Source organism: Prosthecobacter sp., from assembly GCF_034366625.1.
Lineage (GTDB): Bacteria > Verrucomicrobiota > Verrucomicrobiia > Verrucomicrobiales > Verrucomicrobiaceae > Prosthecobacter.
Genome location: NZ_JAXMIH010000006.1, coordinates 805,938 through 1,036,623 on the forward strand (window position 1 = coordinate 805,938; position 230,686 = coordinate 1,036,623).

At 60.1% G+C, this 230,686-nt stretch carries 205 protein-coding genes and 2 tRNA genes (2 of these 207 only partly in view); 109 read left to right on the forward strand and 98 right to left on the reverse strand.

Features of this window, described 5'->3' with window-relative positions; translation table 11 throughout:
- On the forward strand, positions 1-674 hold the 3' portion of the coding sequence (locus U1A53_RS05995) for a UDP-N-acetylglucosamine diphosphorylase (RefSeq protein ID WP_322279627.1). 4 nt of this gene lie to the left of the window's left edge; only the last 674 of its 678 coding nucleotides appear in the window; its start codon lies off the left edge, out of view; its stop codon occupies positions 672-674.
- Positions 675-730: 56 nt separating this feature from the next.
- Positions 731-3,286: a DUF6600 domain-containing protein gene (locus tag U1A53_RS06000; RefSeq protein WP_322279628.1), complete on the forward strand. Its 2,556-nt coding sequence runs from the start codon at positions 731-733 to the stop codon at positions 3,284-3,286.
- A gap of 22 nt (positions 3,287-3,308) precedes the next feature.
- On the opposite strand, the gene U1A53_RS06005 is transcribed toward U1A53_RS06000, so the two are convergent.
- Both U1A53_RS06005 and U1A53_RS06010 read right to left on the reverse strand, forming a co-directional pair.
- A complete protein-coding gene (locus U1A53_RS06005; protein ID WP_322279629.1) occupies positions 3,309-4,133 on the reverse strand; it encodes a hypothetical protein in 825 nt (274 codons plus the stop codon).
- Positions 4,134-4,311: 178 nt separating this feature from the next.
- Positions 4,312-5,844, reverse strand: a complete 1,533-nt coding sequence (locus tag U1A53_RS06010) for a porin (RefSeq protein ID WP_322279630.1) — start codon at positions 5,842-5,844, stop codon at positions 4,312-4,314.
- Between the two features lie 244 nt (positions 5,845-6,088).
- Here U1A53_RS06010 and U1A53_RS06015 point away from each other — a divergent pair, with 244 nt between their 5' ends.
- The 8 genes from U1A53_RS06015 to U1A53_RS06050 all read left to right on the forward strand — a co-directional run bounded on the left by U1A53_RS06015 (position 6,089) and on the right by U1A53_RS06050 (position 14,188).
- Positions 6,089-6,895 carry a PstS family phosphate ABC transporter substrate-binding protein gene (locus U1A53_RS06015; RefSeq protein WP_322279631.1) on the forward strand — a complete coding sequence of 269 codons (807 nt, stop codon included), beginning with the start codon at positions 6,089-6,091 and terminating at the stop codon, positions 6,893-6,895.
- Positions 6,896-6,991: 96 nt separating this feature from the next.
- Positions 6,992-8,929 (forward strand): phosphate ABC transporter permease subunit PstC, encoded by a 1,938-nt coding sequence (gene pstC / locus U1A53_RS06020; RefSeq protein ID WP_322279632.1) that lies wholly within the window; start codon positions 6,992-6,994, stop codon positions 8,927-8,929.
- Positions 8,926-10,107, forward strand: coding sequence for a phosphate ABC transporter permease PstA (pstA, locus tag U1A53_RS06025; protein ID WP_322279633.1), 1,182 nt, complete (start codon positions 8,926-8,928; stop codon positions 10,105-10,107). The genes pstC and pstA overlap by 4 nt, the downstream gene beginning before the upstream one ends.
- Before the next feature lie 14 nt (positions 10,108-10,121).
- Entirely contained in the window at positions 10,122-10,910 is a 789-nt protein-coding gene (pstB, locus tag U1A53_RS06030) for a phosphate ABC transporter ATP-binding protein PstB (RefSeq protein ID WP_322279635.1), read from the forward strand.
- Between the two features lies 1 nt (position 10,911).
- Positions 10,912-11,700: a phosphate ABC transporter ATP-binding protein PstB gene (gene pstB / locus U1A53_RS06035; RefSeq protein ID WP_322279636.1), complete on the forward strand. Its 789-nt coding sequence runs from the start codon at positions 10,912-10,914 to the stop codon at positions 11,698-11,700.
- Positions 11,701-11,769: 69 nt separating this feature from the next.
- Positions 11,770-12,504 carry a hypothetical protein gene (locus U1A53_RS06040; protein WP_322279637.1) on the forward strand — a complete coding sequence of 245 codons (735 nt, stop codon included), beginning with the start codon at positions 11,770-11,772 and terminating at the stop codon, positions 12,502-12,504.
- On the forward strand, positions 12,501-13,238 hold the full coding sequence (locus tag U1A53_RS06045; protein ID WP_322279639.1) for a type III pantothenate kinase: 738 nt from the start codon (positions 12,501-12,503) through the stop codon (positions 13,236-13,238). The genes U1A53_RS06040 and U1A53_RS06045 overlap by 4 nt, the downstream gene beginning before the upstream one ends.
- Before the next feature lie 11 nt (positions 13,239-13,249).
- Positions 13,250-14,188, forward strand: a complete 939-nt coding sequence (locus U1A53_RS06050; protein ID WP_322279640.1) for an ROK family protein — start codon at positions 13,250-13,252, stop codon at positions 14,186-14,188.
- Between the two features lie 66 nt (positions 14,189-14,254).
- Here the strand turns inward: U1A53_RS06050 and U1A53_RS06055 are convergent, their stop codons facing one another.
- Entirely contained in the window at positions 14,255-15,424 is a 1,170-nt protein-coding gene (locus U1A53_RS06055) for a DUF1080 domain-containing protein (RefSeq protein WP_322279641.1), read from the reverse strand.
- 53 nt (positions 15,425-15,477) lie between these two features.
- Entirely contained in the window at positions 15,478-16,827 is a 1,350-nt protein-coding gene (locus tag U1A53_RS06060; protein WP_322279642.1) for a sulfatase, read from the reverse strand.
- 142 nt (positions 16,828-16,969) lie between these two features.
- Between U1A53_RS06060 and U1A53_RS06065 the strand changes: the two genes are divergently transcribed.
- Positions 16,970-17,275: a hypothetical protein gene (locus tag U1A53_RS06065; protein WP_322279643.1), complete on the forward strand. Its 306-nt coding sequence runs from the start codon at positions 16,970-16,972 to the stop codon at positions 17,273-17,275.
- 8 nt (positions 17,276-17,283) lie between these two features.
- Here the strand turns inward: U1A53_RS06065 and U1A53_RS06070 are convergent.
- Positions 17,284-17,365, reverse strand: a tRNA-Leu gene (locus U1A53_RS06070).
- 103 nt (positions 17,366-17,468) lie between these two features.
- On the opposite strand from U1A53_RS06070, the gene U1A53_RS06075 reads away from it, so the two are divergent.
- Positions 17,469-17,933: a hypothetical protein gene (locus U1A53_RS06075; RefSeq protein WP_322279644.1), complete on the forward strand. Its 465-nt coding sequence runs from the start codon at positions 17,469-17,471 to the stop codon at positions 17,931-17,933.
- On the opposite strand, the gene U1A53_RS06080 is transcribed toward U1A53_RS06075, so the two are convergent.
- Positions 17,930-18,880 (reverse strand): CPBP family glutamic-type intramembrane protease, encoded by a 951-nt coding sequence (locus U1A53_RS06080; protein WP_322279645.1) that lies wholly within the window; start codon positions 18,878-18,880, stop codon positions 17,930-17,932. The genes U1A53_RS06075 and U1A53_RS06080 overlap by 4 nt on opposite strands.
- A gap of 33 nt (positions 18,881-18,913) precedes the next feature.
- Here U1A53_RS06080 and U1A53_RS06085 point away from each other — a divergent pair, with 33 nt between their 5' ends.
- Positions 18,914-19,204 (forward strand): hypothetical protein, encoded by a 291-nt coding sequence (locus U1A53_RS06085; protein WP_322279646.1) that lies wholly within the window; start codon positions 18,914-18,916, stop codon positions 19,202-19,204.
- 14 nt (positions 19,205-19,218) lie between these two features.
- On the opposite strand, the gene U1A53_RS06090 is transcribed toward U1A53_RS06085, so the two are convergent.
- Complete coding sequence (locus tag U1A53_RS06090; protein WP_322279648.1) at positions 19,219-19,956, reverse strand: hypothetical protein; 738 nt, start codon at positions 19,954-19,956, stop codon at positions 19,219-19,221.
- A 179-nt stretch (positions 19,957-20,135) separates the two neighbouring features.
- Between U1A53_RS06090 and nuoD the strand changes: the two genes are divergently transcribed.
- Both nuoD and U1A53_RS06100 read left to right on the forward strand, forming a co-directional pair.
- The gene (nuoD, locus tag U1A53_RS06095) at positions 20,136-21,395 is read left to right on the forward strand and encodes an NADH dehydrogenase (quinone) subunit D (RefSeq protein ID WP_322279649.1); all 1,260 of its coding nucleotides are present in this window, start codon (positions 20,136-20,138) and stop codon (positions 21,393-21,395) included.
- 34 nt (positions 21,396-21,429) lie between these two features.
- Complete coding sequence (locus U1A53_RS06100; protein ID WP_322279650.1) at positions 21,430-21,930, forward strand: NAD(P)H-dependent oxidoreductase subunit E; 501 nt, start codon at positions 21,430-21,432, stop codon at positions 21,928-21,930.
- 64 nt (positions 21,931-21,994) lie between these two features.
- Here the strand turns inward: U1A53_RS06100 and U1A53_RS06105 are convergent, their stop codons facing one another.
- The gene (locus U1A53_RS06105) at positions 21,995-22,714 is read right to left on the reverse strand and encodes a type II secretion system protein (protein ID WP_322279651.1); all 720 of its coding nucleotides are present in this window, start codon (positions 22,712-22,714) and stop codon (positions 21,995-21,997) included.
- Positions 22,715-22,972: 258 nt separating this feature from the next.
- Between U1A53_RS06105 and ppdK the strand changes: the two genes are divergently transcribed.
- The gene (gene ppdK / locus U1A53_RS06110; protein ID WP_322279652.1) at positions 22,973-25,897 is read left to right on the forward strand and encodes a pyruvate, phosphate dikinase; all 2,925 of its coding nucleotides are present in this window, start codon (positions 22,973-22,975) and stop codon (positions 25,895-25,897) included.
- 167 nt (positions 25,898-26,064) lie between these two features.
- Here ppdK and U1A53_RS06115 read toward each other — a convergent pair whose 3' ends face one another.
- Positions 26,065-26,616, reverse strand: coding sequence for an SHOCT domain-containing protein (locus U1A53_RS06115; protein WP_322279653.1), 552 nt, complete (start codon positions 26,614-26,616; stop codon positions 26,065-26,067).
- A gap of 105 nt (positions 26,617-26,721) precedes the next feature.
- On the opposite strand from U1A53_RS06115, the gene U1A53_RS06120 reads away from it, so the two are divergent.
- The 5 genes from U1A53_RS06120 to U1A53_RS06140 are packed head-to-tail and all read left to right on the forward strand — an operon-like array spanning position 26,722 to position 31,628.
- A complete protein-coding gene (locus tag U1A53_RS06120; RefSeq protein WP_322279654.1) occupies positions 26,722-26,898 on the forward strand; it encodes a DUF2452 domain-containing protein in 177 nt (58 codons plus the stop codon).
- The gene (locus U1A53_RS06125; protein ID WP_322279655.1) at positions 26,898-28,148 is read left to right on the forward strand and encodes a valine--pyruvate transaminase; all 1,251 of its coding nucleotides are present in this window, start codon (positions 26,898-26,900) and stop codon (positions 28,146-28,148) included. Before U1A53_RS06120 ends, U1A53_RS06125 begins: the two co-directional genes overlap by 1 nt.
- 16 nt (positions 28,149-28,164) lie before the next feature.
- Positions 28,165-29,091, forward strand: a complete 927-nt coding sequence (locus U1A53_RS06130) for an SAM-dependent methyltransferase (RefSeq protein WP_322279656.1) — start codon at positions 28,165-28,167, stop codon at positions 29,089-29,091.
- 9 nt (positions 29,092-29,100) lie between these two features.
- The gene (locus tag U1A53_RS06135; RefSeq protein WP_322279658.1) at positions 29,101-30,519 is read left to right on the forward strand and encodes a TonB-dependent receptor; all 1,419 of its coding nucleotides are present in this window, start codon (positions 29,101-29,103) and stop codon (positions 30,517-30,519) included.
- A 47-nt stretch (positions 30,520-30,566) separates the two neighbouring features.
- Positions 30,567-31,628: an HD domain-containing protein gene (locus U1A53_RS06140; RefSeq protein ID WP_322279660.1), complete on the forward strand. Its 1,062-nt coding sequence runs from the start codon at positions 30,567-30,569 to the stop codon at positions 31,626-31,628.
- A gap of 48 nt (positions 31,629-31,676) precedes the next feature.
- Here U1A53_RS06140 and U1A53_RS06145 read toward each other — a convergent pair whose 3' ends face one another.
- Positions 31,677-32,060 carry an MmcQ/YjbR family DNA-binding protein gene (locus tag U1A53_RS06145; protein WP_322279661.1) on the reverse strand — a complete coding sequence of 128 codons (384 nt, stop codon included), beginning with the start codon at positions 32,058-32,060 and terminating at the stop codon, positions 31,677-31,679.
- A gap of 78 nt (positions 32,061-32,138) precedes the next feature.
- Between U1A53_RS06145 and U1A53_RS06150 the strand changes: the two genes are divergently transcribed.
- Positions 32,139-33,146: a DUF3500 domain-containing protein gene (locus U1A53_RS06150; protein WP_322279662.1), complete on the forward strand. Its 1,008-nt coding sequence runs from the start codon at positions 32,139-32,141 to the stop codon at positions 33,144-33,146.
- Positions 33,147-33,158: 12 nt separating this feature from the next.
- Here the strand turns inward: U1A53_RS06150 and U1A53_RS06155 are convergent, their stop codons facing one another.
- Genes U1A53_RS06155 through U1A53_RS06165 form a run of 3 tightly spaced genes read right to left on the reverse strand, consistent with a single transcriptional unit; the run spans position 33,159 to position 36,928 of the window.
- Complete coding sequence (locus U1A53_RS06155; protein WP_322279663.1) at positions 33,159-34,556, reverse strand: arylsulfatase; 1,398 nt, start codon at positions 34,554-34,556, stop codon at positions 33,159-33,161.
- Between the two features lie 44 nt (positions 34,557-34,600).
- Entirely contained in the window at positions 34,601-35,890 is a 1,290-nt protein-coding gene (locus U1A53_RS06160; RefSeq protein WP_322279664.1) for a pyruvate dehydrogenase complex dihydrolipoamide acetyltransferase, read from the reverse strand.
- A 42-nt stretch (positions 35,891-35,932) separates the two neighbouring features.
- Positions 35,933-36,928 carry an alpha-ketoacid dehydrogenase subunit beta gene (locus tag U1A53_RS06165; protein ID WP_322279666.1) on the reverse strand — a complete coding sequence of 332 codons (996 nt, stop codon included), beginning with the start codon at positions 36,926-36,928 and terminating at the stop codon, positions 35,933-35,935.
- Positions 36,929-37,287: 359 nt separating this feature from the next.
- Here U1A53_RS06165 and U1A53_RS06170 point away from each other — a divergent pair, with 359 nt between their 5' ends.
- The gene (locus U1A53_RS06170) at positions 37,288-38,178 is read left to right on the forward strand and encodes an RNA polymerase sigma factor RpoD/SigA (RefSeq protein WP_322279668.1); all 891 of its coding nucleotides are present in this window, start codon (positions 37,288-37,290) and stop codon (positions 38,176-38,178) included.
- A gap of 127 nt (positions 38,179-38,305) precedes the next feature.
- On the opposite strand, the gene U1A53_RS06175 is transcribed toward U1A53_RS06170, so the two are convergent.
- The 11 genes from U1A53_RS06175 to pdxH form a co-directional block, all read right to left on the reverse strand.
- Positions 38,306-39,517 (reverse strand): hypothetical protein, encoded by a 1,212-nt coding sequence (locus tag U1A53_RS06175; protein ID WP_322279669.1) that lies wholly within the window; start codon positions 39,515-39,517, stop codon positions 38,306-38,308.
- Positions 39,518-39,549: 32 nt separating this feature from the next.
- On the reverse strand, positions 39,550-42,384 hold the full coding sequence (locus U1A53_RS06180) for a PVC-type heme-binding CxxCH protein (RefSeq protein ID WP_322279670.1): 2,835 nt from the start codon (positions 42,382-42,384) through the stop codon (positions 39,550-39,552).
- Between the two features lie 32 nt (positions 42,385-42,416).
- Positions 42,417-42,860, reverse strand: coding sequence for a DUF393 domain-containing protein (locus U1A53_RS06185; protein WP_322279671.1), 444 nt, complete (start codon positions 42,858-42,860; stop codon positions 42,417-42,419).
- A complete protein-coding gene (locus U1A53_RS06190) occupies positions 42,857-43,312 on the reverse strand; it encodes a hypothetical protein (RefSeq protein WP_322279673.1) in 456 nt (151 codons plus the stop codon). The genes U1A53_RS06185 and U1A53_RS06190 overlap by 4 nt, the downstream gene beginning before the upstream one ends.
- Entirely contained in the window at positions 43,309-43,725 is a 417-nt protein-coding gene (locus tag U1A53_RS06195) for a hypothetical protein (RefSeq protein ID WP_322279674.1), read from the reverse strand. Before U1A53_RS06195 ends, U1A53_RS06190 begins: the two co-directional genes overlap by 4 nt.
- 39 nt (positions 43,726-43,764) lie before the next feature.
- Positions 43,765-44,181: a hypothetical protein gene (locus U1A53_RS06200; RefSeq protein WP_322279676.1), complete on the reverse strand. Its 417-nt coding sequence runs from the start codon at positions 44,179-44,181 to the stop codon at positions 43,765-43,767.
- Positions 44,182-44,328: 147 nt separating this feature from the next.
- Positions 44,329-44,628, reverse strand: a complete 300-nt coding sequence (locus U1A53_RS06205) for a hypothetical protein (protein WP_322279677.1) — start codon at positions 44,626-44,628, stop codon at positions 44,329-44,331.
- Entirely contained in the window at positions 44,625-45,422 is a 798-nt protein-coding gene (locus tag U1A53_RS06210; RefSeq protein ID WP_322279678.1) for an MBOAT family protein, read from the reverse strand. Before U1A53_RS06210 ends, U1A53_RS06205 begins: the two co-directional genes overlap by 4 nt.
- The gene (locus tag U1A53_RS06215) at positions 45,419-46,339 is read right to left on the reverse strand and encodes an acyl-CoA desaturase (RefSeq protein WP_322279679.1); all 921 of its coding nucleotides are present in this window, start codon (positions 46,337-46,339) and stop codon (positions 45,419-45,421) included. Before U1A53_RS06215 ends, U1A53_RS06210 begins: the two co-directional genes overlap by 4 nt.
- Before the next feature lie 61 nt (positions 46,340-46,400).
- Entirely contained in the window at positions 46,401-46,922 is a 522-nt protein-coding gene (locus U1A53_RS06220; protein WP_322279681.1) for a transcriptional regulator, read from the reverse strand.
- Positions 46,923-46,980: 58 nt separating this feature from the next.
- Positions 46,981-47,634, reverse strand: coding sequence for a pyridoxamine 5'-phosphate oxidase (gene pdxH, locus U1A53_RS06225; RefSeq protein WP_322279683.1), 654 nt, complete (start codon positions 47,632-47,634; stop codon positions 46,981-46,983).
- A 73-nt stretch (positions 47,635-47,707) separates the two neighbouring features.
- Here pdxH and hpt point away from each other — a divergent pair, with 73 nt between their 5' ends.
- Together hpt and U1A53_RS06235 are read left to right on the forward strand one after the other, a co-directional pair.
- Positions 47,708-48,265 carry a hypoxanthine phosphoribosyltransferase gene (hpt, locus tag U1A53_RS06230; RefSeq protein ID WP_322279684.1) on the forward strand — a complete coding sequence of 186 codons (558 nt, stop codon included), beginning with the start codon at positions 47,708-47,710 and terminating at the stop codon, positions 48,263-48,265.
- Positions 48,262-48,507, forward strand: coding sequence for a MoaD/ThiS family protein (locus tag U1A53_RS06235; RefSeq protein WP_322279685.1), 246 nt, complete (start codon positions 48,262-48,264; stop codon positions 48,505-48,507). Before hpt ends, U1A53_RS06235 begins: the two co-directional genes overlap by 4 nt.
- A 55-nt stretch (positions 48,508-48,562) precedes the next feature.
- On the opposite strand, the gene U1A53_RS06240 is transcribed toward U1A53_RS06235, so the two are convergent.
- Complete coding sequence (locus U1A53_RS06240) at positions 48,563-50,992, reverse strand: CehA/McbA family metallohydrolase (protein WP_322279686.1); 2,430 nt, start codon at positions 50,990-50,992, stop codon at positions 48,563-48,565.
- An 86-nt stretch (positions 50,993-51,078) separates the two neighbouring features.
- On the opposite strand from U1A53_RS06240, the gene U1A53_RS06245 reads away from it, so the two are divergent.
- Together U1A53_RS06245 and U1A53_RS06250 are read left to right on the forward strand one after the other, a co-directional pair.
- Positions 51,079-52,023, forward strand: a complete 945-nt coding sequence (locus tag U1A53_RS06245; protein ID WP_322279688.1) for a prenyltransferase/squalene oxidase repeat-containing protein — start codon at positions 51,079-51,081, stop codon at positions 52,021-52,023.
- 45 nt (positions 52,024-52,068) lie between these two features.
- Entirely contained in the window at positions 52,069-52,800 is a 732-nt protein-coding gene (locus tag U1A53_RS06250) for an AAA family ATPase (RefSeq protein WP_322279689.1), read from the forward strand.
- A gap of 9 nt (positions 52,801-52,809) precedes the next feature.
- On the opposite strand, the gene U1A53_RS06255 is transcribed toward U1A53_RS06250, so the two are convergent.
- The 4 genes from U1A53_RS06255 to U1A53_RS06270 form a co-directional block, all read right to left on the reverse strand.
- Complete coding sequence (locus tag U1A53_RS06255; RefSeq protein ID WP_322279691.1) at positions 52,810-54,246, reverse strand: DUF1501 domain-containing protein; 1,437 nt, start codon at positions 54,244-54,246, stop codon at positions 52,810-52,812.
- Positions 54,247-54,299: 53 nt separating this feature from the next.
- Positions 54,300-54,812: an ORF6N domain-containing protein gene (locus tag U1A53_RS06260; RefSeq protein WP_322279692.1), complete on the reverse strand. Its 513-nt coding sequence runs from the start codon at positions 54,810-54,812 to the stop codon at positions 54,300-54,302.
- 14 nt (positions 54,813-54,826) lie between these two features.
- Entirely contained in the window at positions 54,827-58,219 is a 3,393-nt protein-coding gene (locus U1A53_RS06265; protein WP_322279693.1) for a DUF1553 domain-containing protein, read from the reverse strand.
- A gap of 76 nt (positions 58,220-58,295) precedes the next feature.
- A complete protein-coding gene (locus U1A53_RS06270) occupies positions 58,296-58,769 on the reverse strand; it encodes a type II secretion system protein (RefSeq protein ID WP_322279694.1) in 474 nt (157 codons plus the stop codon).
- 187 nt (positions 58,770-58,956) lie between these two features.
- Here U1A53_RS06270 and U1A53_RS06275 point away from each other — a divergent pair, with 187 nt between their 5' ends.
- The 4 genes from U1A53_RS06275 (at position 58,957) to U1A53_RS06290 (ending at position 65,884) form a co-directional block, all read left to right on the forward strand.
- Positions 58,957-61,980 (forward strand): alanine--tRNA ligase, encoded by a 3,024-nt coding sequence (locus U1A53_RS06275; protein ID WP_322279695.1) that lies wholly within the window; start codon positions 58,957-58,959, stop codon positions 61,978-61,980.
- Between the two features lie 121 nt (positions 61,981-62,101).
- Complete coding sequence (locus U1A53_RS06280) at positions 62,102-62,701, forward strand: hypothetical protein (protein WP_322279697.1); 600 nt, start codon at positions 62,102-62,104, stop codon at positions 62,699-62,701.
- A 200-nt stretch (positions 62,702-62,901) separates the two neighbouring features.
- Positions 62,902-63,597, forward strand: a complete 696-nt coding sequence (locus U1A53_RS06285) for a pseudouridine synthase (RefSeq protein ID WP_322279698.1) — start codon at positions 62,902-62,904, stop codon at positions 63,595-63,597.
- 826 nt (positions 63,598-64,423) lie between these two features.
- Positions 64,424-65,884, forward strand: coding sequence for a sulfatase (locus tag U1A53_RS06290; protein WP_322279699.1), 1,461 nt, complete (start codon positions 64,424-64,426; stop codon positions 65,882-65,884).
- Positions 65,885-65,890: 6 nt separating this feature from the next.
- Here U1A53_RS06290 and U1A53_RS06295 read toward each other — a convergent pair whose 3' ends face one another.
- Positions 65,891-66,172, reverse strand: a complete 282-nt coding sequence (locus tag U1A53_RS06295; RefSeq protein WP_322279701.1) for a hypothetical protein — start codon at positions 66,170-66,172, stop codon at positions 65,891-65,893.
- 56 nt (positions 66,173-66,228) lie between these two features.
- Here U1A53_RS06295 and U1A53_RS06300 point away from each other — a divergent pair, with 56 nt between their 5' ends.
- Positions 66,229-66,945, forward strand: coding sequence for a YceH family protein (locus U1A53_RS06300; RefSeq protein ID WP_322279702.1), 717 nt, complete (start codon positions 66,229-66,231; stop codon positions 66,943-66,945).
- 9 nt (positions 66,946-66,954) lie between these two features.
- Here the strand turns inward: U1A53_RS06300 and U1A53_RS06305 are convergent, their stop codons facing one another.
- The 5 genes from U1A53_RS06305 to U1A53_RS06325 form a co-directional block, all read right to left on the reverse strand.
- Positions 66,955-68,505 (reverse strand): PDZ domain-containing protein, encoded by a 1,551-nt coding sequence (locus tag U1A53_RS06305; RefSeq protein ID WP_322279703.1) that lies wholly within the window; start codon positions 68,503-68,505, stop codon positions 66,955-66,957.
- A 41-nt stretch (positions 68,506-68,546) separates the two neighbouring features.
- Positions 68,547-70,049, reverse strand: coding sequence for a trypsin-like peptidase domain-containing protein (locus U1A53_RS06310; protein WP_322279704.1), 1,503 nt, complete (start codon positions 70,047-70,049; stop codon positions 68,547-68,549).
- Positions 70,050-70,125: 76 nt separating this feature from the next.
- The gene (locus U1A53_RS06315) at positions 70,126-71,787 is read right to left on the reverse strand and encodes a sialate O-acetylesterase (RefSeq protein WP_322279705.1); all 1,662 of its coding nucleotides are present in this window, start codon (positions 71,785-71,787) and stop codon (positions 70,126-70,128) included.
- Positions 71,788-71,874: 87 nt separating this feature from the next.
- Complete coding sequence (locus tag U1A53_RS06320) at positions 71,875-72,543, reverse strand: hypothetical protein (RefSeq protein WP_322279706.1); 669 nt, start codon at positions 72,541-72,543, stop codon at positions 71,875-71,877.
- 74 nt (positions 72,544-72,617) lie between these two features.
- On the reverse strand, positions 72,618-72,809 hold the full coding sequence (locus tag U1A53_RS06325; RefSeq protein ID WP_322279708.1) for a hypothetical protein: 192 nt from the start codon (positions 72,807-72,809) through the stop codon (positions 72,618-72,620).
- A 6-nt stretch (positions 72,810-72,815) separates the two neighbouring features.
- Here U1A53_RS06325 and U1A53_RS06330 point away from each other — a divergent pair, with 6 nt between their 5' ends.
- Positions 72,816-74,480 (forward strand): peptide ABC transporter substrate-binding protein, encoded by a 1,665-nt coding sequence (locus U1A53_RS06330; RefSeq protein ID WP_322279709.1) that lies wholly within the window; start codon positions 72,816-72,818, stop codon positions 74,478-74,480.
- Between the two features lie 47 nt (positions 74,481-74,527).
- Here U1A53_RS06330 and U1A53_RS06335 read toward each other — a convergent pair whose 3' ends face one another.
- Positions 74,528-76,105 (reverse strand): hypothetical protein, encoded by a 1,578-nt coding sequence (locus U1A53_RS06335; RefSeq protein WP_322279710.1) that lies wholly within the window; start codon positions 76,103-76,105, stop codon positions 74,528-74,530.
- Between the two features lie 42 nt (positions 76,106-76,147).
- A complete protein-coding gene (locus U1A53_RS06340; RefSeq protein WP_322279711.1) occupies positions 76,148-76,795 on the reverse strand; it encodes a hypothetical protein in 648 nt (215 codons plus the stop codon).
- 263 nt (positions 76,796-77,058) lie between these two features.
- Here U1A53_RS06340 and U1A53_RS06345 point away from each other — a divergent pair, with 263 nt between their 5' ends.
- Positions 77,059-79,596, forward strand: a complete 2,538-nt coding sequence (locus U1A53_RS06345) for an efflux RND transporter permease subunit (RefSeq protein WP_322279713.1) — start codon at positions 77,059-77,061, stop codon at positions 79,594-79,596.
- Between the two features lie 190 nt (positions 79,597-79,786).
- On the opposite strand, the gene U1A53_RS06350 is transcribed toward U1A53_RS06345, so the two are convergent.
- The 16 genes from U1A53_RS06350 to U1A53_RS06425 all read right to left on the reverse strand — a co-directional run bounded on the left by U1A53_RS06350 (position 79,787) and on the right by U1A53_RS06425 (position 99,200).
- Positions 79,787-80,344 carry a hypothetical protein gene (locus U1A53_RS06350; protein ID WP_322279714.1) on the reverse strand — a complete coding sequence of 186 codons (558 nt, stop codon included), beginning with the start codon at positions 80,342-80,344 and terminating at the stop codon, positions 79,787-79,789.
- A gap of 219 nt (positions 80,345-80,563) precedes the next feature.
- Positions 80,564-81,820 (reverse strand): beta-ketoacyl-[acyl-carrier-protein] synthase family protein, encoded by a 1,257-nt coding sequence (locus tag U1A53_RS06355; RefSeq protein WP_322279715.1) that lies wholly within the window; start codon positions 81,818-81,820, stop codon positions 80,564-80,566.
- A complete protein-coding gene (locus U1A53_RS06360) occupies positions 81,817-82,170 on the reverse strand; it encodes an acyl carrier protein (protein ID WP_322279717.1) in 354 nt (117 codons plus the stop codon). The genes U1A53_RS06355 and U1A53_RS06360 overlap by 4 nt, the downstream gene beginning before the upstream one ends.
- Positions 82,171-82,199: 29 nt before the next feature.
- The gene (locus U1A53_RS06365) at positions 82,200-83,048 is read right to left on the reverse strand and encodes a methyltransferase domain-containing protein (RefSeq protein ID WP_322279718.1); all 849 of its coding nucleotides are present in this window, start codon (positions 83,046-83,048) and stop codon (positions 82,200-82,202) included.
- Positions 83,049-83,051: 3 nt separating this feature from the next.
- Positions 83,052-84,221 (reverse strand): NAD(P)/FAD-dependent oxidoreductase, encoded by a 1,170-nt coding sequence (locus U1A53_RS06370; RefSeq protein ID WP_322279720.1) that lies wholly within the window; start codon positions 84,219-84,221, stop codon positions 83,052-83,054.
- Positions 84,218-85,363: a type III polyketide synthase gene (locus U1A53_RS06375; RefSeq protein ID WP_322279722.1), complete on the reverse strand. Its 1,146-nt coding sequence runs from the start codon at positions 85,361-85,363 to the stop codon at positions 84,218-84,220. Before U1A53_RS06375 ends, U1A53_RS06370 begins: the two co-directional genes overlap by 4 nt.
- 5 nt (positions 85,364-85,368) lie before the next feature.
- Entirely contained in the window at positions 85,369-85,920 is a 552-nt protein-coding gene (locus U1A53_RS06380; RefSeq protein WP_322279724.1) for a YceI family protein, read from the reverse strand.
- Complete coding sequence (locus tag U1A53_RS06385) at positions 85,917-86,252, reverse strand: hypothetical protein (protein WP_322279725.1); 336 nt, start codon at positions 86,250-86,252, stop codon at positions 85,917-85,919. Before U1A53_RS06385 ends, U1A53_RS06380 begins: the two co-directional genes overlap by 4 nt.
- A 23-nt stretch (positions 86,253-86,275) precedes the next feature.
- A complete protein-coding gene (locus tag U1A53_RS06390; RefSeq protein ID WP_322279727.1) occupies positions 86,276-89,464 on the reverse strand; it encodes a CusA/CzcA family heavy metal efflux RND transporter in 3,189 nt (1,062 codons plus the stop codon).
- 12 nt (positions 89,465-89,476) lie between these two features.
- Positions 89,477-91,939 carry a hypothetical protein gene (locus U1A53_RS06395; RefSeq protein ID WP_322279728.1) on the reverse strand — a complete coding sequence of 821 codons (2,463 nt, stop codon included), beginning with the start codon at positions 91,937-91,939 and terminating at the stop codon, positions 89,477-89,479.
- Entirely contained in the window at positions 91,939-93,216 is a 1,278-nt protein-coding gene (locus U1A53_RS06400) for a TolC family protein (RefSeq protein WP_322279730.1), read from the reverse strand. The genes U1A53_RS06395 and U1A53_RS06400 overlap by 1 nt, the downstream gene beginning before the upstream one ends.
- A gap of 169 nt (positions 93,217-93,385) precedes the next feature.
- Entirely contained in the window at positions 93,386-93,877 is a 492-nt protein-coding gene (locus tag U1A53_RS06405; RefSeq protein ID WP_322279731.1) for a hypothetical protein, read from the reverse strand.
- 46 nt (positions 93,878-93,923) lie between these two features.
- The gene (locus U1A53_RS06410) at positions 93,924-94,526 is read right to left on the reverse strand and encodes a sigma-70 family RNA polymerase sigma factor (protein ID WP_322279732.1); all 603 of its coding nucleotides are present in this window, start codon (positions 94,524-94,526) and stop codon (positions 93,924-93,926) included.
- A gap of 9 nt (positions 94,527-94,535) precedes the next feature.
- On the reverse strand, positions 94,536-97,427 hold the full coding sequence (locus U1A53_RS06415; RefSeq protein WP_322279733.1) for a putative Ig domain-containing protein: 2,892 nt from the start codon (positions 97,425-97,427) through the stop codon (positions 94,536-94,538).
- A gap of 123 nt (positions 97,428-97,550) precedes the next feature.
- Positions 97,551-98,783: an FAD/NAD(P)-binding oxidoreductase gene (locus U1A53_RS06420; RefSeq protein WP_322279735.1), complete on the reverse strand. Its 1,233-nt coding sequence runs from the start codon at positions 98,781-98,783 to the stop codon at positions 97,551-97,553.
- A 75-nt stretch (positions 98,784-98,858) separates the two neighbouring features.
- Complete coding sequence (locus tag U1A53_RS06425) at positions 98,859-99,200, reverse strand: hypothetical protein (RefSeq protein ID WP_322279737.1); 342 nt, start codon at positions 99,198-99,200, stop codon at positions 98,859-98,861.
- Between the two features lie 180 nt (positions 99,201-99,380).
- Here U1A53_RS06425 and U1A53_RS06430 point away from each other — a divergent pair, with 180 nt between their 5' ends.
- Positions 99,381-100,061 carry a response regulator transcription factor gene (locus U1A53_RS06430; RefSeq protein ID WP_322279738.1) on the forward strand — a complete coding sequence of 227 codons (681 nt, stop codon included), beginning with the start codon at positions 99,381-99,383 and terminating at the stop codon, positions 100,059-100,061.
- The gene (locus U1A53_RS06435; RefSeq protein ID WP_322279739.1) at positions 100,039-101,454 is read left to right on the forward strand and encodes a HAMP domain-containing sensor histidine kinase; all 1,416 of its coding nucleotides are present in this window, start codon (positions 100,039-100,041) and stop codon (positions 101,452-101,454) included. The genes U1A53_RS06430 and U1A53_RS06435 overlap by 23 nt, the downstream gene beginning before the upstream one ends.
- Positions 101,455-101,457: 3 nt before the next feature.
- On the opposite strand, the gene U1A53_RS06440 is transcribed toward U1A53_RS06435, so the two are convergent.
- Positions 101,458-103,140 carry an amidohydrolase family protein gene (locus tag U1A53_RS06440; RefSeq protein ID WP_322279740.1) on the reverse strand — a complete coding sequence of 561 codons (1,683 nt, stop codon included), beginning with the start codon at positions 103,138-103,140 and terminating at the stop codon, positions 101,458-101,460.
- A gap of 60 nt (positions 103,141-103,200) precedes the next feature.
- Here U1A53_RS06440 and U1A53_RS06445 point away from each other — a divergent pair, with 60 nt between their 5' ends.
- Genes U1A53_RS06445 through xerA form a run of 3 tightly spaced genes read left to right on the forward strand, consistent with a single transcriptional unit; the run spans position 103,201 to position 106,570 of the window.
- Positions 103,201-104,865: an FMN-binding protein gene (locus U1A53_RS06445; RefSeq protein ID WP_322279741.1), complete on the forward strand. Its 1,665-nt coding sequence runs from the start codon at positions 103,201-103,203 to the stop codon at positions 104,863-104,865.
- A 23-nt stretch (positions 104,866-104,888) separates the two neighbouring features.
- Positions 104,889-105,677: a hypothetical protein gene (locus tag U1A53_RS06450; protein ID WP_322279742.1), complete on the forward strand. Its 789-nt coding sequence runs from the start codon at positions 104,889-104,891 to the stop codon at positions 105,675-105,677.
- 5 nt (positions 105,678-105,682) lie between these two features.
- A complete protein-coding gene (gene xerA / locus U1A53_RS06455) occupies positions 105,683-106,570 on the forward strand; it encodes a site-specific tyrosine recombinase/integron integrase (RefSeq protein WP_322279743.1) in 888 nt (295 codons plus the stop codon).
- A gap of 113 nt (positions 106,571-106,683) precedes the next feature.
- On the opposite strand, the gene U1A53_RS06460 is transcribed toward xerA, so the two are convergent.
- From U1A53_RS06460 to U1A53_RS06470, 3 genes are all read right to left on the reverse strand, one after another.
- The gene (locus tag U1A53_RS06460; protein ID WP_322279744.1) at positions 106,684-109,008 is read right to left on the reverse strand and encodes a heparinase II/III family protein; all 2,325 of its coding nucleotides are present in this window, start codon (positions 109,006-109,008) and stop codon (positions 106,684-106,686) included.
- Between the two features lie 112 nt (positions 109,009-109,120).
- Positions 109,121-109,744: a SprT family zinc-dependent metalloprotease gene (locus U1A53_RS06465; protein WP_322279745.1), complete on the reverse strand. Its 624-nt coding sequence runs from the start codon at positions 109,742-109,744 to the stop codon at positions 109,121-109,123.
- Positions 109,745-109,747: 3 nt separating this feature from the next.
- Positions 109,748-110,623 carry a serine acetyltransferase gene (locus U1A53_RS06470; RefSeq protein WP_322279746.1) on the reverse strand — a complete coding sequence of 292 codons (876 nt, stop codon included), beginning with the start codon at positions 110,621-110,623 and terminating at the stop codon, positions 109,748-109,750.
- A gap of 109 nt (positions 110,624-110,732) precedes the next feature.
- Between U1A53_RS06470 and U1A53_RS06475 the strand changes: the two genes are divergently transcribed.
- From U1A53_RS06475 to U1A53_RS06490, 4 genes are all read left to right on the forward strand, one after another.
- On the forward strand, positions 110,733-113,198 hold the full coding sequence (locus tag U1A53_RS06475; protein WP_322279747.1) for a DEAD/DEAH box helicase: 2,466 nt from the start codon (positions 110,733-110,735) through the stop codon (positions 113,196-113,198).
- 313 nt (positions 113,199-113,511) lie between these two features.
- The gene (locus U1A53_RS06480; protein ID WP_322279749.1) at positions 113,512-114,459 is read left to right on the forward strand and encodes a 2-dehydropantoate 2-reductase; all 948 of its coding nucleotides are present in this window, start codon (positions 113,512-113,514) and stop codon (positions 114,457-114,459) included.
- Entirely contained in the window at positions 114,456-115,214 is a 759-nt protein-coding gene (locus U1A53_RS06485) for a purine-nucleoside phosphorylase (RefSeq protein ID WP_322279750.1), read from the forward strand. Before U1A53_RS06480 ends, U1A53_RS06485 begins: the two co-directional genes overlap by 4 nt.
- 11 nt (positions 115,215-115,225) lie before the next feature.
- Positions 115,226-115,789, forward strand: coding sequence for a hypothetical protein (locus U1A53_RS06490; protein WP_322279751.1), 564 nt, complete (start codon positions 115,226-115,228; stop codon positions 115,787-115,789).
- A 7-nt stretch (positions 115,790-115,796) separates the two neighbouring features.
- Here the strand turns inward: U1A53_RS06490 and bioB are convergent, their stop codons facing one another.
- Positions 115,797-116,828: a biotin synthase BioB gene (gene bioB / locus U1A53_RS06495; RefSeq protein ID WP_322279752.1), complete on the reverse strand. Its 1,032-nt coding sequence runs from the start codon at positions 116,826-116,828 to the stop codon at positions 115,797-115,799.
- A gap of 213 nt (positions 116,829-117,041) precedes the next feature.
- On the opposite strand from bioB, the gene U1A53_RS06500 reads away from it, so the two are divergent.
- Positions 117,042-118,307, forward strand: coding sequence for a Gfo/Idh/MocA family oxidoreductase (locus U1A53_RS06500; protein WP_322279753.1), 1,266 nt, complete (start codon positions 117,042-117,044; stop codon positions 118,305-118,307).
- Positions 118,308-118,429: 122 nt separating this feature from the next.
- On the opposite strand, the gene U1A53_RS06505 is transcribed toward U1A53_RS06500, so the two are convergent.
- From U1A53_RS06505 to msrA, 4 genes are all read right to left on the reverse strand, one after another.
- Positions 118,430-118,981 (reverse strand): GDYXXLXY domain-containing protein, encoded by a 552-nt coding sequence (locus U1A53_RS06505; protein WP_322279755.1) that lies wholly within the window; start codon positions 118,979-118,981, stop codon positions 118,430-118,432.
- Entirely contained in the window at positions 118,978-120,297 is a 1,320-nt protein-coding gene (locus tag U1A53_RS06510) for a DUF2157 domain-containing protein (protein ID WP_322279756.1), read from the reverse strand. Before U1A53_RS06510 ends, U1A53_RS06505 begins: the two co-directional genes overlap by 4 nt.
- 57 nt (positions 120,298-120,354) lie before the next feature.
- Positions 120,355-121,014, reverse strand: a complete 660-nt coding sequence (locus tag U1A53_RS06515; RefSeq protein ID WP_322279757.1) for a hypothetical protein — start codon at positions 121,012-121,014, stop codon at positions 120,355-120,357.
- Positions 121,015-121,146: 132 nt separating this feature from the next.
- Entirely contained in the window at positions 121,147-121,821 is a 675-nt protein-coding gene (gene msrA / locus U1A53_RS06520) for a peptide-methionine (S)-S-oxide reductase MsrA (RefSeq protein ID WP_322279758.1), read from the reverse strand.
- Positions 121,822-121,987: 166 nt separating this feature from the next.
- Between msrA and U1A53_RS06525 the strand changes: the two genes are divergently transcribed.
- Genes U1A53_RS06525 through U1A53_RS06540 form a run of 4 tightly spaced genes read left to right on the forward strand, consistent with a single transcriptional unit; the run spans position 121,988 to position 124,435 of the window.
- Complete coding sequence (locus U1A53_RS06525; protein WP_322279760.1) at positions 121,988-122,365, forward strand: globin; 378 nt, start codon at positions 121,988-121,990, stop codon at positions 122,363-122,365.
- 45 nt (positions 122,366-122,410) lie between these two features.
- Entirely contained in the window at positions 122,411-122,839 is a 429-nt protein-coding gene (locus U1A53_RS06530) for a c-type cytochrome domain-containing protein (protein WP_322279761.1), read from the forward strand.
- Positions 122,840-122,845: 6 nt separating this feature from the next.
- The gene (locus U1A53_RS06535) at positions 122,846-123,784 is read left to right on the forward strand and encodes a 2-hydroxyacid dehydrogenase (protein ID WP_322279762.1); all 939 of its coding nucleotides are present in this window, start codon (positions 122,846-122,848) and stop codon (positions 123,782-123,784) included.
- 60 nt (positions 123,785-123,844) lie between these two features.
- A complete protein-coding gene (locus U1A53_RS06540; protein ID WP_322279764.1) occupies positions 123,845-124,435 on the forward strand; it encodes a hypothetical protein in 591 nt (196 codons plus the stop codon).
- A gap of 9 nt (positions 124,436-124,444) precedes the next feature.
- Here the strand turns inward: U1A53_RS06540 and U1A53_RS06545 are convergent, their stop codons facing one another.
- The gene (locus tag U1A53_RS06545; protein WP_322279765.1) at positions 124,445-126,412 is read right to left on the reverse strand and encodes a glycosyltransferase family 9 protein; all 1,968 of its coding nucleotides are present in this window, start codon (positions 126,410-126,412) and stop codon (positions 124,445-124,447) included.
- Positions 126,413-126,490: 78 nt separating this feature from the next.
- On the opposite strand from U1A53_RS06545, the gene U1A53_RS06550 reads away from it, so the two are divergent.
- Positions 126,491-127,819: a sulfatase-like hydrolase/transferase gene (locus U1A53_RS06550; protein WP_322279767.1), complete on the forward strand. Its 1,329-nt coding sequence runs from the start codon at positions 126,491-126,493 to the stop codon at positions 127,817-127,819.
- Positions 127,820-127,900: 81 nt separating this feature from the next.
- Here the strand turns inward: U1A53_RS06550 and U1A53_RS06555 are convergent, their stop codons facing one another.
- Both U1A53_RS06555 and U1A53_RS06560 read right to left on the reverse strand, forming a co-directional pair.
- Complete coding sequence (locus tag U1A53_RS06555; protein ID WP_322279769.1) at positions 127,901-128,539, reverse strand: response regulator transcription factor; 639 nt, start codon at positions 128,537-128,539, stop codon at positions 127,901-127,903.
- A 47-nt stretch (positions 128,540-128,586) separates the two neighbouring features.
- On the reverse strand, positions 128,587-130,485 hold the full coding sequence (locus U1A53_RS06560) for a PAS domain S-box protein (protein ID WP_322279771.1): 1,899 nt from the start codon (positions 130,483-130,485) through the stop codon (positions 128,587-128,589).
- Between the two features lie 120 nt (positions 130,486-130,605).
- Here U1A53_RS06560 and U1A53_RS06565 point away from each other — a divergent pair, with 120 nt between their 5' ends.
- The 6 genes from U1A53_RS06565 (at position 130,606) to U1A53_RS06590 (ending at position 138,416) form a co-directional block, all read left to right on the forward strand.
- Complete coding sequence (locus tag U1A53_RS06565) at positions 130,606-131,046, forward strand: biopolymer transporter ExbD (RefSeq protein ID WP_322279773.1); 441 nt, start codon at positions 130,606-130,608, stop codon at positions 131,044-131,046.
- A gap of 42 nt (positions 131,047-131,088) precedes the next feature.
- Positions 131,089-133,833: a hypothetical protein gene (locus U1A53_RS06570; protein ID WP_322279774.1), complete on the forward strand. Its 2,745-nt coding sequence runs from the start codon at positions 131,089-131,091 to the stop codon at positions 133,831-133,833.
- Positions 133,834-133,875: 42 nt separating this feature from the next.
- Complete coding sequence (locus U1A53_RS06575; protein ID WP_322279775.1) at positions 133,876-134,286, forward strand: hypothetical protein; 411 nt, start codon at positions 133,876-133,878, stop codon at positions 134,284-134,286.
- Positions 134,287-134,433: 147 nt separating this feature from the next.
- Positions 134,434-136,557, forward strand: a complete 2,124-nt coding sequence (locus tag U1A53_RS06580) for a TonB-dependent receptor (RefSeq protein ID WP_322279776.1) — start codon at positions 134,434-134,436, stop codon at positions 136,555-136,557.
- A gap of 117 nt (positions 136,558-136,674) precedes the next feature.
- Entirely contained in the window at positions 136,675-137,379 is a 705-nt protein-coding gene (locus U1A53_RS06585) for a PepSY domain-containing protein (protein ID WP_322279778.1), read from the forward strand.
- Positions 137,380-137,411: 32 nt separating this feature from the next.
- Positions 137,412-138,416 (forward strand): sialidase family protein, encoded by a 1,005-nt coding sequence (locus tag U1A53_RS06590; RefSeq protein ID WP_322279780.1) that lies wholly within the window; start codon positions 137,412-137,414, stop codon positions 138,414-138,416.
- Positions 138,417-138,972: 556 nt separating this feature from the next.
- On the opposite strand, the gene pyrE is transcribed toward U1A53_RS06590, so the two are convergent.
- On the reverse strand, positions 138,973-139,542 hold the full coding sequence (gene pyrE / locus U1A53_RS06595; RefSeq protein ID WP_322279781.1) for an orotate phosphoribosyltransferase: 570 nt from the start codon (positions 139,540-139,542) through the stop codon (positions 138,973-138,975).
- A gap of 109 nt (positions 139,543-139,651) precedes the next feature.
- Here pyrE and U1A53_RS06600 point away from each other — a divergent pair, with 109 nt between their 5' ends.
- Positions 139,652-141,736, forward strand: coding sequence for a S16 family serine protease (locus U1A53_RS06600; protein ID WP_322279782.1), 2,085 nt, complete (start codon positions 139,652-139,654; stop codon positions 141,734-141,736).
- Here U1A53_RS06600 and U1A53_RS06605 read toward each other — a convergent pair.
- The 5 genes from U1A53_RS06605 to nuoB form a co-directional block, all read right to left on the reverse strand.
- Positions 141,733-142,380, reverse strand: a complete 648-nt coding sequence (locus U1A53_RS06605; protein ID WP_322279783.1) for a hypothetical protein — start codon at positions 142,378-142,380, stop codon at positions 141,733-141,735. The two genes, U1A53_RS06600 and U1A53_RS06605, sit on opposite strands and share 4 nt — an antisense overlap.
- Before the next feature lie 39 nt (positions 142,381-142,419).
- Positions 142,420-144,144, reverse strand: a complete 1,725-nt coding sequence (locus tag U1A53_RS06610; protein ID WP_322279784.1) for an LptF/LptG family permease — start codon at positions 144,142-144,144, stop codon at positions 142,420-142,422.
- 122 nt (positions 144,145-144,266) lie between these two features.
- The gene (locus U1A53_RS06615) at positions 144,267-145,535 is read right to left on the reverse strand and encodes a PQQ-binding-like beta-propeller repeat protein (RefSeq protein ID WP_322279785.1); all 1,269 of its coding nucleotides are present in this window, start codon (positions 145,533-145,535) and stop codon (positions 144,267-144,269) included.
- A gap of 90 nt (positions 145,536-145,625) precedes the next feature.
- Positions 145,626-146,198 (reverse strand): NADH-quinone oxidoreductase subunit C, encoded by a 573-nt coding sequence (locus U1A53_RS06620; protein WP_322279786.1) that lies wholly within the window; start codon positions 146,196-146,198, stop codon positions 145,626-145,628.
- An 11-nt stretch (positions 146,199-146,209) separates the two neighbouring features.
- Positions 146,210-146,746, reverse strand: coding sequence for an NADH-quinone oxidoreductase subunit NuoB (gene nuoB / locus U1A53_RS06625; protein ID WP_322279788.1), 537 nt, complete (start codon positions 146,744-146,746; stop codon positions 146,210-146,212).
- A 375-nt stretch (positions 146,747-147,121) separates the two neighbouring features.
- Here nuoB and dnaK point away from each other — a divergent pair, with 375 nt between their 5' ends.
- From dnaK to U1A53_RS06670, 9 genes are all read left to right on the forward strand, one after another.
- On the forward strand, positions 147,122-149,074 hold the full coding sequence (gene dnaK, locus U1A53_RS06630; RefSeq protein ID WP_322279789.1) for a molecular chaperone DnaK: 1,953 nt from the start codon (positions 147,122-147,124) through the stop codon (positions 149,072-149,074).
- A gap of 117 nt (positions 149,075-149,191) precedes the next feature.
- Positions 149,192-149,773, forward strand: a complete 582-nt coding sequence (locus tag U1A53_RS06635) for a hypothetical protein (protein ID WP_322279790.1) — start codon at positions 149,192-149,194, stop codon at positions 149,771-149,773.
- Positions 149,770-150,384: a hypothetical protein gene (locus U1A53_RS06640; protein WP_322279791.1), complete on the forward strand. Its 615-nt coding sequence runs from the start codon at positions 149,770-149,772 to the stop codon at positions 150,382-150,384. Before U1A53_RS06635 ends, U1A53_RS06640 begins: the two co-directional genes overlap by 4 nt.
- A gap of 115 nt (positions 150,385-150,499) precedes the next feature.
- Positions 150,500-150,796: a co-chaperone GroES gene (locus tag U1A53_RS06645; RefSeq protein ID WP_322279792.1), complete on the forward strand. Its 297-nt coding sequence runs from the start codon at positions 150,500-150,502 to the stop codon at positions 150,794-150,796.
- A gap of 40 nt (positions 150,797-150,836) precedes the next feature.
- Positions 150,837-152,459: a chaperonin GroEL gene (groL, locus tag U1A53_RS06650; protein WP_322279793.1), complete on the forward strand. Its 1,623-nt coding sequence runs from the start codon at positions 150,837-150,839 to the stop codon at positions 152,457-152,459.
- A gap of 158 nt (positions 152,460-152,617) precedes the next feature.
- Complete coding sequence (locus U1A53_RS06655; RefSeq protein WP_322279795.1) at positions 152,618-153,982, forward strand: arylsulfatase; 1,365 nt, start codon at positions 152,618-152,620, stop codon at positions 153,980-153,982.
- Positions 153,983-154,122: 140 nt separating this feature from the next.
- Positions 154,123-154,560 carry a hypothetical protein gene (locus tag U1A53_RS06660; RefSeq protein ID WP_322279797.1) on the forward strand — a complete coding sequence of 146 codons (438 nt, stop codon included), beginning with the start codon at positions 154,123-154,125 and terminating at the stop codon, positions 154,558-154,560.
- Positions 154,561-154,636: 76 nt separating this feature from the next.
- Positions 154,637-156,136, forward strand: coding sequence for a Gfo/Idh/MocA family oxidoreductase (locus U1A53_RS06665; RefSeq protein WP_322279798.1), 1,500 nt, complete (start codon positions 154,637-154,639; stop codon positions 156,134-156,136).
- 277 nt (positions 156,137-156,413) lie between these two features.
- The gene (locus U1A53_RS06670) at positions 156,414-156,998 is read left to right on the forward strand and encodes a hypothetical protein (RefSeq protein ID WP_322279799.1); all 585 of its coding nucleotides are present in this window, start codon (positions 156,414-156,416) and stop codon (positions 156,996-156,998) included.
- On the opposite strand, the gene U1A53_RS06675 is transcribed toward U1A53_RS06670, so the two are convergent.
- Positions 156,995-157,537, reverse strand: a complete 543-nt coding sequence (locus tag U1A53_RS06675) for a hypothetical protein (protein WP_322279800.1) — start codon at positions 157,535-157,537, stop codon at positions 156,995-156,997. The two genes, U1A53_RS06670 and U1A53_RS06675, sit on opposite strands and share 4 nt — an antisense overlap.
- A 123-nt stretch (positions 157,538-157,660) precedes the next feature.
- Between U1A53_RS06675 and U1A53_RS06680 the strand changes: the two genes are divergently transcribed.
- Positions 157,661-158,026, forward strand: coding sequence for an MGMT family protein (locus U1A53_RS06680; protein ID WP_322279801.1), 366 nt, complete (start codon positions 157,661-157,663; stop codon positions 158,024-158,026).
- Positions 158,027-158,048: 22 nt separating this feature from the next.
- Here the strand turns inward: U1A53_RS06680 and U1A53_RS06685 are convergent, their stop codons facing one another.
- On the reverse strand, positions 158,049-158,348 hold the full coding sequence (locus U1A53_RS06685) for a GYD domain-containing protein (protein WP_322279803.1): 300 nt from the start codon (positions 158,346-158,348) through the stop codon (positions 158,049-158,051).
- Positions 158,349-158,624: 276 nt separating this feature from the next.
- On the opposite strand from U1A53_RS06685, the gene U1A53_RS06690 reads away from it, so the two are divergent.
- Positions 158,625-158,912, forward strand: coding sequence for a hypothetical protein (locus U1A53_RS06690; RefSeq protein WP_322279804.1), 288 nt, complete (start codon positions 158,625-158,627; stop codon positions 158,910-158,912).
- A gap of 51 nt (positions 158,913-158,963) precedes the next feature.
- The gene (locus U1A53_RS06695) at positions 158,964-159,527 is read left to right on the forward strand and encodes a flavin reductase family protein (protein WP_322279805.1); all 564 of its coding nucleotides are present in this window, start codon (positions 158,964-158,966) and stop codon (positions 159,525-159,527) included.
- Between the two features lie 42 nt (positions 159,528-159,569).
- On the opposite strand, the gene U1A53_RS06700 is transcribed toward U1A53_RS06695, so the two are convergent.
- Positions 159,570-161,132 (reverse strand): sialate O-acetylesterase, encoded by a 1,563-nt coding sequence (locus U1A53_RS06700; protein ID WP_322279806.1) that lies wholly within the window; start codon positions 161,130-161,132, stop codon positions 159,570-159,572.
- Positions 161,133-161,284: 152 nt separating this feature from the next.
- Positions 161,285-161,587 (reverse strand): hypothetical protein, encoded by a 303-nt coding sequence (locus U1A53_RS06705; protein ID WP_322279807.1) that lies wholly within the window; start codon positions 161,585-161,587, stop codon positions 161,285-161,287.
- Positions 161,588-161,763: 176 nt separating this feature from the next.
- Here U1A53_RS06705 and U1A53_RS06710 point away from each other — a divergent pair, with 176 nt between their 5' ends.
- Positions 161,764-162,048 (forward strand): hypothetical protein, encoded by a 285-nt coding sequence (locus tag U1A53_RS06710; RefSeq protein ID WP_322279808.1) that lies wholly within the window; start codon positions 161,764-161,766, stop codon positions 162,046-162,048.
- 14 nt (positions 162,049-162,062) lie between these two features.
- Here the strand turns inward: U1A53_RS06710 and U1A53_RS06715 are convergent, their stop codons facing one another.
- Entirely contained in the window at positions 162,063-162,914 is an 852-nt protein-coding gene (locus tag U1A53_RS06715; RefSeq protein ID WP_322279809.1) for a nucleotidyltransferase family protein, read from the reverse strand.
- A 115-nt stretch (positions 162,915-163,029) separates the two neighbouring features.
- On the opposite strand from U1A53_RS06715, the gene U1A53_RS06720 reads away from it, so the two are divergent.
- The 3 genes from U1A53_RS06720 (at position 163,030) to U1A53_RS06730 (ending at position 165,682) form a co-directional block, all read left to right on the forward strand.
- Positions 163,030-163,800 carry a metallophosphoesterase gene (locus U1A53_RS06720; protein ID WP_322279810.1) on the forward strand — a complete coding sequence of 257 codons (771 nt, stop codon included), beginning with the start codon at positions 163,030-163,032 and terminating at the stop codon, positions 163,798-163,800.
- A gap of 82 nt (positions 163,801-163,882) precedes the next feature.
- A complete protein-coding gene (locus U1A53_RS06725) occupies positions 163,883-164,272 on the forward strand; it encodes a VOC family protein (protein ID WP_322279811.1) in 390 nt (129 codons plus the stop codon).
- 285 nt (positions 164,273-164,557) lie between these two features.
- Positions 164,558-165,682, forward strand: coding sequence for a hypothetical protein (locus U1A53_RS06730; protein WP_322279813.1), 1,125 nt, complete (start codon positions 164,558-164,560; stop codon positions 165,680-165,682).
- A gap of 162 nt (positions 165,683-165,844) precedes the next feature.
- Here the strand turns inward: U1A53_RS06730 and U1A53_RS06735 are convergent, their stop codons facing one another.
- Positions 165,845-166,369: a hypothetical protein gene (locus U1A53_RS06735; protein ID WP_322279814.1), complete on the reverse strand. Its 525-nt coding sequence runs from the start codon at positions 166,367-166,369 to the stop codon at positions 165,845-165,847.
- Positions 166,370-166,497: 128 nt separating this feature from the next.
- Positions 166,498-167,277, reverse strand: a complete 780-nt coding sequence (locus tag U1A53_RS06740; RefSeq protein ID WP_322279815.1) for a hypothetical protein — start codon at positions 167,275-167,277, stop codon at positions 166,498-166,500.
- Positions 167,278-167,441: 164 nt separating this feature from the next.
- Between U1A53_RS06740 and U1A53_RS06745 the strand changes: the two genes are divergently transcribed.
- The 5 genes from U1A53_RS06745 to U1A53_RS06765 all read left to right on the forward strand — a co-directional run bounded on the left by U1A53_RS06745 (position 167,442) and on the right by U1A53_RS06765 (position 172,537).
- Positions 167,442-169,508: a hypothetical protein gene (locus U1A53_RS06745; RefSeq protein ID WP_322279816.1), complete on the forward strand. Its 2,067-nt coding sequence runs from the start codon at positions 167,442-167,444 to the stop codon at positions 169,506-169,508.
- Positions 169,509-169,666: 158 nt separating this feature from the next.
- The gene (locus tag U1A53_RS06750) at positions 169,667-170,116 is read left to right on the forward strand and encodes an N-6 DNA methylase (protein ID WP_322279817.1); all 450 of its coding nucleotides are present in this window, start codon (positions 169,667-169,669) and stop codon (positions 170,114-170,116) included.
- Complete coding sequence (locus U1A53_RS06755) at positions 170,113-171,606, forward strand: AAA family ATPase (RefSeq protein WP_322279818.1); 1,494 nt, start codon at positions 170,113-170,115, stop codon at positions 171,604-171,606. Before U1A53_RS06750 ends, U1A53_RS06755 begins: the two co-directional genes overlap by 4 nt.
- A complete protein-coding gene (locus U1A53_RS06760) occupies positions 171,603-172,223 on the forward strand; it encodes an HNH endonuclease (protein ID WP_322279819.1) in 621 nt (206 codons plus the stop codon). The genes U1A53_RS06755 and U1A53_RS06760 overlap by 4 nt, the downstream gene beginning before the upstream one ends.
- A gap of 146 nt (positions 172,224-172,369) precedes the next feature.
- On the forward strand, positions 172,370-172,537 hold the full coding sequence (locus U1A53_RS06765) for a hypothetical protein (protein ID WP_322279820.1): 168 nt from the start codon (positions 172,370-172,372) through the stop codon (positions 172,535-172,537).
- Positions 172,538-172,876: 339 nt separating this feature from the next.
- Here the strand turns inward: U1A53_RS06765 and U1A53_RS06770 are convergent, their stop codons facing one another.
- Together U1A53_RS06770 and U1A53_RS06775 are read right to left on the reverse strand one after the other, a co-directional pair.
- Complete coding sequence (locus U1A53_RS06770) at positions 172,877-174,013, reverse strand: Fic family protein (RefSeq protein ID WP_322279822.1); 1,137 nt, start codon at positions 174,011-174,013, stop codon at positions 172,877-172,879.
- A gap of 134 nt (positions 174,014-174,147) precedes the next feature.
- A complete protein-coding gene (locus tag U1A53_RS06775) occupies positions 174,148-176,088 on the reverse strand; it encodes a tRNA uridine-5-carboxymethylaminomethyl(34) synthesis enzyme MnmG (protein WP_322279823.1) in 1,941 nt (646 codons plus the stop codon).
- Positions 176,089-176,213: 125 nt separating this feature from the next.
- Between U1A53_RS06775 and pdhA the strand changes: the two genes are divergently transcribed.
- Entirely contained in the window at positions 176,214-177,290 is a 1,077-nt protein-coding gene (gene pdhA, locus U1A53_RS06780; protein WP_322279824.1) for a pyruvate dehydrogenase (acetyl-transferring) E1 component subunit alpha, read from the forward strand.
- 27 nt (positions 177,291-177,317) lie between these two features.
- On the opposite strand, the gene U1A53_RS06785 is transcribed toward pdhA, so the two are convergent.
- A complete protein-coding gene (locus U1A53_RS06785; protein ID WP_322279825.1) occupies positions 177,318-177,893 on the reverse strand; it encodes a hypothetical protein in 576 nt (191 codons plus the stop codon).
- Positions 177,894-178,000: 107 nt separating this feature from the next.
- On the opposite strand from U1A53_RS06785, the gene holA reads away from it, so the two are divergent.
- On the forward strand, positions 178,001-179,125 hold the full coding sequence (gene holA, locus U1A53_RS06790; RefSeq protein WP_322279826.1) for a DNA polymerase III subunit delta: 1,125 nt from the start codon (positions 178,001-178,003) through the stop codon (positions 179,123-179,125).
- A gap of 6 nt (positions 179,126-179,131) precedes the next feature.
- On the forward strand, positions 179,132-179,503 hold the full coding sequence (locus tag U1A53_RS06795; RefSeq protein WP_322279827.1) for a sulfite exporter TauE/SafE family protein: 372 nt from the start codon (positions 179,132-179,134) through the stop codon (positions 179,501-179,503).
- 3 nt (positions 179,504-179,506) lie between these two features.
- Here U1A53_RS06795 and U1A53_RS06800 read toward each other — a convergent pair whose 3' ends face one another.
- The 6 genes from U1A53_RS06800 to U1A53_RS06825 form a co-directional block, all read right to left on the reverse strand.
- Positions 179,507-180,055, reverse strand: coding sequence for a DUF456 domain-containing protein (locus U1A53_RS06800; RefSeq protein ID WP_322279828.1), 549 nt, complete (start codon positions 180,053-180,055; stop codon positions 179,507-179,509).
- A complete protein-coding gene (locus U1A53_RS06805) occupies positions 180,048-180,650 on the reverse strand; it encodes a nitroreductase (protein ID WP_322279830.1) in 603 nt (200 codons plus the stop codon). The genes U1A53_RS06800 and U1A53_RS06805 overlap by 8 nt, the downstream gene beginning before the upstream one ends.
- A gap of 11 nt (positions 180,651-180,661) precedes the next feature.
- Positions 180,662-181,048 (reverse strand): type II toxin-antitoxin system death-on-curing family toxin, encoded by a 387-nt coding sequence (locus U1A53_RS06810; protein WP_322279832.1) that lies wholly within the window; start codon positions 181,046-181,048, stop codon positions 180,662-180,664.
- Positions 181,048-181,236 carry a hypothetical protein gene (locus tag U1A53_RS06815; RefSeq protein ID WP_322279834.1) on the reverse strand — a complete coding sequence of 63 codons (189 nt, stop codon included), beginning with the start codon at positions 181,234-181,236 and terminating at the stop codon, positions 181,048-181,050. Before U1A53_RS06815 ends, U1A53_RS06810 begins: the two co-directional genes overlap by 1 nt.
- A gap of 68 nt (positions 181,237-181,304) precedes the next feature.
- Entirely contained in the window at positions 181,305-182,798 is a 1,494-nt protein-coding gene (locus U1A53_RS06820; protein WP_322279835.1) for an SLC13 family permease, read from the reverse strand.
- Positions 182,799-182,858: 60 nt separating this feature from the next.
- The gene (locus U1A53_RS06825; RefSeq protein WP_322279837.1) at positions 182,859-184,382 is read right to left on the reverse strand and encodes an FAD-binding oxidoreductase; all 1,524 of its coding nucleotides are present in this window, start codon (positions 184,380-184,382) and stop codon (positions 182,859-182,861) included.
- 111 nt (positions 184,383-184,493) lie between these two features.
- On the opposite strand from U1A53_RS06825, the gene U1A53_RS06830 reads away from it, so the two are divergent.
- From U1A53_RS06830 to rnc, 4 genes are all read left to right on the forward strand, one after another.
- Positions 184,494-186,938, forward strand: coding sequence for an MMPL family transporter (locus U1A53_RS06830; protein ID WP_322279838.1), 2,445 nt, complete (start codon positions 184,494-184,496; stop codon positions 186,936-186,938).
- Between the two features lie 41 nt (positions 186,939-186,979).
- Entirely contained in the window at positions 186,980-187,636 is a 657-nt protein-coding gene (locus tag U1A53_RS06835) for a hypothetical protein (RefSeq protein WP_322279840.1), read from the forward strand.
- Positions 187,637-187,669: 33 nt separating this feature from the next.
- Positions 187,670-187,744 (forward strand) — tRNA-His (locus U1A53_RS06840).
- 48 nt (positions 187,745-187,792) lie between these two features.
- Entirely contained in the window at positions 187,793-188,524 is a 732-nt protein-coding gene (gene rnc, locus U1A53_RS06845) for a ribonuclease III (protein ID WP_322279841.1), read from the forward strand.
- Positions 188,525-188,759: 235 nt separating this feature from the next.
- Here rnc and U1A53_RS06850 read toward each other — a convergent pair whose 3' ends face one another.
- Positions 188,760-190,523, reverse strand: a complete 1,764-nt coding sequence (locus tag U1A53_RS06850) for an SLC13 family permease (RefSeq protein WP_322279842.1) — start codon at positions 190,521-190,523, stop codon at positions 188,760-188,762.
- 117 nt (positions 190,524-190,640) lie between these two features.
- Between U1A53_RS06850 and U1A53_RS06855 the strand changes: the two genes are divergently transcribed.
- The 3 genes from U1A53_RS06855 (at position 190,641) to U1A53_RS06865 (ending at position 193,606) form a co-directional block, all read left to right on the forward strand.
- A complete protein-coding gene (locus tag U1A53_RS06855) occupies positions 190,641-191,555 on the forward strand; it encodes an alkaline phosphatase family protein (protein ID WP_322279843.1) in 915 nt (304 codons plus the stop codon).
- Between the two features lie 85 nt (positions 191,556-191,640).
- The gene (locus tag U1A53_RS06860) at positions 191,641-191,946 is read left to right on the forward strand and encodes a DUF485 domain-containing protein (protein ID WP_322279845.1); all 306 of its coding nucleotides are present in this window, start codon (positions 191,641-191,643) and stop codon (positions 191,944-191,946) included.
- A gap of 49 nt (positions 191,947-191,995) precedes the next feature.
- Positions 191,996-193,606, forward strand: coding sequence for a sodium/solute symporter (locus U1A53_RS06865; protein ID WP_322279847.1), 1,611 nt, complete (start codon positions 191,996-191,998; stop codon positions 193,604-193,606).
- A 12-nt stretch (positions 193,607-193,618) separates the two neighbouring features.
- Here U1A53_RS06865 and U1A53_RS06870 read toward each other — a convergent pair whose 3' ends face one another.
- The 5 genes from U1A53_RS06870 to U1A53_RS06890 are packed head-to-tail and all read right to left on the reverse strand — an operon-like array spanning position 193,619 to position 200,263.
- Positions 193,619-194,587: an oligopeptide/dipeptide ABC transporter ATP-binding protein gene (locus U1A53_RS06870; RefSeq protein ID WP_322279848.1), complete on the reverse strand. Its 969-nt coding sequence runs from the start codon at positions 194,585-194,587 to the stop codon at positions 193,619-193,621.
- Positions 194,584-195,564, reverse strand: a complete 981-nt coding sequence (locus tag U1A53_RS06875) for an ABC transporter ATP-binding protein (protein ID WP_322279849.1) — start codon at positions 195,562-195,564, stop codon at positions 194,584-194,586. The genes U1A53_RS06870 and U1A53_RS06875 overlap by 4 nt, the downstream gene beginning before the upstream one ends.
- The gene (locus tag U1A53_RS06880; RefSeq protein ID WP_322279850.1) at positions 195,561-197,480 is read right to left on the reverse strand and encodes an extracellular solute-binding protein; all 1,920 of its coding nucleotides are present in this window, start codon (positions 197,478-197,480) and stop codon (positions 195,561-195,563) included. The genes U1A53_RS06875 and U1A53_RS06880 overlap by 4 nt, the downstream gene beginning before the upstream one ends.
- 11 nt (positions 197,481-197,491) lie before the next feature.
- Positions 197,492-199,003, reverse strand: a complete 1,512-nt coding sequence (locus U1A53_RS06885) for an ABC transporter permease subunit (RefSeq protein ID WP_322279851.1) — start codon at positions 199,001-199,003, stop codon at positions 197,492-197,494.
- 3 nt (positions 199,004-199,006) lie between these two features.
- On the reverse strand, positions 199,007-200,263 hold the full coding sequence (locus U1A53_RS06890; protein ID WP_322279852.1) for an ABC transporter permease: 1,257 nt from the start codon (positions 200,261-200,263) through the stop codon (positions 199,007-199,009).
- 118 nt (positions 200,264-200,381) lie between these two features.
- On the opposite strand from U1A53_RS06890, the gene U1A53_RS06895 reads away from it, so the two are divergent.
- The 19 genes from U1A53_RS06895 to U1A53_RS06985 all read left to right on the forward strand — a co-directional run bounded on the left by U1A53_RS06895 (position 200,382) and on the right by U1A53_RS06985 (position 220,333).
- Positions 200,382-201,425: a retropepsin-like aspartic protease gene (locus U1A53_RS06895; protein WP_322279853.1), complete on the forward strand. Its 1,044-nt coding sequence runs from the start codon at positions 200,382-200,384 to the stop codon at positions 201,423-201,425.
- Positions 201,426-201,599: 174 nt separating this feature from the next.
- Positions 201,600-202,406 (forward strand): cytochrome c3 family protein, encoded by an 807-nt coding sequence (locus U1A53_RS06900; RefSeq protein ID WP_322279854.1) that lies wholly within the window; start codon positions 201,600-201,602, stop codon positions 202,404-202,406.
- Between the two features lie 24 nt (positions 202,407-202,430).
- Entirely contained in the window at positions 202,431-205,727 is a 3,297-nt protein-coding gene (locus U1A53_RS06905) for a TAT-variant-translocated molybdopterin oxidoreductase (protein ID WP_322279856.1), read from the forward strand.
- A 9-nt stretch (positions 205,728-205,736) separates the two neighbouring features.
- A complete protein-coding gene (gene nrfD / locus U1A53_RS06910; RefSeq protein WP_322279857.1) occupies positions 205,737-207,194 on the forward strand; it encodes an NrfD/PsrC family molybdoenzyme membrane anchor subunit in 1,458 nt (485 codons plus the stop codon).
- A gap of 21 nt (positions 207,195-207,215) precedes the next feature.
- Positions 207,216-207,815: a DUF3341 domain-containing protein gene (locus tag U1A53_RS06915; RefSeq protein WP_322279858.1), complete on the forward strand. Its 600-nt coding sequence runs from the start codon at positions 207,216-207,218 to the stop codon at positions 207,813-207,815.
- Between the two features lie 21 nt (positions 207,816-207,836).
- Positions 207,837-208,520, forward strand: coding sequence for a cytochrome c (locus tag U1A53_RS06920; RefSeq protein WP_322279859.1), 684 nt, complete (start codon positions 207,837-207,839; stop codon positions 208,518-208,520).
- A 24-nt stretch (positions 208,521-208,544) separates the two neighbouring features.
- Positions 208,545-209,891, forward strand: a complete 1,347-nt coding sequence (locus tag U1A53_RS06925; RefSeq protein ID WP_322279860.1) for a hypothetical protein — start codon at positions 208,545-208,547, stop codon at positions 209,889-209,891.
- A 15-nt stretch (positions 209,892-209,906) separates the two neighbouring features.
- A complete protein-coding gene (locus tag U1A53_RS06930) occupies positions 209,907-210,422 on the forward strand; it encodes a hypothetical protein (protein ID WP_322279861.1) in 516 nt (171 codons plus the stop codon).
- Positions 210,423-210,425: 3 nt separating this feature from the next.
- Positions 210,426-211,907, forward strand: coding sequence for a cbb3-type cytochrome c oxidase subunit I (locus tag U1A53_RS06935; RefSeq protein ID WP_322279862.1), 1,482 nt, complete (start codon positions 210,426-210,428; stop codon positions 211,905-211,907).
- On the forward strand, positions 211,904-212,590 hold the full coding sequence (locus U1A53_RS06940; protein ID WP_322279863.1) for a cbb3-type cytochrome c oxidase subunit II: 687 nt from the start codon (positions 211,904-211,906) through the stop codon (positions 212,588-212,590). Before U1A53_RS06935 ends, U1A53_RS06940 begins: the two co-directional genes overlap by 4 nt.
- Before the next feature lie 24 nt (positions 212,591-212,614).
- Complete coding sequence (locus U1A53_RS06945; RefSeq protein ID WP_322279865.1) at positions 212,615-213,349, forward strand: cytochrome c; 735 nt, start codon at positions 212,615-212,617, stop codon at positions 213,347-213,349.
- 11 nt (positions 213,350-213,360) lie between these two features.
- Positions 213,361-214,173, forward strand: coding sequence for a plastocyanin/azurin family copper-binding protein (locus tag U1A53_RS06950; protein WP_322279866.1), 813 nt, complete (start codon positions 213,361-213,363; stop codon positions 214,171-214,173).
- Positions 214,174-214,191: 18 nt separating this feature from the next.
- Positions 214,192-216,153, forward strand: a complete 1,962-nt coding sequence (locus U1A53_RS06955; RefSeq protein WP_322279867.1) for a cbb3-type cytochrome c oxidase subunit I — start codon at positions 214,192-214,194, stop codon at positions 216,151-216,153.
- A gap of 35 nt (positions 216,154-216,188) precedes the next feature.
- The gene (locus U1A53_RS06960; protein ID WP_322279868.1) at positions 216,189-217,556 is read left to right on the forward strand and encodes a cytochrome c oxidase subunit 3; all 1,368 of its coding nucleotides are present in this window, start codon (positions 216,189-216,191) and stop codon (positions 217,554-217,556) included.
- Between the two features lie 20 nt (positions 217,557-217,576).
- The gene (locus U1A53_RS06965) at positions 217,577-217,906 is read left to right on the forward strand and encodes a cytochrome C oxidase subunit IV family protein (protein WP_322279869.1); all 330 of its coding nucleotides are present in this window, start codon (positions 217,577-217,579) and stop codon (positions 217,904-217,906) included.
- 19 nt (positions 217,907-217,925) lie between these two features.
- Positions 217,926-218,132, forward strand: coding sequence for a hypothetical protein (locus U1A53_RS06970; protein WP_322279871.1), 207 nt, complete (start codon positions 217,926-217,928; stop codon positions 218,130-218,132).
- Between the two features lie 2 nt (positions 218,133-218,134).
- Positions 218,135-218,335 (forward strand): hypothetical protein, encoded by a 201-nt coding sequence (locus U1A53_RS06975; protein WP_322279873.1) that lies wholly within the window; start codon positions 218,135-218,137, stop codon positions 218,333-218,335.
- Between the two features lie 25 nt (positions 218,336-218,360).
- On the forward strand, positions 218,361-219,167 hold the full coding sequence (locus U1A53_RS06980) for a cytochrome c oxidase subunit II (protein ID WP_322279875.1): 807 nt from the start codon (positions 218,361-218,363) through the stop codon (positions 219,165-219,167).
- 95 nt (positions 219,168-219,262) lie between these two features.
- Positions 219,263-220,333 carry a COX15/CtaA family protein gene (locus U1A53_RS06985; protein ID WP_322279876.1) on the forward strand — a complete coding sequence of 357 codons (1,071 nt, stop codon included), beginning with the start codon at positions 219,263-219,265 and terminating at the stop codon, positions 220,331-220,333.
- Between the two features lie 12 nt (positions 220,334-220,345).
- Here U1A53_RS06985 and U1A53_RS06990 read toward each other — a convergent pair whose 3' ends face one another.
- Positions 220,346-223,582, reverse strand: coding sequence for a tetratricopeptide repeat protein (locus U1A53_RS06990; protein WP_322279877.1), 3,237 nt, complete (start codon positions 223,580-223,582; stop codon positions 220,346-220,348).
- A gap of 94 nt (positions 223,583-223,676) precedes the next feature.
- On the reverse strand, positions 223,677-224,960 hold the full coding sequence (locus tag U1A53_RS06995) for an SGNH/GDSL hydrolase family protein (RefSeq protein WP_322279878.1): 1,284 nt from the start codon (positions 224,958-224,960) through the stop codon (positions 223,677-223,679).
- A gap of 61 nt (positions 224,961-225,021) precedes the next feature.
- On the opposite strand from U1A53_RS06995, the gene U1A53_RS07000 reads away from it, so the two are divergent.
- Complete coding sequence (locus U1A53_RS07000) at positions 225,022-225,885, forward strand: TIM barrel protein (protein WP_322279879.1); 864 nt, start codon at positions 225,022-225,024, stop codon at positions 225,883-225,885.
- Complete coding sequence (locus U1A53_RS07005; protein WP_322279880.1) at positions 225,882-226,892, forward strand: dihydrodipicolinate synthase family protein; 1,011 nt, start codon at positions 225,882-225,884, stop codon at positions 226,890-226,892. The genes U1A53_RS07000 and U1A53_RS07005 overlap by 4 nt, the downstream gene beginning before the upstream one ends.
- Here U1A53_RS07005 and U1A53_RS07010 read toward each other — a convergent pair whose 3' ends face one another.
- Positions 226,893-228,092 carry an NlpC/P60 family protein gene (locus U1A53_RS07010; protein ID WP_322279881.1) on the reverse strand — a complete coding sequence of 400 codons (1,200 nt, stop codon included), beginning with the start codon at positions 228,090-228,092 and terminating at the stop codon, positions 226,893-226,895. It abuts the gene before it with no gap.
- Between the two features lie 106 nt (positions 228,093-228,198).
- Between U1A53_RS07010 and U1A53_RS07015 the strand changes: the two genes are divergently transcribed.
- Positions 228,199-229,560: a sulfatase-like hydrolase/transferase gene (locus U1A53_RS07015; RefSeq protein ID WP_322279882.1), complete on the forward strand. Its 1,362-nt coding sequence runs from the start codon at positions 228,199-228,201 to the stop codon at positions 229,558-229,560.
- 4 nt (positions 229,561-229,564) lie between these two features.
- Here U1A53_RS07015 and U1A53_RS07020 read toward each other — a convergent pair whose 3' ends face one another.
- On the reverse strand, positions 229,565-230,464 hold the full coding sequence (locus tag U1A53_RS07020; protein WP_322279883.1) for an EamA family transporter: 900 nt from the start codon (positions 230,462-230,464) through the stop codon (positions 229,565-229,567).
- A protein-coding gene (locus tag U1A53_RS07025; protein ID WP_322279884.1) for an AEC family transporter crosses the window boundary here: on the reverse strand, positions 230,461-230,686 show its 3' portion. Its footprint extends 716 nt past the window's final position; the window shows 226 of its 942 coding nt (coding positions 717-942); its start codon lies beyond the right edge, outside the window; the stop codon is at positions 230,461-230,463. The genes U1A53_RS07020 and U1A53_RS07025 overlap by 4 nt, the downstream gene beginning before the upstream one ends.

The following is a 230,686-nucleotide window of genomic DNA, read 5'->3' on the forward strand; positions in this document are numbered from 1 at the left end:
TTTCCGCAAGCGACTACCTCGACCTCACGCACACGAAGCATGGCATCCTGTTCCCGGATGACTCGCCCGTGTGGACGGCATTGACGCGGATCGAGTCCTATCTGGAGTTCCGGTTGCAGCGTGAGATCCGGGTCCAGGTGCCGCCGGGGGCGTTCATCGGCGAGGATGTGTTTATTGATGAAGGCACCACACTCGAACCCGGTGCGGTAATCAAAGGTCCGGCCTGGATTGGGCGGAACTGCCAGATCCGTGCCGGCTGCTACATTCGCGAGAACGTGATCGTCGGCGACGGCTGCGTGCTGGGAAACTCGTGCGAGTTCAAGAACTGCGTGGTCTTCGACGGCTGTGAGATTCCGCACTACAACTATGTGGGCGACTCGATCCTCGGTCACAAGGCGCATCTGGCCGCCGGCGTGATCCTTTCCAACGTGCGGCTGGACCGGATGGAGGTCACCGTGAAGACGGACACCGACACAATCCCCACCGGCTTGCGGAAATTTGGCGCGATCATCGGCGATTACGCGGAAATCGGCTGCAACAGCGTGATCAGCCCCGGCAGCATCATCGGGCGGCGCAGCATCGTGTATCCGTTGACGCATTTCAGCGGCGTGCTTGATGCGGACCTTCTGTTGAAGACGCGGCAGACGCAGCAGGTGGTGAAGCGGAAGAAGTAACGGCCAGGGTTTGAATACATCCCGGGCTGAGGCGTCAGAGCAGCATCTCCACGTTCATGAAAGCCCGGCTCCGCTCCCTTTTTGTCGTCACGGTCTTGGTTTCGTTCGCCAGTTGTGACAAGTCCACACCGCCCGCTGCCAGCATGGCTCCAGCGCCTGTCCCAAACACGGCGGAGACGGAAATCCAGCTCGCCGAAGCACGGGATGCCTTGCAGCGGCAGGCCTTGGAGATCGATACGAAGACAGCGCTGATGGAAAAGCAGCTCGCCGAGATGGAACAGGCGCTCAAGGACCGTGAAAACGCCGAGCTGCGCGTTTCGCTCGACGCTTTGAAGAAGCAGAACGACGACCTGCGAGTGCAGGCGGATGCGGCACGGCGTCAGAGCAATGTGATCACGCAGCGCATCGACACCACCACGCCGCGTGTGAGTGTGCCGCCGCAGATTTCCGCCCCGCGTGATTACTCGCTCTTTTATGAACGTCTCGCGCCTTATGGCCGCTGGATGGATGTGGGCGGCTACGGCTACTGCTGGATGCCCACCATCACCACGGCACGCTGGCGGCCATATGTGGATGGCTGCTGGGTGTGGTCATCGCTGGGCTGGACATGGCAGTCGAACGAGCCTTTCGGCTGGGCGGTGTATCATTATGGCCGCTGGGTGAATCTGTCGCGCCACGGCTGGGTCTGGGTGCCGGGCAGCGAATGGGCGCCGGGCTGGGTCTCCTGGCGTCAGAGCCGCGACTACGTCGGCTGGGCACCGCTGCCGCCGGAAACCGGTGCCTGCCGTGAAGTGTACCGCGATTGCGATTCACAGTACAACCTCGGCCCGTCGAGCTACACCTTCATCACCACGAATCATTTCGTGCAGCCGAGCTACACCACGGTTTGCGCCCCGGTGACGTACAACACGACGATTTTTCAGAGCAGTGTGAACGTAACGCAGATCGTGCGTTGCGACGACCACTCTCGCCGCAACGTCTTCAAGCATCATGGCGGCCCGCCACGGGCGCAGATGGAGCAAGTTTGCGCGCGTCCTGTGCCGCAGGTGCAGGTGAATGCCGTTCAGGCGGGTCAACTGTCACGGCCACGTCCTGGACATCGCCAGCATGAAGCCGTGATTGCACCAGTCATCGTCGAACTCCCGGCCGTGAAAGCTGGCGCATTGCCCGCGAGGCCGAAAATGGCTGATCGCATCGAAAAGCCGAAGGTGGTCAGCGGATTCGATGGCGTGCCGCAAAACGCGGCGGCGGAGATTCGTGAAACGATTGCCGAGGACAAAGCGACCGCCGTGGTGCAGCAGCCCGTGATCGTGACAACACCCGCCGTCATCCCGAGGCCTGCGGCAGAAAGTCACCCCAAACGGCATCGCGACCCTGCGGAGACCGCCCCGGTGCTCGAAACCGTGCGTCCTGCCATCGCCGTGAATAACCAAGCGCCTGCGGAAACCGTTTCAGCTCCCGTGGTCATGCCCCAGGCCACAGAAAAGACGACACCTGCGGTTGTGATCGAAACCAAACCGTCCGCAGCCCCTGAAGCCGCTCCATCTGCGGTGATGCCAGCCGTTTCCAGCAGTCCACCTGAAACCAAGATCGTGGAGAGTGGCGTTTCGGCCCCTGCCCTGCCTCAAACCGCCCCCATGGCTGTTCCTGCGGTCGAGCCGATGAAAACGGAGTCGCCCGTGACTGCCGCGGTTCCCGTTCCAGAGCCGGAAAAAGCACCACAGGTACCTGTGGCAGAAGTTCCGGCCGCCATGCCTCCTACGCAGGGGGTGGCAACACCGCAGCCGGTGGAAGTGGCCGTTACGCAGCAAGCAGCCGCCGAAAAGATGACCGCTGAGCAGGCTGCCATCGCCAATGCGGCCGCTGCGGCCGAGAAAATCCGGGTGCTCGTCGCTGAACAGCAAGCTCAAGCCAGCGCCATGCAGCAACGTCCGCAACAGGAGGCCCAGGAACGCCTGCTTGCCGAAAAAATAGCCGCTGAGCAGGCAACTGCCGCCGCTGAAGCCGAAAAAACCCGCATGCAGGCTGCCACTGCCCAGCAACAGGAGGCGCTCGCCGCCCAACAGCGCATGGCCGCCGAACAGACCGCTGCTGAGAACGAAAAAGTACGTCAACAGGCCCAGGCCGCTGCGATGCAACAGCAGCAGGAACAACTTGCCGCGCAGCAGCGTATGGCTGCGGAACAGGCCGCTGCCGCCGCCATGCAGCGCCAGCAGGAGGAAGCGGCACGCCGTGTCGCCGAGGAGCAACAGATGCGCGCCCAACAAGAAGCCGAACGTCGAGCCCAGGAGATGGCGCAGCGCCAGGCGGAAGAAGCCGCCAGGCGTGCGCAGGAGGCTGAGATGCGCCGTGCCCAGGAAATGGCCCAGCGTCAGGCTGAGGAGCAGGCACGCCGTGCCGCTGAAGAACAGATGCGCGCCCAGCAAGAGGCCGCGCAACGCGCTGCCCAAGAGATGGCTCAACGTCAGGCCGAGGAAGCCGCCCGTCGTGCCCAGGAAGAAGCCCAGCGTGCCGCTGCTGAAGCCGCGCAACGCGCTGCGGAAGAGGCCGCACGCCGCGCAGCCGAAGAAGCCGCGCGCAATCAGCCGCAGCCAGCGCCTCCAGGTCAGTAACCTTGGTGAACTTTCGCGCGGATCACACCCGCAGCATGTCCTTCACCACCTGCCAGTAGAGGAAGACACAGCCGCGCCAGGAGTAGCGGAATTCGCCGTTGCCGGTGGGTTCGATGACGCCGGCGGTGATGTTGTGGTCGATCTGCACGCTCATGTCGCGTTCGATGTAGGCGTGCAGGAATTCGGTGTCCTGGAGTGCGAGGTCTTCGAGGCGGATGCCCTCGTGTTGGAGAAAGGCCTCATGCCGTTCCAGCAGATCCTCGAACGAGGCGGCGTGCGTGAAGCGGTTCAGCCGCTGCTTGGGCGAGTGCTTCATCGTGGCGGCGAAGGGATAGTTCGTCGTCGTGAAGGTGATGCCGCTGCTGGCCCGCGAGGTGAGGCTGACATACGAAAATCCAAAGTCGCCCTGCAGGGCAAGCGCGATGGCGGCCTGGGTGCGTTTTCCCTCATGGTAGAACAGGCGCATGAAGTGATCCGTCTGGCTCCATTGCCAGCCGGTGTCGCCGACTTCGGTGAATCCGGCATCTTCGGCCTCGCTGCTGAGGTCGCCGAGTTCGGGGAACACCTCGCGGGAAGGCGGGAAGCGGTGCTTGATCTCGCTTTTGATGGGGAAGCGCAACCGGCGCACACGGAAGATGATTTCCAGCCACGGCAGCATGAACCAGGCTGCGATAAAGATGCCGCCGCCGGCATGCGTGCCGGTCAGGTAGTAGCCGCTGAGATACGAGGCTCCCAGCAGCGCGAGCCAGCCCAGCTTCTGGATGAACCGGTTGTCGAACGACCGGCACGCGATGGCAAAGACGATGGCCGCCGCGACATACAGAATCTGCTGGAGTGTGGTGTCCATGAAGACCGCAGGGTTGAGTGCGGGGATTGAGGCTAAGGGAAAATTTCCGGCAAATCAACCCGGCATGTGACGGCCCGCCCGCACTTCAAATAAAAAGGCCGGACACACCTCCCGATGCGCCCGGCCCTCTGGACCAACTTAACCACTAAAATGTCTGTATGATGACCTCACGCCGTCGTCAGAAATTGATCTGCGCCTGGATGCCGAGGTAACTGTAATCCACATCGCGGTAGCGCGGGCCTGCCACCGTCGGATTGTCCGTGGTGTTGGTGCGCGAGCCGCGTGCGTACATCAGGGTCAGCTCCAGTTCGGGATAGGGAATGTATTCCAGGCCGATGGCGATCTCATCGACGTTGTTTTTCGGCGCGTTGGCGGCGAATTTGCGGGCGCCGTCAAAATGCTGCCAGCGCACAAACGGAAGCAGCTCCGCTTGATTGGCGAAGACATGGCGATAAACCGCCTGCACAAAGCCGCCGCTCAGAGCCGCACTGCTGATGGTGCGCAGATCGTCGCTGAGCTGCGGGCCCTCGCCCCAAGTCCATTCGGCCTCCAGACCGAAGGGCTGCGGATAAAGAATGGCATTGATCGCCACGCGGCTGTCGCGAACGCCACCGCCACCGATGACGTTCGGCGTAACTGCCACCCCCGCAGGGGTGAAAGTCCCAGCGGTAGTTGGCACATAACGTCCGCTGTAATAGCTGGCACCGACTTCGAGGATCTGACCGTTGTCGAACTCGAACGGATAGGCCAGGCGGGCGATGTAGTGCATGTCGCCATTGCGGTCGGCGTTGTTGATGCCTTGGCCGCTGTACACGCCCACGTTCAACACTCCATAGTCGCCGGAACCGCGCAGACCCGCTTTCACGAGATCCTTGTAGCGGTTGCGGATGTGATAAGGCGCCCAGATGAAGTAAGCGCCGAGGTCGCGCTCACCCTCCACGGCGGAGTTCAGCGCGTCCGGGCGCTCCAGCGCGTAGCGATTCTGCGAGGATTGCAGGTTCGAGAAGCCGTACGGCACCTTCGAGAGACCCAGGCGCACGCGGAACTCACGGGCGGGGTCAAGGGACACGTCTGCGTACACATCACGGGCCTGCAGGGCGTTCACGCCGCCAACACCAGCCATGAAGTCGGTTTGCAGGTAAAGGTAGAGATGGTCGGTCACATCACCACTGAGCACGAGACGCCCGCGACGAATGCCAAGGCTTTGAGTGTCGCTGACGAAGGGATCGTTCGGCTGAACGACGCCCGGATTGTCTCCATCACCGATGAGGCCGATGAAGCGGGTCTGCACATACCCGCGCAGCTTGATGCGCTCATACCACTTGTCGGAGAGCAGGGCGTCGAGGTCCGTCTTGCTCATCGTGGAGGGGGAGGTGTTGTCGCTGACGCGCGAGATTTCCTCCACCTGGCCCTTGGTGCTCAAGAGGGTGGATTCGAGATTTTCGACCTTCGACTCCGCCTGGGTCAGGCGCTTTTCCAGTGCCGGAGCAGGAGTGGAAGCCTTCGGCGCTCCCTTTTCCTCATCCTTCATCGTCTGAATAAGCAGATCGTATTCATCGGCGGTGATCGAGCCCTTCTGCTTCAGGATGTAGAACAATTTCTCCATCGCCGGGCTGGCGGCCAGCGGCAGGGAGGGTGGCAGGGCTATGGTGACCGCCGTGATGAGGGCGAGCAATCGGGCGAAAGCGCTGTGAGGTTTGGTCTTGAACATGGGATGTGTCAGCTTGGTAAGATTGAGCGTTCTTCCGTCACACAGTCGGTGTGACGGCGGGCGCTTCTTAACCGAGCGGCGCCACTGCTGACGAGAGGTGCTGTGTTACATTTCCGTCACCGATTGAGACTTGGCCAGCCTGCCTATTGTGACGATTTCTTCACACGAGGCGTTTTGACCATCGGCAGTGTTCGGACACCCTCGCCGTGCCACATTACGGCATTCATCCAGAGCATACCCATCCATGAAACTCGCCCTCTCCGTCCTTTTCATCACCCTTGCCTCGGCTTTGACCTCCCAAGCCCAGACCACGCTCCGCATCCGTGGTTCCGACACGCTGGGTGCCAAGCTTGTCCCCGCCCTCGCTGAAGGCTTCAAGAAGCAGGGCGGCAAAGTCAGCTTCGACATCGCCGCCGAAGGCTCCTCCACCGCTTTCACCAATCTCGCCGCTGGCACCGCCGAAATCGGCATGTCCTCCCGCAAGATCAAGGCCGACGAGCGCACCCTCTGCCGCAGCAAGGGCATCGACATCAACGAAATCGAGATCGCCTGGGACATGATCACCGTCGTGGTGAACAAGAATAACCCCGTCGCCGACCTCAAAAAGAAGCAGGTCATGCAGATCTTTGCCGGTGACATCAAAGATTGGAGCGAGGTCGGCGGCACCCCCGGCCCGATCTCCGTGTACACCCGCAACACCTCCTCCGGCACCTACAAAGACTTCATGACCATGGCCATGAAGGGCCGCGAATACGGCTCCAACAGCCAGAAAATGGCCGGCAACGAGCAGATCGTCTCCGAAGTGGCCTCCAACACCAACGGCATCGGATACATTGGCTATGCCTACGCAGGCTCCAAGGGCATCAAAGTCGTCTCCATCGACGGCGCTTCGCCCAATCCGGCTGCGGTGAAGAGCTACGTCCTCGCCCGCCCCACCTTCCTTTACACCGGCGGCGAGCCCTCCGGCACCGTCAAGGAGTTCATCGACTTCTGCCGCAGCCCCGCCGGTGCCGCCATTATCACCAAGGCAGGCTTCGTGCTCGTCAATTGAGTGTGCGAATCGTTGGTTGACCCTTCTTAAAATCCGGCGATGGAGAAAATGGCTTCTCTTCGCCGGATTCTTGTTTAGAGGGCTGAAATAACCTGCATGGACAGTTCTGAGTCACCCTCTCGGCCCCCGCTGCGCACCCTGCTCGTCAGGAACCGCAAACGCACCGTGCTGGGGATGGACCCTCAACAGGTCATCAAGTATTTCTTCGGCTTGAACGCCAGCACCGCCGTCATCGTGCTGGTGCTCATCATGCTCTTCCTCTTGCGCGAGGGCATCGACTTCCTGCCTACCTACCGCACCGAACTCGTCACTTACCGACGCGCCGGGCTGGAATTCTGCGACATCATCGACAAACCGCTCAAAGAGCACCAGTCGCTCTCCAGCAGTCTGCGCCAGTCGGTGAGCGGTTCGCTCGACACCCTCGGCAAAACCGCCCGCGACCGCCGTGACACCGCCTTTTTGCTCAGAAACCAGGCCGAGGAAAAAGCCACGCAGCAACGCGAAACACTCGAACAAGCCTTGGAGCAAACACCACCGCCAGCGGCTGACAAACTCGACATCCTTCGCCGCGAGCAGCAAAAAGCCGCCGCAGATGCCGCTGCATCACTGGTTTACCCCGATCTCTTCACCGCAGCGGAGAAACAACAGCTTCAGACCGAGTTCGCCGCGCTGACTCCCGAAGTCACCGATCTCCCGCCCTTCCTGCAAACCCTCGCCGCCGCATTTACCGCCAAAGATCGCGAGGCCCGCACGAAATTCGAAGGGCTCGTCACCGCCCAGGAGGAATTCGAAGAGGCACCCGAAGGTCTTCAAGAAGTGCTCGATGAACTCAAGGAGCACGCCAAGGAGACCAAGAAGGCGGCTGACGCGTTCCACGCTCTCGAAACCAACCGCCAGCGCCTCCTCAAAGCCGCCGCCAAGGCCAAGGATGCGGATAAAAAAGCCAAACTCACCAAAGAGGCCGAAGCGTCCGTCGCCGAACCGGTGAATCTCGAAGAGCGTACCAAAGAACTCACCGCCCGTGCCGGAGAATTGCGCGAGCAGCTCGAAAACTACGTCAAAGACGCCGAAAAAGCCTCTGCTTCGCTGCCGCAGGAAGCCGGAACGCCCGCCGCCACCGCCATGCTCGCCGATGTGCGCGCCAAACTGCCCGTGCATGTGAAGGAAATGCGCGATGCGGCGCTGCAACTTGATCAGTGGCGCTCCGACAAACCCGTTTCGATGATCAGCGTCATCGGCGCGTTCTTCTTCGGCTCGAAATGGATCACCAACAGCTCCTGGCAGGATTTCTTCGGCTTCGTGCCGCTGCTCACCGGCTCTCTCGTCATCGCGCTCATCGCCATCCTCATCGCCACGCCGATCAGCGTCATCGCCGCGATCTACACGAACCAGTTCGCCTCCGAACGCGAAAAAGAGATCATCAAGCCGATCATCGAGTTCATTCAGGCTATTCCATCGGTTGTGCTGGGCTTCATCGGCATCTCCCTCGTGGGGAATTTAATCAAGGACTTCAGCGAGGTGAGCTGGCTGCAATGGGTGCCCGGCTTCCCGATCCAGGAACGCCTGAATATGTTCAACGCGGGCTGCCTGCTCGCCTTCATGGCCGTGCCCACGATGTTCAGCCTCTCCGAAGACGCACTGAATAATGTCCCACGCGCCTACATCGACGCTTCGGATGCTCTCGGAGCCACGAAACTGCAAACCGTCTTCCGCGTGATCGTCCCCGCGGGCATCTCCGGCATTCTCTCCGCCATCCTGCTCGGTCTCGGCCGTGTGATTGGTGAAACGATGGTCGTGTTGCTCGTCGCGGGCAACCGCATCGCCATTCCCGACTTCAGCGCCGGTCCCGGCGTCATCTTCCAGCCCGCGCACACGCTCACCGGCATCATCGCGCAGGAACTGGGCGAGGTTTCACGCGGCAGTTCACATTGGCAGGCGCTATTCATGGTCGGCATCGTGCTGTTTGCCATCTCGCTGCTCGTCAACTGGTGCGCCCGTGCCGTGGCCCGCCGCTTCGAACCCCACAAGGCATGAACCCCGTCCCCACCGCCGAAAATCCCTTCGCTGGCGACAACTCCGGCATCCAGAAGCGCGAGACCGCCGCGCGCTGGGCCTTGCGCGTGGGCAGCTACATCGTGGTGATCATCACGCTGGCGATCATGCTGCACATCTTCATCAAAGGCGCGCCCGTCACGTTCCAGTCGAAGTGGCCCTTCGTGAACACGCAGTTCCTCACCGAGCTGCCGTCCCAGCTTCACGTCATCGAGGACAAGCAGGGCAACCACTACGAGACCGGTGTGAACGGTGCCGACGCCATCAAGAAGCAGCTCGGCGACAACTTCCGCTCCGAAAAAACCATCGCCTACTCCGGCGGCGGCATCCTGGGGCCGATTGTCGGCACCGCGCTGCTCGTCATCGTCAGTGTCAGCGTCGCTTTGTTCCTCGGCGTCGCCTGCGCGATCTATCTGAGTGAGTATGCGAAGCACGGCAAATTCCTCGAACTCGTGCGCCTGGCCATTTTGAACCTCGCAGGCGTTCCCTCGGTCGTGTTCGGCCTCTTCGGCCTCGGTGCCTTCGTTTTGACCGCGCCGGTGTTTGTCGATGTGCCTGCGGATCGTTCCGTCTTCGCCATTCCACTCGGTTTCACCACGCTCAGCTTCGAAGGCTGGGACACCTGCGTGCTGTCCGGCGGTTTCACGCTCGCCTTCGTCATTCTGCCCGTCATCATCACCGCCAGCGAGCAGTGCCTTCAAGCGGTGCCGCAAGGATTTCGCGAAACGTCGATGGCCCTCGGTGCCACGCGCTGGCAGACGATTCGCTACAGCGTGCTGCCCTTCGCCACGCCCGGCATTTTGACCTCCAGCATCCTCGGCATCGCCCGTGCGGCCGGTGAGACCGCGCCGATCATGTTCACCGCCGCGCTGGCCTTCAAAGACAAGCTGCCGTGGCAGAAAGATCTGCCGCCGCTGCCTGCTGACGCGTCCATCTTCGCGCATTGGGAGCAGAGCGTGTCGCGCTTCCTCGGCATCTTCACCGAGTCCGTTCAAGCGCTGCCGTATCACATCTACACCCTCGCCGCCAAGATTCCGCAGAACGAGTACTCCGAGCGCGCGCAATACGGCTCCGTCTTCGTCTTCCTCGTTCTCGTTGCCTCCCTGGCCGCCAGCTCGGTACTGCTGCGCAAACGTCTGCGGGCCAAGTACCGCTGGTAAACGCTTCTCCTCTCATGTCCGCCGATTCCACCGCTCAGACCACGCCACCACCTGTTGTCCAGGTGCGTGACATGGATTTTTGCTACGGCACGAGTCCGGCGCTCTTTGACATCAACCTGAAGGTCAAATACCACCGCGTCACCGCGCTCATCGGCCCGTCCGGCTGTGGCAAAAGCACGCTGCTGCGCTGCATCAACCGCATGAACGACCGCGTGCCCAGCGCTCGCGTCACGAAGGGCGAGGTGCTGGTGAAAGGCAAAAACATCCACGACGCAGATGTCGATCTCACGCAATTGCGCAAGCAGGTCGGCATGGTCTTTCAGAAGTCGAATCCGTTCCCCAAGAGCATCTACGAGAACGTCGCTTACGGCCTGCGCATCCACGGCGAGAAGAACAAAAACGTGCTCGATGAGGCCGTCGAACGCTCGCTGCGTCACGCCGCGCTGTGGGAAGAATTGAAGGATCGCCTCAGCGCCAACGCCCTCGCCCTCTCCGGAGGCCAGCAGCAGCGCCTATGCATCGCCCGCGCCATCGCCACGCTGCCGGATGTCCTGCTGATGGACGAGCCCTGCTCCGCGCTCGATCCCATCTCGACGCTGAAAATCGAGGAGCTGATGCACCAGCTCGCCAGCGAGTTCACCGTCGTCATCGTCACACACAACATGCAGCAGGCCGTGCGTGTGTCCGATTACACCGCCTTCCTCCACCTCGGCAAGCTCGTCGAGTTCGCCCCCACCGAGGAACTCTTCACCAATCCCCGCGAAAAGCTGACGGAGGCCTATCTCCGCGGCACCTTCAGTTGAAATGGCCGCCGCAACTCCAGCCCCAAGCACCGAAGAGCCGCTCATCCAGGTGGAGAAGTTCAACTATGCTTATGGCGACCACCAAGTGCTATTCGACGTCGATTTGAACATGCACAGCAAAGACGTGATGGCGCTCATCGGCCCGTCCGGCTGCGGCAAGAGCACGTTGATCCGTTCGATCAATCGCATCAACGACCTCGTCGAGTCCGCCCGCGTCGTCAGTGGCAGCATCAAGATCGACGGCGTCGATTTGTATGCGCCCAACGTCGATGTCATCAACTTGCGCCGCAACGTGGGCATGGTGTTCCAGAAGTACAATCCCTTCCCGCGCTCCATCTTCGAAAACGCCGTCTATGGCCTGCGTGTCGCCGGCATCAAGGATCGCCACGACCTCGAAGAAGCCGCCGAACGCAGCCTCAAGTCCGCCGCGCTGTGGGATGAGGTCAAAGACCGTCTCCATGAGATGGCCACCGGCCTTTCCGGCGGCCAGCAGCAGCGTTTGTGCATCGCCCGCGCCATCGCCTTGCAGCCGCGCATCCTGCTCATGGACGAGCCCTGCGCCGCGCTCGACCCCATCGCCACCGCGCGCATTGAGGAGCTGATCCTGCAACTGCGCGGCCAGTACACTTTCGTCATCGTCACGCACAACATGGAGCAGGCCAAGCGCATCGCCGACCGCACCGCGTTCTTTTACAAAGGCAAGCTGATCGAGGAGGACGATACGATGACGATCTTCCATCATCCCAACGATCCTCTGACCGAGGCATACATCACCGGGCGGTTGACTTGATCGGATAGTCCCAGCCTTTGGGGGCTGGAGCGGTTGAAAAAGTCGTTTTATGCCCCACCTTGGGCGCCCATGAACCTCCGCCCGCTCATCTTCCTCGCCCTTTCCGCCGTCGCTGCCCACGCTGGCGTGGAAGTGGACATGGATGAATTTGGGAAAAGCCTTGGTGGCTGGAAGAAAGAGGACGGCAAGGCGGCGGAGTACAAGTTTTCCGAAAGCGACTACCGCACCTACAAGCCGGAGATCACCAAGTCACCTGACGGCGGCATTTTCATCTCCATGCGTGTCGATCATGTGCGCGGCATGTTCTCGGCGGACGATCACGCGAGCCTGGAAATGAACTTCGCCCCCGACGGAGCACTGCTCTCCGCGCAGGCCTACATTTCGATCCAGGACCGCCGCATCAGCAGCGACATGTTTCGCAGTGCTGGCAAGTCCGCGGCCAATGCCGCCGGTCAGGTGGTGAACGGCCTCGCTGAAAAGGCCGCCAAGCTCGGCAGCGAGGTGTTTGCCAGTCTTGCGGGCAAACTGCTGCGCGAAAACGTCACCGAGCCGGGCCGCGTCGCCTTCCCCGCCGCGTTGCGTCACAACTACAACATGCTCTATCCCTGCGTGCAGGTGGTGAAGGATCCGCTCAAGGCCTTGCCGGTCGAAGAGGCTGTTGGCGCGGTCGCAACGGCACCGGTCAAAGTTCCGCAAACCGAACCGGCCAAGAAAGCTGCTCCTGAAGGCATGATCGAAGTCCGCACCTTTGGCGAAGCGCCGAAGGAAGAGCCGAAAAAGGAAGCTGAACCGGCCAAACCATGAGCCAGCGGTTGCTCATCGATGTCGGCAACGGTCGCACCAAATTCGGGCTCGCCACGCGTGACGCCATCCTCGACCGCCGCGAACATGCCACACGCGAGCTTTCGCCCGATGCCGTGCGCGAAGTCACCCGTGGCTGGGAATTCGAAAGCGCCGTGATTTGCAGTGTCGTGCCGAAGACCGTGCCAGCGTTTCGTGAGGTGTTTGGCGAAAATCTCCTCGAACTGCGCTACGGCACGCCGCTGGGCATCGGCATTCGCTATCCGAAGCCCGACAGCATCGGTCCTGACCGCCTCGCGAATGCCGTGGCGCTCGCGCAGATGCACGGCGCCCCCGGCATCGTCATCGACTTCGGCACCGCCGTGACTTTCGACATCCTGAGCGCGGACAAGTTCTACATCGGCGGTGTCATCGCCCCCGGCTTGCGTCTGATGACGGATTACCTCCACGAACGCACCGCGTTGCTGCCGCGCGTCGATTTGCACGAGCCTGCCAGCGTCATCGGCCAGTCCACCGAGGCCGCGATCCTCGCTGGAGCTGCCTTTGGCTACCGTGGCATGGTCAAAGGCATCCTGGAGGCCCTGAAAAAGGAACTCGGCGGCAAGAACACCCATGTCGTCGCCACCGGCGGCGATGCGGAGTGGATCATCTCCGGGATGAGCGAACGCATCGTTGTGGACCCTGATTTGACCTTGCACGGACTGCGTTTGGTGGGCAATCTCCGCGCCCCGCTCTGAGGCGGGTTGTTATGGCTGACTCTGCAAAAACCTCCATCGGCATCGACTTCGGCGGCACCTCCGTGAAACTCGGCGTGTGCCGGGGCGATGAACTTCTCGTCACCGACGAACCCATCCCCACCGCCCAGTTCCACGGCCCGGCCGCGCTCATCGGCGAGATGGCCGCCCGCGTCGCGAAGCTGCAACAGAAATACCCGGACATCTGCGCCATCGGCGTCGGCGTGCCGGGCCTCGTTGATTTCGATCACGGCTTCGTGCATGAGCTGACGAACGTCCCCGGCTGGAAGCACGTGCCGCTCAAGGCCATCCTCAGCGAAAAGACCGGTCTTCCGGTGCTCGTCGAAAACGACGCCAACGCGATGGCCTATGCCGAGTTTCGTTACGGTGCCGCACGCGGCCTCAAAAACGTCATTGGCCTCACCATGGGCACCGGCATCGGTGGTGGTGTCGTGCTGGACGGCAAGATGTTCCGCGGCAGCGGCTTCGTGGCGGGCGAGATCGGCCAGATGAGCATTCATTTCGACGGTAAGCCCGGTCATTACGGCAATCTGGGTGCCTTGGAAAAATACACCGGCAACCAGCAGATCGCCGAGCACGCCGTGCAGCGCTACGCCGAGGCGGGCATCGAAAAAGATATCGCTGACTGCACACCGAAGAAGATCGCCGATGCTGCGCAGGCCGGTGATGACATCGCGCGTCAAATCTGGGGCGAAGTGGCCGACTGGCTCGGCACCGCCATCGCCAGCATCGCCTGGCTGCTCAATCCCGATGCCTTCGTCATCGGCGGCGGCGTCGCGCAGGCAGGTGATCTGATCTTTGGGCCGCTCAAACGCAAAGTGCAGAGCATGCTCAGCACCGTGGTCTGGGAGCGCCTGCAAATCTTGCCCGCCCGCTTCAGCAATGAGGCCGGCATCATCGGTAATGCCGCGCTGGCGGCGGACGCGGTTTGATAGATAGGGCGGGCTGTCCTCAGCCCACCGTCAGATGGCTCTTGCGGAGCAAGAGCCCTACCCACCTCACTTCTTCTTCGGCTCCCAGTCCTGGGCCTTGATGATGGCTTCGAGATCAGCCTTCGCTTTCAAATTGTCGGGGATGAACTTGAACTGCGTCAGGTAACGCAGCGCTTTCGTCACCTGCATGATCTCGCCTTTCTTGGATTCGATCTTGTCCGCCGCCGTGTTCTTCATGTCGGTGACAAAAGCACCGAGCATCAGTGTGGCGGTGTGGTTCGCATCTTCGTTCGGCTCGTAGCAGAGCGATTCGAAGAGGCGGAGCATCTTCGCATTGCCTTCGAGCTTCGTGGCGTCCTCACGGATGCCTTTGGCGATCTCGGCACGCTTCGCAGCGGTAGCTTCCTCGCTCATGCGACTGGCTTCGCCGCCTTCGACAGCACGTTTCGGAAGCGGGCGATACCAGATGTTGCGGAAGCGCACGGGATTGCCGTGGTCCTGGATTTTGAGCGGGCCTTGGTCTGGAAATGCCCTGGGTTTGGAGCGCTTCATGTGCCCGCCACCGCCTTCGAGCGGCGTGTGGTCCTGCGTGAGCACGCCATTCACGAACACCGTGATGTAACCGGGATCGATTTCCTTGCCGTCTTTGAAGATCGGGCGGCGGAAGACGATGTCGTAGGTCTGCCACTCGCCGGGAGCACGCAGCGGGTTCGCCAGCGGCGGATTGATGCCGTAGATGGATGACGCCATGCCGTCGGGGTAGCTGGGGTTGTTGTAATTGTCGAGCACCTGCACCTCGACCTGGCCCATGAGAAACACGCCGCTGTTGCCACGGCCCTGGCTGTTGCCTTCGACCTTGTTTGGCGCGCTCCACTCGATGTGAAGCTGGCAGTCGGAGAATTCTTCCTTCGTGCGGATGTAGCCGCTGCCTGGCACGCATTGCAGCACGTTGTCTTTGACGACCCACTTCGTCGGTTCGCCATTCTTGTCCGAGATCCATTTCTCGATCTCCTCCGGCTTCCCGCCGAACAGGATGACCGCGTCCGAAGGCGGCGTACCCGGCACTTCCTGCGAACTGAACGTCCCGGGCTCCACACGCATCGGCTGCGGCCGGTTCATGTCATGAATCGCCCACGGATGCGTGGCGTCCGGTGGATCGCCGTAAAAGCCGCCCTCTGCGAGCACGGCGGTGGTGAAAAGAGAAAAAGCGAGCGTGGGGAGTGCGGAGCGTTTCATGGTGAGCGAGTGATACGCAGAGTGTTGCTGCGGGCAATGTGTCATTCGTGCTTTCACCTCACCCAAACTTCCCGCTCACTCGCATCCATCTCGGCTTCCCACGCTTTCAGCTTGGCTTTGAGGTCTGCGAGGATGTCGGGGTGCTGGTAGCCGAGGTTCACGCGCTCGCTGATGTCGGCTTCGAGGTCGAAGAGGAGGTCCATGGTGTTGCCGTCGTTGATGTACTTCCATTTTCCGTGACGGATCGCCTTCTGTTTGCGATTCGAGCGGTCAATGCGCCAGAAGAAGGTGCGTTCGACGGGTTGGGCATCGCCGGTGAGGAGCGGGATGAGATTGATGCCATCGAGCCGCTTTTCCGAAGGTGTTTTGGCTCCGGCAAGTTCAGTGAAGGTTGCGTGGAGGTCCATGGTGATGGCCATTTGTGCAGTGACCTTGCCTTTGGGCAGTTTCGCGGGCCAGCGCATCACGCAGGGCACGCGGATGCCGCCTTCCCAGACGGTGGCCTTATGATGGAAGAGAGGCAGATTGCGGCTGTAGCGCTCGCCGCCGTTGTCGCTGGAAAAAACGACGAGCGTGTTGTCGGCGAGGCCGTGTTTTTCGAGTTCGGCGAGCATCTGGCCAACGCCGAGGTCGATGCGCTCGACCATGGCCTTGTAAATGGCGCGGCTGCCGTGGTGCATGCTTTCTTTGGTCACCATCGGTGTCTCGGGCGCGTCAGGGGCTTCGAACGGCGCGTGAACGGCTAGATGAGGCACATACATGAAGAAGGGTGCGGCTTTGTGATCTCGGATGAACTTCACGGCGCGTTCGTTGATGAGATCGGTGAAGTAGCCATCGCGCTTCACGGGCTCCAAGCCATCGCGCAGGGCGTAGGTGCCGTCGTAGTAGGTGTGCTTGTAGTAGTCCGCGTGGCCGAGCAGTTCGCCGAAATACTCATCGAAGCCGCGTTTGGTCGGATTGTACTCGTCTTTGAAGCCGAGATGCCATTTGCCGAAGGCCCCGGTGGTATAACCGGCCGCTTTGAACTTCTGCGCAATGGTGATTTCCGTCAAAGGCAGGCCGAGGGCGTGAATGTCGGGCTCGGGCACCCATGCGCCCTTCACGCGGCGGAACTGCTCCACCTGATAACCGAACGCGAACTCGAGCCCACATCGCTGCTGCCAGCGTCCAGTCATGAAGCCGGTGCGCGTGGGCGTGCAGACGGGCGCGTTCGCGTAAAAGTCAGTGAACTTCACGCCTTCCGTCGCGAGACGGTCGATGTTCGGGGTCGAGATGTCCGTGCAGCCCATGCAGCCGAGATCGCCATAGCCGAAGTCATCCGCGAGGATGAAGATGATGTTGGGCGGTGCTGCGGCGAACAGCGACGAACCGAGGGCGAGGAGAACAAGAGTGAAGAAACGCATGGCGTGCATGGGAACGCAAAACGTGACCTGCGCTTGCATCCAATGGTCACGAGACTGGGGTGCCCCCGAGGACGTAGTTGAATTGCATGTCCCGGAACTCATCGTTGACTCAACTGAATCAAGTGACACCTCTTAAACAGATATGAAACTTGAGTTGAGTAAGCGCAGCATCTGCATTCCAGAGGGAAAATTAAGCTGGGTGCAGAAAATGGAATGGACAAATCCTATCAATGACAACTTCAGGCTCGCAGTCTTTGATGTCGCCACGGGAGATGAAGCCCAGACGACACATTCGTTTTCTGCGGTTCGATTTGTGAGTGGACCAGATGTTGGCAAGGTCATTATTTATACAAAGCAAGGCGGGAGGCCTTCCTACATGAGCGCGGACCTTGCTGCGAAGCTCGTGGCCGATGAAGCATGTGAAGGGCGTTGGCGATTCCGCCAGTGAAGCTCCAGTGCCCGGGACAGGACTCGAACCTGCACTTGTTGCCAAACCAGATCCTAAGTCTGGCGCGTCTACCAATTCCGCCACCCGGGCGAGGGGCTGCTGCGTGGGCATGATTCCGTGTCTGGGCAATCGCTGCAAATGATTTCATGTGAAGGGCTTGCAGTTAGGCAATTGAACGAGGTAAGCATGCGGCATGCCTTCGAGACCCAGCTTGCCATCATCATCAGCCTTTTGGATACTCTGTTCTGGTTATCGCGACGCAGGTGACTCGACTTTGGAAAAGATTCACTCTTCTGGTTATGTGGGGTTTGCTGTCATGCCCTGCGTTTTCCTATTCTTTCGCAGCATCGAACTGGCTCTCAAGGTTGTTCTGGTTCATCACAATGTCTCCGAGCATGAAATCACCCGCGTGCTGGGTCACAAAATCTCGGCGCTGCTTTCGCGTGTGGAGTCATTTACTGCTCTTAGTAGCATCGGGATTGGCTCAGAGGACAAGGTGCTTCTGGATCGCTTTTCGGACGATTATGCCTACAAGTCTTTCGAATACTCAGACGACTGGTGGCACAATCCTCATCTCGAAAGCCTTCAGAGTCTTGCCCATCGCGTAGGTGATGCTGTTCGCTTCTATGGGCGCGCTAAGCCGAGCGACATTAGTTAGCCAAATGAATTATCGGTGCGCAGCAGCCTGGAGGCGATCCAGCCGGTGAGGAGGACGGTGAGCAGCGGGGCGAGGCCGATTTTCAAGTTTGCGCCGATCCAGGGCAGCCAGCCGCCTGTGTGGGTGGTGAGGGCGCTGAAGTATTTCAAGCCGAAGACCCAGCCGCCGTGCAGGCCGATGCCGGCCCACAACGCGCCGGTCTGCAGGCGCACCTGCGCGAGTACCCAGCCGACGGCGAAGAGCGTGGCGAATTCGGCGAGGAGGAACTGCACGTTCCCGAAGCCGACGGCGATTTGCTTGAGCACGAGAAAACCGCTGCTCCAGGTGACGGCGGCATCGTCGATCTGCCAGCCCTCGGGGGGCTTGAGGAAGTGGACGAGGGCGAAGACAAACGTGCCGGCGATCAAGGCGGAGCGCGTGGACATGGTGCGGAGCAGCAGGCCGAGCAGCAGACCTCGGAAGAAAAACTCTTCGATGATGCTAGCGCCGAGCGCGGCGGTGATAGGCTCGCCGAATTTGAACCAGCGCGGCTGCGGATGGAGTTGATACGCGCCCATTTTGAAGAAAACGAAGCCAAGCACGAGGAGCAGGCCGCTGGCGAGTGCGAAGCCAAGCGCCCAGTGTTTGATGCCTGTGCTGATCGGCTTCCATGTCGGCAGCAGCGAGCGATCCAGCCGCACCCAGCGCAGGAAGGGCCAGATGAGCACGATGGCGCAAACGAGCACGGCGCGGTTGAAGTAGCGCGTGAAATGGGCGCGCTCGATTTCCTTCAGCAGCCAGGTGGCGAGGCCGGTGTCGCGCAACGAGGACGCGGAAAGCCAGGCGCGGCCTGCTTTGCCAAGATGAAACAGCGGCACGGCCAGCAGCGCACCGCCAATCATGACGGCGAGCAGGTACAACAGGAGTTTCGGCAGGGCAGAGGAACTGCCGGGGCTGGCGGCTTGCATGGGGGCGATACTAGCGCATCCTACACGCTCTCAATGACCAAAAACCAAATCCACGAATGGCACGAACGTCTGGAAGACGGCCGCAAGCAGTACATCCGTGCGTACTGGGATTCCCGCGAATGGCTGTTTCGGGTCGCGCACCCGGACGGTGAGATGTGGATGCCACTGGAGAACCCGGAACCGGAGCGATGGCTGGAGCTGCGTGATCTGCTGTTCCGCAAGTATCAGCGCAAGAAATTGCCGTGGAAGTATGTGGAGCAGCTCGACAAGAAGCTGGAAGGCATGGGGCTCAAGCCGGATGGCACCAAGTTGGGTGACGAATAAGGCCTCGTGGCGGCTTATTGGGCCGAGACGTTCGTTTTGATCTCCGCAGTGACTCCACCGCCGTGAGCCGCGCCGAAACGCATGCCGACATGAACTTCAGGAAAGCGGAAGCGACGGCCTGCGCGCGCCCCCCTTCTGCGTGATGCGAAACCGAGCACGGCAGCGATGATGGCACCGCAGGCGAGCGTGATGAGAATGGCGAGCGCGAAACGCTTTTCACGCCGCTGAATCCAGAGCGATTGCTTGAGCCGCACGCTCTCCATGACACGCAGCCGGTCGATCCATGAGCGGGTGGCGAGCGCGAGGCGCTCGTCGAGCGTGAGCTTGGCATCGGTGAGGATGCGGCGCGTGTCCTGCATGATCTCGACGAGTTCGGCGGATGGATAACGTTGCCAAAAATCGGGGGCGAAGGACATGGCGCTGCTGTTGCTGGCCCGATCATAGGCCATGAGCACGGCGGGGCGCTCCGCGCTCCATTCGCGACGCGTGATCTGAGCCTGACGCCGGACGGTGATGCCCGCCGGGGTGAAACTGGAGGCGGTGATCCAGGCGTCGCATTTCAAATCCTCACGGAACAGCTTCAGTTCATAGGCGAGCTGGCGGTGGGTTTCTTCAGTTAGCGCCCGGGTGTCGTCCTGGATGCCATCAGCGGGGGCGGCGGCATGAGCGATGCCCCCTGCAGCCCAAATCAGCCAGAAACCAGCCCATGCCGGGAGAAGCAGGCGTTGGTTGAGGCGGGAAACGGGTCGCATGGTCGGGACAGTCTGTCTCAGACCGGGCCTGTGGGCAACTTTTCGGGAAACTGCCTTTATATAATGCAAAATGATGAGGGACTGAGGTGGCTTGTGAAATTTTTCACAAAATCGCCTTGCCGCTCTTTGGGCAGCGTAGATAGATAGTCTTCACGCCCGAGACCAGACCCCTGCTTTTCATGCCCACCGTCACCCGAGAATACGAGGCCCCGGATACCGCCGCCAAGGCAGCCCGGCAGCTCGAAACCGTGGAGGAAGCCACGACGGACATCGTGGGGGAGAAATTGGTGCTCAACATGGGGCCCAGCCATCCGGCCACCCACGGGGTGCTGCGGTTGATCCTGGAGCTGGACGGCGAAATCATCACCAAAGCTGATCCAGACGTCGGCTTCCTGCATCGTGGTGACGAAAAGATCGCCGAGAACATGCACTACAACCAGTTCGTGCCTTACACGGACCGGCTGGATTATCTGGCGCCACTGGCGAACAACGTGGCGTACGCGCTCGCGGTTGAGAAACTCATGGGCTGGGAAGTTCCGGCACGTGGCCGGGCGATTCGTGTGATCTGCTGTGAACTGGCCCGCATCTCCGCGCATATGCTCGGTGTCGGAGTGTTTGCGATGGATGTCGGGGCGATGACGGTGTTCCTCTACACCTTCACCGAGCGCGAAAAGGTCTACAATCTTTGCGAGCAGCTCACAGGAGCGCGCTTTACCACCAGCTACACGCGTGTGGGCGGCCAGATCCGCGACCTGCCGAACGGCTTTGTCGGTGCGGTGAGGCAGTTCCTCGGCGAACTGGAACCTGTGATCGACGAGATCGACAAGCTGCTCTCCCGCAATCGCATCTTCATGGAGCGGACGCAGGACATCGGGGTGATTTCCAAAGAAGACGCCATCGGCTATGGCCTCACGGGTCCGAATCTGCGTGGTTCTGGCGTTGATCATGACATCCGCAAGGCGAAGCCTTATCTGGATTACGACAAGTACGAGTTTGATGTCCCGGTGGGAACGAAGGGGGACTGCTATGACCGCTACCTCGTGCGCATGGAGGAGATGAGGCAAAGCGTTCGCATCCTGAAACAGGTGTTCGCCAGTTTGCCTGAAGGTCCGATCAACGTGGCAGACGCCAAAGGGCTGCTGCCCAAGAAAGAAAAAGTGCTGATGAAGATGGAGGAGTTGATCCACCACTTCATTCTCGCCACCCAGGGCATTGATGCGCCCGCTGGAGAAGTTTATTTTGCCGCCGAGAACCCCAAGGGCGAGCTCGGCTTCTACATCAACAGCACTGGTGGCGGCGTGCCGCATCGTCTGAAAATTCGCGCTCCCTCCTTCCTGAACCTCAGCATCATTTCCAAACTGATTCCCGGCCACATGCTCAGCGACATTCCCGCCGTGCTGGGCAGCCTGGACTTCGTCATGGGCGAGTGTGACCGCTGATTTAACCCAACCTTTTCATCCGAGACACGCACGCATGGCCTTTGAAGTTCCAGCCGAGTTGGAAAAACGCATGGACGAGGCGATCTCGCATTATCCTGTCTCAAAACGCAGTGCTGTGCTGCCACTGCTACATCTGGTGCAGGAGCACTTTCGTTTCATCGGCGATGAGGCGGTGACCTGGGTGGCCGCCAAGCTGGGCTTGGAGCCGATTCAAGTGCTCGAAGTAGTGACTTTCTATCCGGGCTTCCGCCAAGCCGCTCCTGGCAAGTTTCACATCCGCGTCTGCCGCACGCTTTCGTGCGCGATGGCTGGCAGCTACGAACTGATGGATGCGCTCTGCAAGGCCGGGAACATGGACCGCTCCCACACTGACCATCACCATCCCATCGCAGTCAGCCCCGATGGCAAGTACAGCATCGAGTTTGCCGAATGTCTTGCGAGCTGCGGTTTTGGTCCCGTGTGCATGGTTGAGGACGACTTTTATGAGAAGGTCGATCCGGCGACAGCGGGGACGTTATTGGCAAAGTACGCCTGATCCCGGAAAACAAAAGCGCAGCGGTCATTCCCGCTGCGCTCAAGATTCGATTCAAAGCCGGCTGTTACTTCGATCTCCAGGACACCACATCGTCCTTCGTCTGGGGCACGAGATCCTTACCATAGCTATAAACGGCAACTTCCGTGGGCAGTTTTTGAGGAGGCGGGCTGGTCGGATTTTGCGCGATGGTGGGGTCGGAGCTGTTTAAATCGGGATTCATCACCTGTTTGTCGCCATTGGTGTCGAGCAGCACATAATAAGGCGACCCCCAAAGATCGACCAGTTTGTAAGGTGGCTGCTGGTTGACGAGACCAAATTTGCCGTTCTTGGCGATCGGGAGATCAATGAACTTGATGTCCTTGGGGTTGAGGCTGGTGGAACCTGAATCATCCGAGGAAGAAGTGCTCATCAACGCGCTGACGAGACCGGTATTCTCATCTGTGGGCAAGGCTTGAATATCCTCGCCGTCGGATGCGCTGCTGAGCATGCTGGAATTGACCGGATAACGGTTGTATTCGACCTGGTAGCTTGAAATGGCAATGCGCAGGTCTTTGATGACAGTCTGCACCTGCAGCTTTCGCGCATCTTCCATCATCTTCGATGCTTGAGACATCACCAGGCCGGCCAGGATGCCGATGATGGTGATCACCACCAGCAGTTCGATGAGTGTGAATCCCTGGCGCGCCGCAGGGTTGAAACGGGGTTTGATTTTCATATTCTTCGGTTGGGTGTGTGTTTGAAAAGGCAGGAGTCGACGCCTCTGAGCGAACGTCTCGGACTTCATGCGCTTCGATTAAATCGCTTTTGAATCTACGCGTCAATACTTGTCATGCGCATGCGAGAACTTCATGCGTTGTGGCACGGCGTGCATGGAATGCAGATGTGCAAAAGACCGCCAAGGCATGTTCATCGGCGCGGGCCTTCTGAACTTTTGATTGTCAACTAATGCTTGCATCATATGTTCAATCGCTATAAATCCGCGCCTCAATCCACACAGACACACACAACAACCACGATTCGCATCAGACGATCCGCAACATCTATGGCAAAGACAGCATCCAAGGGCAGCGCAGATAAAAAGAAGTACGTTTATTTTTTCGGAGCGGGAAAAGCAGACGGTGATGGTTCCATGAAGGCATTGCTGGGTGGCAAGGGTGCCAACCTCGCAGAGATGAGCCGCATTGGTCTTCCGGTGCCTCCCGGGTTCACCATCAGCACCGATGTGTGCACCTACTTTTATCAAAACAAGAAGACCTACCCTGCTGCTCTCCAGACGCAGATGGAAAACGCCGTCAAGGGCATGGAGAAAATCATGGGTTACAAGTTTGGAGATGCCAAAGGTTTCCCGCTGCTTGTTGCTGTTCGCTCCGGTGCGCGTGATTCGATGCCCGGCATGATGGACACGATCCTCAATCTGGGCCTGAACGACCAGACGGTTCTTTCGCTCGTCGCCGCCACCAACAACGAACGCTTTGCCTGGGACTGCTACCGCCGTTTCGTCCAGATGTACGGCGACGTGGTGCTCGGCGTGCAGAAACTCGAAGGCGAAGATCATGAGCCGTTTGAAACGGTCATCGAGAAGTTCAAGCACGAAACATATCACAAGGACATCATCGACAGCGATCTTACCGCCGCCGACCAGCAGGAACTGGTGAAGCGCTTCAAGGCGCTCGTCAAAGAGCGTACCGGCAAAGTGTTCCCCTCCGACCCATGGGAACAGCTCCGTGGTGCCGCCGGTGCCGTCTTTGGAAGCTGGATGAATGACCGCGCGATCGTTTACCGCCGCAAATACAACATCCCGGCTGAATGGGGCACGGCTGTGAACGTGCAGGCGATGGTCTTCGGCAACACAGGCAACACCTCCGGTTCCGGCGTGGCCTTCACGCGCAACCCGGCCAACGGTGTCAACGAATTCTACGGTGAGTTCCTCATCAATGCCCAGGGTGAGGATGTCGTCGCCGGGGTGCGCACACCTGAGCCCGTCATTCAACTCGCGAAGGAGATGCCAAAATCCTACGCGGAGTTGCTCCTGGTTCGTCAGAAGCTCGAGAAGCACTTCAAGGATGTGCAGGACGTTGAGTTCACCATTCAGGAAGGCAAGCTGTTCATGCTGCAGACCCGCAATGGCAAACGCACCGCCGCTGCCGCGCTGAAGTTCTCCATGGACATGGTGAAGGAAAAGCTCATCGACTGGGAAACCGCCATCCTGCGCAATCCTGCCGATCAACTCGACCAGTTGCTGGCCCCGATCTTTGATGTCGCCGACGTCAAGAGGGCGAAAGCCATTGCCTCCGGTCTGCCCGCCGGCCCGGGTGCCGCCTCCGGCAAAATTTACCTCAATGCGGATCGTGCCGTCATCGCCGAGCAAAATGGCGAAAAGGTGCTTCTCGTCCGCAACGAGACCAGCCCTGAGGATCTTCGCGGCATGATTGCTGCTGAAGGCATTCTGACTGCTCGTGGTGGTGTCTCCTCACACGCGGCCCTCGTTGCCCGCCAGATGGGCAAAGTCTGCATCTGTGGTGCTGCCGCCCTCGAAATCGACTACGACAAGAAAACCGTCACAGTTGCCGGACAAACCTTCAAGGAGGGTGATTTCCTCTCCATCGATGGCACCAGTGGCATCGTTTATGGCGGACAGCTCAAGACTGCGCCGTCTGAAATCATCACCGGCATGATCCATGGTGATAAAGCGGCCCAAGCCACCGAGAAGTTCAAGAGCTTCCAGCAGTTGATGGTATGGTGTGGCAAAGCCACGCGCCTTCAGGTGCGCACGAATGCCGACAATCCAGAACAGACTCAGAACGCCATCGCGTTCGGCGCGCAGGGCATTGGCCTTACCCGCACAGAGCACATGTTCTTCGAAGGAGACCGTATCGACGCTGTGCGTGAAATGATTCTGGCCGACAACGTGGCGGACCGCAAAAAAGCGCTCGCGAAGCTGCTTCCATACCAGCGTGAAGATTTCACTGGCATCTTTACCGCGCTCAAAGGACTGCCCGCCACCATTCGTCTGCTTGACCCGCCGCTTCACGAGTTTGTTCCTCATGAAGAAAAGGCGCAGGCCGAGCTGGCGAAGAAAATGGGCGTCTCGGTTGAGAAAGTCGCCGCACGTGTCCAAGCCCTTCACGAGTTCAACCCGATGCTTGGTCATCGTGGCTGCCGCCTGGGCATCGCTTATCCCGAGATCACCGAAATGCAGGCTCGCGCCATCTTTGAAGCCGCCGCAGATGTGGCGAAGAAGAAGATCAAGGTGAAGCCCGAGGTGATGATTCCGCTCGTCGGCTTCAAGAAAGAACTCGACCTTCAGGTCGAAATCGTGCATAAAGTGGCAAAAGAAGTGATGAGCGAGAAAAAAGTGAAGCTCGATTATCTGGTCGGCACCATGATTGAGGTGCCGCGTGGAGCACTCACGGCTGATGAGATCGCCGAGACGGCGGAGTTCTTCAGCTTCGGCACCAACGACCTCACTCAAACAGCGCTCGGCATCAGCCGTGATGACATGGGCAGCTTCCTGATGCCCTACACCGAGAACGAAATCTTCAAGAAGAACCCCTTTGCCACGCTGGATCAGACCGGTGTCGGACAGCTCATCCAGATCGCCATTGAAAAAGGCCGCAAGACCAAGCCTGACATCAAGCTCGGCATCTGCGGCGAGCACGGTGGTGATCCTGACAGCGTCAAATTCTGCCACCGTGTGGGTCTCACATATGTGAGTTGCAGTCCTTTCCGAGTTCCCGTCGCACGCCTTGCCGCCGCGCAGGCTGCGATTGAAGAAAAACGCGCCGCCGCCAAGGCCGCCGCAGGAAAAAATGTCCGTGGAGGCAAGCCTGCCTCTGCGGCAAAACAAAACAACGCAACCAACAACAAACAGAGGATAAACACCATGGCTAAGAAAGCTGCAAAGAAAGCCGCCAAGAAGGCTCCCGCCAAGAAAGCCGCCAAAAAGGCCGCCAAGAAGAAGAAGTAACGCGTTGACCTCCTTGTGAGGTCAATGTGGCGGAGCAATTCGCCATCAAAAGCCCTGTGGGGATCACTCCTCACAGGGCTTTCTGGTTTAAAGCGCCTCCCCTCGCAGGGACACCGCATTTCAGTCGCTGCACATGGGCGGGAAATCCTGAGCCGCCCGAACGGACCCTACCGCCGTACATTCTCATCATAGATGGAACCCGGAGGTGGTTGTGAGAGGTAGGTGCCACCTGCGGAGATCGCATCATTTCGAGTGGCTTGGGCATTGCCGAACTGCTCGTTGACGGCACGGATGCTGCCCATCCCGGCGGACCCGCTCTGTCCAGTGACCTGCCCAAAATTTTGATTTGAGGGACGATAGAATGATTCCCCCTGCGTGGATCCCGGATTGAGTGCCACCGGCGCGTCTGGTGTGGGCACCCCGTCCGCCTTGCGTTCGGACTCGGCGAGGAAATGTTTATTCCATGCGGCGTCGTTCACTTGCTCGGCGACCTTGGCGTCGAGTTTGCCTTTTCGTTCTTCATACTCCGCCTTGCTGATAGCACCGCTGGCACGCTGTCGTTCGATGGCATCATACTCGCCTTGGTATCTGGCATGGACCACCTTTTCATAGGCGGTCAGTTCCGCGAGAGTCGGCGTACTGTCCATCGTGGACGAGGCACAGGAGGCGAGCAGTCCGGAGAGCATGGCTGCTGCTAGAATGGTTGAAACGATCTTCATGGCTGTAGATTATGACAACAGTCGCCCCTTTTCAATTCAAAGACCGTTGCATCCTGCGCCCTCCCTCCCACCCTATGACAGACATCGCCGCCGTTTTGGACCCCTATGCATCATCTTTACGAAGCCGAAGGCGAACGCCAGCTTAGCATGATTGCACCCGAGGAATGGCACCAACGCTGGATCGGCAGTTCTCGTCTCAATACTGACAGACGCTGGCAGATTAAAAAAACCGTCTCCAGCTTCAACATCCGTAATCAGGGGCACCCCATCGTCACAAGCTGATGCAAACCACTTTCTCAGACATCGGCATGCGTCTCGCGGGCCCCAGTGGCATCCAGGAGCTCATGGATGACTGCGGGGCCGCGCTCACCACACATCCAGACATGCGCATGCTCGGCGGGGGCCAGCCTGCGGCGATTCCCCAGGTGCAGCAGCTCTGGCGCGAACGCATGCAAGCGATGCTCGACGACGGCAGCATCGACCGCACGCTGCTCAACTACGACCCGCCCGGCGGCAATCCCATCTTCCGCGAAGCCTTCGCCGCCTTCCTTCAGCGTGAATGCGGTTGGAATGTCACGCAGGAGAACATCGCCGTGATGCCCAGCAGTCAGAGCGCGTTCTTTCTGCTGTTCAATCTCCTCGCAGGCCAGACCGGCTCTTCCAAACGCCGCATTCTCTTTCCGCTGCTGCCCGAATACATCGGTTACGCCAATCAGTCACTCACCGAAGGCCAGTTCACCGCCTGCCTGCCGCGCATCGTTGAAACCGCGCCGCACGAAATCAAATACCACGTCGATTTCGATCGCCTGCGCATCACGCCAGACGTCGCCGCCATGTGCGTGAGCTGTCCCACGAATCCCACCGGCAATGTCCTCACCCAAAACGAGTTCGACAGCCTCCATGCTCTCAGCGAAGCGCACGGGATCCCGCTCATCCTCGACAACGCCTACGGCCACCCGTTCCCCGGCGTCATCCACAACGGCTTCCAGCCGAAGTGGCAGCCCGGAATGATCTTCAGTATCAGCATGAGCAAGGTTGGCCTCCCCGGTGTGCGCACCGCCATGATCGTTGCCGATCCGCACATCGTGAAGGCTTTGTCGAACATGAACGCCATCGTCTCCCTCGCGAATGGCAATCTCGGTCAGGCGCTCCTCATGCCGCTGCTCAAAGACGACACGCTCATCAAGCTCGGCCCCGAAATCATCCGCCCCTTCTACCGCGATCGCTCCGACTTCGCCAAATCTGTTCTCGCCAACGCACTCGGTGACCGCGTCCCTTGGGCTTTGCATGCGCAGGAAGGCGCCTTCTTCCTCTGGCTTTGGATCAACGGTCTGCCCATCACCGCCGCCGAGCTGTATCGGCGGCTCAAAGAGCGCAAAGTGCTCGTCATCCCCGGCCACTACTTCGCCTACGGTATCGACCAAGAGTGGCGTCATCCGCACGAATGTCTGCGCCTTACCTACTCGCAGCCGCAGCACATCGTCCGCGAAGGCCTTGAAATCATCGCCGATGAAATCATCCGCAGCTTCTGAGCCGTTCTCGGCTTTCATGGCCCGGGCACTGTTCGATCCCGAACGCGGCTACTACACGCGCCATATTCGCACCGTCGGCAGAAGCGGCGATTTTGCCACATCCTCCACGCTCTCGCCTAGCCTCGGCAGCGCTATCGCGGCCTGGTTCAAATCCGAATCGCGAATTCAGCCGCACATCCGCCACATCATCGAAATCGGAGCAGGTGATGGATCACTCATGGCCTCCTTTCGCCAATCCCTCGGTTGGTGGAAACGTCGCCCCTACACCTTCCACATCGTCGAAACCTCGACCGTGCTCCGCGAACAGCAGCAGAAGCGTCTTGGAGGCAAAATCCACTGGCACAACGATCTCGAATCCGCTCTCGACCAAGCTCAGGGTCACGCCTTCATCTACCACAACGAGTTGCTCGACGCCTTTCCCGCCACGCTCGTGCAGTGGAACGCTGCGGAACAGCGCTGGCTCGAAGTCTGGGTGCCCGAAGCCCTTCATCAGCACCATCTCGACGCAGCGTTCTTCAGCGTCCTTCGTCATGCCACATTCAAAGACGGGCAGCGTTGTGAATTCCACCCCAGCATCAGAAACTGGCTTCGCCGCTGGACGCCGCATTGGAAAAGCGGAGCCATGCTCACCATCGACTACGGTGATGATTTCCCCCGTCTCTACCATCGTCGGCCACACGGCACGCTGCGTGCTTATCTCCTCCATCAAAGACTCACCGGAACCGATATCTATGCCAATCCCGGCCGCCAGGACATCACCGCCGACATCAACTTCACCGACTACGCCGCCTGGCTGCGCGAACTCGGCCTCGAACAAGCCTCCCGGCAAACCCTCGCCGAATTTCTCCGCCCACACGCGCCCCCAGCACAGCTCCTCGACCCTGACGGTGCCGGAAGCGCTTTCAAATGCCTCGTGCATCGCCGCCTGGCATGCGCATCATGATTCAACCGCATGAATTCCGCCACCGACCGCCCCGGCACGCTTGAGAAAGCGCTCAAGATCAATCTCGCACACACCATCTACGGCACCTTCGCCGAGATCGGTGCCGGACAGGAGATCGCCAACTGGTTCTTCCGTGCCGGTGGAGCCTCAGGCACCGTCGCCAAGACCATGTCCGCCTACGACATGATCATCAGCGACGAGATCTACGGCAAATGCAGCCGTTACGTCTCGCGCAAGCGCATGTGCGACATGTTGGAGCACGAATACCCGATGCTCATCCAGCGGTTGAACGCGAAGCGTTGCACCACCACCACCTTCTTCACGCTCGCCGACACCGTGCGCGCAAAGTCCTATCGTGACACCAAAGAAGAGTGCCATGGCTGGATCGGCCTCCGCTTTCAAACCGTACCCGGCGGTCCCAGCAACGACATTCAGATGCATGTGCGGCTCCTGGATGACTCGAACGCGCGTCAGTCCGATGCGCTCGGCAAACTTGGCGTCAATCTCCTCTACGCCGCCTTCCATCTGCGCGATGACCTGCCCGCCTTCCTCCAAAGCCTGCTCGATGACCTCACCCGCAAACGCGTCGAGATCGACATGATCGACTTCAGTGGCCCCGCCTTTACCGCGCATGAGTATCAGGACCGCCTCGTCGCGTTGAAACTCGTGCGCCTCGGCCTGGCTGATGCCGCCTTGTTCGGTGCCAACGGCGAAATCTGGCAGGCCTCCGATGTCCTGTGGAAAAAACCCGTCTTCCTCAAACGCGGCAGCTTCGATCCTATCACCAAGCTCAATCTCGACATGATCGAGCGCGGCCAAGCCGCCTTTCAGGCCGACTTCGGCGATGAAGCCCGCGACAACATCGAGATCCTCGAGATCACCATGCACAACCTCCTCGCCAGTGGAGCGGAAGTGCCGGACAGCGATTTCCTCGCTCGTGCCGACATCCTTCAGGCGCTCGGCAAAAACGTGCTCATCTCCAAATACCCCGAATTTCACCGCGTCAGCAGCTACCTCGCCCGCCACACGCAGTGCCCCATCGGCATCGTGCTCGGCCTGCCCTTGTTCCAAGAATTGTTCAACGAACGCTGGTGTACCGACCTCGAAGGCGGCCTGCTCGAAGCCTTTGGCCGCCTCTTCAAAAACCAGGTTCGCGTTTATGTCTATCCCATGGGCAATCCCATGACCGGCCAGATCCTTGGTGTGAACGACGCCCGCGTCACCCCCGAGCAGAAGCATCTCCTGCGCTATCTCATCCAAACCCAATGCGTGCGCCCGTTGGAAGAGCCCAATCACGACTTCCTGTTCCATACCAGCGCCGAAGTCCGCAACATGATCCACTCACGCGATTCCCAGTGGCAATCCCTCGTCCCCGACATCGTCCTCAAGCAAGGTCCGTGGAAGGAAATTGCAGAGCCCGCGATGTAACGGCTTCGTTCTTGACGATTTGCATGCTCTGCGGCCAAGCTGCCCGCATGGAAGACACCCTCGCCAGCGATCTCGACCTGATCACGATCACGCAACTTAGGCAGGTCGCGAATCAAACGCCGCAGCCTTACCGGCTGCACTTGCAGATCGAATCGCGCCTGGAGAAGACCACGAGTTCCGGCAGCCCGTTTTTCGAGGTCAAACTCGTCGATGGCGGCGATTCATTCGTCTGGCGCGTTTTTGACAATAACCCGCTGTTTCACGAAGCGGCCAAACTCACGCGCAACACCTTCATCCAGCTCGCCGGGCAGTGGGTGGACGGCAAGTACGGCCTCGAACCACGTCAGGTGCAATTGCGGCCGCTTTCGGGGGACGAAACAAGCACCTTGCTGCTCGGCGATCCTGATCTCGCCACACGCCAACAGGCGGATTACGCCGACATCGTGGCCTTCATCGAGTCCATTCGCGATCCACGGTTGCTGAAGCTCTGCTCGGCGTTTCTGGAGCGTCACGGAGAGCGTTTCCGCCGCACCGGTGCTGCGCGCCGGAACCACCACGCACGCCGTGGTGGCTTGGTGGAGCATGTGGCGCAAATGATGCGCTGTGCGATGGCGATTGCGGGGGTTTATCCGAACTTGAATCGCGATTTGATGATCGCTGGCGTGTTGTTTCACGATTGCGGCAAGCTTTGGGAGAATGCGTATGCCGAATCCGGCTTCACCATGCCCTACAACCTCACCGCCGAGATGCTCGGCCACATTCCGCTCGGTCTGGAGCTGGTGAACAAGATGTGGCGGGACATGCTGGACACACCAGCGGCGGCGGAATGGACCACGCTCGAACCCGCGTCCGAAACTGTGCGTCTGCACCTGTTGCACCTCATCGCCGCGCATCACGGAACCCATGAGTTCGGCTCCCCTGTGCTTCCCAAGACGCCCGAGGCGATTGCGCTGCATCACGTCGATAACATCGACGCCAAGCTCGAAATGTTCCGCCGTGCCTATGAAGGCGGCAAAGAACTGGCCCCCGGCATCATCGAGAAATTTGTGCCGTGGCCCGTGAACATCATCGCGCCGCTGCCACCGGTGCATCTGCCGATGCCGGAGTGAAATCGCCGGCTCGGATGAGTGAATGAAGTGATCCAGGAGGGGCCATATCTATTTTCTTCCACCCCTTCGGGAAGGTTTCTTCGCTTTTAATTGCTCCCTCGCCTTCTTCGGCAAAGCATCGAGTACGAGCTGATACGAATGCTCGACCAACTCGCGCACGAGCTTCGGTGGCAGGCTGCCATCGAGCACGACGGTGTTCCAGTGGCGCTTGTTCATGTGCCAGCCGGGTTTGATGGCCTTGTGTTCGTCGCGCAGTTCGATGGCGCGTTCGGGATCGCACTTGAGATTGATGCGTGCGGGATAATCCTCCGGCACGGTGACGGCAAACATCTTGCCGCCGACTTTGTACACCAGCGCCTCGGGTCCAAAGGGCGTCGTTTCCTCCGCGCCGGGCAGACTGAGGCAATGGGCGATGACATCGGGCAGGTCCATGATGCGATGACCTAACATCCGCCCTGCCTTCCGATCAACAGTCTTGCCCCAACTTCGCCGTTCCGATAGTCTCGCGCCATGAATGCCAAATTGAGCCGCCGGTCGTTTCTTCGTTCCACCGCATCATTGGCGGCTCTCACCGCAGCGCCGCGACCGTTGTTTGCCGCACCTGCAGCACCGGAGTCGGTCGTGAAGCTGCTCTATGAATCCCTGAAGCCGGAGCAGAGGAAGGAAGTCTGCTTTGCGTGGGATTATGTGGACCCAAAGCGCGGCCTGCTGCGCACGCGCCTGGAAAACAACTGGCGCATCACCAAGCCGGCGATCAAGAGCGAGTTCTTCACCGCTGATCAGCAGGCGATGATCCGTACCATCTTCGAGGGCATCACGGCACCCGAATGGCACGAACGTTTCGACAAGCAGCTCGATGACGACATCGGCGGCTTCGGCAACAAGCAGGGCATCGCGATCTTCGGCGAACCGGGCAGCGGCAAGTTTGAGTTCGTGCTAAGCAGCCGGCACATGACGCTGCGTTGTGATGGCGACAGCTCCGAGCATGTGGCCTTTGGCGGCCCGATTCTCTATGCGCACGAAGGCGATGCGCTCTACGAGAAACCGAATCACCCGCACAACGTCTTCTGGCATCAGGCACTGGAGGCCAACAAGCTCTACCATGTGCTCGACGCGAAGCATCAGGCGCTCGCGCTCGTCACGCAGGGTATGCCGACCGAGGAACTCGTGGGATTCAAAGGCAAGGACGGCGGATTCCCCGGCTGTCCCGTGTCCGAGTTCGCTGCTGATCAGAAAGCGGAACTCCAGCGCATCCTCAACCACCTGCTGGAGCCGTTTCGCAAATCAGACCAAGACGAGGCGATGAAATGCCTCACCGCGCAGGGTGGACTCGATCATTGCAGTCTCGCGTTTTACAAAGAGGGCGATCTCGGCGACGACGGTGTTTATGACAACTGGCGCATCGAAGGCCCGTCATTCGTCTGGTACTTCCGCGGTCGCCCACACGTGCATGTGTGGGTGAATGTGGCCGATGATGCGTCGGTGAAGCTAAACTCGTATCAGAACTCCATCATGTGAGAACTGCGAGCCTCATTCGGCCTGTCCCCAGACTCGCGGTGTTTTGAAATCCGCGGCCTTTGGCGCGCTTTTCGGCGGAACTGCCTGCGCGGCCAGTTCGTTTAGCTTCGCGCGTAGTTCAGCGGCTTTTTCGGTATTTGAAGATGCAAGGTTCGTCTTCTCGTGCGGATCGGTGGCAAGATTGAAGAGTTCCACGTTCGCAGCTTTGACTGCGGTTTTCTTTTTACCCTTCTTCGCCTTCGCTTCGCCGCCTTCTTCGCTGTCGGTGATGTTGCCGCCCATCACGAGTTTCCAGTCGCCCATGCGGATGGCACCGTTGTTCGGTGTGGTGTTCAGCAGGATGAACTCGTGCGGTGAAGCCGCCCCTTGCGTGATCGCCGGCCAGGCATCACGACCATCGAGCGGGAGTTTTTGTTCCAGCGATGCGCCGGCGAGTTTCAGCAGCGTGGGATACCAGTCCACCATGTGCAGCGCGGCGGTGACCTTGCTTTCGGGTTTGATCACACCGTCCCAGGTCGCGAAGGCCACGACGCGTGTGCCACCTTCGTAAAGCGTGCCTTTGCCGACACGCAGCGGGCCGTTGTCGGTGATCTGGCCGGGGCTGGGGCCGCCGTTGTCGCTGGAAAAGATGAAGAGCGTGTTCTTGCGCAGGCCTGCCTCATCAATCGCCGCCACGATCTGCCCCACGGCCTCGTCCATCGCGGCGAGCATGCCCGCGTATTTCTGGCGGTTGCCTTTGAGCTGAGCATACGGCTTCAAATACTCGTCCGGCACCTGATAAGGGCCATGCACAGCATTGAAGGGCACATAGAGAAACAGCGGCTTCTTCGCATCGCGTTCACGAATCAACCGCACCGATTCCTTCGCGATGAGATGGGTCGAGTAGCCCTCGTCGCGATTCTCCTTGTCATCGCGATGCCAGTCGAAGCCGTCGTCGCGGATGTGCGTGAAGTAATCGAGCGCACCGTTGTAGTGGCCGTATTGATGATCAAAGCCGCGCTGCGTTGGCAGATAATCCGGCTTGAAGGTGCCGAGATGCCATTTGCCAACGATGGCGGTTTGATAACCAGCCTCCTTCAGCGCTTGTGGCAGCGTACGCTCTTCCAATGGCAACCCGTACTCTGCCCAGGGCCGCACCACGCCGACTTGCAAGCCGTGGCGCATCGGGTAACGCCCGGTCATCAACGCCGCACGCGTCGGTGAGCACACGGGCTGCACGTAGAATTGATCGAGAATCGCACCCGCCTTCGCGAGTTTGTCGAGATGCGGCGTTTGAATGTCCTTCCCGCCCATGAAACCGCAGTCCGCACGTCCGAGATCGTCCGCGAGCAGGAAGACGATGTTGGGTCGCCCCGCATCAGAGGCAAAGGCGGAGGCGGCGAATAAAAGCGAGAGCAGCACGGTTTTCATGGCCGCGCTGAAACGATCAGGACATCACCCGACTTGCGATTAACTCACACCAGCATCAGCGCCGGATTTTCCAGCAGCTTGCGCATTTCGGCGAGGAAGGTGGCCGCGACGGCACCATCGACGACACGGTGATCGCCGCTGAGGCCGACCCACATGCGCTGACCGGCGACGACCTGGCCTTTGTCATTCACGACGGCGGCCTTGCGGATGCTGCCGATGGCCACAATCGCGGCCTGAGGCGGATTGATGATGGCGGCGAACTGGTCGATGCCATACGCGCCGAGATTGGAGACAGTGATGGTGCCGCCAGCGAAGTCGTCGGGGCTGAGTTTTTTGTTCTTGGCCTTGCCGGCGAGGTCTTTGACGCTCTGGCTGATTTCGAGCAGCGTTTTCTTCTCCGCCTGCTTGATGACGGGCGTGACGAGACCATCGTCGATGGCGATGGCGACGCTGAGTCCGACGGATTTGAATTTCACGATGGCATCGCCATCCCAAGCGGCATTGATGGCGGGCTGGGCTTGCGCGGCACGCACGACGGCCTTGAGGATGAAATCGTTGACGGTGTACTTCACGCCGCCGGTTTTTTCATTGGCGGCGTTGAGGTGTGCACGGAACTCCATGAGCGGCGCGGCATCGACTTCCATCTGGAGGTAGAAATGCGGGATCTGCGTCTTCGACGCGAGCAGGCGCTCGGCGATGATGTTGCGCATGCTGCTGGTGGGCACGCGTTCGTCATCGGGGCCGATGACGGGGCGAATCGCCGGTGTGGCAGCAACACGAGCGCTGGAACCGCCGGCTGGTGCGTTCTCCACGTCTTCGCGGACGATGCGTCCGCCAGGGCCGGTGCCGATGAGGGCGTTGAGATCGATACCGCGTTCAGCGGCGATTTTTTTGGCAAGCGGGGAGGCTTTGACGCGAAGGTTGGCGTTTCCAGACGCAGCGCGGCTCTTGTGCTGCGGCGCAAGAGGCAGGCGCGGACCTACGCTGGCGGCCTTGGTGGCGGAAGCGGCGGGTTTTTTCTCCGCAGCGGGTGCTGGAGCCGCGGCGGCCTGGGCTTTGGCGATGAGTTCGTCGAGGTTGGCTGGTGCAGATTCGTCTTCTTCGAGAATGACGGCGAGCGGCGCACCAAGCGGAACTTTGCCGCCGGGCAGCGCGATGAACTTGTGCAGCACGCCTTCAAACGGGCTGGCGTATTCCATGGTGGCCTTGTCGGTCTCGATGTCGGCGATGGCTTTGCCGACGGTGACTTTGTCCCCTTCCTTGACGGTCCATTTGGCGAGGGTGCCCTCGGTCATGGTGTCACTGAGCTTGGGCATTTCGATGAATTTGGGCATGGCGAAATCAGGATTGAAAGTTGGAAGTGCGAAGGAGGCGGATCAGAGAATGCTCAAGGCTTTGGCGACGACGACATCGGCCGTCGGAATCTGCAGTGCTTCGAGCGGCGGACTGTAGATGGCGGGCGAATCGAGACTGCACACGCGCTGCACGGGGGCGTCGAGTTCGTCGAAGATGCGCTCCTGAATCATGTAGGCGATCTGGGCACCGATGCCGCAGTAGGGCTTGTTTTCTTCGACGTAGATGGCGCGGTGCGTTTTCGCGACGGATTCGAGGATGGTGTCTTCATCCAGCGGGCGGATGCTGCGGAGATCAACGACTTCGGCGCTGATGCCGTGTTCTTCTTCGAGGATGCGTGCGGCTTCGAGGCAAGTGATGACGGCGCGACCGTGGGCGATGAGGGAGATGTCGGTGCCTTCGCGTTTCACGTCGGCGAGGCCGAGTGGCACAAAGAGTTCGCCACCGGGGAGTTCGTCATTGGAAGGCACATCCCACTCGGCACCATAGAGGATGGTGCTCTCCATGAACATGACGGGGTCATTGTCGCGGATGGAGGCTTTCATGAGGCCCTTGGCATCGTAAGCGTTGCTGGGGCAGACGCATTTCATGCCGGGGAAGCTGGCCATGATGTTTTCCGGCGTGTGGCTGTGCGTGGCACCGACGCTGGTGCCGCCGTTGGCCGGGCCGCGGATGACGATGGGGACGTTGATCTTGCCGCCGCTCATGTAGCGGACCATCGCGCCGTTGTTCACGATTTGGTCCCAAGCAACGGTGTAGAAGCTCCAGAACATCAGTTCCATCACCGGGCGCACGCCGAGCATGGAGGCACCGATGCCCATGCCGATGAAGCCGGCCTCGCTGATGGGGGTGTCCACGAGGCGTTTGTCACCCCACTTGTCCCAGAGGCCCTGGGTGACTTTGTAAGCGCCGTTGTACTGGGCGACTTCCTCCCCCATGACCACGACCATGGGGTCGCGGGCGATTTCTTCATCGAGGGCTTCACGGATGGCGTCGCGGTAGGTGATTCGGCGGGGCATGGCAGATTTTGAGGGGGCAGTAAGTCGGGGAAGGTGGGGGCGGTGTCAAGCGGGGGGCTCGGGACGGGGAAACAGGAGCAGAAAGCGGGAAAAATGCCGTGTTCAGGCCTATTTTGTTAGGAAATATTGATATTTTTTGGAAATGATGTTGACGCGGCCCTCAAACTTTAGTTGAACGGAGGCTGCAAATTCAATGCCTGTGCCACTTTCGCCCAGTTCATCCCCCCTTTCTGGCCGTAAACTTGCTCAAAAAAGACGAGCGAAGTCCGGATCGTCTGATATTATGACGACCCCCTGCGTCATGGCCGGGGGCAAAGACTTTGCGCTTTGCATCGTATTACCCACCTAGAACGCTCAATATGGAACTCGACGGAGGCATTAAGATTTACCTGCGTGAGATCGGCAAGACTGACTTGCTGACTCCCGACCAGGAGGTCGAGCTTGCCGAACGCATCAAACGTGGCGACCCCGAAGCCCGTTCGCACATGATTCGTGCGAACCTCCGCCTCGTGGTGAAGATCGCCCAAGATTACGCCAACTACGGCCTACCACTTCTCGACCTCATTTCCGAAGGTAACATCGGCCTGATGAAGGCCGTGGAACGCTTCGACCCGAACAAGGGTGGCAAGCTTTCAACCTACGCCGCCTGGTGGATCAAACAATCCATCAAGCGCGCCCTCGCCAACCAGTCCAAGACCATCCGCCTTCCTGTCCACATGGTGGACAAGATCAGCAAGATGCGTCGTGTGGCCATGGCGATGTCCGAAGAACTCGGCCGCGAACCCACTGACGACGAACTCTCCGAAGAAATCGGCATTGATCGTGCCAAACTGAGCCAGCTCAAGGTCGCCTCCATGCGCCCTGCCTCGCTCGACGCCCCGATCAGCGACGACGACAGCACCGAGTTCGGCGAAATCGTCGGCGATGAAAACGCACAGACGCCGTTCGACCTGCTCTCGCATAAGAACATGCACAGCCAGCTCGATGGCCTGCTGACTGTTCTCGACGAACGCGAACGCAAGATCATCGACGCCCGTTTCGGCCTCGCCGGCCAGAAGCCGCGCACGCTCGAAGAAGTCGGCCAGGAATTCGGCGTGACGCGCGAACGTATTCGTCAGCTTCAAAACATCGCGCTGCGCAAGCTGCGCCGTGCCCTTCAGAAAAAGGAAGACCCGATTCCGAAGGCGTTGCGCAATGCCGGTGGCAAGAAGAAGCGCAAAAAAGCCGCCGCCGAAGCTGTCGAGGATTAAAAATCCCATCAATTACGAAGCCGGAGTCTTGCGACTCCGGCTTTTTTATTGAGCTGCGGCAGGCGCTGGCAACGCAAAGTAGCCCTGTTCCTGCGGAACAGGGAGTCCTTGTTGCACCGCAACAAGGCTACTTTGCCACCGGCAGAAACTGCACCGCATCTGCAATGACCACCTTGTCCGGCTCTGTGCCTTCGTTCGACACCCGCACCCAACCGGCACGGCCTGCTTCAAATCGAAACGTGCCAAGTGTGCGGAACAGCCGCCCATGCTCCGGCTCCTGCTGCTGATTAATCACCACCTTCGTATCGCCATCAGCATGATGGATGGTCACCGGAGTCTTCGTGGAGCGTCTCACGTTGTAACAATGTGCGAGGCGAACCTCATACCAGCCTGCTTTTGGCAACTCCGGTGTGAAGGTCACGTACTTCGCCCCTTTGCCCGCTTTCATGTCATGCAGGTAACCCAGCCCGACATACGGCGGCGTGTGCGTGGAATACTGCCACTCGCCCACCAGCTGCGCCGCCGTTTCATCCACCACAATGCCCGGCAGCGAAGCCGGATCAGTCACAATGAACTTCACCATCTCCGGCCGGTCCACTTCGCCCGGTCGATGGATGTTTGGAACGGCTTTGGGATGCGGCTTGAGCACCTCGGAGGCCATATGTTGAGTGGTGGAGCGAACTGAGCCGTCTTCGTTGTAGTGAGTCCAAGTCCCTACTTGCTCGCCATTGAGATAACGGCCTTGATACATGATGCGGCCTGATGGGAAATAACCGGCGTTTTCTCCAAATACACCAGAAGGTCCGTAGTGCTGGACGTACGCCGTCTTTCCGTTGGAGTGAAAGGCGGTGAAATCTCCCTCATACTTGCCACTGACGTAGTGGATTTCGTGGCTTCTTTGACCGTTAACGAAATAGGTGGTCCAGACACCGGTAAATCCCGACTTTGGTGCAACCCAGATGTGACGCAAGCGCTCCACAAGGCTCGCCTTGAAGACAGTCTCGATAGCACCCGAGCGTAGGAACGTGCAGGACATCTGCCACAAATCGTCAAGGCGGTAAGATTCGTTCGATGATTGACCGCTTCCGTTGCCTTCCTCAGCTGTTGCGTTGAATGGGGCAAGAAGCTCAAGAACTTTTTCTTTTGTGATGCCGGGCCGCATTTTAGCGAGCAGTGGCTCCCAGCGGGTGCGCGCAGGCGGTTTATAGCTCTCTCTCAGAATTTTCGCTGCATCGTCCCTGACTTGCTGGGAAGACGAGCCAAGGTCGTCTCGTGGTGAGGCAGCTACAACTTGTGTCACGATACAGAGCAGAAAGGACAACAGAATTTGAGGGTTCATGAGGGTATTTGGATCAAAGGCGTAAACACATCTCACTTCGCCGCCTTCTCGTTCAGCAGATACCCCAGCAGATCGATGAACGTCGCTTCATCGAGTGTCTGACCAAACGTCGGCGGCATGAGGGAGATGGGGGTGACCGAGGTCTTGGCGATGTCCTTCTTGGCGATGCGGTGCTCTTTGCCGGTGGCGTCGGCGAGGAGGTGGATTTGACCGAGCTCGGCTTTGAGGAATCCGCCAAAGATGCTGCCGTCGTTCATCGTGAGCGTATGGAGGTGGAAGTGGGCATCGACGTTGCGATTGGGGTCGAGGATGTCCTCGCATAGCCGTGCCGCTCCTCTCGCGCCGATGCCATCGAGCTGCGGGCCGATCAAACCACCCTGACCACCGATTTGATGACAGACGGCACAGGTCATCGTGAAAACATTCTTCCCGACCGTCATGTCCGGTTTTGCTTTCGCAAAAGCCGCCACGCGTTGAGCGATGAGTGCATCGAGTTGCTTGCGCTGCTCTGGCGAGACAGGCAACGGCGGTGTTGCGGGACGTGGCGGCATATACACGGCGAGTTTCTCGCGAAGGGCGGCCGGGGCGCTGTGTTGGAGCATGACGGCGAGGGTTTTGAGGTTCTCGCGGGTGGTGTCGGCGCTTTGGAAATCGTTCACGCTGACCACGGCGGGCTCGATGCGGGTGATGCCGAGCCAAGCGTAGGCTTTGCCATCGTCGCCGTCGATGATTTCGAGGCGGACGGACTTTCCGGCGTGCGCGGCGAGGTCGAATTCGGTGAATTTGGCGGTGTCGTTGCGCGGCGGGAAGGCGCGGGCGAGTTCGCGGCCAGTCTCGGCATCGATGACGCGTACGAGGTTTTTTTCGTGTGCCTCAGCCTTCGGGAAGCCGCGATGGCCGTTGATCCAGAGCGTGAGTTTGGCGGGCGCGGGGAAAGTTTGAGATTTCAGCGTGCCCGTGCGGCTTTCCTCATCGCCACCGCCTTTGATGATGCTTTGCAGGACAGTGGTTTCGGTGTCGTCAGCGAGCTTGCGCGGCTGGAGGGACCATTTCGCGCCGCCAAGTGTGGTCCAGGCGGGTGTGGGTTGTTTGGCGGTGGAATCGAGAAGCTGCGTGGCGAGTTCTTGCGCCCAGGCGAGGAGCCCGGGCGGTGGGGACATACTGCGCTCGCTGAGGCCGTCGTGGAGAGCTTGAACGAGGGGCAGTGGAGTGTTGGAGTGTTGGAGGGATGATTGCTTGGCGGTAGCAATGGCTTGAGTGAGCAGCGAGGAATCACCATTGCGGGCGATGTGAGCGAGGATGGTGGGCGTGATGGGAGCGCCGCTTTGCAAACGCTGGAACAGAAAAGCGGATGCCTCCGCAGTGGGCACAGCAATGGCGATGTCGGCGATTTGATCGTGAGCGGCGGTGTCGATTTGGCCGAAGGCGCCGGGGAGCTGGAGATGATCGCGAACGGCGATTCGATAGGCGAGCGTGAGACTGGTGTCATCTGCTGGCGTCTTCTGCGCAGCTTCGATCAGCGAGGGCAGGGCGTCCAGATTGGCTTGGTCCTGAAGCTTGGCGAGGAGGACACGTTGAACAAAGGGCGATGGGTTTTGCACAGCGGAACGCCAATCGGTGATGTCGACCTGCGGCGGTGGCTGGCGTTTGGAGATGCCAGAGGTTTTGACGATGCGCCAGATCCTCCCGCGCTCTTTGTCACGTCCTGGATGCTCCAGTGGCACTTCGTAGTGGCCGATGATCTTGTTGTAGAAGTCGGCGATGTAGAGGGCGTTGTCGGGACCGAGTTGGAGATCGACGGGGCGGAACCAAGGGTCGTCGCTGGTGAGGAAGTCGGGCTGTTCGTTGGCCTTCGGCGTGGAGCCGATGAAGGTGACGTGGTCGTGGTTCACCTTCGAGGTGACGACGTTGCCGACGAAGGTGTGGTCGTCCCATTCCGGCCCCCACACGCCGCCGTCGATGTAAACGATGCCGCAGATGCCGGTGCTACCGTGCGTGTGCTGGCACATCACCGGTGCGAATCCGAGACCATCGTGCGGTTTGCCGAAACTCGGATAATGCGCACCGCGAATGAGCTGGTAGATGGGCGAGCTGTGGCAGTCGGCGCTATAAAGATTGCCGTAGCGGTCCCAGGCGAGGCCGAAGGGATTGACCTGGCCGTGCGTCCAGGCTTCGACGCGTGAGCCGTCGGGTTTAAAACGGAAGACGTTGCCGCTGTGCAGTTCGAGGGTGCTGCCGTCTTTGGCTTTGAACTGCGAGGTGTTGTTAAACCCATGCGTCGCATACACCCAGCCATCGAGGCCGAGGCGGAAGCTGCTGCACATGCCGTGCGTGTCTTTTTCGTAGCCGAGCGGGCCGAAGAGGATCTCGCGGTGGTCGGCGATGTCATCGCCGTTGGTGTCGGCGAAGTACCAGATGTTCGGAATGCTCCAGGCGATGCAACCGGCTTTGTGCTCGGGCTTGTGCCAAGGGAGGACGCCGGTCGGGATGTTCAGTTCGTTGGCGAAGTCGGTGACTTTGTCGGCGTGGCCGTCGCCGTCGGTGTCTTCGAGGATCTTGATCGCATCGCGGCTGCCTTTGACGTGCGTGCCTTGCGGATCGGACCAGCGGCCTTTGTCGGCAGCGTAAGGATACTCGACGGTGGAGGAGACCCACAAGCGTCCACGAGCATCGAAGGCCATGTTGATCGGCTTGTTGATCTGCGGCTCGCTGGCGAAGAGCTGGACCTCAAAGCCGGGTGGGACGTGGAGCTTGGTTTGTTCTTCCGCAGGGGTTAGCGCTTCCGTTTCACGCACGAGCCGCGTGTCAGCGGCATGCAAGGCGGCGTTGAGACCTAAAACGAGGAGAGCGGCGCGTGAAAACGACATGAGCGCATTACAGCTCAAACGACCGCCTTCGTTCAAGCCGCGTTTCGCGTTGGAACCGCACAAGCTCCATTTTCACAGGCCAACTCGGTCACTTGGACCCGCAGCGCATCATCGCTGCGCAAACGCAGCAGGTGCGAGAGGCTGATGCGGTTGGTGGAGATCCAATGCACCACGCGGCGGGCGATCTGCTGCATGCCGGGGCTGGCAAGCCGCAGCGACCACTCGCGATACTCGCGCAAGGCCCACAGGCACGTCACCCAGGCTCCCGCGCCCTGCCAGAGTGAGCCGTCATCACCCATGACGACGATTTCCTGGTCGACACGAAGGTTCGTGAGATCGGGGCAGCGATTCCGCGCCTGCTCGGAGTCGTAGGGCATGAAATCGAGGCGAACGTAAGCAGGCTGGTCGAGCATCCAGCGCCGAAAGCGCGAGCAGAGGCCGCAACGAGCGTCGTAGAAGATGGTGAGCGTGTTCATGACACAGTTCTAGACTTGGGTTGGTCCATCCGAGCGCGGACATAAGCGGCGACGGTGCCGGTAATAGCTGCTCCGAAAGCAAACGCGCTGTAAACGGACCAAGCCGCCTCATCCAAGGGAACCTGCGAGTTCGCTATCAACATCAAGCCGCCGACATACAAGAAGGCTGATGCCAAGCCTGTCAAAGCAGCGGTTTTTGGGCGTCTTAGTTTTGAAGTGTCTCGAACGATCAAATCCACGGGCAAAAAAATGATGATCCATGCTCCCGTGATACTCAGCCCCGTGAGTGCGAGAAAAATCAATGTCACGTCCAACCTGTAAGCCTCAAAAAGAGGCTCCCCTCGAAAGAGCATAACCACTCCGTAAGCAATCCACATCGCGATGTTGCACGCGATCCAGCCGCACAACATCGCGAGGAATGACAGCTTCAGTTTGCGCAGGAAGGTTTTCACAGTGTGTCGAGGATGTCGTGAGCTTTGCTGACGCGATGCATCGGCGGAATCGGCGGCGGCAGGTTGGCGAGCGTGGCGCGACGGCGCATCTTGGTGAAGACGTAGAGGTTGAAGAAGTGCATCCCGCCGAGCACCAGCAGCACGACGCCCATTTTGCCGCTGAGCGCCTCGAAGACGCCGCGCGCGCCGGCGATTTCATCCGCCGTTTTGAGATACAGCGACACGAAGCCGATGTTCATGAGGTAGAAGCCGACGAGCAGCAGGTGATTGACGCTGTCGGCGAGGTCCGTGTTCCCGTGGAAGCAATCGACGAGGAAGATCCGGCCGTTTTTGTGGAGTGTTCGTGCCACCCAGATGGTCAGGGTGACGGCGAGCACGAGGTAGAGAGTGTAGGTGATGACGGTTTCGTTCATGGTGGTGTATGGGTTGAGTTGAGGATTGGAATGGTTTTATCACCCCAGCACGGCTTTCAAATAAATCACGGCGAACGCGGAGTAGCTGAGGAAGACGATCCAATGAATCGCTGTGCGATCCGCGATGCCGCGCCAGTGAACCGAGCTATAGTGCGTCCATTGCATCACACAGCGCAGGCCCCAGAAGATGCCGACACCTGTGGAGAACCAGCGGAGAAACTCGTGTGTGCCGCCTGCGATGTCGGGAGCGAACCGCCAAGTCAGCGTGCCGAGAATGAGAAGCGTGATGGAGATGAACCAGCCGTGGATTTGAAACACCTCGCGCACGAGCAGCGGCATGTTCGAGATGGCCTCTTTCCAGTCGAGCATTCGCGCGAGAAAGAAACCGAGCACGGCAATAATGATCTGTCCGGCGGCGGCGAATTGGAGGGCGAGGATGAGTGTGTCGGTGTTCATGGTGTGGCGAAATTTTGCAAGGCGGTTTGCATTGTTGGGAATCGAAACTCGAATCCGCCTTCGACAGTTTTTGCTTTCAGGCATGGTCCAAGAGAGGTTTGATCGCCGCGAAGATGTAAACCACGGCCTGGGCGATGAAGGCGATGGTCAGCGTGTGGTAGCCAATCTTGCGAGCAGTGCTGACCAGAAGACGGCGATGAACGCTGCCAGCGACCGGGCAACCGGCTCGCCCGCAGCCATCGCCTTCGCATGCAGCAGGGTGAGCATGCCGAGGCCAGCAATGGTCAGCACAATGAACGCGCCATAGACCCAGAACAACGTGCGCAGGAACGGCGGCAGAGAAGCGAGGTTGGCTTTCCAGTTGAGCGCCTTTGGCACCATGAAACTGGCGATCAGGATACCGAAGTGTCCGAGTCCAGCGAGAGTGAGCAGGGTTTCGAGGTTCATGGCGTGGCTCCAATAGTTTTCAAAAAGGGCAGGATCACCTGATGGATGAAGGGCGGGTGAAACAGCAGACCCACGGGCGCGATGAGGAAAGCGAAGGCCCACAACCGGCAGATGATGCCCTGCCGCAGACGAAGGCGACGGCTCAGTTCGATGCCGAGCGCTTGCAGGAGAAAGTAAGCAGTCGGTCCGCCCCAGCCTGCACCTACGGGCAGCGAGATTACAGCCTCATGCAGCAGGCCGGAGATCAGAAAGACCAGCCAGTGTGCTCCTTTCGCGTTCCATCGTGCAGCAACAGGCCGGAAGACGAGCAGGTTCATCGCATCACGGAAGGCGGTGTTCCATCTTCGTCCCCAGAAGTCGGCTAGTGACCCAGCGACGATGGGACTCTTCATGAGCGGCTCAGTGGCGCGGCCCATTTTCATCCAAAACGCTGTGACGATGTGAAAGCAGCCGAAATGCAGCATGAACACGAGGCCCGCCATGCCGACCCAGGCCGCCACCATGGGCGTCTTTGCCAGCCATGGAACTGCGATCCACAGAAGCGTCGCACCGAAGATGAGATTGACCAAGCCGGCGAAGGCGAGACGACGTGCATCACTTGGAGATGCCGCACACCTGCGCAGAAAGCCGGTGAGGTTGAGCGTTGGGCAAAACAGCAGCCAGGCAGTGATCTCTGAAGCGGGTGCGGAAGCCTTGGTCTTCACCAGCGTCAGCGCTTTGAGAGCGAAATAAAGGCATGCGGCCAGCAACCACATGACCAGCCATGAGGGGCAAGAGAGTGCGGCTTCTTTCATGGCGTGTTGGGTTTGAGGGGAAGGAGTTCTGGCCGTGCTGGTAGATCGGCGGGCAGTTTGAGATGGGTGATCAAGCCGCAGAAGTTCAGCACACGCAGCGCCCACCAGCCGGGATCGTGCTGCGCTTGCTTGATGCCGAGTCTCGCGGAGTCGGGAAAGGCGTGATGGTTGTTGTGCCAGCACTCTCCCATCGTGATCAAACCGAGGTGCGGCAGGTTGTAGCCCTGCACCGCGTGGCCTTCGAGGTGCCAGTCACGCTCGCCGTGGTTATGCGCGAAGTAGCCGATCAACCAGTGACCGATGAGCGAGACGACGATGCGCACCGAGATGCCCCACACCACCCAGCCGATGCCACCGAGCAGGTAAAACACGACCGCATACGGAAGCTGCTGCAGCATCCAGGTGCGTTGCAGGAAGCGGTAAAAGCGATCCTCGCGCACCTCGCGCTCGATCTCAAAGACCGGCGGGTGTTTGAGCTGCATCTCGCAGTGCAATTGCCACAGCGCATCGCGCCAGACGGGACGCTGGTCGATGAAGAACGGATGGCAGGCGCGATGCCGCTGCGCCCAGTCGCGGATGTCGTGCATGTGGAGCATGCGAAACGAGCCGCCCATGCCGACGACGATGCCGAGATGCACGAGCAGGTATTCCAGCCAGCGCGGACAGGCGAAGCTGCGGTGAATCAGCAGACGGTGTAGGCCGATGGTGTGGCCCAGGCAAAGCGTGAGCACCGTGAAGGCGAGCGACAGGCCGACTGCTCCCGGGCTGATTGTCCACCAGCCGCCGATGATCGCGATGAGCATGTGCGAGGTGAACCACAGCGACTTCACCGGACTCCACACGACCACACCCTCAAGCGGATTCGTCAGCGCCGAAGCCGGGCGCATGCGGCGGACTTCGAGTGGCGTGTCATTCATAGTAGCGCGTTGGTTTATTCTGAATTTTCAGTATTTAATGAAACATATGAGTATGAAAAGATCAGCCTAGGAGGCGCATGGCCCACTGAAGGGCGGAGGCGTGTTTCATGGAGATCACGGTGTCGCCGACTTTGACCCCGAAGCTGAGGAACTCGTCGAGATCCTTCATCTGCTGGTGGAAGTCGCGGCCAGGGCCAGCGGCCTCGTCCTTCGTCTGGGCGGCGCAATCGCGCAGCAGGCGGATGGCGGGCTCGATCTCGCGGCGTTTGCGCTCCTTCGAGATGGTGATGAAAATCTTCCACACATCCTTCTCCGCCTCGAAGTACTCCTTGCGGTCGCCCTTGTGGGTGATGATGCGCACGAGATTCCAGCCGACGAGATCCTTGAGGTTGGTGTGGGCGTTGCCGCGGCTGATTTGCAGCTTCTCCATGACCTCGTCCGTGCACATTGGCTCCGGGGCGGTCATGAGCAGGGCGTGGATCTGCGCCATCGTTCGATTGATGCCCCACTGCGTGCCGAGCGAACCCCACTGGGCCACGAATTCCTCGCGTGCCTTTTCCCAGGGTGGTAGTTCCTTGCTCACAGTTTCACTAAAAACTGAAAACAACGAAAGACAAGCTGGGATTCCTGTTTTCTCGCGTTCACGGACTCAAGCGCACCTTCACCCACACGCCGCCCTCTTTGCGGTAGCGGATGCGGTCATGCAGACGGCTCACGCGGCCCTGCCAGAACTCGACTTCGTCCGGCAGCAGCGTATAACCACCCCAATGTGGCGGGCAGGGCACCTGGCCTTCGGGATACTTCGCCTTCAACTCGGCATCGCGCTGCTCCAGCCACTCGCGGCCGGGGATCACGACGCTTTGATCCGACACCCAGGCACCGATTTGATGCCCGTAGGGCCGACTGGCGAAATATTGCTGGGCATCGGCGTGATCGAGCTTCGAAATCACGCCTTTGATGCAGACCTGATGATGGCGATCCGTCCACAGGAAGCAGGCGGCGGCGCGCGCATCGGCGGCGATCTCCTTGCCTTTCCGGCTCTCGTAGTTCGTGTAGAAATGAAAGCCGCGCTCGTCGATGCCCTTCAAAAGCACCGTTCGCACCGTGGGCGTGCCATCGAGACCGTTCGTGGCCAGGCTCATCGCGTTCGGCTCTGGCAGGTTGTGCGCGAGGGCGTCATTGATCCAATGCGTGAACAGCTCCACCGGATCGGCCGGGGCGCTGTGCTCGTCGAGTTCGCCCTGGTCGTAACTCACGCGCAGGTCGGGCAGGTTCGGTTTGTCAGTGGGATTCATTCGGGTTACAAGAAACGTGTGCCGCGCGGCCTCCGCTACGCCAGCTTTGGCCTTTTACGCCCTCTTTTGTCCCATGTCATCCCCGGTCACCGGAGTCATCCACGATCTCGAACGCATCCTGCTCACACCGGATCAAATCCATGCCCGTGTGCGCGAGATGGCGGTGCGTTTGAATGCGGAGCTGGCAGGCAAGGTCGTCACCGTCGTGGCGCTGATGGACGGCGCGTTGTTCTTCGTGGCGGATCTGCTGCGCCAACTCGAACTGCCCGTGCGCATGTTCACGCTCAGCGCCAGCAGTTATCACGGCGGCACTGCCACCACCGGCGAAGTGAAGGTGAACTGGCCGCTCGACCTCGATTTCCACGACCAGGACGTGCTCCTGCTCGATGACATCCTCGACACCGGCCTCACGCTCAGCGTGATTTCCGAACGCATCCTCGCCCAACAGCCCGCCTCGCTGCGCACCTGCGTCCTGCTCAGCAAACGCCGCCAGCGCCTGCGAGAGGTGGCGCTCGACGACGCCGGTTTCGAGATCGACGACGAGTTCGTCGTCGGCTACGGCATGGACTACCAGGGCCGCTTCCGCAATCTGCCCTGCATCGGCATTCTTAATCCCAACAAGCCGTCATGAAGCTGCGCGTGCTTTTCTTCTCCGTCCTGCGCGACATCACCGGCAGCGATGAGATCGTGCTCGAACTGCCCGCAGGCAGCACGATGGGCGATCTGATGCTTCAAATCGAATCCCGCTGGCCCAAGCTGCGCGACTGGCAAAACAGCCTGCTCCTCGCCCTCGATCAGACCTATGTGAAGCGCGATGCGCTGCTGCACGATGGCGGCGAAGTCGCCATCATGCCGCCGGTGCAGGGCGGGTAAGATCCCCCTGCGCGACACATTCCGACCGGCTACCCTTTCTTCATGCCGGTGCGGTTCAGCGTTTCAGCAGTGCTCGATATGCGTTGCGGGCGAGCATGAGATGGGTCTTCACATGCTCCAAGTCGCCGGGCGGGATTTGATCGCGGCGTTTGAGGTCGGCTTCGAGGCGGTCGATCCATTTGAGGAAGTATTCGGCCTCGGCGCGGGCATCGGCCGGGTGGTCTTTGATTGCGAGATAAACGGGATTGGTGTGTGCGCGAATGCCGTAGTGGCTGGGCCAGCGATTCACCACAGGACCGGCGGTGCGCAGGGCAATCCAGCCGCTGCGCTCGATGGGAAGTTCGGCGTCGATGGCGGCGGTGAGTTTGTCCTCGGCCAGCGTGCCGTTCGCGATGACATTGCCATCCAGTACGATTTCGAGCTTTTCGAGCGGGAATTGCGAGCGCACACGGCCCTTAACGCGAATTTTGCCGGGTGAGTCGAGCGTGAGTGTGTCTCCGATGGCCTTGTCGTTGACGGTGAGTTCGATCATCGGGCCGTTGCTGATGAAGGAGCGCCCGGCACGCAGACCAGCGACCCACTTTTCATAGGTCAGGCCATCGGGCACATGCACATAGACGCGGCCCCAGCCGGGTGGCGAAGAGGGAACGCGATTGAGGAACACGTCAGTGCCAGCAGCCGCAGGAAGATGGAAGCCGCAGTTCAGCAGGCGATACCACAACGGCAGCGACGGGTCATAAACCCAGCCCATGACATCGAGCATGTCGATGGTGCCGCTCACCACATCGACGGGCAGGCCTTTGGCGGCATAAGCGGCGGCGTAGGAGTCGAGCATGTTGCTGGCGGGATGCGTGTAGCTGGCGGTGCCGCCCTGCGAATGCGCACGCTGGGCGATCTGCGCATTTGTCGGCACATCCCAGGGATTCGTGGTGCTTTTGAAGCCGGTGAAGACCGGTTCCACCAGCGAATGCAGATGAAACAGCGTCATGTGCCCCCACATCGTGCTCCGAAACTCCTCGTTCCACCACAGCAGCGTGCGCGGCGTGGAGAGTGCATCGAGACGACCGCGAAAATACTCGCGATCAAACACAGCATCGCTGTCCGAGTTCGCGGCGACGAGATTGGCGACGTTCAGATCCTCTCCCTCACATTGATCCAAGATGGTGCGCGGCGAGTTGTACCATGAACCGTAGCCGTAGTTGGCGTGGATGTGGTTTTCGCCGCTGAACCAGCCTTCTGCGGCCGCGTGCGTCCAGCGCTCGAGTTCGAGCCGCGCCGTGCCTTCAACTCCCTCCTTCACCTCGATGGCGAGCTGCTTCATGCGATACTCCGGGCCGCGAAAGGCGAGCAGTTCATACTTGCCCACGGGCAGATAGAGCGTCGCTGAATCGCGGCAGTAAAAATGACCGACACCTGCGGTGTGGCGGTGCATCGCGCCCACGGGAAAGTGAAACTTCCCGCCCTCCTGCCGCACGGACACACGCGCGACGGCCGGGTTGTCACTCGATTTGTCCACGATGCGGAGTTGCAGCGGACTCATGGGTTCGCCGAAGTTGATGCTCTCGATGGAAAGCGTGCGACGATCGCCGGTTTTCAGATCGTAGCGCACGAGCGCGGTCGCGCCTTCCGCGTTGTCGCTGTAGATCATCACATCGCCGCTGCCGCTCACCGATGGCGCGTCCTCATCTGCCTGCCCGAAGGTGAGTTTGCGCGCGTCGCGCAGCGAATCGCTCAGCGGCACCTGCCACACGTCGTTGTGCGACACGCCGAGATCGGTGGCGAGGAAGACGCTCCCTGCATCCGCTGCCACGCACAGCCCATAAATACGCGCGGGCCATTCGCAGATCGTCTCCGGCGTGCCGCCTTCGGTCGGAAGGCGGCGCAGCAATGCCTGCGGGCCTTGATTGCCCGACTGCTCGCCTTCCGCATCGCGATGTTCGGCAAAGTAGATCCATTTGCCATCCGGCGAGAGCGCATGCACGCCGCGCAGCCGCATCGCCCACGATTCCGGCACGCCTGCGAGCGGTGTGAGCGTGCCGGTGGCCAGATCGCACCACGCGATGCCGGTTTTGGCCTCGGGGAGGTTGAATTTCCCCAGCACACGCTTCCCGTCCGGCGCGAACCACAGCGGCCCGCTGCCGCGCACGGTCTGCGGCAGCGCGATGTTCGTGCCCGTGCTCGCATCAATCACGCGCAACGTGCCGCCGCCGAAACTTGGCGCGTTGATGAAGGCGATGCGACCGCTGTCGGGCGACCACGCGGGCTCGATGTCGTAGCCCTCGCCACGGCTCAGCCGCCGCAACTGGCCGCCTCCTGCCGGCATGGTGCAGATCGTGCCATGATACGACAGCACGATGCGTTGACCATCCGGCGAGACGCGCGGATGCAGGCCGCCAAAGGCACGCCGCGCGAAGGGATCGGGATCAGGCACCGCGAAGGCCGTGTGAAGGGCCGCGAACGAGAGGAGAATCCATGCCGCTTTCATGGCGGAGGTATCGGCACGGCGTGGGTGGGGCTTTCAGGTCCGGCCCGGATACATTGGCGCGAAGGACGACGTTTGAAGCCAATGCCATGAAGACGCGCCTTCTTCTCTGCCTGCTGACCGTCGTGACGACCGCCAGCGCGGAGGAGGCCTTGGAAATCGTGAAACGCAGCCTGCCGTTCGTGAAGGAGAAGGGCGCGGCGTGGATTGCGGATCGTGGATGCGCGAGCTGCCATCAAGTTCCTTCGATGCTGTGGAGCCTGAACAGCGCCGCTCGAGCAGGGATCGACCCCGAGCGCAAGGAAACAACCGAATGGACGCCGTGGGCGGCAGACTGGCGGCATTGGAATCAGTCGAAGGACAAGGACGGCGTGGACAAGGTTTCCGCCGGCAACATCGACACGATGGTGTTCTTGCTGCTGGGCCGCGATGCCGTCGCTGATGCGAGTCAGACTTGGATCACGGGCTTTCGCGAACAGTTGCTCAAAAACCAGCAGCCCGACGGCTCCTGGAAGCCCGGCGGCCAACTGCCGCTGGCGAAGCGCCCGACTCGCGAGATGAGCGAAGTCACGACGATGTGGACGTTGCTCGCGCTGAAATCGTATGGAGCCGAGGCGATGCCGCCCGAGGTACAAAAACGTGCCGAGGACTTTCTCGCCACCGCGCAGCCGGGCAAGAGCACCGAATGGCATGCCGCGCGGCTGTTGCTGCAACCGGACGATGCAACTCGTCGCAATGACTTGCTCAAACTCCAGCATCCCGACGGCAGTTGGGGCTGGCTGGCGAGTGATCCGGGCGATGCGCTCGGCACCGGCTTCGCGATGTATGCGCTGACGCGCAGCGGACTGCCGAACACGCATGAAGCGATGCAGCGAGCCGTGGCTTTCTTGAAGTCCTCGCAGAAGCCCGACGGCTCCTGGGCCGTGCCGAGCACTCGCGCCAAAGATAAGAACAAAGTCATCGCCACTTCCACCTACTGGGGCACATCGTGGGCCACGATCGGTCTGCTGGAGACTCTGGCGGTAACGAAATGAAGAAGCGTTTGCGGCACCAAGTGTCTGCTCCATGCTCGCGGCGTCATGCCATCCACGATCTGCATCATCGGCGGCTGTAACGGCGCCGGAAAGAGCACGCTGGCGCGTGAACTGTTGCCGCGCATGGGCATCGAGCGCTTCCTGAACGCGGATTTGATCGCGAAAGGCCTCTCGCCGGTGAATCCGTCGCTGGTGGCGTTTTCAGCAGGACGGCGATTGATTGAGGAAGCGCGCAGTTTGATCGCAGCTGGCACGAGCTTTGCCATCGAATCGACTTTGAGCGGCAAAACGTATGTGAAGATGCTTCAGGAAGCGAAGGGGCGTGGTTATCACTTTGTACTGCACTATGTAATGATCGACTCGGCCGCGCAGGCGGTAGAGCGCGTGAAGCTTCGCGTGCTGACGGGCGGCCATCATGTGCCGGAGGAAGATGTGCGGCGTAGATATGAGCGCAGCGTGCGGCACTTTTTGCACGACTACCTGCCGCTTGCGGATGAATGGGGTCTGTGGGAGAATGCGGTGCCGCCAGCAGTCAAGATCGCGGACGAAACGACGCACACGATTCAACAAATCCACGACATGATCACGTCCACCAAGCTCCAGGAAGCACCGCAGACGCCGAACACCGCGATGTCAGAGATGGTGCTCGAAGCCAGCCGCGTGGCGACGGAGAAGATGCTCGATCTTTATGCGCGCATGGGCATCAAGGTGACGCCGCAGATGACGCTGGCACCAGATTCGCCAGAACCGGCGTTCAAGCCGTTCGGGCTGTGGTGATCGGCAGTGTTACGCCAGCAAATCCTTCACCACATGCCCGTGAATGTCGGTCAGGCGATAGTCGCGGCCTTGGAAGCGGTAAGTGAGGCGTTCGTGATCGAAGCCGAGCAGGTGCATGACGGTGGCCTGGAAGTCATGCACATGGACTTTGTTCTCGGCGACGCTGAAACCGAGTTCGTCGGTGCTACCGTAGTCGAAGCCAGCCTTCACGCCACCGCCTGCCATGAACAGCGTGTAGCAATCGGGATAATGGTCACGGCCGAGGATCTTGCTCGCGGCGGTGCGACCTTCGCGGAAGGGCGTGCGGCCAAATTCACCACCCCAGATGACGAGCGTGTCGTCGAGCAGGCCGCGTTGTTTGAGGTCTTTGATCAAAGCGGCCACGGGCTTGTCCGTGGCGGCCATTTTCTTTGTGAGGCCGTCGGTGATGCCGGTGTCGGCGCCGGTGCCGTGAAAATCCCAGCCCCAGTCGAACAGGTTCACAAAACGCACGCCTTTTTCGATGAGACGACGCGCCAGCAGGCAGTTGTTGGCAAAGCTCGACTCGCCCGGCTTCGCGCCATAGGCCTCGATGACGTTTTGCGGCTCCTTGGAGATGTCCATCACCTCCGGCACGCTCGTTTGCATGCGGAAGGCCAGTTCATACTGCGCGATGCGTGTGACGGTCTCGGGATGACCAAACTCCGCGACCTGCTGCTGATTGAGCGCCTGGAGAGTATCGAGCGTCTTGCGGCGCATCTCGCGGTTCATGCCCGCCGGATCGCTCACGAACAAAACCGGATCGCCCTTGCTGCGACATTGCACGCCTTGATACACGCTTGGGATGAAGCCGCTGCCCCAGCAACCCTGCCCGCCGCTGGGCTGCGTGCCGCTGGAGATGAGGCTCACAAAGCCCGGCAGGTCCTGATTCTCCGTGCCGAGGCCATATGTCGCCCACGAGCCCATCGAGGGCCGCCCCTGCCGCGCATGACCGGTGAACAGCAGCAGTTCGGCCGGCGCGTGGTTGAACTGGTCCGTCGTCATCGAGCGGATCATGCACATCTCATCGGCAATCGTGTGGAAGTTCGGGCACGCATCACTCATCCACAGGCCACCTTTGCCGTATTGTGCAAAGGTGCGCGGCGTGCCCATCAGCTTCGGCACGCCAGTGGTGAAGGCAAAACGCCGCCCTTTGAGGATCGAATCCGGGCAGTCTTGCCCGCTGCGCTTCACCAGTTCCGGCTTGTAATCAAACAGATCGAGATGCGGCGGCGCCCCCGACATGTGCAGGTAGATCACACGCTTTGCCTTCGCCGCGTGGTGCCCGTGCTTCGGGATCATCGGATTCGCCGTCGCCTCCTGCTGCATCGCATGCATGGCGATGGCACCGAGGCTGAACTGGCCCGTCGCGCCGAGGAATTGGCGACGTGTGGTGAGCTGGAGTTGGTCGTGAAGGATGGGGTTCATGGGGAAGTGCGGGTTTTGGTATTACAGATTGTGATACCAAGTTTGACGGGTGTTCAGGGATGGAATCCGATCTGTTTGCGGGGCGCTGACGGCGGCGGAGCCAGAAGGGGCATCAGCTTCTTGTAGATGTCACGCAGCGAGGCGTCGTGAATCAGCAGTGTGTTATCGATCTCGGCCAGACGTTTGAGGATCATGGCATTCGCGGCAATCTGCTCGCGGATTTCGATGAAGGCACGGATGACATAGACGCTCATGGAGTTGGCTCGGTCGCTGTTCAGCACCGAGGCGGCCATGAGGGCACCGTGTTCGGTGAAGACGCGGGGTGGTTTTCGGCGGCCACCGCGCCCCTCCGGCTTTGATATCACAGATTGTGATATCAAAAGTAGAAACTCCTCGCGACTGACAACGAAGGAGAAGTCTTCCGGAAACCGCTTCAGGTTGCGTTTGACGGCCTGGTTAAAGGCCATCGTGCTTACGCCGTAAAGCGCAGCCAAATCAGAATCCAGCACGACCCGCTGGCCGCGTACGGTGTGGATGGGGATGTCGATGGATTTTTTGGCGGCCATGGCTTCGGATTGAATCACCTCCGCATCAAAAACTCATCCAGGTTCATGACCACATTCGCCACGGCGGTCCAGGCGGCGAGTTCGGCGATGTCAGAGCCAGCTTCGGCAGGTCCAAGCGGCTCGGTGGCCATCTTCGCCGCGGCGGCGGGGTCTTTTTGATACGCGGCAAGGCTCTCGGCGTGCAGTTGCGTCAGCGCGGTGACTTCATGTGCGATGGGTTCGCGGCTGAGGCAGAGTTTGAAGAGGTGGATGAGGCGTTCCGACGTGGATTTGGCCTCACGCACAATCCGCCGCGCCATGGCCTGATGTGTTTCGATGAAGACGGGGTCGTTCAGCGTCACGAAGGCCTGCAGCGGCGTGTTCGTGCGGCTGCGGCGGATCATGCAGACCTCGCGGTTGCCGGCGTCGAAGGTGGTGAAGCTAGCGTAGGGCGAATTGCGCCGCACTTCGGTGTAGAGGCTGCGGCGGTGGGCGTCCTCGCCTTTGCTGACTTCCCAATCGTTGCTGCGGCCAAAGGCGGTGCTGAGGCCCATATTGGGTGTGACGGGACGCACGGGCACTCCGAACATTTTTTCGCTGAGCAGGCCGCTCACAGCGAGCGCTTGATCGCGCAGCAGTTCGCCGGTGGGACGGAAGCGCGGGCCGCGGGCGAGCAGGCGGTTGTCGGGATCGCGGTCGTTGAGTTCGGGCGTGGATTTGGAGCTTTGGCGATACGCCTCACTCGTGAGCATCAGCTTGAGCATGTGCTTGATGTCCCAGCCGCTGTCCATCAACTCGGCGGCGAGCCAGTCGAGCAATTCGGGATGGAAGGGCAGATCGCCCTGGCTGCCGAACTCCTCGCTGCTGCGCACGATGCCGGTGCCGAAGATGCTTTCCCACAGGCGGTTCACCGTGACGCGGGCGGTGAGCGGGTTGTCGCGGCTCACGAGCCACTGTGCCATCGTGAGTCGATTGCGCGGCGCGTTGGCGGGCAGCGGATTGAAAACGGCGGGCGTGGCCTCGCTGACCTCGGCGTCGAGAGCCTGCCAGTTGCCGCGAAGTTGGATTTTGGTGACGCGGCGCTGCTTCGGATCGAGATCGCGCATGATCGGCACGGTCAGCGGCTTGATCGCGGCGAGCTCCTTGTTTGCAGCGGCGACGCGTGTGCGCTCAGTAGCAGATTCTTTGGCGACGTTGCGCACATAGTAATCCGTGACGGCTTTTTGCTGCTCGGGTGTGCGTTTGGCCTGCGCGACGAGTGCAGCGATGATGTTCTGCGGCACCTTGGTGACCTGTTGCACGCGGGCATCGCCAGTGAAACCGAGGCGGAAGCTGCCGAGGGTGTGCTGTTTGAACTCGCTGTTGTGCGCGATGGTCACACGCAGCGTCGATCCAGGCGGCACCACAACGGGCGAAGGCGCGAGCAAGGTGAGCGCGTGCGGCTTGTCGGTGGCTCCGCCGATGCCCCAGCCTTGGTTGGTCTTGTCCTTCGACTTCAACACCGACGCTGCGGTGAATCCAGTCTGCTCATAGTCCGCAATCGCCGTGGTGAAGCTCACGGGCACGGGACCAGCGACGGCGAAAGTCTTGTCTTTGTCCGGACCGGGGGTGCTTGCACTTTTCCACACGATCTGGCGTTTGTCATCGAGCAGCACGACGTGAAAGCCATCGAGACGCTTGCCGACGCTGCCATCGGTGCGATTCCACACGACGATGCGATCAATCGCCTGCGCGGCCTTCAGATCGACTTCCCACCACGGATCGTTGTCGCTGCCGGAGGTATGCGCGACGCTGCCTTTGGCGTAGTTGCCCTCGGTGTTGCCATCATTGGCGCGTTTCGCGGCGGCATCGGTGTACAGGCTGCTCTGCGTCGCCACGCCTTTGAGCGCGATATTGTCTTTGCCGCTGAACGCCTGCACTTCAGCGAGTTGCAGCGTCTTCTTGTCGCCTGGCAGCTCGATGCGCACATAGCGCGCACTCGGCGCGGCCTTGGTGGCCGGCGGAACGACTTCGGCTTTGAGATCGGTGATGACGAAGTTGCCGAAACCGGTGGCGGGAATAGTTTCGAGCCGCAGCGCGCTGAGTTTATCGCCGGTGGCAGGGACTTCGACGGTGTAGATGTTCGTGTCGCTGTTCTTCGCGATCAAAACTGAGCCGTCGTCGCGAATGGTGGCGGCTTCATTCATCTTCGCGGTCGCTTTGACGGGCTTTGGCGTTTGCCAGCCGAGATCGCGGGCGAAGCCGGTGTCCCAAGCCGCGAGTCCGGCGAGCCATGCGGCCTCGGGTGTCGTGAATTTTTTCTCCAGCGTGTCGATCTCGTTTTTGAGGCGCTCGCGTTGTTGTTTCAGCTCCGGCGTGTCGAAGCTGTGCAGCGGCACCTCGTCTTTTTTGTCGCTGTCGGCGCTTTGGTTGAGGAAGGCGTAGAACTGGAAGTACTCGTTGATGGTGATGGGGTCGTATTTGTGCGTATGGCACTGCGCGCAGGCCATCGTGGTGCCCATCCAGACGGCGAAGGTCGTGTTCACGCGGTCGATGACCGCCGCGTTGCGGAATTCCTCGTCGTCGGTGCCGCCTTCGTTCTGCGTCATCGTGTTGCGATGAAACGCGGTGGCAATGAGCTGGTCATCCGTCGGTTTCGGCAGCAAATCGCCGGCGTTTTGCTCGATGGTGAACTGGTCGAAGGGCATGTTCGTGTTAAGCGCGCGGATCACCCAATCGCGGTAGGCCCAGATCTCACGCGGCTGATCGCTCGGGTAGCCGGAGCTGTCGGCGTAACGCGCGAGATCGAGCCACTGGCGGGCCCAGTGCTCGCCGTAGGCGGGTTTGTTGAGGTAGTGAGCGACGATCTTGTCGTGCGACTGTTTGGCTAGTGTGTTGAGTTCTTCGAGAGTCGGCGGCAGGCCGGTCAAATCGAGCGCCACGCGGCGGATCAGCGTTGCCACATCGGCTTCCGGCGAAAACTTCAGTCCTTCTTGGGTCAGTCGCTGCACGAGGAAAGCATCCACCGGATTCTTCGCACCTGCTGGCACTTGGGGGCGCACGACCTTTTCATAGCTCCAATGCTTCCCCCACTTCGCGCCTTGTTTGATCCATTCTTTGAGCAAGGCGACCTGCACGGGCGAGATCGTCTTGTGCTGCTTCGGCGGCGGCATGACCTCGTCGGGGTCTTTCGACACGATGCGCTCGATGAGGGCGCTTTTGTCGGGGTTTCCCGGCACCACGGCGATGACGCCGTCGTTGCTCTTCTTGGAGCTCGTTTCGTCATCAAGGCGCAGGCCAGCCTCGCGCTTCTTTTCATCCGGGCCGTGGCAGAAGTAACAATTCTCCGACAAAATCGGGCGGATTTCCTTGGAGAAGCTGATGGGACGCGAAGCAGGCTCCGCGAGGGCGGACGAAACGATGGCGAGAGTGATGAGTGGGCGAATCACGGAGTGTGATACGTCTGGCAAGGTTCAATCTTGAGTCGTGGCGGCATTCTCCATCAACCAAGTTGCCGCATTCGATTCACGGGCTGCCGCTGCCATCCAGGCGATACTGCAATCCGGAGTCGTTCAGGGCCAGGAACCGCATCGCTCCTTTAACTTCTGGATCGTGCATAAAGGGGGCTTTGAAGATGCGGCCCTTGAAGATGCCATGGGTCGGCGTGTAGCCTTCGCGGAGGTTTTCAATGGTGGCCTTCTCATCACCTTCGACAATGAAGTCAGCCCCAGCGGCGAGGGCGGCGGCGGCCACACCGGCGATTTCTTGGGCGTTTCGCTTGTCCCGCACATCTACAGCACCTTGACGGACACCGCCAAAAGCCATCATCGCAAGGCTGAACATGATGCCGATGATCATGATGGCCATCAGCAGCTCCACCAGGCTGAATCCAGAGGCGGACCTGCCAGACTTGGAGCCCTGATGGGGTGCGGTTTGCATGCCAAGAACCTTTGTAATGGAATTCTTGGCCGCCACAATAGTTCGACCATTCAGTTTCATGTAAACAAGTATTGGCTGTGCGTAGGAGAGTGATAGCCAAGAGATCAAGCAGCCGAAAAGGTCAAGCAGCCGTCGAGACGGTCAAAACAGCCCCGCTTAGACCCCCCTGCCCTCCTGGCAGCGCAGCCTTGACCCGCCCTTGCCACCTTGCGCCTCCGCTCCATACTCCGCGCCCTCTTTCCAGCCCATGTCCGCCGTCCCCACCGCCGCCCAGATCCGCCAGAGCTTCCTCGATTTCTTCAAATCGAAGGACCACACCATCGTCCCCAGTGACAACGTCGGCTACACCAGCCGCGACGGCGCGCGCATCTTCACGAACGCGGGCATGAACCAGTTCGTGCCCATCTTCCTCGGCGAGCGCAGCGCGGATGTGGATACCTGGCCGGGCGTGCTGCACAAAGGCCTGCCCACACGCGCGGCGGACACGCAGAAGTGCATCCGCGCCGGCGGCAAGCACAACGACCTCGAAGACGTCGGCCTCGACACCTACCACCACACGCTCTTCGAGATGCTCGGCAACTGGTCCTTCGGCGACTACTTCAAGAAGGAAGCCATCTCCTGGGCTTGGGAACTCATCATCGAGAAGTGGAAGTTCCCGCCGACACGCGTGTTCGCCACCATCTACCAGCCCGGCGCTGGCGACCCCGCCGACCGCGATCAGGAAGCCTGGGACATCTGGGCCGAGAAGTTCCGCGGCATCGGCCTCGATCCCGACATCCACATCGTCAACGGCAACAAGAAGGACAACTTCTGGATGATGGGCGACACCGGCCCCTGCGGCCCCTGCACCGAGATCCACATCGACCTCACGCCCGGCGCCCCGAACCTCGACGAAGACCGCCAGCGCGCCGGAGCCAAGCTCGTCAACGGCAGCGACGCGAGCTGCATCGAGATCTGGAACAACGTCTTCATTCAATACAACGCGAACCCCGATGGCTCGTTCGTCCCGCTGCCCGCGAAGCATGTGGACACCGGCATGGGCTTCGAGCGCGTGTGCTCCATCATCCAAGGCACGAAGAACTTCACCGACTTCGAGAACGCCAAGATCAGCAACTACGACACCGACGTCTTCAAACCCATCTTCGACGAGCTGACGAAGATGTGCGGCAAGACCTACCAAAGCACGCTGCCGAAAGCCAACGCCCAGGGCCACGTCGTGCCCGTGACCGAGCAGGAGAAAATCGACGTCGCCTTCCGCGTCATCGCCGACCACCTGCGCACGCTCAGCTTTGCCATCGCCGACGGCATCCAGCCCGGCAACTCCGACCGCAACTACACGCTGCGTCGTATCCTCCGCCGCGCCGTGAAGTATGGCCGCACGCTCGAGTTCAAAGAGCCGTTCTTCTACAAGCTCGTCGATGTCCTCGCCCAGCACATGGGCGATGTGTTCCCCGAACTGCGCACCAAGAAGGAGCAGGTCAAAGCCGTGCTCAAGCTGGAGGAGGAAGCGTTCAATCGGACGTTGGATAAGGGCATTGAAATCTTTGAAACGATCGTTGGCTGGCGTGAGTTGTTGGAGAGCGTGGCATCTGTCTGTTTGTCGCCATCCAAGGACGATGAAGAGTTTTCAAAATGGTGCGTTGGAGTGAGTCACGGCATCGAAGGCGGAGATGATGCATCCGTGCGTCATGAAGAAGGAGAGTTCTTGATTAAAGTAAGGAACATAGGTCGGTCTGTTGAATTGGCAGATGATGTTCCGGGATCGTTGGCCGCAGCTAGATCGAAGCTATCAGAGCTCGCCGTGACTGCGAAAAATCTGCAGCACATTACGTCCATTCCAGGTGCCTCAGTGTTCCAGCTTTACGACACCTTTGGCTTCCCTCTCGACCTCACTGAGCTTCTCGCCCGCGAACGCGGCCTCACCGTGGACACCAAAGGCTTCGATGAGCTGATGGAAAAACAAAAGGCGATGGCTCGCGAGGCTGGCAAGAAGAACAAGCAAGTCGTCTCCGTCAGCGAGATCGAAACCAAGGCCCCGACCAAGTTCATCGGTTACGACACGCTCGAAGCCGACGTGCGCGTGTTGGAAGTCGTCTCGATGAAGGACAAAAACGCCGTCGTGCTCGATGTCTCCACCTGCTACGCCGAGATGGGCGGACAGGTTGGCGATGCGGGTCAGTTGATCCTCGGCGCGAACACCTTCCCGATCAGCGCCACCACCAAGGTCGGCAACACCTGGCTGCACTTCCTCGAAGGCGATGAGACACCCGCCGTGGACTCCACCGTGAAGCTCGTCGTCGATGCGCCGCGTCGTCACGCTATTGAGCGTCATCACACCGTCACGCACATCCTGCATTGGGCGCTGCATGAAGTTGTGAGCAAGGACGCCACGCAGAAAGGCTCCAGCGTCACGCCTGACAAGCTCACCTTCGACTTCAACAGCGCCGCGCTCACCGCGCAGCAGCTTGCCGACATCGAGCGCCTCGTGAATGAACGCATCGTCGCCAACGACCCCGTTTCCTGGAGCGAAGTGCCCTACGTCGAAGCCAAGGCCAACAACGGCATCATGGCCCTCTTCGGCGAGAAGTATGGCGACCTCGTCCGCGTCGTGCAGATCGGCGGTCAGCCCCACAAGCTCGATGGTTGGAGCATGGAACTCTGCGGCGGCACCCACACGCGCGGCACCGGCGAGATCGGCCTCTTCCGCCTCGTCGGCGAAAGCGCCGTCGCCGCTGGCGTGCGCCGCATCGAAGCCATCGCCGGCCTCGAAGCCTACAACGCCGCCCGCGCCGATGCTGACCTCATCAAGCAACTCTGCGGCAAAGTCAGCGCCCAAGGAGCACACGACATCGAGAAGAAGCTCGAAGCCTTGCTCGAACAGCAGAAGACGCTGGAGAAGAACCTCAAAGCCGCGCAGCAACGCGAAGCCTCCGGCCGCGCCAAAGACCTCCTCAGCAAAGCCGAGAACAACGCCATCATCGTGAACCTCGGCGATGTCGATGCCGACTACGCCGTGGCCGTGAGCGATGCCTTGAAAGGCAGCTTCAACGGCATCGTCGTCCTCGCCACCACCGGCGGTGGCAACGTCGCGCTGATTGCTTCGGTCGCCAAAGACCATCAAGCCAAGGTCCAGGCCGGCAAGATCATCCAAACCATCGCCCCCATTGTCGGTGGCAAAGGCGGCGGCAAGCCCGACTTTGCACGTGGCGGTGGCAAGGATGTCTCCAAGGTCGATGCGGCTCTAGCAGAGGCCCGGAGGCTGATCGGGTAATGTAGTCCCGCCTTTAGGCGGTTCTGGGCGCGTGGTAAACGTGCGTCTCTTCCAGAACCGGCTGAAGCCGGGACTACAGAACAGCCTTGCGTCATTCGCACGTCTGAGCTGAAATCCTGGCATGTATGCGTGGCGAAAATGGACGCCTGAGATGCGCGAGGAGGTGCTGGTACGCCGGAAGTTGTTGAACCGTCCGTGGCACGGCCCGCCGCATTATACCGGACAGCAGACGAGCCAGTATCTCATCACCGGCACCTCTTACGAACACACTCCGATCCTCGGGGCCGCTCACGAGCGCATGGATGCATTCGTTCCGCTTTTACATCAGGCATTCGAAGAAGCTCATGCCGTCATCCACGCTTGGTGCATCCTTCCGAACCACTACCATGTGCTGACGACAACCTCCGATCTTCCAGCGCTTCTTGCACGACTGGAAAAACTGCATGGCAGCACCTCCTTCACCTGGAACGGCGAGGACAATGCACGAGGCCGCCAATGCTGGCATCGCGCCACTGACCGCGCGATGCGCAGTGAAGCTCATTTCTGGGCGACCGTGAACTACATCCACCACAACGCGGTGAAGCATGGTTACGTCGCCAAATGGACGGACTGGCCGTGGTCGAGTTCGCATGATTACTTGCGCGAGACGGGGCGAGATGAAGCGGCGCGTATTTGGAAGGCTTACCCGCTGGGCGACTATGGTGCCGGGTGGGATGATTGACGTTTGAGCATTGTAGTCCCGGCTTTAGCCGGCTCTGGAAAAGGGTGCGCCTTCACCACACGCCCAGAACCGCCTGAAGGCGGAACTACAGTGCCCGGAACCGGCTGAAGCCGGGACTACAGTGCGAAGAAGACGCAGCGGACACATTTCCTGCATGACAGGACACCTTGAGCATGGAGCATCCACACTTTCCCATCCCCATGCGCCGTCTCGACCAACTGCTCGCCTCCCTCGGTTACTGTTCACGTCGCGAGGCCATGGCGTTCGTCAAAGAAGGCCGGGTGAAGCTGGGTGGCGTGGTTGTGAAGCGCTCGGATCAACGCGTCGATTCAGCGCTCATCACAGTCGATGACCAGCCGCTCGAAGCGCCGGAGGGATTGCTGGCCATGCTGCACAAGCCGGTGGGTTATGCCTGCACGCACAGTCAGGATGAAGGGCCAAATATTTATGAGCTGCTTCCCGCTCACTGGCCGGATCGCAACCCTGCGGTGACGAGCGTGGGGCGACTGGACAAGGACACGAGCGGCCTGCTGCTCGTCACCGACATCGGCAGCCTCGTGCATCGTTTCACCTCGCCAAAAGCGGAGGTGGAGAAGGTCTATCTCGCCGAACTCGACCGCGAGCTCGATCCACACCTTGTGGACATCTTTGCCAAGGGCGATCTCATGCTGCGTGGCGAGGACAAGCCGTGCCTGCCCGCCAAACTCGAGATTGTTTCATCGAAAACCGCCCGTCTCACGATCACGGAAGGCCGTTATCATCAGGTGCGGCGCATGTTCGCCAGCCAGGGCTGGCATGTGGAGGAGCTGCATCGCGAACGCTTTGGTCCGTATGAACTGGGCGATCTCACCGAAGGCGAGTGGCGGATGATTCCGGTGGAACAAGCGTCACGCTGACGACGCTACTGAGCCGGCAGCGCCTGAAGAGCACCCAAGCAGCGCCCAAGTAGAAACCTTGGGCGCTGCGTCTGAGTCCATTTTCAGACGGAACCTGCATCAGTCTCGATCACGGTCATGACCGCGATGCCGCTGGCTTTTTCCCACGGAGGCACGAGTGGACGAGCCAATGTTGACGCTCGGTGAACGGAACGACGAGGAAGTGCGGTTGTTCAGAATGAACGGAGAGGAGCGGCTGCGATTTTGCCACGAACTCGAGGAGCCCGAGGAGCGTGACCAGGATCTACCATCGTTCCAGCGATTCCAATTGCTCACACCCACCGAGGAGTGGCGATGTTGATGGTGAGGGGAACTCCGAACGATGGGACGAGAGTAATAATTCGTGGCCACTCCATAAGTTCTATACGGGTAGAAGGGCCTCGAATAGTTGCTCCCGTAATAAACGGGGCGGTTGTAGGCCGGGCGGCCATAGGCGTAGCCCGGAGAGTAAACGTCGCATGACGATAACGCACACGCGGCGGCGACAGCACCGAGAGTGGTGAGAATTTTTGTTTTCATGGTGTCAGTTTTGACGAGGGGATTGGGGTTCCATTCAGAATCAACTCTCCCCCGACCACGGCTGCAGACGGAGTTGAACGTCACTCGCAGCCGTCGATGAAGGATACGCTGTCCACGTCCTCTCCGTATGTCCACCTGATCCCCTACTTCCGCCATCAGGGTTACCCTTAGAGCCCGGAAGAAGCACGGGTTCCGGGCTGTCTCGTTGAGGGCGAATGGCGCCTGATTCCCATGGAACAAACTCCGCGCTGAAGACGTTCATGAGGCCATGAAACCGTTGCTCTTTCTCCTCACACTGGTCTTTGCCACAATCTCGCTCGCGGACCGGCCCAACATCGTGCTCGTGCTGGCGGATGACCTCGGTTATGGCGATCTGGCGTGTTTTGGCGCGAAGGATGTGCAGACGCCAAACCTCGACCGTTTTGCCAGTGAAGGGCTGCGCTTCACGAGCTGCTACGCGGGTCATGCGAACTGCTCGCCCTCACGCACGGCACTCATGACGGGCCGCACGCCGACGCGCGTGGGCGTGCGCAACTGGATTCCCGAAGACTCGCCTGTGCATGTGAGGCGCAGCGAGATCACCATTGCCAAACTGCTGCAACAGTCCGGCTACACGACCTGCCACAGCGGCAAGTGGCACATGAACGGTGAATTCAACAAGCCCACGCAGCCGCAGCCGGGCGATCACGGTTTCGATCATTGGTTCTCCACGCAGAACAACGCGTATCCGAGCCATCGCAATCCCGACAACTTCGTGCGCAACGGCAAGGAGGTGGGCAAACTCGAAGGCTATGCCGCGCATCATGTGGCGGATGAGGCGCTGCGCTGGCTGGATGCACGTGACAAGGCGAAACCGTTCTTCCTCTACGTCTGCTTTCATGAGCCGCACGAACCCATCGCCTCCGATGCGAAGTACACCGCGCTTTATCCACACGACGATCCCGCCTACAGCGCGCACCACGGCAACATCACGCAGATGGACGATGCCTTTGGCCGCGTGATGAAGAAGCTCGATGAATCCGGGCTGCGTGATAACACGCTGGTGCTCTTCACCAGTGACAACGGTCCCGCGATCACCGCGCAGCACCCTTACGGCTCCTCCGGGCCATTGCGTGACAAAAAGGGGTCCATGTGGGAGGGGGGCATCCGCGTGCCGGGCATTCTGCGCTGGCCGGGCAAAACCAAACCGGGCACGACAAGCGACGAACCAATCTGCCACGTCGATTTTCTGCCGACCGCCTGCGCCATCACCGGCATCACACCACCAGGTGATCGCGTGCTCGACGGCGCCAACTGGCTGCCGGTGCTGGAAGGCGGCCAGGTGGAACGCAAAACGCCGCTCTACTGGCATTTCAACCGCGCCTCGGGTGAGCCAAAAGTTGCCATGCGCGTCGGTGATTGGAAAATCCTCGCCATGCTCGACAAAACGCCGCCGCCACGCAGCAACGACATCACCGAGCAGGAGGAACGCGATTTCAAAGAGGCGGCGCTCAAAAATTTCATGCTCTTCAACCTGCGCGCCGACATCGGCGAGAAGAACGATCTCGCCGCGAGCGAGTCCGCGAAACTCACCGAGATGAAAGCCCTGCTGGAAACCAAATACGCCGAAGTTCGAGCCGAGTCACCGATGTGGCCCGTGTGGACGTTTACCGGCAGCGAGGGGAAGAAGATCGAATGGCCGGACTATGTGAAAAAGAAGAAGGCTGCCCCGGCAAAGAAGCAGCCTTGATCTGGATCAATGCCAGCCGTGACGACTGTGACCGTGGCCGCCGCCGTAACCACCGCTGTAGCCGCTGCGGCACACCGGCGGGGTGGGAGCGCAGTGGGAGTGCGAGCGGTAGCTGCTGTAGCCGTAACTGCGGGAAGGGTAGCTGTAGGAACGCGGATAATAGCTCGGACGATACACAGGCGAGCCGTAGGGGTTGCCCCAAGTGAGCGGATCGTCATAGACGTAGCAGGAGGACAGACCGGTGGCGAGAAGAAGCGCACCGACGGCGGTGAGGAGTTTCCGTTTCATAGGTGCGGGATTCGACGCAGCGTTTTGAAGTCTATTCAGAGAAAGTTGCACCTCCCATGAAGCGCGGCATCGTCGTGCCACGCATGTCCGCCGAATCCGTCACCCCCGCCATCCTGTTCACCCTGAGCGCCGAGGAGGCACGGATCATGGGCTGCCTGCTCGAAAAGGAGATCACGCTGCCGGATTACTACCCGATGACGCTCAATGCGCTGGTGACGGCCTGCAATCAGACGACGAACCGCGACCCCATCGTGCGCTACGACGAGCGCACGGTGCTTCGAGCGCTGGAATCGATGAAATCTCACGCCTACGTGTTTGAGGTCAATATTGTCGGCGGGCGGGCGCTGAAATACCGCCATAACCTGAAGGGCAAGCTTCCCGGTCTGGAACGTCCGCACATGGCGCTGCTGTGCATGCTGCTGCTGCGCGGCCCGCAAACCGCCGGTGAGCTGCGGCAGCGCACCGAACGGCTGCACGCCTTCTCGGACATGCCGGGCGTGGAGAACACGCTGGCCGAATTGATCGGCTACAGTGAAGGGCCGCTCGTTCAATGCATTCCCGCAGGACCCGGACAACGCGTGGCGCAGTTCATGCATCTGTTCTGCGGCGAGGTGGCCGGCACAGCCGCGACGACGATCCTGGCCCCGACTCCTGCGGCTCTGCCCGCAGAGGAATCATCCGACGTTGACTGGCGGGCGAAGATGGAAGCCGAGATCACGCTGCTAAAGGCGCAGGTGTCACGGCTGCAGACGCTGATCGGCGCGGTGAAGTGAATCGCCGGGTTATTCCAGCCGCTTCAGGCTGCCAATGCGGTACGCACCTCCGAGCAGGCGCATGTTGTCACGCTCGGCATTGAAAGTGTCGAGGTAAAGGATGTGCGGGAAGTCGTCGAGCTCGATGACGTGCCAGGTGTCCTTCGCACTCTTGAATGCTTCGGCCAGATCGTTGAGGTCGTTGATGGCCTTGCCGTTCACTTTGTTGATCACCTGGCCACCGAGCTTGTCATAACCCTGCGCACTGGGTGTGGGCAGCACCATGCTGAGGAAGACGAGCTTTTTGCGGCCTTCTTCCTCATACTTGTCAGGATGCGTGGCAATGCGGGTGAGACGCAGGATGGCTCCGCCGCGCTGTTCTTCGCCAAAGGCATCGAGATACGGACGTGACAGCTCCTGGAATAGCAAACCGCCCATGAGGACGTAGCGTGGACCTTTGTCGAACTGATACGGCAGTACAAGGTAGTCGTCCGGACTGCGACGAGCGAGCTGGCCGTTGAGCGTGACATCCTTGCCGTCACGGATGACTTTGATCTCGACTTTGTCCCCCACATACGCGCGTCCGCGCACCAGGTGGCTCGAGCTGAGGGCGCCGAACTGCGGATCTTTGTAGTCGCCGCGTGAGTCGATGGTGAAGCCGTTGATGGAAAGAAGAATGTCGCCCTTCTTCATGCCGGCTTTTTCAGCGGAGCCGCCTTTCATGACGGTGGTGATGAGAACGCCGGGGGCGTCGGGCTTGAGGCCAAGGAATTCGCGGAACTGCTCGTCCTGCGTGGCCTGCAGTTCCATGCCGAGGCCGGGAAAACCTTCATAGCTGCCGTCCGCCACGTCCTTGAGAAAGTGCTCGATGATCGGCGCGGGCAGAATGGTGGTGACCTGGTTTTTCGAGTCGTAGCTCAGCAGCAGGCCAGCGAGCTTGCCGCCTTTGACCACCGGCAGCGTAAAGCTGTTGGCTTCACTGCGGATGATGCCGTTCGCCTCATAGATGAGAAACCCGGAGCCTTCGACATTGTAGCGGCGTGTGAGCACTTTGCCGATGAGGAGCGGGCTCTCGATGAGTTCTCCCACACGCCCGGTTTGTAGAATGGAAACGGCGTCGCCGATGCGCGCGCCTACATCGACGGCCATCGGCTTGAGTCCGGCAAAGAATGTCTTCTGCTTGTCTGACACAGGCGACTCCAGCAGGGCGAGATTTGCCTCGTAATCGACCGCCACCACCTTCGCGGGCATTTTCTGGCCGCTCTCCGGCAGCTCCAGCTCGATGTAAGTCGCATCCGCCGCCATCTGGGCGGTGACGAGCACGCGATTGCCCGCCAGCACCACTCCCAGCCCACGACGGCCCGAGGGCGATTCTTTTTGCCATGGCAGATGCAGGTTATACGGCTGCGAGGTGGCGTTAACCTTCACCAAGGAGCTGTTTTGAATGACGGGCCGGGATGCCTGGCCGTCGGTGGCGGTCAACACACGTTTCTTTTTGGCAACGGTGGGCTCGGCAGGCGTCTGAGCGGGCAAAACAGCAGCGCTGAGCGCGAGAAGAAGGAAATATGAAAAGAGCTTCATGGAATCGTCGGGGCGAAAGGTTTCAGAGTCAGATCACGCGGCTATTCGTCTCCGAGATAAGAGTCTTCCAGGATGTTGTAGGTCTGCATGATGCGTGGATGCGCCGTCTGGGCGAGTTCGCGCTTGAGGACAAGCGGGCGGTTTTTCTCCAACAGGCGGATTTCGATGAACGCCGTGTCCTTTTTCTCCAGCGCGATTTTCACATCCTTGAGCGACTTGATCTTCACACCGTTGATCTCATCCACGATGCTGTGCGCATACGGACTGAGCCAGGTGTTCACCTCGTCCGGCAGCACGTTGGTTAGCACGACGGGTTCAGGGCGTTCAACGTAGAGCTTGTCGGTGAGGAAGTTGTCGAAGACGTAGTTCACCGTGCTGTCACGCATCTGGTGCGCGTCCATCAGGTTGCGGTCCAGCGGCTGGAACACGAGGCCCGCATGCACGATGTAACGCGGCCGTTGGTTATACTGCGCGCCGAGGCGGACGTAGGGATCAAAGCGTTTCAGCGTCACCGTGGCCTCCAGCTTCTTGCCGTCGCGCATGTACTTCAGCTTGATCGTGTCGCCCGCAAATTTGCGTTCGACGATTTCATTCATGTCCATCAGTTCACCTTCAAAGCGGACGAGTCCGTTGTTCATCACGGGGTTGTCGTCAATGCTCAAAATGACATCGCCAATCTTGAGCAGCTCACCCACGCTGCCAGCAGGCTCGACATCGGCAACCATCACGCCCACGCCGTCACCGTTGATGCCTAGCGCCTTGGCCTGTGCCGGGTTTTCGATGGGGAAATCACTGGCCGCGAGATCAACGTAGTGATCGTAGCGACCGTCTTCGACATCCTTGAGGAAGCGCTTGATCACGGGCACCGGAATCATGTAGCCGACATTCTGCGCCACACGACCGCTGAAGCCCTGAAAGGCCACACCGACAACTTTGCCCTCCTGCAGCACCGGCCCGCCCGAGTTGCCGGGATTGATCGCCGCATCGACCTGGATCGCGAGATGCGAATCGACGCTGGTGTGGCTGTAAGGCCGGAAGTCGATGCGCGACACGACGCCGCGTGTCACCGAGATGCGATCTCCGCCGATGGGATAGCCGATGGCGATCACTTCGGTGTTGAGCTGCGGGATGCCGCCGAAGTCCAACTGCTTGAGTTTTTCAAAATGCTTGCCGTCTTCTGCTTCAATGATCGCCAGGTCACAATCATGCGCGATGTGGATGATCTTCGCCGGATGCGGCTCAGGATCGTTCGTGGTGCGGATCAGAATGCGTGTGGCATTGCTGACGACGTGCGCATTGGTCAGAAAACGATTTTTGCCGATGAGGAAGCCCGTCCCGCTGCCACCGCTGGGCTGTCCGGCATTCCACGGTTCGCGATAATCCGGAAAAAGCACTGACACATCAATGTTCACGATGCCTTCCCAGGCCCCTGAGGCCACATCAATGACCTGATTCGCGGGAGGAGGGGCTGGCGCGGGTTGTGCGCTGGCTGCTGAGGGGAGCAGTGCGAGGGCGAGGAGAGGCAGAAGCGGTCGGATGTTCATGCAGGTGACGTGAAGCCACAAACATACGTGCGCCGCCGCTTCTAACACAAGTTTGCTGATGAAATAATCGCTACGATCACTTCTTCCCGGCCTTTTTCTTCACGTCCGCACGCTTTTTCAAGTCTGCGTCACGTTTCGCAGTCAACGCCGCCAAGCTGTTCGGATTGGCCGGATCAGTCACCATGAGGAAGTCATCCGTGCGGAACGGCGTCAGAGGCAGGCCGCCGTCGAAGGAATAGACATTGCAGACCGGGTTGTCGGCCCAAGCGTAACGCACGGCCACCGGCTTTACGACACCCTCTGCGCTCACTTCGATCTGGTTCGTGCCCTTCTTTGATCCCCCGATGATGCTGGCCTTCGCCCACACCCATTTCTGGTCTTCGCCGCAAATGGCAAAGCCTTGGACCTCGTCCTTATCGACGGTGCGCAGGCCAGAAGGAGCGTAATCGAAGGTCAGCAACGCCTTGCCGCCCTCAAACCTCGCGTCCTTCAGCTCTGGGCTGCGATACGGCAGCTTCTGGCCGTAATCGTTCACCAAGGCCCAGCGGGCGAGGCGTTCGGCCACGTCGCGCTTGTTCTTCGGATGGATGTCGTTGGCCTCACCGAGGTCGGTGATGACACACTGGCCGGTTTTCGGCAGCTTGCTCATCGTGCGCGTCTGCGCCTCGCGCAATTCGGCCCATTCGCTGTCAATCGGCGCTGCCTGCACGTCTTTGAAGTCGGCCAGTTGCACCCAGTAGAAGGGAAAATCGCCCTGCTGCCATTCCTTGCGCCAATGCTCGATCATGAAGGGGAACAGCTCGCCATACTCCTTCGCACGACTGGCGTTCGATTCGCCCTGATACCAGACCACACCCTTGATGCCGTAACCAATCGTCGGATGCAGCACGCCGGCATACAGATTGCCCGGACGATGCTGGCCGGTCATTTGATTCTGCGGTGCACGCGGTGCCTTCTCAGCAAAGGGCTTGCCTGCTTTCCACGCCTCACGCCGTGCCTGCGTCCAGGCGTCGTTTTTGGCTTTGTGATCTGCCACCTGCTTGCCGAAGGCCTCCTGAGTGAATGTTCCTTCGGTCTGCTTCCACTTCGCGATGATCGAGGCAAAGCGCGGATCCTTTTCCAGCACGTCGCGCTTCACCCACGCCTCGCAGGCGCTGCCGCCCCAGGCGTTGTCGATGAGACCGACCGGCACGCCGAGCATTTCATGCAGCACACGGCCAAAATGATAACCCACGGCGGTGAACGGCCCCACATTCGCCGGGCTGCATTCCTCCCACTGGCCTTTGAAGTCATCCTGAATCTCCTGCGTGCCGACCTGCGGCACCGAGATCAGGCGAATCTGCGGAAACTTTGCCTGTGCGATGTCCAAATCGGCATCCCAGGTACCTCCCACCGTGAAACCCATGTTCGACTGGCCGGAGCATATCCACACCTCGCCCACGAGCACGTTCTTCAATTCACGCGTGCTGCTGCCCTTGATCGTGATCGTCGCCGGTTTCGCGTTCGCTGGCACTGGATCGAGTTTCACGGTCCATTTGCCCTTCGCATCGGCCTTGGCGGTCTTCGTCTGGTCCGCAAATGTCACCGTCACCTCCATGCCAGGCGCGTCCCAGCCCCAGAGCGGATTCGCCTGCTTCTGCTGCAGCACCATGTTGTCGCCAATGATGGCCGGGAGTTTCAATTCGGCGCGGGCAGTGAGCGCAAGGCTGGCGAGGAGGAGTGTGAGTCGGGAGATCATGATCGGGCAGCCAAAACGACTGCCGAAGCCGCTTCATTGCGCGAAAATGTCCAACGAGCTACTCGCTCGAGAGGAGGCTTTCTGTGATCACTTCACCATCACCTCCGCCACCTTGCCGTTTTCAAAACGAGCATGGAAAGTGCGAAACTCGGCCCAGCCAGTGGTTTTGTCTCTGGAAGTGGTGGGACCGTGGGTGCCTTCCACCTCTACGAGGGTTTTGCCTTCGAGTGCCACCAGAGCTGCGGCATTCTTTTCCTGTTGTTTCTCCATCGCCTCCACGAGCACTTTGGCGATGTATGCCTCAGGTATCGGGCCGTCGTATTCGCCGACGGCGTAGCGCTTGGATCCATACCAACTCTCGCAGCGGACATACTTCAATCCGGCGCGGGCGCCCCAGAGTTTCGCGATGTTTTCACACATTACGCGAACATGATCCTCGCCAATGTGGACTAGAGGAGCAAAGCGCACTTCGAGTGTGTCATTCCCTGTGAATCTGGCCTGATCAAGTCCAGGCAGCTTCACCAGTTCTTCCAGAAAAGGTTGTTGCAGCTCCTCCACCTCGGCATTCTTGCGGCGTTGGCTCTCGGTCTTGGCGGCGGCGAGATTGGCCTCTTGCACCGCTTTCACACGCTGCTGCTCATCTCGTGCTGCGCGTTGTTCCGGCGTCATGCGCCATTCAATGACCTTGGATGAAACGAGGCCGATGAGAGCCAGAAGCCCAACGAGTAGAAGAACAAACTTGAAGCAGCCTTTCATGGGTACAGAGGATGAAGGGAGATAAAATTATTGCGAGCTTCCGCCTCCGCGAAAGCTGGAGTCGGCATACGAGGTCATCGGCGACTTTCCAAAATGAGACGACTGACCGAAACACCAGTTTTTGGCTCCCGCAGCATGCGATCCAGCTCGGCGTCCAGCCATTCATCCCGCGCAACCTTGTCATCGGAATCCGAATCCTGAGCCGCCTTGAGCAGCCAGCACGCTTTGCCTTGGTCGGTGATCGTGACGAGAGGCAGCATTTTCATGGCCAAATGTTACTGGCAGCGCCAAACAGCGTCAAGATGCAGTCCTTCCATGATCTTTGTGCTGCGGACCGCACCAAGCGTGTGCTAGCTTTTCGTGTGATTCGTTTCGTCCTCGCCACCGCACTTCTTCTCGTCCTCGCCGCCTGCGGGAAGTCACGACCGCGTGCGGATCTCGTGTTCATCAATGGGGCCGAGCCGGAAAGCATTGATCCGGCGATTGTGACCGACCAAGTCGGCATGCGCATCGCCTCGGCGCTCTTTGAAGGCCTGTGCCGCATCGACGAAGCGGGCAAACCGCAGCCAGGCATGGCGGAGCGCTGGGAAATGACGCCTGATCGCAAGACTTACACCTTTCATCTGCGTCCGAACGCGACTTGGAGCGATGGCCAGCCGTTCACGACCCACGACTTTATTTATTCATGGAAACGCGTGCTCAGCCCAGAGTTCGGCGCGGATTACGCCAGCCAGCTCTATGTCATCAAAAACGCCCGTGCTTTTCATGAGGGCACGCTCAAGGACTTCGCGCAGGTCGGTGTCACCGCGCTGGATGACCGCACGCTGCGCGTCGAACTCGAAAATCCCACGCCCTACTTCATCGACCTCTGCGCCTTCACCACGTTCTCGCCCGTGCCGCAGCGCATCGTCGAACAACACGGCACGGCGTGGATCAAGCCGGGCGTTTTGATCGGCAACGGCTCCTACACGCTCGAAGACTGGCTGCTGGACGACCGCATCGTGCTACGCCGCAACGAACGCTACTGGGACGCCGCGAACGTGCCCATGAAGAGCATCGATATCCTGCCGATCTCCGAGCCGAACACGGCGATCAATTACTTCCTCACCGGTCAGGCCGATCTCATCATGGACAAGGGCATGGTGCCCACCTCGCTCACCGCGAAGCTCAAGGAGCAGCCGTATTTTCACACGGGACCGTTCCTCGGCAGCTACTTCACGCGCTTCAACGTCAACCGTGCGCCGTTCACTGACCCGAAGATCCGTCTCGCCTTCTCGCTCGCGATTGATCGCAAGCGCGTCACCGAAAAAATCACCCAACTCGGCGAGCGCAACGCCTTCAGCCTCACCCCGCCCGGTGCCGGACAAAACTACCAGCCGCCGCCCGGCCCTGAGTTCAATCCCGAACGTGCGCGTGAACTCCTCGCCGCTGCCGGCTATCCCGGCGGCAAAGGCTTCCCCCGCGTCGAATACCTCTACTTTCCGAAACCAGTCGAGCGCAACATCGCCGTCGAACTGCAAGCGATGTGGCAGGAGCATCTCGGCGTCAGCGTCGATCTCGTGAAGCAGGAGTGGAAGATCTACCTTTCGTCGATGAAGGAGAAAAACTACCACCTCTGCCGCAGCAGTTGGGTGGGCGACTACAACGACCCCGGCACGTTCCTGGAGATGTTCCTCTCCACCAGCGGCAACAACCGCACCGGCTGGGCCAGCCCCAAATACGATGAGTTCATCGCCGCCGCCGCCCGCGAACCTGATCTCAATCAGCGTAACACGCTGTTCCAGCAGGCGGAGAAACTTCTCGTCACCGACGAGGCCGTCATCCTCCCCATCTACCACTACGTCGGCGTCCAGTTCTACCACGCCGACCGTCTCACTGGCGTACAACCAAACATGATCGACGATCATCCCTTCCGCTGCATGCGGTGGAAAAAGTAGCCTTGTTGCGCCGCAACAAGTTCTGAACCAGTTACAGCGCAACGAGGCTACTTCGCCACTCCCGCCACGGCGATGCCGATCTCCACCGTCGGCTCCGTCGCGTCGTTCATCGGCGGCTCGGTGGGCATGCCACTGACGGATTTGAGATCGTTGCCAACGGACCAGATCAGGCCATGGGCGAGGTTGTATTGCAGCGGAGCGCCGGTGTAGGGATCGACCGGCACATCGAGCAGGTAATTGAAGGCGCGGAGCTGTTCCAGCGTGGCGGGCAGCGTCTTCTTTTCGGCAATGCAGCGGCGCACGGCAAACAAGGTGATGATCAGATTTCCACGCGCACGCACCAACCCCAGAAACGCCGGCAGGCGCGTGTAGGGCTTCGAGCGTTGATGGAAATACACCCGGCCGGAGGAGTTCGGCTGGTAGGCACCTTCACTGGTCGGCGCGTCTTTGAGGCGCACCTCGGACGTGTGTGCGAGCGGAGCCTTCACCTCGTCCTTCAACTGCCGAAACGCGGCAGCAAAGTGCTGGAGGGTTTCATTCGGCTTGAAGAACAATCTCCCGGGCCGCTTCAACTGCACGCCGCCGGGCATGGTGTCGAGCAGCTCACCGCTCTTGGGGCCGAGAATCAGCTTCTTCTCATGCACATAGAAGGCGTTCATGGCGCCCGCCAGCATCTCGACGCCAGGCTGGCACACGTTGAACTGACGCTGAAACTGCCGCAGCGTCGATTCGGGCAGCTTCGTCTGCCGCAGCAGGTCGGCGAGCGTCTGCGCGGCAAAGGTCTGGGCTTCCAGCGAGCGTTCATAGCACGAAGGCCACGCCCAGATCTGCTCCAGCCGCCAGCCGAGCTCGGCCAGATCAATCGCCGCCGTGAACGCCCCCTCCTCCTGCATGCGGCGCGAGAGGTACGCCGCCTCTGCCTGCTTCAAACGCAGCGCCTGATGCCAGCGCGGGTCGCCGCACGGGTCCGTGATGTGCCACGCGGCATGCGCCGGATGCCAGTCGGCGTCTTCAAGCAGATCGCGCAGATTGTCGAGCGCCGCACCGTTCGACTGCACGATGCGCGCGAGCGTGGGCGTGTCCCACAGCCATGGCGGCTTGCCATACAAGGCCGTGCTCTCAAAGGGCACGATGGACTCCAGGAACTTTCGCAGCTTTTCCGGCGTCTGAATGGTCTGCGCCTGGTCCACAGGGCGCCGCAGCAGCAGATCTTCATCCGCGCCCTGAACCGGATCATCCAGATACAGCCAGACGATGAACACAAACGCGAGCAGGCCCATGCTCAGGATGACCAGGGTGGACCACGAAGCCTCGCGCTCGGCAGACGCTCGCGGCAATCGCGGTGCGTTCGCCAGCCGCAAAGGAGGAGCCACATTCGGAACAGCCGCCTCCTGGGCCGGCCTGGATGTCTGCATTGGCTGGACCACTGCTTTCGCCTTCGTTTCAGCCGCACGAGGTGGCGGAGCCTCCGCCTCATCCTCCTTCATGAGACGTCGCTTCTTCGGCGGTGGCGCATCTTCCCAGTCGTGATCCAGTTCCCATGGCGATGCCCACACGCCACCGCTCTGCCCGCTGTGCGCGGGCTTGTCAGCAGGTGTTTCTGACGGCGTGTGGGGCCGGATCATGCGGTGCAGTATGCACGCGTGAACGCGTACGGGCAATGCGCGTCATCGCCACGCCAGGAAACGATAAGCACCCAGTGGATGCGATTGAACGCTCACCCGCCATTCCTCACCGAGGCCGAGCGCCTGACGCAGTTCATCCCGGCGAAAGCCTGCACGGATGCTCACCGGCATGTCATGACGATGCACATGATTCAACTCGGCCATCTCACAAAACAACCGGCCCAGAATCGTGAAAATCCACCGTCGGGCCGGTTCTGCCGCCACTAGGAGCCGCGTGGCAGGTGAGAGGCGCGATCCCAGCACACCCAACTGCTCAGCCGTGAAATGATGCAGAAACAGGTTCGCGATCACGATTTCAGCCTCCGGCAGCGGATGGGCCAGCACATCACCGCAGGTCCAGCCTGCTGCTGCCGGCCAGTTGGCCGGCCTGGAGGCCAGATCGGCGCCATGCAGCGCTTCTTCACGGCACAAACCCAATTTCAGCACCTGCCGCGACAGAGTTCCATCACCCGCCCCCAGCTCCGTGATGCGCCAGCCTGTTTCGCCATGACGACGGAGCATGCGCGTGATCCAGCGATGATTTCCCATGATGCCATTCACCAGCACCATCTCCTCACGAGTGCGCAGCGCGTCAGGATCGTTCTGCGGCAGCAGATCCAGCAGTTCCGGCTGAAGGCAGCGGTGTTTCATGGGTGTGGCCGGTTGAGGGCGTTGTCGCACAAGTTTGGGCACAGGGCGTCCTTCCGGGTGGCGCTGTCAGGTGCGAGGATGAGCAAGGATTGAATGAGAGGCTTTACGATTCAGGCGTGTCCAAGGCCGGGTCAAACATCACGACTCAAGCAGGATCAAGGTCGGACAATCTTGCCAATCTTCGTTCACGGAGTGGCTTTTCTGAAGCTTTGTTTGCACCGTGAGTGCCTGGCAACGAACACTGGCCGCTCACAATCGCACGCATGGATGCATCCCTTGAACAACCCGTCCGAAAAGGCGGTGTCACGCGCTTTTTCGTCGAGCATCGCGGGCTCGGCTGGTTCACGATGGCCGCCGTGCTGGTATGGGGCTGGTTTGCCTTTCAAAGCCTGCCGCAGCAGGAAGATCCCACCTTTCCGACGCATGACGCGGTGCTGATCACGCTCTGGCCGGAAGCCAGTGCCGGGGACATTGAGAAAGAGGTCACCCAAAAACTCGAAGCCGCTCTCGCCAAACTGCCGACCCTCGAAAAACTTCAGTCACAATCGAAGGACAACATCTCCGTGGTGGTGATCACCTTGAAGACCGATCGCAAAGAAGTCATCGACGAGCAGTGGAAAAAGGCGCGGGAGATCCTCGCCACCGTCAAACTGCCTGAAGACTGCGAAGATCCTCGACTCGAAACCGATTACCAACTCCCCGCCACACTGCTCTTCGCCGTGCTCGGCGATGCAGCGCCCGCCGCTGCCGATTTGATCGAAAAGGAGCTCAAAACCGTGCCCAGCACTGGTCGCATCCGCCAGTTCGGCCATGCGCCGGAGGAGATTCTTTCCTTCGAAGACATGGCCGCGGTCAGTTACAGCGTTCGCACACTGCATCGCGAGCCAAACGGGCCTTTGAAGCCCTCCACCAGCGTTCTCGTCGCCGTCGAGATGAAGGCTGGAAGCATCATCCGCGACTTCAAAACCGCCGTGCTGACCAAGATCGACTCGATGAAGCTCCCCGACGGCATCCGCGTCATCACCGTCTCCGATCAACCCGCCGCCACCGCGCATCGCATCGGCGAGTTTTTACGCTGCTTCATCGAGGCCGTCATCGTCGTCGTGCTTGTGGCCTTGCTGCTCATGGACTGGCGCACCGCGCTTGTCGTCGCCGTGGCGATTCCGCTCACCATCGCGATGACGCTCGGCGGCATGGCGGCGCTGGGAGTGCCCTTGCAACAAATCTCCATCGCCGCGCTCATCATCTCGCTCGGCATGCTCGTCGATGACCCCGTTGTGGCCTCCGATGGTATCAATCGCGAACTCGCCGACGGCCAGCCACGCGGCATCGCCGCCTGGCTCGGGCCGTTCAAGCTGCGTCGTGCCATCTTCTTCGGCACGATCATCAACATCGTGGCCTTCCTGCCGCTCGCGCTGCTGCCGGGGGACATGGGCGCGTTTATCATCTCGCTGCCGATCGTCATCACGCTCGCACTCGTTTCGTCACGCATTGTGTCGATGACCTTCATTCCGCTGCTCGGCTACTACATCCTGCACGGCCAAAAAGGCTTCGACGCCGTCAGCGGCACGCATCCGCTGCATCGCCTCGTGCCCTTCTACAAATCCGCGCTGCAACTCGCCCTGCGCCGACCACTTCTCACCGTCATCGTCGCCTACGGTCTGCTTGCGGCCAGCACGGCGCTCATCCCGTATTTCGGCAAACAGTTCTTCCCTGCTGCGGAGCGCAATCAACTGCTCGTGGACATCCAGTTGCCCGAAGGCAGCGCCATCGAGCAAACGATGGCCGTCACCACTCGTGTGAGCGACTTCCTGCAAAAAGAAGACGCCATCCAGAGCGCCATCGTCGTCAGCGGCGGCGGCACTCCGATGTTCTATTACAACGTCCTGCCTCGTCAGCCTGCCGCGAACGTCGCCCAGGTGCTGGTGAACACCCGCCATGCCGAAGACGTGCCCGCGCTCATCGTCCATCTGCGCGAAGTGCTCGACCGCGAAATCAAAGACGCGCTTTGCCTCGTCAAACAGATCGAACAAGGCCCCGCGCTCGAAACCCCGATCCAAATCGAGATCAGCGGCGATGATTGGAAGACGAAGACCGCTCAAGTCGCCGCCGCGCTGCGCGAAGCCGGTGCCTACAAGGTCCACGACGACTCCAGCGTCATCACCCGCATCAACCAGCAGCGCACCGTCACCGTCAAAGCCCTCGCGCCCTTCGGCGAACTCGCCTCCCGCATCCTTCACAAGGCCCGCGAGCATTTTCCGAAGGAAGGCATCGCCTTTGGCGGCGAGGAGCGTGAATTGATCAACAGCCAGCGCGAGATGGAACATGTGCTGAAAATCTCACTCGCCCTCATCGCCCTCGCGATGGTCATCCAGTTTCGTTCCATCATGAAATCGCTCGTGGTGATGCTCACCGTGCCGCTCGGCCTCATCGGTGCCTTCACCGGTCTCGGGACGACGCACGCCTCCTTCGGTTTCATGGCCTTGATCGGCATTGTCAGTCTCGCTGGCGTGATTGTGAGCCACATCATCGTGCTTTCCGACTTCATCGAGGAAGAACGCGCCGCAGGCGTCGAACTGGAAAAGGCGCTCATGCATGCCGCGCTCGTGCGTTTGAGAGCGGTCTTGGCCACTGTGTTCGCCACCGTGTGCGGTTTGATTCCGCTGGCACTTACAGGCGGCGAACTGTGGCGTCCGCTGACCGCTGTACACATCTTCGGCCTCCTGTTTGGCACTGTGCTGACGCTGTTAGTGCTCCCCGTGCTCTACTTCCTCTTCGCGAAGTGGCGGTGGATCAAGTGAGTCGCGCCAGCGTCCTGGAGTGCGGCGGCCCTCCGCCGCTTTGGGGCGCATGCAAGCTTACGAGCTTCGGAAGAAGAATCTTCGGCAGTCAGGGGCTTCGAGGGCAGCACATTGGACTTCGTTGGCGATGTGGCCTCTCAAAAGCGCTGGAGGGCCAGCGCACTCCAAAACGCTGTCGCGCTATTCGTTGTCACCAGTCAGGATCGACTTCGAAGTCGTCGGCGACGTTGATCTTGTCGGTTTTGAAGCGCTGGATCGATTTCACCATCGCGGGGCTGGTCGATTGCTCGAACCAGGAGGCAGAGCACCACGGGTAGTCCTTGGCGACTCGCACGAGGCCATGACGCACGGCGTTTCCATGCGTGTAGTTAAGACGAGCGAAATACGAGTTCGTGTGCGTGAGCTGGGTCTCGCGAAAGTTGTGCCACACCTTGCGACCCGGCGTGCCGTCGAGCTTGTTCACCCAGCCGCTGAGTTTGACGTGCAGCATGCCGAGCATGGGTTCGAGTGTGGCAGGATCTTCCGGGGACTTGGCGACGAAGTGATAGTGGTTGGAGAAGACTGCCCAGGCTTCGAGATCCCAACCATATTTGGCGGTGACAGTCAGCAGGCCACGCTGGAGCACGTCGAGCCGCTTCGCGCCATGAAAGTGATGCGCCTTGAGGTAGGTTGCTGCCGTGACGAAGTAGGTGCCACGCTCCGTAAGCCGATGAGGCGGTGCATGCGGCCAATCGATGGTCTTGGGCATGGCCGGGAGTGTGGAGAAACACGAGTGTTGCGCAAGTCGCGAAGCGTTTTGGAGTGCGGCGGCCCTCCGCCGCTTTGGAGAGGTCTGGGAGGTGCGAATATCGGACCGATGGACTTGGGCAGTCTGGGGCTCCGATAGGGATGCTTTGAGTTTGTTTGCTTTGCGGACTCATGAAAGCGCTGGAGGGCCAGCGCACTCCAAAACGCTGTCGCGACTTCATCACACCTTCCCCAAGATCAGCGCCACATTCGCGCCGCCGAAGCCGCTGCTGTTGCTCATGACCACGCTTGGCGCTTCATCGCATCGTTCCGTGAGAATCGAGATGCCTTCACACGCGGGATCGAGCTGCTGAATCTTGGCGGAGGCGGGCATGAAGCCTTCACGCAATGCCAGGCAGCAGATGCCAGCTTCCAAAGCGCCTGCGAGGCTCAAGCCATGGCCGGTGAGGGCTTTCGTGCTGCTGACTTTAGGCTTTGCATCGCCAGTAAACACGGATTTGAGAGCGCTCAGCTCGGCGAGATCACCCGCAGTCGTCGCGGTGGCGTGGGCGTTGATGTAATTGACTGCGGAAGGTTCCAAGCTCGCGTCTTGGAGAGCGTTAGTCATGGCGCGGGCCAGACCGCTGCCAGTGGGATCAGGGGCGACAACGTCGTAGCCGTCAGAGGCCTGGCCCCAGCCTTTGACCTCGGCATAAACCGTCGCGCCGCGTGCGGCGGCGTGTTCGGCGTCTTCGAGCACGAGGACAGCACCGCCGCCGGTGATGACAAAGCCGTCGCGACTCACATCAAAGGGCCTCGGAGCTAAGGCAGGATCGCTTTGTGAGCTGAGTGCACGCAGTGAAGCGAAGGGCAGAATGTTGTATGGATGACAATCTTCTGCACCGACGACGAACATGATCTTCTGCCTACCCAGGCGGATCAAATCACAGGCGCTGCCCAAGGCGTGGGAAGACGACGCACACGCACTGCTGAAGCCGACGGAAGCACCTTTGATGGCGAAACGGGCGGTGAGGTTGAGGTGCAGTGAGTTCGGCATGCCGGTGACAACCGTCGGTGCCGAAGTGCGTGCGGGTCCGCGAGTGAGGACGGATTCAATCGCCACATGCGTCAGCCAGGCTGAACCCGCGGAAGCGCAGTAGAGGCCGGTTTGCGGAGCTGAAACGAGCGCTGGATCGAGTTTGGCATCACTGATGGCTTCTTCCATCGCGGCAACGGCATAGACCGCATTGGGAACCATCGTTCGCAGTTCGGCGCGGCTGAATTGGACTTTCGCGGGAAAGGTCCAGTCGAGTGGATCGGCGCTAGAAAAGGAGAAGCCTTTGACTGTGCCCGCCAGTTTCACGCGATCATTCGCGGCGACGAGTTCAGGCATGACCTCGATGCCGCAGCGGCTTTCGCGCAGGCTTTCGAGCACGGCGGCGCGGTTGTTGCCGATGCTGGAGATGAAGCCGAGGCCGGTGACGACGACGCGGTTCATGCGGCGAGCTTGGTGCGCAAAAAGGCCTTCAACTGACCCAGCGTGCGGATGTCATTCATCTCCTGGTTGGCCACGGTGATGCCCAGCACTTCCTCAGCGGTCATGACGACTTCGATCATGCCAAAGGAATCCATGCCGATGTCTTCAATCAATCGCGCTTCATCGGTAGCAGCCGCCACGCCTTCCGGTTTGGGATTCGCCGCGTCACGCTCCAGCACACCGAGGATGATGGCGGGCAGTTCATCCTGATTCCGCGATTCTTCAAATCGCAACGCGGCTGCCACCGTCGCGTCGCTGCAACGTTTGAGCGACTTCTCGATCTCCTGCTTTCGTTCTTCGGTGATGGGCATGGCGTTGTTTAATCGGTGCTGCCGCTGGTTCAAACCTTGTCCGCGCTGAAGACGCCGTAGCGTTGCACGCCGAGCTCATAGGCCAGCCAGATGCGGAAGAGGGTGAGGGCGAAGATGCGGTTGGGGTTTTTCGAGCTGAACAAGAAGCGGCGGTAGTGCGGCTTGGTAAACAGGCCCTTCACCGTGCGCCAGGCACACAGCGGCCAGGTGCGTTTCACTTGTTTGGCGTAGTCTTTGAACTGGTAGTTCACAAAGCCTGCGGCCTCAGTGGCGGCGCGGAATTCGCTTTCCGGCCTGACACCGGCGATTTGGGTCTCGCGCGTGATGGCGTCGATGAGATGACGTTTGGCCCAAGGACCGGGATGTTCGCAGGACATCCAAGCAGCGGCAACGAGACGGCCACCGGGTTTCATCACGCGATAGCACTCGCGGAAAAAGGTGGGCAGGTCCGGCATGTGTTCGAGACTTTCGACGGTTTGCACGACATCGAAGCGATTGTCGGGAAGCTGGTTTTCATACCAATCACGCACCATGAAGGTCGTTTTGCCAGGCACGTTGTTGTTGGCCTGCGCGTAGGCGAGCTGCACGGACGAAATGGTCATGCCGGTGACGTTTGCGCCGTAGCGCTGCGCGAGAATTTTTGCCGTGGCGCCGTAGCCGCAGCCGATGTCACAGACATCGGTGTTTTGACCCGTGTGGCCGAGTTCGGCGACCATTTTGACCAGATTCTCCGCCGCCTCGGTGTCGGTTTCCTTGCCGGTGAACCAAACGCCGTGGTGGACGTGCTCGCCCCAGATCTCGCGGTAAAATTGGTCGAGGTCGTCGTAGTGCGAAGCAGCGCCGTCGATGGTGGGGGTGTATTCGAGAGTCGTGGTCATGAATCAAACGGTGCGCGGTTTCAAACTGGCCTGCGGGACGCGGGCGAGCGTGTTGAATGGGATGGTGAGCATGGCGTAGAACGGTCCCATGCGGCGTGCGATGGGGCCCTGGCAAAGCAGGAACTTCAAAATGGCATCGCGCAGGATCGAGAGTTTTCTTCCGCGCCAGGTGCCAAGCCACATGCCCCATTCAGCGCGGAAGATGGCGGTCTTCGCGGCCTTGCGGCGGAAGCGGCTGTAAGCGGGCAGCAGCGAGCATGGATCGCCATGACTGAGCACCTCGGCGAGGAACTCCGCATCGGCAAAGCCGGTGTTCATGCCCTGGCCGCCGATGGGGCTCATGCCGTGCGCGGCATCGCCGCAGAGGATGACGCGGCCATCGTAGTAGCGGTCGCAATTGAAGCGGCGCGGTGTGAAGACGCTTTCATTGACTTGATCCGCCACCGGCACGTCGAGGCCGGTGCGCAGGCGGGTGAGTTCGCTGACGAGACCTTTCGGCGGCTGATCGAGGCGCGTGTCGGTTTGCACGATCCAGCGTCTTTGACCGCCGGGCAGCGGAAACGATTCCACAGAACCCGTGGAGGTGAAAAAGAGGTGCGCTTCTTCACCGAATCCAGTGCGGTCAATGAAGTCGCCCATGAGAAAGTGGAGGTCATAGGCATGTGCGGGCGCCTTCATGCCGATCCACTCACGCACACGGCTGCGGCTGCCGTCGCACGCGATGACGTAACGAGCGGTGAGCTCACGATCACCGTCACGCACGACGCAGTGATCGTCGGACTGCCTCACCTCGCTGACTTCGCAGCCGGTTTCGATGAATTCAGCGCCGAGATGCTTTTGCAGAATGGCAATCGTCGTCACCTGTGGGAGCGCGAGGATGAAGCGATGCTCGTCCGGGATGTCGCGGAACGTCATGCAGCCGAGCAGGCCGCTCTGGCCATGCACGAAGCAGTCCCGCACCTTCAACCCGGCATCAATGAACTCGGAAGTCAGCCCAAGCTTGTTCAAGATATGCAACGAAGGCGGCGTGATGCCGATGGCGGCGGAGTGCGGGATGGGTTGCGTGCGTTTTTCCAGCACGCGGATGCGCAGGCCCTGTTTTTTGAGCAAGCAGGCCAGCAGCAGGCCCACTGGGCCGCCACCGACGATGATCACATCAAAATCCGTCTTCATGCTCGGATCGTGGTTTTCGATTTCTTCGGCGCGGTGATCGCCGCGCCGCAGCGCTCCAGCACCGCCGTTTCCACCGTCAATCCGGGACCGAAGGCGATGGCGCAGGTCGTGGCACGGTCGGTTTCGGCCTCTTCGAGCATGCCTTTGAGCACAAACATGACCGTGGGGCTGCTCATGTTGCCGTAATCACGCAGCACGTCGCGGGACATCTCCAGCGCCTCGGCAGGCAGTTCGAGATGCTGCTCCACCTGATCGAGAATCGCCCGCCCGCCGGGATGCACGGCCCATTCGTCGATGTCGCCGATCTGCATCTCACGTTTGGCGAGGATGCCGCCGAGCATCTCACGGATGTTGCTGCCGATGAGATCAGGCACATAAGCGGAGAGCACCATGTTGAAACCGTTGTCGCCGATGTCCCAGGCCATGTGCGCCTCGCTGGACGGCACAAGCGCCGAGTGGAAGCCCTGCACGCGATAGTAAGGCCGGTCGCCTGCCGGTTTGCGCGCGCTCATGATCGCCGCCGCCGCACCATCGGCGAAGAGCGCGTTCGCCACGATGCTTTCGGGCTTGTCACTGACTTGCAGATGCAGCGAGCAAAGTTCCAGGCACATCACGAGCACCACCGCGTTTGGATTCGCCTCACAAAACTGCGCCGCCATGCGCATGGCGGGAAAAGCCGCGTAGCAGCCCATGAAGCCGATGGTGTAGCGCTCCACGCTCTCGTTCAGCCCGAGGTCGCGGATGATGTGATAATCCGGTCCTGGATTCGCAAAGCCCGTGCAGGAGGCGAAGACAATGTGCGTGATGTCTTCTTTATTGAACTGTGGGCACTCGGCGAGGGTCTTGCGGGCGAGCTTCACCGCGAGTTCGCGTGAGGCTTTGGCATAAAGCGTGTTCCGCTGGCCGGTGGTGGGCGAATTGATAGTTCCGTCAGGCAGCGTGCGGAAGAGTTCGCCGTCGTCCTTCAGGAAATCATCGCTCGCGCTGTAGCGTGTGTCGATGCCGGTGCGCTCGTAGATCATCTCGACCATGCGTTTGGCGCGCGGTTCGCTGACCCAGCCTTTCATCCGGGAACAGGCGAATTCATTGCTGTAAATGTACGGCGGTGTGTCCGTCGCGATGTGATGAATGTAAGCGGGCATGAAGATCAGTTCTGAGTGAGTGTAACGGAGGCATGAACCTTGATGCCATCCCCCACTTTGATGAATAACAGCACCGTGGGGACGCTAATGCCGCTGGCTTTCAGCGAGACGGGGAAGTCGAGATCAAAGGTGGCCTTTTTGCCGGCGAGTTTCCAGTTCGAGATCGTTCCGGTGACGTTTTGCGGCTTGCCGAGCAGATTCAGCTCAATGGGTAGTTTGGTAGGAGTGCTTGCGGCGGCAATCTCACTGAACTTTGCGTCAATCTTGCCAACGATGAGCGGATGCGCGTCCACTTGCATCGCCTTGCGCATGTTGGCATCGCGTTTCGGTTCGGCGGTGTCCATGTTTGCAGCTTTGACGGTCACTTCGGCCTTTACGCGTTGGGGTCTGTCACCATCCATGGTGACATCGGCCTTGAATGGCTCCACCGCGACCTTGCCGCCCCAGTCATGCAGCGTGGAGGTGCCGTCAAAGGAGATGCGGGCGGTGCCGCTCCATGTTTCGGCATGGAGGAAGGAGCCGAAGACAACGAGGAGAAGTAATAGCGGTGTTTTCAAAGTCGAGGGGTGGCTGAGGATGGCAACGTACACTTCTTGTTAGCATGGATAAGGCTGATTTGGGTGACAAAATCAGGACCGAAGAGCGGTCGATGGAGCTTCACCTGGATTCTCATTCCAGATGATAACGCCATTGGGCTGCTGTCGGACGAATCATTCCAGAGTTTGGCCCAGGCCGTATAAACGAAGCGTCTGACTGCGCCGCCATCTTGTGCCAAGACGATCTCCCGACTGGCGTGATCGACTTTTTGAACGACGCCGGTCATGGTGGTGCCCATCGGCCGTCGTGCGTGGGCCGCATGCGGCATCAGGGCGATGACGAGGGCCAGCATGAGAAGCTGTAGTGTGGGCGCTTTCATATCGCGGGTTGGGCGTCGGGAATCATCTGGGCATCGTCGCAGTGCGCAGGATCGCGTTGTCTTTGGGGTCGTCCGAGCAGCCAGCGATACAGCACTGGCAGCAGGAACAGTGTGAGGAAGGTGCTGCTGACGATTCCGCCGATGACGACGGTGGCGAGCGGGCGCTGGACTTCGGCGCCAGCGCCTTCGCTGATGGCCATGGGGATGAAGCCGAGGCTGGCGACCATGGCGGTCATCAAAACGGGGCGCAGACGTTGCAGGCTGCCTTCTGTGACGGCTTGCTCGGCATCGCGGCCTTCGTTGCGGAGCTGGTTGAAGCAACTGATGAGCACCACGCCATTGAGCACGGCCACGCCGCACAGCGCGATGAAGCCGATGGCGGCGCTGATGCTGAAGGGCAGGTCGCGCATCCACAGGGCAAGCACGCCGCCGGTGATGGCGAGCGGAATGCCGGTGTAGATGATAAGCGTCTGCGTGACGCTTTTGAAAGTGGCGTGGATGAGCACAAAGATGAGCACCAGCGCGAGCGGCACGACGATCATGAGCCGTGCGCGGGCTTCTTGCAGATGCTCAAACTGGCCGCCGAAATCGACGCGGTAGCCTTCGGGCATCTGGATGCTCGCGGCGATCATTTCGCGGGCCGCGTTGACGTAGGCTTCGGAATCGGTGCCACCGGCGAGATCGACATTGAGTCCGACACGACGATGACCGTCTTCACGGCCAATCGCATCGACCTGCGGCACTTCCACGAAGTCGGCGAGGCGACCGAGAGTGATGAGACCGCCGTCCTGAGTGCGCACGGGCAGCGCTTTCATGACCTCGGGGTTGTTGCGCAGGGACTCTGGCAGGCGCACGACGATGGCGCGGCGGCGATTGTTTTCGATCAACATGCCTGCGGTGTGTCCAGCCATCGCGGTGGTGATGGCGGCGTTCACTTCGGCGGCTTCGACGTTGTATTTGAGCATGGAGGCGCGGTCCACGCGGATCTCGAGCACCGGCACGCGGCCCTGGCTTTCAAACTCGGCGTTGTCCGTGCCTGCGATGCCTTCGAGGATCGTTTTGACCTCTCCGGCGATCTTTTCCATCGTGTCGTAGTCATCGCCAAAGATGCGTACGGCCAGATCGGCGCGGGAGCCTTCGAGCATCTCATTGAAACGCATCTGGATCGGCTGCGCGAAGTCGTAATCCTGCTCCGGCACCTCCTTGGCGAGTTCTTCGCGCACCAGCTCGGCCAGGCGGTCACGATTCACCGGTTTGCCGTTTTCTTGGCGCCATTCGGACTGCGGTTTGTAGAAGACGTAGAGGTCGTACTCGCCGGGAGACATCGGATCAGTCGCCACCTCGCTGGTGCCGACACGGGCGAAGGTGCGTGTGACTTCCGGCACTTTAGTTATGAGATACTGCTGTGTTTTGATGCAGCGATTCAGCGAGGTCTTGAGGCTGGTGTTGGCGGGTTGATAGACCATGGCCGTCCAGGAGCCTTCATTGAGCGTGGGCACGAATTCCTGCTTCAAACTCATGAACAGCATCACCGTGCCGATGAGCAGCACCGCGACGCCACCGACCACGCCCCAGCGCGACTTCCAGGCGATGCTCAAAGACGGCGCGTAGGCCGCCTTGACCCAGCGCATGAGAAAATTGTCCTTCTCACTGATGTTGCCTCGAAGCAGCAAGGAGCAGAGCGCGGGCATGAGCGTGAGCGCGAGAATCAAAGCGCCGCCGAGTGCCAGCATGACCGTGATGGCCATCGGGTGGAACATTTTCCCTTCGATGCCGGTGAGCGCGAGGATGGGCAGATAAACGAGCGTGATGATCAGCACGCCGAAGAACATGGGGCTGCCGACTTGCTCGCCCGCCTCACGCACGGCGTTCATGCGCTCCTTGGCGGTCAGTTTGCGTCCCAGCTCGTGCTGCTTCTCGCCGAGCACGCGGACGATGTTTTCGACCATCACGACGGCACCGTCGATGATGAGGCCGAAGTCCACGGCTCCGAGTGACATCAGATTTCCAGACACTCCGCCGAAGGTCATGCCGATGAGGGCAAACAAGAACGAAAGCGGGATGGCGAGCGCCACGATGAGCGCCGCGCGCCAGTTTCCGAGCAGGACGAGCAGCACGACGATGACGAGGATGGCTCCTTCAAAGAGATTGTGCTTCACGGTGTCGATGGTGCGGTCCACGACCTCGCTGCGGGCATACTGGATGCGGATTTCGAGGCTGGCGGGCAGCTTCTTTTGCAGCTCGCCGAGCTTTTCTTCGACGCGCTTGCTGATGATGCGGCTGTTTTCGCCGACGAGCATCATCACGGTACCGAGCACGGCTTCCTCGCCGTTTTCGACGGCGCAACCGGTGCGCACGTTGCTGCCGATGCCGACTTCCGCGAGATCCTTCACGCGCAGCGGCTCGATGCCTGCGGCGAATTTGACGGGCAGATTCGCGATGTCCTCCGCGCTTGTGACTTTGCTCACGCCACGAATCAGCACGCGGTCATTGCCACGCTCAATGACTCCGCCGCCGGCATTATCGACGTTTTGGCCGATGATCTCGGCCAGTTCGCCGAAAGTCATGCCTGCGTTCACAAGCGACTCGGGTTTGGGCAGGATGACGAGCTGGCGTTCGTAGCCGCCGCTGCTGTTCACCTCCGCGACGCCGGGCACCGTGCGCAAAAAAGGCTTCACGATGTAGTCGTGCGCCTCGCGCAGGTCCATGAGCTGACGCTCACGCGTTTGTTGGCGCTGCGGCGCGTCCTTTTTGTAGTCGAGCGTGTAATAGACGATCTCGCCCAGGCCCGTGCTGATGGGAGACATCTGCGGGCTGAGTCCGGCGGGCAGATCGACCTGCACAAGACGTTCACTCACGAGCTGGCGCGCACGAAACAGGTCAAAGCCATCGCGAAACACGAGCGTGACCTGCGAGAGGCCGGACTTGGTGAGCGAGCGAAATTCCTCCACGCCCTGAATGCCCGCGAGCGCGAGTTCCAGCGGATAGGTGACGAGTTTTTCCGTCTCCTCCGGCGCGAGGCCGGGCACGGCGGTGTTGATCTGCACCTGCGTGTTGGTGATGTCCGGCACCGCATCCACCGGGAGGTGCATGGCGGAGAAAACACCGGCTGCGAGCAGCAGCAGCGAGCCCATGATGACCAGGAAGCGGTTCCTGAGCGAGAAGTCGAGGATGGCGTTGATCATGGGTTGCTGAAATTAGGGATGCACAAGGCGGAAGAACCGGCTGCCAGTTGGACTGATGACGGAGACTTGGTTTTGCCCGCCCGTGGCGACTACAGGCAGTGTCGAGTCCACCCAGCTTCCGGGACTGAGATCAGGGCTCTCTTGCAAGACCCAGCCGGTGGCGGATGCAGGCCATGCGAAATCGAGAGTGCCAGGCGTGGTGGTCGTGATGCCGACGATGGGCACAAAGTTCGCGATGAGGGTGCGATTGGCCGACGAGGTAAAGGAGAAACTGCTGCCGCTGCTCACGATGACGCCGTTCTCAGTCCAGTTTGTGAATTGATAGCCTGTCGAAGGCGCGGCGAGCAGTGTGACCACGCCGCCTGTCGCATAACCACCGCCGCCGCTGACGCTGCCGCCAGGTGTGAAGGACGAGTCCGTCGTCACGGTGAACCCGACGGCGAAGTTCGCCAGCAGGGTGCGCTGGTTCAGAAGTGTGAAGCTATAGGCCGGTGTGGTGCTGACGATGTTGCCGGCTTCGGTCCAGTTGAGGAACACATAGCCCGGTTTCGCACTCGCAGTGGCGGTGACGCTGGTGCCGATGAGATAAGTGCTGCCACCCGCGACGGTACCCATTGTGATGGATGAACTCGTCAGCGCGAGCTGATACGTCGGCTGGAAGTTGGCGACGAGTGTGTGGTTCGTGCTCGCAGAGAAGGAATACAATGCGGACGAACTCGCGATCATGCCGCCTTCGGTCCAGTTCACGAAGGCGTAACCGGCATTCGCCGTGGCGGAGAGATTGACGACGGCATCGAGCGCAAAGGTGCCTGCGCCGCTGATGCTGCCGCCATTCGCCGAAGATGAAGTCGCAGCGATGGAGTAGCTGGTGGGGACATCCGCCGAGAGCGTGATCGCGAGATCGCCCGTGCCGCTGTAGTAGCTGTTTCCCATGCGGCGATAGTGCGCATTGTTGCCGCCAGCGCCGGTCGCATTGCCCCAGGTGAGCGGGTAGCCATACTGCGAGGCTTCGATTTGAACCCAATAACCAACGCCTCCCGTGGCGAGGAACGAAGTCGGCAGTGTCACGGAGTAATCATACATCTGCACGCCGCCGACCAGGCCGGCGGCAGTCTCGCTCGCGTTGCTGCTGATGGTGTATTTTTTGAGGACGGGATTCGCGAGATCGGGATAGAAGCCGTTGGCCGTAGAGGCGTAGATTTTGATGATGAACTCCACCACCGGATTGGCCGCCTGATTGTTGCCGATGTAACCACCACTCCAGTGCAGATGCGAAATGTCCGCAGTGGTGGCGAGCGTGAACTTTTCAAAGCGATACTCCATGCCATCGACGTTCCCGTCCGGCAGCATGTAGGACGAGAGCAGCAGCGTGCCGGAGGTCGTCGGCGGCTGCGAAAAGACGACGCCAAGGTTCGATGCCGAGGACGTGAAGTTGGCGACCAGATCCCGATCTCCCGCTGCGGTGAAGGTGTAGGCCGCGCTCACGCTCACGGGGACGCCGTTTTCGGTCCAGTTGACGAACGTGTAGTTCGCCGAAGCCACCGCTTCGACGGTGACATTGCTGCCATTCACAAAACTGCCGCCGCCATCCGTGGTGCCGCCGTTGAGCGGCGATGAGGCGGTCGTGATCAACGATCCGGTCGAAAAATTCGCCACCAAGGTGCGATCTCCTGTGACAGTGAAGGTGTAGCCCGGATTCGTGCTGACCACGGTGCCGTTTTCCGTCCAGTTCACGAAGGCATGGCCCGCATTCGGCGTGGCGATGAGCGGTGCCGCCGAGTTTTGCGGATACAGGCCCGCATTCGTGATCGTGCCGCTGCCGATGGGGGATTCGGTCGCTGCGATGGTGTAAGTCGGCCCATCGCTGGTGACGATGCTGAACGCCGCATCGCCTGAGATGAATTGGAAATAGAAGTCCGCCTGGCCTGCGATGCGCCGGAAATACGATCCGTTGCCCGTGCCCGCCGCGAAGCCCCAATAGGGCAGGCCATTGGCAAACTCGGCCTCGATCTGCACCCAGTAGAGCTTTCCCGCCTGCGCCTGAAACACCGTGGGCAGCACGAAGTGGTAATCATACATCGGCGTACCTCCAAACACCCCGACGCTGGTCTCACCGGCCTTGTTTCCCGTGTCATAGGCCACTAGCGTCGCTGGCGTGCCTGGATAACCGGGACCGAGATGCGGCTGTGAGAGCCCGGGCGTGGATTCATAGATCGACACGCGGAAGTTCACGATGTCACCACCCCAGTAAGCCATTTGCGGATCGTAGCCGCCGCGCCAGCGAATCTCCGTCACCGCCTGCGCTGTGGGAACGCTGAAGGAATCCCACACGAACTGATCGTAGTCGGTGCCGTTCGGCTGATAGCGCGATGACATGCGCAGCGCTCCGCTGCCGTCATGCGGCTGCTCAAACACCACGCCTGCCCGTGCGCCAAGCGCGGACAGAAGCAGGGTGATGTAGAGGAACGGCTTCATTAGCGTTGTCCGATTTCCATGCGACTCAACTCTGTGCCCATGGGCTGCCCGGTGAGGCGCTCGATCTCCATGCGGTGCCTCCAGGCGTTGCGGCGGGACTCGATGAGTGAGTCCATGGCATCGAGATAACCGCGCTGCATTTCGACATAGGTCGCGGCAGGCACGGCACCGAGGCGGTAGTGACGATCGGCCTCGGCGGCGGCATCGCTGAACTGTTTTTCACTCTCAGGACGCCAGCGTGACAATGCGTCGAGTTCGGCGAGATAGGCGGAGCGTTCGACCGCGAGATCGCGCTCCAGATCGCGCAAGGTGGCCAGGAGCAGTGCCTCGGCCTGCTGCGTGCGTGCCTCCTCGGCGGCGATGTTGCCTTTGTTCTTGTTCCAAAGCGGCAGCGGGATGGAAACGACGAAACCGCCTTCGATTTGCGTGCCACCGGCGTGCTGTCCGGCCATGTAAGGGCCGAAGGTGATGTTTCCCCAACGGTCGGATTTGGTGAGGTCGATCTTGAGGCCCTGCTTGGCGACTTGGAGACGCTTTTGCTGGAGATCAAAATTTGAGCGTGCGGCCTGCTGCTTGAGCGACTCGAGAGGCGGCACGGTGGGGAAGGAGGTGAAGACGCCGCTGAGCCGAATCGGCTGATCGGGGCCACGTCCGCAGAGCACGACGAGTGTGGTGGTGGCCTCGCGGACTTGCTTCGAGGCATCGGTCAAAGTGCGGTCGCTGGTGAGAAGAGTGGCCTCCAGGATGCGACGTTCGAGCAAGGCGCTGACAGAGCCGGTGTCACGCTGCACGAGCACTTCGATGAGCGATTCCAAGCGCTCGCGCACGGAGCGTGCGGCATCTTCTTTGCGCTTGAGCAGCAGCACATCGCCTGCACGTGCACGAACTTCGTTGGCGAGCTGGGATTTGAACTGCTTAAGGCCCAGCTCGGCGAGCGTGATGTCACGATCTGCGATGGCTTTCCGCAGCGACATGCGGCCGGGAAAGTCGAAGACCTGCAAAATGCTCGCACGCCACACGAGGCCCTCTTTGGCCTGGGCGAGGCTCATGCCGCCGAGTTCGGTGCTGAGTTCTGGATTGGCGAGCTGACCGGCGGTTTGACGACCACCGCGCGCGGCGGCGATCTCCGCCTCGTAGAAGCGGACTTCGGGGTTCTTTTGGAGAGCTTCAACGACGAGGTCGCTGCTGGTGACAGCGGTGGAATCACGTGCTGTCAGCGAGTTTGCGCCACCTGCGAGCAGGACGGCAGAGAAGAGGAGAGAAGAGGAAAGTTTCATGAGGCAAAGAGGGTGGTGAGTGGTGAATGTCGCGCTTGGCACGAGGCACGGAGATTTCCGGCGCAAGCCGGGCAACGCCCGCTCAATGAAGCCACAGCGGCAGGTGAGATGTGGAGGCCGGTCATCGGCACAGGCCTGTGTGCCTGGCGATGGCGCTCCACTCTTTGATTCAGATCAAAAGCCGCACCGAGGACAGCGTGGCCCCCAGGCCGGGCGTGATGGGAACATCTCTCCAAGCACGCGTTTCGCGAGACGTGTCGCGAACGGGATGCCTCGAAGAAAAAACCAGCGCCTGAGTGGCCTGGCAGTTGACTTGCGCGGCGTTTTTCACTTCCCGCTCATCTGCATCACGCTCCGCGCGGGAGCCGGTACTGATGCAGGACGAACTCAACTCATGGGAACCGGCTTCGGAAGCCTTGCACATGCTCACAATGAACCTGGCGAGCGAGTTGCTGTGATCGTGCACCCGTGGCGTGTAGTCCGCCCGGTGATGGAGCAATGTCAGCGTGGTGCCTTGTTCAGACTGCTGCACCTGGACGGTGTGACTGCCGTCCAGCGTGGCTGCCAGAGACACCAAAGCAGGCAGCAACGAAGTTCCCGTGATGGCGTAAGCCATCAGGAGAACCAGGGCGGTGATGCGTTGATGAATGGTGTTCTGCATGTGTCAGCGCCAAATGAAACGTGTCTTCCATGAGCAAATCCAAGGATTAATCATTCATTACCAAATGATCATCTTTGACCGGGTGCCCGGCTCCGCTGAGATCCTGCCGCAGCCGCTGGCAAATGCGGTGAATACTGACGGCGATGGCGCTGCGCGTGCGGCCCTGCTCTGCCGCGATGTCACTGCTGCTGCGGCCTTCGGTGTAACGAAGATGCAGAAGCTGGCGTTGCTGCTCGGGCAGGCTGGCAAGACAGGCGTTCAAGGCGGCCAGACGTTTCGGCGACAGGTCGGGCGTGGTGCCGGTCACACGAAGCTCGTGCTCCACATACTCGCGCTCGCGTCTTTTTCTCCGTGAGTCCCCCCGCATTCGTTTCTGCGCCAGATGCCAGGCGATGGTCCTGAGCCAGGGCATGAGGCGGGCACCTTGGTGGAAACGTGATCCACGTCGCAGCGCGGTCAGCAGCGCCTCATGGGCTAGATCTTCGGCATCGCAGCCGGGCAGACGTGCCTGGAGCCAGTATTGCAAGGCAGGCATGCAGCGGGCATAGAGTTTGGCAGCGGCTTCGGAGTCCGAAGTGAGGGCACGCCTGAACAACCCGGCGTTTTCGTCCGGCGGTCCAAAGGAGGAATCATCCAGCGTGGCTCTCATGAGGGTGGATCAGGGTTTGACCAGCCGGAAGAACAGCTTGGGGTTGACGATTTTGTTGACGCGGGACTTCTTCTTGCCGCCGCCGATGTTCACGGGCCGGGTGCTGTTGACCCAGTTCACCATGTCGGAGCTCTCCTGCAGGATCCAGCCATCGCTGGCCTCGGGCCACTCGAGCTCTACTTCGTCGGGATCCTCGGTCTCCTTCATCCCTGTCGCAGGCACTTCAACGAAGTTGGCCACCAGGGTGCGGTTCACGGCGGCGTCGAACTGATAGTCCTTGTCGGTGTTCACGCGGACGCCGCCTTCACTCCAATGGCTGAACTTGTACCCGTCGGCCTGCCCGGCGAGAGCGGTCACAGGAGCGCCGATGGCGATGCTGCCACCGCCGCTGACGACGCCTCCCGCAGCCGGAGAGGCGCTGAGATCAATGGTGACACTGCCTGAGGAATAGAAATTCGCGACCAGAGTGCGGCTCGTGTTGATGGTGAAGATGTATTTCGCATCGGTGCTGACCACGCTGCCGTTTTCTGTCCAGTTGAGGAAAGTGTAGCCTGGGTTGGCATCCGCCTGCACATCCGCGCCGTCGCCCACAGTATAACTTGGCGCGTCCGCCTCGACGAAGCCGCCTTGCGGTGGCGAGGCCAAGACGCCGATGCTCAACGCGGGAACAAAGACGGCGGTGAGGGTGCGGCTTGAGTTCACCGTGAAGGTGTAGTCCTTCAGCGTGCTGACTTCGATGCCACTTTCGGTCCATTTGGTGAACTGGTAACCGGCATTGTTGAAAGCGTGCAGCGTGACGCTGGCTCCGGGTGCGTGATTGCCCGTGCCCGTAATGCTGCCGCCGGCGAGCGGCGAGGCGGCGGCGCTGATCACGAATGATCCTTCCGGACCGCCGCCGACGGGCTGGAAATGCGCCACCAGCGTGCGGTTCGCCGTCGCGCTGAACGTGTGGGATGGAACCGCGCAGACAGGAACGCCGCCTTCGGTCCAGTTCACAAAGGTGTAACCGGCGTCCGGCGTCACCGTCACCGTGACGCTGCTGCCGTCCGCCACGGTGCCGCCGCCTGCCGCCGTGCCGCCCGGCCCCGCGCTCACACTGATGGTGCGCGTGACGCCTATGACGGCGAAGTGGGCCACCAAATCGCGATCCGAGGCCGCGTTGAAGGTGAAGCTCGCTGTGTTGCTCACCACCAGGCCACCCTCGGTCCATTGCGTGAAGGTATAACCCGCATTGGCGGTCGCCGTCACCGTGACACTCGCGCCCTCATTGACGATGCCGTCGCCGCTTGTTGTGCCGCCGATGGCAGGCACTGCACTGGTGCCGATCAAGTAGGTCGGCACGAAGTTGGCGATCAGCGAATGATTCACATCCATTGCCAGCGTGTGGCTGGTGTTGGTGCTGACGATTTTGCCGTTGTCCGTCCAGTTGAGGAAGGCGAAGCCGGGAACGGCTGCGGCTGTCACCGTCGCGTTCGCACCGACGTCGTAGGAGCCGTCGCCGGTCGTCGTGCCTGCGCCGACGGGAGAGACAACGGTGTCCAGCAGACTCGCAGGAGGCAGCGCGGCACCGGCGGCGGCGATGACGAGCGTGTAGTTCTTCGACACATCGGGATTGACGCCGTCACTGGCGGTGATCTTGAACTGAAACTCGCCGCTGGCCGTCGGTGTGCCGGAAAGCACGCCCGTGACTTCGTTGAAAGTCATGCCTGGAGGCAGATTGCCTTCCTGAAGGGCGGTGAACGGATTCACGCCTTCAATGACGACCGTGCGGGCCACGAAGACTGTGTTGATCCTGCCTTCACCAACGTGGTCAATGAGGCCCACAGGCGCATCCACATCCACTGCGGCCATTTGCGAGCCGGTGAAGTCACCCACGACCTCAATCGTGGCCATGTCCTCGGTGACCGTCACCCACTCGCCCCCGACCATGTGGTGATTGTATGTCCTCATGCCGGTGCCATGAAGACCATCCGCATCGACGGCATCTGCCATCGCCTCGTCACTCTCCGCATCGAGCGGACCCGTGTATTTGTAGAACTCGTAGCGGCGGGTCACCACCTCGTCGCCATTGGGCAGATCTTCGGGCGCGGCAGCAAGCTCGTCATTTGCGCCGCCGCCAGGAATATTGCGCTTCTGCAAGATGCGCCACTCCACCTCGACCTCATCCGGCTCGCCATTGGCCCAGTTTTTATCGTTGGGGTCAACGGGGTCGTCAGAGACGAGATCGCGCAGCTTGACCTCCTTGTTGTTGTGCGTGGTGGTCTTGATCTCCTTCACCCACACGGCTTTGCCGAATTGCTTCACCGGCGGCACGGGCGGCACCGGCGGGGCGATGACGGCCTGCACCCGCGCAGGAGCCGGATTGCCAACGACAGGCGGATAATACGTGAAGGTCGGGGTCGAGACCTGCACCGCGCCGCCATGCACCAAAACGCCAGCGCCATTGTCGATGAGCCAGTTGTACTTCACCACAGACGCCGACACGCGATAACCGACGCCAAAATGCTCGCCGCCGAAGTTCACGCTCGGATTGGTGAACATGTGGCCGTTGGTCGGATTGATCGGGCCGCTGGGGATCGCGGTGTAGGCCGCCCAGGAGCCGTCCGCGTTCTTTTTGCTCTCCCAGCGGATGCGGCACTTCGGATGGCCGACGATGCTGTCATCCTGCTCGATCCTCGGCGCACCGTAATGGTTGTAATTGTAGGTGTAGGTGATGTCCGTGCTGCGGCAGTCCTCGATCTCGATCTCAAAGCCGTGGCACTCGTGCCCGGTGTCGTTGACGGTGTCGAAGTTGTTGATGCTGCCGTAGGCGATGCTGGCCTGGGCGCCTTGCGGCAGAGCCACGAAGGCCAGGACGAAAAGGGCGAGGGCGATGTGCTTGAGAAGGCGGGTTGCGTTCATGAGGCGCATATCGCCACATTCCCCGGCAAGGGTCACGTTATCGTTTGGTAATGAATCGCTGAGCCTCAAAAAAAACGGGACCGGCGGATTGTCCGCCGGTCCCGCCAAACCACCGCATGGGATTCAGCCGAACGAGTCGGCGAAGATATTGTCCGCCCAATGAAACATCTGCTGCATGCCGTCGGAAGTCGGCTGCGCAGCCTCGGCGAAGGATGCTTCGACACGCTTCATGGCTTTGGTGGCGGGATCGTATTGGAACGAGGCCGTGAGCCATGCGGCCGTAGTGGCGGTGATCGGGCTGAAGCAGGCAGAACTGGTGACCGGGCTCGGATCGGGTGCCTCGCCGTTGAAGGCGCGGATGATTGCGTTGGCACAGACTTTGGCCTGCGAGTTGGCCATGTGCCCGGATTTGGGCTGGCCGGTGCCCTGGGAGTCGCCGAGAATGTGGATGTCCGGATAGATGGTGGAGGCGTAGCTGAGCGGATTGACCAGCGCCCATTTGCCGGTGGGATCATTGACGAGGCCGGCGTTCGTCACGATCTGGCCCGCACGTTGATTCGGGATGACGTTGAGAACCGCGCTCTTGAACGTGCCCTGCGAGGTCACGATGGATTTCGCCGAAGAATCGACGCTCACGACGGCGGCGTTCGGGATGTAGGTGAGGACGCCTTTGTAGGTCTTGCTGAAGGCGTTGCCAAAGTTCACCGGCTCAGCCTGGATGGATGCATTCGCATCGAGCACGATGATTTTTGCGCCGCTCTTTTTGCGCTTCAGGTAGTCGGCCACCGAACAAGCGCGCTCATACGGCCCAGGCGGGCAGCGATAGGGCGACTTCGGGATGGTCATCACAAAAGTCTGGCCCTTCGTCATCGCGGAAAGCTGATTCTTCAGCAGCAGCGTCTGTGATCCGGCCTTCCACGCGTGCGGCGTGAGGGTGGCGTTGTAGTTGCCCGCCGGATTGATGAACTCGATGCCCGGAGCAAGCACCAGCTTGTCATACGAGTAGGCAAAGTAGTCATTGCCAATCTTGACCGTGACTTCTCTCGCCACGGGATCGACTGAGAGGGCCTCACCTTGGGCGAAGTTCACGCCGCGTTTTGTTTGCAGGTTCGTGTAGCCGAGCTGGATGCGGCTCATCGGCAGTGCGCCGGTGACGACCAAGTTCGAGAGGATGCAGGCGTAATGGCTGGCATCTCGATCAATCAAGGTGACGTCAATGTTGCCGCCCCAGAGCTTGAGATACTTCGCCACGGTGGCACCACCAAAGCCTCCACCGATGACGAGCACATGTGGAGCGGTCGTGGCCGCGCTGACGGCCTTGGGCAGTGCCCAGGATGCCGAGGCGAGCCCGGCCATTTTGATAAAGTCTCTGCGATTTGGGTTCATACGAATGTCATGAGTAAAAGGGTGGTAACGACGGTGGAGGAAGAATCACTTGTCGAGCACCTCGGAGCCTGCAGGGGGCAGCGTGGCGAGATAATTCGCGATGAGGCGGAGTTGCTCCGGCGTGAAGGCCCGGGCCTGGAGATCCATGATGTTTTCAGGGCGGCGCCGGCTCATTTCGAGCAGCGTCTTGTACATGTCGGTGGCGCTCTTGCCGCTGATGGATTCGAAGCCAGACACGGCCTGCCCATTTGTGCCGTGGCATTGGGAGCACATGGAGGAGAGCAGTTGTCCGGGGGGTGGTGCCGCCATGAGGCCGGTGGCGGCGAGTGCCGCACCAACAGCGAGTGCCGGGCGCAGCGTGGTGCTGATTGGATGACGCGATTTCATGGTGGTCATGGTTGAGTCTGTGTGGCGTAGGATCTGAGGATCAGTCGCCACATTTGTTGTGGCGCTTTACAAGCCGGATTTCGCCACATTCTCTGTCCCGGATCACGTTATCGTTTGGTAATGAAGTGGTAATCGAGTGCCTGCGGGCATAAACGATGCAGAATCCGCCTGCAAAGCGCCATGCACCTCCTGCTCGTCGAAGATGACACCGAACTCGCCCGCCAGACCAGCCTCTGGCTGCGTGAGGCCGGTCACACCTGCACTTGGCGGGAGAAAGGCGGCGCGGCGCTTATTGCGCTGGGCACAGAGTCTTTTGACGCGGTGATCCTCGATGTGGGCCTGCCGGACATGGACGGCTTCACGGTCGTCGAGCAGATGCGTGCGCGTGGATTCGGCCTGCCGGTGCTGTTTCTCACCGCACGCGACAACGTGACCGACCGCGTGCGCGGCCTGAAGGCCGGTGGCGATGATTATGTGACAAAACCCTTCGCTGTAGAGGAGTTGCTGGCGCGCTTGGAGGCACTTCAGCGTCGTGCCATGGGCAGTGCCGCCGCTCCGGCCACACGCCATCTCGGCCAATGGACGCTTGATCCGATCAAACGCCGCCTGCGCCACGGGAACGAGACCGTGGAACTGCAGCCACGCGAGTGGACGCTGCTGGAAGTGCTGCTGGCCAACGAGGGCCGCGTCCTGACAAAAAAATTCCTGCTCGAAAAAGTCTGGGACATCCAGTTTGATCCTGGCACGAATGTCGTGGATGCCATGATCTGCCGTCTGCGCCGGAAGATCGACACACCTGGGCAGCCGTCCCAACTGCAAACCGTCCGAGGCAAAGGCTATGTTCTCCAAGCTGTTCCCTGAGCACCTCCCGTCCACCTGGCGGCTGGGATTGCTGCTGACCGTGCTCATGGCATGCAGCACCGCGCTGTGCATCACCGTGGCGGGCTGGGCGATGAAACAAAACCTCAGCAGCATCGCCCGCGCGGTGGTGCTCGACGATTTGGGCGAGTACGCCGTGCTCTACAATCGCAGCGGCCTCAAGGAGATCACAGACGTGTTCGCCGCCGGCGGGCATGAGGAAAGCCAGGCCGTGCGCATCACCAGCCCGCAGGGTCTGGCGATTTTCGAGCAGATTCCCACTGCGGTGGCCGGTTACCAATGGCCGGATCACGCACCGGCCCGGATGAAGCCGTCAGAGACGCTGCTCGTCACGATCCAGCACCCGGCGAGGGATCAGCAGCTCCTCGCTGGCTGCCAGGTGCTCAATGATGGCAACATCCTCTGGTTCGGCCGCACGGATGCCGAAGATCTCGCCTATGTGGAGCACATCCGCGGCCATCTATGGCTCGCGGGCCTCGCATCGACGGCGTTCATGCTCGTGCCCTTGTGGTGGTTCGTGCGTCATGTGCTGCGTCCTGTCCAGGACATGATGAAAAGCACATGCAAGCTGGCCGAAGGCCGCACGGATGCGCGGCTCGTCGCTCCGGACGCCGTGCCGGAGCTGCAAGCCTTTGCCTCCGCCTTCAATGCCGGCCTCGACCGCATCGACGGCCTCACCGCCGAACTGCAAAGTGCCAACGACAACCTCGCGCACGAGCTGCGCACACCGCTCGCGCGCATTCGTGGCAATCTCGAGATCTACCATGACCACACCGAAAACGCCACCGCACGCGATGCCGCCGCGCGCGGCCTGGAGGAGATCGACCGCGCCGCCGATCTTGTACAAACGATCCTCACCACCCGCGCGGGCGAGCACAAAGCTCTCAAGCTCCACCTTGAAATCATCGACCTGCGCGAGCTGCTCGCGCATTTGCATGAGCTCTACAAAGCCGCTGCCGAGGAGCGCGGCCTGACGCTCACCCTTGATGCGCCCGCTTCTCACTGGGTGCTGCTGGACCGCCAGCGCATCAATCAAGCCGTCGCCAACCTGCTCGACAACGCCTTCGCCTACACGCCGCGTGGCGGCACCGTCACGCTCGCACTCGCCGCGAATGGCGACCAGGCGCGCATCCTCGTGCGCGACACCGGCCCCGGTCTCAGCGCTGCCGATTTGACCTCCATCTGGCAGCGTTTCACACGCGGCAGCGCCGCCAGTGCCAACACACCCGGCATGGGCCTCGGTCTCAGTCTCGTGCATGCCATCATACATACCCACGGCGGCCAGACCGGCTGCCGCAACCGCGAGGAAGGCGGCGCCGAGTTCTGGATCGATCTCCCCGCAGGCGATCCGCTGCACGCCGCGAACGCGGTGTGATCCTCAGCGCAAAAACACCGTCTTCCCACCCATCACAGTCCGCAGCGGCTTGATGGCTTTGATTTCGTTCTCGGCGCAGGTCAGATAATCGCGATCAATCACAACGAAATCGGCCAGCTTGCCTTTTTCGAGCGAGCCGAGGCGTTTCTCATCAAAACTCAGCCACGCGGCCCAGGTGGTGATGGTGCGCAGCGCATCGAGACGTGAGAGCTTCTGATGTTCTCCGTGAATCTGACCCAGATCATCTTTGCGGCTCACGGCGATGTAGAGCATGAGGAAGGGATTGAAGCTGTTCATGCAGTGATCGGGATCAAAACCGATCATGTGGTCGCTGTTGATCGCCACGGGCACGCCGGCCTTCACCCAGGAACCGAGGCCGAGGAAGCGCTCTGCCCACGATGGGCCGTAAATCTTCGCGATGAAGTCGGCGTCGCGAAAATACAGGTAGCTCTGCGTATCGACGCCGACATTGAGCTTTTTGGCCAACACGGTCATTTCGTCGGAGGGGAAGTAGCAGTGAATGAGATTGAAGCGGCGGTCGATCATGCTGGGCTGCTGCTGGCTCACGGCCTCCACGGCACGCAGCACTTCCATCGCGCCACCGTCGCCGGTGACGTGGGCGCTGATCGGCCAGCCGAGCTTGTTGGCCGCACCGAAGATCTCGCGCATCTGCTCCGACGTGTAGCTGTGCGTGCCTTCGTAGTAAGGGTCGGTGTTGCGATAGAAGGCCGTGCGTTTTTCGCCGTGGGGTTCGCTCAACCACGTCGTGCCCCAATGAATGCCGCCATCGACGGTGATCTTGAGGCAGGAGGCGCGGACCATGTCATCGCCTTCGCCGAACTGGAGACCGAGTTTCTTCACATAACTCTCCACACCGGCGGCATCCTTGGCCGAGAAGCGAAACGTACCGCGCACGCGGGTGGTCAGCTCGTGTTTGGCGCTCAAATCACGAAACAGATCGAAACCCGCGCGATCCGTCGCCCGCTCGAAGATGCTGGTGATGCCGACGGAGTTATAGATGCCGTGCAGTTCCTTGAGTTTGGCCCGCAATTGATCCTCGGACGGTGTCGGCGGCTGCGGCATGAGCGCGCGCAGGGGTGCCTGGCCGCCACGTATCAAAACAGGCCGGCCATTTTCAAATATCACGTCGCCACCGGCCACTTTGCTCTTCTCATCGACGACTCCGAGCAGCTTCCAACCGGCGGAGTTCAGCACCGATTTCGTTACGGAGACAAACAGCACCGGATGTTGTGTCGTGGCGGCATCGAGCTCCTCCGGCGTGGGGAAACGCCGCTCTTTGAGTCGTGTGATCTCGTTGCGTGGCACTTCGATCCACGTTCCGGGCGCTTGTTTCGCGGCCTTGGCTTTGATCCAAGCCTGGATGCCGGGGATGTCGTAAAGTTCTTGATACTCGCCGGCAAAGCTCGCGCGCGCGGCGCCGATGCTGTGGCAGTGCGTTTCGATCAAACCGGGCAACACCATCTCGCCGCCGAGATCGACCGCTGAACCGCCAAGCTGTTTGATTTCGTCGTTGGTGCCGACCGCGACGATTTTGCCATCTTCGACCGCCATGGCCTCGGCGATGCGCTCTTGCGCGTCGAGCGTGACGATCTTGCCGTTCAGGTAGAGCGTGGGAGCCGCTGCGGCGAATGCTTGGAACGCCAGCAGGGCGTAGATCGGTTTCATGAGCAGAGAAACCGGCAAAGCGTGCTTCTCTTTCAGCGGGTGGCTGCTAACGATTTGCGCATGTCTTCCTCCCGCCGCTGGAAATCCACCGCCCTGCGCCTCTGGCGCGTGGCGTTGCTGGTGGCGGTGGTGTTTGCGATCCGGCGCTCGCATCAGCCGGTGGCGGTGGAGCTTACCGTGGAGCGGATTCGCGACTTCTTTCCCACTGCGGCCGATTTGACACCGCAAAACGGCATGCAGGTGGTGAAGGACGAATCCGGCATCACGCTCGGACATGTGATGCAAACTTCGCCGGAGGCGGATGACATCATCGGTTACTCCGGGCCAACGAACACACTGATCGCGCTCGACTCACGCGGCAAGGTGCTCGGCCTGCGCATCCTGCACAGCAACGACACGACGGATCATGTGGCCGAGGTGGTGGGCGAACGAGCGTTCTTCAAGCAGTTCACCAACAAAAAGGCTGCCGAGATGGCAAACATGCACGTGGACGCCGTTTCAGGCGCGACTTTGACGAGCAGCGCAATTGCGGAAGGTGTTCTGCGGCGTCTGGGCAAAAGCGCGACGACTTCACTGCGTTTTCCAGACGCGATCACGCTCGATGAAGTGAAGAAACTGGAGCCACGGGCCGCGAAGCTGCGTGAGTCAAAGACGCATCCGGGTTCGCAGGAGATTCTTGATGCTAAAGATCAAGTGATCGCGCTGGCGGTGCGCACAGCCCCGAGTTCGGATGGCGTGGTCGGCTACAAGGGGCCGAGCGACACCTTCATGCTGATGAATGCGACAGGTTCGACGCTGCGAGGCATCGCGTTGCGGCGCAGCTACGACAACGAAGTTTATGTCGGTTACGTCACGGGTGATGCGGCATTTTTGAAGACTTTCGACGGCATGACGGTGGAACAGATCGCGAACATCGACTTTGCCAATGCGGGTGTGGAAGGTGTTTCAGGTGCGACGCAGACGAGTTTTGGCGTGGCGGAGGGCGTGCGCGTGCGGGCACAGTCGCTCCTCAAAGAGAAGGAGGCGAAGCGCAGTTGGTGGAGCCTGATTCGCTGGCGCTGGCAGGACTCGGGGCATGTGGTCATTCTCCTGGCAGCGTTCGTGATGGCGTTCACTCCGTTGCGCGGTCGTGCGTGGTGCCGGCATCTGCATCACGCATTGCTCGTGATCTACGGCGGCTTCATGGCGGGTGAAATGCTCTCGCAAGGGCTGCTCGCCGGCTGGGCGGCACATGGCACACCATGGCGTAATGTGCACGGACTGGTGCTGCTCGCGGCGGTGGCGCTGCTGGGGCCGGTTTTCACCAGCAAGCAGCTCTACTGCCATCACATCTGCCCGCATGGCGCGTTGCAGCAGCTTTTGGCAAAGCGGCTGCCATTTCAATGGTCGCCACCGCATGGGGTGGAGGTTGTTTTGTCGAAGCTGCCGTTCGTGCTGCTGGCGTTCGTGTTGTTGAGCGTGGCTTTTGCCCTGCCGGTGGATTTGAACGCGCTGGAGCCGTTTGATGCGTATCTGTTCCGCGTCGCGGGCTGGGCCAGCATTGTGATCGCCATCGTGGGATTGCTGTGGTCCTTGGTCACGCCGCTGGCGTATTGCCGCTACGGTTGTCCGACAGGCGCGTTGTTCAAGCTGCTGCGCTTCACTGGTGACGCGGATCGCTTTGGCGCACGCGACTGGCTGGGCGCGATGTGTGTGGTATTCGTTCTTCTCTTTGCCCACGGCTGAAAACAGGCTACCAACAAGCATTCATGCCCATCATCTCCACTTTAGAGTCCAAGTTCGGTCGTTTCGCGATTCCAGGCCTCGTGCAGGTCATCGCGATGTTTCAATTGCTGGTGCTGTTCATGGTCATGGTCATGTCGCCGGAGGGAGCGACGGCGTATTTGATGTTTCTCGACCTCAATCCAACGCGGGTGATGCAGGGCGAGGTGTGGCGGCTGGTCACGCATGTGTTCATCCCGGGGAATTTCTCGCTCATCTGGGCGCTGATCGGCACGCTGTTCATGATGTGGATCGGACGCGGGCTGGAAGCGGCCTGGGGCGCGTTCCGGGTGAATCTCTACATTTTCGGCTGGATGTTCGTCGTCACGCTCGGTGCGCTGGTGTTTGGCTGGCCTGCGCCGGGATTGTTTCTCTACCAGACGCTGCTGTTCGCCTTTGCGACGCTGTTCCCGAACGAGGAGATCATGATTTACTTCATCCTGCCGATCAAAATGAAGTGGCTGGCGTTTTTGAGCGCGGGGATGACCGCGTTTCTCGTGGTGCGCGATCCTTCGCTGTTCCTGCCAGTGCTGGCGTGTCACTTGAATTACCTTGTGGTGTTCGGACCCGGCTTTGTGAGCGAAAGCGCGCGTCAGGCGCGTGTTTCGGCGCGTCGTGGCCGCTATGAGTCCGCGAAACTTCCGCAGGGCACGTTTTTCCATCAATGCTCGGTATGCAAAAAGACGGAACTGGATGACTCGCATCTGGATTTCCGGGTGCTGGACTCCGGCGATGAGATTTGCAGCGAATGCCGGGCGAAACAGGCGGGAGGATGAGCGCCATGGCCGACAAGCTCGCCGACGAATTCCTGGAGTTCATGGAGGTGGAGCGCCGTTCGTCGGAGCGCACGCTGACGAACTACAAGCTGGCGCTGCGACAGTTCCGCGAGTGGCGGGAGCCTTTCAAAGGCTGGAGCGAACTCACGGCGGATGACTTCCGTGCCTATTTGTTCGAGCTGATGAAGAAGGAACGCGGCCGGGCGACGATCCGGCTGCAATTCGCGGCGATGCGCAGTTTTTTCAAATGGCTGACGCGTCGCCGTGGCTGGAAGACGAATCCGCTACTGGAGGTGCAACTGCCGAAGCGCGAGAAAAATCTGCCGGTGGTGCTCACGGTGGCGCAGATCGAACAAATGCTGACGCTGCCGCTGACGCAGGAAAAATCAAAACGCGACGCGGTGTGGGCACCGGAACGTGACGCGGCGATTTTGGAGATGTTTTACAGCACGGGCATGCGCTTGAGCGAGCTGACGGCGCTGAACGTGGAGGACATCGACACCTACACCGAAACGGTGCGTGTCTTCGGCAAAGGGAAGAAGGAGCGGCTCTGTCCCGTGGGCAGCAAGGCACTGGAGGCGGTGCAGCGCTATCGTGCGAAGGCCGGCGTGCATGATGGGGCGTTGTTTCGCAGCAAGCTGGGCACGCGCATCACCACGCAGGCGGTGGACGATGTGGTGAGCAAATACTGGCGTGCCTCAGGCCTGCCAGTGCATCTCACGCCACACAAGTTCCGCCACAGCTTCGCCACGCATCTGCTGAACAACGGCGCTGATCTGCGCAGCGTGCAGGAGCTGCTGGGCCATGCGAGCCTTTCGACGACGCAGATCTACACACACGTCTCGACGCAGCGGATGAAGGAGGTGTATGAGGCCTCGCATCCGAGGGCGTGAGTCTGAGTTGATGGTGAATGGTTGATAGTTGATGGCCAGAATTTCACCCTGCGGGACGCATGCTCTCAGCATCAGGCTATCAACCATCAACTCTCAACCATCAACGCTGCGGCTCACTTCACCTTCACCCATTCAGCGATGGGCTGATGCGTGTGCGCCGGGGCCGTGTCGGCGACTGTGAAGGTGATGCAGAGGCTCTGCGGGCCTTTGGCCTCGGGAATGCTGGCTTTGAGGACGTTGATCTTGGTGAGGTCACGCGCCTGCGCGTCGATCTTCTCCGGTACCGGCGGCTTGGCGCTGGTAAAGGTGGCTCCGGCGGGCGAGACGATGGTGGCGAGGAGTGTCTTGCCACCCTTGGTGAGTTTGGCCGAGGTTCCCTCTGCGGCGATCTCCGCATCGGTCTGCATGCTCCAGGTCAGCGTCTTGCTGTTCTTCACCTGAAGATCGTCCTGAATGACGAGATACGGCGTCGCTCCGCGCACGACCATCACGCCGCGATGCACGTCCTTCGCGTCTTTTGAATAAGCCTTCGTCATGTCGATCACCGCCACGCCACGCTCAGGAGTGGAGGCGCTGAGAAGCACTCCGGCCCGGGCTTCCAGGTCCTGGTTGTCATCGAACATCAGTGTGTTCTGGCCTGCGGTGCCGGCGAGATAGTAGCCAAACCGTTTCGTGCGATCCGCACCTGGTTTGACTTCATACCCCGAAACGCGGTCACCCTCCATGCCGAGTTCGATCCCCCAGCGCTGGCCGCCCGCTTCGAGCACGAAGCTGCCAATGTCGAGCTGGGCCGTGTGGTCCTCGTTTTCACCGCCTTTGACGGCGATGAAGTAATCCGTCTTCTCCCAGCCGGAGCGGGAGGTGGCCACGAAGCCGCCGGGCAGAGCGTAGTCGAGCGTGTCCGCCGTGCCATCACCTGCGGCGTGCGGGTTGTAGTAAAGGAAATTGCCGGCCAACGGGCCGAAATAGTTGGATGAAACGGGCTGCTTGGCAACGGCTGCAACGGCGCGAATGCCGGGATTGCCATGGTTGCCACAGAGCCAGGTGGCGATCCAGGGACGTGTGGAGGCGGCACTCTTGCTGTCGCCAAAATTGAAAGTCTGGCCGCTGGGACCGATCAGATGCATGCGTGCGATGCCGAACTGCGGGATGCCTTCCAGCAGGCTGAGACCGAGATCACGACCTGCGGCGGATTTGAGGGTATGCGAGAGCATGGCGATGTAATCCATGACATCTTCACCAGCCTGCAGGCCCTCTGGCCATACCCCGGCGGGGGCGAAACGGGTGATGCCCTTGCCAAAGATCTTCGCGCCCGCATCTGCGGCCTTTTTGGCAACGGCAGGCTCCTCATCCACCAGAGCGATAGCGGCGATGAGCAGGGCGGTGGCGGCGGCCATCTGTTTGCCGTCGGGCGGCAGTTTGCTGTTGTCCACTTTGGGCGCGGCTTTCTTGGGGGCAGCCTTGCCTTTAGATTCCGTCTGGCCACCAGACAGGCCTTTGGCGGTGTCGGGGATTTCCTCGCCTTCGAGGTGCGCCACGAGCGCGTCGATGCCTTTCTCGGCGAGGTAGGTGCGCACGGTGGTGGCCTGCTCCGCGTTGAGCGCACTGCGGAACCAGTCATAGCCCAGGGCGGTGGCCACGACCATGTCGGTCACATTGTCGATGAGATCGGGGTGCCAGTCGCGGAAGGAGGTCTTGTCCGTGAGGGCAAGAACTTCCTGTTTGCCCTTGTCCTGCCATTTCAAATCCCCATCGCAATACGCCAGCGCCCCGACCAGACCGATGCGGTAGATGGCCTTCGGACCCTCGCCACCGGTGTCGCCGTTGATGCGGGTGAGACCGGGATCCTGCAGCAGGTCTTCGCCAGAGGCCTTGAGCGCCTCCATCATCTTTGCCAGCACCGGATCGGCGGCGATCTGTGCCTTCAGCGCGGCCCAGCCCGCGGCGTTGTGAATCAACCGCGGGCGCACCTTGGCGATGCCGCTGAGGTAATCATTCGCGGCGGGTGCCTTGAAAGTGGACGCGGGGATGACTTTGATCGGCGGGCGTGGCGGCGCGGGTTTGCTGGCCACCACCTTGGCACCACCCTTCGGTGTGGCAGCGGGAGGCGTGGCCGCAGGCGGTGTTCCAGCCGGCGTGGCAGGCATCGCAACCGCCGGAGCGGCGGCGGGCGCGGCCTGCATGGCGGCGTAGCGTGCCTTGGCGTATTCAAAATCCGCCGGGCTCAGCGTCGCGATGGGCACGTCGAATTCACGGCCGTCCTTCATCTTGAGCTTCAGTGTCTTTGCCACCGCATCGACGGAGACGAGCGTAGCCTCAATCTGCTTGCCGGCGGTGTTGGTCCACGGGCGATATTCTTCGGCGAGCTGGGCCTGGGCACAGGTGAGGGCAAGCAGGCCGGTGGCGACGAGGGAGCGGAAACGCAGAACAGTTTTCATGGTGGGGTCGGTTTGCTGCTAAAGCAGCCTTTGGTGGCCTGATGGTCAAGCCTAAACGCAGACCGAAGGGCCGTGCTTGGCAGAAACTTCCATGCTCAAAAAATGAGCCCGCCTAGGTCCCGCTCATCAGCACAAGCCTGAAACGCCCGTCATAACGGCCTCCCGCGTGGCGGTTGCAGCAGTGCAGGCAGGCGGTGGGACGGCGGAACTTGCGCACGCGCTGAACCGTGGTCTGGCACGCCGGGCATGTGTAAGCCAGCTTGCGTTCGATCTCGTTGCGCGGCAGCGGCAGACGGTGATGCGCCTTCTCGCCCGAAATACCGAGATCTGCACACGCCAGACGCCATTCGTGACCATGCGGCTCGATGCGGCGGCGACCGCTGCGGTGATAGGCGATCAAATGCGCCAGCTCGTGCTTCAACGTGCGGTCCACCTGGCCTTCAAACTCACGCAGACGCGGATTCAGCTCAATGGCCCAGCTCGGGTAGCGCGCGTAGCCCGCCGTGCTGCGCAGCCGCGCATTCCACGTCACGGTGACGAGCTTCGCACCGCCGGGAAGCTCCAGCGCCAGCAGCATCGCCCGCGTCTGTTCTTCCAACACGGCATCACGACCATCCAGCACGGCCTCCTCCGTAGGCGCAGGTGCTTCCTCAGGCTCCAGCTCACGTACCGTGCGGAACGGCATCCAGCGTGGAAGCGCTGAGAAATCGAAGCTGAGTTGGGAGAGATCGAGCATGGGTTACTTCTGCTTTTTCACCTGCACCTTGTGCTCCTGCTGTCCTAACGCGTAAAGCATGTCAGGAGCCACGGATTCGAGAATGAAAACATTCGCGCCAATCGTGCTGCGCGCGCCGATGACCGTGTCGCCGCCGACAATCGTCGCATTCGCATACACCGTGACGTGATCTTCGAGCGTGGGATGGCGCTTCTTGCCACGCAAGGCCTGCCCGGCGGCCAGCGAGCGTGCCACGAGGCCCACGCCTTGATAAAGTTTGACGTGATTGCCCAGCGTCGCCGTCTCGCCGATCACCACACCGGTGCCGTGGTCGATGAAGAAATGCGTGCCGATCTCCGCGCCGGGATGGATGTCGATGCCCGTGCGGCCATGCGCCCACTCCGTCATCATGCGCGGGATGAGCGGCACGTTTTCTTTGAAAAGCACATGTGCCGTGCGCTGGATGGCGATCGCCTCCAGCCCCGGATACGCGAGAATGATCTCCTCAAAGCCGCGTGCCGCCGGATCACCCTCGAACGCGGCCTCCACGTCGGTTTGCAGCAGCGCCCGCACCTGCGGCAGCGCCAGCATGAAACGGCACACGAGGCCCTCGCTCTCCGTGGGAGCAATGTCGCCGTTCAACCGCACGGTGCGGCGCACTTCGACGTTCAACCGCTGGCGGATGCCCGCGACGAGCTCGTGCGTCATGAGCTGAAGCTCGTCCGATGACACGGCTTCTTCGGAAAAGAAGCCAGGAAACAAGAGGTGCAGCAGATCCTCGCACAACGACGCAATCGCCTGCTTCGACGGCAGGTTCCCGCAATCGACGTGGTTGATCCCTCCGACCTCGTGATACGAGGCCATGAGGCTTTTGACGATCTCATCCTGGCGGCAGTCCATCTTCCGTGAGCGATACAGTGCTACGCGGTGGATTCAAGCGAGGCATCACACAAACCTTGGTTGCGTTCGTGTGCAGTTGTTCGTAACCAAGCCGCGCCTTGTGAATAACATGCTTCCGTCCCTCAACCAGCTCAAACTTCCCGACCCCTGGCAGCACCAGGCGGTGAATTTGTTGCGGGCGGGCACGGATGTGGTCGTCAGCGCTCCGACTGGGGCAGGGAAGACGTACATCTTTGAGCTGCTACACCAAGGGCGGCATTTGCCAGGCCCTGCGATCTACACCGTGCCGACGCGGGCGCTGGCGAATGACAAATACGCCGAGTGGAAAGAAGCGAAGTGGAATGTGGGCATCGCCACGGGTGACATCGCGGAGAATGTCGATGCGCCAGTCGTGGTGGCGACGCTGGAAACGCAGCTCGAACGCCTCGTGCGCGGCATCGGACCGGCGCTGCTCGTGATCGACGAGTATCAGATGATCTCGGATCACTCTCGCGGTGCGAACTACGAAGCGGCCATCGCACTGGCACCGGCGGACACTCGTTTGCTGCTGCTCAGCGGCTCCGTGGCGAATCCCCAGGACGTGGTGGCTTGGCTGCGTGGGCTGAATCGCCAAGCCGAGGTCGTCTTGACGAAGGAACGGCCCGTGCCGCTCGAAGAAGTGCCGATGGAGACACTGCCGCAGCGTCAGCGCCAGTTTGAAAACTACTGGCCTCGCTTTGCCGCCGCCGTGATGATCGCCGATCTCGCGCCGCTGCTCATTTTCGCACCACGCCGCAAGGAAGCCGAGTCCATCGCACGTCGCCTCGCCGCAGATCTGCCGATGGGTGATCCGCTCGTGCTCACGCCGGAGCAGCGGGCCGTATGCGGCAAGGATCTGGCAACGTTGATCGAAAAACGCATCGCGTTTCATCACAGCGGCCTTTCGTATGGTGCGCGTGCGGGAGTAATCGAGCCGCTGGCAAAGGCGGGGCAGCTCCGCGTGATCGTGGCGACGATGGGACTGGCCGCTGGCATCAATTTCTCCGTGCGCAGCGTCCATGTGGCCGGCACGACCTACCATGACGGCCGCAGCGAGCACAAACTGGCTCCCGACGAGCTGCTGCAAATGTACGGCCGTGCCGGACGCCGTGGACTCGATGACAAAGGCCACGTCGTCACCAGTCGCGACAGCCCCTCGATCTTCGATGCGCGGCCCGCGCGTCTGCATCGCGGTGCCTTGCTCGCATGGCCGATTTTCCTGCGCGTGATGAAGCACGCGGCCTTGAAGCAGGAAAACCCGTTTGAGGCCGCGAAACACTTCTCCGAGCGGCTTTTCGCCAAAGTCCCGCCGCTGCTCGGTTTGGAGGACTTGGAGCCGAATGTCGCGCATCCGCAGTTGGAGAATGCCAAGGCTCTGTTCGGCCTCGAAGCGACGGAGAAGCAGATTTTGAACTCGTTTGGCGACTGGGAGCGCAAACACAAGCATGCGCTGCAACGCGTGCCTTTGAGCCGTGTGCATGCCATTCTTGGTGTTCCAGCCTTCGCGGCTAAGTTTGCGCATGGCATCGGCCGCGTCGGCAAGATCAGGCGCGAGAAAGATGTCATTTACGGCGTCGAGATCAGCCTCGGCACGCCGGAGGGAAATGACATCAAGCCCACCAAGTCGATCCGCCGCCTGCTGAAGCTGCCGCGCAAAGTAGAGACGGTGCCGCTGGAGGAAATCACAGTGCTGCATGCCGGTGATCTTGCGAACGCGATCCTCGCCAATGTTGAGGACGTGATTCAAGACGTCGCGCCCGAGTTCATCGGCACGGTGACCAAGGAGAATCTCGTGTTTGCCTGCTTCGACCTCTCGCCGGTCGAGGTGATGGCGTATGAGGACAGTCATGGACGCCTTCTCTTCTCGCCGCAGGAGCGCAGCATTGTCGTGAAGAACGAAACCGGCGTCAATACACCCGAAACGGCCACCACAGATCGCGAACCGCGTCCCGGCTCGCCGATTCATGCCTGGCGCACACTCGGCCTCATCGACGCGGACGGCGTGCCGACACGGCGCGGTGAAATCTTCAGCTTCTTCCAGCACGGCGAGGGTTTGGCCGTCGTCGCGGCGCTGGAGGACGAAAGTTATCCTGCGGACGATCTCGTGCATCACCTGGCGAACCTGCGCAGCGGTTCGAAGTTCGATCTGCCACTCGATTGCGGCTCCGAACGCCTTGCTGCCGTATGTCGCGGCACCTTTGGCTTCGTGAATCATCACGGTTACCTCGAAAGCGGCCTGCCCATCGAATACGGCGAAGGCGCGGCGGAACTGCTCGATGCCATGTTGCATCCTGAACAGCCCGGTGCTCAAGATTTGAAGGCCGACATCGCCGAGGGCGACATCTCCCGCGCCTACGTCGAATGGCTCAGCCTCCTGCGCCACATCAGCCACGCGCCGGATCATCCGTGGAAGCGCTGGGTCGCACTCAAAGAAGCCGCAAAAGCCGTTTTGAAGCACCACACCAAGACCCTGCGCCACTTTTTCCACCTCGAACTCCCACCGCTGACGAACAAGCAGAAGCATGGCAAGACACGGCATTATTTGATGGTGAAATAGATGTCTCGATCCCGGAGGGATCAAAGAAGGTAGCCAGGGGTAAGCTCGCACAGCGAGCGCCACCCCTGGAACTTGAGAAACCCTCCATTTCATCAAGGGCGCATGCCGGTGGTATGCGAGAAGCGTTCGTGTGCCGGGCGTTGTCGCTGGGTCGGCAAAAACCTCTCGCATACCTCCGGCATGCGCCCTTTGGCAGATTGGGGTGCCAACCTGATCCAGGGGTCTTCGACCCCTGGCTAATTTCTCTGATCCCTTCGGGATCGAATCACGTTGGGTGAGTTGAATCGGGACCGCTTCTTCGCAGACTGAATGCGTGTCGTCTAATATCCAACCCTCACCACGCATCGCCATCATCGGCTCCGGCGCCGTCGGTTGCTACTATGGCGGCCGGTTGGCGCAGCATGGGAACGATGTGCATTTCCTGATGCGCTCGGATTACGAGCATGTGAAGCGGCATGGGCTGAAGATTCAGAGCCATCTAGGAGACTTCGTCCTGTCGCAGGTGAACTGTCATCGCACCACGGCGGAGATCGGGCCGTGTGATCTGGTGATCATCGCGATGAAGGCGACGGCGAATGAGACATTGCTCGAACTGCTGCCGCCGCTGCTGAAACCAGACACGTTTTTGCTCACGCTGCAAAACGGCCTCGGCAGCGATGATTTCCTCGCACGACACTTTGGTTCGGAGCGTGTGTTGGGCGGCTTGTGCTTCGTGTGCATCAACCGCATCGCGCCTGGCGTGATTCATCACATCGCGCAGGGGCAGATTACGCTCGGAGAGTACAGCGGGGCTCCGCAAACGCGCACGGAAGCGCTGGCGGAGGAGTTTCGCCGTTGTGGAGTCGATTGTGTCGTCGAAGCAAGCCTCGTCATGGCGTGTTGGAAGAAACTCGTTTGGAACATTCCCTTCAACGGCCTCTCGATTGCTGCGGGTGGTAAAGACACGGCCGCTATCCTCGCGGATCCGGTCTTGGAGCAACGTGTGCGCGATTTGATGCGCGAGATTATCGTCACCGCAGGCCGGCTCGGTCACGAGATCCCGCTGGGTTTGATCGACACGATGATCGAACGCACGCGCACCATGTCTACCTACAAGCCGAGCAGCCTCATTGATTTCCTCGCAGGCAGTGAGGTCGAACTCGAAGCGATCTGGGGTGAACCAGTGCGCCGGGCGAAAGCCGCCGGGATCGAGATGCCGAGGGTGGCGGAGCTGTATCAGCAGTTGAAGCAACGCATTGCCGCTCGAACATTGGCCGCATGAGCCTCGCCCAAATTCAGAATGCCCACCCCGAAACGGCCATCGTGCTTGGTTCTGGTCTCGGCGGTGTGGCGGAGGCGTTTGGGATCGAATGCGAGGTGCCGTATGCCGAGGTGCCTGGTTTGAGTGCCTCCACGGTGCCGGGGCATGCGGGGCGCTTTGTTTTGGCGCGTCATCACGACCGGCCCATCCTCATCGCGCAAGGGCGGCGGCATTTGTATGAAGGGCTGAGCGCCGCGGAAGTCACGGCGGGCATTCGTTTCATGCACAGCCTCGGCGTGAAGCGTGTGGTGCTCACGAATGCGGCGGGAGCGATCGACGAGCACTTCCACGTCGGTGGTTTGATGCTCATCACGGATCACATCAATCTTCAGGGCACCACGCCTCTGCTCGGCGGGCCGAACTTCCATGACATGAGCGAGGTCTATTCGCGGGCATGGGCGGCAAAATTCCACGCGGCGGCGGTGGAGATCGGTTTGAAGCTGCACGCAGGTGTGTATGCCGCGCTGCTCGGCCCGCAGTATGAAACGCCCGCCGAAATCCGCATGCTGCGCACGCTCGGTGCCGACGCCGTCGGCATGTCCACCGTGCCCGAGGCGATTCAAGCCCGTGCGCTCGGCATGGAAGTGGCCGGCATCTCCATGCTCACCAACTGGGCCGCCGGATTGAAGCCTCAAACGCTGCATCACGCAGAAGTCGTCGAAGTCGGCAAGACCGCGAGCCTGTATCTGGCGAGGTTGTTGAAGGCGGTGGTGTGATTTTCTGTGTCATGAACCTTGCTGACTGCAAAGAGCGCCTCGCGATGGCTGGAGTCTTGTTTGAAGATGGTTTGAGCGAGCGCGAATTCGCCAAAATTGAGCAGGAGTACGGTTTCTGCTTCCCGGAAGACTTGAGACAGTTTCTGGCTTACGCCCTGCCCGTTTCGCAGAGCTGGGTTGATTGGCGAAACGGCGCCAAAACAGAAATTCTAGAGAGGATGCAGTGGCCCTTCGAGGGAATCTGCTTCGATATTGAGCACAACAGCTTTTGGTTAGCTGATTGGGGCGAGAAACCTGCGGTCTTGCAGGAGGCATTCGAGATTGCCCGACAAAATGTTGCCAAGGCACCCAAGTTAATTCCGATCTTCTCGCATCGCTTCATGCCAGACTTTCCTGCGGAAGCGGGGAATCCCGTGTTCTCCGTCTATCAAACAGACATCATCTACTATGGCCAGAATCTCGAAGATTACCTTCACAACGAGTTTCGTGATGCTTTTGACTTAGCATCAGGAACAACCGACGAGAATCATGACAACCTTCGATTGATCCGATTTTGGTCGGACATAGCAGGCTAAGGTCTTGCTAGCAGCAGGCGCTCGCTTTTTCCTTTTCGCACGAATGGTCGCAGCAGGGGCTGAGCGGCACGCCGTCCATGGATTCGGGAGCTTCCATGCTCGGATTCGGCTCCAAAGGTGCGAGGCCGAGTTCGCGGAGGAGTTTCATGTCCTCGTTGGCGCGGGGGTTGGCGGTGGTGAGCAGTTTGTCACCGTAGAAGATGGAGTTGGCACCAGCGAAGTAGGCGAGGGCCTGGGCTTCGCGACTGAGGTTCGTGCGGCCGGCGCTGAGGCGAACCTTGGCCTTCGGCACGGCGATGCGGGTGACGGCGATCATGCGGACGAAGGCGAAGGCATCGATGACCTCGTTGTCGCCCATCGGCGTGCCTTTGATGGGCATGAGGGCGTTGATCGGGATGCTTTCGGGCTGCGGATTGAAGTTGGAGATGACCTCCAGCATCTTCAGGCGGTCGTCGATGGTCTCGCCGAGGCCGAGGATGCCGCCGCAGCAGACGGACATGCCGGCGTCCTGCGCGTGGCGGATGGTGCGCAGGCGGTCCTCAAAGGTGTGCGTGCTGACGATGTTCGGGTAATGCTCGGGCGAGGTGTCCACGTTGTGGTTGTAGGCGGTGACGCCGGCTTCTTTGAGTTCGACGGCTTCGTCCGCACCGAGTTCGCCGAGGGTGACGCAGACTTCCATGCCGAGCTTGGAAACGTCATGCACGATGTCGAGCACCTGGTCGAATTTTTGGGTGCCTTTGCGCACGCCTTTCCATGCGGCGCCCATGCAGAAGCGCGTGGAGCCACTGGCACGGGCGGCGAGGGCGCGCTCCATGACCTGCTCCTTCGGCATGAGCTTCTCCGCCTGCACGCTGGTGGTGTAGCGGGCGCTTTGCGCGCAGTAGCCGCAGTCTTCGCTGCAACCGCCGGTCTTGATGCTGAGCAGGGTGCAGAGCTGGACCGAATTGTCCGTCCAATGCTCGTCATGCACGGCGCGGGCCTGCTTGAGGAGGTTGAAGAAGGGCTGGTGATAAATGCGGTGAAGCTCGGCGAAGGTCATAGGGCGTGGGATTGTTGGCGCAAATGGGCGAGATGCACGGGAAAAGTGCGGGTTGGAGTCGTCCTCGTCCTCCTACTCGTCCTTCGTCCTCGATTCTTCGGTGCCGCAATCAGCAGCGTGAGCGATTTGATCGAGGACGAGTTCGAGTAGGAGGACGAGGACGATTGATGAAGTGCAAGACAGACCATTTCGTTCCCGATTTGTCTCACCACCATGAACCGCCGCACATTCTTCCACCAAACGTCCGCGCTCGCCGCTGTCTCCGCTTTGCCAAAACTCCGCGCTGCCGATGCCGCGCAGAAAAAGCTCAAGGTGGCCGTTGTGGCGCTCGGTCGCGGCATGGGACATGTGCAGGCGCTGTTGAAGCTGCCGAATGTGGAGATCGCGTATGTGGCCGAGGTGGACCCGAAGCGGCTTGAAGCCGGCCTCAAGGTCATCAACGACACGCAGCAGGTGTCCTGCGTGGGAGTGAAGGACTTCCGCACCATCCTTGATGACAAGACGCTGGACGCGGTCTTCATCGCCACGCCGAATTTCTGGCACACACCCGCCGCGCTGCTCTGCATGCAGGCCGGGAAGCATGTGTATGTGGAAAAACCCGGCAGCCAGAACGCGCATGAGGCGGAGATGATCGTCGAAGCCTCGAAAAAATACGACCGCGTGGTGCAGATGGGCAATCAGCGCCGCACCTGGATGAAGGAGGCGATTGAAGCGCTGCACGGCGGTGCCATCGGCCCGGTGCGCTTTGGCCGTGGGTTTTACTACAACACGCGCAAATCCGTCGCCACGAACGAGAAGCCTGCGCCGCCGGACATCGACTACAACCTGTGGCAGGGTCCGGTGCCGGATGATGCGAAGCATGAGTTCAAGGCGCTGGCGCACTACGACTGGCACTGGTTCTGGCACTGGGGCAACGGCGAACTCGGTAACAACGGCATCCACACGCTGGACATTCTGCGCTGGGGCCTGAAGGGTGACTATCCGCTGCGCACGACCTACAACGGCGGCCGCTACTTTTACGACGACAAGCAGGAAACACCCGACACGGGCACGGCGGTCTATGATTTCGGCCACGCGGGCTGCGAGTGGGTGCAGAGCAGTTGTCATCCGCGTGCGGCGGAGAAGCCGCTCTCCGAAGTCATGTTCTACGGCGACAACGGCACCATGGCCGCAGGTCGCGACACCTGGACGATCTACGACCCCAAAGGCGTCGAGATCAGCAAGGGCAAAGGTGCGGGCGGCGGTGATCCCGCGCACATCGGCAACTTCCTCGACGCGATTCGTGGCGAGGCAAAGCTCAACAGTCCCATCGCCGAAGGTCAAAAAAGCACGATGATGTGCCACCTCGGCAACATGGCCTACCGCACGAACACGGTGGTGAAGTGTGATCCCAAGACCGGCAAGGTGCTCGACAACGCCGAAGCAATGAAGCTCTGGGGCCGCGAGGGTTACCGCAAAGGGTGGGATGTGAAGATTTGAATTGGTAGGGCGCTTGCTCCTGGCAAGCGCCGCCGCAGGCCGGTACGCTCCGTTCAAACGAAGAGACATTCGTGAACGAGTTGGCGTAACGCGGCGGGCTGAGGACAGCCCGCCCTACCTTGTCACTTCACACGCTCTTTGAGGATTTCGCGAAACGAGCGGCCATCAAGACTGAGATCAGCCAGCACGGCACGGCCGTTGAGCACGCGCACTTCGGCGATGATGCCTTGGGTGCTGCGGATGTTCTCAGCGAACCATTTGTCGGCCTCAGGGGCGAGTTTTTCGTTGATGTAGAAGCGCTCGAACGGCCACTCGATGCTGGTCTTCTCGCTATACACATAGCCTGACTTCAGGCGGATGTAATCGCCGCTGGTGGGAGGTGTGAGCGAGAGGTTGGTGATGGTGGCGAGGCCATCGGCACCCGTGGTGAGGGTGGCATAGACATGCGTGCCGCTTTCCAATTTCAGACCCGCAGGCACGCTGGCTTCACGTTGCTCCGGCCGCACCGCGAGATACCGGCCACGCAACGGATCGTAAGGGTCCGGGGCGCTGCATTTGAGCTTGATGAGCGTGCCTTGCGTGAGCGTCTGCTCATGCGTCCAGATTTGGGACAAGGGAGCGGCCCACTGGGCGAACGCGGCAATGGCGAAGATGATGAGGGGAAGGGCTTTCATGGCTGGAGGAGTTGTTTTGGGCGGGCAAGACGGCTCATGCAGATGTTAAAAGCCAGGAAGGCCACGCCGATGACAATGAAGGCCAGTCCTTTGGTGAGGAGTGACAGCTCGCTTTCAAACATGCGGGCGATGATGAGCACGCAGAGCAAGGCGGCTCCCAATCGAGGTGCGCCGCGCCTCCCGGTGAACTCCAGCACGATGAGCGTGATGCCGATGAGGGAAAGATGCAGCGTCATGAGCCAGGGCAGGACGGCCTGGGCCGCTTCGCCCATGACCAGGGTGAGCACAGGTGTGAGGGCGATGGAGGCGACGGACAAGACCGCCCAGCGGCGACGCAGGACCGCATGAACGGCAAAGGCGGCGATCATCGCGATGAGAACCCAGGTCCAGGGCACTTGCCAGGCCTCGCGAACCGCCTTGGCGAGCTCCTGGCCCATGTCCAGAAACGTGGCGACGACTCCAAACTGAAGAAGATGCAGGAAGCCGAGGACGATCTGCGGTTTGTGACGCGGTGCAGCATCGAGAGCAGATGAGGGCAGCGGAAACAGCGCCAGCATCGCGGAGGTGAGCACCCACAGCCAGAGCGTCACGTCAAAGTGGCCCCAGGAGTCCGCGAAATGCATCCTCGTGGCATAATGCGCCGCCGCACACAGGCCGCAGATGGCGCTGATCGTCATCACCCAGCGCAGCGTGGTGGACAGCGGACGCTCCAACTTCCACCCCGGCCAGAACGGGAAGAGACCGAGCAGCAGCAGCGGGTAGATCATCGGACTGGCATGCCAGGGCTGATGTCCCCACACCTGATGAATGCTCCATTCCGCAATGCCGATGAGGTAGAAGATGGCCACGGAGCTCGAATTCATCACCCACACGAGCGGGAGGCTGAGCAGGCACCACCAGAAGAGAAAATCCGGCCACTCGCCACCCAAGTTGTAGATCTGCGAGACGAGAGCGATGCAGGCTCCCGTGCAAAGCGCCTGAAGCAGCGCCGCTGTCTCGCGCACCCAGGCTGCGGCAGCGTCTCCACGCAGCATCACCCGCAGGCTGAACAACTGACTGAGCAGCAGCGGCAGAAAGGCGAACACCAGCCGCATTGGCCGCGAGAAGTCGTCCCAGTTGAAGCCGATGATGGTGATCAAACCGGTGCCAATCAGTAGCGCACCGAGTGAACCCATGATGATTTGTGCGGCCCCAGGCTGTGAGGCATCCACCGCATGCCGCTCGCGCAAGGTGCGTGATGCGTCCTTGGTAAGAAGGCCTTCACTTTCCCACTTCGGGAGTTGTTCGAGGAGCCAGCGGTGGTGGGAGGTGTTCATGGCGGGAGGGAAGGAGCGCGGCGAGTGTGTGCGAATCGGAAACGCGTGACGAATTGATTAACTGGATGGTGGGATTGAGGAAAGCGATGCAGATTGATCGTCCGAATGGGGCTTGCCCGACAAAAGGGAAATGGTGGCTAAGTGCCAAACCGCAGCAGCGGCAATGGCTCCCATGACAGCTCCAAAGCCAAGACTTATTGTCCAGTCTTCAACAATTCTTGTGGATGGCGAAGCACGGCTTTGGATTGCGACCAACTGAGGTTTGTTGGGATCACCACCCTCCATGCGTCCGGCCATTTCCTTCTGCCAAGCCATGACCTCATCGAGCAATGCATCGAGATAAACGCGAGTGAACTTCGGCTCTCGGCCTGTAGCGAGGATATTGAAGACGGCACTGCCTTTGGCCTGCGCTACACGAAATTCTAATTTGGTTTCTTTTGGCTCGGGATTCAGAGCCCTCACGCGTTCCAATGCGCGACGCCTCATCTCGGAAGACTCCAAAACTTCGATGATGACACGAGCATGATCTTCCGCAGCAGCGACATAGCTGTCTTCTGCTTGGGGCCAATTCGTTGCCACAACAACTGCCAACGAGTGGTACTCCTGCGATCTGATTGCTAACCGCAAGGTTTGAACTGCTATGCCAACTGCTGCCCCAATAGCAGCACAGGCCAACACGGTGATTCGTGCGGCACTGTGTTTGATACTCATGTTCATATTCCGCCAGAATGGTCACCGCATAGCAAGAAGAAAGGCGGAGGGGTTGCCTCCGCCTTGGAAAGAATCAGAGATACCGCACAGAGGATTGCCTTCGGCGCGCTTCGCGAGGTGCGGACCACTTTGGCCGGCTCACTTCGCCTCGGGCTTGATCTTGCCTTTGTCTTCGAGCGTGTGCTTGAACTTCTCGGTCTTGGGATCGACGACGGCGCGGACGTAGCCTTGGTTGGGATTGAGGGCTTTGAAGTTTTGATGGTAGTCCTCGGCTGGGTAGAATTTCTTCAGCGGGGCGATCTCGGTGGCGATGGGGTCTTTCCAGTTCTTCTGGGCAACGGTCTTGGAGGCTTCGGCGATCTGTTTCTGCGCATCGCTGGTGTAGAAGATGGCGGAGCGGTACTGCGTGCCGTAGTCGTTGCCTTGGAAGGCGGTGCCTTTGGGCAGGAGCTTGCCGTGCTTGACCATGTCTTCTTTTGTCACGCTGGTGGGATCATGGGTGTCCCAAAAGAGATCGATGATTTCTTTGTAGGTGATGACGGCGGGGTCGAACTCGATCTGAATGACCTCGGCGTGGCCGGTGTCGCCAGTGCAGATGTCCTCATAAGTCGGGTTCTCGGTTTTGCCGCCGGCGTAGCCGCTGACGACTTTCTTGACGCCTTTGACGAGAAGGTACTGCGCCTCGACACACCAGAAGCAGCCGCCGCCGATGATGGCGGTTTCGGTTTTGGCGGCGGGGGCGTCAGCAGCGGAAGAGGTTGGGGCAAGAGAAGCCATGAGGAAGGTGGTGAGGAGGGTGAGCGCGGTTTTCATGACGTGGATACGAACGAATGGGACGGTTGAGTCAATCATCCGTCGAGTGAGAAGTGAAACTTTCGGCGGAATTCCCGGCAAGATGGTTTTTCCATGAGAAACGCGGTGTTGGGAAGGAAGTCAGACTCGTGCTTTCCTGTCCCCCTGCGGTGTTTATGCTGACCCAATGGACGAAATCTCAACTCTCTGCGCCCGTGTGGGCGAAACAAAGCTGCGCAGCATGGTGACGGCGTTTTACCGGCGTGTACAGGTGGATGACGTGATCGGAAAGATGTATCCGCCGGACGACTGGGCGGGAGCGGAGAAGCGGCTGGCTGATTTCATCGTGTATCGCTTCGGCGGGCCGCAGACCTACATCGAGGAGCGGGGACATCCGCGTTTGAGAGGGAGGCACATGCCGTTTGCCATTGGCGAGGCGGAGCGGGATCGTTGGATGAAGCTGATGAGCGAGGCGATGGAGGAGGTGTCGATTTCGCCGGAGGAAGGCGCGGTCATTGGGACATTTTTCGCGCAGGTGGCGGACATGATGCAAAACCGGGCCTAATGAAACGCTGCTTGTCAGGCAGTGATGCCACAGGATGGTGAAGGCATGAAACGAAAGCTCTCTCTCACCTTGAGCGCGGTGGCGCTGCTGCCCGCATGCATGATTTTGGATGTGACACAGCTGAGCAACGAGCCGGTGGATTTTGTGAGCGACGTGAAGCCGATTTTGGAGTCGCGCTGTCTGGAGTGTCATCACAGCCGGTATGTGTTCGCAGGATTGAACCTGGAGACGAAGAAGCTGGCGATGAAGGGCGGGCGCAGCGGGCCAGTGATCGTGCCGGGAGCGCCGCACAAGAGCCTGCTGCATAAAGTGCTGCTGCTGGGACATGAAAATCCCATCGCCATGCCGCCGACCCCGGAAAAACTGGAGCGCGAGCACGAGCAGATCATTCACGACTGGATTCTTCAGGGTGCGGACTGGCCGGACGGCGTGCGCCTGGTGCCGCCGCAGGATTGGAAACGCGAACGTTCATAACAACTCATGGAAAAGACCCCGGTCCTGGTGCTGGCCCCGCTGCCAGATTTTTTGATGGAGCCGCTGCGTGCGGCGCATGTGTGTCATGATTATTTCCATGCGTCAGACAAAGACGCGCTCCTGGCCGAGGTGGGCACACAGATTCGCGGAATCGTGATGGCGGGCGGCAGTGTCTCGCCGGTCGCGCTGCTGGAAAAACTGCCGAAACTGGAAATCATCAGTATGTTCGGCGTCGGTTATGATAACGTGCCCGTCGATTGGTGCCGCGCACATAACGTTCGCGTGACGAACACACCTGACGTGCTCACGGAGGATGTAGCGGACACGGCGAGCGCACTGGTGCTGATGACCAGCCGCCGTTTGATCGCGGCAAACCGTTATCTGCATGCGGGTTCGTGGACGCAGGGGCCGTTTCCACTGGCGCATGCGTTGCGGGGGAAGCTGGCGGGCATTGTGGGGCTTGGGCGTATCGGCAAGGCGATCGCGCAACGGCTGGAAGCGCACGGGATGAAGATCGCGTATCACGGTCGCACGCGGCAGGAGGTGAGCTGGGAGTTTTTAGACTCGCTGATCGAACTGGCGCGCGTGGCAGATTTTTTAATCGTCGCGTGTCCGGGCGGGGCAAAGACGAAGCATCTGATCAACGCACAGGTTTTGGAAGCGTTGGGAGCGAAAGGCACGCTGATCAACATCGCGCGCGGCTCGGTGGTCGATGAGGCGGCGCTGATCGTGGCGTTGCAACGCGGCACGATTCGTGGTGCGGGCCTGGATGTGTTTGAACATGAGCCGCAGGTGCCATCGGCGCTGATGCAGTGCGAGAACGCCGTGCTGCTGCCGCATCTGGGCAGCGGGACGCATGAAACGCGGCGTCAGATGGCCCGGCTGGTGGTGGAGAATCTCGCAGCGCATGTCAGCGGGAAGGCGCTGCTGACGCCGGTGTGCTGATCCTTGGATTCTTGGCTGAAAGGCTGCTTGCCCTTCATGCGTGAGCCACTAATTAGATTCATGGGCAAAATCATCCTTGGAGCCTTCCTCGCCGCCATCGCTGTCTTCGCATGGGAGGCGTTGTCATGGACAACGCTCGGATGGCATGAAAACGGTTTTCGGTCATTTCGCAATGAAGAGACCATGTCGGAAGTGATCAAGGCGAACGTGACGTCAGGACACGGCATTTACATGCTGCCGTCGATGGGAGATGCGCCGAAACTGGCCACCGCCGAGGAAAAGAAAGCATTCGAGGAAAAGCAGATCCAAGCGATGGAAGACGGGCCGTATGTGTATGCGATCATCCGTCCGGGTAAAGCCGAGATCAGCATGGGGAAAAACATGATCCTGAGCTTCGTGCGTAATTTGATCTGTGCATTTTTGATCGCGGCGCTGCTATCACAGACCGCGTTGTTTTATCCGGCGCGGATCGCCTTCGTGGCGGCGGCGGGATTGTTTGCGGGATTGACCTGCGATCTGCCGATGTGGATCTGGATGGAAAGTCCAGGGCGGGACACGATTGTGAACATCGCGGATCATCTGATCATGTGGATCATCGGCGGCGCGGTGCTGGGGATTTTTGTGGGCAAAGATCCGGTGGCGGAGCGCTGAGCGCAGGCTTCAGACGCCCAGCCCGGCCGTCTTCAAAACGGCTGCGACCACCTCAGCAGGCGGGATCTTCGTCATGCAGTCGTAATGGCCGAAGGGACACTCACGCTCGAAGCATGGACTGCACGGAACCTTGTGCTGGATCACGATGTGGCGGTTGCCCAGCGGACCGGTTTCAATGGGGCAGGTGGAGCCGAAGATGCTGACGGTGGGAATGCCGAGCGCGGCGGCCAGATGCATGGTGCCTGTGTCGTTGGTGAGCAGGAGCTGGCATTCACGCAGCTTTGCGATGAGCTCGGAGAGCCGTGTTTTGCCGACAAAGTTCTCATGCGGCGCTTGGAGCATCACCGAGAGCTTTTCGCCCATGTCCTTCTCACCCGGAGCGCCGAACAACTGCCAGCGGAACTGCGCATGCTGTGCGGAGATTTGATTCACCACCTCGGCGAAACGCTCCAACGGCCAGCGTTTGGCGGGACCGTACTCCGCACCGGCGCAGATACCGACGCGGATGGTGCCGTCGGTTGATCCTGGCGGTGATCCGGCATCCCACAGGCCCGCTTGTTCGACATCGGCACCGATGCGTCGAGCCAGGAACATATACAGGTGGGCATGATGCTTGCTCGGAAAGCCGGCTCTAGGCTCGCGAACCAGATGCGTGAGCAATCTGGCACGGAAGGAGCCTTTGAAGCCAATCCGGTGCGGAATGCCCGCCAGCCAGATCTCCAGGGTGCTGCGTGTCGAGTTCGTGCAGAGGAGGGCGGCATCGAAATGAACGCCGGTGGCCTTGATGCGTTTGGCAACGGCGAAAAGACCCTCCTTGACCGGCTTGGCGATGTAACGCGAGACTTCGGGCATCGAGAGCCACAGTTCTTCGAGTTTGTCCGGGCCGAACACGGTGATTTTCATGTCGGGGCGCCCGCGTTTGATGGCACGCACCATGGGGAAGGCCATGCAGGCATCGCCAAGCCAGTTGGGGCTGCGAATGAGCAGCTCGAAGGGCTGCAGATGATCCTGGTCATAGCCGGCAGGAAAAGCGACTCCACGACGGTAGCCCGGAAGCAGGAAGTTGGGATTGGGTGTTTTCCATCGCTCATGAACCCAGAACCAGCTCTCGGGCTGCTGGCGGATGAGGCGCTCGACGGTGCGGTTGATGTCAGCCGTGACACCACTGATGGTGGGTTTGGTTTCACTCGTGATGAGCGGTCCGTCACAAACAAAGCGCCAGCGTGCGGGACCGTCATCATAGACCATCATGGGCAAAATCACGGCGTTGGTGCGCAGAGCGCACAGCGCCACGATGTTCGTGGTGGATGCAAGACGGTCGAAGAACGGGCACCACAGCCCATGATAGCCCGCGTGCTGGTCCACGAGGATGCCGAGCATGCCCATGTCACGCACATGACTGATGGGCGCGTTGAAGCCTTCCTGGCGGTCGAAGAGCTTATAGCCCAGCTTTTCACGCCGACGCAGCACGAGGACGTTCAGATACGGATTGCGCAGCGACTGGTAGATGCTGGCCGGCTTGTGGCCGAAGACGTAGAGCGCGGGCACCTGCGTCATGATTTCCCAGCAGCTCGCATGCATGATAGGATGCAGCAGCGGGCGGCCTGCATCGAAGGCCTCCTTGAGATGATGCATGCCTTCCACCTTCACTCGCTGCGCCACATCCGCCTCCCTCATCAGCGGCAGCTTGAAACCGCACAGCATGTTCGCAAAGAGGCTGGCGAAATGCTCGCGGGCGATGCGGCGGCGCTCCGATTCGCTTTTCTCACGGCCAAAGGCGATGCACAGGTTGTTCAGCGCGAGTTTGCGATAGTTGCCGGCTAGAAAATAAGCTGCGGTGCCAAGCATGCGCCCCGCATGCCAGATTACGATGAGCGGCAGCAGCCACAAAACGCCTTCAACGCACCGAAACAGCGCGTAAACCATCCACTGCCCGGTGCGTGTGAGGATACTGGCGGAGTCCTTGGCGCTTCCCATGGGTTTTCTATGCCGCAACGCCATCGCACGCGCAACCGTTCATGCGAGATCACGCAATGAGGCTTCGTTTGGCGTTGCATGAAATGGATCGTTCTGCTGCTGCTGCTCTGTCCGCTGTTAAACGCGGCGCCCTCAAAACCGAGCATTGTATTCATCATCGCCGACGATCTCGGCTGGGCGGATGTGGCGTTTCACGGCGGCAATGCGCCCACGCCGCACCTCGACCAACTGGCGAAAGAAGGCGTGGAGCTCACGCATCACTACGTCGCACCGGTTTGCAGCCCCACACGCACGGGATTGATGACCGGCCGCTGCTGGAGCCGTTTCGGCGTCACCACCCCACAAAACAACCGAGCGCTGCCTTGGGACACAGTCACGCTGCCGCGGGCGTTGAAATCCGTCGGCTACGAGACCTGCATCACCGGCAAATGGCATCTCGGCTCGAAGCCGGAGTGGGGGCCGAATCATTTCGGCTTTGATCACAGCTATGGCTCGCTAGCGGGCGGTGTCGGGCCGTGGGATCATCGCTACAAGACAGGCCCGTTCTCCGAGACGTGGCATCGCAATGAGAAGCTGATCACGGAAACCGGCCATGTGACCGACTTGATCACGAAAGAGGCCTGTGCATGGCTTACGCAGCGCAAGGACGCGCCGTTCTTCCTCTATGTGCCGTTTACTGCCGTGCATTTGCCGGTCAAAGAGCCACAGGAATGGCTGACGAAGGTGCCTGCGAGCTTCGCCGGTAATCTGCCGCGTCATTACGCCGCGTGCATCATGCATCTCGACGACGCGGTCGGAAAAATCGTCTCCACACTCGAAAAGACCGGCCAGCGGGAAAACACGTTGGTCATTTTCACCAGTGACAACGGTGGCAGCAATGCGGAAAACAACGGCCAGACCTATCCGGCGGATGATTATCCCACCGGTCCGCTGCCAGCCAGCAACCAGCCGCTGCACGGCCAGAAAGGCAGCGTTTACGAGGGTGGCACACGGGCGCCCTGCATCGCAAGCTGGCCCGGCCGGCTCAAGGCGGGCCAACACGACGCGCCGGTGCAGATCATCGACTGGATGCCGACGTTCTGCACTCTCGCCGGTTTCAAGGCGGAGACGGATTTGAAGTGGGATGGCGTGAATCTCTGGCCGCAGCTTGCCGAAGACGTGAAACCGCCGGTGAGGTCGATTTACACCGTTGCTCCGGGATTCAAATCGCGATCATTCCGTGTGGGCGATCTCAAGCTGGTGCTGCAAACCAAGAACAACGCTGAAAAGGCCGAGCTTTACGACCTCGCCAGCGATCCCAACGAAAGCAAAGACCTCGCGACGCAACTGCCCGCGAAAGTCGCCGAGTTGCAGGCCGCTCTCGCCGTTTATGCCAAGGCGGACAAGGATGCCGTGGCGAACGATTGAGGCACTCACTGTTTGAAAACAAAACGGGCGGCATGTCTGCCGCCCGTCCTGGGTTGAATTGAATGAGAGCTGCGTGGAATCCTATTTCTCCACCCAGCGCACTGCTTCCATGAGCAGTTCGCGTGCAGAGGCGAGGCCAAGTTTCTGGCGGATGTTCGCCTTGTGAGCATCGACTGTCTTGGCGCTGAGGCCGAGTTTTTCGGCGATGCTGTGTGAATCGAAGCCGCGCCCGACCATCTCGAAGATTTCGAGCTGACGGTCGCTCAGCATGCGGGCGGGTTCGCCACGCGAACCACCACGCGGACCACCGCCGGAGACGATGCTGCCGAGCAAGGAAGCGCTGAAGAAGAACGAGCCGGCAGCCACCTGGCGGAGGCCCTGCAGCACACGGGTGCTGGGCTCACCCTTCATCACATAGCCCATGGCACCGGCACGCAGGCAACGCTCGGCGTACACATTTTCATCATGCATCGAGTAAACCAAGATCTGCATGTTCGGATGGCTGGCACGCAGCTTTTTGATGAGATCCACACCACTGCGGTCCTTCAAAGTGATGTCGAGGACCACAACGTCCGGTTTGAGTTTGGCGATCTGCTGAAGCGCTGTGTTGGCGTCTTCAGCACTGCCCACGACCTGCATGTCTTCCTGCTGGTCGATCAGTTTCTTAAGCCCTTCGATAACGATAGGGTGGTCGTCGAGTATATAGATTTTGCTTTTCACGGTGGACTTAGGTGACTCATATTGAGAGTAATGTCAAGCCGACGTTCTTAAGCAAGCTTGAGCGGAAACTGGCAGGTCACACGCACTCCTTTGCCTTTCAATGTTTGAAGTCGTAGTTCGCCATTGATCAAATGTGCGCGGTGTTCCATCACCCGCAGACCGATGCCGTCACTGGAGGGCTTGTTTTGGCCGGTAGGGAAGCCCGGACCGTTGTCGCTGATGTCCAGGATACCGTGCGTGGTGGACTTGTGACGGAGGCTGATCCGCAGCTTCGTGGCGCCGCCATGCCGGATGGCGTTGTTGACCGCCTCCTGGGCGATGCGGAAGAGGTGTATCTCCGCCTCCTGACCCACGACGGGTGGAGGATCATCGATCTGGCAGGTGCATTCACGGCGGAAATTCTCCCGCACTGTCTCTGCGATCAGCATAAGGCCTCCAGCCAGGCCGCGGTTCTTCACCGCCGCAGGCGACAGGCCGTGTGACAGCCGTCGTGTCTCGGTGATGGCCGTTTTCACCAGTTCATGAATGCGTCTGGCGTCCTTCTGTTCTTCGCCCGCCAGCCGACTTTCCAACGCTTCCACCAGCGACGCAATGCCCGTCAGAGTCTGGCCGATGCCATCGTGCAGGTCATGCCCGATGCGGATGTGCTCCTGCTCCGCCACGCGGATGACCTCCACCTCCAATTTCCGCCGCTCGGTGACGTCCGTGCCGGTGGTGACCAAAAAGTCGATGCTGCCGTCCGGCTTGTTCACAGCGGTGGATTCGCTTTCGATGTAGCGCGTCTCACCACTGCGGGTGCGCATCGGAATGATGGCAGAGACCTTTCCCGCACCCTGGGTCAAGGCTTGGAAACGCTGGCGCGAAGGACCGATCTCCTCCGGTCCCATCACCGGCACCATCCACACCGACTTCCCCTTCACCTCCTTCAATTTGAAGCCAAAGAGCTTTTCCGCCGCCGCATTCACGCGCACGATGGCACCATCGGCGGACAGGAGCCCGATGGCGACGGGAGCGTGATCGATCAGAATCTTGTTCAAGTCCGATTCACGCTTCAGCGCGGCTTCAGTCCTCTTTCGTTCGGTGATGTCCGTGAGAATCAGCATGCCTTGGTGGAAATCCTTTTTCTCTCCATGAAGACAAGAGGCTCCGACCATCACCTCCACCTTCTCGCCATCCCGTCTTTCCAGCGTGGTGTCCACATTCAGCGGCGTTTTGGCGCTACTTTTCAGCGAGCGCAGCAGCTTGTGCATCCCCACACGGACACCCGGCGCGGTCACATCGAGCACACCCAGCCGCAGCAGGGTGCTTGGTTCGTATCCAAGCATGCTGCAAACCGCCGGATTGGCCTCAACAATGTGGAACTTGCTGTCAAAGACCAGCACCCCGGCGGTGTTGGATTGAAACAGGTTGTGGCAGCGTGCTTGTGTCGCACGCAACGCGCTCTCCGCCTCCACCAGCGGTGTGATGATGTTCACCATGCCGATCTCGGAAATCACCCCCTTCTCATCGCTCTCAAACGGACGCATGTGGGCCAGAATCCACTCGTAACCACCCTTCTTGCGTTGCACGCGCACCCGCATGGTTTGCACATTCCCCCCATTCCCTTCCAGCACACGGCGGTGCGCGGCGGTAAACTCCTCCAGATCATCGGGATGAATGATGCTGAACCAGCCATCTTTGCGCTTCTCGATTTCTCCCGCCTTGTAGCCATACAGGCCAGACACGTGCTCCTGGCCCAGCACGAAGCGCTGGGCACGATGATCGTAGAGGTAAAAGGCCTGCTGCGGGGCGTTCAGCAGCACCATCGCCAGCTTCTCCAGCCGCACGGCCTTCTCCTCCAGCTCATGCAATTCCTCCAAGGTCATGCCAAGGTCAGCGCTGCGCTGGCGGGCCTGCGGCCTTTTGCCCGCTTTCTTCTTCGCTGGTGGAGGTGAAGCTCGCTTCATGGGTGGGTTCCGTACTGGCAGAGAGAAGCCGACAACCACTCTCAGGGCCAGTGCCATTTTCAGACTCGTCCCCAAGATCTCAATTTCCCAGCCGTGGAGCTTCTCCGGAACCCTCCCACCATGAAACGCATCATCCACTCCGACACCACCACGCTGGGTTTTCAAATCGCCCCCATGATCGATGTCGTCTTCGTCATCATGCTGTTCTTCATGGTGGTGACCGGCACCGTGAAGGTGGAGAGTGCGTTGAACACCAAGCTCCCTTCTCCTGGCGACACGCTTGTCAAACTGCCCGTCGATGAAATCACCATAGGCATCCTCGAAGACGGCACGGTCACCATGAACGAGGAGGCATTCGACTCACCGCGAGACAAAACACTTCCCGCGCTCACTCAAACCCTGCGTCGCCTGGCCGCATCGTCATCGCAGCAACAATCCGTGCTCGTCACCATCCAGGCCGAAGAACAGACCAGCTACGAACGCGTGATCGATGTGCTCAACTCCCTGCACAAAGCGCAGATTCAAAACGTGACCTTCACGGTGGGTGAGCAGGCGCTTTAAGCTCCGCCGACAGTCTCAGGCGCCAGCGTGCGTTCTTTGCGCATGTCACGCTGCCTTCTGTTTCTGCTGTTCTCGGTCCAAGCATTCGCCCAGCTCGCCAATCGTCCGCCTGCACCGATGTGGCTGCACGATGAGTTCAATGAGCTTGTCACTTATACAAAAGAGGTGAAACACGACGGCAAGCTGCTCAAAGCTGTGCTGCTCACCGCGAGCGAGGTGCCACATGAGATTCTGGTGGATGGGAAAGTCGTCACAAAAAAAGGCGTCGCTCAAGACAGCGCCACAGGGACAGACCTCACCACCTATCTTGGAGACGGAAAGGCTCATCAAATAGGCATTCGCGTCTCCGGCAAAGCCCTGACCGCCGCGCGGCTCGAACTCAACGGCGACCTCGCCGCAGTGCGGTGGATTCCGACGGATGCGACCTGGAAGAATGGCAAAGCACTGTATCCCACCGACGATGATCCTGCCAAAGACCCGTTCGATTTGAAGAAAACCTTCGACGCCTACAACTCCTGGCAGCTCGCGAAGCCTGGCGCACAGAATCAGGCCACCAATCCGGCCACGCTGACTCTTCTCCCCGGCTTCAAAGCCGAACTCATCCGCTCATCGCAGCCCGGCGAAGACTCGTGGGTGTCGATGGCCTTCGATCCGCAGGGCCGCATCACGCTCGGCAAGGAAAAGAAAGGACTGCTGCGCCTCACCCTCAGCGGCAGCGGCGAGCAGAAAGTGGAAGTCATAGATGACGAATTGCTGGAGTGCCGCGGACTGCTCTACGCACACGGATCGCTCTTCGCGAACGCGAACAACACGAAGGCCCTCATCCGCCTCACCGATAAAGATGGCGACGGCATGTTTGAAGAACGCAAAGAACTCGTGCGCAGCGGGGGGGGCGTCGGCCATGGTCGCAATCACATCAAACTCGGCCCCGATGGCGACATCTACGTCGCACACGGCAACAACGTCCTGCTGCCAGAAAACATCGATCCCGATTCACCGCTCAAAAACTACGCCAACGACCAGCTCATCCCCAATCCGTGGGATGGCAGCATGTTCGACGGCAACGTCGAGCTACCCGCCGGCCACATCCTCCGTGTGAAGCCCGATGGCAGCAAAGTCACCCTCCTCGCCGGCGGCCTGCGCAACCCGCTCGACATCGCTTTTAATTCACGCGGCGATCTCTTCACCTTCGACGCCGACATGGAGCGCGATGTCGGCACGCCGTGGTACATGCCCACGCGCGTGCTCCACGTCGTTCCGGGCGCGGATTTCGGCTGGCGTCGCGGCACGGGGCGTTTCCCAGCGTGGTATGCGGACACGTTGCCAAGCGTGATCGACATCGGCCTCTCCTCGCCGACCGGGATTTACTTCGGTTACGGCTCCGACTTCCCGCAGAAGTATCAAGACGCGCTCTACATCCTGGATTGGAGCTACGGCCGCATCATCGCGGTGCATTTGAAGAAAGCCGGAAGCACTTACACCGCGACGCAGGAAGACTTCGTCACCGGAAGACCACTCAACGTCACCGACGGCTGCATCGGCCCGGATGGCGCGATGTGGTTCACCACGGGAGGTCGCGGGACGCAAAGCGGGCTTTATCGCGTGACTTGTTCATCGCAAAAGTCGGACCTGTCCGACAAATCTCGTTCCTCCAATACGAACGAAGAGCGTTTCGAGCGCCACTTTGCACGCATGAAGCTCGAAAACCGTCCTGCGACCGAGTGGCGTGAAAAAGCCGTCCGATCCGGCGAGATGCACGAACTCCTCGCGCTGGCCCGTGTCGGCGAAAAAGCTGATTTGGAGCCGATTCTGGCCGCTGCGATGAAAGCAGCTCCAAAACCAACCCTCGATGCTCTCCGTGTTATTTCCGTCGCGATCTCACGGCACGGTGAGCCCGCTCAAAAAGACAAACTGCATGCTTGGGCTGCCTATCCAGCTCGTGAAACCTTTCTCAACCGAGAACTCTGCCGTCTGCTGGTCTATTTGAAATCACCGAAGGTCATTGAAAAGAGCATGCCGTTGCTCAAAGCGGCCACAACCTCGGAAGACCTGCTGTTTTACCCCTTCATGCTGCGCTATCTCAAAGACGGCTGGACGCTGGAACAGCGGAAGGTCGCATTCGAGGCGCTGAACAAGGCGGAGAAGATGAACGGGGCTTCGACCTTCTTCAAAGCCATCAGCGACACACGCAGCGAGCTGGCGGCGGCGTTGAAGCCGGAGGAGGCGGTGACACTGGCGACGCTCATTCATCCGCCGAAGCCCGCAGCGCTTTCGCCGCATGCGCTGCCGGGGCACACGTTCAAGAACTGGAAGATGGAGGATCTGGAACCGCTGCTGGCAAAGATGGATGCGAAGACACGCAACCGCGACAACGCGAAGGACGCGCTGATCCGCACGCAATGCGTGTTCTGCCATCGGGTGAGCAATGATCCCACGCTGCCCGCCGGTGTCACCGGCCCGGATCTGGTGCAGGTGTCGGCACGCTTCAACCGCCGCGACCTGTTGGACCATATTTTGAACCCCTCGAAGTTCATCGACGAGAAATTCCGCTACGTAACGGTCAAAACGAGCGATGGAAAAACGATCACGGGCAGTCTGGAGAGCGAAGATGACGAACGTGTCGTGCTGCGGCCCAATCCGCTCGCGCCGGAAAAGAGCGAGATCGCGAAGGCGATGATCAAGGAACGCACGATCTCCGAAATTTCGCCGATGCCCGCCGGTCTGCTGAATTCGCTGAAGGCGGAGCAGATTCTCGACCTGCTGGCGTGGTTTGAGACGATGAAGTAGCGCGGTTGACAGCCAATCACGCGCTTCCCATACTCGCCTACCATGCTCTCCCAACCCAAACCATCGCTGCTGCCGCGAATCGCGCGGCTGGTGGTCGTGGGAGCGATCTGCCTCTCGCTCGGCATGCACTGGGCGCTGCTGCAAGGGATCGCGTGGACGGGGATGCTGATTTCGTTCGCGAGCGAGGGAACGGTCATCGAGGCGGTGGAAAAGACCTTCGACGGCCAGCATGGCTGCGCGCTGTGCGCGAAGGTGAAGGAAGGCCGTGATTCCAATCAAAAGCAGCCGCAGCAGGCGGGGCAGTCCTTGAAGAAGATCGACGCAGTGCTGGTGGAGGTCACGAGACTGGTCGCTCCTGCGGGAGAAAGAATTTCATTCGCGATGATTCGCGAGTTGATGGTGAAACGAAACGAGATGCCGGAGACGCCGCCGCCACGACGCGGGCTGGCTTGAGCCTGTAGATCGAACTTCCAAGTTCGATCCATCGAACCGCCGGACTGGTCCATTCTCCGAAGCTTTCTGCGAAGGATGAAAAAGTCCGGCCTACAAAACAGCGCATGCCGCCATTCTTGCGGCTGCCTTTCTCCCCCTCTCGCTTTCATGAAACCATTTCCCATTCTCATTTTACTCTCACTCTCCGGCGCTGCGCTCGCGCAGACCGCCTCCACGAAAAAAACCACGACCCAGCTCAACGAAGTCGTCATCACGGCGGACAAAGAGTCGCCTTCCCTCACGGTTCCGAGCCTTGAGGCCCGCAAAGAACAGATCGCGCAAACCGTCCCTGGCGGCGCGGGCGTCGTCGATGCGGAGGATTACAAGCGTGGTCGCGCCAGCACGCTGAAGGACGCGCTCGATTTCGCGCCGGGCGTGCTGATTCAATCACGCTTCGGCGCGGAGGAATCACGCCTTTCGATCCGTGGCAGCGGCATCCAGCGCACCTTCCACGGGCGCGGCATCTGGCTGATGCAGGATGGCGTGCCGTTGAACCTCGCCGATGGCGGCTTTGACATGCAGGCCATCGAGCCGTTGTCTTCCAATTACATCGAGGTTTATCGCGGGGCAAACGCTCTGCAATATGGCGCGACGACTCTGGGCGGCGCGATCAATTTCATCTCGCAGACCGGTCACACGGCCAGTCCGTTCCAGTCGCGCTTTGAGATCGGCAGCTTCAACACGCGGCGCGCGCAAATCTCCTCCGGCTTCGTGAGCGGGGACATGGATGTGTATGCGAGCATCAGCGCCTCGCAGACGGACGGCTTCCGTGACTACAGCGAGCAGGAAAGCCTGCGCATCTTTGCCAATATCGGCACGAAGCTCAGCGCAAACCTCGAAAATCGCTTCTACCTCACTTGGGTGGACAGCAAGTCGCAGCTTCCGGGCTCACTGCTCAAAACCGAGCTGAATGCCAATCCCGAGATCGCCGCACCAGGTGCGCAGGTGCCGCTGGTGCCAGGTGGAGCGGGGTATCAACGCCGTGATTACCAGCTCTTCCGCCTCGCCAACAAGCTGACCTTCTCCGACGGCGACAACTCGCTGGCGCTCTCCCTGTTCTGGTCGTGGAAAGACCTCGATCATCCGATTTTCCAGGTGATCGACCAGCTCAGCAACGACATCGGCTTCGACCTGCGTTACGACGGGCACAATCATCTCCTCGGACTGAACAACGGCCTGACCGTGGGTCTTGGCTTCATGTATGGGAACACCGAGGACAACCGCTACGCGAACGTGGCCGGCAATCGCGGCGCCCTGCTGGCGCAGAACCGGACGCAGTCGATGAACCTGAACTTCTACTTTCAGGACCAGCTTCATCTCACGGACACCCTGTCGTTCATCTTCGGTTCTTCAGTCACCTATGCGAACCGCGATTTGAATGAGGAATTGCTCTTCGGTCTGAACAACACCGACCGGCAGGAGTTCTGGGGCTTCAGTCCGAAGCTGGGACTGCTGTGGGACATCACGCCGAAGTCGCAGGTCTATTTCAATGCCAGCCGCAGCTTCGAGCCGCCTTCATTTGGCGAACTGACCGCCATTGGCGCCGGTTTTCCTTCACTGGTGTCTCTGCGGCCGCAGACGGCCACGACATTGGAAATTGGCACACGTGGCGAGGCAGATCGCATCGCCTGGGACTTCAGCTACTACTACGCATGGCTGGATGACGAGATGCTCACGCTCGGCGTGCCGGGCAATGCCACGCTGACGACGAACGCGGGCCGCACGATCCACCAGGGCATCGAATTCGCGCTCAATGCCGATCTGTGGCGCAATCTGACCACGGCATCCGCCGAGGATTATGACCGCCTCGTGCTGCGGCAGAACTTTCTGTGGAATGACTTCCGCTTCGCCCGTGACGCGCGCTGGGGAGACCGCATGCTGCCGGGCATCCCACCGTTCTACTATCGTGCGGAGCTGCTGTATGAGCATCCCTGCGGCTTTTACTTCGGCCCGAACGTGGAATGGTCGCCGCGCCGCTTCGCCGCCGATCTGGCGCGCACGACTTTTGCCGATCCATATGCCCTGCTCGGCTTGAAGCTCGGCTACCGCACCAAGAAGGGCGTCTCCTTCTTCGTCGAGGTACGCAATCTCACGGATGAAACCTACGCGCCTACCACCGGCGTCGTGCAGGATGCCTCCATCGCTCCCACCCCCTTCAATCCACGACCCGGCGCCGTCTTCATGCCGGGTGATGGCCGTGCGTTTTACGCCGGTGTCGAGTTTAAATGGTAGCGGCTGCGCCACCGCGTAGAGCAAAGGGCGAAGGGCGTAGAGACGCGAATCGCCCTTTGCCTGCGCTTCAATTTTCTGTCCCTTTGCCCTTTGCCCTCTGCTCTTCGCCCTTCGCTCATGAATCCAAAGCTCCTCCGCAAACTCCATCGCTGGCTCGGCCTCGTGTTCAGCCTCTCCGTGCTCATCGCCTCCGGCAGCGGCGTCCTGCACAATGTCATGACGCGCACGCAGGCTCCGCCACCGCAGGCAAAGCCTTCCGGCGGTGGCATGGATGTGAACGCGATCAAGCTCAGCGTCGCCGAAGCGGTGTCGAAGATCAGCGAGGCCAATCCCGAAGTGCAGGCCGTGAACCTACGCGGCATCGGCGGCCAGCCGTGGTATCAGATTTACACCAAGACCTCACGCGGACCGCAGTACGTCAGCGCGATCGATGGCAAGGTCGATTCATCTCGCGATGAAGCCTACGCCGCCGAGATCGTGAAAAATTTCCTCGCCGGCTCCGAGGTGAAGAAGACGGACTTCCTCACCAGCTTCAACAGCGAATACATCAACATCTTCCGCATCCTGCCGGTGTATCGTTTCGACATCGGCGATGCGCTGGAGACACGCGTCTATGTCTCGACCACGACTGGCAGTGTCACGCGTCACACCGACAAGCAGCGCCAGTTTGAGGCCACGATCTTCACGAACTTCCACAAGCTCGGCTTCATCCCGGACAAAAACCTGCGCGACCTCGTGCTGACGGTGCTCACGTTCGGCATCTTCCTCGTCGCATGCCTCGGCATCGCGCTGTTCTTTGCCACACGGCCAAAGAAACGATGAAACTCGGCGGCGATTGCGTACGATTGAGCATCATGCGCCGATCCTTCCTTGCCTCTGCTGTTGTTTTGATTTCCGCCGCCCTGCTGCACGCGCAGGCTCCGAAAGCGGAGCTGGTTCACGTGGAAAAGATCTGGGACAAGGCTCCGCACAACGGCTTCACCGATCTCACGCGCTTTCAAAACCTGTTTTATCTCTGCTTCCGCGAGGCGGATTCTGCCACCACGGGTGAAGGAGTGATCCACACCATGATCTCCGCCAGCGGCAAGACCTGGGTGGACAACGTCATCGTCAAAGAAAGCGGTGTCGATCTGCGCGACCCAAAACTCATTGTCACCCCCGATGAAAAACGCCTCTATCTGCTCTGCGGTGGTCAATCCGCCACACAGGGCCGCCAGCCACGCTATGCGACCACGATGGACGGCAAGGTCTGGACGCCGATGCAGAAGCTGCTGGCCAAGGGCGACTGGCTGTGGCGCACGACGATCAATCCGGCGGACAAACGCTTCTACGGTGCCTGCTACAACATTCACCCGAACTCCGGCGGCCCCGCGCCCGAGAAGGAATGGTCATTGAAGACCTACGCCAGCACCGATGGTGCCGTCTGGCAGCTCTCCTCGATCATGAACGTGCCGGGCCAGGCGGGCGAAACCACGCTGCGTTTCCTCAAGGACGGCAGCGCTCTGGCACTCGTCAACAGGCAGGGCGGCGATCGCAAAGGCGTCATCGGCATGGCGAAGGCCCCGTATCGCGATTGGACCTGGGCGGCGACCGGATTGCCGCTCGGCGGCCCGAACTTCATCGAACTGCCGGATGGAAAACTCATTGCCGGATCACGCGGCTTCGGCGCCACGCCCGGCCCTCATATGGTGCTCTTCGCGATGACAGCGAACAGTCTCACACCGATCCTCGAACTCCCCAGCGGCGGCGATTGCAGCTATCCGGGCTTCTACTGGCACGATGACCTGCTGCATGTGACCTATTACTCTAGTCACGAAGGCAAAGCCGCGATCTACTACGCGCAGGTGCGGATCAAGTAAGCGCGGCCGAACGCTTCGGATCAGGCGACGGCGAGCGGGAGGCGTCGATGACACGACAGATGCCATTCGAGCCGTTGCCTGCATCCGTTTTGTTCGGCCTCTTGTTGGCAAAAGCTCGCCCAAAAAGATGCGTGTGAAGAATGAGTTCATATCACTCAGCCCAAAATCGACAGAAGCAGGCGACGACGAGAAGCACAATGCCAGTGAGAAGAATGTGTGGTGATGCCCCCTCTTTCAGTCCTCCTGGCCCCATCAGCACTGTCGTAACACCACATAGCATCGCTCCACTGAATGCCACGAGTCCGAAAGCCCGCTTGCTGTTTCGATATTGGCTCATGGCGTGTTGCAGTTGGCCGAACGTTGTTTAGCCACACTTAATTGTGGACGAATCAGATTCGCCCACAGTTTTTTGTGGTTTTTCAAGGGTGCATTGAGGGGAAAGGAGCTTCACGAGCAAGAACAAAGGTTTTGTGAATCAGCCGATGGAAGCGCGCTGGGATCGACAAACAGGCAGCGTAACCGTGTAGCGAATGTCTGTCGCGCCGGCCCAGCGAATCTACACCAAGTCCGCGCGTGTGAACGCCGCGACAACTGGGTAGCCCGCGCTTTCGATGTTTTCGCGACCGCCTTCGTCGCGATCAACGAGGATGAGTGCGAAAGCGATCTTGCCGCCTTCATCTTGAATCGCCTCGATAGCCTTCAAGGTCGATCCGCCAGTGGTGACCACGTCATCGACGACGACGACGGGTTCGTCGGGAGTGAAATTCCCCTCGATGCGTTTGCCGCGGCCATGGCCTTTGGGCTCCTTGCGCACGACAAAGGCTTGCACCGGCTTTGCATCGCCCGCCATGCTGGAACTCATCGCCACCGCAAGCGTGATCGGGTCCGCGCCCATCGTCAGACCGCCGAGCGAGCCGATGCTGAGACCGCGTTTCGCCTCTTCCTGGCGCAGCAGATCATGCAACACGCGCCCCACGAGCACCGCGCCGCGCGAATCGAGCGTGGTGACACGGCAATCGACATACAGATCACTCTCCTTGCCCGAGGCGAGGGTGAATTTGCCGGTCTTAACGGACTTGGTTCTGAGAAGCTGGCGGAGTTCTTCGCGGTCTTGCTGGAGGGACATGAAAGCGAGATAAAGGGAATGATGGCAGCTTACAAGCGCCGACTTGCATTTTCCTTTTCAAAGGATTTAGCGTTGACTCACGGAATCGTGCCTCGCTATTTTCTATGACATGAAGGTCCAATTCTTTCTCGGCTGCCTGTTTCTTTTGCCGATCTTTCAACTCTCTGCACTGACCCCGTCGTGGTACCAGCATCCAGTGGACGAACTGCGGCTTTGGAAAAGCCAGACGGTGACTGCAGGAGGCATTTACTCTTCACCCACAGAAAAAATCGTGGTGAATCCCGCAATGGCGGCGGAGAGACCGCAGTTCTTGGAGCTGGTCTTTGAAAAGGAGCCTCACATCACCGCCACCACGTTCGAGGTGGCGGCGGGCGGCAGGCTTATTTTCCGAAATTGCCGGCTTAACCGCGTCTGTCTCATCTGTCAGCCCGGCGGGGAGATCCGGTTGGAAGGATGCGCAATGATGCAGGTTTATTTTTCCGCCAACAATGGCTATGGCGGCACGGCCAAGCCGGCGCCGAAAATTGTGCTGGAAGAGTCTGCCGTGCATTTCTCCGCGATCGATTCTCCCATGATGACGGGGCTGACGGCGAAGAACTGCAAGTTCATCAGCTGTGAGTTGAATGCCACGGAAAAGGATGGCGCAAACACGGTATCGAGCATCAGCCAGTGTTATCTTGCAGAATGCAAGCTGCATGCGGCGGAAGTTCTCATGTGCAGCAGCAACTGCTGGTTTTATCACTGCATCTGCCTTGGCGAATTTCCTTCAGACCTCGGCTCGTATCTCCCAAAGCCGGTGCTGGTTCAGTTGGAATGGAACGGCTTGAATCCGCCCAGCCTCCCCACCCAGGCTGGAAAGGTACACTTCCAAGGCCTGAAGAGCATCGAAGCATTGCTGGGGCTGGCACGCGCAGCTCCCGAAGCGGCTTCGTCTGGAGCGCCGGGCAGACACCTCATGGAATTTCTTACTTTGGTGGATGCGGAGGGTAAAAAAGCGAGCGCGGTGCAAGCGAGTCGGCCGCCATCCCGCACGCCAACCGAAACTGCCATTACTTCCTTTGTGTCTGCGAGCGGAGCCTTCAAAAGTCGCCAGACAAACGTGAACGGCCTGTTGATCGCACAACTTGCCGGAGGCGAAGCCGGGCAAGTGACACGCATGAGCCTGACCGCACTGCCTTCTCTAGGCGGTTCGTCTTCAACATTGAAGTTCAATCAGTCCGTCGGGAAGGACATGGAGAAGGCGCTTAATGAAGTCAGCAAGTTCTCGCAACTGCGGCACAGCGGTTGGCCGGCGGGACATCAGATGGAGATCGGTTTCGAGGACAAGTATGTTGCCAAAGACGGTCCCTCCGCTGCCGTTGCCTGTGCTTTGCTGCTGGAAGCGGCAATCACCGGCAAGAAGTGGGATCCGGTCTTTGCGGTGACGGGTGACATGAACGCGGACGGCAGCGTGCAGCCCATCGGCGGTGTGCAGGCGAAGATTCGTGGGGCGACCAAGGGTGCCTGCAAAATCGTGGGAGTACCGGTGAAGAATGAAAAGGCGGTGGCAGACATTCTGGTGATGGATGGGCCGGCACCCTTGGTGGGAATCACCATCTTCGGCATCAAGACCTTTGAAGACGCCATGCTGCTTTCTGATCCTGAGCGGCCGCAAGCCCTGCAGAACGCGCTCACCGACTTTGACAACATGCGCACGGTGATGATGCGCGATCCGCGGCAGATCGTGCCGTTGCTGCGCACGCCGCAGGCCGCGCAACGCCTGCAGACGCTGCTGGCCGCCGCCCCCAACTGCTACTCAGCCAAATACCTGCTGCTCTACCTACAAGGGCGCGCCCCGCGCACGCTTTCCATCGGCGGTTCCATTGAGGCGGCACAAAACAGCGCCGATTCCATCGTGGCGGCCATTGACCATGACGTGGACACCAACATGTCCAGCCTCAAAGGCGACGAACTGGGCTCCAGCTTGAACAAACTGCGCAACCTGCGTCCTCTGCTGGACCAGCGTGTGTGGCCGTATGTGGACGGCCTCATTTCGTACGGCGAAGTCATTCGCGGCTCAGTACTGAATCCGGTGCGTTCCGGTGCGCGCTATTCCGATTTGGTCACCAAGGCAAACTTGGCGGCTGGGAGCGCCAAGGCAGCCTACACCAAGTTGCTCGGTGATGTGCAGGTGCGCGAGGAACTCGGACTTTAGGATTGGACCGCCACCGATTCCTTTGACGCTTCCGAGTCGGCTTCGGCTGTGTTGTCGCCTTCCTCTTTCGGTTCTTCAGTCGGGACGACACCATCCACCGTCAGCGTGATGCCCACGGCTTTCGCCGCCTCGGCGGCAGGACCGCCGAAAGCAAGAAGAGTGGCGACTTCGTCCTGCATCTGGGTGATTTCGTCGAGCTTCAGCTCGGGATCGCGCACGATGAAGATTTCGCCGGTCTTTCTATTTTCGTAGAAGAGCATCTTCGCGCCATCGACTTCCTTCTCGGCGGTCTGCACGAGCTGGCGTTTGCGTTCGAGCATGAGGGCCAGGATGTAGCGCGCGTTTTCGGTGCGGGGGTCGCCCTCCTCGATGAAACGCTGCAGCAGGCTCTGCGCGCTTTCCTTCGGGGCGATCTCGGGCCTGGCCTCGACGAGGACTTTTTGATACACGGTCTTCCAGGAGGCCACGGGCTGGCGCTGCTCGACCTCCTGCGGCCAGGCTTCATTGCAGACATCGCGGCGGACGTAGCCGTTTTCCTGCGGATCAAAGTAGATGGCGGTGTGGAAGCTCTCGCCGTCCTCGAAAGGACGGCCGGTGAGGGCGCATTCGTGGGCGCGGCTGCGGATGGACCAGTTCTGCTGCATCAAATTTCCTTATGGGTTCCAGGTTTGAAGTTTCAAGCCTCAAGTTGCGGACGCACCGGGCAAAGGGGCGTCTCCACTGCGGTTGCGGGGGCGTGCGATGCGGGGTTTGAGCTTGGAGAGTTTGAATTGGAAGCGCGGCAGATCGCGGTTCTGCGAGCGGTAGTGGAAGAGAGCCAAACCCAGCGCGCCAAACAGCAGGTGCGGCATCCAGACCGTGAGCCAGGAGGGCAGATGGCCTCCTTTGCCGAGGTTCAGGAAGAGATTGTTCACGAACATGAAGATGAAAAAGATGAACACGCTGGCCGCGATGCCGCCCACCGAGCCGCGCCGCGAGTAGGCCACTCCGAGCGGCGCCGCGACGAGCACCAGCGCAAGCGCCTGCCAGGGCAGGGCGAAACGATGCCAGAAATGCGTGCGGAAGGGCGCGAGTTTCTCATCGGCCGCCTTCGGATGCGCATGAAGATAGGAAACGATCTCCGGCACGCTCATGAAGTCAGCGCGCAGCGCGTAGCTGACAATGCTCCACGGCGTTTCCTCGATTCCTGGCACTTCGAGAACGTGCATTCCATCCTTGCGGGTGGGGAAGGGCCGGATCATCGCCACGCTGCCGTTTTGATAGATCATTTCACTGCCGTCATAAAAGCGCCAGCCACCGCGCGGCGTCCAGCCTGCGGAAGATGCCAGGATGGTGCGCGAAGGCGTGCCATCGGCGTTTTCCTCGCGGATCTGCACGCCATGCATGCGCTCATGGCCGCTGCGCAGCGAGAAGGGGAACGTCGCCACATACCAAGTGCGGCGTGTCTGCTCATCACGAAACATGATGGCAGACGCCATGATGGAGTCCGCCGCACGCTCGCTCATGGCACGTACCACGGCTTTGCGATTTCCTTCCGCCCGCGGCGCCCAGTAATAGTTTGCCGCCAGGCTGAGCAAGCAGATGAATGCGGTGGTAAGAAAGATGGGGCGCAACACTTGGGCGAGGCTGAGGCCCACACCCAGCATGGAGATGATCTCGTTGGCCCGTGACATGCGGGTGAGCGCGTACAAAACGGCGAGCAGCAACGCCACCGGCATGACCGTGACATAAATGTAGGGCAGCAGGCCGAGGTAGAAACCCAGCACCTCACCAAAACTGGACTTCGCCTGCTGAAAGTCCTTCAGGTTGTCCAGCAGATCCATGATGATCCACAACGAGCAGAACGACACGAAGCAGAACACCAGGGGATGAACAAACGTGCGCAGAGTGTAGCGCTCCAGAATCGAGGTCTTGCGGTAATAGCGCAGGGCGAAGGGCACCGATCCCAGTGCGAGCGCGATGAAGATCAGTTTGAATGCAAACGCCACGGGGGCCGGAGGCTCGCCCATCTCCGTCATGTGCGCATGGGCGATGTATTCCACCAGCTCGCTGGCGATGGCCCAAACGGCCACGGACGCGGAGGCGATGCTCACCGGCAGCATCAGGCGGCGCAGATCGCCCCAGCGCCGCCAGATGACGAACAACAGCAGGGGCACACCGAGCGAAACCCACAGATTCAGGTACGGCAGCACGCTGGAGAGCACCAGGATGCCCTTCGGCACCGAGATCTGCGCCTGCTGCGCCTGCTGGATCGCATCGCCGACCTCATCATCGGGATGCGTACGGTGCCAGCCGAGCGCGATGGCGAGGATCAGCAGCAGGATGGTGAAGGCAAACGAACCACGCCCCAGATAGGGGAGTTCACGCGCCTTTTGCCAGGCCTGGATCACACGTTGCAGCCACTTCATGCCAGAGAGGGGCGAGAGTCGGCCAGAGGGCCGGATGCGTCAAGGCTGCACGGCCACAGGGCAAAAAAGAAGCCCGGAGTTTGTGCTCCGGGCTTCGTGGCAAATTTGCGTGATGGTTGCGATCAGTTCAGATCGAGGCAGACGCCTTCCTTGGTGCTGCGGGCGTAGATCTTGCCGTTGGCGAGGATGGGGTAGCTCCAGACCTTGCCGTCGAGCACATCTTTGCGCTTCAGTTCGGCGTATTTGTCGGGTTTGGCCACGGCGATGATGATTTCGCCTTTGTCGCTGGTGGCGATGATCTTGTCGCCCGCGAGGATGACCTGGCCGGGGCCGAAGCCTTTTTCAGCCCACTTGTCCTCGCCAGTGCGGATGTCCACGCAGGCGAGCGGGCCGGAGCCGTACTCCTTGAAGCTGAACATGCCGTAGAGATAGCCATCTTTGAGGACGGGGGTGCTCCAGTGGTTCATGCACTGGTTTTCACGACGCCAGATCTGCTTGGCCTCGAAGCCGCTGCCGCTCTTGCTGATCTTGAAGGCGCCCGCGCCCACGCCGTAACCAGCGGAGCAATAGACAATGTCTTCAAACACAACCGGGGAGGCGGCGGTGCTCACTTTGTAGGGGAACTCGGCGCGCCAGAGGACGTCGCCCTTCTGGGGATCCACGCTGACGAGGCCGGTCTGCGTGAAGAAGATGGCCTGATGCACGCCGTGGATGTCAGCGAGGATCGGGGTGGCGTGGGTCATCTTGTCGTCCTGGCCTTTCCACACGACGGCACCGGTGTTTTTGTTCAAACCGAGGAGCGCTTCACCTTTGCCACCACCGGCGAGCAGGAGGATCTCACCGTCGATGAGCGGGGAGGCGGCGTTCATCCACGGAATGGGCTTGCCGTTGTGCTCCTTCATCGTGTCGTGTTCCCAGACTTTTTTGCCGTCGGCGGCATTGACGCAATGCACGCCAAGGTTGGTGTCGATCACATAGACCTTGCCGCCGTCGATGACAGGCGTGGAGCGGGGACCGTCGCCACCATTGTTGTCCGGGGTGCCGGCGTCACCATCCTTGCCAGCGTTGCCGTACTTGGCCACCAAGGTCATGGATGTTTGCCAGAGGGTCTTGCCGCTGTTGGCGTCTAAACAGACGAGCGTCTCGCCAGGATTGCCGTCAACTTCGGCCACGACGAGGGTGTATGCCTTGCCATCGGCGACGGAGAAGGAACTGAAGCCCGTCTGAGTCGGTTGTTTCCAAACTTCCTTGAGGCTCCATTTGACGTCTTTCAACGCCGGGATGACGCCATCGCGATTCGGACCGCGAAAAGCAGGCCAGTCGGTGGGTGCGGAGAAAGCGGTCGTGGCGAGAGCCAGGCCGAGGACGGTGGTGAGGTGGGTGCGTGTCATGATGGAGAAGGAAAATGCAAGGGCGAGGGTGAACGGCCAGGCAACCGGAGCTCTTTCGCAGCTCACGGAAGGTTTGCGCCCACAGAAGTCTTACTCCAACGGTTTGCGGGAGCGCGGTTCGCGCGTGACGGTATCACCAGCGCCGGGGCTGGTGACGAAGGGACCGTCGGCCATCGGGGCGACTTTGGTGAAGCCGACATCGGGCATGTCGCTGGGCAGGCCTTCGAGCGGGAAGTCTTTGCGCAGCGGGAAGTAGGGGTAGCCTTCCCACATCAAAATGCGGCGCAGGTCGGGATGACCGGTGAACTTGATGCCCATCATGTCGTACACCTCGCGCTCATGCCAGTCCGCAGTAGGCCAGAGGTCGCTGACGGTGGGGACTTCCACGTCCTCGGCCACGGCGGCGCGGATACGGAGGTGCTGGAGATGGCCGTAGCCGTAAAGCTCGTACACCATTTCAAAGCGCGGTTCTTTGCCCAAGTAGTCGAGGCTGGAGACATCCACGAGATAATCGAAATTCAGTTCGTCGCGGCAGTACTTGAGCAGCGGCTTCGCGCTGGCGAGTTTGACGACGAGCGTCTGCTCACCACGGAACTCCTTCACTTCCAGCACGGCATCACCGAACTTTTGCTTCAAGGCCTCGGCCATTTGGGCGGCATTCATGGTCGTAAAAATTAAGCGGACAGTTCGTCGATGAATTCCTTCTTCTGATCAAGGAAGGAGTGCTCGGTTTCGATCTTGCGCTGGAGGCGCATCATGCCTTCGAGCAGCGCCTCGGGGCGCGGCGGACAGCCTGAGATGTAAACATCCACCGGAATGATCTGATCGACGCCCTGGAGCACCGCATAGCTGCGATACATGCCGCCGCTGCTGGCGCAGGCACCCATGGCGATGCACCACTTCGGCTCGGGCATCTGATCCCACACACGCTTCACCGCGAGGGCCATCTTGTAGGTCACCGTGCCGGCCACGATCATCACATCGGCCTGACGGGGGGAGAAACGCATCACTTCGGCGCCGAAGCGGCTCAAATCGTAGCGGCTGCAGGCGGCGGCCATCATTTCGATCGCACAGCAGGCCAGGCCCATCGGCATCGGCCACATGGAGTTCTTGCGCATCCAGTTGATGGCGGCATCCATCTTGGTGAAGATGATATTGCCTTCGATCTTCGAATCGTAAGCAGCAACGGTGGATTCAGCAGGGGCGACCATGGGACGTGGGGTGAGAGAGCCGTGAGAAATACGCCCCGTGCGAAGGAGCGGCAAACAGATTGTGAATCTTTTCACAAAGAGGGAACGCACGCGTCTCGCGTGCTGCATTCACTCGCGCTGGGCAGGTTTTCCGCGAGGACGCGGAAAACAGCACGCGGGGACGCGTGCGCTCCATCCCAACTGTGCCAAGTGCCAGCTCAACTGTGCCAAAACCTGGCACTTTGGCGGTCATCGCGGCTGGTGGCACTTTGAGGCCAACACGCTGGAGCCTCGTAGAATCAAGGCCTCCAGCGCCGCCGACCCCACTTGGCACGCGTCTAGCCAAGGAATGACCACCAAAACCTTCCGTTTCACCTTTCCCCCAAAACCTACATCATGAGCAAAATCCTCGGCATTGACCTCGGCACCACGAACTCCTGCATGGCCGTCCTTGAAGGCGGCAAGGCCACGGTGCTCGAAAACAGCGAAGGCGCCCGCACGACGCCTTCCATCGTCGCCTTCACCAAGAGCGGCGAACGCGTCGTCGGTCAGGCCGCCAAGCGCCAGGCCGTGACGAATCCCCGCAACACCGTTTTCTCCGTGAAGCGCCTCATGGGCCGCAAATTCGTCGAGCTGACCGATGCCGACAAGCGCATGCCCTACAAGATCGTGGCCGCCAGCAATGGCGATGCCCATGTGCAGGTCGAAGTCGGCGGCGAAACGAAGACTTACAGCCCGCAGGAAGTCAGCGCGATGATCCTGGCCAAGCTGAAGGCCGATGCCGAAGCCAAGCTCGGCGAAACGATCACGGAAGCCGTCATCACGGTTCCCGCTTACTTCAATGACAGCCAGCGCAATGCTACGAAGGCCGCTGGTGAGATCGCCGGACTCAACGTGCGCCGCATCATCAATGAGCCGACCGCAGCGGCCCTCGCTTACGGCCTCGACAGCAAGTCGGACGAAAAAGTCGCCGTGTATGACCTTGGCGGCGGCACCTTCGACATCTCGGTGCTCGAAATCGGCGACGGCGTCTTCGAAGTGCTCGCCACGGATGGCGACACGCACCTCGGCGGGGACGATTGGGACAACACCCTCATCACCTGGATCGTCAACGAATTCAAAACCGACAGCGGCATCGACCTCACCAACCAGCCGGATGCCATCCAGCGCATCAAGGAAGAAGCAGAGAAGGCCAAAATCGCCCTCAGCTCCAGCCAGAGCTACGATTTGAACCTCCCCTTCGTCACTGCCGACGCCACCGGGCCAAAGCACATCATGAAGACGCTCACGCGTGCGAAGATGGAGCAGCTCACCGACAGCCTGTTCGAGCGCACCATCAAGCCCGTGAAGGATTGCCTCGCTGCCGCCAAACTCGACGCCTCAAAAATTGACGAACTCGTGCTCGTCGGAGGCATGACCCGCATGCCGAAGGTCGTCGAGACCGCGAAGAAGCTCGCCGGCAAAGACCCGCATCAGGGCGTGAACCCGGACGAAGTCGTCGCCATCGGCGCGGCCATTCAGGGCGGTGTGCTCAAAGGTGACGTCAAAGACGTGCTTCTCCTCGACGTGACCCCGCTCACGCTTTCCATCGAGACCGCTGGCGGTGTCGCCACGCCGATGATCCCGCGCAACACGACCATCCCGAAGAAGCACAGCCAAGTTTTCTCCACCTACAGCGACAACCAGCCCGGCGTCGAAATCGTCGTCCTCCAGGGCGAGCGTCCAATGTCCCGCGACAACAAAACGCTCGGCACCTTCAAGCTCGACGGCATCCCGCCAGCACCACGCGGCGTGCCGCAGGTCGAGGTCACCTTTGACATCGACGCCAACGGCATCCTGCACGTCTCCGCGAAGGAAAAAGTGTCCGGCAAGGAGCAGAAAATCTCCATCCAAGGCAGCTCCGGCCTCAGCCAGGACGAGATCGAAAAAGCCAAGCGCGACGCTGAAGAGCACGCCGAGGAAGATCTCAAGCGCAAGGAAGCCGTCGAAGTGAAGAACAAGGCCGAGGGCCTCAGCTTCGAGATCGAGAAACAGCTCAAGGAGTGGGAAGAAAAAGTCCCCGCCGACCAGCTCGCCCCGATCAAGGACAAGCTCACCTCCTTGAAGTCCGCCGTCGAATCCGGTGACACCGACAAGATGAAGGCCCAGACCGAAGAACTCGAAAAACTCTTCGCCGCCGCCTACCAAGCCGCCGCTGCCGCAGGCGCGACCGCCGGAGCCCCCGGTGGCATGCCCGACATGGGCGGAATGGGTGGCGCAGGCCCCGATGTCGCTGCTTCGGAAACGAAGTCGCAGGACAAAGGCAAGGTCGTCGATGCTGACTTCGAAGTCGTGGACAAGGACAAGTAATCGCCAACGAACGATGCGAAAAACGACAACAGCACGTGGATTTCATGAAGTGCCGATGATGAGTCGGCACTCTGTGTCACATCGCGTTTGGGTCGCTACCTCAACCCCGATTTCACGATGAGTTTGGAGGCGCTCAAGGAACTGTCTGCACTCGATGGAGAGGCCAAGGGCCTTCTCCATCGTTATGACGAGCTCCTGCTGGCGATGCGCCGTCGTTTTCTCAATCAGATCGTCGAATGCTTCACCTCGCTGACCGAAACCGAGGGCTTTCGCATCAAGCGTGATCCGATGGGCGCGAGCGCGCGTCTTGATCAAACCGAGCTGGCGATCAGTTGCACCGATCCTTCCCACACGCTGGTAGATTCGCAGGCCAAGTATTCGGTGACCTGCTCCCTGGCCCCGAACAAGGCCTACGGCATCCTGCTGTGCCGCCAGCCGCTGGTGGAGTTCACCAACCAGAGTGCCGACACCAACGACCAGATCACCAACAAGCGGCTGGAGATCCACTACTTGAAGTCGCTGATCGAAACGCACGGCAACGACCAGTGGTTCGTCATGGGTCGCCTCGAGAACATCGCCGATGTGCGCAGCATGACCGGGCAACTGCCGCCGCCTTACGAATCCTTCCAAACCTTCGAGCAGGCGGTGAAAACGGCCCTGCGCGACATTTCCAACGCCGCCCTCGCCCCACGCGCATGAAAACCGCCACCTTCCATGCTTCTGTGGTGGCTGCGATGGCCATCGCCCTCCTCGCCTCCTGCGGCAAATCGCCCGAGGCCGCGAAGCCGGCTGCTCCCGAAGCTCCCAAAGCCGCCGGGGTGTCCGAAACGAAGCTTGATGCCGCTATTGCCGATGCTTTGAATGCTCCGGCACCCGTCCCGGCCAGTGCCAGCGATCTCGAAAACGAGGCGAAGGCCATCCTGGCCAAATACCCCGGCAAAACCGCGCAGGATTTGCTCAACGTGCCTGAGGTGAACCAGAAACTTCGCAACGCGCTCGCGAAACTCTCGCAGGACAAACCGTTGCTGGCGCGTATCAATTCCAGTGTCGATCTCGCTGCGCAGATCAAAGGCCTCGAAGGCTCTGCCAAGCTCGATCTCGACATGACCAAGTACGATCAGGCCCGCACCACGCGCATGCTGCAGGCCGTGATCTCCGAAGATCCGAAGCAGATCGTCAGCTTCCTCGTCGGCGAGATCGGCGAGGCCGCCCCGGACATCAGCTTCGGCGGCCTTGACCGCGCTCCGAACGGCGTCTCCATCGTCCCCAATCCGGCCGCTGCGCCTGCCAAACCCGACCTTCCCGACTGAACCCACCCAATTTCCGCCCGGCCAGCCGACACACCAACCCGTGTGACAGCAGGCCGGGCAGACAACCCGAAACCAAACCAGAACCGCAACCCTCAAAGCACAAACCAGACCAACTATGGCTACCTCCATCACCCCGCTCGGACGTCGCGTCCTCGTGAAGCGCTCCAACAGCGAAGAAAAGACCGCCGGCGGCATCTTCCTCCCCGACACCGCCAAAGAAAAACCGCAGGAAGCTGAAGTGCTCGCACTCGGCACCGGCAAAGACGACGAAGGCAAAGACGTGTCCACCCTCTTCACCGTGAAGAAGGGCGACAAAGTCCTCATCTCCAAATACGGCGGCACGGAAGTGAAGCTCAATGGCGACGATGTCCTCATCATCAACGAAACCGACATCCTCGGCATCATCTCCTAATTCATCCCCCCTCACCCCCTAACTCATCCCTTAAACTGATATGGCAAAACAACTGCACTTCGACGAAACCGCACGCCAGGCCCTCCTGCGCGGCGTCACCAAGCTGGCTCGCGCCGTGAAGGCCACTCTTGGCCCTTCCGGTCGCAACGTCATCCTGGAAAAGAAATTCGGCTCCCCTACGATCACCAAAGACGGTGTCACCGTGGCCAAGGAAATCGAACTTCCATGCCCCTATGAAAACATGGGCGCCCAGCTCATCAAGGAAGTCTCCTCCAAGACCTCCGACATCGCTGGCGACGGCACCACGACCGCCACGGTCCTGGCCGAAGCCATCTACGCTGAAGGTCTCCGCAACGTGACCGCCGGCGCCAACCCGATCTCGCTCCAGCGCGGCATCATGAAGGCCACCGAGGCCATCGTCGCCAAGCTGAAGGAAATCAGCACCCCGGTGAAGGACAGCAAGGAAGTGGCCCAGGTCGCAACCGTGTCCGCCAACTGGGACGCTGGCATCGGCAACATCATCGCCGAAGCCATGGACAAAGTGGGCAAGGAAGGCACCATCACTGTCGAAGAAGCCAAATCCATCGAAACGACTCTCGAAGTCGTCGAAGGCATGCAATTCGACAAGGGTTACCTCTCCCCATACTTCGTCACCAATCCTGAGACGATGGAGTGCAACCTCGAAGGCGCCTACATCCTCATCAACGAGAAGAAGGTCAGCAATCTGAAGGACATGCTCCCTCTGCTTGAGAAGGTCGCTCGCTCCGGCAAGCCTCTCCTCATCATCGCGGAAGACGTCGAAGGTGAAGCCCTTGCCACCCTCGTGGTGAACAAGCTGCGCGGCACCCTCAACATCGTGGCCGTCAAGGCTCCTGGCTTCGGCGACCGCCGCAAAGCCATGCTCGAAGACATCGCCATCCTCACCGGCGGCCGCTGCATCACCGAAGACCTCGGCATCAAGCTTGAAAACATCGAGCTGACCGACCTCGGCCAGGCCAAGCGCATCACCATCGGCAAGGAAAACACCGTCATCGTCGAAGGCGAAGGCGGCAGCGAGGCCATCGCCGGACGCGTCCAGCAGATCAAGAACCAGATCGCCGACACCACCAGCGACTACGACCGTGAGAAGCTCCAGGAGCGTCTCGCCAAGCTGGCCGGCGGCGTCGCCGTCATCAACGTCGGTGCTGCCACCGAAACAGAGATGAAGGAAAAGAAAGCCCGCGTCGAAGACGCCCTGCACGCCACCCGTGCGGCCGTTGAAGAAGGCATCGTCCCTGGCGGCGGTGTGGCTCTGATCCGTGCGCAGGCCGCCATCGGCGACCTCGGTCTCGTTGGTGACGAAAAGACCGGCGCTGAAATCGTCGCTCGTGCCATCGAAGCTCCTCTCCGTCAGCTTGCAGCCAATGCAGGTGTCGAAGGCGCTCTGATCGTTGCTGAAGTCAAGAAAGGCAAAGGCAACCACGGCTACAACGTCGCCACCGGCAAGTATGAAGACCTCATCAAGGCCGGCGTCGTTGACCCAGCCAAGGTGACCCGCAGCGCTCTCCAGAACGCCGCCTCTATCTCCGGCCTGCTCCTCACCACCGAATGCCTCATCGCAGACATTCCGAAGGAAGAGAAAGCCGACGGCGGCCATGCCCACGACCACGGCGGCATGATGTAAGACGTTTGACCGCGATGTGACCCAACCCTCATCGCGAATCAAAACCCAAAACCTCCACGCGGCCCGGAAGCAATTCCGGGCCGCTTTTTTGTGCCCTTGGAACGCGATGAGGACGAATGAAGCCAAGATCATCGCCCCAGCATCGTTCTCATCGGCCCATGAGCCGCCGCACTGTCCTTTTCCTCCTCGCGTTCGCGAGTTTTGCCATCGCCGCCGACAAACCAAACATCATCTTCATTCTCAGCGACGATCTCGCGCAGGGTGATCTCGGCTGCTACGGGCAAAAGCTGATCCAGACACCGAATCTCGACCGCATGGCAAAGGAAGGCACGCGTTACCTCCAGGCGTATTGCGGTACGAGTGTGTGCGCGCCCTCTCGTTCATCACTGATGACCGGCTTGCACAGCGGCCACTGCCCGATCCGTGCCAATCGTGAAATCCAGCCGGAAGGCCAGAAGCCGCTGCCTGCGGGCACGATCACGGTGGCGAAGATCCTGAAGGATGCCGGTTACGCGACGGCCTGCTGCGGCAAGTGGGGCATGGGCATGTTCGACACGAGCGGAAGCCCGCTGAAGCTCGGGTTCGATCACTTCTTCGGCTACAACTGCCAACGCCACGCGCACAGCTATTTCCCAAGCTTTCTCTACAACGACGATCGGCGCTTTGAGCTGCCCGGCAACACTGGCAAAGGCATCGGCAAGACTTACGCGCAGAGTTTGATCGCCGATGAGACGCTGAAATTTGTCCGCGCGAACAAGGACAGGCCGTTCTTCCTCTACTACGCCATCACGCTGCCACACGGCAACCACGAGATCGACGACCTCGGCATTTACGCAAAGGAGAACTGGACACTCACCCAGAAATCCTACGCAGCGCAGGTCACACGCCTCGACAGCGATGTCGGACGGCTGCTCGCGCTGCTCAAAGAACTCAAGCTCGACGAAAACACGCTCGTCATGCTCTCCGGCGACAACGGTTCCTCCTTCGATCCAAAATCCGAGGTCGGCAGCCTGTTTGATCAAGCCTCCAACGGCCTGCGTGGTTTCAAACGCGGCCTCTATGAGGGTGCGTTGCGCCAGGCGGCGCTGGCACGCTGGCCGGGCAAGGTCCCTGCGGGCCGGGTGAGCGACGAACCCTGGGCCTTCTGGGATTTCCTGCCCACTGCCGCCGAACTCGCCGGTACGCCGATTCCTGCCGAATGCAAAACGGACGGCCTCTCACTGGTTTCCTTCCTCAAAGGCGGCCCCGCGCCCAAACGTGATCACTTTTACTGGGAACTGCACGAAGGCGCCTCGCTTCAGGCCGTGCGCTTTGACCACTGGAAAGCCGTCCGCCAAGGCCCTGAGAAGCCCATCGAACTCTACGACCTCCAAACCGATGCCGCAGAGTCCAACGACCTCGCCAAGACCAAACCCGATCTCGTCGTCAAAGCGGAGGCTCTCATGCAGTCTTCCCGCACCCCCGATCCAGACTGGCCGCTGGTCCAGAAGAGGCCAGGGAAGGGGAAGAAAAAGGCGAAGTGAAGCTCGAATCAGGACTTTGGCTGCGGTTTGGGTCTGTCTTGAAATTTGAACGGACTTATTCTGGAAATTTTGAAATAACATGGCCTTGAGAGTGAAGAAGGCTTGATTATTTATGGAATTTTTAATAGATTTGGCCTCGCATGAGTTCCCGCCCTCTCACCGCCGCCCTGCCTTCCTCCAGTTTGCCTGCCCGCTCTGGAGATCAGTTCGCTCATGAACTGGCGGCACTCGTGGACGACATCCAACGCACGCGCGATTGGTTCAACACCCAACTCGACACCCAGCTCGCCAGCCTGCACCAGCTTCGCACGGCCATGCAGGAGTCCAAGCAGCCGGTCTTCAGCCCATCCATGGCGACCTTGTTCGAAGCACCGCGCCCCGTGACGCCTCCCCCAGATCCAGAACCACCACCCCCGGCAGCGAACAGCATCCGCACCGTGCATCAGGCGATCATCCTGCCACCCACCTTGACGACCACGCTCGATCCGCAGCTCGAACAGGCCACGCTGCACGAGCTGAACAATGCTTTGGCACGGGCGTTTTCAGAGATCTCCTCCCGCGGCGGCATGCTGGGCTGACGTCGGCCGTGATCCGGCTGCGGCGAAGATTCTTCGGCAAGCTCCCAAGCATCGGTAACGTACATGAGCGCTCCTCATGAACACCACCTCTGACCCTGCCTCCGCGTCACGTCGCGAATTTCTCAAAACCACCACGAAGACCGCCGCCGGTCTCTCCGTGCTTTCCGGCATCAGCATCCCGTATGTGCATGCCGCCGGCAGCGATGAAATCCGCACCGCGTTGATCGGCTGCGGTGGTCGTGGCACCGGTGCGGCAAGCAATGCGATGGGCATTCAGGCGCGCATGACCCGCTTGGTCGCGATGGCGGATGTCTCGGAGAACCGCCTGAAAGGCAGCTTTGAAGCGCTCAGCGCGAAGCACCCCGACCGCATGTCTGTCTCTGAAGACGCGAAGTTCATCGGCTTCGATGCGTACAAGAACGCCATCGACACGCTGCGCAAAGGCGACGTGGCCATCTTCACCACGCCCGTGGCCTTCCGCTGGGTGCATTTCAAATACGCCATCGAGAAAGGCGTGAACATCTTCATGGAAAAGCCGATCTGCACCGACGGCCCCACCGCACGCCGTTTGCTCGCTTTGAATGAAGAGGCCAAAAAGAAAAACCTCAAAGTCGGCGTCGGCCTGATGTGCCGTCACTGCCGCGTACGTGGCGAACTCTTCAACCGCATCCAGGACGGTGAGATCGGCAAGCTGCTGCTTATGCGCGCCTACCGCATGCAAGGCCCTGTGGGCTCCGCCTTCACGCTCCCGCGTGATCCGAACGTCGATAAGAACGAACTCGCCTGGCAGATTCAGCGCTTCCACAGCTTCCTTTGGGCCAGCGGAGGTGGCTTCAGCGACTTCAACATCCACAACATCGACGAAGCCTGCTGGATGAAAAACGACTGGCCCGTCGAGGTCCAGGCCAGCGGCGGCCGCACCGACCGTGGTGATTACATCGATCAAAACTTCGACCACTACAGTTGCGAATACACCTTCAAGGACGGCGCGAAACTCTTCCTCGAAGGCCGCACTGCCATCGGCACGCACAACCAGTTCGCCACCCAGGTGCATGGCACCAAGGGCAGTGCCATCGTCTCCACCGCCGGCCATTTCCCGTCGAAAGCGATGACCTTCAACAGCCAGAACATGCAGCGTGCGAACATCATCTGGCGCGGCAAGCAGCCCGAGCCGAACCCGTATGACCTCGAGTGGCAGGATCTCGTGGAGGCGATCATCAAAGACAAGCCCTACAACGAAGTCGAGCGCGGCATCAAATCCAGCGTCACCACCGCCATGGGCCGTGCCGCCGCGCACACTGGCCAGGTCGTCCGTTACGACGACTACATCAACAGCGCCTTCGAGTTCGCCCCCGGCGTCGATCAACTCACCCTCGACGGCCCCCCTCCCATCATCGCTGACGCCAAAGGCAAATACCCCGTCCCGCAGCCCGGCATCCTCAAGGATCGCGAATACGCCATGGAACCGCAGGCCAATCCCTTCCCGCTCATTCCCATGGCTCCGCCCCCGGTGACTGAACCTCTCACTCCGCCCGAACGGCCCAAGGCGGCGGCGAAGAAGAAGGCCAAGGCTTGAGGATACCAGCAAGATCTCGCAGTCCCTCATCACTCACCCAACCGCTGCCTGGCTCCAGGCAGCGGTTTTTTTGAGTAGCCAAGCCTCCCTTGAGGAAACACTGAGCGTCCATTTACAAGTTGGAGCCTGACGCTGGTTGGAACTAGACTCTGAGACCGGCCCGCACAACTGCACCGTCGCTAAATCCTTGATCATCAGGGTCTGTTTTGAATTTCCATCGGGGGCAGAATGAAACTCAGTTTACATGTGTGGAAACACTTCGGCGGTAGCCTCCCGCATGAAAGTTGACTCGCTTGTTTCCACTGTGCCAAAGACGTTGGAAAACACTTCCGAGGCCCAGTGTGTGCGACAAATGTACAGCCGCAGGCATTGGCTGAATCTCAGCCTCTGGGGGGTCTTGGGTACCGTCAGCGGCGGCCTGGAATACTACCGCGAGCAACCGCCCGCCATCGTGCCGCTCTACTTCAACGGTTTGCACGCCTACGCCCACTTCACGCATCCGCCGATCGTTCATTCCATCGTCGCTCTCGCCAATCAACTGGTGGACAAGCCCTACAAATGGGGCGGCGGTCACCGCGTCTTGTTTGATGACGGCTTTGACTGCTCGGGGTCCATCTCGCATGTGCTCTACCGCGCCAGATTGTTAGATCGTCCGCTCACTTCCTCGACCTTCGCGAATTATGCGCTGCCGGGGCCTGGACGTTATGTGACCGTGTACGCCAATCCAGGCCGCCATGTCTTCATGGAGGTCTGCGGTCTGCGCTTCGACACCACCGGCTCTCGTGTCGGTGAAGGTCCGCGCTGGCGCATCCCCAGCCGCCACAAGGACGGCTTTTACGTGCGCCATCCCGTCTATCTCTAGTGGCCGTGCAAAAGCGCCAGCGCCGCCTCACGATGCGGATGCGCGGCCAGCTCCTTCCGCAGCGCCAGCAGCCTCACGAACAGTTCCTCGCCAAGTCGCTCGCGCAGTTGCGCATGCAGGGTTTCATCCAGCGCCTGATGCCGCACCGCCTGCTGCCACGGTGCCGTGAAGATCCGGTGGATCGCGTGATGCAGGTTCCCTGCCTTCAAAGCTTCCCACTCGCCGCCGTCCAGCCAGATGCCTCCGGTGCGCGAGCGGTCCACGCGAAACGGCTGTCCATGTCCCACGCGATACCGCATCATCACCGTGCCGGATTCCGGGCAGAGCTTCACGGTGTCGTCGAATTCGCTCACCGGCGTGTTGTCCATCGCTTCCACGTCCTCATGTTCCACCTCCGCCGCGGGCTGCGTGCCATGCCAGCGCCAGTAGTTCTCCGCCGGAATCCAATGCCCGCCGGTTTCAGGACAGCGAAACGCGATCAAGCCGCGCTCCAGTTCAACACGTTCCAGACCTTTGTGACTGCCCAGGGGACTTTGCATGATGGATGAAGAAAGGGTTGGGGACGATCATCCGTGCAGCCGTGATTTTGTCAGCCTCTTTCCGGGTTTTGTCAGATTCACCGGCATCGACAACTCCATTGCGCCGCACATCCTTCCGCCATCATGGCAGCTCGTGGAAAATCCATCGCCTTTGCCCGCATCCGTGCGGAAGTCATTCGTCTCGTCGCGTTGATTCCGCCGGGAAAATTCACCACCTACGGCAGCATCGCCATCCACATGAACGTCATCGCCCGTCACGTGGCCACCGTGCTGCGCCGGCTTAGCGACGAAGAATCCGCCACGCTCCCCTGGCACCGCGTCGTCTCCGCCGACGCACGGATCAGTCCGAACATGGACGCCGCGCTTTCGCGCAAACAACGCCGCCTCCTGAAAGCCGAAGGTCTGCGCATCGACAAGGATGGCTGCATCCAAGATGCGGATGCGCATTTCCATCACGTCGGCGTGCGGCGGAACATCCGCTGGGGGTGAAGATGCGCCGCCTCCGGCTTTCTCACATCTTCGGTGCTTTTTCCACCACCGCCGCAAACTCTGCCGCATCGAAGGCCCGCATCGTGGAGGTGTGAACGTTGCCCAACGCGGACAACGCCATCATCAGGCCGGTGGCGGCCACGTCGTCCTTCGCTTGAAACATGATCACGCCGTCATGAGCCCCCAGCGTCCACAGCAGGTGCTGGATCTTGCAGCCGGCTTTCTTCGCCGCCGCCTTGAAAGCTCCCGCTCGGTGTGGTGACTCGTGGATGTTCTGCAGACCCTGTTGGGTAAAATTCAAAAGAGCGACGTAGGTGGACATGACGTGATGGGTTGGATGTTCACCCAACACAACGATCTCCCGGCCCTCCAGACTGCGCCCGCATGGCGAAGCACTGCTCCCTTCTTGCCTGGGTTGTTGCAACGCCGTTTCGGCGGTCGGAGGCGGAAGAACATGGGAAGACCTCCAGATCCACGCTCAAGATAAGGGAAAAGCCCCTTGTTGATTTGTAATCAAAGTTTGATATAGCGTAAGAAGCGGCTTGTTATTTGCTTACTCTCGATAAGACTCTTTTGTGTTCCACCCGAGAATCTCTTCATGAACACCCACCCAACTCCCGCGCAGACTCATCCGGTGGCTTCGCGCCCTGCGGACGGCTCCAGTCTGCTTGCGAGAGTTTTGGGCATGCCGCAGAAGCCGCCACACTTTCGCCAGGCTGCGGTCACCAGCCATGAACTGGTGCAGAAAGACCATCAAAAAGAGATCGATCGCATTGCCAAGGCCTCGGGGGACGACCTGTCCGGCGATTACATCAGCTACGTCATGCTGCCGTTAGCCGCGCTCGTGTGCGTGATGATCGCTCTGCGCAAAGTTTTGGCCCCTTGATTCCCGCAGGCTTCAGGTGGCAGATTGCGTGGAGAATGAGAGAGTCGCGGCATGAAGGGACTCACTCAAAAGCAAGTCCTGCCACTGGCGCAGGTGTATGGCGTGCTGGAACCCGGGCCCGTGGTGCTGGTCACCACCGCCCGTGCAGGCCGCGCCAATATCATGACGCTGACCTGGCACACGATGATGGAGTTTGAGCCCCCGCTCGTCGGCTGCGTCATCAGCGCGCAAAATGACAGCTTCGACCTTCTGCGTGAAACCGGCGAATGCGTCCTCAACGTCCCCACCGTCGAACTGATCGAGCAGGTCGTCGGCTGTGGCAACACCACCGGGCGGAAGGTGAACAAGTTCCGCCGCTTCGGCCTCACGCCCATGCCTGCCTCCAAGGTTCAGGCTCCACTCATCGCCGAATGTTATGCCAATCTGGAATGCCGCGTCGTCGAGCGCCGCTTGGTGACGAAGTACAACTTCTTCGTCCTGGAAGTCGTCCAGGCCTGGATCGATCCCCGCCAGAAACGCCCGAAGACCCTGCATCATCAGGGCGAAGGCATCTTCCAAGTCACCGGCCGCCGCCTCAAGCGCCCCTCGCCCAAAACATCGCTCCTCGCGGAGTGAGCCGTTCTCCAAGTGCCGCCACAAATCCGTTGAGCTAGAAAGCTATGGAGCGCCTGCCTTGAGCGGCATGGACGCATTGTCCATCGGCCAGTCGTCCGTGCGGAACGGGCCTGCGGGCAGACCGGCACCGTTGATCAGGTTCACCTCAGGGTTGTTGGCCCAGGCATAACGCACGGCCACTGGTGTCTGGATGCCGGGATGGGACACGATAACCTGCCCGCCTTCGATGCGTGCTTCGGCCCACTGCCATTTCTGCGTTGCGTCAGCCATCGCAAAACCCTTCAAGGCTGCGCTGCCATCCGCCGTCTTGAGCCCGTCCGCATGCTGAAACTGGATCACCACTTGGTTGCCTTTGATCGCATGACTTTGGTACAGTGGACCGCTCCACGGAATTTTTTCACCATACACCTTCGCCCGGGCCCACAGCGCGAGACGACGCCCGATCTCCTGCTTGTTCAGGGGATGAATGTTGCCCGCTTCGCCAATGTCGAGGTTGATGGTCATGCCGGTGTTGGGTACAGCCAGCGACTTGGATTGCGCTTCGCGCAGCCGTGCCCAGGTGGAGGCGGCCCTTGGTTCCGTTTCACGCTTCAGGAAATTGGGCAGTTGCACCCAGGCGAAGGAAAATTCATTGCCCCAGCGTGTGCGCCAGTCGCGGATCATCAGTGGAAGTTGCGTGGCATAGAGCGGGCCGTTGCCAGCATTCGACTCGCCCTGATACCAAATGGCCCCACGAATCGCGAAGGGGACAATCGGAGCGATCTTGCCGTTGAACAGATTGCCGGGACGGTTGGCATTGAGCGGATCACGGCCCACCACGGGTGGCTGGGGAGGCGGGGGCTGACTGGCCGCCTGCGCCGCCTTCACCGCATCCTGCCACTGCTTCTTGGCGGCCTCGTTCTTCGCCAGAGTTTCCGGCTGCTCAAACAACGCCACCTCCTTGCGCCATTGCTCCAGCAACGGTTGCAGCTCGGGCTGCTTCTCCATCACCTTCAGGCTGGTCCAGGATTCAATCGCCGTGCCCCCGACCGACGAGTTGATCAGCCCCACGGGCACCTTCAGCGTCTGGTGCAGGTCGCGGCCAAAAAAATAGGCGGCTGCGGAGAAGTTCAGGATCGTCTGCGGTGAGCAGGCCTGCCACACGCCCTTGCACTGTTCCTGCGGGGAAGTGGCCGTGAACGACTGCACGAAAAACATGCGCATCTTGGGGAAATTCGCCGCCGCCATCTCCTTCTCCGCATCCTGCACGCCTTTGACGGTCATGGCCATGTTCGACTGGCCTGAGCACAGCCACACCTCCCCCACCAGCACATCTTTGACCACCACCGTGTTTTGGCCGGACACCATCAGATTCTGCCGGTCGTTGGAGGCCTTCAGAGGATCCAGCGTCACCTTCCATCGGCCGTCCTTGTCAGCTTTCGTGGTCTTGGTCTGACCCGCAAACTTCACGTTCACTTCTCGACCCGCCTCCGCCCAGCCCCACACCGGCACCGGCCGTTCGCGTTGCAGCACCATGTGGTCGGTGAAAATCACCGGCAGGGAGACCGTGGCCCGGGCGCTAAGCGCCAGACCGAGAACAAACAGGATGAAGAAAGAGGTTCGCATAACGATGGGAAGAATGGAGCATAACCCATACGTCTGCGACACGCCAAAAGCTTCCATTCCGATCTTGGGAGATCGTGGCAACGCTTAAAAAGGCAGCATGCAGTACCCGCTTTGCGTTCATCCCGCCCTGATGGAGGAGTGACGTGCTTCCATCACTTGTTTTGAGCATCCACCTTGGCCTTCTCGGCGGCTGCATCGGCGTCGGCTTTCTTCTTCACGGCGTCGAGCTGTGCCTGGGTGGCCGCTGTGCTGGCTTCGATGTTCGCCTTGTCGATCTTGGCCTTGATGTCTGCCTGCTCTTTCGCTTCCTTGGCGGCGGCATCCACGGCCTCCTTCTGATGGTCAATCGCGTTTTTGGCGGCTTCGTTTTGGGCATCAATGGCCTGTTTCTGCTTGTTGCAGCCCACGGCGAGGACGCTGACGGCTGCGAGGATGGCAAATGTAATGTGTTTCATAATAGGGTGGGTTGTCTGATGGCTATTCGTCCATGGAACGGCGCGCGGATGGGCCGATCTTGAATGATGACGGCCGGCCCTCCTATGGGGTGTAACCCTGACCGCTGCGGTCAGCGTGAACCTCGACACTGTGTTTCGACTTGTCAGCCGCTCCTGCTGCGTAAAGCTTCCTGGTCATGAAGTCCCTCCCCTTGCTCCTCAGTCTGCTGTTTATGTGCGGCATGGCGGCCTGCCATAAAGAAGCGGAGAACGTGAAGCCCAACCCTGACCCGGCTGCGGAGAAAAAAGCCATTGAAATCAGGGAGGCCACCGACAAGAAAACGGCCGCACTCAAAGAAGCCGAGGCACTCAAGGAGGCCGCCCGCAAAGAGGCTGCTCTCAAGGAGGCCGCTGCCAAAAAAGCTGCCGATTCTGCAACACCCACGCCTGCCGTGCCCGCAGCTCCCGCACCGCCAAAATAGTGCCAGCGACTACTTCATGCCTTCCCGTTCAGGATGGAGGCAGGCGTCTCTTTTGCCGCTGCCTCCATGAATGCATGCTTCGCCTGCTTTCTGGCCTCCAAGGTCCAATCGCGGAGTTCTGCGGCGCTGATTCGGACATCGCGTGCCGTGCGCGCATCCGCATAGCCCCACTGCTCCACATCATCGAGGTATTGAAGGCGTGACAACAATGTGCCGCGACAAAGGTGCCCTGCTTCGGCTGCCGCTTCAGACCTTAGTTTTGCGACCATGCCGTCCATGACCCATTGTGGCACGGTCTTCTGCTCCCCTGGGTAAACATACGTGAACAAGACGAGATGAGAGAACAACACCTGCCAGTCCGGCCCAAAGCGCCGGAGGAGGCGTTGCCAGTCCATCAACCTGCCGCAACTCCGCAGCAGATGCTGCACGTCGGCGCCATCGAAGCGCTCACGCTCCATGATATAGGCCTTTTGCCACAGCATCTCCTCCGGCGGGCAGACCGGCAGTGGTATGCCGAGAACGTCCGTCTCACGGGCGTACTCGAACCATTCGTCGTCCACATCGCATAGGCCGTTGCCGGAACGGAAGATGAGATCAATGAAATGACTGCCATGCCGCACCTTGGCCAGCCAGTGGGGAAAGGTCAGCTCGGCGTGGAATCCCGCTGATCGAAACGCTGTCAGCATCCGTTCGATGTCCTGTGGGCGCACCAGCAGATCGAAGTCTTTTGTGTCACGCTTGATGCCTGCATACACCCGCAGCGCAAAAGCTCCCCCGACGAGGAAATCCAGCGATGCAGCACGCAGGACACCAATGGCGGCACGGTAGAATTCGTGGCCATCGGAGGATTGTATGGGAGGCTGCATCCAGCGGTCCCATCGGACGCCATAGGATGGCTGCGTGCATCGTTTTCGAGCGGTTTTGACAAGGCGGAAGCGGCAGTGGTAAACGATTCAGAAGTTAAAGCCCGTTCATCACACCATGCGGATCGCCGCCACTGCAGATCTTCACTATGGCAAGTCATCGCAAGGTGCCCTGCAGGCGCTGTTCGTCGAGGCCTCGACTGCTGCGGACGTGTTGCTGCTCTGCGGCGATCTCACGGACTATGGCCTGGTGGAGGAGGCCCGGGCGCTGGCGCATGACATCCAGGCCCACGCCAGGATTCCCGTGCTCGCGGTCTTGGGAAATCATGATTACGAGTCGGGCCATGCGGACAAAGTCACCAAAATCCTCGTGGACGCCGGGGTGACGCTCCTCGACGGGGAGTGCCACGAACTCAACGGTGTGGGATTCGTCGGCGTCTGTGGTTTTGGGGGCGGCTTTGGCAGCAGCATGCTCAATCCCTGGGGCGAACCGTTGATCAAAGCGTTCGTGCAGGAGGCCGTGGACCAGGCGATGCGGCTGGAGCGTGCGCTGGCACGGGTGGAAACGACTCAGCGCGTGGTACTGCTGCACTACGCGCCCATCCGGGAAACCGTGGTGGGCGAGAACCCGGAAGTTTTTGCCTTCATGGGGTCCACGCGCCTGGAGGGACCGCTCAACCGTCACCATGTCACCGCCGCCTTTCATGGCCACGCGCATCATGGCTCGCTGGAAAGCCGCACCAGCGCCGGCGTGCCGGTTTACAACGTCTCCCTGCCTCTGCTCAAAAAAGCGAATCCCGCCCGACCGTGGTTTCGGCTCCTGGAATTAGAGCAGATCCCGGACTCCGGCAGCAGCGAGGAAGGAGCCATCGTTCAGGGGCAGTCCTGAGGCGCTGTTCCCATCCATCTTCCAGCTCCTGTGCGATTTCGTCCGCTCAGTCATCATCGCAACCTTTAACGCACCGCACACCATGGGACAACTCGGCTACACACACGGCGACCTCGGCTGGTCGGAACTCAGCACCACCAACGCGGCAGACGCGCTGGACTTCTACTCCGCCCTCGTCGGCTGGGAGCGCAAAGGCGAACCCATGCCAGGCTATCACCTCTTCGGCCGCGATGGTGAAATGCTCGGGGGCATCACGGATGCCAAAAGCGGCGACGGCAAGAACAAGACGCCGCAGTGGATGCCCTACATCACCGTTGATGATCTGGACGACACCCTGTCCGATGTCGAAGGACTCGGCGGCACCATCCTCATGCCACCGTGTGACCTTCCCGACGACGGTGGACTCATCGCGATCATCCAAGATCCGCAAGGGGTCGCGACCGGCCTTGCCCAATACAAAAAACAGGCCTGAATTCACCTGAATCGGTGGCGGCGGGGTATTCCCATCCGGGATCAAGCGGCCTTCGCCAAAAATGTCTCTCCTCGCGAAGTAGCGTCTGGGTTTACCCGTCTTCAAGTCTCCACTTCTCCGTGTCTGGACAAACCCTTGCCATCCCTGCGCCACTCCGCTTGAATGGCACGGCCTCTACAAATACCCGTCATGAACCGGAACCCGTTGATCATCTCTTGGCTGGCCGGGGTGTTTGCCGCCGTGCTGCGGCTTGCCTTGTGATCAAATTCCGTTCTCTCACGCGCCATGAAGCATGCCATGCTCCGCCCCTGCCTCGCCGTGTTGACAGCGGCACTCACTGCAATGCTGCCAGCGAGCGCGCAGGAGCCACCGTTGCCCAAAATCAACCTCGTGCTGTTCACACCGGCGGATGTCGCGCCGCCGAAGGACGCAGCGCGAAGGCTGACGCAGGTGGCCGATTACACCGAGGCGTTCCTCGTGAAGTGGATGAAGCACTGGGGCTATCCGCCGGAGCGGGAGAAATTCCTCGACCGCAATCCTGACGGCACGGCGCGCGTGCTGTTCGTCGCCGGCAAGGAAAAACGCGCGAGCGGCAAATACGACAAGCCGGGCTTCGAGGTGGAGGTGCGGCAGTCGGCCAACGCGAAATACCAGCTCGGCCAGCACGGGCATGTGTGGTGGGTCTGGGTTTACCTGGGCGATCCGCCCTTGCGCTTCGAGGGCTTCGAAGGCCGCGGCACGATGCGCGCCGGTGGCACGGCGTTCGCCAACTACCTCAATGCCCCAGGCGAGATTCGCGTGACCGATGAGATCGGTGCGCCGTTCCTCGAAACCTTTGCGTTGAAGGGCGGCATTCATGAGCTGGGCCATGCCCTCGGCCTGCCGCACGACGGCCCCTTGGACAAACAACCACTCGGCATGCCGTTGATGGGCGCGAACATTCCGAACTACCGCAAGCACACCGGTAAAAACGAGACACGCGGCTTTGTCTCCCCCGCCGAGGCGGCGATGCTCTGGAAGCACCCGGTTTTCACCGGCACGGCAAAGGACCGCCAGGTGACGCCCAAGTTCACCGCCACCGGCCTGACCACCGCTTACGACATCCTCACGAAAAGCGTGCGGTTGCGCGGCGTGTTGAAGGCGGATTACCCCGCGCACAGCGTGGTGGTGTACGACAGCGTCCCCGAGCTGCATGAGAACTACTGGCAGAAGCCCTATGTGGGGCGCATCGGCAAGGACGGACAGTTCGAGGTGCTCATCACGGAACCCGCGGCCAAAAACGGCACGCTCCGCATCCTGTTTTGTTTTCAAAACGGCGCGAGCAGTGGCAACAGCCAGACCTACGGCATCGCGAGCATGCTGGAGAAACCGTATCGCGTCATGGCAGGCGCGTATCAACTGCTGCCCTAGCGCGGTGCTGGAGAGGAGCGCGGACACTTTTGTCCGCCTCTTATCCATGCGGCTCCGCCCGCCATGATGAAAGCGGACAAGCTGCGCAGCCGCGAAGCGAATGTCCGCGCTCCCTTGGCTGCATGCAGACGCAAAGATCGCCGGATTTGCCAAGCGGATTGATCACCCCTGCGAACGCACGGCAGGTGAGGGAAGCAGCGGCGGTTGATGTTCGAGAAAGCTCACCAGATCCGCCACTCTCTGCACCTTCCCGCTGAATGGATTCTTCTCGCCATCCGCCGTGGAGCGTTGGGTCAGCTCGGCGACTTCCAGATACACCTCGTCCAAATCGTCGCCATCCAGGTCCAGATCCTCGGCAAACCGATCCGTGCAGCGGATCGGCACGGCGGGCGTGCCCATCTGAGCTTGTACCGTTTCATATACGGCCCGGACGAGTACCGGGTCGAGTGACGCTCGCGGAAACGAACGTGCAAACTCGCAGATGGATTCGTTGGCCCGACTCGCCGCCAGTTCTGCCCGCTGTTGCGCCGCCACGGCCAACACCCGCCAGCCCATTAAGACCAGCACCCCCACGATCGCGCCCGTAGCCCGCCAGTCACCCGACGCTTGATGAAGCAACCAGATCGGAACCGCCAGCACCCCGGCAATGATGAGCCAGCCCAGCCACGGCCGCTGCTCGGCGGTCATTCGTCGCCGTCGTTCTCGCAGGACACTTTTGGAAGCAGGCTTCATCGCATGTTTCGAGGTTCCCAGCATTGCGGAGAAACACGTCCTGTCGAGCGCGTGATCGGCAAAGCAGGAACAGGCTGCTGGCCTCACGGGTGATACTTGATCTCTCGTTTGTTCGTCTCGGTGGGCAGGGGAATCGTCTCGCCTTTGGCCTGATGCAGAACCTGCTTCTTGATCTGGACGAGCCAGTTTCCCGCCGCATCGACCTCCGGATACTCGAACGTCACGACGATGCGATCCCCGCCCTCATCGTGCATGATCATGGTTTCCTGGGTCTGGAATCCCTTGTCTGACCATTGGATGGACATTTCGGTGGTCTTCTTCCCCGGCGGTTCCTCAAACACCACCCGCTCCTCCTTGTTCGCCGCGTTGCGCTGCATCGTGGTTTGCTCCTCGACCTTGCCCGTTGAGGTTTTGGTGACCGTGCCCAATTCGAAGCCTTGGGCGGAATACGTGTAGAACTCCGTCTGCTTCGATTTGGCATCCACATGCGCGATACGCCTTGATGCCGCGTCCAGGAAGATGCGAAACGTCGTGGGAGACGCTCCGCCGGATTGCTCGACGAGGGCGGTCCAGGTTCCCTCAGCATCATACTGATAGATTTCCGAGTCCGTCTTCTTCTCCACTTCATCGACTTCCTCGATCCGCAGCGCGTTGCCGTCCGCATCAAACTCGGAGCGCGTGGTGGACAGTAGCTTCGGTGCCTTGCCATCGTCTCCCTCAAAGCAGCGCTCGATCACCTGCTGTGGCTTGCCATGAAAATCTTGCTGTCGGCTGAGCGGAGCCATGATTTCAAGATGCTTGCCACCGCCCAACGCCACCGTCAGTGGCAGGAGGGCGAACAGGAGAATTCGGCAGGTGTTCATGGAGGTAGCTGTCGATGAAAACCAAATTCGGTGAGATTCGTCAATGGTTTTGAGGACCTTTTGCCCGGCATCCCGAATCCATCTCGCTCTAGCCGCGCTTTCTTGAATACCATCGCCAGCGATTAGCCTGGGCAGGCACGGACCGTTTGGTTAATGATGCGACCATGCACCTCATCTCCCACGCATTCACGTTGCTCACCGCGTTCTGTCTCGCGGTCACCGCTGCCGCAGCGCCGGATATCGTCGCCGATGCCAGCACGGTGTTTCTGCTGCGAGCGGATGCGGCCAAGGGCGCACTGGTGGATGTGACGGGACGGTTTCAGCCAGAGGTGAGCGGTGGCGAAGTCGTCGCTGATCCGGTTTGGGGCGCGTGTTTGAAACTGAGCGCGGGCGACAAGAATGGCATCACACTCAAGGACGATGGTAAGATCAACTTCGAGCGCGGCATGACGCTGGATGCCTGGGTGTGCTTTGACGAGCTGCTGCCGCTCAAGGGCGCGTCGCTGGCGCTGAAGGTCGGTTCGTTTTCGTGGGACTTGCAGAAGGGCAAGCTCAACACCGCGTGGCTGGTGTTTCCGAGCGAGGAAATCTTCACCACCGCGCCGCCGCAGTTCAAATACTTCCCCGTGGGCGGCGACACCATCAACGGCCTGATGAATGTGCCGCTGAAAAAGTGGACGCACCTGACCATGAGCTACGATGAGTCGCTCGGCGTGGTGACGACGCTCATGGACGGCCTCGTGGACCGGCGGCGCTTTCGCTATCGCGGTGCGCAGCGGTTGCAGTGCGATGGCAAGAGTCAGCTCAGCCTGTTCAGTGGTATGAAAAATTGCCGCATTGCCGCCATCAAGCTCACTACCGGCACGCCCGATGTGCTGCCACCGACGATGGAGGCCTACTTGAACGCGCTGCCGTATCGCGGGCAGGTGATGCTGACGCTCGACCACATCGATCCGCGACTGCCGCTGCCCATCGAGGTGGCCATCGTCTGGGAACAGGCCAGCGGCTCCTCCGCGACGCTGCAAACGCTCACGCTCGACTCGCACGCGCGGCGCGATCTCATGTTCGACGCGCCGACGTGGCTGAACAGTCTGCACACCTACACCGTCAGCGCCGCCGCGGGCGGACGGCAGTGTTTCAGCCGCAGCCTGCGCCTCGGCAATGTGAAGCCCGCCGGACGCGCGACGATTCATGCGGACCTCACGCTTTCACGCGAAGGGAAGAAGTTCTACCCGCTGATGATGTATCACGCCATGCCGCAGGATTACGCGCGGATGCGGGAGCTGGGCATCAATCTCGTGCTGAATGATTTCAACCTCTACCGCGCGCATCGCACCGACCCGGCCGGTTATGTGCGCGAACTCGTGCAATGCCTCGACGCGGCCCAGCAGCACGGCCTGGGCATGATCGTCAGCGCCAACGCCGCGTTTGGCAAACTCCACACCCTCGCCGCCGCGAAGGATCATCCCGCCGCGCTGCTCTGGTATGGCGACGACGAGCCGTGGGGCGACCTCGGGCGTCTGCATGAGAGCTACAACACCATCAAGCTGCTGGACCCGCACCTGCCCGTGCTCGTCGTGCAGAACAACTACTCGCGCCTCCAGGACACCGCACCCGCCGCCGACATCCTCGCCACCGATCCCTATCCCGTGCCGAACGTCTCGCTGCGCGCCGTCGCCGATGCCACGCAGTCCGCCATCCGCGCCGTCGCCGGCCGCAAGCCGGTGTGGACGGTGCTGCCGCAATACGGCGGCAAAGTGCCGACGCGCGAGGAACTGCGCTGCATGGTCTGGATCGCCATCGCCAGCCGTGCCAACGGCCTCGGCTTCTTCACCTGGGACGAACGCATTCGCGATGCCAGCACCGGCGCGCTCAAAGGCTGGTTCACGCCCGAGCATCCCGAGCAAATCGAAGACCTCCGCATCGTGCTCCAAGAACTGCGCCCGCTCGAACCCATGCTCCTCGCCCCTCCCGCCGCACAACAGCCGACCCTGCAACCCGCCAACCCCGCGCTTCACGTCCTCATCAAAGAAGCCGATGGCAAACGCTGGCTCATCGTCGCCAACGACTCTCGTCGAACCGAGGAAACCACGCTGGAGTTCGGCGCGACACCCGATGCCGACGCGCAGCCTCTCAGTGCAGGCAGCGCGACACTGAGCCTTCGTAATGGCAAAGCGCCACTCAAGCTGCCACCGCTCGGGGTGGCGGTGTTTGAGTTGAAGACGCGATGAAAAAGCCTGCTGGCGGATTGAAGCGAGCCTCAGGTAAGCCAGTGCATAGTGCCTCGTCTCGATTTCTTCAACTCTCCGAGTCTCCCGGGCACAGCGATTCTCTTGGGCTGCGTCTTGCGCAATTCCTTGCCATCCCGACACGTCTCCGCTTTCATGACATGCCTTCCCGGCAAATTTCGGATGCCATCACCGTGTCCCAGCTCGAATTTTTCTTGTGGAACCTCTTCTACAACTCACCCATGGAAACCTGCGTCATCGTCTGCCGCGTGCAGAAGCCCAAGTCCCGGCGCTGCACAATCCTCTTCATCAACGCGGTGAACAAAGTCACCCGCGAACGCGCTCAGAGCTTCCTCGCCGACGAACACGTCCGCGCCTATCAGGACTTCAAAGACGAGCCCGGTTTTACCCGCATCGTGCCGATTGAGGAGATCCGGGCGAAGGGGAGAAATCTCGGCATCTCGCTTTATGTCGGCAGGGAAACGCAGGAGCAACCAGATGCCGCCACTGAGACTGCCACCTCGGCGCTACCGGATGCGCTTGTGGGTTGGTTAGAAAGCGCCGTCACCGTCCTTTTAGCTCTTGGAAACTTACTGGAGTTGAAACCATGAGTAACGCCTCAGTGTTCAGGTTCAAACAAGCGACCTTCGATTTCGGCAATGGGCACCCAGTCGGAGTGGATTTGGTGGCTGACCAAAGCGTCAAAGCTAAGAATACTCATTTTACACTCTTGATGGGTGCAAATGGCACTTGCAAGAGTCGCATCCTCTCCTGCTGCGTGAACTTATTGAAGGGTATTCATGAGAGGGCGAACACAGAGCTACCGAGAAAAGAAAGACGCCTCTTCCGCACCGATGAGCCAGATCGGGACATGCAGTGCAGTTCAGCTACTCTCCTGCGGGATGGCGCTACATGCACAGTTGGAGAGGGACCATTGTTTGAGTCTGGTGCATTGCTGCCCTCTCGGGTTCTTGCCATAGCTAATCTCGTTCGCGACCGTTTCACTTTTGTCGATTGGGACAACTTCGAAGATCCTTTCTATTATTACCTTGGGGTTAGACAGTCATCAAACCTCACCACAACGGGAGCGATGGATCGCCTCGTCTGTGATGCTGTTCTGAAATTATTGGCCAATGAGAGCAAATACCCATCCTTCTCGAAGTGGACTAGAAGCATTTTCCCGAGCAGCGACATTGGTCTTAGTTTTTCGCGATTTTCGATGCGTCGCTTTCATGATTTCTTCGACGACCCTGAAAAATCGATAGGGCTTCAATTGGGTAGAGGTCGTCGTGGAGAAGTCCCGCACCGGCTGAATGCGATCAAACCGCATTTAGATGACATGCGCCGCGTAGTTAGACTTATCGAAGAAAATGCCCTCGCTCTTGGTGACAGTGGAAGCCTCGGAATGAAACAAGGAGGGACCGTCACAATTTGTCTAGATGAGTTGACTCCAACAGTCAGGCAACGATTGGGCAAGTTGAGCCAAGCTATTTCGATTGCTGCTTCAATAAGGCTGATTGGACGGCCATCACTGGTTCTGAATGTAGGGAAGTGGCTGGATTTTACTCAGTTAAGCTCAGGTGAACAAAACTTGCTTTCTACAGGTGCCCGGCTTCTAGCGTTTGGGGCCCCGGGTTCATTGATCGTCATTGATGAACCCGAGGTGAGTCTGAATATAGCATGGCAACAGCGATATATTGACCTCATCTCGGATGCTCTGGTTCATGCCAAGGGTTCCCATGTCATCATCGCCTCACATTCTCCGTATTTGGTTTCCGATTTGCGTGCCGAAAACTCGACGGTGGTCGTGGTCGAACGAGGTGCTGAAGGATTGAAATTTCGTTCGCACCCTGGCGAGTTCTGGGGCTGGGGATCGGAAGCAATCCTCTACGAGGTCCTCGGTTTGCCCTCCGCTTCGAACTATCATTTTTCGCGGGAATTGGCCGGTGTATTGAAACTCGTTTCGGAGAAGTCCACCGATGCCGAACCGTTCGCCAAGTTTCTCAGCAAGTGTGATCAACTGGACTTCGGACCGGAAGCAGAACCGCTAAAAGCGGTGATCGGAGATATTCGAAAGTATGCGGGGAGGTTAAAATCGTGAAGAAGCTGAAACCTGCGACGATTGATTCGGCTCTACTAAAGAAATTGCAGAAGAAAACTGGCAAGCTTCAGCAGAAGTCCTGGGACTACACCAGCGGCCATCCGCGGACTTTTAAAGATGCGATTACCACTCAAATGGTCGTAATCCAATCAATGCGGTGTGCGTATTGCGGGTCGCGACTTTATGGAACCAAGCATCACCGGGACCACATTGCGCCAAAGGAGTCACATCCCAAGTTTACGTTCGTCCCGGCCAACCTAGTTCTTGCGTGCTATCACTGCAATACAGACTGCAAGGGGACGACGGACACTGTCATCACCAAAGACAAAACATACGGGAAGTGCGTGTTTTCAATTGTTCATCCACATTTCGATGACCCCAAAGAGCACCTGGCGTTCGTTGGAGGGACAAATGCGATTCTGATTCAGGTCGTTAATGCTTCATCTAAAGGATCTGCAACCGTTGCTTTGTTCCATCTCGATAGTCCCGAGATGACCAAGCAGCGGGCCAAAGATGTCCTCATTGACACTGATCTCGAACATCTTCCCGGCAAATGGAAGAAGGCTTTTAGGTTTGTCCCGCCGGCCAATCTAAAGATGAAAATTCGCACCGCCTGATCACCACCACCCTCCCATCACTCGCCAAACCAAAGCCCAATTCTGTATGGGCCTCTCTACTGCTATTTGACCACACCGGCTGGAAGCGCATGGCGGTTGGGGAGCGAGCGGAGGGCGAAGGGCAACTGGCCGCCAGCTTTCCCGCCGTGCGCATCGATTTCGAGCAGCCGCTGGCGGACGCGCAAATGACAGTCGCCGACAGCGCCGCTTGTGCCCTCACCTACTCCTGGCGAGATGACGCGTCGTTTTTCTTCCTGCGCGGCAGCGCTGCCGTGAATGCCTTTGACTGCGGGCTGCACGAGGTGACGCACTAAAACCGCGTCTCGCCAAAGATCAGTTAATTCATTGATAAATAGCGAGTTAACCACTAAAACGACCGACCTCCGGGGTCGGATGCCGAAGCAAAAAGGTCGGAATTCGGCCCCCCGGAGGTCGGACCTCAGACCAAAAAGCTTCGAATGCGAACCTCGGAGCTTCGATGGCGAAGCCCGCAAGCTCTGAACGCCGAGCAGAGAGGTCGGATGCCAGACCTCATAACTCGGAATGCGAACCTCAGTGGGTCGGACATCGAACCTACAGGGGTCGGAGCACGCACCTCTGAGGTCGGGCATCGAAGCCGAAAGCACTGCGCTGGACCTTTGTTTGGGCGGGTTTCAGGAACTGAAGAGTTCGTAGTAGTCTTTGAAGTAAAAGACACGATTGCGGCGCTTGCCGGTGAGCTCATGGAGGATGCCGAGTTTTTGCAACTCGCTCAGGACGCGATCAGCCGTGGGCTGGCTGAGCTCCAGGCGGGCAGCCAGACTGCTGCTGGTGACGGTTGGTTTGACATAGAGGATGTCCAGCACCCGGAGGGCATTGGCCGAGCGCTTGCCAAGGGTCTGTACCTGAGCGGTGGCGGTCTGGCGAAGCTGGTGAATGGCCTGAAAGGTACGCACGCCTTTTTTGGCCGTTTCATTGATGGCCACGAGGAAGAATCGCACCCAATGAGCGAGGTCGCCACGGGTGCGGACGGCGGTGAGCGCATCGTAGTAGGCGGCACGGTGCTGCTCCAAGTGAGCGGAGACATACAGGCAGGGCAGTCGCAGAAGACCTTTGCTGACGAGATAGAGGGTGATGAGCAGGCGGCCAATGCGACCATTCCCATCGAGGAAGGGGTGGAGTGTCTCAAACTGATAGTGGCTAATGGCGATGCGGATGAGTTCGGGCACAAAGAAAGACTCGTTGTACCAAAAGGCTTCGAGGTCGCTCATGAGAGCAGGGAGGTTTTCGTGATGCGACGGGATGAAAACCGCGTCTGCCAAGGTCGCTCCGCCGATCCAGTTTTGACTGCGGCGGAATTCGCCGGGGGTTTTGCCCTCGCCACGAACACCTTGCATGAGAGTGGCATGAGCTTCACAAAGCAGTCGATTGGAGAGCGGCAGGGTTTGAAGCCGCTCGATGGACTGGTTCATGGCTTGGATGTAATTGCGCACTTCCTTCCAGTCGTCGCGCTTCTCGGGACTGATCTCTTCGGGGTCGTCCTCCAAGGCTTCGTCCATCTCGGTCTGGGTGCCTTCGATGCGACTGGAGGTTTGCGCTTCTTTGACGACGTGCATCTGGATGAAGCGGTCCACATCCGGGACGATGAGGGAGAGTCCGTTCAATTCGCCGACATGGCGACTGGCTTCCGCAAGGAGGTGATGAATCTCTGGCGAGTCCCAAGTCCATGATTGATTGATCAACGGCGGATCGAAGCTGCGGTATTGGAACTGCTGTTTGTAGGTTCCGGGCTGGAAGTCTTCGATCTTCATGGCGGCTGGTGAATATAACGCCGCCGTTAAATAAGGGAAACGCGTTTTCTTTATTTTAGTCACCCACCAACAGACATAAACGGACTTTGTTTGAGCGAAGTTGTGGGTCAGACAAGTTTACCCAGAAACACGGATCACTCTCCACCACCTCGTTTCAGCATCACTGCCAATAGCGCAATGTCCGCCGGGTTCACGCCTTGGGCTCTCGCGGCTTGGCCGAGGGTGGCGGGGCGGAGGGCGGTGAGGCGGTGTTTGGCTTCGGTTTTGAGGCCGGGGATGGCGTGGTAGTCGAAGTCGGCGGGGATCATCTTTTCCTCCATGCGGGAGGTCTTGGCGACCATGTCTTCCTGGCGGGTGATGTAGCCGGCGTATTTGACGTCGTTCTCGACCAAGGACCAGACCTCGGGGGTGAACTGGGCGTGGATCTCGGCGGGCAGGGTAGTGGGGGTGTTTTCGGGCCGACGCAGCCATTTTTCCAGGGTGATGCCGTCGAGCCGGGCTTGCTGGAGGAGGACGCGGGCGGCGGCGAGCTGGGCGATTTTTTCCTCGGTGTGCCGGACGCGGAAAGGGGAGGCGAGGCCGATGGCGGCGACGAGGGGAGTGAGGCGGAGGTCGCAGTTGTCCTGGCGGAGGAGGAGGCGGTATTCGGCGCGGGAGGTGAAGAGGCGGTAGGGCTCGGTGGTGCCTTTGGTGACGAGGTCGTCGATCATGACGGCGAGGTAGGCCTGGCTGCGCTGGAGCAGGAAAGGGGGGCGGCCGGTGGCCTTGAGGGCGGCATTGGCTCCGGCGATGAGGCCCTGGCCAGCGGCTTCTTCATAGCCGGAGGTGCCGTTGATCTGCCCAGCGAAGTAGAGACCAGCAATACGCTTCGTTTCAAGGGTGGGGTGGAGCTGGGTGGGCGGGCAGTAGTCGTACTCCACGGCGTAACCGGGGCGGACGATCTCGGCGTTTTCGAGGCCGGGGATGGACCGGATGAACTCATACTGGACCTCGAAGGGCAGGGAGGTGGAGACGCCGTTGACGTAGAATTCGCGTGTGTGGCGTCCCTCGGGTTCCAGGAAGATCTGGTGCCGGTCCTTCTCGGCAAAGCGCACCACCTTGTCCTCCACCGAGGGGCAGTAGCGTGGGCCGACACCCTCGATCTTGCCCGAATACATCGCCGACTTGTGGATATTGGCCCGGATGATGTCGTGCGTCTGGGGGGTCGTGTAGGTGATCCAGCAGGGGATTTGTTCCACGTGGAACTTTTCGGGGGACCAGGAATTGAGGGTAAACTGGTTCGGGCCGGTCGTCGGAAGACTTTGAGAAGGGGAGACTGGGAGACTGGGAGACTGGGAAAAGGTCTCATCCTCGTCCTCGGGAAGGACGCCGGAGAGGTAGCTGAAGCGGGGGGCGGGTTCGTCGCCGGGCTGAAGCTCGCACTTGGAGAAGTCGATGCTGCGGCTGTTGAGGCGACAGGGGGTGCCGGTTTTGAAGCGCTGCACGTCGAAGCCGAGATGCCGGAGGCTGTCGGACAGGGTGGAGATGCTGTCGCCCATGCGACCGCCGGCCTGGTTCTGCTGACCGACGTGGAGGAGGCCACGCATGAAGGTGCCGGAGGAAATGATGATCGCCTTGGCCCGGTAGATCATCCCTAGGCTGGTGCGGACGCCGATGATGGCGTCGTTTTCGACGAGCAGTTCGGCGGCGTTGCCTTGATGCAGGTCGAGGTTGGGCTGGTTCTCGATCAGCCACTTCATGCGAAACTGGTAGGCCTTCTTGTCGCACTGAGCACGAGGGGCCTGGACACTGGGGCCTTTGCGAGCGTTCAGCATGCGGAACTGGATGCCGGTGGCGTCGGTGTTGCGGCCCATGACCCCGCCGAGGGCGTCGATCTCGCGCACCACATGACCTTTGGCCAGACCGCCGATGGCTGGGTTGCAGGACATCTGGGAGATGGTGTCCAGGTTTTGGGTGAGGATGGCCGTCTGGCAACCGAGCCGTGCCGCCGCCATCGCCGCCTCCACTCCCGCGTGTCCGGCTCCGCAGACGATGACATCGTAGTGCTTGGGATAGGTGTAGAGGCTCTCGGACATGGGGCGGCGAGGATAGCACACCGTGCAAATTGTTCCATGTGGAACGCGGATTGCTGGGAGGGGTTGAACAATCCTTTGCGTCCGTTGGGACGTTGGCTAGAATGAATTTTCCACTCTGCCTGAACATGTCTAAAGCCAAAACCCCCAGCGCCGCGCACGCCGCCGATCCCATCAATCAGAAGCTCACCGCAGCGGACAAAGTAGGGCTTTACCGCCAGATGGTGCGCATCCGCCGTTTCGAGCAGGTCTCGCTCCAGCACTACCAAGCCGGGCGCATGGGCGGCTTCCTCCATCTTTACATCGGTCAGGAATCCGTGGCCGTCGGCACGGTTTCAGTCATGGGCCCGAACGATCATGTGATCACCGCCTACCGCGATCACGGGCATGCTTTGGCCGTGGGCATGGGCATGAATGAGTGCATGGCCGAGCTCTTCGGCAAGGCGACCGGTTGCTCCCGTGGCAAGGGCGGCTCGATGCATTACTTCGCGCCGGAGAAGAATTACTGGGGCGGTCACGGCATCGTGGCCGGTCAGACCCCGCTCGGTCTCGGCCTCGCCTACGGCTTGAAATACCGCGGCATCAAAGGTGCCGCGCTGTGTTTCCTCGGGGACGGTGCGGTGAACCAGGGTGCCTTCCATGAGTCTCTGAACTTGGCCGAACTCTGGGATCTGCCGGTGATCTATGTGATCGAAAACAATGGCTACTCGATGGGCACCAGTCAGGGACGCTCCTCGGCCTATCAAGACTTTCTCGCCAAACGTGCCGAAGGTTACGGCATGGCCTGGGAGCAGTTTAATGGCGAAGACGTTTACAGCGTGCGTGCCGGAGTCAGCAAGGCCATCGAACGCGCCCACAACGAATCGAAGCCCAGCATCCTCGAAATCGCCACCTACCGCTGGGAAGGCCATTCCGTGGCCGACGCCAACAAGTTCAAGTATCGCACCAAGGAAGAGGTCGAGAAATTCCAAAACGATCACGACCCGATCCAAGTCTGGAAGCGCAACCTTCTCGCTGAAGGCGTCGCCACCGAGGACGAGCTGAAGAAGATCGACAAGGAAGCGCAAAAGGAAGCGGAGGACTCGGCTGAGTTCGCCAAGGCCAGCCCGTATCCCGAGCCGGAGACCATCTTCGAAGATGTCTATTGGGAAGTGGACAACAAAACCGAAGCCGGCCAGACCGGACGGCATTTCTTCAACGACTGACCGAGGCCGAAAACCGACCCAAGTCTTTCATTTCGAGGGCTTTGCAGTCGTTTCAGCGGTCGAGGTCACGGTGTCTGCCATGGTGGTCAAAATGACGGCATGCTTGTCGTAGGTGGCCTTGGAACTGGTGAGCTGGGTCACATAACTCAGTGCCTCAGACAGCGGGATGTTCGCCAGCGAAAGGGAGAGCTTCCGCTGCCCCAATTCCTCGCCTTTGACGATCACATTCGGCACCACTTTGCCATTGCTGGCGTTCTTCGAGAGCGCCCGCAACCCCTCGATCGCCTCGGTCAGCGTCACATCCGCCATCTCCACCTTCGGCAGGATCACGGTGGCGTATTGATCTTTGAGCGTGGTGTCCACCTGCCGATGATTGGCCCGGATGTAGGCCAGCATGTTCATCGTCTCCGGATGCTTCGGATTCGCCGCGGCGACCCTCGACAAGAGCTGCTGCGCTTTGGCGAAGTCACCTTGATAAAAAGCCGCGCGCCCCTGCTGATAGACCTGATTCAGATCTTCCGCCGACGCAGGAGCCGCGACCAAAAAGAAAGCCGCGAGAAACGCGGCCACAGAAACCTTTGCCCTAATCGAGTGTGTTTTCATAGGATGGTTTGGATTTGAAATGATTTCACCAGATCGCCATGGGCATGTCAAGATCACACCACGCCGCGAAGCTTGATGCCGCGCACATCCTGCTCCATCGGTGAACCATGCCGCCGCCGAAAAAACCCACCGCCAGCCAGGTGAATGTTCTCCTTGGCACGGACGAAGCACGCGTGAAGGAGGCTGCGCTCATGCTCGTTCGCAGCCTCACGCCACCGGATGCCGGCGACTTCAGCAACGACATCATCGACGGCACCGCCGACAACTCCGAGCACGCGGGCACCATCTGCTCGAACGTGACCATGGCGCTGCAAATGCTGCCGTTCTTCGGCGGCACCAAAGTCGTGTGGTTGAAGAACGCCAACTTCCTCTCTGACTCCGGCCCTGGTCGTGGTCAGGATGCGGTGAACGGTTTTGAACGCATCCTCGATGTCGTTGAATCCGGCCTCGGCAGCGATGTACGTTTCGTCATCAGCGCCACCGGCATCGACAAACGTCGCACCGCTTACAAGCGCATCTCCAAGATCGCCACCTTCGAAGTCTTCGACAAACCCGACACGTCGAGAGCAGGCTGGGAAGGCCCCGTGCTTGCCATCGCTTCGCGCAAAGCGAAGGAACTCGGCATCACCTTTGAAAGTGGTGCTTTGGAGTTGCTCGTGCAGATGGCGGGCGATGACACGCGGCAGATGGAGAACGAACTCGAAAAGATCGACCTCTACCTCGGCGAACGTCGCCGTGCCGGGCTCAAAACGGTGCAAAACTTGGTGTCCATGAGCCGCGCCGGTGTGCTGTGGGATCTTGGGAATGCCATCGGCAAACGTGACCTGCCACGTGCGCTCGAACTGCTCGGCACGCTCATGTATCAGGGGCAGAATGCCATCGGCCTGCTGCTCGCCGCCATCGTGCCACGCGTGCGAAGTTTGCTGCTCATCAAGGATCTCGGCTCACGCTACAAGCTCAACAAGTTCAACTACACCGGCTTCTGCACCTCGCTCGAAGGTCTGCCATCTTCCGCCACAGCCCATCTGCCGCGCAAGAAAGACGGCACCGGTTTCAACGCCTACCCGATGTTTCTCGCCATTCCCGAGACTGGCAACTTCGCGCTCGAAGAACTCCACGCCGCCTTCAAAGCCTGCCTCACTGCCAACACCAAGCTCGTCACCTCCTCGCTTGATCCCAAGCTCGTGCTGGAGCGTCTGCTCGTCGGCATGCTCGCCAGACAATCCCGCTGATCCATCATGACCACCACCACCATCCTCACCTGTCTCGCCATCGGCATCGTCAGCGGCGTCATCGCTGCGCTGTGTGGTGTCGGCGGCGGCGTGGTGATGGTCCCTGCGTTCGTGTTCCTGCTCAAGCTGTCGCAAAAAACCGCCGTCGCGACTTCCTTGGCGATCATCATCCCCACGGCATTGATGGCGACCACACAGAACGCGCGCTCCGGCCTCGTCGATTGGAAAGTGGCCGTCATCACGGCGATCTCCGCCTCCATCTTCGCCTACTTTGGTGCTGGCTGGCTCAAGACGATGAGCAATGAAACGCTCACCCGCATCTTCGGCACCGTGCTCGTCATCTTCGGCCTGCGCATGCTGCTGCAAGGCAAGGCGTGAGTCTCACCACACCAGCGCATCAAGGAAAAAAGTCGCCACCATTCCCAAGGCGACGATCAAACGCAGCACCAGGCCCACGCCAGTGCCCAGCAGCGATCCCCAGGCTGATTTGGCAGCCGGTTGCAGACGCTTCTTGGCAAAGACGAGCTCAAAGGCCACGCCACCGATCAGTGGACCCAAGATCAAACCGAACGGCACAAAGAACATCCCCACGATGCCGCCGACAAACACTCCCGCGATGCCCCAGCGACTCGCGCCAAACCAGCGCGCGCCCATTGCACCGCTGACGAAATCGATCACATAAGACAACACCAGGCCCAGCGACAAAAGTACAAAGCCCCAGGCGCTCATTCCTGACTCAGGTCGCAGCAGCGTGTGAACAATGCCAGCGATGAAAATCAGGAACGGCCCCGGCAAGAGCGGCACCACCGAGCCAATGAGGCCGACGAGCAGAAGACAGATCGTCAGCGACCACACGCCGAGCATGTCCCACGGCATCTCTGTGAAAAACTGCGCGGTCGCATTCCAAGCGCTGGTGAACCACTCACTCATCGCACCACCTTGTTTTCGATTCGACTGGCTGCCGCACGCTTCGCGGCCAGTTCAATCCTGCACGCGGCCAGCCGAGGTAAATCAGCCCCACGCAGCGATCTTCCACGCCGATTTGCAGCCATTCAGCAAACTGCTTCGTCCCCAGCAGCGGCGGTGTGGACCAGTAGCAGCCCAAACCAGCCGCCGTGGCCGACAGCATCAAGTTTTGCAATGCACAGGCCACCGCTTCGATCTCTTCGATCTCTGGGATCTTCACTCCACCGCGACGTTCCATCACACCCGCGATCACCACGGACGCGAGCAACGGGTTCTCACCCATCTTCTTCATCTTGTCCTCGCGGAACTCATTCGCCGGTGTCGTCTCACGATAAATCTGCTGCATCGCCTCGGCGAGTCGCGCTCGACCGACACCTTGATGCACCACAAACTTCCACGGCTCAGTCAATCCATGCGTCGGCGCCCACGTCGCATCTTCGAGCACCTGCGTGAGCAACGCACGCTCCACGTCTCGCGTCGCATCCATGTCCACCGGCTTGATCGACCGACGATGGCGGATGAGCGCGCTAAGTTGGGAATGCGAGGAGATGTCCGTCATGAATATCAGTCTTACAAGACCAGCAAAGAGCGGAACAACTCGGCAAGACTGGCTTTGTCCATCCTTTTCTCTGCGACGGCATGCATAGCAGCGTAGAGAGCGTCATCCCACTGCGTCTTTGTCTCAACACCGCTCCGCTCCAGGAACACCAGCGCAGCGCCAATCGCAGTGCGCTTGTTGCCATCCAGAAAGGCCTGGGCCTGGGCGATGTGGAATGCATACGCCGCCGCGATGCCTGCGAGATCGGCAGCCGCGTAGCGGAAGTCATTCATGGCCGCACCGAGTGCTGAATGAATGAGGTGTTCGTCACGGATCCCATGCGTGCCGCCGAAACGCTCAATCGAAGCCGCGTGAATGATTTCAATCTCCCGCCAAGAAATGAACCCGGGTTCCTTCATCACTGAGCGAGACGTTCCATGAGTTTGCCGTGTTTGTCGAAAACACGCTGAACGAGTCCTTTGAACTCCGCCTGCGACTCTTGTTCCGACTCCTTGGGAGCTGAAGTCTTGCCGACATGTTCGGCAACAAGCAGTTGCTCTTGCTTCGGCAGGGCATCGTAAAGCTCAATGACTTGGGTCGCACTCATGGCACCCTGATCATACCAGACAGTCCCCTCGTTTCCATCATCATTTCAAGCAGGACACGGCGCGACCCTTACACCATCGGCAGCAGTTTGCTCAGGACGAGTGTCACCAACAATCCGATGATCGAATCCGCTGTGAGCTGGAGCGACCAAGTGCGCAGTGTTTCTTTTTCGGTCATGCCGCTGAGGCGGGAGACGACCCAAAAGCCGCTGTCATTCATCCAGGAGCAGAACATCGCGCCGAAGCCGATGGAGGTGAAGAGATAGAGCGGATGGCAGCCGAGATCGGCTCCCACCACCATGGGCGCCATGATTGATGCGGCGGTGAGCATCGCCACCGTGGCTGAGCCCTGCGCCACGCGCACGACCGCAGCCACGATCCAGCCGAGCAGGATGAGGTTAAGGCTGTAGTTCTTCGCCAGCTCCGCCACCGCACCGCCCACGCCTGCAATCCGCAGCGCGTAGCCAAACGCACCGCCGGCGCTGGTGATGAGAATGATCATGCAGGCGGTCTCCAGCGGCGGTCCCATCAGATCCTCAATCTTTTTCAGGCCAAAGCGGCGCTGCTTCGCCAGCACGCCCACCGAGATCGCCGCGCCGATGAGCAGCGCGATGTTCTTGTGGCCGATGAAGTCCACCCAGGCACGGATGCCGTTGAAGCCAGGCTCCCCACCGAACGCATTCACCATCGTCAGGCCCCAGCCTGCGCCTTTGGCCGCACCGGCATGCGCCAGTTCAAAGACAGTCGTCAAGCTGATGAGCAAGATGGGGAGGATCACCGGCGTGATGCTCCAGAAGAACGAGGGCAGCTCGTTTTCCGGCTTGGCGCTGACGCCTTGCAGTTCCTGCAACGAAACACCGCCCGACTCACGCAGCGGCACATCCGTACGCGCATTGAGCCACTTGCTGAACAGGAAGCCGAAGAAGCAGGTGATCGCGCCGATCACCAATCCGCCCACCAGCGACTCGCCCACATTGAGCTTCAGGCTCTCCACCACCGCCACCGGTCCCGGATGCGGCACCGTCATGGAATGTGTCACCGTGCCGCCGCAGCAGATCGCCATCAGGTAGAGTGTGTAATCCTTGCCCGTGCGCATGCGCAGCGCCATCGCCAGCGGCACCATGAGCATGAACATCGTGTCGAAGAAAATCGGCGCGCTCAGAATGAAGGTGCTCCACAGCAGCGCCCAGCCCGCGCGCTTCTCGCCAAAGAACGCGAGGAAACGCCGCACCACCTTGTCCGCGCCACCGCTTTCCATGAGGCACATGCCAATGATCGCCGCGAGGGCGATAGAGATCGCGATGTCACGCGCCGAGTCACCGAGCCCCTTGGACACCATCTCCACCGCGCCCACCAGGGCGGGCATCGTCTTCACCTTGCCATCCTTCTGCACCACATCCCACGAAGCATTCCCTGCCAACAGGCAGGCCAGCAACGCCGCCAGGATGAGCGCCAGAAAGGGATGCATGCGCAGCTTGCTGATCGCTATAATGATGAAGGCGACGCTGACAGCGAGAACGACGAAAGGCCAGTAACTGGCCGAGGTGGCGGCAAGGAAAAACATGGCCGCGATGCTGGCGGGTCTTCGCAAGATGATCCAGCCGAAAATGCCGCACACGCAACTTCACCCACGCGACGCGTAATTCTGAAAGAAGCGGTTTTGCAACAGGCCGTGGGGATCGTGGCGGCGTTTCAGGGCAAAGAAGCGGGCGGACATCGGATAGGCACGGGTGAACTGGTCACGCCGGGCATGCAGACGGTAGGGCAGGTAATAGGTGCCGCCACAGGCCAGCGCCGCATCCACCAAGCGCTGCGTGTACTGAATCATGCGCTCCTCATCCGCGCTGGAGCCACGACGTTGATGGAACAACATCACCAGGCCAAAGACTTCCTCGCGGGCATAGCGCAGAAAGGTGCTGCGGTCCGGCTTCACATTGCGCACGGTGATGTTCAGCAAATCAGGACACGCCATGTCCGCGTGGATGGCGCGCATTTTTTCGAGGAACAGCGCCAGCCGCTCTTTCGGAATGAAGTATTCATGCAGAACCTCCGTGAACCGTGGATCGTGATTGCCGAAGAGCGCGGCGGGCTCGCTCAGGATGTCGCTGCGTCGAAGCACCTGACCGCCGGTCTCACCATGTTTCTTCTCCATCACCCAGCGGAAGTCCTTGCCCCGGTCATTGCCCACCGCGTTACGAAACACCGTGCGCTTGGCCTTGGTCAGGAGCGCGTCGAAAACGCCGTTGTGATGGCGATTCGACGGCGCGGGCACAGGATGCAGCACCGTCACCATGCTCTCGCGCAGAAACGAACTCGGCGCGGTGCTGATCCGGCCATAGGCCATGCCGGTGGCCTGACCGCTCGTCATTTCCTCAAACGTGGCCACATATTCCGCTGGCGGCACCAGTTTCTGCCGCGCCTGATAATACTCGTCCGGCACCACCTTCAGCGTGGCCTCCAAAATGATGCCAAACAGCCCGTAGCCGCCCAGCGCGAGGGAAAACAGCTCCGCGTTCTCGCTTCGGCTGCATGTCCGCACCACGCCGTCCGCCGTCATGAGCCGGATCGAATCCACCGTGCTGGCGATGGGTTCCGAATTGTGCTGCCAGCCATGGCAGTTCACCGACAGCGATCCGCCCACGGTGAAATCGCTGTTCGATTGCATGACCTTCGGCGCATAGCCCTGCGCGCGCAGCTTCGGCACGATCTCCAGCCATCGCGCGCCCGCGCCCACGGTCATCCAGCGGCGCCGCGGGTCGTGTGCTCGTTGAAACACCTCGCCAATGTGGTTCAAACCCAGCATATCGACTGTCCAGGCGCCCTTCGCACCCAGTGTCTGTCCGCCCATGGAATGACGTGCCCCGGCGATGCTGACATGCGTTCCATGGGCACGGGCTGCCGTCAGCAATTCCCGCAGCTCGCTCTCCGCCTTGTCGGGATTCGAGGAGACCTTCAACACGCGATCCGGCTCTGCTCCTGAATGCAAGCGGCTCACATCATTGCGGCCCGCCTCCGGCAGCGGCAGCGCTTTCCGATCCAGCAGCCCGCAGCCCACACAACGCAGTGCTTGGTCCGGCATCGAGCAGCCCACCATCCCAAACAACTCCAGCATCAAAAGAACCTGCGCGAACGAAGGGCGGTGCGTCATGCGCCGCACCAAACGGCAAATGCGCCACGTTGCAACCCGGCATGCGGCGGGCAAAACCCTTCTTGAGCTTCTCCTGAAATCATCTAACGGCAGGCTTCTCCAGGCCGCCGCATGAAACCCGCCCCGCTTCGCTTGCTGTTTGTGCTGCTCGTCATCGTGGCGGGCTGGTTTGGTGTGTCGCGGCTGGATTTCGATGTCGATCCGCTCAGCCTGCTGCCGCAGGAACTGCCGGGCCTGCAAGGCACGCGCTTATTGCGCGAGCAGAATCGCGATCTGCTGCTCATTGCCGTGCAAGCCGATGATCCAGCGCTCGTCGAGGTCACAGCGGAAGCATTGGCAGAGCATCTCGCCTCAAAGCCGGAACTCTGCGCCAGCGTGCGCAGCAAATCGCTGCTACAATCCGATTCCGCGATCATCGCGGAAGTCGTCGCTTATCTCTGGCTCAACGCGCCGCCGCAGGAGGTCGCGAAACTGACCGCCTCACTGGATGCCTCGTCACTCTCCGCCCTGCTGACGAAAGCGAAAGAAACCGCCGGCACCTCGCTCGATCTACAAAACGCCACCATGAGCGGTTACGATCCGCTCGGACTCGCACGCGGAGCCATGCAGCTCCTCAGCGGCGGCGCGGACATGAGCAGCCTGATGAGCGATGAGTTCAGCAGCGCCGACGGCACGCTGCGCCTGTTGTTTGTCACACCACCGGGCAAGGCGCTGGCTGATTACCGTGCCGCAAACGCCTGGCTCACGCAGATCAAGAGCGAGGTGCGGGAAAAGTGGCTGCCGCAGCAGGGCGAACTCACCGGTGTGAAGATCGGCTTCACTGGCGATCCTGCGTTTCAGGCCGAGATCGCCACCGGCATGGAAGGAGACATGCGGCAGTCGATTGGCGCGGTCACGTTCATCGTCGGCTTCCTCTTCTGGCTGTTGCATCGCAGTGTGAAGCCCCTGTTCTGGCTGCTGCTGGCGATTCTTTGCGCAAACTTGATCACGCTGGGCACCGCCGGTGTGATCTATGGCGCGCTCAATGTCATGTCGATGGGATTCGCGGCCATCCTGACCGGTTTGATCGAGGATTTCGGTGTCGTGGGCCTGCATGTGGCGCGGGAGCATCCGGGCGAGAGTTTTGCGAGCATCCGCCGCCGCGTGCAGCCAAGCGTAGCGTGGTCAGCGGTCAGCATCGCGGGCATCTTCGCCATGCTAGGGCTCAGTCAGCTTCCAGGAGTCGCGCAACTCGGTGTGTTGTCCGCGCTCGGCGTTTTGATCGGCGCGGCGGTCATGCTGTTTGGCTTTTTGCCGCTCGCCATGGGTAGGACGGGTGTGGCGACAGCCCGCCCGTCTTCAAACGCGCCCGCCAGCACAACGTCCCCCCAAACGCCGAACGATTCGGCCAAGGATGCCACCAACCTCGCCCTGAAAATGCAGAGCGTCATGGGCTGGCTCGTCGGCATCGCTTTGATCGCCGCAACGCTCGTCTTGATCGCACAAGGCATGCCCAAAATGGACTTCGGTTCCGCCGTGCTGCGTCCAGACAAGAGCGAGGCCTTCGATGTGTTCGAGGACATCGAAAAACTCATGATGGACGCGAACTCCGAGCCAGGGCGCAACATCCCGCTCATCTTCGCCGCAAGCGATGCCACCGCCCTGCGCCAGAGCATCACCACCGCGCAAGGCGTGCTGAAAACCGACGAGGTCGAAAGCCACATGCTGCCGCTGGCGCTCGTGCCTGATGCCGAGGCGCAGAAAGCCAATCTCACCGCGCTGCAAGCTCTCGCCCAACGTGAGGAAGAACTCCGCCGAGCCGTGGATGCCGCCGGATTCACCGAGGTGGCGTTCGCGCTCACGCAGAACGTCTTCAAACAATGGCGCGAATGGACCACCACCGAACCCACGCTGCCGCTGTGGCCTAAACCCGTCGTGCTGGAAAACCTCGGCGGCATTGTCTCCAAGCACGAGGAACACGGCTGGATGGCATTGGGATCGCTCCGCCTCTCCGCAGGCCGGGAGGTGGAAAAAACCGCCGTGCTGCATGCGCTGGAGAAAATTCCTGGGGCGCATCCCGCAGGCTGGGCCTTCCTGCGCACCTCGTTGGAGCCGCTGTTGCAGCGCGAGATCCTGCGGGTGTGCGTTCCGACGGCCGTCATCGCCATCCTCCTGTTTTTCCTCGTGTTTCACGGCTGGCGGGAGCGTGGGTTTGCCTTCCTCGTGCTCGCGGCCAGCGGATGGATTTTGCTCGGCGGCATGAGCGCGTTCGGCCTTACCTGGAACCTCATGAGCGTGGGCGCGGTGCCGCTTTGCCTCGGCCTGGGCCTCGATTTCACCATTCATGTGATGCACGCGCTGCGGGAGCCGGACATGACCCGCGAACGCGTCGCCGCGCTGGGCCGTTCGCTCGCTTACTGCGGCCTCAGCACCGGCCTGGCCTTCGGCTCTCTCGCCACCGGCAGCAATCGCGGCCTCATCACCCTCGGCATGACCGCCATGATCGGCGTGCTCACCGTCCTCATCACCGCTGCCTTCGCGTTGCCCTGGCTTTGGTTCCGTAAGAGTGTTCAATGAAAGGAGACCGTAGAACTGCCGCTTGCCTCCTCACATACCCTATGAACGCGAACCTTGAGCAGATGACAGTCAAACCAAAGCAGGGTGACGAAACGTTTCACTCCGATGGCAAGCAGCTTGGCTTTACTCTTCAGGATTTTTGGAGATGGGGCGTCTCCGATTTGGTCAGCAATGCCACTCGGGGTCGCCTTGCCGAGTTCATTGTCGCGAAGGCATTGGGTGTCCAAACGGAAGCGGTCCGGGACGAGTGGGGGGCATTTGATTTGATGACATCGACAGGATTGAAGATCGAGGTCAAATCAGCAGCATACATCCAAAGCTGGGCGCAGCGTGACTATTCGACCATTCTGTTTTCCACTCCGAAAACGCGCGTCTGGAATCCAGAAACCAACGAGACAAGCAATGAACCCAGGCGGCAGGCGGACGTTTATGTGTTCGCATTGCTGGCACACAAGGACAAGGCGACCCTCGACCCATTGGATGTTCATCAGTGGCGGTTTTTTATTCTACCCACCCGTGTTTTGGATCAACGGACACGCAGCCAGCATTCGATCACACTGAAGTCCCTGGAGCCATTGAGCAGTGGAGCCATAAGCTTCGGTGAATTAAAGGAGGCGGTCCAAAAAGTCATGTTAATGGCTGAGGGGGGAGCGCACCCGGGACCGCCCCCTGAATTTTCGCTGGCGCAACCTCTCTGACCGGTTAGTATCCGCGCACTCTCGATTGAGATGGTGGCCGTAGTTCAACGGTAGAGCCCCAGATTGTGATTCTGGTTGTTGCGGGTTCGAATCCCGTCGGTCACCCCACTTTTCACTGGAGCACAGGTGTTCCAGCGGCTTTGATCGCCGCCACGCATGGACACGCTGGAAACCATCATCGGACACACCTTTCGCGATCCCGCGCTGCTCCAGCTCGCGCTCACGCACGGCAGCGTCGGCTATGAGGCGCAACGCGCTCACGCCGACAACCAGCGCCTCGAATTCTTGGGCGACGCCGTGTTGCAGCTCACCCTTTCCCATCTGCTGTTCCAACGGCTGCCACAGGCCGATGAAGGCGTCCTCACGAAGGCACGTGCGCAACTGGTCTCCACCAAGGCACTCGCCCGCATCGCCCGCCGCATCGGGCTCGGCTCCCATTTGCGCATGGGCCGAGGCGAAGAAGCCAATGGCGGCCGCGATCGTGAGTCCACGCTCGCGGATGCCCTGGAAGCCATTGCTGGTGCCGTCCATCTCGATGCGGGCAACGACGCAGCACAGCGATTTGCCACACGTCTCTTTGCCGAGGATCTATTGGCCCTGCATCACGGTCCGCTGGACATCAATCCCAAAGGCCAGCTTCAAGAGATGATACAATCCGTCGGCACTGCGCCACCCCTCTACGAGATCATTGCTGAGGATGGACCCGATCACGCCAAGAATTTCCTTGCCACCGTCTCCTGGCAAGGAACCCAGCTTGGGCGTGGCAGCGGCCGCAGCAAAAAAGACGCCGAGGTGCAAGCAGCCCAAGCCGCGCTCGACCAGCCCACCCTTCACGAACTCCTGCGAACAACTCGTGAAAAGGTGGGCGAACAAACCCTCCCAAGTTGAGAGCAAACACGAACAACCCGAGTTGTTCCTGCCCGCTCACAATTCGTGCCGGAACCATTCACAGCCCAACTGCCTGTGGAACCCTTGCCGTTGCAAGGCGGAACGTGGTTGTTAGGCTTGTTCGCAGTCCTTACGGATATGAGTATTCAGCCAAATAGATTTACACCAGTCATAAGAGCTGGGAACAACTCCGGTTTTCCCTGACTTGAAGGCTGTTTTGAGCCTTGGAGAACGGTCACTTCAACGGCCAGAACAGCGGTACCATGGTCAGCACCACGATGAGCATGACAAAGGTGAGGCCGCCACCCACCTTGATGAAGTCCGAGAAGCGATACTTGCCGGGGCCATAGACGAGGATGCAGGACGGCTCGAAAGGGGTCAACACGGAGGCGGAGGCGCTGAGCATGACACCGATGGCAAAAGCACGCGGACTGGCTCCCATTGAGGTGGCGGCCTGCATGGCAACAGGCAGGACGACGAGCGCTGCCGCCGCGTTCGACATCGGTTGCGTGAGCAGGATGGTAAGCACGCAGAATCCTGCAAAGACGGCAAAGACACCCCACGGCTGCAACCACCCGGTGATGGCATTGGCGATCATGGCTGCGGCACCAGAGCTTTGCATCGCCTCGCCAAAGGCCATCATACCGCCAATGAGGATCAGCAGCCGCCAGTCGATGTTGGCGTACGCGTTCTCCAACTTGATGCAACGCGTGAATACCGCCAGCAGCGCCACGATGACAAAGGCAATGGTCGCAGGCACCCACTCAAGACTGCTGACAAGCACGGCGAGCATGAATGAACCGAGCAGCATGAAGCCGCGTTTCCGCGTCTCCGCACTGAACTGATGCTGGGTGATGACGATCATCTCGCTGCCTTCCTCGAAAGCGCGGAAGCGTTCGCTGGGTCCTTGGAGCAGCAGCACGTCGCCGGCATGAAGTTTTTCGTCCGCCATGTGGTGCATCAGCCTGCGATCACCACGCATGAGAGCGAGCACGGAGAGGCCTGTGCGCTGGCGGAAGTTGTTTTCGCGCAGGGAGCGGCCAACGAAGCCGGAGCGCGGTGTGAGCACGACCTCAGCGACCTGCGCATCACGCATGTCGATGCCGGAGCTGCGCAGCGTGACATCTTCGAGAATGTCGATGCCTTCAATTTTCTTCACCTTGATCAAGTTCTCGACTTTGCCGGCGACCAGCACGACATCGCCTTCCTCGAAGTGGAGGTTTGGCCCCGCATCGAGCGGTTGGTCATCACGCTGGATCTTGATCACCTGAAACTCCAGGGCGGAGAAATCCGAATCGAAGGCTGCCTGACCGATGAGCGGAGAGTTCGGCAGAACAACCACTTCAGCGAGGTACTCGCGCATTGAATCACCGCTGGCAGCAGTGGCGGCGTCACGTTCCGGCACCAGGCGCGTGCCGATGAAAACCATGTAGAGGATGCCGGTGAGCAGGATCACCAGGCCAACCAGGGTGAACTCAAACATCCGAAACGGTGGCAGGCCCATTTTGATAATGGCGCCACTTACTGCCACATTCGTGGAGGTGCCGATCAGCGTGCAGGTGCCGCCCAGCAGCGAGGCAAAGGCCAGTGGCATGAGCAGACGTGACGGCGGGATGCGCAGCTTGCGTGCGAGACCCATGATCGGCCCCACGAACACTGCGGTGACGGTGGTGTTGTTCATGAAGGCAGACACACCGCCCACCACCGCCATCATGAAGGCCATCAGCCGTTTCGGTTGCGTGCCGAAAGTCTGTGCCAGCACCCCTCCCATCAGGTCCAGCACGCCGGTCTCACGCAACGCGGCACCGATCACAAAAATCGCCGCCAGCAGGATGATCACGCGATTCCCAAAGCCGGCAAAGGCCTGCTCCGCCGTCAGGATGCCGCACAACACCAGCACGCACAGCATCGCCAGCGTCACCAGATCCACGGAAATTTTCTCGGTGGAGAAGGCGATGACGGCGATGACGAGCAGTCCGATGACGATCCAAGGATCCATTTCATCATCTGTGGCGCAGGGAAATGCGCGGCTCAAGGAACAAGCCACGACAAAAAAGATTGGCGCAATGTTTTGGAAGCATCTCACAGCGGAGTGCGTTATTTCGCGCCCTTCATCATGCGTTTCATTTCCCGTCTCCTCATTGCCGCTGTCACACTCAGTTCATGCGCCTTTGCGGCACCCCGTGCGGAGCATGTCTTCATCATTAGCATCGACGGCGGCAAACCGCTGGTTATCGCGACTGGCGAAGCTCCCACGCTCAAAAGAATCGCCGCCCAAGGCGCGGTGACGTGGCAGGCGAGCACGATTTTCCCCTCGATCACGCTGCCCTCGCACACCTCCATGCTCACTGGCGTCGGGCCGGACAAGCATCAGGTGTTGTGGAACGGCTTCACGCCAATCAAGGGCTTCGTGAAGGTGCCGACGGTGTTTTCTCTGCTTAAAGCCGCTGATCCGCAGGCAGTGACCGCCATGTTCGTGGGCAAGATCAAGTTTCGTCACCTGTGGCTGAAGGATTCGCTCGACGTCTTCGACTTCGGCGGCCCGCAGTCATCCGCTCCCATCGCCGGCTCACCAGAGGTCGAGAAGGACAAGAAGCCCTCGCAACTGGTGGCGAAACAGACTGCGACCTGGCTCAAGGAGCATCAGCCGCGTCTTGCTTTCATCCACTTCGCCGATGTCGATACCGCTGGCCATAAGAGCGGCTGGGGATCGCCCGAGCAGAAAGAAGCGCTCCGAGTCACGGACCAGGCGCTGTGGCAGGTCTGGCAGGCGATCAAGGACGCGGGCATCGCCGATTCCAGCGTCATGCTCATCAGCGCCGATCACGGCGGCCATGACAAAACCCACGGCCTCGACATTCCCGACGACATGCTCATCCCTTGGGTAGCTTGGGGCAAAGGCGTGAGGAAGAACTTCAGCATCACCGACAAGGTCACCACCTACGACACCGCTGCAACGGCTCTCTGGCTGCTTGATGTGCCGGTACCGGCCGAATTCGACGGCAAGCCGGTGACGAGTGCGTTTGAGTGATGGATCACGGCTGTGGAAGAATTCCCGACCGTTTGGACGCTAGGTCTTGCCAAACCGAACCTGACTTCCTAACCTCGCGCCCACTATGAGCGAAAAATCACCTGTGAACTGGGCACAACTGGAGGCGAAGCCCGAATTCCGTGCCCTCCTCGCCCGCAAGTCGCGTTTCATCATCGGCTCCACGATCTTCTTCGTGATCTATTACTTCGCGCTGCCGGTGCTGGTGGGCTACTTCCCGGAGATGATGAAAAAGGAAGTCCTCGGACGCCTAAACTGGGCCTACCTCTTCGCCTTGTCGCAATTCTTCATGGCTTGGGCCATGGCTTTCATCTATACCCGCAAAGCCGCCCAGTGGGACAAAGAAGCCGCCGCCGTTGTCCACGGCCATTGATGACCTTCTTGACCACTCCTTGACTCTTTGACCTGATCTTCTCCCGCTTATGACCATTGCTGTTTGGATGTTTCTCGCCTTCGTCGTCGCGACGCTGGGCATCACTGTTTGGGCCGCCAAAAAGAACACGGGAGCCAGCGCCTATTTCGCTGCGGGCCGCAGCATCACCGGCTGGCAGAACGGTCTCGCCGTGGCGGGCGACTACATGAGCGCGGCGAGTTTCCTCGGCATCTCGGGAATGATCGCCTTTTTTGGTTACGATGGGTTCATGTATTCCGTCGGCTGGCTCGTCGCTTACCTGACGGTGCTCATCGTGGTCGCTGAACCGCTGCGCAATGCGGGCAAATACACCATGGCAGACTTGCTGGCCTACCGCCTCACGCCGCGTCCGGTGCGGGCGATGGCCTCGCTGAGCACGATCACCGTTTCCACTCTCTACATGGTCGCGCAGATGATCGGCGCGGGCACCTTGGTGAAACTGCTGCTCAAAGATTTGCCGTGGATCAGCACCGAGTGGGCCATCATCGGCGTCGGCGTGCTGATGGTCGTGTATGTCGTCTTCGGCGGCATGCTGGCGACGACGTGGGTGCAGATCATCAAAGCCATCCTGCTCATGACAGGCACAATCTTCCTGAGCATCCTGGTGATGAAGCACTTCGGCTACAGCTTCACCAAGTTCTTCGATGCCATCGCCCACCTCACCTACACCGACAAAAGCGGCGTCGAAGTGACCAAGAACTTCCTCGAACCCGGCATGAAATTCGGGGCCGATGTCACCAACGGCTGGGGACCGCTCGATTTGATCTCCCTAGGCCTCGCACTCGTGTTCGGCACCGCCGGACTGCCACACATCCTGGTGCGCTTTTACACCGTGCCAGATGCCAAAACCGCGCGTGTGTCTGTCGTGTGGGCGATGGTCATCATCGGCACGTTTTACATCCTCACCACCTTCCTCGGTTTCGGCGCAGCGACCATTTTGAAGCCGCACAACATCGTCACCGACAACATGGCCGCCCCGCAGCTCGCTGAATTCCTCGGCGGGCCGATTTTCTTCGCCTTCATCAGCGCCGTGGCCTTTGCCACCATCCTCGCCGTCGTTGCCGGTCTCACCATCAGCGCCAGCGCCTCCTTCGCGCATGATTTCTATTCCAACGTGCTTCATCACGGCAAAGAGAACCGTCCCGGCATGGAAGTCCGCGTTGCCCGCATCACCGCCTTCGTCGTTGGCGCCATCTCGATCTTCCTCGCGATCAAACTGCAAAACGTCAACGTCGCCTTCCTCGTCGGCCTCGCGTTTGCCGTCGCGGCAAGCGCAAACCTGCCCGTCATCGTGCTGAGCATCTTCTGGAAGAAATTCAGCACCACCGGAGCCGTGCTCGGTCTCGCTGTCGGCCTCGTGAGCAGCATCGTGCTGATCATCCTCAGCCCCAGCATCATGGGCATCGACGGCCCCGAGATCGTCGCCGCCAAGCGCCACCTCATTCAGGCCAACGCCATCTTCCCGCTCACCAATCCCGGCATTCTCAGCATCCCCCTCGGCTTCTTTGCCGCCATCATCGGTTCATTAATGAAGCGTGAGCCCGAAGCCGAAGCCAAATTCGCCGAACTCAAAGTCCGCGCCCACACCGGCCTCGGCTCCGAGAAGGCCACAGCGCATTGAGGTTTTCGACCACTACGTGCAGCACGGACACGGCTGCACGAAATGACCCGGCGCGATTTCTTTGAGCGTGAGATCCAGGCTCACGCTCTGTTCCCATTTGGGATGTCTCATGCGGTGCCCAAAGGCGCAGCCGGCGGGCGGATTGATCGGCGAAGGGACATCCCCTTGCAGGAGCTGGCGTTTGCGGCGTTTGGCCGGATCAGGCACGGGGATGGCATCCAACAGGGCCTTGGTGTAGGCGTGGCGGGGGTTGTGATAAAGCTCCTCCGCTGGGGCGAGTTCGACGATCTTGCCGAGATACATCACGGCGACGCGGTCACTCATGTGCTTCACCACGCTGAGGCCATGGGCGATGAAGAGGTAGCTCAGGCCCATCTCACGCTGGAGGTCGAGCAGGAGATTCAGCACCTGACTTTGCACGGAGACATCGAGGGCTGAGACAGGTTCATCGCAGATGATGAGCTTGGGCTTCAAAGCGATGGCCCGCGCAATGCCAATGCGCTGACGCTGGCCGCCGCTGAACTCGAAGGGGAAACGATCTGTCGCGCTCGCGGACAGGCCGACTTTGTCGAGCAGGTCGAGCACCCACTTCCGCCGCTCCTCCTTGGTGCCGAGCTTTTGCACGATGAAGGGCTCCTCCAAAATGTCGCGCACGGTGTGTCGAGGGTTCAGCGATTCGGCAGGATCTTGGAAGATCATCTGCACATGACGGCGCATCGGGCGCAGCGCACCGATACCGGCGTGCGTGATGTCCTGACCATCGAACTCGATTTTGCCGCTGGTGGGTTTGAGCAGACGCACGATGGCTTTGCCAAGCGTGGTCTTGCCGCAGCCGGACTCGCCCACGAGGCCAAGGGTTTCGCCTTCACCGAGCGTGAAGCTCACACCATCGACCGCTTTGCACGAAGCCACAGAGCGCCGAAGCACGCCGCCGCGAACGGGGAAGTGCTGCTGGAGGTTTTGGACGGTAAGGAGGCTCATGCGACGCAGATGGGGCAGTTCTCGACGAAATGGTTCGGTGCGATCTCGATGAAGGGCGGGCGATGGGTCAGATGCGCTGATGTGTGGTCACGACCCGAGCGTTCAGCGAAACGGCAGCCGGGTTTGAAGTCGGCGATGCCGGGGACATTGCCTGGGATGGCTCTGAGCAAGGTCTTGGGCTTGCTGTCGAGACGCGGGATGCTTTCCAGCAGGCCTTGCGTGTAAGCATGGCGCGGTTTGGCGAAGAGATCGAAGACACTGGCCTGTTCGACGATGCGTCCGGCATACATGACGGCGACTTCATCGCACACTTCGGCGATGACGCCGAGGTCGTGGGTGATGAGGATGACGCTCATGCCCATCTCCTTTTGCAGATCGGCGATGAGCTCCAGGATCTGCGCCTGCACGGTGACATCCAGCGCGGTGGTCGGCTCGTCGGCGATGAGGAGCTTGGGTTTGTTGATCAGCGCCATGGCGATCATCATGCGCTGCCTCATGCCGCCGCTGAGCTGATGCGGATACTCGTTGAGCCGTTGCGCTGGCTCCGGGATGCGCACCTTGATCATCATGTCAATGCTGCGGGAGAGCACCTCGGCCTTGCTGCATTCGGTGTGCAGCAGGATGGCCTCCGCGAGCTGTCTGCCGACGGTCTGCACGGGGTTCAGCGCCGTCATCGGCTCCTGGAAGATCATGGAGATGTCGTTCCCGCGAATCTTCTGCATCTCATCGAGCGGCAGCGTCACCAGATCACGCCCTTCAAAGCGGATGCTGCCGCCGAGAATCTTCCCGTGAGGCTGCGGAAGCAGGCGCGTGATGGAGAAAGCAGTGACGCTCTTGCCGCAACCTGACTCGCCGACAATGCCGAGCGTTTTGCCGCTAGGCACATCGAAGCTGATGCCATCGACCGCCGTCATGCGCCCCGCGTCCGTGTCGAACGCGGTGACGAGATTTTCGACCTGGAGGATGGGGCTGCTCATTTCGCTTTGTTGGCGTCAAAGACGCGCAGGGTTTCGCCAAAGTCGCGCCCGGTGCGGATGGCTTCCTTGGTTTCACGTTTCACATCTTCATCGATCCAGAACATGTGGGCATCCATCGGCTCGCGGCTTTTGCGCGCATTGCCTTTCTCAGGCCACCGCACCCAGCGCCAGGTCATGTAGCGATAAAACGGTGATTCCCAGGCCGGGATGGTGCAGGCACGGTCTTCGATGAGCTTGGCGAGCTGCCAGGAGAGACGCTGCACTTCTTCCTCGGTCTTCGCCTTGCGATGCTGGTCGATGAGCGGATCAAGCGCAGGATCGGCAGTCTGCGTCATGTTGTTGGTGTCGGTGACGATCTCGCGCTTGCCGTCCTTGCCGATTTTGAAGGCGTTGGCGCTGTGATAGTCGTCCCAGAAGCGCGGATAAGGCGGCTGCGCTCCGAATCCGGCAAAACCCATTTCGTGGTTCTTCTGGTCGAGCTTCTTGTACATCTGCGTGGAGTCGAGCCCCTCGACATTGATCTCCAATCCCGCCTTTTTGGCCTCTTCCTTCAGGCGCAGCATGATCGGCGTGATGGTGCCGGAGTTGAAGGTGGTAAGCGTGAAGGAAAGTTTTTTGCCCTCCGCGTTTTGCAAGATGCCATTGGGTCCAGCCTTGGTGAAGCCGGCCTTGGCGAAGTGCTCACGAGCTTTCACCGGATCGTAGGGCCGGGCGCGGAGATCAGGATTGGTGAACTTGCCGAAGCCTGACACCGTGCTGTTCATGCGCGTCTTGTCGCCACGGAAATCCACATCGATCACCTTCTGGAAGTTCATTGCGTAGTTGATGCCGAGGCGCACATCGAGGTTGTCGAGCGGCGGTTTGCTTTCGTTGATGCGGATGCCCCAAGTGACCTGCGGGTACTCGTTGTAAAACATGTGCCGCTCAATGTAGCCGTTGTAGATCTCGGGGACTTCCGCCTTGTCATACCAGTAGCGTGGCAGGCCGGCGAGATAGTAGTCAAACTGGCCCTGGCGGAACATCTCGAAGGCTTTGTCCTGGCTGGCGATGATCTTGTACTCCAGGAAGTCGCAATTGAAGATGTAACGATAGTGCTTCAAATCGCGCGCCCACCAGTCTTTGACCCGGCTCAGCGTGATGGAGCGACCACGCTTCATCAAAGCGGGGTCGATCACATAAGCCCCGGTCACCGGACAGATGCGCCACTGATAGCGTGCTGGGAAGTCAGGTCCGAGTTCACGGTAGAAGTGTTGCGGGCTGGGTGGAATCATCGCATACCAGATGGGGTCTGGTTTGGGCTCCGGAATCGTGATCGAGAAGGTGCGATCGTCGAACTTGGTGATCCCAGCATACTCCTTCGTGTACCAGTCATTGTACCAAGGGTCCTTCAGGTGCGTGCTGGTCATGACGAAGAAGGTCATGAAGAAGTCCTCCACCTCGACAGGCTGCCCGTCGGAATAGGTCAGCTTGTCCTGGAGGCGGAAATACACCGTCTTGCGGTCTTCGGAGACGGCCCATTCCTTCGCCAAGCCGGGAATCCAGACGTCCTCATCAGGATGACGCGTGATGAGGCTGATCTCGATGTTGTCATGATGCTCGCCACGGAAGGTGTTGCTCGCATCTGGGCCGACTTTGCGGAACGTCGGTGGGAAGGTCGGGTGCCAGTCGTGGAAGGTGCCGCCTTTCTTTGCGCGCGGATCGCCAAACTCCGGCACATCGGCGGCGTTTTCCCATTTCAGACTCGCTGGAAGATCAGCAGGCGTCTTCCACTGGAAGAAGTCCGGCTTCGATTTCCAGTAAGCGGTCACTTCCTCGGTGTTGTCGTAAGGCGGGAAGCGCGTGTCGTCTGAGTCAGAGCAAGAAACAACAAGTGCGGCACAGCTGATGAGAGCAGCTTTGCGAGCGAATGAAATCATGTGCCCAGTGCTCATCGGTAAGTCGTGAATTTCTTCGGATCAAAGGCCTCGCGCACGGCTTCACCGACGAAGGTGACGAGCACGAGCACGGTGGTCATCGCCACGAAGGCGCTGCTGACAATCCAGGGGTAATTGAAGTCCTCGGTGCCTTCATGCAGCAGGCGGCCCCAGCTTGGTTCTTCCGGCGGCAGACCGAAGCCGAGGTAATCCAATGCGGCCAGCGAGGTGATGATGGCCGACACTTCAAAGGGCGCGAGCGTCACAAGGATGGCGATGCTGTTTGGCAGGATGTGTTTGAAGATGATGCGACCCGTGCTGGCACCGAGAAGCCGTGCGGAGGCGACATAATCACGCGCTTTCTCCTTCATGGCCGCCGTGCGGATGTAGATCGTGGTGCCCATCCAACTGAACAGCGAGATGATGACCACCAGCAGAAACAGATTCGGACTGATGATCGAGCTGACGATCATCACGATGAACAGGAACGGCAGCACCGACCAGATCTCGATCAATCTCATGCCCACGAGGTCCAGCACGCCGCCGAAGTAGCCGAGCAAACCACCCGCCGCGACACCCACAACGAAAACGAAGGTCACAAACAGGATCGAAGCGATGATCGCCTGCTGCCAGCCGCCATAAAGGATGGCGAGCACATCTCCACCCATCGAAGTCGTGCCGAGGAAATGCCGATGCGCCCACGAGGGTGGTGAAGGCGGATAAACCACGGTTCGCATGGTTTCAGAGGCTTGCGACGCCAGCGCACCTGCTTTGCCATCGGTGAAGTCGGTGTAGGTGACGCGGGTGCCCTTGTCGAAGGTGGCTTTCTCCACCTGCTCGTTGTTCACATCCCAGCCAAGCATCTCACCCTGCTTCAAACCATGACGGAAGACCCACTCCTGGCGCTTCTGCTGCGGCTTGTCGCGAAACAGCGTGTAAGCGCGGCCATCGAAAGGTTTGGTTTCACTCGCCCGATAAGCCACACCCTCACGCAAAACGACCTCCTCGATGGTCTCCGGCGTGTCGAGCTTCGGATCATACGGCACGATGGGCATCAGCACCCAGTTCGCTGATTTGGACTCGTGGAACTGGCGCTGCAGCTCGCGATAATCCGTCTCCGACTCGTCTTTGAGGCCAAACGTGGTCGCAGGCTTCACGTCGGTGACGAACGGGAAGTAAAACTTGCCCTCATAGCGGACGACGAGCGCACGCTTGCCCACGATCAGGCTGTCGAGTGATCCCACCCCTACCAGAGCGAGTAGAACCAGGAAGGAGGCATGCCCGCGCTTGATCTCACGGAAGCGACGAAGTTGTTTCAAGGTCAGTGGACTCCAATGCCACTGCGTTTGACCGAGCCAGAGCAACCAGCCGCCTGTCAGCGCGAAGACTGCGAGCAAAATCCATCCCAGCCACGAACCGCCAAGAAATGGCACCTTGAACACCGGCACAGACAACGACAGCCCGCGAAACAACGCGCCAAGTGCCGCATAAGCAATAAAGGTGATGCCGGTGGTGCGGGGAGACATGAGTTAGTCAAAGCGAACGCGTGGATCAGTGAGCGCGACGAAGTAATCGGAGAGGATGTTGCCCAGCATGAGCAACACGACATCCACGACCAGGATGCCCATCACCAAGGGGTAGTCTCGATCCAGCAAGCTGTAATAGCCGAGCAGGCCGAAGCCGTTGATCTCGAAGATAAGTTCAATGAGCGTCGAGCCAGCCACAAAGATCGAGACGATGTGTCCCAGCGTCGTCGCCAGCGGGATGAGCGAGTTCCGCAGCGCATGAACGAGCACCGCGCGCTTGAAGCCCGCGCCCTTCGCCACCGCCGTGCGGACGTAATCGGCGGCGAGGTTGTCCATGAGGTTGTTTTTCACCAGCATCGTCATGAAGGCGAAGCTGCCGACCATGTAGCAGATCAGTGGCAGCACCGCGTGATGCATCACATCCCAGGCTTTGCCGCCGACCGTGAGCGAGGCGAAATTTTCACTGACAAAGCCGCCCGTGGGGAACCAGTTCAGCCGCGCGGCAAGATACACCACGAGCACGCTCGCCAGCACGAAGCCGGGGATAGAGTAGCCCACGAAGATGAGGATCGAGCTCGCATTGTCGATCACCGTACGGTGCTTGATGGCCTTCAAAATACCCAGCGGAATGCAGACGAGATAGCTGATGATGAAGGTGACCAGCCCGTAGAAAATCGAGATCGGCATGCGCTCGCGGATCATGTCCCAGACATACTCGTTGTAGCGCGTCGAGATGCCCAGGTTGCCTTGTAGCAGGCCGTCAAACTTCGGGCGGAAAACCTGTACACGTTCTTTTTCTTTCTCGGCACGAGTTTGCCACTCTTTTAGGCCGCTGGCGTCATCGGCGGACAGCTTGCCATCACGAGTCACCTTGGCCTGCGTGGTCCGGTAGGCGTTGTTCGGCTTCCATTGGTCACGCGGCAGCAACTCTTGAAGAGTCACAGGCATCTCCTGCTTGTCTTTGGCGAACTTGATGAACTGCTTGTCACCTTCCTTTGGCAGAATGCCCAGCCAGGCGAGGTAGGCGGGAAAGAACGACCGGTCGAAGCCATAATAGGCCGCCATCTCCTCCTTTTGCTCCTCACTGAGCGAGGCCCCCGCGTCCTTCATGCCGCGATCCCCCTGCTGCGCCGCCGCCTGTCGCAGCGCGGCTTCCAGCGGTCCGCCCGGAGTCACCCGCGTGATAAAAAACACCACCATCGTCGCTCCGATCAACGTCGGAATGATCAGCAGGAAGCGGCGGATGAAGTAATCGCGCATGCGGTGGTCGGAAGGGAGAGAATGGAAATCTCAAGCAGTACGGCGGTGGGCACAAGGATTTGTGTGCGAATTGCGGCGTGTTGACAGGATTAACGGCACGATGGATGGCTTGCACCGCATGAATTATCCGTATCTCCTCATGGGTCTGCGCTTGGCGCAGGCAGTTTGCCTGATGGTGTGCGTGATGGGGTGCGCGGAGTCGTTTGCGATCAAGAACGAGGCGGTGCCGGTGGAGATGGAGCGGCAGCTTCAGGCACAGGCAGTGCCTGCCTCCGAGATCAATGTGACCAAAGGTGGGCTGAGTGTGCGCACCCACAGCGTGCCGCCGCCGGAGGGTGTGCTGAAGGTGCCGATGTACTACGAAAACGGGATTCCACACATCAAGGTCAGTCTTAACGGGCGCAAACCGAAGAAGTTTATGCTCGATACCGGGGCGACCTTCAGCGTGTTCGATGCGGAGCAGGCGGTGGAGTATGGGCTGCGGACGGTGCCACAGGTGCGTCCGACCATGGCCGGCGTGCTGGGCCGTGAACCTGGCATGGCAGCGTTGATTCCCACAGTGCAGATCGGCCCTTGGAGGCTGGAAAACCTGCCATGCATCGTGCGCATGCAGCGCACGGCGTGGGGAACCGGCATTTTGAAGGAGCACCTGGGCATCTCTGTGCTCGGCGTGCATCTGGCGGCGAACCACTGCAAATACCTGACGCTCGATTTTTTGAAGGAGGAGGTCGAGTTTGGCTTTACCCGCAGTTATCCGGGCCAGCAGCGCAGGCATCTGCACAAGACGAGCTTCAGCATGAAAAACGGCGTGCCGACGACGGTGTTGAAGTATGGCAAGGTTGCCTGGGAAGCTGTGGTCGATTCCGGCTCTGTCTTTGGCGTGCAGCTTGATCAACGGGTGGCCCAAGTGCTCGGGTACAAGGATGGTGGCTGGCATGTGGGTGGAAACTACCTGATCACTGGCGTTGGCGGTGCGCAGACGCCGGATCAAGCGAAGGTGCGGGTGCTGGAGTTCATGGCACTCGGCTTGTTCGGATCGTACTACCCATTTGCCGAGGTGGACGTGATGCCGGGGCCGTCGCGTCTCGGAACCTACCTGTTGGAGGACTACCGCGTGACGTTGGACTTTGAGCGCAAACTGCTGTGGATCGAGTGGGGTTGAAGGCGTGCCGTTCCCGGACTGAAAGGCGTTTTTTTTGCGACGGAATCGCAACAGGACAAGCCATGCATACAAAAGTTCAAAAAAAACAAGATGACGGTTGCAAACCTGTTATCGCTTACCTATTCTGGAAATCCTTGTGAAATTTTTCACAAGCTCATCTGACGACATTTTTCTATGGGTAACTTTTTTCCGCGTTGGACCAACTGGCTGCCGCTCAAGGTAGCCATTGCCGTCGTGTTCATTGCCTTTGGCGTGAGTGTCGGCGTCGCCTATTACTTCACACCGAAATACACGCGCGTGGGTTATGAACCGACGCAGCCGGTGCCCTTCTCGCACAAGATTCACGCCAGCCAGCTCGGCCTCGACTGTCGCTACTGTCATTCGTTCGCAGAAAGCTCCAGCCACGCGAACGTGCCGACCAACCAGACCTGCTTCAACTGCCACGGTCCGGGCAAGGGCAACATCCGCAGCAACTCACCCAACCTCGCGCTCGTCGTGAAGGCCAACGAAACCGGCAAGTCCATCCCGTGGGTAAAAGTTCACAAGGCACCTGATTACGTTTACTTCAATCACAGCGCGCACCTCAACCGCGGCATCTCCTGCGTCTCCTGCCACGGCAAGATCAATGAGATGGAAGTCGTCCGCCACGACCAGCCGCAGTCCATGGGCTGGTGCCTTGACTGCCACCGCAATCCTGAGAAGAACCTGCGTCCGCTCGAATTCGTCACCAATCTGAACTACAAGGCCGGCGATCTGAAGCGCGCCGACTTTTATAAAGGCCTGCTCGACAAAAAGATCCCGGCTGGCGAGATCGCCACCGTGATCGCTGGCGAGAGCGGCAAGGCAGACAGCCTTGAGCAACTCCTCGCACTCGCCGAGAAAACTTACGGCAAAGAAGTGACCCAGACTGAAGTGGGCACCCAGATCAAGAAGCACTGGCAGATTCAGCCGCCGGAATCCTGCACCGCCTGCCACCGCTAACCCCGCGACCCTTTTTCCTGACACATGAAACGCATTTGGAAGCATCCCGAGGAGCCGCAGAACGCCAAGCGCTACGTGCGCAGTGTCGCCGAACTGGATCGTCGTGAAGATTTCCTCAAAAACCTGGGTCGCGAGTTTCCCGCTGGCGACACTCTGACCGAAGAAGAACGCGAAAACGGTCGCCGTGAGTTTTTGAAAATCATGGGTGCCAGCGTGGGCATGATGGGTCTGGCAAGCTGCCGCCGTCCGCTGACCACAATCCTGCCGTACACCCAGCATGTGGAGTGGATGATTCCGGGCAAGCCGCTCCTCTACGCCACCACGATGCCGCGCAGCGGTGGTGCCACGCCTCTGGTTGTCGCTACGCACGAAGGCCGTCCGACGCACGTCACGGGCAATCCGCTCCACCCACTCGGTGGTGGTGTGGACAGCTTCGCCCAAGCTTCCGTGCTCGATCTTTACGATCCTGAGCGCTCCCAGAAGCCTCTTGGTGCTGGCAAGGAACTCTCCTGGGCCAAGGCGAACGACTTGATTGCTGCTGCGATCGCGGACGCCAAAAAAACCTCCGGTGCCAGCTTGGGCATCGTCGCGGGTGCCACGACTTCGCCGACTTATGTGCGTCTGCTTGCTGAAGTGAAGGCCGCTTACCCACAGGTGAAGCTGTTTCAATACGAAGCCGTCGGTGGCGAAGGTTTGGCCGCAGCGAACAAGGAAATCCTTGGCGCGGGTGTGAAGCCCTTCGTGAAGCTCGGCTCTGCGATGCGCATCCTCTCGTTGGACTGCGATTTCCTCGGTGTTGACCCGGTTGCAGGCGAACCGATCGCCGCCTTCACGAAGCATCGTGCCAAGGACGCCAAAACGGCGGACATGAACCGCCTCTACGTTCTTGAAAATCGTTACACTCTTACTGGCGGCATGGCCGATCATCGCAAGCCGCTCGCGGCCAGCTTGATCCCGGTTGCTGCGGCATTGATCGCCTCGGAATTGGGAGACGCCTCCGCCAAAGCGCTCGCCGACACGGCTCCTGCCGGTCTTAAAGAATGGATCGCTCCGGCGGTTCGCGATTTGATCGACAACAAGGGCAGGGCTGTTGTTCTCGCGGGTTCCCGCTATGGTGCCGAAGTTCACGCGTTCGTCGCTTCGATCAACAATGCTCTCGGTGCCTACGGTTCGACGATCGAACTGCTCCAAGACAGCCCGGCTCCCGAAATGGGTGGCTTCGCCGAGCTTCAGGCCGCCGTTTCCGGCGGTCAGATCAAGACTCTCGTTTCCCTCACTCCTGCCAGCCTTTACTACGACGCACCGGACGCCGAGGCGTTCGCGAAGCTCATCACTGAAAAAGGCGTGAAGCTTGTTCACGTCGGCATGCTCAAGAACCACACGGCACGCCACGCGGCGCTGCACATCCCGTCGGCGCATTATCTGGAAACATGGGGCGATGCTCGTGCCGCTGATGGCACCTACTCCATCGTTCAGCCGATGATTGCTCCACTGTTTGATGGTGCGAGCAAGATTGAAGTTCTCCTCGCTCTGCTGGGCCGCAAAAAACTGGGTCCAGTCGAAGTTGCAGCCCCCGCCGCTGCTCCTGCGGCAGGTGCGGCTCCGGTCCCGGCGGCAGTTCCCGCCGCTCCGGTCGAAGACGCTGCTTACACGGCAGTTCGCGACACCTTTGCCGTAGTTTCCGGTGGTCTTGACGAAACGAAGTGGAATTTCACCCTGCGTGACGGCTTCCTCAAAGGCTCCGTCTTCGCCAAAGCCAGCGCTGCGCCGAATGTCGCCGCCGTTGCCGGAATCGTTGCCAAGGCTGCGCCTGCTGCGGCTCCGACCGATGATTCGCTCGAAGTGGTGCTCGTCGCTGACTCCAGCGTGTTTGATGGCCGTTACACCAACAACGCCTGGCTCCAGGAAGCTCCCGATCCCGTGACGAAACTCACTTGGGATAACGCGGCGTGGATCGGTTCCGTCACGTTCCGCCGTCTGGGCCTCAAGGAAGGCCAGAACGTCAAGATTTCCGTCGGTGGCGCTGAAATCGAAATCCCGGCCATTGAAGCGCCGGGCCATGTTTCCAATTCTATCACGCTGCCCCTTGGCTACGGTCAGAAGGGCGTCGGCACTGTCGGCAGCAAGCGTGGTGTGAACGCGTATGTGCTGCGCAAGCAGCCCGGCACGTTTGTCTTGGGCGGTGCGAAGATCGAAGTGCTTCCTACCGTCGCTGAACTCGCCATCACGCAGGATCAGAACACGATGGAAGGCCGCGCGGTGTATCGCGAAGGCACGCTCGACACTTTCAACAAGGACGCGGCGTTTGCGCAGAAGACCGGCATGGACGGGCACATCCCGGAAAACATTTCCTTCTACAAAGGCCAGGTCGGCGTGCGTTCTGAGGAGAACCCCGCCGGTTTCGACTACGAGACCAAGCATCAGTGGGGCATGACCATCGATCTCAGCAAGTGCATCGGTTGCACGGCGTGCATCGTTGCCTGCCAGAGCGAAAACAACATTCCAGTCGTTGGCAAAGACCAGGTTCGCAAAGGCCGCGTGATGCAGTGGATCCGCATGGACCGCTATTTCGCCGTGCCGAAGTGGGGCAAGAACGAAGTCGCCCAGGAAAGCACGTATGCCGTTGATGATCCGACGCCTGAGCAGCTCGAGAACGCTGAGATGGTGCACCAGCCTCTCGCCTGTCAGCAGTGTGAATCCGCGCCGTGCGAAACCGTTTGTCCGGTGAACGCCACCGTTCACACCGACGACGGTCTCAACGCGATGGCCTACAATCGCTGCATCGGCACGCGCTACTGCGCGAACAACTGCCCCTACACCGCCCGTCGCTTCAACTGGTTCGACTATAACAAGCGCAACCCGCTGATCGATACAACCGTGCTCGGCATGAAAGTCGGCAATCTTTACGCCGGACCTCTGGGCGAGAAGAAGGAAGACGAAAGCCTCCGCCTCCAGCGCAACCCGAACGTCACCGTCCGGATGCGTGGTGTCATCGAGAAGTGTACGTATTGCGTGCAGCGCATCGAGACCGCCAAGATCCTGCAGAAGCAGGTGCAGCGCGATTCGAAGAACTTCCGCGTGCCCACCGACAGTGTCAAAACCGCCTGCCAGCAGTCCTGCCCGGCCGACGCCATCGTCTTTGGTGACCTGGCCGATCCGAAATCCGCCGTCGTCAAATCGAAGGCATCGCCGCGTGATTACCAGTTGCTCAAATACATCGGCACACGCCCGCGCACGAGCTACCTCGCCCGGCTGCGCAATCCGAACAAGAACATGCCCGGCGCGGAAAACATCGCCGTGTGGAGCAACAATCAATTCTAAACCGGACACATGGACGCCTCAGCCTCAAACACACCGCGAATTCTGGACCGCGAACCGCTGGTTCTGAACCAACGTTCCTATTCGTGGATCACGAACCGCATTTGCGGCATCGTGGAAAACAAACAGCCCGCCCTCTGGTGGCTGCTGTTCATTCCGAGCGTGATCCTCACCGGCATCATGGTGTTCTGCTTCACCTACCTCATTTCCACCGGCGTCGGTGTCTGGGGGCAGAAGCAGCCGGTCGCCTGGGCCTGGGACATCACGAACTTCGTGTTCTGGATCGGTATCGGCCACGCCGGCACGCTCATTTCCGCCATTCTCTTCCTCACCCGTCAGAAGTGGCGTACGTCCGTCAATCGCGCTGCTGAAGCCATGACGATCTTCGCCGTGATGTGCGCGGGCTTGTTCCCGGCCTTCCACGTCGGTCGTGTGTGGATGGTGTGGTTCCTCGCACCGATCCCGAACGCCAATGCCATCTGGCAGAACTTCAAATCGCCGTTGCTGTGGGACGTGTTTGCCGTTTCGACGTATTTCTCGGTCTCGCTGGTGTTCTGGTTCCTCGGTCTTGTGCCTGACCTTGCCACGCTGCGTGACCGTTGCCGTCCCGGCTTGAAAAAATTCCTCTACGGCCTGTTCGCCCTCGGCTGGCGCGGTGGCAACCGCCATTGGAGCCACTATGAGACGGGTTACATGCTGTTGGCCGCTCTTTCGACGCCGCTGGTGCTTTCCGTGCATTCCGTCGTGTCCTTCGACTTCGCCACCTCCATCGTTCCCGGCTGGCATACCACGATCTTCCCGCCCTACTTCGTTGCTGGCGCCATCTTCGGTGGCTTCGCGATGGTGCTCACGCTGATGATCCCCTGCCGCCGTATCTACGGTTTGGACGACCTCATCACGCCGAAGCACATCGACAACATGGCCAAGATCATCCTGCTCACGGGCACGATTGTCGGTTACGCCTACTGCATGGAGTTGTTCATGGCCTACTACAGCGCCAATCCGTATGAAGGCGCTGCCTTCACGCTGCGTGGCCTCACCGGTCCATCCACCTGGGCCTACTATTGGATGTTTAGCTGCAACGTCTTCGCACCGCAGCTCTTCTGGTTCCGCTGGTGCCGCCACAACGTGTGGATCGTCATGCTCGTCTGCATGTTTGTGAACGCCGGCATGTGGTTCGAGCGCTACGTCATCATCGCCACCACGCTGGAGCGTCACATGATCCCCGGCTCTTGGGGTGTTTATGAGGCCACCTGGGTCGATAAGTACACCTTCCTCGGCACCTTCGGCTTCTTCATGATGCTGTTCCTGCTGTTCCTGCGCTTCCTGCCCGTCATCGCCATCGGTGAAGTGAAGGGCGTCCTGCCGCAGTCGAACCCGCACCGTGACGATCATGCCGAGCCCGGCATTCAGGAGGAAGACCTCATGGACTACTCCGACCGTCACGTCCCCAAACCCGTTGCCGCCTAACCTTTCAACTGCACTTCGACTGTGAGCACCACCCTCAAACGAGTCCACGGATACCTCGCTGAATTTGACAGCGTGAAGGAGCTGTACCATGCCGCCGAGCATGTGCGTGACGCTGGCTATCAGCGCTGGGATGTGCATTCGCCCTTCCCGATCCACGGCATGGACCACGCCATGGGTGTGTCCCGTTCCAAGCTGCCCATTCTTGTCTTCTGCGGCGGCATCACCGGCACGATCGTCGCCTTCACCCTGCAAACCATCACTCAGACCAACTTCTGGAGCAGCATCGGACTCGGCTTCCTCGAAAAAATCGTCGAAACCTATCCAACGGTCGTTCAAGGCAAGCCCACGGACATCTGGACGCTGCCAGCATTCTTCCCTGTGATGTTCGAGCTGACGATTCTGTTCAGCGCCTTCACCACTCTGTTTGGACTGCTCGCCTTGATCGGCCTGCCGCGCTGGAACCATCCGCTGTTCGCCTCCAAGCGCTTCCCGAAATTCTCCGACGACGGTTTCTTTGTCTGCATCGAAGCCCGCGACCCGAAATTCTCCCAGGAAGGCACCAAGTCCCTTCTCGAAAAAGCCGGCGGCAAAAACATCGAACTCGTGGAGGACGAAGTCTAAGCCTCGCGCACCGCACGAACCATGAAGTACTACTTCCTCAGCTTTCTCTTTGTCGGCGCGATCCTTGTGAGCGCGTTCGGATTCCGTGGCAGCAAGTCCGAATTGCCGCCGCTCGAAGTGTTCCCGGACATGGATCATCAGGCCAAGATCAAATACCAGGCCGTGAGCGAATTTTTCGCCGATGGCCGCGGTGCGCGCATGCCCGTCAAAGGCACGGTGCCGATGGGTTTCGAGATCCCCGCCAAGCCGGCTGCCAACGGAGCCAAGCCCGCCCGCGTGGCGTTTAGCAACGGCAGCAGCTACTACGACACTGGCAAGATGGGCGATTTCTACGGCGACGGCCTGCCGACTGAGATCACCGGTGACAGCACTGTCTTTAACGACGCCTTCATCAAGCGTGGTGAGCAACGTTACGCCATCCATTGCGCGATCTGCCACGGTGCTTCCGGCAACGGCAAGGGCGTGACCTCCAAATACGGCATTCTGACCGCTTTCAACTTTCAGCAGCCTGGCAACACCAACCCTGCCAATGCCGCCGCCTATCGCGCGGATGGTGCCATCTATGATGCCATCACCAACGGCAAAGGTTTGATGGGTGGTTACGGCGGCAACATCACCGTGCGCGACCGCTGGGCCATCGTGGCCTACATCCGCTCCCTGCAACTCGCCGCCAAAGAGTCCGGCGTCACCCTTCCCCTCCAGTAACGGCACGATCACGCGAATCCCGGCATGAGTCACCACGTCACCTTCAACGATCTGCCCCAGGGCGGAGAAAAATTCGAACCGGCCAAGGGCGGCAAGCTCATCGGCTCGCTGGGCCTCGTCGGCCTGCTCGGCCTCATCGCCTCCGGCTATTTCTTCTTCGCCAGAACGGACACCTTTGCCTACTCCTGGCTGTTCGCCGTTTTCTTCACCTTCACCTTCGTGGTTGGCGGCTGCTTCTGGATTCTGCTCCACAGCGCGTCAAACTCGAGCTGGGGCGTCGCCGTGCGCCGTATCTGGGAAAATCTGGCCAACATGATCCTCGCCATGGGCATTATGGCCACACCGCTGCTCATTCCGGCGGTGCAGAAGCCGCTCTATGAGTGGATGAATCATCATCGTGCCGCCGCTGAACACGCGCATCACGATCACAGCACCGTCAAAGAAGCTCTTCACCACATGACCGTGGGTGACGAAGCCAAAAAAATCGAGGCCAACCCACATCTGCACATCTTGGTCGAGAAGTTCGGCTACCTGAACATCAGCAACCACTTCCTGCCGCCGTTTAGCTGGCAGGTGCGCTTCGTGCTCTACTTCCTCATCCTCTGGCACATCGCCCGCACACTGCGCGGCAAGTCGCTCAAGCAGGAGCAGGATGGCGACATCAAGCACACCATCGCCGCACGCGCTTTCTCCTGCCGCTGGCTGCTCTTCTACGCGTTGACCGTGACCTTCGCGTCGGTCGATTGGCTCATGTCGCTCGACTACAACTGGTTCTCCACGATGTGGGGCGTGTACATCTTCGCTGGCTGTGCTTGGGCCTCGATGGCGCTCTCCATTCTCGTTCTCACCTGGCTGCGCGGCCTTGGTTACCTGAACAAGGTCGTCACCGACGAGCATTACCATCTGATGGGCAAGCTGCTCTTCGCCTTCACGGTGTTCTGGGGCTACATCGCCTTCAGCCAGTATTTCCTCATCTGGTACGCCAACATCACGGAAGAAACCCGCTTCTACCTCACGCGTAACACCGAAGCCTGGCGCGGTGTGTCGATCTTCATCGTCGTCGGCCACTTCGTCGGCCCGTTCCTGCTGCTGCTGTCCCAGCCGCGCAAGAAAAACCCCGTCGTCGTCAGTCTCGTCTGTATCTGGATTCTGTTCATGCACCTGGTGGACATCTATTGGAACGTCATCCCTGAACGCGGCCCGTCCTTGGGCCTTGGCTACTGGGTTCCGGGTGCCTGGGTGCAGGATCTGGCCGCCTTGTGCGCCGTGTTCGGCACCATGGGCTTCCTTTACCTGCGCGGCCTTGCCAAATACAGCCTGTATCCTTGGCGTGATCCGCGCCTCATCGAGTCCGTGAACGTCGTCAACTGATCCCCCCGCTTTTCCATGTCGCAGTCCGATCAACCTCAAAAAGCCGGAGCCACCTTCCTGTGGGTGCTTGGAGCCTTCGCAGGCTTCGCCGTGCTGTTCACCATCATCCAGGCCGTGAATGATTCGAAGCAGGGTTTCGACCCGCGCGAGTCGGAACGCACGGCCTACACCGCTGAAATCCTCAAGGCGCAGAGCGATAACCTCGCCAAGCTGGGTTTGACCGACGCCGCGAAGAAGAAGTCCGTGTTTGAAAAGACGCTCGCTGATCTCGGCGCGAAAAAGCCTGCGGTGAGCACCCAGGTCGTCCCCGGCTCACCTACTCAGCTCAAACAAGCCGCCGCCGCGATGCCTGCCGCCGCCGTTCCGGCCCCAGTTTCCCCCGCACCTGCTGCTGGAACACCACCCACTGCTCCCGCCGCACCTGTACCGGTTCCGGCCGCCGCGCCCGCGCCCATTACACCCGCTTCCCCTGCTCCTGCGGTTCCCGCAGTTCCTGCACCGGCTCCTGCCGCACCCGCTCCGCCCAAGTAAGTCATGCAGACCATTCCCTCCACTCCTGACACGGACCTTCAGGCCGACAATCTTCGCCGTGCGGCGATCGACAAGTCGGTGCGAGGCCCTGTGCTGTTCCTGTTCACCAACGGAGCCTTCTGGCTCATGCTCTCCACGCTGCTCGGCGTTCTCGCCGCGATCAAGCTGGTGGAGCCCGAGTTCCTTGGCGACTGCCAATACATCACCTACGGCCGTCTTCAGCCTGCGCACATCAACGCGCTTGTCTATGGTTGGGGCGTGCAGGCCGCGCTCGGTGTCATGCTTTGGATCATGGCCCGTCGCTCCGGCCAGGAATTGAAGAGCGGCAAGAGCGTTCTCATCACCGCAGGCGTCTTTTGGAACATCACCATCACCGTGGGCATCCTTGCCGTCCTGATGGGCAAGAGCACCTCGATCGAGTGGCTCGAAATGCCGAAATTTGTCTGGCCGGTGCTGCTGATCTGCTTCCTCTGCTTCGCCTGGCCAATTGCCCGCATGTTTGGCCGCGCCATCCGTCCTGAAGGCTTCATGGTCAGCACTTGGTACATCCTGGGTGCCTGCTTCTGGTTCCCCTGGATTTTCATCACCGCCAACGTCGCGCTGCATTGCCTGCCAGGCCTCGGTGCTCTCGGTGCTGGCATTGACGCTTGGTACATCCACGGTGTGATCCTGCTGTTCTTCGTTCCCGTGGGCATTGGTGCCGCTTATTACTTCATCCCGAAGATCACCGGCCAGCCCATCGCCAGCGCGCAGCTCGCTTCCGCAGGTTTCTGGACCCTCGCCATCCTCGGCGGCTGGACTGGCATGCAGAAATACATGGGTGGTCCCCTTCCCGCCTGGATGTCTGCCATTGGCGCTGCCACCGGCGTGCTTCTGCTCATTCCGGTCGGTCTTGTGGGTCTCAATCATCACCTCACCACGCTCGGCAAGCACAGCGCTGTCGCTGCCAGTCCGACGCTGCGTTTCGTTTTCTTCGGGGCGCTGTTCTATCCCGTCTCGGGTCTGATTCTGGCGCTGAATTCCGCCTTCTGGACTGGTGCCGGGCTGCAGTTCACCCAATCGTGGTATTCGTTCCAGGTGGTCAGCGTGTATGGCTTCTTCAGCATGTGTGTGTTCGGAGCGATCTACTACATCGTCCCGCGTCTCTCCGGCTGTGAATGGCTCAGCGTGCGCCTGATCCGCAATCACTTCTGGTTCTCCGTCTATGGAGTCAGCACCATCGTCATCATGAGCCTCGTCGCCGGCTGGCAGCAGGGCGCGGACCTGAACAATCCGGAGCACTGGGACCAGACCTTCATGAATCACGTCGTTAACTCCCGCGCCTACGTCGTCTCGCGCGCGGTGGCTTGGGCGCTCATCAGTTTCTCGAACTTCATGTTCCTTATTCACCTCCTGCTCATGGTCGCAGGTCTGGGCCGCCGCAGTTCGGCACCCACGCTGCTGCATCACGAGCATGACGATCACGCTCTTCCCGCCCACGCATGATGAACTTTCGCACCTTCATACTCGGCCTCGTTGCTTCCTTCGGTCTACCTTGGCTGTGCCTCATCGTCATTCCGGCGATGAAGTACCAGCAGCTCACGCCCGTCGCCTATGACAAGGAGAAAGATGGCGTCGAAGGATTCTATCCCCCCGCTCCCATCAATGGGCAGGGCCAGCTCATTTACATTCGTGAAGGTTGCAATCAGTGCCACACACAGATGATTCGCCCTGCCCAGCTCGGCCTTGATGGCTGGTACAAAGGCTGGGGCCAGGACCAGGAAGCCCGCCCAACCACTCCTGCCCGCCCGAACGAACTGCGTGACTACCTTGGCGAAAAATATGCGCTGCTCGGCATTCAACGTGTCGGCCCTGATCTCGCCAACTTCGGCTGGCGTGCCCCAGAAGCCGCGAAGCTCCACGTTCATCTGTTCGCTCCGCGTTCCGTGCATGACTGGAGCACGATGCCAGCCTACACCAAGCTCTACAAAGTGCAGAAGATCCAGGGTCCGTCTTCGGATCGCGCGTTGAAGCTGCCGAAGAAGTTCGCCGTGCCCGCAGGCTATGAAGTCGTTCCAACCGAGGAAGCCGACCGTCTCGTCGAATATCTTCTCTCATTGAAAAAGGACTATCCCGTCCCCGGACAGGCCGCAGCCGTCGCCGCTGCTGCCGCTCCCGCTAAAAAATAGCCCCTCTCGCGACCCGCACGCCCCATGAGCGCCCCCGCCCATCCTGACAGCACCGATCTCGATCGCCTCCACGCCGCCGTGAAGCGCGAGAAGGAAGATCTCGCTCCCGAAAGCAAGCCCGCACCGCTGTGGGCCATGTTTTTGCTCATGCTCATCGCCATCATTGCCGGTGGCCAGCTTGGACCTATGACGGGCGGCTGGAGCTTCGACGTCAGCAATCCTTTCGCCATCGCCGGTGGCGGTGATCCGCGTCCCGGTGGAGCCGGAGCCGGAGCCGCCATGGACCCCTTCCAAATGGCCATGAAAAAAGGTGCCAGCGGCTATTCTGTCTGTGGTGGCTGCCATCAGGGCAACGGCGGCGGCCTTCCCGGCCAGTTCCCGCCCCTCGCTGGTTCAGATTACGTCACTGGCGGCACCGAGCGTCTGATCCGCATCGTGCAGCACGGTCTCACGGGTCCGATCACCGTCAAAGGCCAAGGCTTCAACACTCCTGGCGGCATGCAGCCCTTCGGCGGCGCCATGTCCTCTCAAGATCTCGCCAACGTGCTGACATTCGTGCGCAACTCCTGGGGCAATGAAGCCAGCATGATCACCAAGGAAATGGTGCAGAAGGTGCGCGATGAGGAAAAGCGCGCCACGCAGTGGACCGATGCTGACCTGAAGCCGTTCGCTGACAAAAACGTTCCCGGTGAAATTCCCGCCGGTCCTGGAGCCACCGCGGCACCAGCAGCGGCTGCTGCCGCGCCTGCAGCCAAGTAATTTCAACGACAATGACCCGTGTGAAGCAAACCGTCTCCCGCCAGGCACCTTGGGCTGCCTTCGGAGCCGTCATGCTGATCGCGAACGTGAGCTGCGGCAAGATGCCCGAGGCCGCGAACGAGGTGAAACTCACACCTGCGGCCGAAATCGCCGAAACGCCCAGCATCACCGGCAAAGTGATGCTCCAAGGCGCAGACGCTGCAAAATTGCGTAAGCTCGTCGATGTCGGCGGCAATCCTTTCTGCACCGGTCACGGCGACATCATTGACCCGACCTGGCGCGTCGCCGCCGATGGTGCGCTTGCGGATGCGGTAATCACGGTGCGTGGCAGCCAGCGTGCCAGCAATCTGCCTTTGGTCGCTCCGCTCATTGATCAGACGAAGTGCGAGTTCCTGCCGCATACGGTTGCGATCCAGCCCGGCCAAAACGTTCGCTTTCACAACAGTGATCTTACCTTCCACAACATCCGCATCGCCCGTCAGGAAGCTGGAACGCATGGCAAAGGCGAGAACATCGACAACATCGGCCAGCCCTCACGCGGCGATGAAAACGTGAAGGCTTTCCAGGTTCCCGGCATCTACCGCCTCGAATGCGATGTGCATCGCTGGATGAGCGCCTGGGTGTTTGTCCACGAAGGTGTCCACAATGCGGTATCCGCCACTGATGGTTGTTTTACCATCACGCGAGCGCTCATGGACGGCGAATACGTCGTCGAGGCCTGGCACCCGCAGTTTCCGCAAAAACTTTCGCAAACCGTCACCATCCGTGGCGGCAAAGCCACCGCCGATTTCACCTTCGATTTCGCGAAAGCCTTTCAACTTTGACCTTTTGACCCCCAGCCTATGAGCGCCGCCGCCACCTCTCACGATCACGCCCACGATCACTCGCATGATGACCATGCGCACGGGCACCATGAACAGAGCTTCGTGTGGAAGTACATTTTCTCCAGCGATCACAAGACCATCGGCATCCAGTATGGCCTCTCCGGCTTGATCTTCCTGCTGTTCGGCTTCTTCCTCATGCTGCTCATGCGCTGGAGCATCGCTTATCCGGGCGTCCCGGTGCCGGCGATCGAGTTGATTCGTGATATCCCCCTCATTAAGGACCTCTTCGAGGCCATGTTCGGCCGCTGGCTGAACGCAGACGGCTCGCTCAACGGCGAGATCTACAACATGCTCGGCGCCATGCACGGCACGATCATGGTGTTCTTCGGCATCGTGCCGCTGGGCTTCGCCGCTTTCGGCAATTTTGTCATGCCGCTGCAAATCGGCACCATCGACATGGCGTTCCCCCGCCTGAACATGCTCAGCTACTGGTTCTTCTTCATCAGTTGTGTGTTGATGATGTACAGCTTCTTTGTCGGCACCGGTCCGGTGCAGACTGGCTGGACGATGTATTCGCCGCTGGCATCGACGACGGCCCTCGGCGTGACGAGCGTCTGGTCGCATGGCCACACCTGGTGGCTCACGGCGATGGTGTTCAACATCTCCGCGTCACTTCTCGGCTCCGTCAACTTCATCGCCACCCTCATCAACCTGCGCACCAAAGGCATGGCCTGGATGAAGATGCCCTTCTTCTGCTGGGCGATGTTTGTGATCGGTTTCCTGCTCCTGCTGGCCTTCCCGCCGCTTGAAGTGGCCGCCATCCTGCAGCTCTCCGACCGCGTGTTCGGCTCCTCCTTCTATTTGCCGACCGGTTTGATGGAAGGCGGCAAGCACCTCGACATTTCCGGCGGCGGTAATCCCCTGCTCTACCAGCATCTGTTCTGGTTCCTCGCCCATCCTGAGGTTTACGTGCTCATCCTGCCTGCGTTCGCCATTCTCACAGAAGTCATTCCCTGCAATGCCCGCCGTCCGCTGTGGGGCTACAAGTCGATGGTGTACTCCGTGCTGACGCTCGGTTTCCTCAGTTTCCTCGTCTGGGCGCACCACATGTATCTCACCGGCATGGGCACGATGATGTCCACCTACTTCCAGATCACCACGGTGCTCATCTCAGTGCCGTCCGTGGTTCTCCTGACCTGCCTCATGATCTCGCTGTGGGGTGGCTCCATCCGCTTCAACACGCAGATGCTCTTCGCATGTGCTTTCCTGCCCATGTTCGGCATCGGCGGTCTCACCGGTCTGCCGCTGGCCTTCTCGTTCATCGATCTCGCACTGCACGACACCTACTACGTGATCGGCCATTTCCACTACGTTGTCGCCCCCGGCACCATCTTCGCCCTGTTTGCTGGCATCTATCACTGGTTCCCGAAGATCACCGGTCGTTTCATGAGTGACCGGCTCGGCAAATGGCACTTCTGGCCGTCGCTCATCGGCATGAACCTCGTGTTTATGCCCATGATGATCCAGGGCATGGCCGGCTTCCACCGCCGCTGGTATGACGGCGGCAAATACTTCGAAAACACCGCCGGTTTCTCCCACTGGACCACGACTCTGACGCACAAGATCGGCGCCGTCTTCGGCCTCGATATTCCGGACAATATGCTTTCCCTCAACATCGTCATGTCCGTCGGCGCTTTCATTCTCGCCCTCGGCCAGGTGCCCTTCATCTTCAACTTCTGGTTCAGCATCAAAGGCGGCAAAAAAGTTGAAAGCGACAATCCCTGGGATGCCACCACGCTGGACTGGGCCACACCCACGCCGCCGCCGCATGGCAACTTCCTGTTTGATCCGGTCGCTCATCGCGGACCGTACGAGTACAGCCTCCCCGGCCACGTCACCGACTTCTATCCGCAGTGGGAATCTGAACCCGGCAAACCCGAAACCAAACCTGCCGCCGACAAGGTGCTGGCGCATCACTAACCGCGAACTGAGAACCGCGAACCGCGACTACTTCAATGGAAATCCCGTACACAGTCCACGCCCGCCCGGACACCGGCCTCTTCAACGCCAAGATCGGCATCTGGCTCTTCCTCGCCTCGGAAGTCATGCTCTTCGGCGGTTTGTTCTCCGCTTACATCTTCCTCCGCCTCGGTGCGGACTATCCTTGGCCGGTGCATGACCTCGACGTCACCCTCGGCTTCTGGAACACCATCGTTCTGATCGCCTCCTCCGTCACAGTGGTCATGGCTTGGGCCTGCTTGAAGTTGCGCAAGTTCGGCTGGTATCGCATCAACATGGCCATCACGGTGATTTGCGCCGGTGTCTTCATGTTCAACAAGAGCCTCGAATATAGCGCGAAGTTCAAGCACTACGCCGTGAAGCTCACCGACGGCACCATCCTCACCGGCCACATGCCGGAGGATGAGCATGGCCACACTATTCCCTACACCGTGAAGTTCGGCGACGTGACCGAACTTTCCCTCGGCATTCCGGTGAGGCAAAGCGCTGTCACGGCTGATCCGGTGGATCATGTGCTGCCATACGTCGAAGGCGAGGCACCCAAGTTTAAAACTGAGGACGGCAAGGAAATCACCCTCGACAAGGCCGCGTTCGCCGAACTCCGCGCCGCAGCGATTGCCAAGGCCAAAGCTGACAAGAAAGACACCGCCACGGTGAAGCTCACCGCCACGGCTCCGTTCAAAGTCGCCGCCAGACCCTCGGAAATCTTCGGCTACACCGCCACCACCATCACTTTCCGTGACGGCACCACAGCCACCGGCAAGCTCATCGACGACAAGATGACCCTCGAAGTCGATGGCATCGACACACGCGGAGTCGCGCAGCCTGAGAAGTCACTGGCCTTCGATCACCGCTATCTCGCCAACTGGCAGAAGGCTTTCGTCGCCAACCGTGACCATCACGTCTCCGAGTTCGAGCACAAGTACCCCACGCGTGACAAGGCCAGATCCGCCACGCTTCAGAAAGAGTCGCTGTACTTCAAGCTCCACTCCGCCACTCCGCCTGCCGAAGGTGCGGCTCATGGTGACAAGCATGGTGCTGAAGCCCACGCTCCTGCCGGATCTCACGGCCACGGCGAGGCGCATCACCCCACGGTCATCATCGAGAAGAAAGACATCACCTTCTTCTCCAACTTCACGCCCAAGCTCAACACCTACTACGCCATCTACTTCACGCTCACTGGTCTGCATGGCGCACACGTCGTCGCCGGGGCGCTGGTGCTGTTGTACTTCCTCGTGTTCGACAACAAGCGTCTGAAGAAAGACCCCGAGCATCTGGCCAACCGCGTCGAAGTCGGCGGCCTGTTCTGGCACTTCGTCGATCTGGTCTGGATCTTCCTCTTCCCGCTGCTGTATCTCCTCTAATCACCTCCATTTTCACCGTCATGGCTGACAACCTCGAAGAAATCCAGAAATCGGTCAAAAAATACCTCATCATCGGGGCCACGCTGATCGTCTTCACCGGCATCACTGTGTGGCTCTCTTATGTTGAGCTGCCCACACACAGTCTGAACATCCTGGTCGGTATGATCGTGGCCACCTTCAAGGCCGCTCTCGTCGCGCTGATCTTCATGCATCTCAATCACGAGCGCAGCGTGATCTACAAGATCCTGGCCTTCACTGTCGTCTTCGCCATCGTTCTCTTTACGCTCTTTATCCTGTCCCACGGCGATCCCCTCACCTTCGAAGGCTTCTACGATCGTAACGAAGAATAGAGCAAACCCGCCCGTCGCCATGTCCCTCAAGCACTTCCACGTCGTCTTCCTCGTCTTCGCCATTCTGTGCGATGCCGGGTTCTGGATGTGGATGCATTTCATGCCTGAGGATGCCGCTCGCGCCGGAGCCATCGCCCTCAAGCCTTACGCCGGATTGCTCTGCCTCGTCCTGCTGGCCTACGGCATGTGGTATCTCGTCAAAAAAATGCGCACCATCATCGTCTGAGCATGATTTCCGCGTTTCCATCGACATTTCTCGCCTGCGCCACCTGCATGGCTGACAAAGGCAGCCTCGTCGGTCAGGCGCAGGGTTTTGCCATTCTCTTCATGCTCGGCCTGCTCGCCTTCATGTTCATTTGCGCCGCCGGCATCGTCTTCTCCTTCGTCCGTCGTCAGCGCAAATTTACCAGCATGAACCCTGCCGCCTGAAACTTTTCATTTCACTCTCCCCGCTATGAACCTCTCTTGGATTAATGAATTTATCGGCCAAACTCCAAACGCCTCCGAACACGGCGGCCTCGTGGATCACATGCTTGGCTTCGTCCACTGGTTCATGCTGGTTCTTGGTCTTGGCTGGAGCATTTATCTCTGCATCGCCTTCTACCGCTTCCGTCAGAAGAAGACCGCCGCTGCCGATTATCATGGCTTCCGTGGCCATGCCACGACCCACATCGAGATTGGGGTTGTCATCGTTGAGGCCATCTTGCTCCTTGGCTTCGCCTTCCCGCTCTGGGCACGTCAGGCGGATGAATATCCCACCTCTCCCGACACCATTCGTTTGCGCGCACTCGGCGAGAAGTTCCTCTGGAACTTCCAGTATCCAGGCACCGACATGATGCTCAGCACCTGGGATCTGCGCAATGTCGATGGTGCCACCAACACGACCGGCAAAGACCTGCACGATCCGAACGGCAAGGATGACTTCGTCAATCCCGGCACCATGAAACTCCCGGTGGGCCGCCCCGTCATCGTCGATGTCGCCAGCAAGGACGTGATCCACAACCTCGCCCTCGTTCCGATGCGTGCCGCCCAGGATGCCACCCCTGGCGTGAAGAGCCACATGTGGTTCAAGCCGACCAAGGAAGGCACTTGGGACATCATCTGCGGCCAGCTTTGCGGCCCAGGCCACGCGCAGATGAAGGCCATTCTCGAAGTCATCCCCGCTGTTGAATACGACGCCTGGGCGAAAGAACAGTCCACCGCGGCCCAAAAGAAAACCGATGAAGCTGCCGCCGCGGCTCCAAAGACTGCCGCACAGTAAATTTCCATCCTCAAGGATGGCGGAACCGAAGGGCAAAATAATGATCTCATTATTTTGCCCTTCTGCTTTTGCCTCTCGTTCATGATCTGACCGACATGCCATCCCGCGCCTTTCATCGCTATTCACTCCTCACGCTCGCAGTCGGCGTGGTGTTGATCTGGTGGGGCGCTGCGGTGACCACGGAGGATGTCGGGCTCGCCGTGCCCGACTGGCCGCTGTGCTACGGCAAAATCAATCCTGAAGGCTGGTACAAAGTTCCCGCGCTGTTGCTCGAGCACGGCCATCGCTGGATCGCCATGACCATTGGCTGGCTGGTACTCGGGATGTATTACTGGCAGTTCTCCAAATTCAAACCCGGTCTCGTCGAGGGCGTGGGCATCGTGCTCTGCTCTCTCGGTTTTCTCGTGCTGATCTATATGGGATCGCTCGTTACCGCCGCGTTCATCGCGGTTCTTGGTTTTTCCTGGCTCACTTTGAAATGGTACAGCCAGCGCTGGCCTTTGCTGCGCGGATTGACCACGCTCGCTTTGCTATTGGTCGTGCTCCAAGCGTCGCTCGGTGGCCTGCGGGTGCTCAAGATGTCCGATCCGCTCGGCATCACCCATGGCACGCTTGGTCAGGTGTTCTACTGCCTGCTCGTTTTCATTGCCTTCGCCTCATCACGCACGTGGACCGAAGGCCATCTGGTGCTCAGGGCCAAAGAAGCTGCCCAGGCCCGTTTCTGGTCGCTCGTCTTGTTTCTCTGCATTTTCGGTCAGCTCATTCTGGGGGCCACCCTGCGCCATACCCAGCGTACGCATCTGGCTGCCAGCGACATCCTGACCACCAAGGGCCAATGGGTGCCGCCGCCGTCGCCGCCAGACGTGTTTCTGCTCTTCGCTCACAAATACTGGGGCTTCAGTGTCGCTATTCTCATCCTCTTCGTTGCCGTGCGCGCACGGCGCTGGCTCGCCACGTTGCCGCAACTGCGTCTTGTGGCCACGCTGCTGCTATTCATGCCCACGATTCAGGTCGCGCTCGGCATCTTCGTCATCCTGACCGGCAAAAGCTTCTGGGTCACGAACTTCCACGTCCTCAACGGCCTCGCTCTCCTCGCTCTCAGCAGCCTGCTCGTCGCCACCTTCTGGGGCGACAAGCTCTGTCGTCGTGAAGAAGTTGAGGCGTAAAAGGCGTCTGCTTCAGCGGCCGGCAATCTGCCGTGGTTGATCAAACTCCACCATCTTCTGCTTCCACACGGCGGCTTGTGCCACACTGCCGGTGACTTCGGTGAATTGTGCCAGACGTGCGAGTGCGTCACGAAGATGTTGCCGTGCGTCCTCGGGAAGAGTGCCAAGACGCGCATTCAATCCCTCATAGCCGGAGCGCAGCAGAATGCCTGCCTCGGCGAATTTTTTCTGGCCCAGCAGAGCGGCGCCCAGCAGGCTCTCGGCATCGAAGCGCAGCCAGTGATCAGGTCCGTGCTTGCTTCTCAGATCAAGACAATCGCGCAAGACCGCCTCGGCTTCGGCAAACTTGCCGGTCTGCAGCCAGAAGCTGCCCAGATGGGCGGCCGCGGCGGCAACTGCGTGAGGATCTTGGACGGTGCGCTTGCGCTGAATCTCCAGCACTTGCTGATGCAGCTTTTCGGCGTCTGGGAGCCTGCCTTGAAGCTGGCAGGTTTCGGCCAGCCCGCTCATCGTGTCGAGGGTCTCGGAGTGATCCATCCCAAGCGCGCGCTGCTGGATCTGCAGCATCTGGAGATACATCTTTTCCGCATCTGCGTGCTTGCCGTGGTCTCCATGCATGACCGCCACAGCACGCATTTGAGCGAGCACATCGGGATCTCCCAGCCCATAGGCCGTTTTCATCGTCTCGAGGGTTTGAAGCAGAAGCGCTTCAGCCTCGGCCTGCCTGCCATCAGCATCGTACGACGACGCCAGCATCTGCATGGAGTGGAGTGTTTGTGGATGGCTTGTGCCCAGCGTGCGTTGTCTCACCTCCAGCGTTTGCCGACGTAGAGTCACAGCGTCCGCATGTTTGGTGTGGCGGTCATAGACTTGGGCGACGTTGTCCATTTGCGCGAGAATTTCAGGATGCTCCGGTGGGAAGGCGGTTTTCAAAGTCTCCAAAACATGCAGATGGGTGCTTTCCGCCTCGGTCTGCTTTCCTTGGGCCTCATAGGCATCCGCCAGGCCTTTCATCGAGAGCAGCGTCTGCGGGTGCTGGGCTCCGAACACACGTTGTTTAGCATCCACACTCTGCTGGTGCAGTCTCACAGACTCGACATGCCGCCCGTGACGGCCGAGCATCAGTGCCACCCGGTCCACTTGGGCCAGTGTGTCCGGGTGTTCTAGCCCGAGCGTCTGCTTCATGATCTCCAGCGCCCCGAAATACAGCTTCTCCGCCTCGGAGGGCATCCCACCTGCCTCATAGGCTGCGGCGGTGATGTTCATGGTCACCAGCGTTTGTGGATCGCGATTGCCTCGCGCACGTTGCGTCGCCTCCAGTTGCTCGCCGCGCAGTTTCATTGCCTCGGCAAGCCTGCCTTGGGTGGTGTATGACGACGCCAGATGGCCGATGGTCGCGAGCGTTTCGAGATGATCCGGGCCGAGCAGGCGTTTCTGCACCTGCCAGAGGTTCAGAAACAACGATTCAGCCTCCAGGTGCTTCTCCTGCTCGTCACACACCGCCGCCAGCAGGGTGATCGTGACAAACGTGTCGGGATGATCCGGGCCGAGCGCCCGTTGCTGGGCGCTGAGGGTCTGGCGCAGCAGGACTTCCGCGTCCGCATGCCGTCCTTGTTCCTTCAACGCGGTCGCCAGATCCTTCATCGAGCGCAGCGTGTCACGATGCCCGCCGCCGAGCGCGAGCTTGCGTTTGTCCACGGCGCCTTGCAGTTGCTTTTGCGCGCTGGCAGGCTGCGACAGCGCCAGATAGGTCAGCCCGATCGTTTCCTGCGTCCGTGCGCCGGCCTCGGGGTTGTCCACGAGTGTGTCCATGCGTTCTGAGGCCTCATCCAGCATGTTCTTCAGCAGCGTGGTGTCATGCCCTTTCACCTTTTCCGGGGTCAGACCGGCGAACATCTCCTGCAAAAACCGAGCGGTCATGGAATGCGATTCCGCCTTCTTCTTGGAGGCAACCCGGACTTCTTCCTGCTTATTCTTCAACAACAGCCAGCCCGTGATCGCCATCACGCCCACCAGAGTTAGCACCAGCACGGCTGCCACGGCGAACAGGCCCCGGTGCTCGCTGATGAAGGTTCCCACACTTGAATCCTTTATGGCGGGCTGTTCCTCCATCATCTCTGCTTCCGTCAGGTAACGCTGGAAGTCATTCGCGAGGGCGCTGGCTGTCGCATAGCGACCCGCGGGCTTCTTTTCCAGCGTGGGCATCACGATCCAGTCAAAATGCTCCTCGACGAGCGCGGTGAATTTCGCTGCACCCACTTTGCGGTTGAGCGCAAGACCAATGAGCTGAGCCTTGGGCAGCGCACTCAGGCAGGCGGAGGGCTTCGGTGGCAGTGTTTCGCAAACGAGTCGTTTCACTTCATCCAGATGATCCGACGTCTCTTTGGGTGCGGCAAAGGGCAGACGGCCCGTGATCAGTTCGTAAAGCAGCATTCCTAGCGAGTAGATGTCACTGCGCGCCTCGATCGTGCCGACGCCCACATGCTCCGGGGACAAATAGGCGGCGGGTGTTCGCAGCCACCCGTCGGGAGTGGCGAGGGCGTGGTTCATCGCTTTCGCGATGCCAAAGTCCGTGATCTTCAGCACCGGCTGCCCATTCTCTCCCCAGTTGACCAGCAGATTGGTGGGTTTGAGATCGCCATGCACCACGCCTTTTTGATGCGCGTGATGGATGGCATCACACGCCTGCACAAACAGCCGGATGCGTACCAGCAGCGACAACTTTTGATCATCGCAGAACTGCGTGATGGGCACTCCGTGCAGGAGTTCCGTGACAAGATACGGGCAGCCGCCAGACGTCATGCCACAGGCGTGCGGCTTGGCGATGCTGGGATGGTCCAGCAGCGCCAGCGCGTGCTTCTGCGCCTCGTAGCGGATCAAAAAGTCATTGGCGGCCACAGGCACGATCTTGATCGCCACAAAATCCGCCACGCGTTGGTTTCGCTCCGCCATCCACATCACACTGCACACGCTTTCGTCGATGATCTGCAGCAACCGGTAGGGGCCTATCATGTCGCCAGGCTTCTCAGGGACGGCACTGCGAGAAGGAGACTTCGGCACCTTGATCCCCTTGGTTTTGCGCTGTTTGCCGCTGGTATCGGGCTGACTGCGCAGACGGTCCCAGACCTCATTCCACAACATGGTATCGTTCCCACAGGCTCCTGTGAGAAAGACATGGCGTTCAATGTGGTTGGCACGCTGCAGCGCTTCTTTGAAAAGCGGCTCTATGCGGGCGGGGTCATAACTCATAGAAGAAAAGAGCACATATTATAATTTCCACAATAATATGCCCTTCCGCTCCAAACGAAATTGAATCAGGCTTTAAACCACCCCCAATACCGCTTCACTTGATTATCTCGCCTACCAAAAGAACTGCGCCGGGATAAAACGCGGTAGCATCGAAGCGCTCCGGTTTGTCGATCTTGTTGCCGTTCTTCGCCAAGATCGCCGCCTTGTCGGGTTGATCGGGATGAATTTCGATTTTCACCGTGTGAACCTTCTCTTCGAGGTCATTGCCGATCACGAACGCACCGAGGCGGTGATAGGTGCAGTAAGCGTCAAAACGCGGCACGATCTTCGACGGCTGATCATCGAGCGTGATGATCAACTGGCCACAATCCGGCCCCACGATGTCGTAAATCGAGCATCGCACACCTTTGAAATTGAAGGTGATCGTCTCACCCGGTTGCGAACCCTTGTGCAGCGCTGTCATGCGGTTCGCCCAACGTTTGCCGAACTCATCCGTCTTCGGATCGAGCAGCGTGAAGCCCTTCGACAGCGTTGCTGCCGTGATCGGCAGCAGTTTGGCCTGTTCGTAATTCGTGGCGATGAATGATGCGCCAAGCGCATGCGCGGCTGGCGATTTCGTGGCCGCCTTGATCGGCTCCAACGAGCGCACAATCGCCTGAAGATACAGTTCGTGACCGGTTTCGACGTGCGGATGCACGCTGTCCGGAGCGAAGACGAATTGATCACCGAGCGCCTTCTTTTCCTCGTCCGTCTTGGGCAGCTTGGCCTTCCACACCAGCTTGCCGGCCTTCGCCAACTTCGCGACTTCCATCGCCATGTGAATCGTCGGGATGCCGTAGTGATCGGCAACTTTCTCCATCGCGCTCGCCGAGCGCTGGAATTTGCCCTCCAGCATCGCCGGAGCCAACGCTTCAGTCAGCGTATAGACAAAGCAGATGTCGCATTCCGGTAGTGCCTTCCACGTCTGCCGCACGATACCTTCCATGCAGCGGAAAATCTGCTCTGGCGATGCGCCGCCGTCATTCACGGCGAACTCAACGAACATGAGGTCAGGTTTGTGATCCAGCACGTCCTGCTTCAAACGAAACACGCCGAGGTCTGATCCCGTGCCGCCGATCGCCGCATTGATCTCGCTGAACTTCGTCTGCGGCCAGGTCTTTTGAAAATGTGCCAGCGTCTTCGGCCTCCAGCCATTCTGCGCCGTGATCGAACCGCCGAGGTAACCGATCTTGATCTCCGCGCCCGCCGTGTTCGCCTTCGCGAGAAAATTCGGCAGCCCGTTGCGTGGATGACATTCCTTTGCCTCGACGAGCGGAAACTCATCGGCGGCGCTGAGAATCGAACAAGAGCAGAGCAGGGCGGAAAGGAGGTATTTCATGGCGGGAACCCATTCTGGCCCGTGTGTGAATCCGGGCAATGATTTCGTTGTGTCAGCCAACATGAAACGCCGACGCTTTCTTCAGGCGCTGCCGCTGACTTTAACAGCGGCTCCGGTTCCCGCGCTGCAACGCGAACTTGGCATCACCACCGGTTCATTCATGAGGCATCTCTCGGAAACGGCCCAGCCCGGCAAACTGCACCTCCTCGACCTGCCGCGCATCATGCGTGACGAACTGGGCATGCACGTGATTGATCTGATGACGGCCACGCTCGTCTCGCTGGAGCCAAAATACCTCGAACAACTGCGTCAGGCCGCAACGGACGCCGGTTGTGTGCTCACGAACCTCAAGATGAACCAGAAGGGCCTCGACATGGCGAATGCGGATGAAGCCGTGCGACGTCAGGCGCTCGACACGTATCGCAAGACCATCGATGCCGCCGCATTGCTCGGCGTGCGTTGGGTGCGACCGCTGCCGGGCCCGAAACCGCCCGATTTGAAACTTCTGGCGCAATCGTATCGCGACTTGATCGACTACGCGGGTGAAAAAGGCACCGGCGTACTCATCGAAAACTTCGGCTGGATGCAAGGTGATGCCAACGCAATCCCGCAAGTCATCCAGGCCGTCGGTTCCGGCCTCAAAGCCCAGCCCGACACCGGCAACTGGACCGATGCGGCGCGTTATGACGGCCTCGCGAAGGCGTTTCCCTTCGCTGTGTCATGCGATTTCAAAGCACGTGATCTCGCCGCAGATGGAACACACGCGGCCTACGATTTGAAACGTTGCTTCGACATCGGCTGGCAGGCCGGATTTCGCGGCCCGTGGTGCTTCGAGCATTTTCACAACGATATGGCGCAGCTTTTCCGTGAAATGGGGATGTTGCGCGACATGCTGCGCCTCTGGATGAAACAAGGCGCACCATGAATTTCCGGCAGCAGCTTCAACACGGCATCGCCATTCCCGCGCATCCGCTCGTGCTCGATGCACAGCGCAAACTCGACGAACGGCGGCAGCGGGTGCTCTCACGTTATTACATCGCCGCAGGCGTCGGTGGCCTCGCGGTGGGCGTGCACACGACGCAGTTCGCGATTCGTGATCCGAAGGTCGGTTTGTTCCGACCGGTGCTCGAACTGGCGAAGGAAGAAATGGATCGCGCTGCTACACCGCTCGTGCGCATTGGTGGCATCTGCGGCGTGACCAATCAGGCTCTCGCTGAAGCGAAGTTGCTGCATGAACTCGGTTACCACGCCGGTTTGCTCAGCCTCGGGGCGATGCGAGATGCCACCGAAGATGAAATGATCGCACATTGCCGCGCTGTGGCTGAAATCATCCCAATCGTCGGCTTTTATCTTCAGCCCAGCGTCGGCGGCCGCGTGCTGCGTCATTCGTTCTGGCGTCGCTTCGCTGAAATCGAAAACGTCGTCGCCATCAAGATCGCTCCGTTCAACCGCTACCAGACGATTGATGTGGTTCGTGCCGTGATCGAGGCCGGACGCGATGACATCACGCTCTACACTGGCAACGATGACAGCATCGTGGCCGATTTCCTCACGCCGTTCCGCTTTGCGGGCAAGGAACGGCGCATTGTCGGCGGACTGCTCGGCCATTGGTCCGTCTGGACGCAACGTGCCGTCGAACTGCTGGAACAATGTCGCAACGCCGATGCCACGCCCGATTTGCTGCGCCTCGGCATCGAAGTGACTGACAGCAACGCTGCGTTCTTCGACTCGGCCAATGGTTTCCGCGGCTGCATCGCTGGTCTGCATGAAATCCTGCGCCGCCAGGGGCTGCTCGAAGGCATCTGGTGCCTCGACGAACACGAAACACTCAGCCCTGGCCAGCTTGAAGAGATCGACCGCGTCCACGCTGCTTATCCGCATCTGAACGACGACGACTTCGTCGCCGCGCATCGCGATGAGTGGATGCGCTGATCACTGGCGGAAGAAACGACGCACGGAACCGACGGCATTGTCGATTGTTCGCTCAAAGCTGCTCTTCGGGGGTGTGGGCGGAGTTTTGCGCTTTGTCGTGGTTGAAGCGGACGTGGTTTTTTTCTTGGGCGCCGTTGTCTTGGATTTCGCTGTCGTGGTTGATTTGGGCGTGGCATCGGCAACGGCGGTTTTCTTGATCTCCGGTTTCACTTCGGGCTTCGACTCGGTGGATTTGACCTCTGCTTTGCCCGGAGGCAGTGTTTTGGGTGCGGGCACAACGACGATCACCTTTTTCGAATCGGGTTTGATTTCAGGCTCCGCTTTGGCCTCGCTTACGATAGCAACGGCCTTGCGCACTTCTTCCTTCGGCTGGGCCGGCTTCAGCACGGCTTTTTCGACCACGGGAGTTTTTTCAACGGGTTTGGAGACGGCTGCGATGACGACGAGTGGTGGTTCCACCGGCAACAGGCCCGGGGCTCTGCCGTAGCCATGGAAATGCGTGGGGCTCTCCGCCCGCGGCAGACGGAAATCGAACACGCTCACGCCGCTGCGGCGCTGGCCTTCAAAGCTGCGGCCATCGCTGGAGCCGAAGGCGATGCGCTGGCCGGTTTTCTTGTGCTTGCCGAGGTAGATCATGACGTGCGTCACGGGCAGCTTGCGCTTCGTTTCGGTCGTGTTGGTCCAGAACAGCAGATCACCGGGCTTCAGGTCAGCGAACTCGGGGCTGTCCAAACTCGTGGCAGTGGGTGTGAGATGCAGCTGCGTTTTTTCCTGCACCCACTCAGCCATCTCGTTCGACTGCCGTGGCACGTTCTTCAATCCCTGGAAATGAAGCACGTGATAAACGGTGCCGGAGCAGTCCATGCCGCCCTTGTTTGGCTCATGGGAGCCATAGAGATAGCCGAGTTCCAGGTGCGTGAGCGCCAAGGCGCTCTGCACGAGGCTTTGCACCTGCTTGGGATATTTGGTGAAACCGCTGATGTCCTCGATGCTGATGGTCGAGACGGCGGCGGGCCGCGGCGCTTCGGGTTTGTCCTCTGCTTTCGCCGGAGTGTCTGTCTTGGCTTTGGTGGATGCTTCTGGTTTGGCCGGCGCTTTGGCCGATGTTTTCTCTTTGGACTTGGAGGGGACTGCCGCAGAGGCATGACCGGTCCATGCCGCGAAGCAGAAGAGCACAAAAAATCGTAGAAGGGGGTTCATAAGGCTCGGGGGTGAGGGGTGATGGCCCTTGTTTGGACGCATTGGCCGCGGATTTGATCAATTCATGAACGATTCACGGCTTTGTTTCGTTCGCAGCGGCACAGCCATGAAAGCCGTTTTTCTCCTGCTTTTTCTGACCGTGGCGCTGCAGGCCGCCACAAAACCGAACATTCTAGTCATCGTGGGCGACGACATGGGTTACGCCGATGTGGGCTTCCACAGTTGCAAAGATATTCCGACGCCGAACCTCGATGCGCTCGCGGCCTCGGGCGTGCGTTTCACGAACGGCTACGTTACGGGGCCGTACTGCTCACCAACACGCGCAGGTTTGCTGGCGGGGCGTTATCAGCAGCGTTTCGGGCATGAATTCAATCCCGGACCCAGTGACGCCGGCCTTCCGGTGACGGAGAAGACGCTGGCGAACCGGCTGAAAGACGCGGGCTATGCGACGGGCCTCGTCGGCAAGTGGCATCTCGGTTCGCTGGAGTCGATGCATCCACAGGCGCGTGGCTTTGACGAGTTCTTCGGCTTTCTCGGCGGCGCGCACAGTTATTTCGACGCGGGAGCGATTCTGCGCGGCAAGGAGCCGGTGAAGGAGATGGATTACACCACGAATGCGTTTGGGCGCGAAGCGGCGGCCTTCGTCGAAAAGCACAAAGCCGAGCCGTGGTTTCTTTATCTGGCCTTCAACGCGGTTCACACGCCGATGCACGCCACCGATGCGCGACTGGCGAAATTTGCCGACATCGAAGACAAAACACGCCGCACCTACGCGGCGATGATGCTGGCGATGGACGATGCGATCGGCGTGGTGCGGAAAAAACTCGCGGAAACCGGCCAGGAGCAGAATACGCTTGTCACTTTCATCAGCGACAATGGCGGGCCCACGATGAAAGGCGTGACGGTGAACGGCTCGATCAATGCACCGCTGCGCGGATCGAAACGCACGACGCTGGAGGGTGGCATTCGCGTGCCGTTCGTCGTGTCATGGCCGGGCACGGTCAAGCCGGGCGTGTATGAAAAGCCGGTGATCCAGCTCGATTTGCACGCAACGGCGCTGGCTGTCGCTGGAGCGGAGGCCAAAGTCGATGGCGTGAATCTGCTCCCTTATCTCAGCGGTGAAATCACCGCCGCACCGCATGACGCGCTCTACTGGCGCCTCGGCGAGCAGATGGCGATCCGCATAGGCGATTTCAAGCTCGTGCGCTACGACGGCAATGTGGACGCGAACGACGGCGGTCGTCATCCTGTGACGGCGGCGAAACTTTACAACCTCGTCACCGACATCGGTGAGATGAAGGACTTGTCTGCCGAAATGCCGGACAAAGTGAAAGAACTGCAAGCAAAGTGGGATGCGTGGAATCACACGAACGTGTCGCCGCTGTGGGGATCCAAAGGCAAGGGAGACGGTGCTGAGCCCGGCAAGCCGATGAAGAAGAAAAAGAAGAAGGCCGCGGCCGCGGAGTGATGCCTCACCCCATGCGGGCGATTACCGCGCAGGTCACGCCTGCCATGAGCAGCGTGGCGGCCACGATGCGGATGCCGTAAGCGCGGCCCGATTCGTGGCGTTCGCGATTTCCCAGCAGCGGCCCTAGCAATGCCACGACGACGAGGCTCCATATGCCGCGCGTGGCATAGACGACGTTCACGCCGATGGCGTCATGGTAGAAGGCGAGCGCGAGGGACAGGATGATCGCCTGCGCGGCGATCAAGACGCTGCCGCCGATGGACCACTGCGTGGCACGATTCCACGGAATCGGCGGTGCTTTGGGCAGCAAGGTGATGGCGAGGAAAGAAAGGCCGCCTGTGGTGCCGGCCAGCAGCGCCAGGAAGGTCTTCGGGCCAAAGGCGGGCGCCCACATTTGCAGCAGCACGTCCGCCAGCGCGAAAAACGCCGCGCTGATGAGCGCCATGACCACTGGCCCCGCGAGACGCGCGCCTTTCGGTGTTTTGAAATCCGTCGCGCTCATGAGAAAGATGCCCGCCGTGGTGATGATGGCCGCGATCCACATCAGCGGCTTCATGCTGCCGGAGATGAGGAAACTCGCGCTGAGGGCGACGAACACGACCTTTGATCCCATGACCGGCGTCACGAGCGAAACATCGCCGCGCTGCATCGCGATGAAGGTGAACCAGCTTCCGGTGAAGAACAGCACTCCGAGTCCGACGGGAATGTACCACAGATGCCAGGTTACCGGCTGCGTCTCAAACAACGCGAGCGGCAGAAACGCGAGCGAACTGGTCCAGTTGTTGATGTGAAAGCAGGCCATTGGATGCGCCCCCTCGTTGAGTGCTTTTTTCAGCAGCAACGACGCAATCGCATAACCGATGGCGGCGACGAGCGGCAGCAGCAGATACCAGGGCAGGCTCATACGCCGACCAGTTTGAGGCCCCATGCGATGACCAGCGGCGTGGTGATGCAGCTCACGACCGTGGTCGCGATCACCACCTGCACCGCCGTGGGCGCATGACCGCCGTAAAGCCGCGCGATCATGATGTTGAACACGGCGGAGGGCATCGCGGCCTGCACGACGATGACGCGTTTCAATTCCGTCGTGATGGGAAGGAAGTACGCGGTGGCAAGAAAAGCGATG

Bases quoted from the DNA above. Each gene is read 5' to 3' on its own strand.
- U1A53_RS06950 (WP_322279866.1), top strand. From the start codon at position 213,361: ATGACCCGTGTGAAGCAAACCGTCTCCCGCCAGGCACCTTGGGCTGCC.
- U1A53_RS06430 (WP_322279738.1), top strand. From the start codon at position 99,381: ATGCACCTCCTGCTCGTCGAAGATGACACCGAACTCGCCCGCCAGACC.
- U1A53_RS06875 (WP_322279849.1), bottom strand. From the start codon at position 195,564: ATGAGCAGCCCCATCCTCCAGGTCGAAAATCTCGTCACCGCGTTCGAC.
- U1A53_RS06400 (WP_322279730.1), bottom strand. From the start codon at position 93,216: ATGAAACTTTCCTCTTCTCTCCTCTTCTCTGCCGTCCTGCTCGCAGGT.
- U1A53_RS06425 (WP_322279737.1), bottom strand. From the start codon at position 99,200: ATGAAATCGCGTCATCCAATCAGCACCACGCTGCGCCCGGCACTCGCT.
- U1A53_RS06160 (WP_322279664.1), bottom strand. From the start codon at position 35,890: ATGCCCAAATTCATCGAAATGCCCAAGCTCAGTGACACCATGACCGAG.
- U1A53_RS06465 (WP_322279745.1), bottom strand. From the start codon at position 109,744: ATGCTCGATCTCTCCCAACTCAGCTTCGATTTCTCAGCGCTTCCACGC.
- U1A53_RS06295 (WP_322279701.1), bottom strand. From the start codon at position 66,172: ATGAAACGGAAACTCCTCACCGCCGTCGGTGCGCTTCTTCTCGCCACC.
- U1A53_RS06570 (WP_322279774.1), top strand. From the start codon at position 131,089: ATGTCACGCTGCCTTCTGTTTCTGCTGTTCTCGGTCCAAGCATTCGCC.
- U1A53_RS06345 (WP_322279713.1), top strand. From the start codon at position 77,059: ATGGATGCATCCCTTGAACAACCCGTCCGAAAAGGCGGTGTCACGCGC.
- U1A53_RS06815 (WP_322279834.1), bottom strand. From the start codon at position 181,236: ATGAGTGCGACCCAAGTCATTGAGCTTTACGATGCCCTGCCGAAGCAA.
- U1A53_RS06490 (WP_322279751.1), top strand. From the start codon at position 115,226: ATGAACCTTGCTGACTGCAAAGAGCGCCTCGCGATGGCTGGAGTCTTG.
- groL (WP_322279793.1), top strand. From the start codon at position 150,837: ATGGCAAAACAACTGCACTTCGACGAAACCGCACGCCAGGCCCTCCTG.
- U1A53_RS06280 (WP_322279697.1), top strand. From the start codon at position 62,102: ATGTATGCGTGGCGAAAATGGACGCCTGAGATGCGCGAGGAGGTGCTG.
- U1A53_RS06370 (WP_322279720.1), bottom strand. From the start codon at position 84,221: ATGAAGACGGATTTTGATGTGATCATCGTCGGTGGCGGCCCAGTGGGC.
- pyrE (WP_322279781.1), bottom strand. From the start codon at position 139,542: ATGTCCCTCCAGCAAGACCGCGAAGAACTCCGCCAGCTTCTCAGAACC.
- U1A53_RS06360 (WP_322279717.1), bottom strand. From the start codon at position 82,170: ATGCCCATCACCGAAGAACGAAAGCAGGAGATCGAGAAGTCGCTCAAA.
- U1A53_RS06590 (WP_322279780.1), top strand. From the start codon at position 137,412: ATGCGCCGATCCTTCCTTGCCTCTGCTGTTGTTTTGATTTCCGCCGCC.
- U1A53_RS06740 (WP_322279815.1), bottom strand. From the start codon at position 167,277: ATGAACACCTGCCGAATTCTCCTGTTCGCCCTCCTGCCACTGACGGTG.
- U1A53_RS06260 (WP_322279692.1), bottom strand. From the start codon at position 54,812: ATGGCCGCCAAAAAATCCATCGACATCCCCATCCACACCGTACGCGGC.
- U1A53_RS06115 (WP_322279653.1), bottom strand. From the start codon at position 26,616: ATGAAGATCGTTTCAACCATTCTAGCAGCAGCCATGCTCTCCGGACTG.
- U1A53_RS06305 (WP_322279703.1), bottom strand. From the start codon at position 68,505: ATGAAGCTCTTTTCATATTTCCTTCTTCTCGCGCTCAGCGCTGCTGTT.
- U1A53_RS06930 (WP_322279861.1), top strand. From the start codon at position 209,907: ATGTCGCAGTCCGATCAACCTCAAAAAGCCGGAGCCACCTTCCTGTGG.
- U1A53_RS06895 (WP_322279853.1), top strand. From the start codon at position 200,382: ATGAATTATCCGTATCTCCTCATGGGTCTGCGCTTGGCGCAGGCAGTT.
- U1A53_RS06210 (WP_322279678.1), bottom strand. From the start codon at position 45,422: ATGAAAGAAGCCGCACTCTCTTGCCCCTCATGGCTGGTCATGTGGTTG.
- nrfD (WP_322279857.1), top strand. From the start codon at position 205,737: ATGGACGCCTCAGCCTCAAACACACCGCGAATTCTGGACCGCGAACCG.
- U1A53_RS06375 (WP_322279722.1), bottom strand. From the start codon at position 85,363: ATGCCCGCTTACATTCATCACATCGCGACGGACACACCGCCGTACATT.
- U1A53_RS06560 (WP_322279771.1), bottom strand. From the start codon at position 130,485: ATGAAGCGAGCTTCACCTCCACCAGCGAAGAAGAAAGCGGGCAAAAGG.
- U1A53_RS06700 (WP_322279806.1), bottom strand. From the start codon at position 161,132: ATGCGAACCTCTTTCTTCATCCTGTTTGTTCTCGGTCTGGCGCTTAGC.
- U1A53_RS06905 (WP_322279856.1), top strand. From the start codon at position 202,431: ATGAAACGCATTTGGAAGCATCCCGAGGAGCCGCAGAACGCCAAGCGC.
- U1A53_RS06885 (WP_322279851.1), bottom strand. From the start codon at position 199,003: ATGTCTCCCCGCACCACCGGCATCACCTTTATTGCTTATGCGGCACTT.
- U1A53_RS06980 (WP_322279875.1), top strand. From the start codon at position 218,361: ATGAACCTCTCTTGGATTAATGAATTTATCGGCCAAACTCCAAACGCC.
- nuoB (WP_322279788.1), bottom strand. From the start codon at position 146,746: ATGGTCGCCCCTGCTGAATCCACCGTTGCTGCTTACGATTCGAAGATC.
- U1A53_RS06830 (WP_322279838.1), top strand. From the start codon at position 184,494: ATGAAACCCGCCCCGCTTCGCTTGCTGTTTGTGCTGCTCGTCATCGTG.
- U1A53_RS06660 (WP_322279797.1), top strand. From the start codon at position 154,123: ATGAGTTCCCGCCCTCTCACCGCCGCCCTGCCTTCCTCCAGTTTGCCT.
- U1A53_RS06065 (WP_322279643.1), top strand. From the start codon at position 16,970: ATGAAACTTGAGTTGAGTAAGCGCAGCATCTGCATTCCAGAGGGAAAA.
- U1A53_RS06385 (WP_322279725.1), bottom strand. From the start codon at position 86,252: ATGCTGGCCCTCGTCATCGCCCTGATGCCGCATGCGGCCCACGCACGA.
- U1A53_RS06990 (WP_322279877.1), bottom strand. From the start codon at position 223,582: ATGAGTTATGACCCCGCCCGCATAGAGCCGCTTTTCAAAGAAGCGCTG.
- U1A53_RS06240 (WP_322279686.1), bottom strand. From the start codon at position 50,992: ATGAAAGCGGCATGGATTCTCCTCTCGTTCGCGGCCCTTCACACGGCC.
- U1A53_RS06940 (WP_322279863.1), top strand. From the start codon at position 211,904: ATGATGAACTTTCGCACCTTCATACTCGGCCTCGTTGCTTCCTTCGGT.
- U1A53_RS06200 (WP_322279676.1), bottom strand. From the start codon at position 44,181: ATGAACACCGACACACTCATCCTCGCCCTCCAATTCGCCGCCGCCGGA.
- U1A53_RS06575 (WP_322279775.1), top strand. From the start codon at position 133,876: ATGCTCTCCCAACCCAAACCATCGCTGCTGCCGCGAATCGCGCGGCTG.
- U1A53_RS06150 (WP_322279662.1), top strand. From the start codon at position 32,139: ATGAATGCCAAATTGAGCCGCCGGTCGTTTCTTCGTTCCACCGCATCA.
- U1A53_RS06515 (WP_322279757.1), bottom strand. From the start codon at position 121,014: ATGAACATGAGTATCAAACACAGTGCCGCACGAATCACCGTGTTGGCC.
- U1A53_RS06870 (WP_322279848.1), bottom strand. From the start codon at position 194,587: ATGAGCCTCCTTACCGTCCAAAACCTCCAGCAGCACTTCCCCGTTCGC.
- pdxH (WP_322279683.1), bottom strand. From the start codon at position 47,634: ATGAATCCCACTGACAAACCGAACCTGCCCGACCTGCGCGTGAGTTAC.
- U1A53_RS06715 (WP_322279809.1), bottom strand. From the start codon at position 162,914: ATGCAGCCTCCCATACAATCCTCCGATGGCCACGAATTCTACCGTGCC.
- U1A53_RS06060 (WP_322279642.1), bottom strand. From the start codon at position 16,827: ATGCGTTTCTTCACTCTTGTTCTCCTCGCCCTCGGTTCGTCGCTGTTC.
- U1A53_RS06440 (WP_322279740.1), bottom strand. From the start codon at position 103,140: ATGAAACCGATCTACGCCCTGCTGGCGTTCCAAGCATTCGCCGCAGCG.
- U1A53_RS06705 (WP_322279807.1), bottom strand. From the start codon at position 161,587: ATGAAACACATTACATTTGCCATCCTCGCAGCCGTCAGCGTCCTCGCC.
- U1A53_RS06100 (WP_322279650.1), top strand. From the start codon at position 21,430: ATGGCCTTTGAAGTTCCAGCCGAGTTGGAAAAACGCATGGACGAGGCG.
- U1A53_RS06640 (WP_322279791.1), top strand. From the start codon at position 149,770: ATGAAAACCGCCACCTTCCATGCTTCTGTGGTGGCTGCGATGGCCATC.
- U1A53_RS06130 (WP_322279656.1), top strand. From the start codon at position 28,165: ATGGCCCGGGCACTGTTCGATCCCGAACGCGGCTACTACACGCGCCAT.
- bioB (WP_322279752.1), bottom strand. From the start codon at position 116,828: ATGACCTTCGCCGAGCTTCACCGCATTTATCACCAGCCCTTCTTCAAC.
- U1A53_RS06255 (WP_322279691.1), bottom strand. From the start codon at position 54,246: ATGAACCCCATCCTTCACGACCAACTCCAGCTCACCACACGTCGCCAA.
- U1A53_RS06325 (WP_322279708.1), bottom strand. From the start codon at position 72,809: ATGAAAATGCTGCCTCTCGTCACGATCACCGACCAAGGCAAAGCGTGC.
- U1A53_RS07020 (WP_322279883.1), bottom strand. From the start codon at position 230,464: ATGAGCCTGCCCTGGTATCTGCTGCTGCCGCTCGTCGCCGCCATCGGT.
- U1A53_RS06145 (WP_322279661.1), bottom strand. From the start codon at position 32,060: ATGGACCTGCCCGATGTCATCGCCCATTGCCTCAGTCTGCCCGGCGCG.
- U1A53_RS06475 (WP_322279747.1), top strand. From the start codon at position 110,733: ATGCTTCCGTCCCTCAACCAGCTCAAACTTCCCGACCCCTGGCAGCAC.
- U1A53_RS06485 (WP_322279750.1), top strand. From the start codon at position 114,456: ATGAGCCTCGCCCAAATTCAGAATGCCCACCCCGAAACGGCCATCGTG.
- U1A53_RS06880 (WP_322279850.1), bottom strand. From the start codon at position 197,480: ATGATTTCATTCGCTCGCAAAGCTGCTCTCATCAGCTGTGCCGCACTT.
- U1A53_RS06000 (WP_322279628.1), top strand. From the start codon at position 731: ATGAAAGCCCGGCTCCGCTCCCTTTTTGTCGTCACGGTCTTGGTTTCG.
- U1A53_RS06080 (WP_322279645.1), bottom strand. From the start codon at position 18,880: ATGCAAGCCGCCAGCCCCGGCAGTTCCTCTGCCCTGCCGAAACTCCTG.
- U1A53_RS06750 (WP_322279817.1), top strand. From the start codon at position 169,667: ATGCCTTCCCGGCAAATTTCGGATGCCATCACCGTGTCCCAGCTCGAA.
- U1A53_RS06645 (WP_322279792.1), top strand. From the start codon at position 150,500: ATGGCTACCTCCATCACCCCGCTCGGACGTCGCGTCCTCGTGAAGCGC.
- U1A53_RS06075 (WP_322279644.1), top strand. From the start codon at position 17,469: ATGCCTTCGAGACCCAGCTTGCCATCATCATCAGCCTTTTGGATACTC.
- U1A53_RS06330 (WP_322279709.1), top strand. From the start codon at position 72,816: ATGTTACTGGCAGCGCCAAACAGCGTCAAGATGCAGTCCTTCCATGAT.
- rnc (WP_322279841.1), top strand. From the start codon at position 187,793: ATGGACACGCTGGAAACCATCATCGGACACACCTTTCGCGATCCCGCG.
- U1A53_RS06670 (WP_322279799.1), top strand. From the start codon at position 156,414: ATGAAAGTTGACTCGCTTGTTTCCACTGTGCCAAAGACGTTGGAAAAC.
- U1A53_RS06580 (WP_322279776.1), top strand. From the start codon at position 134,434: ATGAAACCATTTCCCATTCTCATTTTACTCTCACTCTCCGGCGCTGCG.
- U1A53_RS06730 (WP_322279813.1), top strand. From the start codon at position 164,558: ATGAAGCATGCCATGCTCCGCCCCTGCCTCGCCGTGTTGACAGCGGCA.
- U1A53_RS06685 (WP_322279803.1), bottom strand. From the start codon at position 158,348: ATGTCCACCTACGTCGCTCTTTTGAATTTTACCCAACAGGGTCTGCAG.
- U1A53_RS06935 (WP_322279862.1), top strand. From the start codon at position 210,426: ATGCAGACCATTCCCTCCACTCCTGACACGGACCTTCAGGCCGACAAT.
- U1A53_RS06890 (WP_322279852.1), bottom strand. From the start codon at position 200,263: ATGCGCGATTACTTCATCCGCCGCTTCCTGCTGATCATTCCGACGTTG.
- U1A53_RS06040 (WP_322279637.1), top strand. From the start codon at position 11,770: ATGAACCTCCGCCCGCTCATCTTCCTCGCCCTTTCCGCCGTCGCTGCC.
- U1A53_RS06720 (WP_322279810.1), top strand. From the start codon at position 163,030: ATGCGGATCGCCGCCACTGCAGATCTTCACTATGGCAAGTCATCGCAA.
- U1A53_RS06505 (WP_322279755.1), bottom strand. From the start codon at position 118,981: ATGAAAGCCCTTCCCCTCATCATCTTCGCCATTGCCGCGTTCGCCCAG.
- U1A53_RS06275 (WP_322279695.1), top strand. From the start codon at position 58,957: ATGTCCGCCGTCCCCACCGCCGCCCAGATCCGCCAGAGCTTCCTCGAT.
- U1A53_RS06085 (WP_322279646.1), top strand. From the start codon at position 18,914: ATGACCAAAAACCAAATCCACGAATGGCACGAACGTCTGGAAGACGGC.
- U1A53_RS06735 (WP_322279814.1), bottom strand. From the start codon at position 166,369: ATGACCGCCGAGCAGCGGCCGTGGCTGGGCTGGCTCATCATTGCCGGG.
- U1A53_RS06355 (WP_322279715.1), bottom strand. From the start codon at position 81,820: ATGAACCGCGTCGTCGTCACCGGCCTCGGCTTCATCTCCAGCATCGGC.
- U1A53_RS06435 (WP_322279739.1), top strand. From the start codon at position 100,039: ATGTTCTCCAAGCTGTTCCCTGAGCACCTCCCGTCCACCTGGCGGCTG.
- U1A53_RS06170 (WP_322279668.1), top strand. From the start codon at position 37,288: ATGGAACTCGACGGAGGCATTAAGATTTACCTGCGTGAGATCGGCAAG.
- U1A53_RS06215 (WP_322279679.1), bottom strand. From the start codon at position 46,339: ATGAATGACACGCCACTCGAAGTCCGCCGCATGCGCCCGGCTTCGGCG.
- U1A53_RS06545 (WP_322279765.1), bottom strand. From the start codon at position 126,412: ATGGGAAGCGCCAAGGACTCCGCCAGTATCCTCACACGCACCGGGCAG.
- U1A53_RS06175 (WP_322279669.1), bottom strand. From the start codon at position 39,517: ATGAACCCTCAAATTCTGTTGTCCTTTCTGCTCTGTATCGTGACACAA.
- U1A53_RS06865 (WP_322279847.1), top strand. From the start codon at position 191,996: ATGACCATTGCTGTTTGGATGTTTCTCGCCTTCGTCGTCGCGACGCTG.
- U1A53_RS06445 (WP_322279741.1), top strand. From the start codon at position 103,201: ATGTCTTCCTCCCGCCGCTGGAAATCCACCGCCCTGCGCCTCTGGCGC.
- U1A53_RS06180 (WP_322279670.1), bottom strand. From the start codon at position 42,384: ATGTCGTTTTCACGCGCCGCTCTCCTCGTTTTAGGTCTCAACGCCGCC.
- U1A53_RS06680 (WP_322279801.1), top strand. From the start codon at position 157,661: ATGGCAGCTCGTGGAAAATCCATCGCCTTTGCCCGCATCCGTGCGGAA.
- U1A53_RS06510 (WP_322279756.1), bottom strand. From the start codon at position 120,297: ATGAACACCTCCCACCACCGCTGGCTCCTCGAACAACTCCCGAAGTGG.
- U1A53_RS06335 (WP_322279710.1), bottom strand. From the start codon at position 76,105: ATGATCCGGCCCCACACGCCGTCAGAAACACCTGCTGACAAGCCCGCG.
- U1A53_RS06340 (WP_322279711.1), bottom strand. From the start codon at position 76,795: ATGAAACACCGCTGCCTTCAGCCGGAACTGCTGGATCTGCTGCCGCAG.
- U1A53_RS06775 (WP_322279823.1), bottom strand. From the start codon at position 176,088: ATGTCCGAGAGCCTCTACACCTATCCCAAGCACTACGATGTCATCGTC.
- U1A53_RS06585 (WP_322279778.1), top strand. From the start codon at position 136,675: ATGAATCCAAAGCTCCTCCGCAAACTCCATCGCTGGCTCGGCCTCGTG.
- dnaK (WP_322279789.1), top strand. From the start codon at position 147,122: ATGAGCAAAATCCTCGGCATTGACCTCGGCACCACGAACTCCTGCATG.
- U1A53_RS07005 (WP_322279880.1), top strand. From the start codon at position 225,882: ATGAATTTCCGGCAGCAGCTTCAACACGGCATCGCCATTCCCGCGCAT.
- U1A53_RS06925 (WP_322279860.1), top strand. From the start codon at position 208,545: ATGAGTCACCACGTCACCTTCAACGATCTGCCCCAGGGCGGAGAAAAA.
- U1A53_RS06695 (WP_322279805.1), top strand. From the start codon at position 158,964: ATGAAGGGACTCACTCAAAAGCAAGTCCTGCCACTGGCGCAGGTGTAT.
- nuoD (WP_322279649.1), top strand. From the start codon at position 20,136: ATGCCCACCGTCACCCGAGAATACGAGGCCCCGGATACCGCCGCCAAG.
- U1A53_RS06530 (WP_322279761.1), top strand. From the start codon at position 122,411: ATGAAACGAAAGCTCTCTCTCACCTTGAGCGCGGTGGCGCTGCTGCCC.
- U1A53_RS06450 (WP_322279742.1), top strand. From the start codon at position 104,889: ATGCCCATCATCTCCACTTTAGAGTCCAAGTTCGGTCGTTTCGCGATT.
- ppdK (WP_322279652.1), top strand. From the start codon at position 22,973: ATGGCAAAGACAGCATCCAAGGGCAGCGCAGATAAAAAGAAGTACGTT.
- U1A53_RS06810 (WP_322279832.1), bottom strand. From the start codon at position 181,048: ATGAAGGAACCCGGGTTCATTTCTTGGCGGGAGATTGAAATCATTCAC.
- U1A53_RS07010 (WP_322279881.1), bottom strand. From the start codon at position 228,092: ATGAACCCCCTTCTACGATTTTTTGTGCTCTTCTGCTTCGCGGCATGG.
- pstB (WP_322279636.1), top strand. From the start codon at position 10,912: ATGGCCGCCGCAACTCCAGCCCCAAGCACCGAAGAGCCGCTCATCCAG.
- U1A53_RS06605 (WP_322279783.1), bottom strand. From the start codon at position 142,380: ATGCAGCAGAACTGGTCCATCCGCAGCCGCGCCCACGAATGCGCCCTC.
- U1A53_RS06835 (WP_322279840.1), top strand. From the start codon at position 186,980: ATGAACGCGAACCTTGAGCAGATGACAGTCAAACCAAAGCAGGGTGAC.
- U1A53_RS06350 (WP_322279714.1), bottom strand. From the start codon at position 80,344: ATGCCCAAGACCATCGATTGGCCGCATGCACCGCCTCATCGGCTTACG.
- U1A53_RS06725 (WP_322279811.1), top strand. From the start codon at position 163,883: ATGGGACAACTCGGCTACACACACGGCGACCTCGGCTGGTCGGAACTC.
- U1A53_RS06050 (WP_322279640.1), top strand. From the start codon at position 13,250: ATGGCTGACTCTGCAAAAACCTCCATCGGCATCGACTTCGGCGGCACC.
- U1A53_RS06315 (WP_322279705.1), bottom strand. From the start codon at position 71,787: ATGATCTCCCGACTCACACTCCTCCTCGCCAGCCTTGCGCTCACTGCC.
- U1A53_RS06535 (WP_322279762.1), top strand. From the start codon at position 122,846: ATGGAAAAGACCCCGGTCCTGGTGCTGGCCCCGCTGCCAGATTTTTTG.
- pstA (WP_322279633.1), top strand. From the start codon at position 8,926: ATGAACCCCGTCCCCACCGCCGAAAATCCCTTCGCTGGCGACAACTCC.
- U1A53_RS06825 (WP_322279837.1), bottom strand. From the start codon at position 184,382: ATGACGCACCGCCCTTCGTTCGCGCAGGTTCTTTTGATGCTGGAGTTG.
- U1A53_RS06195 (WP_322279674.1), bottom strand. From the start codon at position 43,725: ATGAACGAAACCGTCATCACCTACACTCTCTACCTCGTGCTCGCCGTC.
- U1A53_RS06120 (WP_322279654.1), top strand. From the start codon at position 26,722: ATGCATCATCTTTACGAAGCCGAAGGCGAACGCCAGCTTAGCATGATT.
- pstC (WP_322279632.1), top strand. From the start codon at position 6,992: ATGGACAGTTCTGAGTCACCCTCTCGGCCCCCGCTGCGCACCCTGCTC.
- U1A53_RS06970 (WP_322279871.1), top strand. From the start codon at position 217,926: ATGTCCCTCAAGCACTTCCACGTCGTCTTCCTCGTCTTCGCCATTCTG.
- U1A53_RS06390 (WP_322279727.1), bottom strand. From the start codon at position 89,464: ATGATCAACGCCATCCTCGACTTCTCGCTCAGGAACCGCTTCCTGGTC.
- U1A53_RS06675 (WP_322279800.1), bottom strand. From the start codon at position 157,537: ATGCAAAGTCCCCTGGGCAGTCACAAAGGTCTGGAACGTGTTGAACTG.
- U1A53_RS06470 (WP_322279746.1), bottom strand. From the start codon at position 110,623: ATGGACTGCCGCCAGGATGAGATCGTCAAAAGCCTCATGGCCTCGTAT.
- U1A53_RS06300 (WP_322279702.1), top strand. From the start codon at position 66,229: ATGAAGCGCGGCATCGTCGTGCCACGCATGTCCGCCGAATCCGTCACC.
- U1A53_RS06855 (WP_322279843.1), top strand. From the start codon at position 190,641: ATGCGTTTCATTTCCCGTCTCCTCATTGCCGCTGTCACACTCAGTTCA.
- U1A53_RS06565 (WP_322279773.1), top strand. From the start codon at position 130,606: ATGAAACGCATCATCCACTCCGACACCACCACGCTGGGTTTTCAAATC.
- U1A53_RS06900 (WP_322279854.1), top strand. From the start codon at position 201,600: ATGGGTAACTTTTTTCCGCGTTGGACCAACTGGCTGCCGCTCAAGGTA.
- U1A53_RS06135 (WP_322279658.1), top strand. From the start codon at position 29,101: ATGAATTCCGCCACCGACCGCCCCGGCACGCTTGAGAAAGCGCTCAAG.
- U1A53_RS06460 (WP_322279744.1), bottom strand. From the start codon at position 109,008: ATGAAAACTGTTCTGCGTTTCCGCTCCCTCGTCGCCACCGGCCTGCTT.
- U1A53_RS06975 (WP_322279873.1), top strand. From the start codon at position 218,135: ATGATTTCCGCGTTTCCATCGACATTTCTCGCCTGCGCCACCTGCATG.
- U1A53_RS06655 (WP_322279795.1), top strand. From the start codon at position 152,618: ATGAGCCGCCGCACTGTCCTTTTCCTCCTCGCGTTCGCGAGTTTTGCC.
- U1A53_RS06955 (WP_322279867.1), top strand. From the start codon at position 214,192: ATGAGCGCCGCCGCCACCTCTCACGATCACGCCCACGATCACTCGCAT.
- U1A53_RS06005 (WP_322279629.1), bottom strand. From the start codon at position 4,133: ATGGACACCACACTCCAGCAGATTCTGTATGTCGCGGCGGCCATCGTC.
- U1A53_RS06205 (WP_322279677.1), bottom strand. From the start codon at position 44,628: ATGAACCTCGAAACCCTGCTCACTCTCGCTGGACTCGGACACTTCGGT.
- U1A53_RS06365 (WP_322279718.1), bottom strand. From the start codon at position 83,048: ATGACCACGACTCTCGAATACACCCCCACCATCGACGGCGCTGCTTCG.
- U1A53_RS06860 (WP_322279845.1), top strand. From the start codon at position 191,641: ATGAGCGAAAAATCACCTGTGAACTGGGCACAACTGGAGGCGAAGCCC.
- U1A53_RS06690 (WP_322279804.1), top strand. From the start codon at position 158,625: ATGAACACCCACCCAACTCCCGCGCAGACTCATCCGGTGGCTTCGCGC.
- U1A53_RS06795 (WP_322279827.1), top strand. From the start codon at position 179,132: ATGACCACCACCACCATCCTCACCTGTCTCGCCATCGGCATCGTCAGC.
- U1A53_RS06800 (WP_322279828.1), bottom strand. From the start codon at position 180,055: ATGAGTGAGTGGTTCACCAGCGCTTGGAATGCGACCGCGCAGTTTTTC.
- pstB (WP_322279635.1), top strand. From the start codon at position 10,122: ATGTCCGCCGATTCCACCGCTCAGACCACGCCACCACCTGTTGTCCAG.
- U1A53_RS06960 (WP_322279868.1), top strand. From the start codon at position 216,189: ATGGAAATCCCGTACACAGTCCACGCCCGCCCGGACACCGGCCTCTTC.
- U1A53_RS06785 (WP_322279825.1), bottom strand. From the start codon at position 177,893: ATGAAAACACACTCGATTAGGGCAAAGGTTTCTGTGGCCGCGTTTCTC.
- U1A53_RS06610 (WP_322279784.1), bottom strand. From the start codon at position 144,144: ATGAAGTGGCTGCAACGTGTGATCCAGGCCTGGCAAAAGGCGCGTGAA.
- U1A53_RS06410 (WP_322279732.1), bottom strand. From the start codon at position 94,526: ATGAGAGCCACGCTGGATGATTCCTCCTTTGGACCGCCGGACGAAAAC.
- U1A53_RS06420 (WP_322279735.1), bottom strand. From the start codon at position 98,783: ATGGCCGGGCTCGCCTCGGCATCCTGGGCACTGCCCAAGGCCGTCAGC.
- U1A53_RS06235 (WP_322279685.1), top strand. From the start codon at position 48,262: ATGAAGCTGCGCGTGCTTTTCTTCTCCGTCCTGCGCGACATCACCGGC.
- U1A53_RS06155 (WP_322279663.1), bottom strand. From the start codon at position 34,556: ATGAAAACCGTGCTGCTCTCGCTTTTATTCGCCGCCTCCGCCTTTGCC.
- U1A53_RS06770 (WP_322279822.1), bottom strand. From the start codon at position 174,013: ATGAAGATCGAAGACTTCCAGCCCGGAACCTACAAACAGCAGTTCCAA.
- U1A53_RS06055 (WP_322279641.1), bottom strand. From the start codon at position 15,424: ATGAAACGCTCCGCACTCCCCACGCTCGCTTTTTCTCTTTTCACCACC.
- U1A53_RS06090 (WP_322279648.1), bottom strand. From the start codon at position 19,956: ATGCGACCCGTTTCCCGCCTCAACCAACGCCTGCTTCTCCCGGCATGG.
- U1A53_RS06600 (WP_322279782.1), top strand. From the start codon at position 139,652: ATGAAGGTCCAATTCTTTCTCGGCTGCCTGTTTCTTTTGCCGATCTTT.
- U1A53_RS06945 (WP_322279865.1), top strand. From the start codon at position 212,615: ATGAGCGCCCCCGCCCATCCTGACAGCACCGATCTCGATCGCCTCCAC.
- hpt (WP_322279684.1), top strand. From the start codon at position 47,708: ATGTCATCCCCGGTCACCGGAGTCATCCACGATCTCGAACGCATCCTG.
- U1A53_RS06995 (WP_322279878.1), bottom strand. From the start codon at position 224,960: ATGAAATACCTCCTTTCCGCCCTGCTCTGCTCTTGTTCGATTCTCAGC.
- U1A53_RS06415 (WP_322279733.1), bottom strand. From the start codon at position 97,427: ATGAACGCAACCCGCCTTCTCAAGCACATCGCCCTCGCCCTTTTCGTC.
- U1A53_RS06015 (WP_322279631.1), top strand. From the start codon at position 6,089: ATGAAACTCGCCCTCTCCGTCCTTTTCATCACCCTTGCCTCGGCTTTG.
- U1A53_RS06285 (WP_322279698.1), top strand. From the start codon at position 62,902: ATGCGCCGTCTCGACCAACTGCTCGCCTCCCTCGGTTACTGTTCACGT.
- U1A53_RS07015 (WP_322279882.1), top strand. From the start codon at position 228,199: ATGAAAGCCGTTTTTCTCCTGCTTTTTCTGACCGTGGCGCTGCAGGCC.
- U1A53_RS06500 (WP_322279753.1), top strand. From the start codon at position 117,042: ATGAACCGCCGCACATTCTTCCACCAAACGTCCGCGCTCGCCGCTGTC.
- U1A53_RS06125 (WP_322279655.1), top strand. From the start codon at position 26,898: ATGCAAACCACTTTCTCAGACATCGGCATGCGTCTCGCGGGCCCCAGT.
- U1A53_RS06805 (WP_322279830.1), bottom strand. From the start codon at position 180,650: ATGACGGACATCTCCTCGCATTCCCAACTTAGCGCGCTCATCCGCCAT.
- U1A53_RS06665 (WP_322279798.1), top strand. From the start codon at position 154,637: ATGAACACCACCTCTGACCCTGCCTCCGCGTCACGTCGCGAATTTCTC.
- xerA (WP_322279743.1), top strand. From the start codon at position 105,683: ATGGCCGACAAGCTCGCCGACGAATTCCTGGAGTTCATGGAGGTGGAG.
- U1A53_RS06985 (WP_322279876.1), top strand. From the start codon at position 219,263: ATGCCATCCCGCGCCTTTCATCGCTATTCACTCCTCACGCTCGCAGTC.
- U1A53_RS06270 (WP_322279694.1), bottom strand. From the start codon at position 58,769: ATGAAACTGAATGGTCGAACTATTGTGGCGGCCAAGAATTCCATTACA.
- U1A53_RS06320 (WP_322279706.1), bottom strand. From the start codon at position 72,543: ATGAAAGGCTGCTTCAAGTTTGTTCTTCTACTCGTTGGGCTTCTGGCT.
- U1A53_RS06850 (WP_322279842.1), bottom strand. From the start codon at position 190,523: ATGGATCCTTGGATCGTCATCGGACTGCTCGTCATCGCCGTCATCGCC.
- U1A53_RS06185 (WP_322279671.1), bottom strand. From the start codon at position 42,860: ATGAACACGCTCACCATCTTCTACGACGCTCGTTGCGGCCTCTGCTCG.
- pdhA (WP_322279824.1), top strand. From the start codon at position 176,214: ATGTCTAAAGCCAAAACCCCCAGCGCCGCGCACGCCGCCGATCCCATC.
- U1A53_RS06250 (WP_322279689.1), top strand. From the start codon at position 52,069: ATGCCATCCACGATCTGCATCATCGGCGGCTGTAACGGCGCCGGAAAG.
- U1A53_RS06525 (WP_322279760.1), top strand. From the start codon at position 121,988: ATGGACGAAATCTCAACTCTCTGCGCCCGTGTGGGCGAAACAAAGCTG.
- U1A53_RS06140 (WP_322279660.1), top strand. From the start codon at position 30,567: ATGGAAGACACCCTCGCCAGCGATCTCGACCTGATCACGATCACGCAA.
- U1A53_RS06010 (WP_322279630.1), bottom strand. From the start codon at position 5,844: ATGTTCAAGACCAAACCTCACAGCGCTTTCGCCCGATTGCTCGCCCTC.
- U1A53_RS07000 (WP_322279879.1), top strand. From the start codon at position 225,022: ATGAAACGCCGACGCTTTCTTCAGGCGCTGCCGCTGACTTTAACAGCG.
- U1A53_RS06615 (WP_322279785.1), bottom strand. From the start codon at position 145,535: ATGACACGCACCCACCTCACCACCGTCCTCGGCCTGGCTCTCGCCACG.
- U1A53_RS06920 (WP_322279859.1), top strand. From the start codon at position 207,837: ATGAAGTACTACTTCCTCAGCTTTCTCTTTGTCGGCGCGATCCTTGTG.
- U1A53_RS06290 (WP_322279699.1), top strand. From the start codon at position 64,424: ATGAAACCGTTGCTCTTTCTCCTCACACTGGTCTTTGCCACAATCTCG.
- U1A53_RS06310 (WP_322279704.1), bottom strand. From the start codon at position 70,049: ATGAACATCCGACCGCTTCTGCCTCTCCTCGCCCTCGCACTGCTCCCC.
- U1A53_RS06045 (WP_322279639.1), top strand. From the start codon at position 12,501: ATGAGCCAGCGGTTGCTCATCGATGTCGGCAACGGTCGCACCAAATTC.
- U1A53_RS06540 (WP_322279764.1), top strand. From the start codon at position 123,845: ATGGGCAAAATCATCCTTGGAGCCTTCCTCGCCGCCATCGCTGTCTTC.
- U1A53_RS06620 (WP_322279786.1), bottom strand. From the start codon at position 146,198: ATGAATGCCGCCCAAATGGCCGAGGCCTTGAAGCAAAAGTTCGGTGAT.
- U1A53_RS06105 (WP_322279651.1), bottom strand. From the start codon at position 22,714: ATGAAGTCCGAGACGTTCGCTCAGAGGCGTCGACTCCTGCCTTTTCAA.
- U1A53_RS06550 (WP_322279767.1), top strand. From the start codon at position 126,491: ATGAAATGGATCGTTCTGCTGCTGCTGCTCTGTCCGCTGTTAAACGCG.
- U1A53_RS06395 (WP_322279728.1), bottom strand. From the start codon at position 91,939: ATGAAGCCGTTCCTCTACATCACCCTGCTTCTGTCCGCGCTTGGCGCA.
- U1A53_RS06755 (WP_322279818.1), top strand. From the start codon at position 170,113: ATGAGTAACGCCTCAGTGTTCAGGTTCAAACAAGCGACCTTCGATTTC.
- U1A53_RS06745 (WP_322279816.1), top strand. From the start codon at position 167,442: ATGCACCTCATCTCCCACGCATTCACGTTGCTCACCGCGTTCTGTCTC.
- U1A53_RS06635 (WP_322279790.1), top strand. From the start codon at position 149,192: ATGAGTTTGGAGGCGCTCAAGGAACTGTCTGCACTCGATGGAGAGGCC.
- U1A53_RS06405 (WP_322279731.1), bottom strand. From the start codon at position 93,877: ATGCAGAACACCATTCATCAACGCATCACCGCCCTGGTTCTCCTGATG.
- holA (WP_322279826.1), top strand. From the start codon at position 178,001: ATGCCGCCGCCGAAAAAACCCACCGCCAGCCAGGTGAATGTTCTCCTT.
- U1A53_RS06245 (WP_322279688.1), top strand. From the start codon at position 51,079: ATGAAGACGCGCCTTCTTCTCTGCCTGCTGACCGTCGTGACGACCGCC.
- U1A53_RS06710 (WP_322279808.1), top strand. From the start codon at position 161,764: ATGAAGTCCCTCCCCTTGCTCCTCAGTCTGCTGTTTATGTGCGGCATG.
- U1A53_RS06820 (WP_322279835.1), bottom strand. From the start codon at position 182,798: ATGTTTTTCCTTGCCGCCACCTCGGCCAGTTACTGGCCTTTCGTCGTT.
- msrA (WP_322279758.1), bottom strand. From the start codon at position 121,821: ATGAAAACCGCGCTCACCCTCCTCACCACCTTCCTCATGGCTTCTCTT.
- U1A53_RS06165 (WP_322279666.1), bottom strand. From the start codon at position 36,928: ATGCCCCGCCGAATCACCTACCGCGACGCCATCCGTGAAGCCCTCGAT.
- U1A53_RS06965 (WP_322279869.1), top strand. From the start codon at position 217,577: ATGGCTGACAACCTCGAAGAAATCCAGAAATCGGTCAAAAAATACCTC.